We start from the raw sequence: 230,686 nt of genomic DNA on the forward strand, positions 1-230,686 counted from the left end.
AAGCGTAATTGACCATATATTATTTACAAACCGTAAGGTTATCTTAATGGGTAGTATTATTATAGTAAATGATGAAATTTTTAAATTTGATGTTTTTCTTAAAAGTAAGTTGATAAAAAAACAAATAAAAAATGGTAATATTGAAATTGAGTATGCAGTTCCAGCAAGATATTCAGATAGATATTCTAATAGACATTATTTAGATGTGAAGGATATAAAAAGGTTAATAATACCTATACCCGCTGGCAAATATGAAGAAGCCGAAAAATACATCAAATCACCACTTCCTACACAGAATAGGTTGCACAAAAATATGTAGATTTTGTTAAAACTTTGGAAAATAAGAAAGTCACTATCGTATACAATTGCGCTGGTGGCTTTTCTTTTTCGTAAAAAATTATGTTAGTTGATAAAGTATATTCATATTACTCTTGCTATCTTTGACCCCTCTTTTATGGGTTTTACGAGGCATTCTAAATGTCGTATTTTTCTTATGATTGCTCTTGAGCGATTCTCTGAAAAATGCTTCATTAACTTCTTAACACCTTTCTTACTATTATATTTTGGGTGAATGTATAAGCAAATGTCTTTCTGTAGGATTTACAAATATATTTCTGCTTATTGTTGAATTTATCATTCCTTAATACTTCTCCGTGTTCATAATGAAGACATACTTTTCTTTTTACAAATCTATTTTTCTCTAGCTTTATTTATAACTTTAGTAACAAATGAATCTAACATAAATACTTCTGTAAAATAATGCAATATTTCCTCCTGTTATGTTAATTCTAAAGATTGTATATCTTTCTTTAACAGAGCCTAATTAAAAAAACAATAAGACATAATTCTATCTTTTGTATAGGCAATATTTGATGAAAAAAGTGTTTTTGTATATAATATAGTCTTTAATCTCTGTAATAAATAACCAAAATGATTATTATAAGTAAAATAATAAGGATATTTAGGATAATATGGCGTAATAAAAAAAGAAGGATTACATTCAAAAGCTGTCTGTGCTTTAGGGGGTAAATCGTCTTTATATTATATAAGGAAAAATTAACAATACACAGTAAATTTTCAGGGGGAATGAATTTATGACATTAGAAGAGTTAAATGATGAAAGAATGGAAAGTGTAGTAGAGGGTGCTAAGAAAGGGGATAAGTCGAAAGTACAAATAATAGTTGATAACTTTCAGGGACTAATAAGGCACAGTTATGATGAATCTATTTATGAAAAGGTTAACATTGGCTGGGAGGATTATAGACAAGAATGTAATATAAAGATTATAGAATGCATCAATAGTTTTAAAAAGAAGAAGTATAGTCAGCGATGTAGAAAATGCTTCTCAAGACATTGAAGCTGAGGAAGATGAAGAAATTTTAAGTCCCTATGAAGGGGCTTGCAAGGACCTAGGGGAAAAAGAAACAAAAAAAGAAAAAGAAACAAAAAAATCTCCTTCTAAAAAAGGAAAAGCAAAAAATAAAGAAGAGGGGAGAAGGAGAATCTTACTAGAGTTTAATAAAAATATTCATCAGGCAACTAAATGTGATAGGGAAAAAATACGGCTTTGGAGCAGTGAACTTGAAGAAGGAGTTATAATTGCTGCCATCGATGAGGCTGTTAAGTATAATGCAAGGCATATTGGGTACATTGAAACTGTTATTAAAAACTGGACAGATCAGGGAATGACCACAGTGGAGAAGCTTAATAAAAGCAAGGATAAAGAGGATAGTTATGATAATATGTGCAATGCAGCGGCATATCAGTACGTAGACTAAAATTGGAGGAGATTTATTATGGAAATAGAGAAAATTTATAACCTAACTGCCGAGAGGAATGTACTTGGCTCTATACTTTTAAAAAATGATAGCATCTGTGAAGTTATAAACATGCTGGAGCCTGAGGATTTCTATAGCTCAAAGCATAATATAATATTTAAAAAACTAAAGGAACTGTATGAAAACAACATACCTGCAGATATTGTAACCCTTTGTGATAAGCTTGGAGAAAGCCTCAAGGAAGTAGGGGGAATAACTTATATAACTGAGCTTATAAACACCAGTATAACGGCATCTAATATAAAAAAACATGGAGAAATAATTAAAGAAAAATCCAATTACAGGGAGATTCTAAAAATATTTAATACGTCCTTGGACAAGCTCAGAAAAGGAAAAGAATCTCCAGAAGATGTAGTATACTATGCTCAGAATTCTTTTTTAAATTTAAATTCAGCTGAAATAAAAGAAAGTGAAGATATGGGAGAAATCATGCAGGATTTCATGGATACTCTTCAAAGCAGATGTGAAAAAGGTGGGGAGCTGCAGGGAATAAAGTGCGGCTATAAGTCAATAGACAGAATGCTTGGAGGTTTGCAAAAAGAGGATTTAATAATACTTGCTGCCAGACCATCTATGGGTAAGACAACCATGGCAGTTAATATGATTTTAAATTCTGTCTTCAAAGGAGGAGCAAAGGTTGCCTTTTTCAATCTTGAAATGGGAAAGACTCAGATCATAGACAGAACTATAGCTACTCACACTGGAATACCTATTGAAAATATAAAAAATGCTACACTAAGCGACGAACAATGGTTAAAGGTAACTAAAGCAGCCTCTACCCTTGCAGCTTCAAACATTAAAGTCTATGATAAAACCTTTAAACTAGGAGCCATAAAAAGTGAGTGCAGAAAAATCAAGATTAAAGAAGGTTTGGATATAGTGGTAATAGACCATCTTCAGCTAATAGACAGCGGTGAAAAGAATGAAAACAGAACCCAAGAAATTTCAAAAGTCACGAGAAAGCTAAAGCTTATGGCAAAGGAACTTGATATAACCCTGATTCTACTGTCGCAGCTTTCAAGAGCTCCAGAGGGCAGGAGTGATCACAGACCTATGCTTTCTGACTTGAGAGAGTCAGGAAGTATAGAGCAGGATGCTGACGTGATTATGTTTTTGTATAGAGATGAATACTATCATAGGGATAGTGAGAGTAAGGGGATTATTGAGTGTATTGTGGCGAAGAACAGGAATGGGGAGGTTGGGACTGCTAGGTTAAAGTGGAGACCGGAGATACAGAGGATTTGGTAGGCATTAAACTTAGGAAGAAAGCCCACATCACGGAGTGGAGTAGTGTGGGCTTTGTAAAATAGGTTGGCAGCAAAGAATTATTAACTGTCGAATGAAGTAGCTACAAAAGTAGTTCCATTGACTTATATAGACTATTTATGCAAGTTTTACCCATGAAAATAAAGGGAAATGGCATTATTTGTAGAATGTATAGTATGGATGGGAGAAATTGGTGTAGTAGATATAGAAGATATTAAGGGTGTTTTTGAAACGAGAAGATGATTAAGTAGCATTACACTCAGCTAAAGCTTAGTACAGTAGATAATGTCTATAATGGGAAGTCGGATATTTTCAAATGTTGTTAATTTATAAAGTCATGACATTTTCATTTTTTGTTGTTATACATTTTTGTTACAATTTAAGAAAGGTTATAAAGAATTAAAGTATGTTGTTATCAAGGACTTTTTTGATGGCATCAATCATAAGGGTAACTTTTATAAAGTGTAATCTAACAATGAAATGAATATTAAATAGTTATATAGTAACTGATAAAATATTGAATAGCAAAACAGATAATGGTAACAATTAAATTGTAAACATATGTTCTAATAATGATAGAGGAGTTTTTACCATGTCTGTTAAAGTGTCGAAACTTGAAAATGAGTTAATTATTACATTCACTTATTCAACAGAGAGAATAAATAAGATAAAAAGCATTAAGGGATATAGATGGAATCCAAATGAAAAGGAATGGTCAGTACCATTTTGTGATGAAAATATTAACATACTAAAAAACATATTTAGAAATGAACAATTATATATAGATTTTATTATTGATGAGAAGGCAGAAAGAATAATTAAATATATGGATGAACAGTTGAAATTGAAAGGATATAGTTTTAAGACAAGAACGACCTATATAAAGCATATAAAGCGTTTCTCCAGCTTTATCGATAAAGATTTAGATTCAATAACTGAACAGGACATAAGAAGATATATACTTTTCCTACTAGATGAACAAAATTCATCACATTCATATGCAAATCAAGCAATAAGTTCTATTAAGTTTCTCTGCAATGATACGCTAAAACAAGGGCAGACAATTGAATCCATTCCAAGGCCCAAGAAGGAAAATAAACTACCGAAAGTACTGAGTTTTGAGGAAGTAAAGAAAATTTTAGGTGCTCTTAATAATGAAAAGCATAAAACTATATTATTTTTAGTTTATTCTGCAGGATTAAGAGTAGGTGAAGTTGTAAGGCTCAGATCTGAAGATATAGACAGTAAAAGGATGCTAATTCATGTTGTTCAAGGGAAGGGTAAAAAGGATAGATATACACTTCTATCTGAAATTGCTTTAAATCAATTAAGAAAATATTATAGAATATTTAAGCCTGAAAAATGGTTTTTCCCTGGCCAGAATAAGGAAGAATTTCTTACTGAAAGAACAGTGGAAAGAATATTTGAAAAAGCATGTTTTCTTGCTAACATAAACAAAAAAGCATCAGTGCATACACTACGACATTCTTTTGCAACACATCTTCTTGAGGGAGGTACTGATTTAAGGTTTATACAAGAATTGTTAGGACATTCAAGTTCTAAAACTACAGAAATATATACCCATGTTACTAAGAAAAATCTTTCTAACATTCAGAGCCCATTAGACAAATTATCGAAAAATAAAATTTTTTGAACTGATTTAGTGATGTAAGATACAGTAATATTTCCCGACATGAATGTCGGGAATACCATTATATTTAGGGATAGAGCGACATAGAGTGTAGGAATACTTTAGTTAGGCGACATAAGAAAAAAGGTGCAAATTAATTAGGAGGAATATGTTCATGAACGTTTTTCAAAAACATTACAAAGTTACTTTATTTATAATATTAATTATTTTATTTTTTATTGGCTCCTATTTTAAACTTGACTATTTAGTGCAAGCAATTGGAGTATTAATTTCAGTTTTTACTTTTATTTATACTACAAAATCAGCATTAAATAATCTTAAGGATTGTTTATATTATTTAGCGTTTATTGCACCTATGATTGGATTGGCTTTAGGGTACTATGCAAACAACTCAAAATACCTTCCACATTTTCCATTCTCAGATTATGTGTATTATGTGATAGTATACTTTTTAATATGGTTATTAATAGTTAAATATGGAGAGTTAAAAACAGTTAAATTAGCAACATTTATTATTGCTCAGATATTAACTTCTTTATTTTTAATAACAAGTTTAGCATTGTATCTCATTCCGATTCAAGCGGTTAATGATTTTGTTATTTTAAATGGTGTAGACCTTATTGAAATAAGTAAGGTCTTCGGGTATGATTCAAGGAAAATTATTGAACTAGCTTTACAGATATTGCTATATCCAGCGTTACTAAATTCTTTAATAATATATATCATAGCAGAGTTAAGACAATATAGAGAGGAAAGGAAGATACATAGTGACTATAATAACGTCGCCTAACAAAATACTCAAGTCCGCTTTGGCTTAAGAAGACAGCCAAAGTACATTCCTTCACCAGCGCGAGCGCAGCCAAGGAGTATTCCTCTGGGGTCTGGTTCAGGAACGTCTTGATTACGAAACGTTAGACGAAATTGCTTATCAGATAAAAGGAGAGTTAAGAATGAAAGATGAAAAATTAAGAATCATATATGCACCTTCACTTATTATTAGTAATCCTAAAATATTGACAAGCCTGTGCATTTTATATGATGAAGTAATGCTGTTTAATAACAAATCTATTGATGAAGAAAATGAGGAATTAGACAAAATATTTAATTCAAATCAAGTAACTAGTAAGCATATTGAGAAAAGTAAATATATCAATGGAACGTTAAATCTATTGTCAAATGAAAATATAGTTAAAGTCTATACGTCTGAAAATGCTTATACTTATTTTAGTAAGGCTGGTGAACTTGAAACTGGATTTGAGTTTGAGGAAAAAGAAAATAAACAATATTTTAAAGCAGACGCTTCTGGAAAAAATAGCCTTACCAAAAATATTATCGACTTTTTAGCTCAACAACAGAAGTTACAAGGAAGTGTAAAAATTAGTGATTTGCTTAGAGCTGTAATATTATATGGAGTATCAGAAGCGTATAAAATTCCCGTTATTTCTTTAGATAGCGATTATGGAACGGGAATGAAAGTTAATAATCTAGATTATGTTCGCTTTTTATCTGATCACTTAGCATTAACGTCTGTTTGCGAGTTAGCATTACCCGAAATGGTTTCAACTGATCCGGAGGATATAGTGATTGCACGAGAGCAACTAAAGGATGAGCTTATGGAATTTAGGGCGGGCATTCTAGATTTAACATATACACTTTATCAAACAATAGGGAAAGCACATACTTATAATGATGTTGTACATGAATGTTCCATGCTTGTTAATACCAAAATTAAGTCCTCAATAATAAGCCTTGAAAATAAGATAAGACATCACAAAAACAGTAAGATAAAGAAACTACTTCTATTTGGAGGTAAGTTACTAGTATCAGGAGGAAACTTATTAGCGTGCTCTAAAGAGACAAAAGATTTACTAGGAGCAGGGACTTCAGTTCTCGATACTTTTTCTGATCTATCTAACCTAGAAAAACCAGAACATAAGATTGCATCTTTTATGGTAAAGCTTGATAAAAGGTTAAAAATTAGGTAAAAAATTGTACTTCGCCTAACAAAATGTTCAAGTCCGCTTTGCATGAAAAGACTGCAAAGCACATCTGCGAAGCCAAGTGCAGTCGCTCTAGGCTTCTTGACGTCTTGAACAAGGAACGTTATACGACATACTAATGAAAGAAAATGCGATTTAGAAAGAGTAAGGAGGGAACTGATTTGGAACTATTAATAAAAGATCTTTTTGCCTTGAATTTTTCACTAATTCTATTACATGAAATGGATGCAATTCGTCAACAGGAATGGAAATTATTTATTTTTCTTAAAGATATGAGAGACGATGTAGCTTACTGTGTTTTTACAGCAATGCATATGCCACTTTATTTTACAATAATACTTTTATTAGTGGATAGTTATGGGAAATATTATACAGCTATAAGTGTAGGATTGGACATTTTTCTTATATTTCATACTGTAATTCATTTTTTTTTCAGAAATAAAATCAATAATAAGTTTAATAATATGTTTTCAAATCTAATCATTAATACCGCAGGCATTGTTTCGTTAATACATATTTCTATTTATTTTAAACTATTTGTTCAGTAAGTGTAGAGTTTTTAATATTACAAGTGGTGAAGGAATTCTTTATCATTAGTAAGATAGAGAATTAATAAAAGGTTAATTTAGTTACTATAAGGAGGCATTTATGAAAATTATAAATAATTCTGATTCTGTAATTATAATATTACATGAAATATACGGAATTAACCAACATATGGAGATGGTTTGCAAGAAGTTTTCTATGGTAGGATATGATATTATTTGCCCAAACATAATTGTTCAAAATCATCCTTTTAGCTACGACTTGGGAGAAAAAGCCTACCAATATTTTATGAATAACATCGGATTTGATTTAGCGGTAGAACAAGTAAAACAGCTAATAATACAAGCAAAAAAAGAATATAGACAAGTTTTTTTATTAGGCTATAGTATAGGTGCAACAATTGCATGGATATGTAGCAGTGATAATAATATGTGTGATGGTATCATAGGGTATTATGGCTCACGAATTAGAGATTATGTAAACATTACACCTAAATGCCCAGTATTACTGATTTTTGCAAACCAAGAAAAATCATTTAATGTAAAAGAATTAGTTGATTCTTTGAGAAAAAAGAATATTGATATTCATATACTAAGCGGAAAACACGGGTTTTGTGATCCGTTTTCTAACAACTATTGTTCCCATTCTTCTGAAGAAGCAGGAATGTTAACAGGTAACTTTTTAAAGAAAATAAAGTATGATTGTTAAATATACGGCTTATTATACATTCTTCTTAAAATCTGAATCAAAAGTATCTTAAAGAGTGACTTAAACTTAATGTTTTGAGTACCAAAAAGGATTTTATATAGTGTAAATTTAGAGTATAGTGTCTATGGAATTCATCTAACAAAAAATTCTCGTGTAGCTTGGATTGAAAAGACAGCCAAGCTACACCTGCGAAGCTACAAAAAGAGCTTTTTAAGCTTCTCTGTGTCGGGAATTAGGAACGTTATACGAAATGTACAAGCAAAAAAAGTGAGCATTGAATAACAAATAAGATACATCAGAAGAAGGGAAGTGCAAGATGTCAGTAAACAGAAAACTATGCGATCAGGGAATTGCTTACCTCAAACCTATTATAAAGGATGATGAGTTAAGTGACGAGGAGCCTATTTTACTTGAGAATATAGACATGATGTTTGAAACAACATTTAATGATGAATTATTTATTTCTTATCTAGTTGATGATAAGAAAACTCACATGTTTAGTTATATCCAGAATAGGCATTTGTCTGGGGAAAACATCTCTCCGAAAGAAATGCACGAAATAGGGATTAATAATCTAATAGATAAGGCTAATGAATGCTTAAGAATACAAGAATATGGTAATGGTGTTTATACCTTATTCTTAGATGGGAACTTTGAAGCTAGTTTAATATTAATTGATATTCTATGGGATAGTATTTTAAAGAAATATATTAAAAATAATTATGTGGTAGCAATTCCATCAAGAGATGTTCTGGTGTTTTGTGATATAAAATCTGAAATTGCTATAGAAGAGCTGAAATCTGTTTGTACTAGAGTAGCTGAGAACGGAGATCATCTTCTGACCAATACATTATATTATCGTAAAAATAATGGATGGGAGAAATACCTTTAATATAGAGAAAGTACTGAGAATGCTTGTACACATCGTATAACAAAATACTCCAGTTCGCTTTGCATAAAAAGACTGCAAAGCACACCTGAGACCCTAAGCGACGTCGCGCTAAGGGTCTCGGCATCTGGAGTACGAGACGTTATCTGACATTTATTCAAAATAGGATGGGTGTAAAAACGAAGAGGAGTACGGTATTCTTATTTAGGATTACAATTAAAAAATATTTGTTGGAGCACCTCATTGTTCTGGTTCGAACTTTGGGGTGCTTTTAGTTTGTGTTTGAAAATATATCATAATAAGCTAAATTCATATTTTATGATAAGAATCAAAACAGTCATTATCGTCAGCTAAATATTTCTGTATAGTATCTAGTACTATAGGAATACTTTTTTTAATTTTTTCTTCATTTGTTTTACTTATGCTAATTCTAAAATAATTATCATTTTTATATTCTCTCAAAAAACAAGTCCTTGTATCTAACAATTGTATATTTTGATTGGATAATGTGCTTATTATTTTGTCATATCGCAAATTATTATCTACATAAATACAAGCAAAATATCCAGATTTAGGGATATTCCATTTTATTTTAGATTGTTTAAATGACGAAAGAGTGTTTTCTAAGCAGCTCATTCTATCTGAATACAATTTGCTTATTTTTTTCCTGTGTTTGCTCAGCATACCACTCTTTAAATAAATTTCTAAAGCACCTTGAGATAATATTGGACTATTCATATCTAACCATTTTTTATATTCTAGGAAAGTATTTATGAGTAATTTAGGCAGTATAGTTGCTGCAATTCTTAAACCAGGTATAAGAACTTTAGAATAGCTTTTTAAATAAATTACTTTTGAAGAAGTGTCATAAGCAAATATAGGATCAGATTTCTTATCTGTTTCTAAATCAGCCATAATATCATCTTCAAGAATATATACATTATATTTTTGAGCTATTTTTGCAATTGCTTCTTTTTCTTGCCTAGTATATGAGTTACCTGTTGGATTATGAAATCTAGGGATGGTATAAAAAAATTTAATGTTGCCGTATTTAAACAGTCTTTCTAACTCTTCAAGATTTATGCCATTAAATCCTCTCTCAATTCCCATTGCAGGAATATTATTTAATTCTAGTACTTTAATCATCCCATAATAAGTAGGTTGCTCCACAAGAACCTTAGAGTTTCCATTCGGAAATGGCATAGTTGCTAAGATACTCAGTGCTTGTTGAGACCCTGTAGTTATAACAATATTCTCAGGCTTTGTAAATACTTGATACTCCTCTAGATGATTAGATAAAATCTGTATTAATGAATTCAATCCCCTTGGATTACAATATGTAAACAGATTCTCTTTATAAAGTTCTATAGCATTATTTAAGCAATGTTGAAATTTTTTATAAGGCAAAGTCTCAATATCTGGAGATCCAGATGAGAAATCGATTAAAGGATTATCATACGAATTATTATTATAAAGATCACTTTCTAATACATAATACCCACTTTTCGATAAAGAATAAACTACATGCTCCTTTTCAAGTTCAGCATAAGCTTTTAAAACTGTACCAACACTACACTCAAATAATTGAGATATCCTTCTTAGTGAAGGTAATCTTTTCTTTGCTGCTAAATTTCCACTTGAAATTTCATTTTTTATATATTTAACATTTAATTGATACTTCAGCAATTTAAACAGCTCCCTTGATCTTGTACTATAACAGATTGATGTTTTATTAATTGATACTGCAATTATACTATAATATAATCAAAACACAAACCATATAAAAAATAATGAAGGGACGTAAAAGATATAGAAAAAAAATTAAAGATTTCTGTTATTCAAGATTCTCCAGTTATATTTAATCTTGAAAAAACTACGGACAAGACTATAGAACTTACAAGAAAAGCAGCTTCGAACGGATCAAAGCTTGTTGTTTTTCCTGAAAGTTTTATACCATGTTATCCAAGAGGACTAACCTTCGGCATGGTAATAGGAAGTAGAACTCAGGAAGGAAGAAAAGATTATCAAAGATATTATGACAATTCAGTGGCGGTACCTGGTCCAGAAGTGGATAGGCTGGCAGAACTTACTAAGGAATTAGGTATTTATTTGTCAATAGGAATTACTGAAAAAAATGGCTATGGCCTTGATGGTTCATTACATTGCTGCAATTTATTTTTTGGTCCTGAAGGATATTTAGGAAGACATAGAAAATTGAAACCAACAGCTGCTGAAAGAGTTATATGGGGTGAAGATGATGGCTCAACAATTACTGTAGTAGATACTCCTTATGGAAAAATGGGCTCATTAATATGCTGGGAAAATTATATGCCCCTTGCAAGAATGGCAATGTACATGAAGGGTGTAAATCTGTATATCGTACCTACAGCTGATCAAAGAGAAGTATATCAAGCTACGTTAAAACATATTGCCTTTGAAGGAAGATGTTTTGTAATCATGAGCAATCAATATGTTGAAAAATCAATGTATCCAACTGACTTAGAATATTATAAGGATCTTGAAAGTCAGCCTGAGGTTATGTGCAGAGGGGGTAGCTGCATAATAGATCCTTATGGAGAATATGTAGTTGGTCCATTATTTGATCAAGCAGGTATTTTAACAGCTGAAATTAACTTGGATCAAATTGTACAGTCAAAGTTTGATTGGGATCCCGTTGGTCACTATAATCGACCAGAAATTTTAAAATTTGAAATAAATGAAAATAAGTAAATTTATAGAATTTAGAGATGAGAAAAGAGCCAAATCCAATTTGAATTAATATATTAAGCCTTAATTACTGTTCAATTGGTAATTAAGGCGCTTAGTATTTTATAAAAAAATTTAATTTATAGAGGAAAATAGTGAGAGGAGCGAATAAGAGATATTTACCCCGTGTTCCGCCTAAAAGGAAGAATAACATGGAAAACATGAAAGAACTAACACTTGTAGAACTTGCTGATCGTGATGCTATACGCGGTCTCATTGATGAATATGGATTTTAATGGTAGCAGCTATATGATATGACGACTAATTCAAGAAATTATATAAGTTTTCTCTTAAACCAATCAATAATTTCCGGAAATACCTCGTCTAAATAGTCCTGAGTACAGTGTTCTGCCGGTTCATAATATTTCAGCGTCTTTTCCCCCTTGGCCCACCTCATTACCTTGTCAGCATGTAGCTTAGGTGTAGGCATAACCTCATCCCTGCCTGCATGATAGAATAATAAAGGTACCGTCAAGCTTGGATCACGTTCAATATCCCAGTCAAATTTATCAACTGCTTGCGCTAGTGTATCACATCCGGTCATATATGTGACTCCACGCTGCCAAATAGGGTTTAGCTTTTTTAGCCCATTTAAGCCTCCGATAAATACAAGGCCGCTATTTCCGACCACACATTTCACTCTCTTGTCATGGGCTGCACACATCGGTGCCAAATATCCACCAAGACTAAATCCTACTAGGCCGATACGATCAACATCTATTCTAAATATCTGATTTTGTTCAAAATAGTCAATAATTGCAGATACTGCTTTATGATATATCTTCACATCAAATTTCATGTTCTTCCACATTTCTCCTTGTCCTGGTCCGTCAAAGGTAAAGTAATTAAATCCATTCAGTTTAAATAAATTTCCTTGTGAATTGCCTTCTGCCTCTTTAATATTATCCATCCCATTTACAAATATAATAAGTGGACTGTTAGGTATACTAGAGAGTCTCAAGTATCCCGGAATCTTTATGCCATCAAAAGGGATTTCGATGCGTATGGGTCTTTCTTTTTCATCATATAGTTGTATTGCTCTTTGGTAACTTATTCTTGCTTTTTCCTGGGTTTTCTCTTTCTGATTGCTGTCGATAAAGAATATATGCTGCCCTGTATGGTAACACCCCACAGCTTCATGGAATAACCCCCGAGCTTTTAATCTATTACCTTCCTGTAATGCTTTTTCAGCCTTCTCAAAAAGTTCATCACCTTCCTTAGTCCATTGATTACACCATTGGAGCCAATTTGGTATTCTTGCTACTACTCTCTTTAATCTTCCGTAATCTATACCGAAGGATAAAAATCTTCCATACCACCTGTAGTAGACTCTTTTCTCATTAAAAATAAAGTTAAACATAAGCTTTTCTTTAAAAGTTAAATTCACCATAAAACTACCCCCTTACTTCAATTTGTCCATAAAGAAATCAGTAAACAGTGTTATCGTTTCGGTTGCATGATTTGTAACACAATGGTTGCCATCCTTCCATAGTTTTAGTGTTTTATCATTTGATCTGGCCTCATTATAAATCCTTTCAACACCTTCAACGCTAAAAATCGGATCTGGTATGCCATGATTAACTAATACTGAACAGTTTATATTTTTGGCAAATCCCTCCATGGTCATATTGTTTATGAATGTGTCTAGTTCAGTGCCTTTTTTATTTGATAGGGCAGAAAACACTTTTGTGAAATGAGGAAGAAAATTAATAATCTCTTTTGGAGAATAGGAACCTCCATTTATTATGCAAGCATCCAATTTGTTGCTTACAGCAGCAGTTCTTGCAACCAAATATCCTCCAAAACTATATCCGATCATGCCTATTTTGCCGAACCTGCTATCCATTGAAATGTATTCAACAATTTCTTTCAGAGCTTCCTCATTATACAGATCCATATACATCTTATTAAACAGTCTTGTCTCTCCTTGACCTGGCCCATCTATCATAAGATATGCAAGTCCTCTCTCTGTATAATAATTGCTGTAATTGTGGTGTTCTTCACGCCATCCATCAGCACCGCCGATAGAAATAACTATTGGTATTTTTCTATTAATATTCTGAGGCACTCTTAACCACCCCACCATCTTGCCAGCCTTGTATGGAACTTCAACTCTTTCAATCGGTGGATCAAAAAGCTTTGCAGCTTCAGTATAGCAGTCTATCAGCTTTCTATACATGTTTAGCTTTTTGTCAGTATCTGGAATGATCGTGTATTGTCCTACCCTGTATGCCGCAACAGCATTAAGGTAAAAAGTTCTTGCAGTGGCAAAGTGATCATGAACTATAGCAGTATCAGCTAATGAACGCCAGTTGTCACCTAAGTTTTCGCAAGTATTAGCATAATCAAGTCCATTTTCAAACTCTCTCATAAGTATCACAAAATCATTAATGTCAAGGCCATTGGAAATTGCTCTGTCAATGGGCAATGTGCGAATTGTTGCATTAATTTCTTGTTTATTTTGATTCATAAATAAGACCTCCTTATTAAAGTTTTAGCACAAGTGTACTAATTTATATTTTTATATTAGTACGCTTGTGCTAATATGTCAAGTATGATATTCTATATGTGAAAATTTTTTTGGAGGGTATGTCATGGCAACTAAAGATATTATTTTAGAAAAAGCAATTGAATTGTTTAATAAAAATGGATATTCTGAAATCTCTATGCGTGATATTGCAGATGCAACTAATAAGAGCGTGGGCAATATTACATATCATTATAAAAAAAAATCAGACTTGATTTATGCTATTGTTGAACTACAATATGAAGACTTTCAATCTCTAGACTTAAAAACGGATATTGATTTATTAGATTTTAATGAGCAGTTGAAAACAATGCTTAACTTTCAGAAGAAATATTGTTTTTATTTTAGCAATATGATTGAGCTCAGAAAAAAATATAGCGAGATGAAGGAGTTTCAATCAAAGGTAAGAAAAATACTTATTTCGCATTTTTGTCAGGTTATTGAGAGCTTTGAAAGAAAAGAAATATTCAGAGTATCTCCTAATGAAAAATTACGAATATATCAGGCAAAGGGAATTGTGCTATTGATGATGTCATGGATGCAGCAAATTTCATCAGATACAACTGAGCAAATTGATGAGCTTTTAGAAATTGTATGGAGCATACTGTATTCTAACCTGACGGAAAAGGGGATTGTATTGTACAACCAGGTTGGTATATCTAAGATATACTAACTTAGTTTATTCTCGTAAGTTTACATTTATAAGGAACTATGTAATGGCATTATAAATAAAGCTTCAAAAGAAAAATTAAAAACGAATAATGCCCAGAGTCATGAATTATAAATGACTCTGGGCTGTTTTGCTTTATAAGTAATTAATTTATAGAATTTAGGGATGAGAAAAGAGTTAAGTTCACAAAAAGTGCACTAGATAAATCTATAAAGAAACATGATGGGATATTAAGTAATGAAGCTTTTATAGAAAGTTTACAGGATAAAACTTTTAATATTATATTAAAAGTTTTATTATTGGTATATGCAAAAGTAGTTATAAAAAATATGTTTTTATCTGTAAATTAAAATACTAATATAGCGCAATATGGTATAATTAAACAAGGAATATTTTTACGTATTTAATATAACTTAGGAGGAGTACATTATGTCTATAATGTGAAGAATGAACAATGAAATCTAGATTTTATTGTCGATGCGAAGACAGAAAAAATAATTTCATAAACTCAGACATTTTTTTGATACATATCTTCTTAAGGGAGGTATTGATTTAAGGTTTATGCAAGAACTGTTAAGGACTTTCATGTTCCAAAACTACAGAAATATATACCAATGCTACTAAGAAAATTCTTTCTAAAATTCAGAATCCATTAGACAAATTAGCGAATACAAAAATTTCTTCAAATGTGTAAAGCGATGTAAGATACAGTGATATTTCACGACATGAACGTCGGGAATACCACTATATTTAGATATAGAACGACATAGATTTCAGGAATATTTAAGTTAGGTGACATTATTAAGTAAGTATAAGTAGATAATTATAAGAAAGTAATAAATTTTGTTGAGGTGTATTATGAAGTATTCAATAAATGATGATTATAAAAATATTAAAATGCCATATGCAGTGGCAATAGTACCTATTAAAGACTTAGTAATAACTGAAAAGTATAGCATAAGCAATATTAATTTGTATCCTCCCAACTCCATTAACAGAAGGGAATTAAATAATAACAAAGTTGATTTTACATTTAATGATTTTGAAGAGAGTTTTTTTAACTGTACATTATTAACATTCCCTATTGAGCATAAAAGAGATAATATCATTGGTACTTTAATGCCTAATAAAAAAAATAGTGTTATGAGTGAAGTTTTGGGTAAATCTGACGAAATCATGAGCATATTTATTTATATTTATTGCAATTTTGATATGGTTTCTAACTTACCTCAACACTCTGGATACATAAAAGATATATATACTGGTATATTAATATTTTATCCTGAATTAGGCAATTCTGACTTTATATTTGAAAAGCTTAAGACAACAAGTACTTTAATAGGAAATGGCATGAATATTGACATTTCCTATGATAAAGAAATAATAGATAAATACATGAGTATATTTAATGATGATTGTAAAGAAGTAGGAAATATAATTAAGCATTCATTACGGCTATTTTCAAATATAATCTATAATAATAATAAAACTAACAAGTTCATACTAGCTATGAGTTTAATTGAATATTTGGCAAATCCATATGAATATACAAAGATGCAAAAAGCGAAATCATTTATTTTGCCATTTAGTACAGATAGTAAAAAAGAATATCACAGGATGTGTGAAAGATTTTTGGACTTAACTGGAAAGAAAGTTGATGGGGTAGAAGTTGGATTAAGAACATGTATTGTACATAATGGTAAAACTATTGAGGAATTAATAGATAGTGATTATAAAGTGAATTTTATTTTGAGAGAAGTTCAAGATTATATTTGCAACGCAATAAACTCCATGGTTTTATTATATAGGGAAGAATGGGAAGAAGTTGAAAAAGAAGTTAACAGAAGGTATTCGATAATCGAAAACAATAGGAAAGAAACAGAAGATGTAAAAAAAACCATGGATGTGCTATTTTTTATTGATTATAGATTTCTTAATAATTCTATTAAAGAAGTTTATCAACTTTACCCTAATCATAAAAATAAAAAAATTAATATATCAGGGCTGTTATATTTAATTGCAAAACAAGTCGATATCGATAGAAAAGGATATACCATACCTGTCCAAGTTGCATATGACAAAGATGAATCTATATATAATTGTTTAGATGAAAGAAGAATTAGTGAGTTAGAGAATTTAGGTTTTGATTCTGATATTGGTCAATTTGATATCTATGCTGCAAAAGCTAACATTACATATGATAGCTACATGGAAAACCTACTTACACATTATTTGTATGAAATGAATTATGATATAAACGAGACAAGCAAGTTCGCTAAAATTGTATTAATATCTGATAGAAATAGTATCAGTAAAAGTTTATATGAGTTTGCTGAAAAATCATGTAAAAAAATTATTGTTGGAAGATTAGATAATAAGAGAACAACTACATACCCACAATGCACATGGTTTGATATACAGATACTTCTAATGACATTGCTAAATATTCAACCTTGGGAAGAGTGTAATGATAACTTTATATATGATATTACTCAGGCGGATTAGATTTAATAGATATTTAAAAAAGAACTTATCAACAATTTGCAATTTAAAGCTAAAACGTCACCTAACAAAGCACTCCTGTTCGCTGTGGCTTACTTTGGTGAAGGGCTTTGGAGAGCCACAGCAACCTCATAAAGCTAAGATAAGAGCTATCTAAGCTTTATAAGGTTCAGGAGTGCAAAACGTTAGATGAAATCCTGTTCAAGTGAATGCTAATTTAAAGTGATTTATGAGGAGAATCTATTCGCATTAGTAAGATAGGAGAATTAATAAAAGGTTAATTTAGTTACTATAAGGAGGCATTTATGAAAATTATAAATAATTCTGATTCTGTAATTATAATATTACATGAAATATACGGAATTAACCAACATATGGAGATGGTTTGCAAGAGGTTTTCTATGGTAGGATATGATATTATTTGCCCAAACTTAATTGTTCAAAATCATCCTTTTAGTTACGACTTGGGAGAAAAAGCCTATCAATATTTTATGAATAACATCGGATTTGATTTAGCGGTAGAACAAGTAAAACAGCTAATAATACAAACAAAAAAAGAATATAGACAAGTTTTTTTATTAGGCTATAGTATAGGTGCAACAATTGCATGGCTATGTAGCAGTGATAATAATATGTGTGATGGTATCATAGGGTATTATGGTTCACGAATTAGAGATTACGTGAACATTACACCTAAATGCCCAGTATTACTGATTTTTGCAAACCAAGAAAAATCATTTAATGTAAAAGAATTAGTTGATTCTTTGAGAAAAAAGAATATTGATATTCATATATTAAGCGGAAAACACGGGTTTTGTGATCCGTTTTCTAAAAACTATTGTTCCCATTCTTCTGAAGAAGCAGGAATGTTAACAGATAACTTTTTTAAGAAGATAAAGTATGATTGTTAAATATACGGCTTATTATACATTCTTCTTAAAATCTGAATCAAAAATATCTTAAAGAGTGATTTAAACTTAATGTTTTGTGTACTAAAAAGGATTTCAGATACTATAAATTTAGAATGTAGTGTATATGGAATTCATCTAACAAAAAATTCCCGTCAGCTCAGATTGAAAAGACAGCCAAGCTACACCTGAGAAGCTAAGAAAAGAGCTTTCTAAGCTTCTCGATGTCGGGAATTAGGAACGTTAAGTGAAATGCCACCTTTACGAAAGGCTTTCTCCGCTTTGAAATTTTTATGATCAAGTTATAAAGGTAGAATTATGAAAAGTAAACATATATTACTTTGAAATAAGAGGATGTGAAGAGGTTATGAAAAAATCATTTATCATTATCTTAACAATAGGAGTTATAGTAATAACATCAATTTTAAGTTATATATACTATAAAAACTCAAAGGCTACTCAAACAACTAGAAAGATTATAACTACGAGAGAGAACTCAAAAACAAAATTATATGGGGTATTGAATGTACCAATGGAAAAAAACAATATGATTTGGTGCGGAACTCTACAATTAGCTTGGAATGAACTTAAAGATAATATAATAAAAGAGGATATAAAACTTATTGGAGAAGATAAATTATCTAATGAATTAAATAAAAAGTCTTTTGATAAAGAGTGCCTAAATGAAAAAGACTATATAGCCATGGTGGGCTACAATAGAGATGATATAGTGGAAAAGATAAATAAATCCTTAAAGGAAAAATTTAAGGAAGAGGGTAATTGGAAGGTTGAGACAACTTTGCAAAGACCAGATGATATCTTAGCATATAGTTTCTTAAAGAAGAATTTAGAATTTGAGTATGCCTTTGAGGATATAAAGGAAGGATTAGAATTCAATGGTATTAAGGTTAAATCCTTTGGAATATGTGAAATTAAAGATGAAGAAATTAAGAAAAAATTAGCTGAACAAGTTAAAATCTTATACTATGATAATAACGATAATTTTATAATATCTTTAAATGGTAAAACAGCAAATGATGAAATAATATTAGCAAAGATATCTCCAAAAGACACTTTAAACAATACATTAAATTATGCTTATGATTTAGTTAATAGTTGCAAAGAAATAAGATTTTCTTCTAGTGATATATTAAAAGTTCCTATGCTTGGATTTAGTATAAATAAAAACTTTAAGGAACTTGAAAATAAACCTATAGCTAATAAAGGGTTTGAGGAGTATAGATTAGCTTCAGCTACTCAGAGAATTGACTTTTCTTTAACAGAAAAAGGAGCACAACTAAAATCAAAGGCTGAAATTGCTTTATCAAAATCAGCTGCTTTACATGAAGCACCAAAAAAATTGATTTTTGATGAGCCATTCTTATTATATATGAAGGAAAAAGATAATAAAAAGCCCTACTTTGTAATGTGGGTTGACAACTCAGAAATTATGCTGAATAAGTAAGTTTTTATCTAAATAACAACTATTTTACACTCTTTATATTTTATGCATTAGATTTTTTATTCTAAAAAACTATTGATATTTTATAGGAAGAGATAAATTTAGAGGGGATAATTATCGTGAAAAACAAGGAATGGATTAAATACATTATTAAAATTAATGATATTTGTAAAAAGTATGATGACAATATAAAAAGAAAAGAAGCATCAGAAGACAGTATTGATATATTAAGGAGATGGGTATCTGAGCACGTCTCTAAAAATTTGTGGCTTGAGGATTACGAGGCATTTTTAAGAATTCAAAATGGCTTTGAATTTGATGGATTGATATTTTATGGAACTACAGACTATGAAAATAATCTAATAGATATGAATCAAACTTGGGATTGGCAAGGGGAGTTTTTTGAGCATAGGTATTTATTCTTAGGAGATGCAGATATTTCTTGGTATGTATATGATAATAAAGAATATATTTTTGCAGAGCTCGATAAGCCAAGTGGTGAATTGATTAAAACATTTATGGATTTTGACAACATGCTATTATTAGCTCTCCGGGCAAGGATACAGGAATAACTATATTGAAAAAAATTTAGGGGTAAAATTTACGCATATAGACAGCGAAAGACTTAAAACATCAAATAACAAGATGTTCAAGTTCGCTTTGCATGGGAAGACTGCAAAGCACATCCGCCAGCTAACCGAGTCGGAATTTAGAAAAACTAACATAGGAGCTATGTAAGCTTTTCTAAATTCCTGTACCGCTGGCAGACGTCTTGAACAAGAAACGTTAAGCGACAGTATTAATAGCTTTTTTAGCAGCAGGTGTTAGAAAAATTTTACGTTCTTTATTACCTTTACCGACTACAGATAAAATATCATTATTTACTTGGCCTATGTTTAAACTAGCTAACTCAGATAATCTTAATGCACAATTAAGAAAAATGGTTATTATACAATGATCTCTAGGAGAATTTCTACATTCAAGCAATAAGCGAACGGATTCTTCTAAGGTGAGATATTTAGGTATTCGCTTTGGTAATTTTGGAGTTTCTAATTCTTCAGCAATGTTGTTATCAATAAGATGTGCTTTAGTTTTAAGAGATTTCCAAAATTGACGTATTGAAACTATTTTTCTTGTACGAGTCCCAGCAGAAGCCTTTAAAGTTTTTTGACAATATGTAATAAAAGAATACATTTCGTTTAGAGTAATAGATTTTATAAATTCTAAATCTACTTGGGCAAAGTTGCTATCTATGATATTAATATCACGTAAGGTCATAACATACTTGAGAAACATAAGTAAATCTGTACGATACTCTAAAATAGTGTTTTCAGAGCGATTTTTTATTATAGAGAGATAACCTAAGCATTGTTCAACTAATGGACAAGTTTTATTTGATTGCATTATTAACACCTCGGTAAAATTGTTGACAAAATTACAGTAGTATAAACATGTCCTGTATTAAGAGGTGCTTATTAGGCTAATAATAGAAATCGATAAATTTGATTAGTAAAGTTTCTAAATTACCTGTTTTGGAATACATGCATTAAATTATGGTCAAACTATATAGTGAAATAGGACAAAGTGAACTGTGACAGTTATTAATTAGGGAGGCTTTTATCATGGCTAAAAGAGGGAGTAAGTACAAACTCCAAGATATTATACCACTACAAACTATCATAGATGCTGTTAATTCTAGTACAAATAATGTTCTTTTGGAAATCGGTAGAGCAGTTGCTCCAGGGGAATATGCAGTTAGATTTTATAATGATAGGGAACAACCCAGATTTTATAAGAATGAAGAACGGCTTCGATATACAGTACAAAAGGCAATCTTTATAAGTTCATTCAACCATTGGGAAGAAGTAATTGATATTCTTTGCAAAAATAATGCACTAGAGTTAGATGAGGATCAGTGCAGCTATCTTAATGAAAAATTATACGGTAGTATTTCTAAGAGATAGTTATTGACTAAGGTAGGAGATAGATTTATACATAAAAGAAAGTTAAGAATATATACATAATGTATAAGTTAATTATAAATTATGTCATAATTCAGGACACTTAATTAAAATTTTAATATTGACTCATATCTACACCGAATGAGTTTGTTATCTTTTTAAGATAGCAAATTAGTTCGCTTTAAGGATTTGTGAAAGGAGAAATCATGGAAGAAAATAAAACCACTTGCAAAACAATTGATGAATATATTTTGCAATTCTCTCCTGAAGTTCAAGAGATACTTAAAACATTAAGAAAAATTATAAAAGAAGCTGCACCTAAAGCAGAAGAGAAGATAAGTTGGCAAATGCCTACTTTTGTACTACATGGGAATTTGGTACATTTTGCAGCTCATAAAAATCATATAGGATTTTATCCAGCTCCTAGTGGAATTGATGCATTTAAAGATGAATTATTAGAATATAAAGGAGCAAAAGGATCAGTACAATTTCCTATAAAAAAGCCATTACCTTATGAATTAGTAAGTAAAATAGTTGCATTTAGAGTTGCTGAAAATATAAAAAATGCAGAAGAAAAATTAAAGAAGAAAAAATAATTCAATCTCATATCAAACTATCTATTAGGCTAATAATGGGTAGTCTAATAACTTGAAGTTTTCATTTATTATGATTTAGAAAGTGTCGCAATAGTAAATTAATGTAAAATAATTAGATTTGAGTTAATTAAGTTGAAGAAAGTCTTCCGCCAACTAAGAATATATCATTATTTAAAATTTTTTGTGGTAACTAAAAATATATAGAAAAAAGAAGTATCTTTTGATATACTCCTTTAAGAATCAAATAGCATATAATAATAGAAGGACTTATATCAACATTTTTTATTAGTGATATGAGTCCTTTTGATTGTATTACTTTATTCTTATCTTTTAATCAGGGGAAATGCGATAACATCTCTTATGGTATAAGAACCAGTAAGGAACATTATCATTCTATCAATGCCTATACCTAATCCCCCAGTTGGTGGCATTGCAGTATCAATAGCAACAGCGAATTCTTCATCCATTGGACTAGCTGTTTCAAGTCCCGCTCTTAGTTTTGACGCTTGCTCATGTAAAAGAATTCTTTGCTTTAATGGATCATTAAGTTCTGAATAAGCGTTCCCAAGTTCAACACCATAAGCATAAGGTTCAAATCTTTCAATCAAATCTGGGTTATCCCTATGGCTTTTACAAAGTGGAGAAGATTCTTTTGGAAAGTCTATAACGAAGGTTGGTTGAATTAGTTTCTTTTCAGAATACTCTTCAAATAAATTAACTATTAGTTCGCCCTTAGAGCATTTATCGATAACTAATCCTTCGCTTTGGCTTTCTAATAAGAGCTGATTATCTTTAATGCACTTAATAATTTCTTCTCTGGTAAGTGTCTCAACATCAATTCCTGTATCATTTTTTACAAGGTCACACATCTTTTCTCTCTTCCATGGAGCTTTAAAATCAATTTCTATGTCTCCATACTGAATCCTTGTTCTTCCATTAACTTTATTAAATACATATTCATATATATTCTCCATAAGTTTCATCATGTCATTATAGTCAGCGTAAGACATATAGCATTCAAACAAGCTAAATTCTGGATAATGTGTTCTGTCAATCCCCTCATTTCTAAAAGTTCTTGCAAAGGTATAAACTCTTTCAATTCCTCCCACTATAAGTCTTTTTAAATATAATTCTGGAGAAACATTCATATATACATTACAATCCAATGCGTTAACAAAGGTTGTAAATGGCTTCGCGTCTCCTCCGCCGTATTTAGTATCCAGAATAGGAGTATCTGCTTCAATAAAGTTTAAATTGTTTAAATATTCTCTGATAGCTGTTATGGCTTTTGAACGCTTGATAAATCGCTCTTTAACACCCTCATTCATTATCATATCTAATGAACGATGTCTTTGCCTTAAGTCAGCATCTTGAATACCGTGATATTTTTCTGGAAGTGTTCTAATAGACTTTGATAATAATTCAAATTGATTTACTCTAATAGTGATTTCACCTGTCTTGGTCTTAAATACAGTTCCGTCAACTCCAATAATATCTCCTACATCAATTAATTTTAAGATTTTATAACTTTCAACACCTAGTAGCTTCTTACTGAAGAATAGTTGTATACTTCCTTTTTCATCTATAATATTGGCAAATGTAGCATTTCCCATTCTTCTTATTAGCATGAATCTTCCTGCTAATGTGAATTCTTGTTCTTCTTTTATATTTTCAAAGTTATCACAAATATCCTTAGTATGCGTTATGTCTTTATAGCTATAAGGATATGGATTAACTCCCAATTTATAAAGCTCATTCAATTTTTTAATTCTTTCCACTACAAATTCATTTGAATCTGGCATTATTTTTTCTAAGTTTACTATACTTTCAAATTCCCTATACATTTTAGCTATACCACCTTTAAGTATTTATGATTTAATAGATTTTTAGATAAATAAAAAAAACCTTCACCTCCAAGATTTTAATCTTGAGGACGAAAGTTATATCTTCGTGGTACCACCTCAGTTTATCCATATGTCGCCATATAGACCTTTTCAAGTACATAATTAATTGTATACTCTATAACTTATAACGGGTTATACCGTCACAGCCTACCCCTAAAATTAGGCTCGGTGTGCAACTCTGAGACCTTCTTCAATAAAAAAATCCTTACTCATTCTCACCTTCTAGAGCTCTCTGTAAATTCATATGCTTATCTACTCTTCTCTTCATAGTCTTTAAAAGATTATAACATAAAAAAATTACAAATGTCCACACTTCCAATACTACCATTTGTATAAACAACTAATAATCATCATATACGATGGTTAATTCGTAATTTTCCCATTTAACGACTTAACTGTAAAAACTGAATACTTTACTGGAACATCGCACTATTCAAGTGGGAATTCTGGACTAGGAAGGCCGATTACAACCTCCTATTATTCGTAAAATTGGACTAAATATGTTCGTGCCAATTAGGCTAAGTGTGTCCTGAAAGAACGACTGTGCAAAGGAAAGAATAGCGTCACAGCCGGATGTGCTTTATAAGAGATGGAGGTGAGCCCTCCAGAACCGGCATACAGGTGCAGGTTTTAAACTACCATTGGGTGCTGCAACCAAAAGTTGTGGTGCTGAGCGCGTATGGAAAAGGCTGCGGTAGCAGTCAGGTGTGCATCGTGAAGCTGAACGAAAGTGAACAGCCCGTGAAGCGTCGTTAATTGGTTTATTGCAGTCAAAACCAGATGATTTAGCCACAACTGGGACAAAATCCGGTGGGTGCCTGTTTATTGATCGGATGGCTGTCGGCGTAAAGGCTGCAGGAGCACGATATAGGCTCTTATAAGGAACAGGAGAAAGCTGAACCTTGATGGCAAGCGAAAAATCCAAGCGCTGACACGACAAGGATGAAAGTAGTGATGCAAGGTTTAGTTGCGGAAGAATTCGTAGTAGTAATGAAACTGCTGTAATGACAGTGGAGCGAAGGGATTCTGTTATCTACACTTCGGAAAACAAACAACCAGAAATGGGAGGATTTGATGAAAGAAGGAAAGCCGTTTGAGATTTCAAAACATCAAGTAATGGAAGCGTATAAATGCGTAAAAGCAAATCATGGCGCAGCCGGCACTGATGGAGTAAACTTCACTAAATTTGAGAAAGATTTGAAAAACAACCTATACAAAGTTTGGAACAGAATGTCATCAGGATGCTATTTTCCCGACGCAGTCAGAGGAGTGGAGATCCCGAAAAAGGATGGCAAGAAAAGATTACTCGGAATTCCAACCATTAGCGACAGAGTTGCTCAGATGGTGGTGAGAATGAACTTTGAACCACAAGTGGAGCCAATATTCTGCGATGATTCGTATGGATACAGGCCGAATCGCTCTGCATTGGATGCAGTGGGTGCAGCTCGTGAGCGGTGCTGGAAAATGCCGTGGGTCATTGATTTTGACATCAAAGGGCTATTTGACAACATCGACCATGAACTGATGATGAAAGCAGTACGCAAACATACTGACAGCAAATGGGTAACTCTGTATATTGAAAGGTTTCTGAAAGCGCCAATTGCTATGCCAGACGGAACCGTTCAAGAGCGGAATGCCGGTACGCCACAAGGAGGGGTAATTAGTCCAGTACTAGCAAATCTGTTTATGCATTATGCATTCGATTGGTGGATGAAACGAAAGCATCCTCGGAATCCTTGGGAAAGATATGCAGATGATGCTGTAATTCATTGCTGGACTGAGGAAGAAGCAAAAGCCTTGCTGGTTGAGCTTAATGAACGTATGACAGAATGCAAATTGGAAGTACATCCAGGCAAAACGAAAATTGTATATTGTAAAAGTGATGTATATCCAGAGCACCATGAACACGAATCCTTTGACTTTCTTGGGTACACTTTTCATAGGCGCATTGTGAAGAGCAGACATGGAAACTTTTTCAATAGCTTTACACCGGCGGTCAGCAAAGGCGCAAGCCAGCATCTGCGAGACAGCATCAGAGAGATACGAAGAAAGCACAAAATTGCTTCACTCGAGGAGTTGGCTGAGCGGATGAATCCTGTTCTTAGAGGTTGGATGAATTACTTTTGCAAGTACAGTGCAAGTGAGGCAAGAAATGTTCTCAACTATGTAAATCTCACGCTAATCCAGTGTATCAGGTACAAATACAAATCGACAGGAAGAAAGCACTTGAAGTCTCATAAATTGCTTGGTCGCATTTGTAAGGAGCAACCAAATTTATTTTATCACTGGCAGATGGGGCTACGCCCGTCGGTTGGATAACAAGAGCCGAATGAAAGGAGACTTTCACGTTCGGTTCTGTGAGAAGCTCAGGGTGAAATTCCCTGGGTTTACTCGACTAATCGGAAGCAATATTTTGAGAGCAGAGTGGTTAAATGATAGATTAGTTTAGAATGTGATATGCTGAACCGTACCATAAGTAACGGAGGTTTTTTATATGTTTCCTCATACGCTGCACGTGGAGACAGTTGTTAGGGTAGAGAGGAAATAGGCTGATAGCAAAGGCTTTCAAGGTTTTTAAGTAAATATTGAAGTGTGTTTTATGTCCCCTCAAACTATGGTTTGAGGGCTATTTTTATTTAGGGGGTCTAACTTTTACGCAGAACTAAGGATATTTGCGTTAAGGTTTGGGTTTTGAGTAATTATATATAAAAATTATATGTGTGTCCAGTGTTTAAAATATGGGAGAAAATTTTGGAAGATTCATAAAAATGAGAGTAAAAAGAGAAAATTAGTGATTTTAAAATGCTAGATAGATGAACTTAGAATTATGAGTTGAAAATTTTATATGTAATGAATTGAGGCGAAAAAACGGAACTTATTGTTGCAACCAAACGTGTGCTCAAAAAACGGAAGTTGAGATTTCATTCAACGCATTTGAGATTTTTTCTATGAAATTGGTTGACAATTCCTGCAGGGCGGATTACAATTTTCCTAAAATTAATAGACAAAACATAAAATTTAAAATTCATTGAATATTGACAAAACGATTACATGATGTTAAGATTTGATTAACTAGTCAGTAGAAATATCTGACTACTATTTAATAAATATATCTATTAATAAATTTATCTAAAAGGGGGATAATATCATGAGCGGCTATAACGCAGTATTAGCGAGAAATACAGAAAATGCTCCAAAAAGTATCGGTCCATATTCACAAACTGTAGCTTTCTCTCATTACAATAATCTTTCAGCTCAATTACCTATCGAACCAAAAACTGGTAAATTGGTAGCTGGTGGTATAAAGGAGCAGGCTGAACAGTGCTTTAAAAATATCAAGGCAATTTTAGACAGCATTGATCATGTTATGAGCGATGTTGTTAGAATCACTGTATTCGTTAAGAATATCAAAGATATTGACGCTGTAGAGGAAGTTTATAAAACATTCTTCCCAACCTATGTTCCTACACGTACGACAGTCGCAGTTGCAGCTTTACCTATGGATGCTTTGGTGCAAATTGAAGCACTTGTTTCAAACGGTGAAGGTACAATTCCAAACGCACCACAAGCAGGTGACCTCATAAAGCTTACAAATAACACAGCAAATGCACCAACAAGTCCTCTATCTACACAAACTGTGTCTTTCTCTCATTACAATAATATTTCAGCTCAATTACCTATTGATCCAAAAACTGGTAGATTTGTAGTTGGCGGTGTAAAAGAGCAGGTTGGACAGTGCTTAAAAAATATCAAGGCAATTTTAGAAAGTATCGACGTTCCTTTTGACGATATTGTTAAAATTAATATCTTCCTTAAAAACCTCTCGGATATTGAAGCCGTAAACGAAGTTTATACAACATTTTTCCCAGACTCGGCTATCGCCAGAGCCGTAGCCTATGTCCCTGCACGCACAACTATTGCAGCTTCAGCTTTACCTATGGATGCTTTGGTACAAATTGAAGCAGTGGTGTCACACGGAGATGGTACACCTCCACAAGCTGTTGAAGACAGACATGGAATCGTCATAAAGGCAAACAACACTGAAAATGCACCAAAGTGTTCTCTATCTACACAAACTGTAGCGTTTTCTCATTACAATCACATTTCAGCTCAATTACCCTTGGACCCAAAAACTGGTAAAATGGTAGCTGGTGGTGTAAAAGAGCAGGCTGGACAGTGCTTAAAAAATATCAAGGCAATTTTAGAAAGTATCGACCACGCTATGGACGATGTGGTTAAAGTAAATATCTTCCTTAAAAATATCGCAGATATTGATGCTGTAGACGAAGCTTACAAAACATTCTTCCCAGGCGGTGTTCCTGCACGAAGAACAGTTGGCGTATCAGCTTTACCTAAAGATGCTTTAATCCAAATTGATGCAGTTGTATCAAACGCTGAAGGAACAGCTCCAAAAGCATAACAGGCATTTGTTTGTAAATACAGGAACTATCAAAATTACTTGTTAATGCCGACGGTGAATGCGAAATCGCATATCCTAATCATAAAAAGGGGCTGTCTCAAATGAAAATTGAGACAGCTTCCGTTTTTTAACAGCGCAGATGAAAAAGCATCGAGATTTTAGCCGATTATGGCAGAAATCTTGATGCTTTTTTAGTTTCCGGGCATAACAAAAAAAACTGGGTTAGCCTGCGAATCTATGCGATTGAATTTTTATAGAGGGTGACACCTAAACTTTGAGTTTGGATACTTTTGTGAAGTTCGTTAATGATAGTAATTGTGAGGTAATAGTTTGCTGTTATAGTATTTAGATTTTAAAAAGTCTACGTTATAACCGTTACGGTGAACCGTATCATACGTAATGTGAGGCTTTTTAGTAGAATTGAACTTCACATTATCCATATAATTGAACAAAATGTAGTAATTCTCATTAGGCTAATAATCGGAAGTTGAAATAAAGAATATGTTCTTCATATAGGGTGGAAATGAGGCTCGCCTCCATCATGAAATCCACGAACCGCCTGTAGGTGGCTTAAACAGCTGCTTACAGGCGGTTGTGTTTTTTGGTTGGTGAGGGTAGCACCACCAGCTATATTAAATCAGTGAAATTATTTAAAAATTAGCTTTACACTGTCTATTTATTGTTGGTTTTACATAATGAGCAGTTGTCTCGCAATTTACATTTGTTTTTCAGCTTTTAATAACACAATATCCTTTAAAGCCTCAAGAGGTGCTGACATCCACTTGTTTGCATGATATATCATTTTAGCATGTATTAAAATATTATCGGTTTCTACTGGGAGCATCACAAGCTCACCATTTTTAATTTCCTTATCAACAGCTATTCTTGGTAAAAAGCTTATACCTAGCCCCTCTTTAACGCACTGTTTTATGGTTTCTATGCTATCAAGTTCCATAATAGAATCCACTTTCACGTTTTGCTTTTGAAATCTTTTTTTCAATTCCATGCTGTAACCACTTTCAGACTCAATAAGAATAAAGGATTGGTTTTCCAATTCACTCATAGTAATTTTCTTAGAATTAGAAAAAGGATGGTCTGGTGTTGCAACAAAAACAGTGGAATCATCAAAAATATCAATTTGAAAAAGATCTTTTCTTTTAGATTCATCATGAAGACTAAATGCAACATCAATAATATTTTTCTCCAGTAGTTCACGGAATTCAAGACAATCTGCCATCTTCAGTGTTATCCGAACTTTAGGGTGAATTTTGCTATATTCTTTAAGTAGTGGTGGAAGCCAAAAGGCACATAAAGTTTCTGCAGCTCCTATTCTTAAGTTGCCCTGAACTTTTTCACCTTTATTGAATAATTCATGTATTTCTTCAGCATTTTGAATCATTTTTTGTGCCGGAGAAATTAACCTTTTCCCTTCTTCATTTAAAAATACTTTTTTGCCAAGTCGTTCAAAAAGCTTTACACCAAGCTCTTGTTCCAAATTTCTTATATGATCTGAAACAGTGGACTGAGAATAATTAAGTTCTTCAGCGGCTGCTCTAAAATTCAGCAATCTTGTTAATACAATAAATGTTTGAAGCTGTTTAATATCCAAAAAAACACCACCAATCGTAAAAAACGATTAAATCAATTAAAATAATCGACTTATCAACATATGTTTTTTATGATACACTAGTATAAAATCAAATTCAAGTTAATTTTTCATAGGATAGTAAAAAGAAGAATAAAATCAATTCATGCAAAAAAACTAATAAAAAGAAAGGAAGTGAATTTTAGTGGGATTATAGTACCTATAATGTAACCTCACTAAAGATAATTTATGGATAGCAATTATATTAAAAATTTAACTTATTCATTAGGTGCTGATGTATGTGGGATCGGAAGTATAGATAGATTTAATGATGCTCCAAAAGGCTTTCATCCTCTAGATATTTATCCTGAAGCAAAGTCAGTTATATCAATTGGAAAGCATTTTTCAGCAAGCTTGTTTGATGCAAATACTAAAGCACCTTATACATTTGTAAGAAATAAAATATTTCAACTATTAGACGATATTTCTATTAAGCTTTCTTTTTATATTGAATCACAAGGTTACAAGGCAATTCCCATTCCAACAGATGAACCTTATGAATATTGGGATTCTGAAAATAAACATGGTAGAGGAATATTATCACTAAAACATGCAGCTCAAGCATGTGGTATGGGCTGCATTGGTAAAAATACCTTATTAATAAATCAAAAATATGGTAATAGACTTTATCTTGGAGCAGTAATTACAAATAAAGAATTAACTTCAGATGCTTTAGCACACAACTTATGTATTGAAAGGTGTAATATTTGTCTAAAATCATGCCCTCAATCTGCATTAGATGGTATTACAATAAATCAAAAAAGATGTAGACAAGTATGCGGTACCTCAACACCTGGTGGAGGAACTATATATTCGTGTTACACTTGTAGAAAAGTATGTCCATTCTCAAAAATATAATTAATTATTCTTAGTTCTTTGCTACTGAATAAAAGAATAGCAACACTATTTAAAATATGCAGGGATGGTACAAGAGACAACTAGTTGACGGAAAATGAAATAATGAGTTTAAGTAGTGGGTTTTAAAGGTCACGCTTTGCCTCCACCAGTTAAATCCACAACAAGCTAAAAGTCTTACTCTATGCGGCTTTTGTTATACATGTAGGATACTATCTTGTTGTGTAATGCATGGTGTTTTATTGGGCTGGCATGGATGCATAGAATTTACTGATTCCTAGTCTGATATAAAGAACAAATTTAAGAAAATAACAATCTTCACTCTAAAGTACAATCAAACTAAGAAGTTTTAGGAGGTTATCATGAATATTGACAAATTTTTAGAGATAGTAATACAGTCAGATGTTTCAAAACATAAGGAATTTTTCATACAAGTTATACGTCCAGCAATTGATATTTTAAAAAATGGAAATAGCCAGCCATATTTGGGCTGTAGTCGCTTTGGAGGCGCACCTGATTTGCCAGTAGGCACTGAATGGCCTACATATAATATGAAACCATACCGTTTTCTTGGTCAAATCAATTTTTCAGAAATTACAAGTACAGAAACGAGTCTTCCAAAAAGTGGACTTCTCAGCCTTTTCGTTGTAGATGATTCTGAAGGAGAGTGTTATTTGGAAACTTGGGATGAAGGATATATTCACGTAATATTTACTCCAGAGACTACAAACCTAGAGACTATTATGCCACCTAATTCTATTGTTGGTAAGGCAACTGTTATTGAGTTTTCCCCAACGATTGACATTCCGTATGATGAATACCAAGTGAAGAACTGGCCTTTCGATGAAGAAGAAAATGACATTTACAGCGAAATACGCGAATCTTTACATAAAAGTTCTGACTACCTTCTAGGGTACCCATCACATTGTACACTAGCTTATGATCCAACACCTGGAACAGAATGGATTTCACTGTTGACAATTAGTTCAGACGACAACCTTGAATGGTGTTGGCATGACGGCGATAAATTGATGGTATTTATCCAACGTGAACACCTTAAGAATTTGGACTTCAGCTCGCTTAAGGCTGATGCAGGTTAAAAAAGCCAATTTCTATAAATGAAGATTTCCAGGATATTGTTCTATAATTTACATTTGAGAGAGTTATATTCTTCAAAGATAAATGTAGCTTTATAAAAAAGTTTAACCGTTTTGAAAAAAGTTTAATTATTTATAAAAAAGTTGAATCGAAAATATTTATTAGGAATATACTACGTTTTGAGAATGTAGTGTGAAAAGTATCAAATAAATATAGGAATGTAAGAAACTGCACATTCTCATTTAAGGTGAGAGTGTGCAGTTTTTTTATTCTACAATCTCCCTGACTGTGTCCCTCAATCACCATAAAAGTCAGGAGTTCCAAGTCATCTGATGAGAGCTTTTTTAGTTTAGCGACCAATACCGGATCAACAATTGATTCAATCCACGCAAATCTCCCTGTCAGCTTATCATCATTAAACTCAGTCACCAGGGCTGGAAACCTGTTGATAATTGATGACTGTTCCGTATTATTTTCAATACCCTCTTGCGGATAGGGCTGTGTATGGTTTTCATAAATACTCACATCTGTAAATGATGCTACCTTTTCATGATTTCCGGCAGCCAGGCTATCATAGCACAAAAGTGCCTTAGACCCTATGGCTTTGCGTCTCCACCTTTAGGTGGATTTGCTCCTGGATTTTATTATGTGATGGATTATATCTATTCCTTCTATAATAGAGAAACAATTTCCAGAGTGTAGTTACGTAATGCTTAATCAGAAATCATTATGGTTTTAGGCTCAAGATATTCTTCGAGGCCATATATGCCACCCTCTCGGCCGATTCCAGATTGCTTAAAGCCACCATATGGAGCCCTCATTTCGAGAATAACATCATTAATGTAAACTGTTCCGGCAACAAGCTGAGAAGCAATTTGGTTCGCTTTTTCTATGTTAGAGGAACTTATATATGCCCCTAAGCCATACTCTGTATCGTTTGCAATTTCTATCGCTTCTTCCTCTGTTCTATACGTTAAAATAGATAGCACGGGTCCAAATATTTCTTCTCTAGCAATCGTCATATCTCTGGTTACATTTGCAAAAACTGTTGGTTTTACAAAATAACCTTTCTCTAAACCTTTTGGGTGTCCTTCCCCACCAATTACTAGATCCGCACCTTCCTCTATACCAATTTTGATATATCGCTGAACTCGTCTGTATTGATTTTCATTCATCATTGGACCAATGAAGGTGTCCTTTTCCCATGGATAGCCTACCTTAGTATTCTCGACAGCCACTTTAATGAGTTCTTTCACTTCATCAAGCCTATGTTCTGGTACCAGCAATCTGCTGCCGGCAATACACATTTGCCCATGATTTCCAAAACAACTCGTAACTGCACGAGGAATCGCTTTTGTCAAGTCAGCATCATCGAGAATGATATTTGCTGATTTGCCTCCCAATTCCAGAACTACTCTTTTCATTGTATCAACAGCACTATGCTGTATAGCTTTTGCGGTATTCACAGAGCCTGTAAATGAGATCATTGCAATATCCGGATTACGGGATAATTCAGCACCAACCGAAGTTCCCAACCCATATACAATATTAACTACACCGGCAGGCAGTCCAGCATCATTGAAGCATTCAGCCAATATTTGAGTCTGAATGGAGGAGAATTCACTGGCCTTCACAACTATCGTGCAGCCTGCCGATATGGCTGTAGCAACTTTTATAGCTATCTGAGAATTGTTTGCGTTCCAGGGCGTAATCGCAGCAATGACACCCAAAGGGTCAAGAACAACCTTTGCTTTCCCAATATACTTAGTAAATTCAAAAGCCTCCATTGCTTCTTTTGCTAAAAGGAAACTATCAGCTGAGATCTGAGTTCTAAAGTCTGCAGCCTTGGCTGTAGCACCATATTCCTCCATACATGCCTGGTTTAAATCAGCAGCCCTTGATAGGATTGCATCATGTATCCTTTTTAGCATTTGACCCCGTTGTCCAATTGAAGTCTTTGAGAAGGTCTTAAATGCTTCTTTCGCGGCCGCAATCGCTTTTCTGGTATCTACTTCATTTCCCAATACCACCTGTCCAATTAGTTCTTCTGTTGACGGATTGATAATATCCATTCTCTCTGTTCCATCAGGCTTTACAAATTCTCCATTGATGTATACCTTGTCAATAAGTTTCATTTTTTCGTTCCTGTTCATCGATTTACCTCCAATGCGATATTTATAATTCTTTGCTTCATAAATCACTTTACCCTATTCAAGTAACTTGAAGTCAAGCGTTATTGAAAACAAGTTTGTAAAATGAAAATAAGTTTTCTAAATAAAATTTTTTATAGAACCTACCTATTCAACTCTACTAACCATGATGTGTTATTCTTCCACTGATGTGCTATAATAGCTTTATACATTCAAGTAACTTGAATCAAGAGGTTATAGGAGAGAAATATGGAAGAATTTATTTATGGAACCGAACCGAAATACACAATTAAGGAAGTATCAAAAATAACTAACCTATCCAAACCAACAATCCGTTATTACGAAGATATCGGTTTGCTTCAAGATATAGCGCGGGATAGGAATAACATCCGTCTGTTTTCTGATGATCAAATCATGAGATTGCGAATGATCCAATGTATGAGAAGCACAGGAATGGGAATTGACATGATTCGCCATTATATCGGTCTCTCAAATGAAGATAAAATTGAACTGAAGGAGAAGTACTCCATTGTCTTAAACCAAGAAGAAATACTCTTAGAAAAAAAACATGAGATTGAAGCACAGTTGGCTCTTATTGAGCACAAAAAAGCAAACTATGAAAAAAAGTTGTAACTTTAAAATAAAGATTGAAATATTAAAACAAAGTTTGAAATTTTATAAAAAAGTTTGATTTTTTATAAAGTTTGATCAAAATAAGATGGTTTTTACTTTAATTTTTATCTAAAATGATCTGAACCCAGCATTATACCATTAAAAATGATCAAACTTTTTTATAAAAACATATATTTGCTTTCTCTAAGTTAAGCCATTTATAGCTAATATTTTGATCAATTTTTTTTATAAACCAACAATAAAATAATTAGCTGAAGACTTAATCTTCAGCTAATATAATCTTGGTTTTTATTTTTTTAAAACTATTTAACGGACTCTTATCTAAATAAGAGTCCGTAATAATATAGTCAATCTTGTTAAGAGGAACTATATTTATTGATACATTTCTCCCAAATTTGCTGCTATCAGCGGCTACAAATACTTCTTTTGATCTTTCAACAATAGCTTTTCGAGTAACAGCTTCTTCCATATTGAAATCAGAAACTCCATTTTCTATAGTGATACCTCCAGCACCAATGAAACTCTTTAAGATATTCAACTATGTAAAGTTGAATATATAATCATAGGTAACTATAGAACGTTCAGTATGTCTTATTTTCCCACCTATTATAATAATTTCGAAATCACTATTCATTAATTCATTTACAAAAGGTTTCAGACTGTAGACAAAGTCTTAGTCAGACTTGAGTCTACAGTCTTGTGCAAGTGTCTTGACACTTGCCCTGCTTGCTGTTTAGTGGATTGGTTATTTAATCAATTATTATCAAATGATAACTAGCGTTTGTTTACTGAATGCTTAGACGCTTTTGGCTCTCTTTTTTCACGTATAGCTCAATTCCTAAAATAATTATTTTACTATTGTTGAAATAGAAACAAAAATTTAATATACTATTGTTAATGCACTAACGGGTAGGAGGACAGGTCATGAACAAAGAAGAACAGGTCAAAATGCGTTTTAGGGACTTATACAACAAGATGGCTTGGCTTAATAAGCTTAAGATGGAAGACAGTCTTAAGGGTTATAAGTCTTCTGAAGTACATTGCATCGAATACATTGGAAAAAATGTAGATTCCAACGTGACAAAACTTGCGGAGTCCTTTTATATGACTACCGGTGCCATAACTAAATTAACTAAGAAGCTCATAAAAAAAGGCATTATCGAAAGCTACCAGAAGCCGGATAACAAGAAAGAAATCTATTTTCGCTTGACTTCGCAAGGGAAAGTAATTTATAAAATCCATGAGCAACTGCACAAAGAGTTTCAAGAGCGGGATAAAGCCGTATTTGAGCAGGTAACCGAGGAACAATTTGACAGTATGCTTAGCTTTGTGGAAAAGTATAGTAGGCATTTGGATGCAGAAATAAAGAAACAGAATATAGATATTAAGTCGGAATAAAGTGAAACTTGAATCAGATGGGGTTTTAACCCCACCTGATTCTTAGTTGAACGAATCCAGGGACGTAGCCGCTCTTTACTCCCTCTTTGAGAAAAGCAGAGAACCAAAATCTATGATTTTGTGTGAATCGCTTTCACAGAGTGAGAGGGAGTATTAGAGCGGGTAGTCATCGGATAAATTTGAATAATGAAAATGAAACCATAGGCAGCCCAACTCTATTGAGAACAGGCTGCATTTTTATTGCTATTATTTTGTTGACAAGGAAGCAAAATAATGATACGATAATTTTGCTTCCAAGGAAGCAAAAAAATAACTTTTGAGGGGAGAATTTAAATGTTCAAATTTAGATCACATAATGTACAGAACACAGAACAAACCGTAGATAAACACGCTTTAATATTCGGTCTTATCTCTGTGTTTCTTTGCGGAATAGGCTTCAGTATCATAACACCTGTTGTCCCATTCTTAGTGCAGCCTTATACAAGCAATTCGGGAGAACAAGCTATAGTTGTTACGCTGCTGACCTCTGTTTATGCAGTCTGCGTGTTTTTTGCGGCCCCCGTACTTGGAGCTTTGAGCGACAAATATGGCCGTCGTCCATTGCTCTTAGTATGCCTTTTGGGTTCCGCAATGGGGTACTTAGTTTTTGGCATAGGAGGATCTCTATGGGTACTATTTGCTGGGCGCATAATAGAAGGTATAACAGGCGGGACCATAAGCACTATCTTCGCATATTTTGCAGACATCATTCCTCCAGAGCAGAGAACCAAATACTTTGGATGGGTGAGTGCGGTTGTAGGTGTAGGCACCGTCATTGGCCCAACTCTAGGCGGATTACTTGCCAAGTTTGGTTATTCTGTACCCATGTATTTTGGAGCAATAATAACTTTATTAAATGTTGTTTATGGATTCTTTTTTATGCCTGAGAGCCTTGACAAGAATAATAGACTGAAAGAGATTACCTTTGTAAGACTGAATCCATTTACACAGCTTGCAAACGTACTTTCCATGAAAAACTTAAAAAGGCTACTTGTCTCAGCGTTCTTACTTTGGATACCCAACGGATCTTTACAGGCAGTTTTTTCACAATTTACAATGGATACTTTCAGTTGGAAGCCTGCACTAATTGGACTTATGTTTTCAATTATGGGCTTCCAAGACATCATTTCACAAGGTTTCATAATGCCAAAGCTTTTGATAAAACTTAGTGATGCACAGATAGCAATTCTTGGAATGGTTTCGGAGATTATAGGCTACAGTCTTATTGCAGCATCGGCTTTGTTCTCATTCTATCCTCTTCTTATCGCTGGAATGTTTATATTTGGTTTTGGTGATTCGATCTTTGGGCCTTCATTCAATGGGATGCTCTCCAAGTCTGTCGATTCTAGTGAACAAGGAAGAATTCAAGGAGATAGCCAATCTATTCAGGCTTTAGCAAGAATGATTGGGCCTATCATTGGAGGTCAAATCTATGTATCACTTGGTCATGCCGCACCCGCTTTTATGGGTATGATCCTCATAGCAGCGGCAATACCAGTTTTGTATAAGGGTACGCATGTAAATATGTAAACTACCTACTTTATTTAAGAGGTTTTTTAATACCTCGCTGGAAGCTTTCCGGAACCACCTGCATAGCAGGTAGTTTTAAGAACATATAATAATAGGGTTTCAGAACTTAGGAACAAGTTCTGAAACCCTATTTGTCTACAGTCTGAGATATCCAACGAATTGGATATCTTTATGCTTCTTAAGTTATTGATTTTACTTACTTTATACCATTTATTTAAACTATGATACTAATTGTACTATTTATTTATAACTTAATACCTTTATATTTTTCGTTTATATATATTTTATTCCTCGCACCTGCTCACGGCTCTTGCACTTGCAGACAATCCAAAATTCTACTGCTGCTTTAGTTTCTGCTAGTACATCTATTACGTCTTTTATCTTTGTTTTATTTGTACGGTTATATATATCAACTTCCAATATTATTATTTTACCCATTTTTAAGATAAATATACAATTAACTTTATTATTTTTTATTCTCGCTATTTTTATAGATATAAGTAATTCCTCTTAATAAAAATATATATCCAAGAAGGCATCTAGGCTATTTTACACTATGTTTATTTCTATATTCAGAAGGTGTACAATTCATATATTTTTTAAATACTTTTCCAAAGTAACTTATTCCATTAAAACCTACATCAAAAGCAATGATAGAAATAGATTTTTTACTTTTTAAAAGGAGTTCTGATGCCTTTAAAGCTCTATATTCCATTAAATATTCAAAAGGTGTTACTCTTAAAATCCTCTTAAAACTACGACAGCATTCACTTTTGCTTATATTTGCTGACATTGCAATATTATTTAATGAAATATTCTCCGCATAATGTTCGTGTATATATTGTAATGCTAGCTTTACACGTTCTTTATCGTGGGAAACTGCTGATACAGAATCTTTAACTTCTTCTTTCACCGCTCTGATTATATTTAACCAAAGAATACCTAGATAATTTTTTATTTCTAGTTCATATCCATAGGGTTTTTCATTCCACGAGGAAAAGACTTTTTTCATATATTTTAATATGATTTTCTGCCACTGAACATCGGGCTTTAAACAGATAAATTTTAAATTACTGCTTTCAAGGATTGGATTCAAATATTTTTTTTTTAATAAGCGAATGCGTATTACCTCCAATTAAGGCTGGGTCTAGGTCAATGGAAAACACCAGACAATTATTATTATATGGCTTAATTTGATGAAGTACATTTGAATTCACCATAATTCCTTCCCCAGCTTCTAAGGTGATTTTTTGATTTTCAATGAAAAAAGTTACCTTATCATAAAGACAATAGGAAAACTGTAGTTCTTTATGCCAATGCCATTTGATATACCCATCTTCAAACAGATCAAATTTATTCGTATAAATTGTTATTGGAAAATCATAAGAACCATGTTTTATTGTCTCCTGTAAATTGTCATCTACTACTATTTTTAATGTCTGCATTTTTATCATCTCGCTAATATAGTCTTAACTTTTGACAATATATTAATTGTTATATATTGAAAATAATAATAAAATTATTACAGATTTATTTAAATTAATCAATATGTTTGCAATGAGTTTGTAACTTGTTCAAAGTAATTGCAAAGAAAGGAAGTATACATGTTTAAGAAATATGCAGCATTTTTAAAAAATATAGCACTGATTTTGCTAGGAAACACTATTTATGCTTTGGCAGTTACTATGTTTATTATTCCAAATGGATTTATTACTGGAGGATCTACAGGATTATCCTTAGTATTTTATCATAAACTCGGTATTCCTATTACAGTCTTTGTTACAGTTTTTAATATACTTATGTTTATTTTAGGTGTAGTAATACTTGGTAGAACTTTTGCATTGACTACACTAATTAGTACTTTCTACTATCCATTAATTTTTAGTATTTTACAGAAAATCTCTTTTTTGAAGCATATGACTTCTGATAATCTACTTTCTGCAATTTATGCTGGAATAATGATTGGAGTTAGTATCGGAATGGTAATTAAAGCAGGTGCGTCCACTGGAGGTATGGATGTACCACCACTAGTATTAAATAAAAAGTTTGGTTTTCCTGTTGCTGTAGTAATGTATGGATTTGATTTTACTATTTTGCTGGCACAAATGCTTTTTGCTAATAAAGAGCAAGTACTGTATGGGGTTTTGTTAGTGATGATCTATACTGTTGTGCTAGATAAAGTATTACTACTTGGACAGTCTCGTACTCAAGTAAAAATCATAAGTGAAAAGTATAATGAAATTAACCAAATGATTATTCAGCATATAGATAGGAGCTCTACATTATTGCATGCTGAGACAGGCTATTGTCACAATGAAAATCTAGTTGTACTAACTGTAGTTTCAAATCGTGAATTGCCTAAGTTAAATAATCTTATTCTTTCTATTGATCCAAAAGCTTTTATGATTATTAACCGAGTTAATGAAGTTAAAGGTCATGGCTTTACTATGTGTAAAGTATACAAATAGATATTAATATTGATAATAGTGAATTTTATATACAGTGCTTAGTCTCCAACAATCATATCCCCGACAATACTCAATGTAATTGTTGTCGGGGATTTTTTATTTGTTTGTAGTGTGGAATTAGTTAGAAAGAATCATATCATATTTAACTACTTAACTACAAGAATGAAATAATTTACTTAAAAACGGCATTATTCATCCATGTTGAACCATAACATAGGATGTATTTAAATTTCCATTTATCTTCACATCTTGCAATTAGATCATTAGTTGAACCTTAACATGAGATGTATTTAAATAAAGCATTTAATAAAACCACATTTTTATCTTTTAAAGTTGAATTTTAACAATAGTTATGAATTAGAGGATGCAAAGAAGAATTTAATTCAAATTTTAGAAGTATACAGAGAAAATTTTCAGGAAGAAAAATATGAGGAATATTTATAGTATTTTTTAGACATGTTTCCTGCTACAGGACACGTTGAGAGTATAATAATGATGACGTATTGTGGTCAAAAGGAAAAATAACACGGTCTAACCACAAGATGTTGTGGTTTTTGGGCAAAAAATGAGTAAAAAACGGGGTCAAAAAACGCATTTTTGGCCCTATTTTTTAGGGGTTTTTATAGATGACATTTGGTATTTTTGAAGATGACACCCTAAAAATGCAAATTGCACAGATGAAAATCCAAAGGCATCAGGATGAATAAGTCCTGATGCCTTTACTTTCATAAAAAACAATTGTAGATAAGAAATTTGTGAAAATTTAATATGTTTTGCTATTTTTACTATTGACCTTCAGTTAGGTGTAGGATCTAAACTTAGTGTATAACAAAATAATTAGTAGCTGCGAACTCCATTAAGGCAATTGAATTTTCTTTACGAAGCAAAGCTATAAAGTTTGTACTTTTATGACTATATAGCAGCGTATTATCAATTATGAGGAGAGATGAAAATGAAATATACTAACCCTGTTTATCGTCCACCATTTGAAGCAAATTCATTATTATTACAAGTTACAGTAGGATGTAGCCATAATCAATGTAGCTTTTGTACAATGTATAAGGATGTTCCTTTTCAGACTGAATCAATGGAACAAATCGAAAAAGATCTGTTAGAAGCAAGAAAAGCTTATCGTAAAGTAAGTCGTATATTTTTAGTTAATGCCGATCCTTTCGTCCTGAGTGCAAATAAATTAAAATTAATAGCAATTAAAATCAATGAAATCTTACCTGAAGTTGAAACGATAGCTATGTATGCTTCAATAAAAAACATAATCAATAAAACCGATGAAGAACTAAAGGAATTAAGAGCTTTAAAGATTAATGAGCTTAATATCGGTCTAGAATCTGCTATGCCAGAAGTAGTTGAGCATTTCAATAAGGGCTTTACCATTGATGAAGCAAAAGTACAATTAAATCGCTTAACAAATGCGGGCATAGACTTTAGTGTTAATATTATAATCGGAGCAGCCGGAAGCGAAAAAAGTTATGACAATGCAATAGCAAATAGCAAATTTCTAAATGAAATTAAGCCTTCTCTTATATTTATCGCTACTTTATACATTGATGGTGGCAGTCCTCTTGAAGAAGAATTAAAAAATGGTATTTTTAAAGAAAATACCTTGCGCCAAAATATCGAAGAAGAAATTCTGATGCTAAGTGGACTTGAATTAAATGATACCTATTTCTATGGCCGTCATGTATCTAATATAATTCCGGTTTATGGAATGCTACCAGAAAAGAAAGAGGAAATGCTTACTGTTTTAAAAAATGGTTTAAACTCGATTAAGGCTGAATACCTAGATGCTCACCTAAAAAAAGGCACCGAAGGAAATATTATTTCAACACTTCGATAAGTATAATAGGCTATAGTGAATTTTAGAGGTGAAAGAGAGTTTTATGTATATTATTGTTACAAAGAAACGCACGAATGGGTAAAGTTCCAATTTTGAATAAGACAGAAAGGGTTGCCCTTTCTTTAATAAATAAAAAAATCTACGCCTTGATGCTCAGTCCGAATATCAAGGCGTTTTTTTATTTCCACTATAACCAAACAGGAGAGGATGATCACCATGTACGAAATTCTAATCCACGATATGGCCGATGGCATCAATGGCAGCCTCACATACCTCGGCAAAGGCATTAATAAATCGCCACCGGATTGATATTAACCTGTGTAGAACCAACGTATAACGGTTGCCCCAGCACAAACAGGAACTCCCAAATCTGATCACGTACCAGTGAGCGGCTATCAATCAGTTCTAGGTTATAAATACCCCGTTTGGTCAGTAGGAACTGGTTAACGGGAAATTCTTCGCCGCTTTTGGGATCTGGGTACACTTCCGAAGCCCATGTGTCGCCGCCGAAAGCTACGATGCCCTGATCGGCAAGCCACTGCGCTGCTTCCATGCCGATACCGGGTTCCACTTCCAGGAATTGCTTATTGTCCTTGCCAACGAGTTCCAGCCAACCGGTGTTAAACAATACTACGTCGCCCTTGCGTAAGATAATGCCTTGTTTCTTCAGCACAGCCTGGATGTCTGCAACAGTGAACTCGGTGCCACCGGGAATGATGTCCTGGCCATAATGTGCAGTCATATCCAGCACTACGCCACGGGTAACGATTGGCGGTACCTTTTCGATGCCAAGTTTTTTCACCCCATCTATGGTAACGAAATCAGCGGCCTTGTTGCCATTGTAATAAACGTTGTCAATACCGATATGGCCGATACCGTTAAGCTGAGTACCCACACCGGTCCATCCGTTCACTAATTCATCGTTAAAGGTAAACTTGTTGGGGCCAAGAGTCTGCCCGTCTTGCTGCCCTGGTTGGATATTGTACAAGCGAAAACTGCGGTGGCGGAATGCAGGGAAGTTCTTGTCGATCGGAACAGCCAAAGGCAGTGTTCTACCTTGTTTTACTAGTTGCATGGCTTGTAGTACTACCTCCTGAGTTAGCAGGTTGGCAGCACCGATTTCGTCGTCTACGCCATAGGCAGACGGATACCAGTTTGAATTTTCATTAGTTGTTTCCATATTTATCACCATACTTCATTATAGTATAACCATGTGCGCATGCTCACAATTCTATTATTTTACAAAGTTCCATAAAATATACGGGACGAGCTTAAGGTTATTTGTGGGCCTAGGAAGAACTGAAGCAGGAGATACAGCGAGAACGCTTGGCTGTAGAAGCGGAAGTCTCATTAGATCAATAGAAATTCTATCCGTCGTTGGATTTTTTGGAACTGGAGCCGCCGGTTATGGGAGTATAATGTTACTTCCGTCCAGTTACAGATATCGCAATAGGGACGGCTCGCAGAGATCCTAGGAGAGGTGAGATTCTTATTAAAATTAAACCTAAAATTCTGAATCATTATCCGTATATTCGCAACAGGTCGGAATTGGTGAGTCCGTATCATAGGCCTGGCAGGCATCATGGTAATAATCGAGCTTGCGGTCAATCAAACGAAGATGTTTTTTTAAATCTTCGATTTGCTTTAAAACATCTTCTTTATGTTTTACTAACATATCGTTACGGGCATGAAGGGTATGATTACCCTCATTCTGCCAGTCTGTGAATTGCTTTATTTCCTTAATAGGCATTCCAGTATTCTTAAGACAGCATATAAGTGAGAGCATTTCCATATCATCCTTTGTAAAAATACGGTTGCCTGATTTATCCCTTTTAACATTAGAGAGCAGTCCCTCACGGTCATAGTATCTTAATGTATATACTGTTAAATTCATTTTTTTAGCGGCTTGTGCTATGGTATAGTTCACGTTTATCACCTCAAATAGTTTTTTTATATATTATATAACTTACACTTAACTCTAAGTCAAGGATGATTATGAAAATTGTTAAGCGTAAGGTTATGCTTGCTGTATCGTAGGGAAAGGAGCATGAATTTATGAATATGAAAAAATTTTTTTACATATACTATTGACTTACAGTTAAGTGTAGGGTCTATACTTGCCGTATAGGAGAAAACAGTAGTACAAGTCAGGCACTCAAGGTTATGGCAGATGAGCTGGAACAGCAGGGTATAGAAGTTGAAATCATTCAAATTGGTCAGCTAAATAACTAGCTTAACTTAGCTCAGACAGTCATGCCGCCGTCTCAATACTGGACAATAGCATATGGTTTGGAAAAAGGAAAAGAAAAATACCTGCTCCTGTAGAAGAAGACCATGTTATGACAAATTTTATACGATAATAAATCAGAAAGGAAAATAATTATGAAAGAAAATTTTTACACATTAAGCAACAACTATAAGATTCCGAATATAGGATTCGGTACATTCCGTACGCCTAGTGGAGAGGAAACAGAGCAGTCTGTATTAAATGCAATCAAGGCAGGATATCGACATATCGACTGCGCTGCCGCTTATGGAAATGAAAAAAGTGTTGGTGAAGCCATACGTAAATCCGGTGTGGCACGTGAAGAATTATTTGTAACAAGTAAGCTGTGGAATGATGACAAAGGATATGAAAAGACATTAGCTGCTTTTAATCGAACTTTAGAGGATTTACAGCTTGATTATCTGGATTTATACCTTATCCACTGGCCTATTGCAAAAGCATCCAAGAATAACTGGCAGGAAGCAAACAGTGAGAGCTGGAGAGCATTTGAGGAACTTTATAACCAGGGTAAAATCAAAGCAATCGGAGTTAGTAATTTTCTTCCGCACCATTTAGAGCCATTGTTGGCAACTGCTAAGATTCAACCGATGGTGAATCAAATTGAATTCCATCCTGGCATGTTGCAGGAGGAAACTGTAGCGTTTTGTAAGCAACGCAATATTTTGGTGGAGGCATGGGCTCCATTTTCAAACGGACAGATTTTGAAGCATCCGGTATTAAAGGAAATTGCGGATCAATACAAAAAATCCGTAGCTCAGCTTAGTCTGCGCTGGATTATTCAAAAGGGAATTGTTCCATTGCCAAAGTCTGTTACACCGGAGAGAATTAAAAATAATCTTGAGGTATTTGACTTTGAAATCAATGTACAAGATGTTGAGAAGATTGACAGACTAACCGATTGTGGAAGTTCAGGGCTTCATCCGGATAAAGTAGATTTCTAAGGTTATCTGATATCTATCACTGTTAAGAAAATTATTCCTTATGCCGTTGAATAAGTGAATATGAAGAACATGAATAGAGTGCATTTCTTGAACAAGGGATTGCACTCTATTCATGTTAATATGAAATAAAAAAAGCTGAAACAGGAAAATAATGAGTTAAAGAAAGATATTTAAAGGAAATTAGTTTTAATTAGTTCTTGAATAAACAAGGTATGAAAACTTTTTATTAACATTTCATTTGACATAATTAATTTTAGCTACTAGAGTATATATTAAAGAAACATATAAAAAATTGAACTATACCGAAATGTCGGAGGAATAAAATTTGTTATCTCAGTCAGATGAAATTGCTGGCTGAAGATCACAGAGTAGTTGCATTGGAAGAAAAGTAGGAGAGGAGGGCGTCCCATGGCAAAAAATGATAATATGCTGGCAATTCTTTGGATGTTGAATTCAGGAGCAAAAATAACTGCTAAGCAAATTGCGGAAAAATTAGAGATAAATATAAGAACCGTTTACCGTTATATTGATTCGCTCTGTGCAAGCGGAGTACCGATTTTATCAGATGCAGGACAGAACGGTGGATATAGCTTGCTGAACAATTTTATTCAAGCACCTTTGTTTTTTGATGTTGAAGAACAAAAAGCGCTTCTTCATGCCGCTGTATTTGCCAAAGAAGCAGGATACCCTTTCAGTGATTCATTAAGTAATGCAACTCAAAAATTAAAAATGTATTCAAATCGGGAACAAGAAAGTATTCTCAATCGCCATTTAGCTGGTTTCGAAGTGATAAACCGTAATATTACCCCTTCTGTTAAGACGACATTGGAAGAACTGGAGCGGGCTGTAGCAAACGAATATTCTGTAGAAATTGAATACCGCACAGGCCATGAAGAACAATCCCGGCCAAGAGTGATTGATCCTTATGGAATACTTTATTGGAACAATAAATGGTATACGATAGGATTTTGCCATCTTAGGAATCAAATCAGAAGCTTTCGGGCTGAACGGATTTTACAGATAAAAGGGACACAAATGATATTTAAAAGACCTGAAGCTTTTTCTGTCAAGAAATTTTTTTTGCAGAATCTTTTGCCTGATCCAACAGATAAGGATGGAGTGAGTTCATTAATTATCAGTGGCAGATCAGAAGCTTTGGACGATTTGTGCATTCATTGGTTTTTAGGTCATCATCTGAAAGAGAGGACGTCAAATCAAGCAGTTTTTTTACTTGACGAAAGAGCAATTCATGCATATGTACCTTATTTTCTTCTATCTTATGGAAAGGCCATTCAAGTAATCGAACCGCAGAGTTTGAAGAAAAAACTTGTTGCTGTTGCATCGGAGCTAATGGAATATTATCAAATTTAACAGCTTTACTGACAGTAGTTGTCAGTGAAGCTGTTTTATAATGATGAAAAGCATTGATCAAAATAAATGATTGATTGCGCTTGATGAATTCGATCCAATGAACACATGCTTAATAATATTTTGGACTAATTTAAAGGAGGTACTAAAATGGCTGATTGCAAAAAATATATAGGAGTAACAGGTAAATATACAAAGAATGGAATACCCAACGGCTTTACAGCTATAACACCATTTATAGTAGTGAAGAATCCTTCTGAAGCAATAGAGTTCTATAAGACAGTTTTTAATGCAAGGGTTAAGGATATTACTGAATTTTTCGATGGAAATGGTAATAAAATAGTTGCTCATGCGGAATTAGATTTTGGCAATGGCTTTTTGCAGCTGGGAGCAGAGAATCCGTCATACAAATTGGTCTTGCCGCCAACTGAGGATAATGCATGTTATTCTTTGGCAATTTACGTTGCAGATGTTGATCAGGTGTTTGAAAATGCGGTGGCGAGAGGAGCAAAAGTCAGGGAAAAGATTGTTAACTTTGTTTCAGGTGATCGATTCGGGAGCATTTTGGATCCTTTTGGGGTAAGATGGTCCATTATGACCAGGATTGAGGATTTATCAGAAGAAGAAAGCATCCGTAGAGTAAGAGAATGGGCGGATAGTTTTAAAAGCACATAAAAACAAAAGGATAGATTTGATTGAAAGGAGCAAAAATTATGAGTGAATTTAAAATAGAGCATAAAAACCCGGAGGGGTTATTCGTATCAAAAGCATTTAGTCAAGCGATTACCGTAAGCGGAAAGGCAAAAACAATTTACATAGGAGGACAAAATGCTACTAATTCAAAAGGTGAGCTGATTGGAGCCGGTGATTTGGAATTGCAGACAAAGCAAGCGCTTAATAATAGGTAAACCAAATCATTAATCTCTGCGATATGGAGCTCTAGGGGCCCCGATATCTTTGTTCCACTATATTCTTATTCTCCCCATAAAAATGGCGAGTTCAATGAACTCGCTTTTTGAGTATAAATTAATCATGCTAAACCATAAATCAACATAAAAGAATTATAGAGCTAATTGAAACATTTATCAATTAGTTTTTCCTATAGAAACAAGAACTTCAATGAATTAAAATTTTTATGTTTACAATAATTATACTAACACCAATTTTTTATCATCTGTTAACTCAGTTATTATATGGGTATTGAGAATAGTTCTATTATCTTGAGTTGCAGGTACAATCTCCCTCCAATTGAAGCAATCTAAAATTGTTTGCTTATACTTTCCTCCATTTAGTTCTTCATCAGATTTAATTATATTATTAAGTACCTTCCCATAACTTAAATAATCACAAGAAGTGTTACTCCAGGCTTTTGCCATCAACTTACCAAAATAATCACGTGCATCAAGTAATGCTTCTTTAAACTCAGTCTCTTTTCCTTGATAAAACCGATTAAATTCTTCTTGGATACCTGATACGTCCACAGTGCGAGCATTGAAAGAACGTCTTCCTAACTCCTCAGATATAAGTTCTCTTTTAATTAAGTTATGTTGAAATACTTCTACCAATATATCAAAAGCACCACCTGTAAAAGGTTGAGAAAGATCATGTTCCTCTGTTCCAACGTCAGACATTTTCATATTATTAAAAGCGATACGGATCTCACGTGCATCACTTAACTCTCCCACACGGGATAGTTCGTTAACGGAGAATAAATTTCCTTTTGTGTTTTTAAGAAGGTGATCAACTACTGAATTAAAATGCATAACAGAAACAATTGCAACCAAGTCTCCAAATGCTTCATGGTGTCCGCGATATTCCTTTGTAACTTTGTCTCTGCTATCCGGCCAGCCAATTGTTGAATTTTTAATTGTATGGCCCATTTCATGAGCGAGTACATCAAAATTTTCACAATATGGATTGTTATAATCAATACTACCATCTAATTTTCTACCGAATCCAAATTCAAGAAACCCTTCACCTGAATGTGCATTGTCCCAATTTACTCTGGGAATAAGTTCAAGTTTTGGAAGCTTCTCACGAAAAAACCACTCAATAGAATGACCAAAATAATCTTCCCATATATCTAAAACACGTCTTACTGTAGCGTACATAACTGTGGAAGAAAATTCTCGGGCATCAGGGCGAATATAATCAAAGTGACCTTCTTGATTAGGTTGAACTGGTGGAAATCGTGGGCCTTGATATGGTGGGCCTTCATTACTATATCTGTATTCTCTCTTATCTTTAGCATCAACTACATACATTCTCTCATCTTCAGGACCTGCTTGAATTGAACCAGGAGGAAGATTAATGTAAACTACCTCAGGCTGTTCAAATCCCTTTAACTTTTTATTCTGTGGGTAAAGCAGAAATCTAGTTCCATTTTCTCTTGCTCTCACATCTAAAAACCTAGACATAGTGACTCTCCTTTCAAAGAAATTTAAAATTCATTTATAATTTTCTCATATGCCGTTAAATTTATTCGTTATTTAATTAACGAGGATAAAAACATTATTCACCGCTAATTTGTTAAACGCACTGCCGACATCCATTTATTCGGTAAGAAGCATAATTCATGCTTTAAACAGCATACTAAAGTTGGGGATTATATGAATTAAAGAGGAAGGTAAGTCCCAAACTTTCTAAAAGGAGCGTTATTAAATGAGTGGAATTAAAGATTTATACGGAGTTTTAAAAGGAAAGGTTTTAAAATATGATGAGGGTGATTCCAGAACTGATTTTTATAGCCCGCATATATATTTGTATGTAGAATGCAATAATAAAGAGTATAAAATTGCAGTTAATACAAAATCCACAGCTAAAATTATAATTAATAATAATAAAGTTCCAAATGATCTTTTATATATTGCTGATTCTAATTTTAATGCTGAACAAATCACTCATCTGCAAGAGTTGGAACAAGGCTTTTACCCTATAAAACATCATAATGAATTTGTTACAACTGCCTCTGGTTACAAACCTCAGGAAATAGCCGTAGATTTTATACGCAGTAACCTGTTTAATCCTTGTGATATGATTATAGTACCTTCAGATAAATCTGGACCTGACAATGATTTGGCTGATTTCTTTAAAAATCGTATAGACACCGAGGAGTGCAAAAAAAATGCAAATATTTATGTATATGGAGGTCATTTCGATACTGGATTAGGCCTGCATGAAGTTCATATGAATCAAGGCAGTATTGAAAGATTTGAAGATTCAAATGGAGTTTACCAAGATGGCTGCATTTTATTAGAATATCCTGGTGACCATTGGGAGGCAATTTTTTTAGCATTCCAATCTCAATCATGGTGTACTGATAATAAAACTGGTATGTCAACAAAAAAATGCTTTGTGTATGATCATAAGACAAATGAAAAGATATGCGATATAGAGAGGTGAAATTTAGTTCTAATATAGAAAAGCAATACCAAGTTTTCGTTATTATATTCAACACAGTTAATATATATTTTATAAAATCAGTATAAAAAGGGATTTAAAGAACTGTAAAATCGTAAGTGTGTTTTTGCTCATATTGAGTTAAAATAAAGACATGAATCTATTTAGTTCTAAATACAAAAAGAGGAGCTGTGCTAAAGTGTTTAAAATAGGGGAGTTTTCAAAGCTAACGCAGGTTTCTATACGAATGTTGAGATACTATGATGAAACAGGTCTTTTAAAACCTGCTCAAATTGACCAATTCACCGGCTATCGATTATACTCTGTTGAACAAATACATACTTTACATAAGATAATTTTTTTAAGAGACACAGGCTTTAACGTTTCAGAAATTGCAGTGGCCTTAAGTAATTGGGACAATACTTTTATAACAAAGCAGCTTAAAAACAAACGTCAGGAAATAGAATCAATAATAAATAGGGAACAAGAAAGGCTTGCTAAAATTGATATTGCAGTCAATGACATTATGGAAGAAAAAATATCAATGCATTACAACGTTTCTCTTAAAAGTATACCTAGTTATCAGGTGCTTTCACTACGAAAGATTATTCCTAACTATTTTAGTGAAGGTATGCTGTGGGAGGAATTATTTAATTTTGTCAATGAAGAAGGTATTGATATACCGAAAAACAGCAGCGATTTCGCCATTTATCATGATGTAGAATACAAGGATGCTGATGTAGATGTTGAAGTATGTATTGTTGTGAACCGTATGGGTGGAAGCAAAAAAGGCTTTACTTTTCGTGAAACGGAGAAAGTGGAGACAATGGCTTGTGCTATGGTGTATGGACCCTTTGAAAATATTGGACCTGCATATGAGACCTTTGCACATTGGCTTATTCAGCATAACCAATACAAAATGGCAGGTCAAAACAGACAGATATGTCATAGAGGTCCATGGAATGAGAAAGAACCGGACAAGTATCTAACTGAAATTCAAATTCCTGTAGAAAAACAAGTATATAGCATTATTTGATGTAACCAGCAGAAATTTTTCTGTTGGTTATATTTTTATATATTGACTCTCACATGGTGATAGGGTTTACAGTAAGGTTGAAGAATAAAAAATGGAGGTTTTAGTATGAAAGAATTATTAGTAAACCCAATAGGAAAAATCAAAATATGTGAGGAGGGAATGTTCATAGAACTGAATAAAAGTTATATTCCTGCATTAAAAGGATTAGATGGATTTAGCCATGTAGATGTTATTTGGTGGTTTGATGACTGCGACAATAAGGATTCTAGAAGCGTATTAGAAGCTTCTTCACCCTATAAAAAAGGGCCGTCAACCCTTGGGATATTTGCTACCCGCTCACCCTTTAGACCGAACCCAGTAGCCCTGACTATTGCACAAATCATCTACATTGATCATGAAAATGGTAGGATTCAACTTGCCTATATTGATGCTAATGATGGTACTCCAGTTATTGATTTAAAACCATATACACCAAGTCTTGACAGAGTGGAAACTCCTCAGGTTCCAGAATGGTGCAGTCATTGGCCTAAGAGTTTAGAAAAATCCGGAGAATTTAATTGGGAAGAGGAATTTAACTTTTAATAAATGGACATAGAAATAATATTGATAAATATAATGAACCCTATTAAAAGTAACTAAATTAATACAATTAACTAAAATTATTAAGTAATAGAAAAATGATTAATAAATTATAGTAGATTTACTTTATAAATAAATTTCTTAAAATCAATCACAAATATTAGTTTACTTCATAAAATATTGATGTAAGTAGAAATTCTTTATGAGGTGTAATTAATGGAAAATTATTCAAAGAGACCTATGCAAGGTATGCAACAAATGGGTGGTATGCAGGGTATGGACCCAATGATGGGAATGCAACAAATGGGTGGTATGCATCCGATGTATCCAATGATGGGAATGCAACAAATGGGTGGTATGCATCCGATGTATCCAATGATGGGAATGCAACAAATGGGTGGTATGCATCCGATGCATCCAATGATGGGAATGCAAAGTATGTACGGAATGTACCCAATGTGCCCAATGATGGCAATGTATGGAATGCATCCGATGCATCCAATGATGGGAATGCAAAGTATGTATGGAATGCAGCCTATGCAATCTATGTACATGACGGATAGTGGGCAATAAAGGAACACTTCAACCAGCAAGACATTGTTTTTAAGGGTATAGATCTCAAAAGTGTATGCATTTTTGCATATAGCTTTATAAGGGTTTTGTACCCAATTATTTTTTAGTTGTATTAATTTTACATTTTTCAAGTAAAAAAGAGTTCAGTCAGCAAACTAAACTTTTTTGGTATTTTACATTAATAATTATGGTATAAATCTAACTATACTTTTGTACTAAAATTAGTCTAATTATTATCCATAGTATGCTTTTGGTGAATAATAAGTACAAGCTGTTACTTTACCCATAAATTTAAGTAATAACCTCACATTGGATGCAAATGAAGGAATCATAAACTTTCAATTTTTATTTAATAAAGGAACATAGGTAAGGCGGGGCAAATAATAGATAAATATAGAGATGAAAAGGTAGTTATCAATAATAGTAGAACAAAGAATTCCTTGATTTATGTAATGTAAATAACTTAAATATTACTATTTTGATAACATTTAGAAGTTGGGATGAGCAGGATGTATTATATGCTCAAGGCAGAACTAAGCCAGGGGTTGATGATGAGACTGCCATTTTTCTCATGCTTTACAAGTTTCTTTCAAAGTGCTATTCTTGTCATAAAAAATTACTTAAGACACTTAGGGAGATAGTATAAATGCGGAATTTTAAATTAAGACCTAGTAAGAAGTCTTTGATAATGTTAGCCTTTATTATAATTATTTTTTCAGTAAGTTATCTTTTTTTATCAAAGAATGAGGGTTTTTATGACAAAACTATAGCAAAAATAATATCTGTTGATGAAAAGTATTCTACTGCACATGGTATAAATGGTGAAACTGAACAGATAAAAAATCAGAAAATCAAAGCAGTTATTATGAATGGTCCTCATAAAGGTCAAGAAATAGAGTTGCAAAATAAAGCTTCATTTTCACAAATAAATGATTTAGATCTTAAGGTAAATGATGAGGTTTTTGTAACACTTAAAGAAGATGCTAATAAGAATATTATATCCTCCCAAATAAATGATTTTAAAAGAGATAAGTATATTGGCTATACTATAATGCTATTTGCAGTATTAATACTATTAATTGGTGGATATAAGGGATTTAGGTCTCTATGTAGTGTAGCTATTAATATATGTATTTTTTTAGTATTGGTTCAGTTGTTTTTATATGGATTTAATTTTACAATAGGGTCAATAGTTGCAAGTATTTTATTCATTGTTTTATCTATTACAATAGTTTGTGGAAGAAATAAAAAAGCTTTTTCTGCCATTGTTAGTACAATGATATGTACTTTAATTGCTATGTTAATATCCTTATTAGTAATTAAGTTAAATAATTGGAATGGCATTCATTTTGAAGAGATGGAGTTTTTAACACACGCTCCAGAGAATATATTTCTTGTGGAAATACTTATAGGTACTCTAGGAGGCATAATGGATATCTCCATCTCTATAGCTTCATTTGTAAAAGAGAGATATGATATAAAGCCAAACATTGAAACAAAGGAACTTATTAAATCAGGATTTGAACTAGGAAAAGATATTATGGGTACCATGGCAAATACGTTATTATTTGCCTATATTAGTGGTAGTATACCTATTATTCTGCTGCTCTTTAGAAATAATTATCCTATTTCTTATATCATTAATATTAATATGTCACTGGAATTTATCAGGGCTATTACGGGAAGCATAGGAGTAGTTTTGAGCATTCCTATTTCTATTTATATTTCAGTGTTCTTTATAAGAAACAATAAGATTGGAGAAATTTAAGAAATGAATACATCTTTAATTTTGTTAATTATTCTCTTTGTTTTAATGATGATTATCGGTGGCAGACGAGGAGTAAAGTCCTTTTTTACATTAGTTTTTAACTTTTTAATTTTATTTATAATGCTAATCACAATAAGTTCAGGGTTTGAACCAATAAAAGTTACTATAATTTTTTCTGTATTAATTACTATAATTACTTTATTTTATGTAAATGGAGTAAATGCAAAAACTGTTTCATCTTTAGTATCCGTAACTATAGTAATATTACTGACTTTACTTATGACCTACAAAATAGGAACTAATGCAAAAATTCAGGGGTTTGGTAAGGAACAAGCGGAGACCATTGCATTTGTTTCAGTTTATGTACAGCTTAATTTTACTAAAGTATTATTGTGCGAAGTTTTAATTGGCCTATTAGGAGCTATAATTGATGTTTCTATATCCATATCCTCTTCCTTGTATGAAATACATAAAAGTAATTCTACTATAACGAAACAAAACTTATTCCTCTATGGTATGAATATAGGAAAGGATATCTTAGGAACTATGACAAACACTTTACTATTCGCATATATAGGTGGATTTATGACGTTAATAATTTATTTTAACGAGCTGCATTATTCTTTTTTAAACATAGTTAATGCAAAGGTGTTTTGTTCAGAGGTTTTCCAATCTTTATGCGGCGGAATAGGAATAATACTAATAATTCCAGTAACTTCATTTATAACATCTGAAATACTATCCTTAAGACATTTACTAAAGCTAAACTATATCAAAAAAAGTTATTAGATGATTCTCGCTATCCAGCACTAGGGAAAGTGCATAGGATTAGGCAGTGAGAAATTAAATTAAGCACTAGGCATATAAAATAATAATAGAGAATAGCATCTTTATAGAAGGGATAAATTACAATTTATATTATTATATATTTATTTAAAATTAAATTTTCTAGGGGGAGTCAAAATGTTGTTAATTAAAAATGGGACAGTGTTAACTATTTCAAGGGAACCAATTGAAAAAGGAGAAGTTTTAGTAAAGGATAATAAAATTATAAAAGTTGGTGTAAATTTAGAGGTTCCATCAGGCTGCAGTGTTTGTGATGCAAAGGGTGGATACATAATGCCGGGAATTATTGATGCTCATTGTCATATCGGTATGTGGGAAGATTGTATGGGATTTGAAGGTGATGATGTAAATGAAATGAGAGAAGTAGTTGGTCCTGAGTATAGAGCAATTGATGCGATAAATCCAATGGATTTTTCTTTTAAAGAAGCTTATGAAAATGGTGTTACAACAGTATGTACTGGTCCCGGAAGTGCTAATGTAATTGGTGGTCAATTTGCAGTAATAAAGACTAAAGGAAAAAGAATAGATAAGATGATTGTTAAAGCATCAGCAGCTATGAAAGTAGCTTTTGGAGAAAATCCTAAAAGATGCCACAATGAAAAAAATGAAGTGCCAACAACTAGAATGACTACAGCTGCCATATTAAGAGATTGGTTATTTAGAACTAAATATTATATGCAAAATAAAGAAAATGCGGTGAAAGAAGGAAAAACTCCAAATTTTGATATGAAGCTTGAAGCTTTGATTCCCCTTTTAAAGGGAGAGATAACAATGAAAGCCCATGCTCACAGAGCAGATGATATATTCACATCTATAAGAATAGCAAAAGAATTTAATTTGAAATTGACATTAGATCACTGTACTGAAGGACACCTAATAGCAGATGAATTAGCAGAAGAGGGGTATTCAGCTATAGTTGGGCCAACACTAGGCTGCAGACCTAAAATAGAACTAAAAGAACTAACTTTTGATACACCGGTAGTTCTTTATAATTCCGGTGTAAAAATAGCACTTATGACAGATCATCCTGTTATTCCAGTACATTATCTTCCACTATGTGCTGCACTAGCGGTTAGAGCAGGATTACCAGAAGAAGCTGCATTAAAAGCTATAACATTAAATCCAGCAGAAATACTTGGAATAGGGGACAGAGTTGGGTCATTAGAAGAGGGGAAAGATGCAGATATTGTTGTATTTGATAAGCATCCATTTGATATTCAAGCCAAATCTCAGTTAGTTTTAATTAATGGTGAAATAGTATATAAGAGATAAAAAATAGATTAATGGGGATGTTGCAAAACTACTTTAAAAAGTAGTTTGCTACACTCCTTTTTCTGTTGGTCTTTTAATTATTATATCATTTATAATAACCCAAGTACATACTCTAACAAGACAAACATACTTATGAAAAAATAAAAACCTGCCGCAGAAAGGGCAGGTTTAATACATATTCTACGCGGCGGCTAGGCTATCAAAACTCATACCGTACATACTCGTATTCACAGGGATTGCCAGCGGCTATATATATAGCCCTCTCCTCAGGCACCATGATAAATGATGCAAGTGTTGTCGATGATATTGGGACCTTGGGATCAATGTGGCGGCATATGGAATAGGGATTTTGGTCGTGATCGACCAGGATTTTCTTAATGATTTCAATATTTATGTGACCAAAATGCTGATCCACTAAACTACGAATTCTATCTAAGCGATGGTAACTGTCAGGCTGTAATTGTGGGGCAGTGTCCTCTCCCTTGAAACGTTCTGTAAGATAATGATTTGAGTGCAACATCATATCCCTTTCTGGGTATAGAAGTTCAAAATCGTTATGAATACTCTCAATACCTAACATATCGCCGTTTATATCGGCTAAATGATAGTAGCCAAGACCACGAGCAACTTGTTTAAGAATATCCATGGCATCGTGGATATTTTTCTCTCTCATCACTCTTGGAAGGTAACAGCCCACCGGAATATTAAATGAGTAATTTTTACCTATAGTAGCATTTGCGCACATACCGATTCCGGCAGATGAGAATATGAATTCACTGGAGTTTGAAAAACTTAATATAAATTGCTGAATGCCATTGGCATGATGAATTTTTAATAAATCTATCGGTGCTTCAGGAAGAAAATCTATGTTTTGCCCTAGGATGGTTTTACCGTCTTGTGTTGCTTTTCCTGTTACAGCAAATGAGGTACACAGTCCTGAAATATTATTATAGCTGAAAGTAAGCTCATTAAAGCACTTCTGAGTAAATATTTCTTCTAAACTAAGCCCAGTAGCGTCAGCCTGTCCCCGCATTATTTCAATCAAATAGGGATCAAACTTTTGAACTGCAGGGAAAAACTTCATAGCATTGGAGATGACCTCTTCCTTTGAGGCTTGGTAATAAGACATCATACTATTACAAATGTTTTCTGAAACTTTTAGGATGCTCTCTTTGCAGCCTTCTCCCCACTGCTGGCCGATTTCATAAGGAGTACCTTGGCACTCAATGAGTTTAAACTCTTTAGCATTCTTCATTATATTTTCTCCTTTCATTTTCGATTAAAAACCATTCTGATCTTATTTATGTTTTCTCCTTCATGTATATACGAATTTTATGGATTACTGATACTTCGTAAAAAAGCTTTACTTTCCTTTGCAATGTCATCTGGAGAATATAAGTATATAGAATGTCTACCAGGTAAAGTAATTACTTTGCCTTTTTCAAATTTTGATACATAGTTATTGTAATAATTATATCTTTCTTTTAAGAAAGTAGACTTTTGATTTCTTTCTTCTTCTGTTAAAGGTACAGGAAGAAAAATACAAATAGGAATTTTCGTTGGCAATTTTAATGCAAGAGATTTCTTTGAATTTTTTTCTATAGCATTAAGCTCATTAACTGTGTCACTTGATTGCAGCTTCTTGTATGTCAATGCTTTATACAGCTCCTTATCATCTTTAGATAGGAGATTAGAATCTAAAACAACCTCTTGTAGAGCCATAGATGGAAATAACCTATGTACCCCAAATTTTGTAAGGAATGACTGAGCATTTAATACAAATAAAGTAGATTTACTTAAATTATGTTCTAAATATACTTCAGGGTAACCTATATCAAGACCAATAATAGCTTTAACTTCCTCTGGGTATTTTTGAGCCCAATAGATAGCTTCTATTCCAGAAATGGAGTGAGGAAATAGTACGTAAGGAGGTTTTTCACCTGCTAAGGCCAAAGTCTTTCTTGTTTCTTCAAGAATAGTGTCAATATCTCTAGAGTCATTTGAATTTTCGCTAAAGCCATAGCCTGCTCTATCTACTACTGCAATTCTATATTCACTAGACATATTTTTATATAAGGGTTTAAAATCTACCTCAGGAGCAACGTTACCTGAGCCAGCCATAAATACACAGGTCAAATCACCTTTTCCTTCAGCATATACGTGAAATTTTTTACCTTTTACCTCTACAATTTTACCAGGAGGAACTAAAAGCTTGGCTTCTTTCTTTAGCTGTATTTGGTTGTTGATATAACATACAGAAAGAAAAACTATAAATACAGCAAGTATACTGAGTATACCAATTTTAGTGTATTTCAAAACCTTGCTAAATATTTTTTTCATTGAATTCACCTTCTCTACTAAATTTTTAAGTTGATCTTAGTTTATCAGCTGTACATTAAGTAAACTTGTAGGCTACCTTAAGACTACCTTAAATTTATAAAAAGGTAATTTATAGTTTTTAAATATGCTATAATGAAAAATATGTAAATTGAGTAGGTGAAAATTATGTTTTTAATGAAAGATAAAAAGATATTATTAGTAGATGACGAATTACAATTATTAAAAATGGTTGAAACTATCTTTAGAAAGGATGGCTTTTCTAACATATATACTGCATCCTCCTGCAGGGAGGCAATGGAGAAATTAATTAATCACAAGCCTGATATTGCAGTACTAGATGTAATGCTTCCTGATGGAGATGGTTTTTCCTTGATTAATGAATTTAAGAAGCATTATGAAATTCCGGTATTATTCCTTACAGCAAGGGGAGAAGCAGAAGATAGGTTATTAGGTTTAGGACTTGGTGCTGATGATTATGTAGTAAAGCCATTTTTACCAAGAGAGCTTACTTTAAGACTGAATGCGATTTTAAAAAGAACATACGCAAGCAATGCAAGACCAGCGCAGTCAATTATACATCTTGATTGCTGCACAATTAACTTAGGTAAAGCGGAAGTAATAAAAAATAATGAGAAGCTCTATTTAACGGCAAAGGAACATGCTATTTTAGCTGTGTTGTATGAAAATGCAAATAAAATTGTTACCATTGATACTCTTTGTCAGCGGGCTTGGCAGGAAGATTCTTACGGCTATGAAAATACCTTGATGGTTCATATAAGACACATACGAGAAAAGATAGAAGAAAATCCATCGAATCCTAAGTCTCTTGTAACAGTTAAGGGCCTTGGATATACTTTACTAATAAAGAGCAGGTAATCAGCATGAAGAATAATGGATTTAAATTTATTTTAGGGTATATAAGTACAATTGTATGCATTGCATTAATAGTAGTTATATTGAATTATCTAGGTTTTATTTACTTTGTACGCAATAGCCCATATATCAAAGAACCTACTAAAACTGTAAAGAATATAGCACAAGAATTAAGAGAAAATAATAATCAGTTATCATCAAAGACCATAGAAATGATCAGAAGTAATGGTATGTGGGTACAGCTTGTCAATGAGAGCGGTGAAGTTATTTATAATTGCAACAAACCAGAAGATATAAATAACTATTATAGCATTAAAGATATTGCAATATTGTCTAAAAGCTATTTGAAGGATTATCCTGTTTTTCTATGGGAAAGCAAAGAAAACTTAGTTATACTGGGGTATTCCAAAAATACTGTACAAAAATATAATTTAGTTATACCTTCAAACACTAAGAATGCTGAACCAGCTATTTATATATACATAATTTCTCTTAATATAATAATTTTAATTATATTATCAATAGGTCTAACTAGAGTATTAAATAAACCATTAAATAGCTTAATAAAAGGTATTTTTTCTCTAAAAGAAGAAAAGAAAACAGGATTAAAAGAAAAGGGGATATACAAAGATTTAGCTAAAAGTATAAATGAAACATCTAAGCTTATTATAGATAAAAATAATAAAATTAAGCTTCGTAATAATGCTATTGAAAATTGGATAACTGCAGTTTCTCATGATGTTAGAACACCTTTATCTATGATTTTAGGATACTCTGCGATGATTGAAGAGGATGATACTTTACCAGAAGAGGTTCGTTCAGAAGCAAAAATCATAACTGAAAATTCTCTAAGACTAAGGGAGTTAATTACAAACTTAAACCTTGCAACTTCCTTACAATACAATATGCAGCCATTGACTTTATCTATTGTTAGGCTTAGCAATATTGCAAGGGAAGCAATGGCAAGCTGTATCAATAGCGGAATTCTTCAAAATTACAGTACAGATATAATTATAGAAGATGAAAATATAACTGTAATGGTAGATAAAAGCCTTATTTTGAGAGCTGTAATCAATATAATAACGAATAGTGCAAAGCACAATAAAGAGGGGTGCAGTATAACAGTAACTGTTCCTGAGGCAGCTGATGATAGTATGTATGCTTCTATAGTGATTTCTGATACTGGTTCTGGTATTTCACAAGAGCAGATAGATAAAATTAATAAAGATGACTATTTTTATACTCAAGCAAATCAAAAACATGGACTAGGACTGATTATTGTTAGAAGTATTATAGATGCTCATCATGGGAAATTTATTATTGGAAATAGAAAAGATAAGGGAGTAACTGTAACTTTAAGAATTCCGGTAAAAGGCAGTGTTGTTGAAAAAATATAAATATTTATTTACAAGTAAATAAAAAAGAGAACCAACGAGATACTTCCGTTGTTCTCCTTTTTATCTTAAATGAGCTTATATCTTTCCAGAAGTTCTTCAATAATAGTTCCGGAAATCTTTTTAAGTGCTCTCTTTTCCACCAAATTCGCAATAAAAGGAAGTTTGATATCTGTCAGCTTTTTACCATCCAGCATCTTCGAAGTAGCGTCAAGCAATACCCTTACATCATAACAGGAGGCGAATACTTCTGGGACCCCACGGTCAACATCAAGTAGTGTGTAAACTGCTTCCATTGCTGTCCTAACCGAATATTCAGTTGTAAATACTGTATCACGAACAGTATCAGCAAACTGTCCGATAAATGCAAAGTTAACGCAGCCATCTGGAATAACCTTCGGCCGATCTCCTTTGCTTCTCGGCATAAAAAAGGCGGTGATGTAGGGCATCATGCACGGAATACAGTGAGCACCGGTTTTCGCCATTTCAGGAATTTCGGCTTCGGGTACACCCATATGGTAGAGCCATTCCTCTACGATTTCCGTCCCAGTGCATTCCTTCATTGGTTTCTTGACAAAATCTCCAGGGACATCTGTATAAAGCCCGTAAATCCAACCCACAAGCTGATTCTTGGGTTGCTCTTTAAAGTGAGGCTGACGGTTAAACGTATAACTCATGAGCCAACTGGAATCCTTCACGGTAATGATCCCACCCGTGACAACCTTGCTAGAAAATGGGTCACGCTTACACATTTTCTCAATATATTTCGGAATTCTGCTGTCTAATGTGGTGACGGTAGCGGATTCCCAGTTAGTTGCCTTTATATTGGTACAAAATTTTTCTGGACGCCCAAACGCTGAGTCCTGTTTTGCGATGTTCTTCCAAAGATGCCAGCAGCCGCCCTCGCCTGGATTAGTATCCATCACTGGCACGTGATCATCGTCGCCGAACGTGGAATTTTCCGTACAACTTCCATTTGTGACAAATACAAGATCATCTTCAGTCAAATCAATAGCTTTTTCCTTGCCGTCATGTGTACAGATAATCTCTTTTGCCACTTTTTTGCTACCCTTAATGTCAAAGATAACGTTGGTGACCTGTGTGTTATACTGGAAGTTTACATTGTGTGCTTCTAGATATTTCATCATCGGCAGGATCAGCGATTCATATTGATTATATTTGGTGAATTTAAGTGCCGAGAAATCAGGCAATCCACCGATGTGATGGATAAATCGCTGAATATACAGCTTCATCTCAAGGGCACTGTGCCATTTTTCAAAGGCGAACATCGTCTGCCAGTAAAGCCAGAAATTCGAAGAATAGAATTCATTATCAAAAACATCATCAATTGTCTTGTCGTATAAATTTTCATCCTTTGTCATAAACAGCTTTATGATTTCCATCGAAGCTTTTTCTGAAAGTGTGAATTTTCTGTCGGTATGCGCATCCTCTCCCCGGTTCACGGAAGCACGCATAAGTGAGTAGTTAGGATCATGCTTATTAAGCCAATAGAATTCATCAAGCACCGATATACCCTCAGTTTCAATGGAAGGAATTGAACGGAATAAATCCCATAAGCATTCAAAGTGATTCTCCATCTCTCGTCCGCCGCGGATAATAAACCCTTTTTGTGTATCTTTGATACCATCACAGGCTCCGCCAGAAATACCCGTTTCCTCAAGGATGTGAATATGCTCCCCCTTCATCTGTCCGTCCCTGATGAGAAAACAAGCTGCTGCCAACGAAGCAAGTCCGCTTCCGACAAGATAAGCCGATTTCTTATCAACATCCTTTGGCTTTTCTGGACGAGCAAATGCTTCATAGTTACCGTTTGAATAGTACATAGCTGAAACCTCCAAAAATCATTTTATGGTTATAGTATAAACAACTTTTAAACCAATAATTCTCTTAGATCCCCGATTAATCTATTCATTTTCCTCTTCATCAAAAATAGTTCCTAATCTTTTTTATCAATTAACCAGAATGTTGAAGTTATAACCTCTCCTTTCTGAATAAATATTTAATTTTTTAGTGGCAGTATAGACTTCCGAAAGTTGTATTTTAAAATTGCTATTTACACTTAATGAAGAATATAAAAGAAATCTTTTAATATCAATGATTATGATATAATTGAAGAAAAGCTAATGGAGAAATCTAAAATCAAAGTATATCAGATAAAATCGTGGATATTATAAAGAAAGCAAAGGATGTTATGGAGCAATTTTTAAATGTATGAAACAAGTTTTTTTACAATCGAATAATAAAAAGGATGGGATAAAGATGAATCATCATTTGCTGCGATTTATGGAAAAAAAGACTTCCCTCAGTAGAGATAAAATCCTGGAAATTATGGAGGATATGGTTGTTGAGACTTATATTAAAGGGACTATACTTCTCAGACAAGGAGAAGTTTCAGATAAGTGTTATTCTGTACTGGCTGGTTGTGTAAGACAATACTCAATTGGAGAGGATGGTAAAGAAGTAACTATTAATTTTTTCACAGAAGAACAGGCTGTTGTTGTATTTAAAAGTTACAAACAAAAAATACCTAGCGACTATTTTTTGGCCTGTGTAGAGGATTCAACACTGCTTGTTGGTGATCCGGAGTCTGAAAAAAGAATGTATAAGAAATTCCCGGAACTGGAGAAAATAACAAGGACAATTATTGAACATAATTTCGGTGAGGAGCAAGATGAAAGGGCAAGGTTCATGAGAGCTGTTCCAGAGGACCGTTATCGAATGTTGCTTGAAAAAAGACCTGAGCTTATAAATCGTGTTCCACAACATCAATTGGCAAGCTATCTTGGGATCACTCCAGAATCCTTAAGTAGAATCAGAAAAAGAGTATCCCAAGATCGCTGATTATGAAAATTAGTTTCCCATTTTTGGTGTCTTGCCGCCTTTTACCATAATCCATATGCCCAAGCCTAATTCTCCAAGTACCATTAGTAGACTTAATATATTTTCAAAAATTCGAGTAGTACTCTCATATTGTGGCAAGAACAGATGTATTATGTTAATAAACATGTAACCAAAAGAAGCAATGAGCAAAAGAATTCCCAGTATTTTTGGGATGAAGTCTGATTTCATTACCAAACAACCAATGATGAACAGATGAACTCCAAAAATAATTAATCCAAAAGACCACATTTTCTGAAACGCAATAACAAACAGCATCAGTAAGGATTTCAACTGGTCAGTTTGATTGGCTAGTAATTGGTGATCTCCACTCAGTAAAATGCTTATAAACACTAAATTTAGAATAGCTATTCCAAGGATAGCACAGTAAGCCAAGCGAAACCATGCACCAAGCAGCGACAGGCTTCTGTCAATTTGCTTAAGAAAGATATATAGTGCTCATGAAATCACAATATCGCAAATAAGAATAATGAGCCAACTGAAAATCCCTGCTTGAAATAGCGAAATTGATTTTTTTATATTGTTCATTGTGGCAGTTGCGTCGCCATTTATGATTAGTCTGGTGTTAACAACTTCAACTGCAAACATTGCGCATATTGTTATAATGAGCATGGTGATTCCGGTTATTAATGCTGCTTTGCGCAGTGATGTTTTTTCTGTTTCAAAGACTAACATTTTATTCCCCTCCCTTTTTATATGAAAGGATTATACCATTGTAGTACTACTAAATCCTTGACTTAAATCAAGAAGAGCGTATTGGTATGTATATCTCACCCAACAATAGCGTACCCTGGTGACCGACTTGTAGAATGATTTATTGACAGAAGAGTGTGAAATAGATAAAGAGTAGATTAACAAAGTAGGAAGTTAACTTCTTACTTTAGATAGGGGAAGTTTATGAGAAAGATTAAGGCAATAATGAAATATGAGTTTTTAAATTTGTACAAAAATTTTATCATAGATTTTATTGGGATTGGAGAGATATGGGGTTTAATATTAAGGTGAAGCTAATATATTTAGCTATATCCATAGCATTGCTTATATTCTCTTACTTTTGGCTAGGAAGAGGATCAAAAAGTAATCATAGGGGATTGATATTATGAAATTAATAATTTACAAAAACCCAGTATTCATAAAACTGGACTAAATATGTTTGTGCCAATTAGGCTAAGTGTGTCCTGAAAGAACGACTGTGCAAAGGAAAGAATATCCTCACAGCCGGATGTGCTTTATAAGAGATGGAGGTGGGCCCTCCAGAACCGGCATACAGGTGCAGGTTTTAAACTACCATTGGGTGCTGCAACCAAAAGTTGTGGTGCTGAGCGCGTATGGAAAAGGATGCGGTAGCAGTCAGGTGTGCATCGTGAAGCTGAACGAAAGTGAACAGCCCGTGAAGCGTCGTTAATTGGTTTATTGCAGTCAAAACCAGATGATTTAGCCACAACTGGGACAAAATCCGGTGGGTGCAGCTCGTGAGCGGTGCTGGAAAATGCCGTGGGTCATTGATTTTGACATCAAAGGGCTATTTGACAACATCGACCATGAACTGATGATGAAAGCAGTACGCAAACATACTGACAGCAAATGGGTAACTCTGTATATTGAAAGGTTTCTGAAAGCGCCAATTGCTATGCCAGACGGAACCGTTCAAGAGCGGAATGCCGGTACGCCACAAGGAGGGGTAATTAGTCCAGTACTAGCAAATCTGTTTATGCATTATGCATTCGATTGGTGGATGAAACGAAAGTATCCTCGGAATCCTTGGGAAAGATATGCAGATGATGCTGTAATTCATTGCTGGACTGAGGAAGAAGCAAAAGCTTTGCTGGTTGAGCTTAATGAACGTATGACAGAATGCAAATTGGAAGTACATCCAGGCAAAACGAAAATTGTATATTGTAAAAGTGATGTATATCCAGAGCACCATGAACACGAATCCTTTGACTTTCTTGGGTACACTTTTCGTAGGCGCATTGTGAAGAGCAGACATGGAAACTTTTTCAATAGCTTTACACCGGCGGTCAGCAAAGGCGCAAGCCAGCATCTGCGAGACAGTATTAGAGAGATACGAAGAAAGCACAAAATTGCTTCACTCGAGGAGTTGGCTGAGCGGATGAATCCTGTTCTTAGAGGTTGGATGAATTACTTTTGCAAGTACAGTGCAAGTGAGGCAAGAAATGTTCTCAACTATGTAAATCTCACGCTAATCCAGTGTATCAGGTACAAATACAAATCGACAGGAAGAAAGCACTTGAAGTCTCATAAATTGCTTGGTCGCATTTGTAAGGAGCAACCAAATTTATTTTATCACTGGCAGATGGGGCTACGCCCGTCGGTTGGATAACAAGAGCCGAATGAAAGGAGACTTTCACGTTCGGTTCTGTGAGAAGCTCAGGGTGAAATTCCCTGGGTTTACTCGACTAATGGGTAGTTGAATATTCCTGAACCATTCCTACACAAAAAAAGTTTGTCTTCATATCTTAATACCACAGAAGTAAATATTTAAAAAGAAGGTAGGTAGAAAGATATGATCCTAAAAAAGAAAAAGTGTAAAAAGACTGTTTTTGATTATATTGTCATTGGTGCCGGAACCGCAGGCGGGGTAGTCGCTAAGAAATTAACGGATGACAGAAATACTTCCGTACTTGTGCTTGAGCAAGGCATAAATAGTACGGCTCAGTTAAGCAATCCAAGTATTTTAAGTGCCATTGTTTTGGGGACCGATAATAAGTTTGCCTTCAATCTTATATCTAGAGGAGAATCCTCTTTGGGACGACAACTTCTTACGGTTAATGGAAGGGTCATTGGCGGGAGCTCGGAAGTTAACGAAATGTATGCTGTCCGTGGGAGTAAAGAGTTGTATGATGAATGGGCTGACCTTGCTGATGAACCTCAATGGAGCTACGACCAAGTCAGTTCTTTGTTTATTAATAATGAAACCTATACTGGACTGACACAAAGTGAGAATGAGAGAGGAAGAAAGGGTCCTGTTTTTGTTAGACAGCAGCATATTCCTCCAAGCGGACTCATCCAAAATCTGGCGGATGCAACAGCAAAAGTATTGAAAATTGACAATGTTGAGGACTATAACACAGGCGTCCGAGACTGTACTTTTTATAAATCGCAATTTATACAAAAGGAAAGGGGTCAAACCATTACTCGTTCATCTACCGCAACAGGGTATTTAAATAAATGTATTGTTACCCAGGGCAATGAATTTCAGTCTGATGAGTTTGGGGTTGGAAAGAGAAAGTTGGCCATTTTCGCTAAAACAACGGTGAACAAAATCTTATTTAAGAAAAAGAATGATCAAATGATTGCCATCGGGGTTGAATATGTCAAGAATGGTGTTTGTCAAAAAGCGTTTGCCCGAAAAGGTGTTATCCTTTCGGCAGGATTTTTCTCCTCTGTTATTTTGCAACGGTCAGGGATTGGAAAATCCGATGATTTGATTAATGCAGGGATTACACCATTGATTGATAATCCAAATGTAGGCTATAATCTGCAAACTCAGGCGTATGCAGGACTTGGAGTCGAGGTAGAAACATCTCAGGTGATTCCAATATTTGGAGACGATATTAATCAACCAGTTATCTTAGGCGCTTTTATTGCTGAGTATAAGGACAGTTTAAAGGAGGGCCGCCGTCTTCAAATTTTAGGAGCCCCTGCACCCTTGTTTATCCCGGCATCAGACGTGGCAAGTAATGGGTGGGAGCTAGATTTAGAAAATAAGGAAATCAATATCATGAGTTTTGGTCTAATAGACGTTAACCCAAGAAGCAGGGGTACCATTATGGCCTCCCATAGCGATCCTGAGGCTCCACCATCATTTTCCTTCAATCCATTGCAGCAAGATACGAATGATCTAGATTTCCTAGTGGATCAATATATTAATATGTACAATATTATTCAAGAGGCTAAATCCCATAATAGCGGGATAAAAAAAGTGGTATACCCTCCGGAAGACATTTTCAAAATAACGGATTTGGAAGATAAAAGAAAGCGGCTTGGAGATTATGTCAGAGCATCTTATTCGAATTTCTTCCATTACGGCGGGCAATGTAAGATGGCCGATAGCATTCAAAGTGGAGTTGTTAAAGGAAACTTGGATGTCTTCGGCACCAAAAATCTTAAAGTGGCTGATCTATCGATTGCACCTATTTTGCCAGATGGTAACACAGCCACTGCCGCCCAAATGATTGGTTTAAATGCCGTACGATTTATTCAAAATGATCCTAACCCTTACGTGATGGATGTTGATGACTTTGAGGACGAATCAGAGGATTAAGATATAGCAATGCCTAAATGGACCATATTTTTATATGGTCTTTTTACCTATTTGCCGTCCATAGCAATAACAAATGTTGAACTGAATCTATTAAGAAAAAAATTCACAACAGTTTGCATCATCCTGTATCAATGGTTTTAACCTCCTTTTTAACACCTTAAACAGATCTTCACATTCTTCATTAATATTATATATTAAGCGGATTGTGTTCTTCAGTTTTGATTTTTTCGGCGGAACAATAGGTGAAGAAGATAATATAGATACTGTACCAGACAGTTCATATGATGTAAATGATAGGAAAAATAATGTTATTAATATAGGATTAACACAATTTTCAACGTATTCTCTTTCACAAAGGTTTAAAGATAATCTACACAATTCTGTCTTAATTGAATTAATAGCAGTTAACATTGCCTCTGTATCATTAATAACTGCGGTTACATCATTAGTTAAGTCACTTTCTATGGATGCCTGACCTTTTATTAATGATTCATTTAATTGTTTTGCAAAATTAATATTTGATATTATACTATTTATATCATCCATACTCTTATTCACCTATCTTAAATATTTCTACTATAGCTAGCTATATGCAATTTATAGAAATATACAGCAGTTATCTTCCTGAGTTAGCCTTCTTAATCTAGGTTTTAACACCTCAAACAGATCCTCAACCTCTTCATTCATCCTATATATTGTATGAATTGTGTCCTTTAGCTTTCCTTTTTTACGTGGAACTATTGGTGAAGTAGTTAAAATACTTACTGAAGTTGCTAACTCAAAACCCGTTCTTGATACAAATTCCATCGCGGTTTCTAAAGGGGTAACACAGTTGGAAATATATTCTCTTTCACAAAAATCTAAGGGCAATCTACACAACTCAGTCTTAATTGTATCTATTGTTGTCAATGTTTGAGCTGCTTGAGCAAGAGCTGCATTTACAGCTGCTTGACTTTGAGTTGGAGGTTGCGTTGTAGGTGGCATCGGGCATTGAGTCGGAGGTTGCGTTGTAGGTGGCACCGGGCATTGAGTCGGAGGTTGCGTTGTAGGTGGCACCGGGCATTGAGTCGGAGGTTGCGTTGTAGGTGGCATCGGACATTGAGTTGGAGGTTGCGTTGTAGGTGTCACCGGGTATTGAACTGGAGGTTGTCCTGTAGGTGTTACCGGGTATTGAGCTGGGGTTTCACCAGTAGGTATAGCCTGGCTCGGTGGTGTCCCTTGAGTTAAATTTAGTGCTTGACTTTGAACTATCACGTCAGTAAATTGTCTTGAATTTCTAATATCACTAATTAAAATATTTAATTCATTAATAATTATATTTATTCGTTCCTCTCTAGACTTTTCTTTAGAGCTACCATCTTCACTAGTTCCTTGTACTGTATTATTATCCTTTGTATTTAGAATATCATCATTACTCATAAGTTCAGCTCCTATCTAAAATATTATATTTCATAACCCATAAATTCTGATTCTTCACGAGAGATGGTAGATAAAAAATATAAATAGCATCTCTTCCTAGAATAACTACATATATAAATTATTAATATGATTTATATATAATAATTGTATTAGCAATACCTTGGAATTATTCTCTTTCAACGCAGAAGTAAACATCCCGATTAGGTATCAAATTTATAGATGCTATTTATTTGCATTTGATGGCGTAGGCTTTGCAGACTGTTCTAAATTAAGAGAGATAAGGACTAAGATAGAGGATGTATTTAAAAATTGGTTTTATGCTTTTTTTCCAACCTTGTGTAGAATAATTGCTATGACTTGAGTTGTCATTCCAAAAGTACAAACTCCATACCATCCAAAATGAGAATAGCTATAGGAACCTAAAAAGGAACCTAATGCTCCTCCGAGAAAGAAGCTGACCATATAAATAGTATTAAGTCTATTACGTGTTTTTTCGTTTAAGGAATGCACTCTTGCCTGATTAGAAACATTACAGGATTGTACTCCTAAATCTAGAAGAATAATTCCTAAAATAAGTCCCCAAATTTTAAAGCCAAATAGAAAGAAGAGTAAATAGGAGATTATAACTACGATTATACATATACCAATAGCAAATCTTGAACCTCTTTTGTCAGCTACTTTTCCAACTATTGGGGCAGCAAGAGCACCACTAATACCAACTAATCCAAGCAAACCTGCTGCTTCAGCTCCCATATTGTAATGAGAACTTTCAAGTAAAAATATGAGGGATGTCCAAAAGGCACTAAAAGCTGAAAACATTAAGGCACCATTAATAGAGGCTTCTCTTAAAATTGGTTCAGTTTTTATTAAGTGTATCATTGACTTTAATAGTTGAGTATATTTAATGTTAGAGATAGGTTCGCATAAGGGTAGCAACTTCCTAAGAATAAGCATGAGAGCAAGCATCATAATCGCTGCAATAAGATAAACTGTTCTCCAGCCAAAGTGGCCGCCTAAGATGCCGCCGATTGTACGAGAAAGTAATATTCCAATTAACAAGCCGCTCATTATTGTACCAATAGTTTGCCCTCTTTGCTGTGGATTTGATAGTTGTGCTGCTAAAGGGATAATAAGTTGGGGAATAATAGAAGTAAATCCAACAGCAAAGGAAGAAATTATAAGAATATATATATTTGAAGAGAAGAACATACTCATAAGTGAGATTATTGAGCATAAAAGCATTATTACTATTAATTTTCTCTTTTCTTTTATATCTCCCAAAGGCAATATAAATATCATTCCAATTGCATAACCTATTTGTGTAAGCATAGCTGCAAAGCCTATGCTCAATTCGTTGACATGAAAGGTTTTTGCAATATCAGCTAAGAGGGGCTGGATATAATATAAATTTGCTACAGTAAGTCCACAAGCTATGGACATAACTAAAATTAATAAATTAGTCAATATGGGTTTAGCTTCAAGATTATTTATTGATGAATTTGTCTTTATAACAGCATTATTTGAATGATACATTTATAAATCACTCCCTTAGATTTTAATAATATATTTTATCGAATAAAATTAGTAAAAATCTTTTCTTCTCTTTCTGGCTTTTTAATAACTCCTTGTCCATTTTCAACAAGTTTCATAAGCCAAGCCATATTTTTACCTAATATCCTCATTATTTGTATTCCTTCTTCGTCCTGCATTGACTCGCCTGGTAATCTTCCATTAATAATATTCCAATAGTTTGAAGTAGGGATGAGCATTTCAGAATGATTAAGGTAATTATTTAACTGATCGAAGGTTGGAATTCCACCTGCACGTCTTACTGCTACTACTACAGTTCCAACTTTATGTCTTAGCATACTGTCATTGGCGTCTGCTACATGAAAAGCTCTATCTAAAAATGACTTCATTGTTCCAGCAATTGCTGAATAGTGTACTGGCGATCCTAAGATTATTCCGTCCGCATCTTTCATCTTTTCAATCCAATTATTAACTGGATCAGTAGTAATAGCACATTTTCCATTTTTATTTTTTGTACAATATCCGCAGGCAATACATCCTCTAATAGGTTTATTCCCAACGTGAATTATTTCTGTTTCTATTCCTTCTTTTTCTAGCTCTTCAACAACTATTTTTATTCCATGATAAGTATTACCCTCCTTATTAGGACTTCCGTTAAAAACTACAACTTTCATTAATTTTTCCTCCTCAAATATTTAATAATATTTACACACTTTACTAATATAGTAGATATTGATTTAATTGGGGGTAGTTCTTGTACCAATTAGGTATCTCAGTAATTCAAGCTTTTCACTAATTAATTAAGTGGATTGATAAACTGAACGTTTAGTTTATAAATATATAATATACTAAACGTTTAGTTTTGTAAATAGTTTTTTGTCTTTAAAATGAAAAAATATATAGTATAATATACGTATAGTTTATTAAGTATATTGCTATAGATTAAATACAATGGAGGTAATTATAATGGAGAAAAAATTGGGACGTCCACGTAGCGAAAAAACTAAGCAGGCCATTCTTTCCGCTGCATATGATTTATTACTTGAAAATGGTTTTGGAGCTGTTACAATTGAAAAGATTGCTGAAAGAGCTGGAGTTAGTAAAGCTACTATTTACAAATGGTGGTCCAACAAAGCTGCTGTTGTTATGGATGCTTTTTTTGATGCTGCTGTTGTGAGACTTCCAATACCTGATACAGGATCAACTATTAATGATATGATAATTCAAGTAAATAATTTAGCAAAATTTTTAATTAGTCGAGAGGGGAAGGTAATTAATGAGATAATAGCAGAAGGTCAATCTGATCAAAAGCTAGCTGAAACCTATCGCGAAGTATATTTTAAGCCTCGCAGACTTGATTCACGATATATTTTAGAACGTGGAATTTCAAGAGGAGAACTAAAGGAAGATTTGGATATAGAATTAGTTATGGATTTAATTTTTGGCCCATTATTCTATAGATTATTAATAACAGGGGATGTAGTAGACAAGGCTTTTATAAAAAATCTAATAAATTGTGTATTTAAAGGTATAAAATAGAAGTTAATATTATTCAAAAAACCATGCTAATGATCTTATTTAGCATGGTTTTTTACTCTAATACCCCCACGTATTCTGTGAAAGCAACTATATCCAAATCAGAGATTTGTGATATCTGTTTATCTGTAAGCCTATTCTTTATATTATTAGTGGATTTATACTTTTTTCATCATTTGATTCAGATAATATATTTTTTAATATGCATAATCCTTTTTCCAATTCACTAGAATCAGCAGAAGACGAGAGTGATACACGTAAAAATTGTTGTCCCTCATAATTCCCAACTAAAAAGCGATCGGAATGATAAATATGAATTCCCTGTGCTAAAGCGTTTTTCTCAAATTGATTTGCATTAAACTTTTGCTTCAATGGAAGCCAATGAAAAAAGCTTACAGGATTTTCATTTGGATTTTCTACTTTAAAATACTTTTTATAAATTTGATTCCGCTCTTTTGAAGTTGATATTTTATCTTCAACTATTTTGTCTGCCATTCCAGTATTGATCATCTCAGCGATAACCTCTGCGTTTAGTGCAGAAGTTTTTATATTTATGCTATATATTCCCCGAGTAATATTTGCGGAATATTTTTCAGGATATACTATAAAGGCTACTCGTATTCCTGAACATAAAGATTTTGAAATGCTGTTGATATAAATGGACTGTTCAGGTACAAAAGAAGTAATAGGAAGATAACTTTGTGGGGCAAGAAAATAATAAATGTCATCTTCTATTAAGATAAGATTATTCTTTTTTATAACTTCTGCAAGTTCCTGTCTACGCTCCATATTCATCAAAATCCCTGTAGGGTTATCACAAGAAGGCATAAGATATACACCTTGTATGTTATTTAGTCTGCATTGAGCATCCAATTCCTCCGGTTTCATTCCTAAAAAATCTCCCTTTATCGGAACCAATTGAATATTTAGCATATTTGCCAGTCCAATAAAATTAGGATAGGTGTACATATCAACTGCAATTTTATCTCCTGTGTGAAAAAGAGAAATTAAGGTGACTGCAAGGGAGTTTTGAGCACCGGACGTAATCGCAATATTTTCAATATTTGCATCTATATTATATTTTTGCAACCACTTTTTAGCAGAAAGCTTATGATATGGAGTACCTAACGGGTGACCATAGTCTAATAACTTTTCTACATATCCTTTTGATAAGATATTTTTTACTGTCTCTGCTACAATAGAGTTAGTTTGGTCAAAAGGTTTTATAATGCCCATTTCTATATAGCTATTCTCTGTTCTGCTATCTGCTATTGATATTGCTGCACCTGCATTTGGCGAAACAAAAGTTCCTTTTCCTGTTGTAGCATAAATTAACCCTTTTAATTCACATATTTTAAATGCCCTTGTTATAGTGCTAAGATTAATATCCAAATAATCCGCCAGCTCTCGTTGAGGTGGCAATTTTGTGTTTGGAGCAAGATAGCCATTTATAATATCATATTCTAATAAATTCGCAATTGAAAGATATAGTGGTGTTGTAAGTTGGGTTTTATCGGGTTTCCATGTCATTGGATAACCATCAAAAGAGTTTACTGGCATATAGACCTCCTAGTATTTCTCTGGAGTCCGTAAAGATTATTAATCTTTACGTTTCCTAAAATTGTATTACATACAATTGTAGCATTGAATTCATACAATTACAATGATATAATTTGCTTAATATATATATTATATGTAAGTGTGATAAATAATATGTAATCTTAAATATCTACTAAACTTGCCTTTAAATAAAAATTTTATGAAAATATTAATTATTAAGGTAGGAGGAAATATAGATGAAAACTATTCAAATATCAAAGTTTGGCGAACCAGAAGTCTTGAAATGCGTAGAAGTTGATGAACCTATCCCGGCTATAAATGAAGTTCGTGTAAGACTGTTTGCTGCAGGTGTCAATCCTAATGAAAACTATATTCGTACTGGTACGTATTCTTTTTATATTCGATTAAAGAATGTGATGTCTTAGGTATGGCTCTTTGGAATGCGCAGCCTGATGAGTATAATGAGAGTTTATATGCTATTAAGGCCTTCCCAGAATCTGGTATTTTGCACCCAGAAGTCGGGTATGAGTTACCCTTAGAGGATGCTGCAAAAGCACATGAACAGATATTAAGTAAAAAAGCACATGGAAAGATGATACTTTCCATCGATTAAACAGTAGGATATATAGAGCAGACTCTAAGTAGTCTGCTTATTTTTAAATACAGGAAATACTTTGATTATAAAATGATTAAGCCATCCTTTACTGATACTTTCGATAAAAAATGCAAAAATGTCAGCAAAGAATGGCCTAAATATAAAAACAAGAATTTTGTTTATAAACTGTTATTTAACCTCAACTAACCATCCTTCTGGAGCTTGTACGTCTCCAAATTGAATTCCATAAAGGGTATCATAGAGTTTCTTAGTTACAGGCCCTACTTCTGTTTCACTGTGGAATACATGCAAAGTTCCTTTATATTCTATTCCACCAATTGGAGTTATTACTGCAGCAGTTCCGCAGGCACCAGCTTCCTTAAATTCATCTAAGTTATCAACTAAGACGTCTCTTTCTTCAACTTCCATATTTAAATATTCTTTTGCAATATATAATAAAGAATATTTGGTTATGCTTGGAAGAATTGATGGGGATTTTGGAGTAACAAATTTGTTATCCTTTGTTATTCCAAAGAAGTTAGCTGCTCCAACTTCTTCTATCTTAGTATGAGTAGCAGGATCAAGGTATATACAGTCAGCAAATCCTTTTTTCACTGCTAATTCATGCGGATAAAGACTTCCAGCATAGTTACCTCCAACTTTTGCTGCACCTGTTCCATATGGAGCAGCTCTGTCATATTCAGCTATATTGAAGTTTACAGGATTCATACCACCTTTAAAATAAGGGCCTACAGGTATACAGAATACGCAGAATATATATTCTGGAGCAGGTTTAACACCAACGTTATCTCCAACACCTATTACAAAAGGTCTAAGATAAAGAGTTGCTCCAGTGCCATAAGGTGGAACATAATGTTCATTTGCTTTAACAACCTTAATACAAGCATCTACAAACTTTTCTACTGGAACTTCTGGCATTAAAATACGTCTGCAGCTGTCCTGCATACGTTTTCCATTGCTATCTGGTCTAAAAAGTTGAATTCTACCGTCTTTTGTACGATAAGCCTTTAGGCCTTCAAAACATTGTTGACCATAATGAAGAGCAGTTGAAGCTTCACTTATACTAATCATGTTATCTTCAACTAATTGTCCTTCATCCCATTTTCCGTCTTTCCATTTTGAAATATAACGCAAATCTGTCTTGATATAATTAAATCCCAAGCTGCTCCAATCAATATTTACTTCTTTAGCCATTAAAAGCACCTCCAAATAAAATTTGTTTTATTATAATGACAAGCTTATCTCTTATTGTATGGCACATGATATAGTAATTATATTATATCATCGTAAATGTATGGCTTCAATTGTATAATTGTATTACATACAATTATGATGTTGAAACCATATAATTGCGGTGATATAATTTGCTTAATATATGTATTGTGTGTAAAGTCTTACTTTGCGGCATTTAATGTGGTGTATGCAAAGTATTTTACAGAAAAACTAGCCAGGATTTGTGTTGCGTTAAAAAACTCCCGCTTGACATCCTGTATTAGGGTGAAGCAGTTGTTTATTTAAGAAAATAAAGGAGGAAATTAAAATGAGACAGTATGTAGTAGATGCTTTTTCAGACAAAGTATTTGGAGGAAACCCTGCAGCAGTATGTGTCATGGATGAGTGGCTTTCTGATGAGATCATGATGAAGATAACAATGGAAAACAATCTATCAGAGACAGCTTTTGCCGTAAAAGAAGGATCAGATTATAAATTAAGGTGGTTCACTCCTGGTGGTGAGATTAATTTATGTGGACATGCAACTCTTGCAGCGGCATACATTATCACTAAGTTTATTGAACCTGAAGTAACAGAAATTCGTTTCCAGACACTCAGCGGATTGTTAACAGTTATAAAAAAAGGTGATCTTTTTGAAATGGACTTTCCGTCTTACGAATTAAAAAAAGTAGATGTAACAGAAGCAATGGTAGAAGCCATAGGAGTTAGACCCCTAGAAGCATATATGGGAAGGGACTTACTCTGCATTCTTAGATCTGAAGAAGAAGTTAGAAATTTAAATCCAAATCAAGAAAAGATAAATGCACTAGATGGACTGCTTTTACAGGTCACAGCTCAGGGGAAAGAATTTGACTGTGTATCCAGATCATTTGCACCTAAATGTAATGTACCAGAAGATCCTGTATGTGGTTCAGGACATTGCCACATCATTCCGTTCTGGGCTAACAGGTTAGGAAAGAATGATTTGATTGCCTATCAAGCTTCGTCAAGAGGAGGCACATTATATTGTGAGTATAAGGGAGAGAGAGTAAAGCTCAGTGGTAAAGCAGTTTTATATTCCACTGCAGACATTAATTTTTAATAAAAAATTTGATAGTTAGTATTACTTTAGGCAATTACTATTGTATCTATTCACATCTAATTTTAGATATGAATAGATACAATCAGCTATAAATTCGCCTTATAATGTAAAAAAGAACTATAAAGATAATTGTATAAAAAATCAAAAATAGTTAATTATTAGCGGATAACAGCCTGAAACATAATAAAAGATATTTTAGGCTGAAAATCTTAATTATAATTCATTTCTTGATTTTTTACTTGTGGAGATGGGCTGGATATGCGTGTAACTATCACTTTATATTGTTAACATCCTTTAAAATTTTCTCAAGCTTTTCGATTGCTACAATTCGTTTATTACAATTCTCGCTATCTAAACATATATCAAAGCCTATTGACCTATAAGCACCTTCCGCAGAATTAGCTGTTTTACAGATAGGTGAAACAAAGGCTACTTCATTTTCCCCGCCTACATGATTGCAAAGCACACATCTACGAGCGTTATTGGAAACATGATTTGTAATTCTACATGCCATACCTATAAGTTTATCATTCATATTGTAAGCTACAAATAATTTTCCAGTGGATTTATCAATCCAACCCAAATATACATTCTTTGAATCCTGTGCATTTAGACTTGGTAATTTAAGTTTCTTTTCTTTTTTAAACAATCTACTAATTTGTGCATTTGTAATGTTTGGCATTCCATATACATATTCATTCAATTCAGCTAAATACTTATCAATGTGAGATGAATCAGTTATTTTACTAATATCAAGTAGTTCTTTTTCTTCCTCAGATAAATCTGTGAAAATATTTAATATTTTCTCCTGTATATATGCTTTAGCAGATTGAATAATATTAATATCTACGCAACCTCTGAAAGCATTATTTAAGTCATTTAAACACTTTCTTATATAATTATATTCATGCTTTTTTATAAAAGCCTTCATAAAATCAAGCACCTCTTTTCTAACATGTATTATTCATATAAATATGACATTACTTTCAGTTTCATTTTACCATCAGCCCAATAACAAAAAGATGATTATTATTACTCCAATTGAAAGCAACAATAATCATCCTAATTTAAAACGTAATACATATTCACAATCATTTTACTTTTGAACCTTGTTTTAAATTAGATATGATAACTTTCATTGGATTTCCACAATGAAATCATAACATGGTTTAAAATAAGCATTCAATCTAATAAATAATTCTGTAATGATTGTGAGAATATACGTTTCTGTTGACCTATTATTCTTCTTATACTCTTTTCTGACAGGTAATACTCCTGAGTTAGTTCATTAATAGTAGCTCCATCAATGTACTTTTTATAAATCTCATTATTTCTCACCTTAAGACTATTCTTTATACCACTCTTTTCTCCCCAGGCCTTATGATTTTCATTTTTTCTGGGTACATAAAGATATTTTCCATCTACATATTCTTGAATTATTTTAACAATTTCCTCTGGTAACACATCTTGTGCCTTTGCATATTTCATTTCCTTACTCCTCCACTCTTATGAAAGTATCAAAGCAAAGAATACAAAAAGACTATGTGTTGCAGAGCCTAAAACATGTACGCATTCCAGCTAACCTAACAGCTTAGGCTCCAAACAAAGCATAGCTGACTTTGTTGTAGTCTTTGCAAGGAGCAAGCTGATTTATAGCTGAATGTATCACAGACCTTCATAAAAACACCCCCAATACGTCACAACTATTATATCATAATTTTGGATTTTATAAAGTCGGTGTTATATTCCCATAGAATCTGAAAGAAGATAATGTTTTAGTTTTAATAAAAATGTGGAAAAAATCAAAAAATATTCCAACATGTCTAGTTCTTTATAATCTTACTGAAATACCTTAATACTAATAATAGAGTACAGAAATTGGTATCTATTATAATTAAAGGTTCGAATATTTAAGGCTTGACTGGCTAAGCATATAAATAATGCTTCAGTTATTAATTAACTTTTGTAGGCAAGCTTTGCCAGATGAAGGGAGGAATATAATAGTGAACCCAATAAAAATAACAGAAACAGTATTGAGAGATGCGCATCAATCACTTATTGCTACTAGATTAAAAACCGCAGAAATACTACCTATTCTTGAAAAAATGGACAGAGTTGGATATCACTCATTGGAAGTTTGGGGAGGAGCAACCTTTGATGCCTGTCTACGCTTTCTAAATGAAGATCCATGGGAAAGACTTAGAGAAATTCGAAAAATCGTAAAAAACACGAAGCTTCAGATGCTGCTAAGAGGGCAGAATCTTTTAGGATATAAGAACTACGCTGATGATGTGGTAGAAACATTTATTAAAAAATCCGTAGAAAATGGAATAGATATAATCAGAGTCTTTGATGCTTTAAACGATGTGAGAAACTTGGAAACTTCAATTAAAGCAATAAAAGAAGCTGGTGCACATTGTCAGTGTGCAATAAGCTATACAACAAGCAAAATTCATACTATAGACTATTTTGTAGAACTTTCAAAGAGAATGGAAAAGCTGGGAGCAAATTCAATTTGCATAAAGGATATGGCCGGTATATTGACCCCATTTTCAGCTTATGATCTTGTAAAAAGATTAAAGGAATCAGTAGCTATCCCTTTAGAGCTTCACACTCACAGCACAAGTGGTATTGCCTCAATGACATATCTAAAGGCTGTAGAAGCAGGTGTAGATATAATTGACACCGCAATTTCACCCTTCGCAGAGGGCACATCACAGCCAGCTACAGAATCAATGGTATTGACACTTAAAGAAGGGAATCGTGGGCCTGAGCTTAATACTGATTTGTTAGGGGAAATTGCTGATTATTTTAAACCTATAAAAGAAAAGTATAGAGCAGAGGGAATACTAAATCCTAAAGTAATGGATGTAGAGCCAAAGACTATAAAATATCAGGTGCCAGGAGGAATGCTTTCCAATCTTCTATCCCAATTAAAAGCACAGGGTGCAGAGGATAAGTATGAAGCTGTACTTAGGGAAATACCTCGAGTAAGGGAGGACCTGGGATTCCCGCCACTAGTTACTCCTTTAAGTCAAATGGTAGGAACTCAAGCAGTATTCAACATCTTAGCCAGCGAGAGATATAAGATGATACCAAAAGAAATAAAAGAATATGTTAGGGGACTTTATGGCAGCTCACCTGCACCAATCAGTGATGAAATTAAGAAAAAAATTATTGGTGACGAGAAAGTTATAACTGTGAGACCAGCAGATTTGCTAGAGCCAGAAATAGAAAAATATAAGGCTGAAATTGGTGAATTAGCTACTTCGCTAGAAGATGTTTTATCTTATATCTTATTCCCTCAGGTTGCAAAAAAGTTCTTTGAGGATAGATTAAAACCTAAATCACAGAAGAGCAGCGAAGCAAAAGATGGCAATGAAGGAAAGGACAGTAGTGAGAAGGTAAATTACATTACAGTAACTATGTAATAATTTGCAAAGGCATAATGATAAGCAATTGTTATAGATATATGAGGAATATCAAAGGGGTGAAACAGAATGGGAAATAGCTTAAATCTTTCGGAGACACTTATTATTGCATTAGGAGCTTTAACAGTAATTTTCGCTGTACTGGTATTATACGCAATATCAATAGTCTCTAAGCTATCTCAGGTAATATTAGAAGTTAAATCAGGAAATAATACAGAGAAAAATAATGTACAAAAATTTACTAATAGCAACAATGTTGCAGCTCACAACCCTGGGCAGATTTTTAATGATAGTGATGATGAAGAAGATAGATTGGTAGTGGCTTTAGCTGCATCAATTATGGCTTCTAATGAAAAGCCAGATTCTTATTTTCATATATCAAGATTAACTAGGATTAAGTAGTTAAAATAATTAGTATTGGAAGGTGGTTAGTTAAGATGAAAAAATACATGATAAAGTTAAATGGCAAAGTTTATGAAGTAGAGATAGAAGAAGTAAGTAAAGAAACTTCGGATGCAATTTCAGAGAAGCAAAGTGCAGCGTCAGCCACTAAGGAAGCTGCTCCTACAGCGGTAGAAAAAGAAACTCCAGCACAACCATCTGCACCAGTTGCAGGAGGAGAAACTGTAGAAGCTCCGATGCCAGGCAATATAGTTAATGTAGCTGTAAAGGTTGGAGATCAAGTTAAAAAAGGTCAGCTTTTAGTTGTATTAGAAGCAATGAAAATGGAGAATGAAATAGTTGCTGCAAGAGATGGTCAGATTGTTTCAGTAAAAGTATCAAAAGGTGATGCTGTGAATCCAGGAGATGTTCTAGTTCAAATATCTTAAGTAAAAAGGAGGAGAACACAATAATGAAATTTTTAATTCAAGGTATTACTGCTATTACTATTAAGCAGATTATAATATGGATTATTGGAGGAGTGCTTATATATTTAGCTATTGCTAAAGACTTTGAACCATCATTATTACTGCCAATAGGCTTTGGAGCAATACTTGTTAATATACCTATGTCCGGAGCTATAACTCAGGTACTAAATGGAACCAAAGTTGAGGGGATACTTGATTTTCTATTCCATAGTGGAATTTCCACAGAAGCATTTCCTTTACTATTATTTATTGGTATAGGAGCCATGATAGATTTCGGACCTCTTTTATCAAATCCCTTCATGCTTTTATTCGGAGCAGCAGCTCAGTTTGGAATTTTCTTTACTATCTGTGCAGCAGCACTTTTAGGCTTCAGCTTAAAGGATGCGGCTTCCATAGGTATTATAGGAGCAGCTGATGGCCCTACTTCAATATTTGTAGCTAATTACTTTAAGAGCAGTCTTATAGCACCAATCACCGTTGCTGCATATTCCTACATGTCGCTTGTACCAGTAATTCAGCCTTTTGCAATTAAATTAGTAACTACTAAAAAGGAAAGAATGATAAGAATGCCTTACAAGGCAGAAGCTATATCTAAAAAAACAAGAATATTATTTCCTATATTAGTTACTGTAATTGCGGGATTAATTGCACCAACTTCCGTAGCACTAGTAGGATTCTTAATGTTTGGAAACCTCATTAGAGAATGTGGTGTATTGGACAGGCTATCAAAGACAGCACAAAACGAGCTTGTAAATATCATAACTTTATTACTAGGAATTACTATAGCTGCTTCTATGAAAGCAGAAGAATTTGTAACTCTAAGAACTGCAGTTGTAATTGGACTTGGATTAGTGGCCTTTGTATTCGATACAATTGGAGGCGTATTATTTGCTAAGTTCTTAAATCTTTTCCTAAGAAAAAAGGTAAACCCAATGATTGGTGCAGCAGGTATATCTGCATTCCCTATGTCATCTAGAGTAATACAAAAGATGGCAACTAAGGAAGACAGTCAGAACTTTATACTTATGCATGCAGTAGGAGCCAATGTTGCAGGACAGGTAGCTTCAGTTATAGCCGGCGGACTGATAATGAACTTAATCAAGTTCTAATAAAAATAAGGTAGGTGTTATAAATGAATAGTACTGCTTTAATGACTTTTAAACAATCACTAGGTGTACTAGTTTCTGGGATGAGCGGAATATTTATAGTATTGCTAATGATATTTATTTTGATAAAAGCTTTAATAAAAGTATTTCCTGAGAAATAGTAGGCTAATATATAAGCTGCAGATGGGTTTTAGATACAAACCTTATCTGCAGCTTTTTTATTAGTATCACTTAACTGGTAAATAGGTAGCTTTCTATTAATTTAAAAGTACGTTTTATGAAAGGAATAGATATATGTATGATATAACTAATAATCTTCAAGGCTTTGGAGGCATGGGGAGGAGCCAAACTCTATTCTAAAAGATTTTTTTTGGCACTGAGATTCAAATTAATTTGAAATTTTTTCTATATACTGTATAATATTAACGTAATATATCTCGGGGAGGTTTATCCTTATATGAATAATATACTAACAGAAGAAAATATGAATAAATTAAAAGAAGAATTAGAATATAGAATGACCGTAAAAAGAGCTGAAATAGCAAAGGAAAAATTAGTAGCTGCTGCACATGGTGATAGATCGGAAAATGCAGAATATAAAGAAGCTTGTGCAAACTATAGAGAAAATGATAATAGAATTCAATATTTATTTAGTATGATTTCAACTGCAACTGTAATAGACGATAAAAGCCAAGATAAATCAGTACTTGGGGTTAATAGAAAGTTTAAAATTAAATTTATAGAGGATGAATATAAAGAAACTATGTCATTAGTAACTACTATAGATGCAGACCCAGAAAACATGCTTATAAGTGTAGAATCAGATTTAGGAAAAGCATTAATGGGCAAAAAAGTCGGAGATATAGTTGAAGTTAATGCTCCAAGTGAAAAATATACAGTAGAAATATTAGAGATATTATAAGAGTTTATAAGTTTTATTGAAGAGTTTGCTAGTGAGGGGGCAACAAGGTTTGCCTTCACTATGAAAGGGAGTGTTTCAAAACTAAGTAATTAGTTTTGAAACACTCCCTTTTTGTACAATTTAATTACGAAAATATAATTTATTTAAAGCCTCCCTAATATGCATTTCAGCAAAATAATTATATAACATTGTAAAAATAACCCTCCATTTAAAAAAGTCTAAATGTACTTAAAAAAAGCAAATATATTTAAGTTACAGATTAAGTTTAATGATAATGTAACATGAGATAGATAATCAATATCAATTAAACAAGGTTATTAAACTAAGCAGGAGGGATTTAGTGGTAAATAACAAAATTCTAAAAAAAGGAGATATAAAGATAAGATATTTATTAATAAGTTTACTTATTTTGTCGTTTATATCGATATTTATTGGAACTAAAGATATAAAGTTTATTGACTTATTAAATTTTGAAAAGGATAAATTAGAAACACTCATTCTAAGTAGAATACTAAGATTGATAAGTATTTTAGCGGCTGGGACAAGTATTGCTGTAAGCGGTCTTATAATACAGCAAATAAGTCGTAATAGTTTTGTGTCACCGACTACAGGTGCTACTGAAGATAGTGCAAAGCTTGGAATATTAGTATCAATTTTATTATTTCCTTCAGCTAGCTATTTTAACAAATGATAATATGCTTTATATTTTCACTAGCTGGTACTTTTCTATTTATGCATATTTTAAGGAGAATTAAATTTAAGAATAACATATTTGTTCCTATTGTTGGAATGATGCTGGGAGCAATAATAGAATCTATAACAACTTTCTTTGCGTATAAATATGATGTAATTCAAAATATAGAATCTTGGACACAAGGAAATCGTAGTGGAGCTTCTTTCATGCAAATGATAATAGACCCTAATGAATTTTCAATTGTTCAAGGTAAGATGTTTGCAAGCTTCAATAATGTAAATAGTGATGTGCTGTTAATTTCTGTAGTAATAGTATTATTGGTAATGATTTACATGAACGATTACATTGATATTTTAGATGTTTTATCACTCGGTAGAGATCATGCTATAAATCTTGGATTGTCATATGAAAAGATAGTTAAAGTCTTACTTATAATAACATCAATTCTAGTATCAGTATCAGCTGTTACAGGAAAAGGAGATAGTGCCCAAAAGACTTTAGATAATGATATTGTTAAAGGGACTTCTGCTTATAAAAATAATAGGATTATATACCTTGATCTACAAATATGGTATGTATCTTCTGGAGGATTTGTAGGAACAAATGCTATGATCAATGAAATTATAAAAGCAATAGAAAAATAATTAATTAATCTCAACAGCAGAATTTGCACAGAATTTTAATGAAACTGTTTAAAAATTAGAAATCTAATATAAATATTTATATATAGTAAAGTGATTTTCAATCAAATTTACTAATAATTATGCTATTTAGATTTCTAATTACAATATATATTGGTGGATTTTAAAGGTCGTGCTTCGCCTCCACCATTAAAATCCACGACGGTATTAGAGAAATTTAGTACCGTATTTTATGTGCCTTAAAAATAGTAAATTAAAATCAAGTAGTCATTCTTTCTATTAAATTTATAGGTAAAATATTTTCTATATTTATTTGCTTTTTTTCCATTTGCTTTATTAAAATTTCAATAGCCAATTTTCCCATATATTCAATAGGTTGCTTTATAGTAGTAAGAGTAGGAACTATTAACGAAGCGGTACTAATGTCATCATAGCCTACTATTTTTAAGTCTTCTGTTATTTTTTTACCAAGATAATGAGCAACGTTAATAATTGAAGCAGCTATTATATCACTACTGGCAAATATTCCGTCTATATCAGGATGATCCTGAAATAATTTGAAGACCATTTTCTTATATCCCTCAAAGGTATCTAATTTTCCTTCAATAACAATACCTTCAATATTTTTTTCTCTAGTAACATCCATGAAGGCTTGATATCTTTTATTTGCTGGGGTATTTAGTTCCAAAGGACCACTTATATGTGCTAATTTTTTACAGCCTTTATTTATTAGCAGGTTTGTGGCTAAAACTCCACCATGATAATTATCAGATGTAATAAAGGGAATTTTATCTGATAAGTTTCTATCAATTGCTACAATAGGCAGATCTGTATGAATATATTCTGAAGTTTCTAAAGTATGGCTTCCCATTATGATTCCATCAACCTGATTTCTTTTTAACATTTCTATATAATCTTTTTCTTTGGCACTATCTTGGTAAGAGTTACATAGTAAAATTTTGTATCCTTTCTTATAAGCATAATATTCAATGTGATTACTTAATTCAGCAAAAAAAGGATGAGATACATCTGGGATTATAAGGCCTATGATATTAGATTTTTTTCTAAATAAAGATCTAGCTAACTCATTTGGCTTATAATCAAGCTCTTTCATAGCATCATGAACTTTTTTTCTTGTAGTATCACTTATATATCCTCTATTATTTAAAACTCTAGACACAGTAGTAACTGTAACTCCAGCTATTTTAGCGACATCTTTAATTGTTGCCATAAAAACACCCTTTACAAATATAAATTTCATGTTTTGATATGAAAAAAAATTATTTTTAAATTTTCACACCAATTACATAATACACCAATTAGATTTTTAGTACAATAATAATTAAGTAGCTATTCCTGATGAATAGCTACTTGTATCATTAAATATTGTATATTGATATATCTCCACTATCATCTACATATTCAATAACTGATTTGTTTGTTTGAAGATTTATTTTTAGTGTACAGAATCTTTTATCTTTTTTCCATGAGAGAATTACTTCGTCATCTTTAGAATCAATAATGCTGAACTCACCATTAAATGCTGGATATTCATTTCTAAATCTTATAAGCTTAAGAAGTCTTTGAACCACTTCTTTTTGTACTTCCTGTTCAATTTCTTCAACTGTGAAGTTATGTCTATTTATTTCACGGCCTTCACCAGTCAGCTTTACATTTTCTTTATCATTTTTTCCTGCTAATAAACCCACATAGTATACTTGAGGGATACCAGGTGCGAAAAATTGAATTGCTCTTGCAGCAAGATAAGCATCATCGTCGGAGTTTAAAACTGAATAATAAGAGCATCTTATTTGATGAACATCAAAGCCATCTTCATCCTTATGTGCATCGGAGTAAATAAGACTTAAGTTTGAACCTCTTTCTACACAGATATCAACTAAATTTTTAGCATCTTTAGTATTTATTAAGTTATCTAAATCAGGCTTAACAGGAATACCATCATGGCAATCTAGCATTGTGAATTGTTTATGAGGACGAAACTTTAAATATTTGCAAAGTTTTGAGCTAGATTTGTTTATTAGTGTATCAAGAATTCTATATGGAAGTATAAAATCATATATCCAGCTTCCATGATCTGCTAACTTAAATTGGGTTGTGTAATGGGCATGAACTTCAGGAAGCAGTTCAAGTCCTAAAGAGGCAGCTAGTTCTGTAATCCAGTCTATAAATTTATAAATTTCTGGTTCAACGAAGAAGCAGCTAGTTCCTAATTTTTTGATTACATATCCAACAGCATCTAATCTAACTATTTTAACATTTTGTTTGCTGAAGTTTGTAAGAAAATCTTTCAATAATTCCTTAACTTTTGGGGAATTAATATCAAAATCTATTTGTTCAGATGGATTTTCTTTTCCAAAAGTAGTCCATACAGTTTCTTCTTCACCAGTTTCACTTATAGTAAAAGTTGAGTAGGGCTGTGCTCTACGTAAGAACATCTTAGAAATATCTTCTTGAACAGGCTTTCCATCACTCCAAATCTTATCTAATGTAAGGAAAAGATCAGCATATTCTGATTTTCTTCCATATTTTAAGAAGTCTTGAAAAAATACAGATTTTCTAGAAATATGGTTTACCATTAAGTCTAAGAGAACATCAAAATTTTCGCCAATTCGTCTAATATCTTCCCAAGTACCGAATTTAGGCTCAATTTCAAAGTAAGTTAAAGGCGCAAATCCTCTGTCTCCTGAAGAAGGGAATGGAGGAAGTATATGAACACCACCTTTAAATATACTAGAAAAATGTTTTAAAAGTATGTCATTAAGAGTTTTTAAATCTCCACCAAGAGAGTCAGGATAAGTAATAAGTTGTACTTGATTTTTAATTGCCATTTTAAAATCCTCCTCTTATATTTATATATTATAAATAGTTTTAATTTCTTCAATAGCTGGTAACTTCACAACAGCACCTACATATTTTAGCTTGAAGGCACTTACTCCAAAACCAAGATTTAAAGCATCCTTTAGAGTATAACCTTTAACTATTCCAGTATAAAATCCTGACCAGAATGCATCTCCAGCACCAGTAGTATCAACTATTTCTGTTGCTAGAGTTTTAAAGTTAATAGTTTCTATACCATTGGTGACTATAGCGCCATCTTTGCCAAGAGTCATTATTATAAGCTTTGCACCTAAATCTATAAATTTTTTGACTTGATTTTCAGGTCTATCTGGTCCAAAGATTCTTTCAGCATCAACTTCAGAAGGTTTAATTACATCAACCTTGCTTATAAGATTTCTGATGTATTCTATTCCATCATGTTCACGTTCCCAAATCATATCATGATAATTTGGATCAAATCCTATAAGGACATTATTTTTTCTAGCTTCTTCAATTACTTTTTCAATAGTATTTCTAGAATTCTTTTGAGATATTGGCCAGCATGAAAAATGAACTATTTTAGAATTTTTCAATGCTGAACCAAGGCTTGTATTATATTTTAAGTTGTAATCTGCACCACGATAAAATATCGGGATAGGTGTTGTTTTACTTTTTGTAACAAGTACCATGCTGGTAGAAGAGTCAACTCTACTGATATAACTAGTATCGATATTATTATCTTCTAGATGTTGAATTAGGAAATCACCAAGACCATCCTTACCCACGCATGCTGCAATAGCGGAATTTCCTCCTAATCTTTTTATATTCATAGAAATATTAGCAGGTGAACCGCCAAAATATTTAGTATAATTATTGCAATTAAAATTATCACCATAATTAGTAGATATCATATCTATTAACAATTCTCCTATTGTAAATACATCAATATCTTTATTTTTAAAATTTAAAGTATCGCTAAAGTGAAACATTTCTTTCCTCCTAGTTATATATTTAAAGTTAAAAATTTTAAAATGTTTTTTTATATGGATTAATCAAATTAAAAGTCAGAATGATTATGAACATGCACTTTTTTAACTAAACTCATTTTACGATTTCATATTTTTAGTATAATTAGTTTCAATAGTTGTGTCAACCGATTAACATAAGAAAAGTGAAATAGTTTACAGAATCTATGATATAAGTGCGTTATGAATGGCTTGTTTAAGTATATAGATGAGATATGCTAGAGTAATAATAAGTATAGATTTTTCTAATAATATATACGATGTAGAAAATATAAAAAATTTAATTAATAAATATATCATCCGGTTGACATGAAAATGTAATCGATATATAATGTGTATAAACTTTAAATATGCAACTATATAAAACATAAATAAAGAATATTCAAGTGAAAAGTGAGTATTATCCGTTAAGCTTGTTCAAAGAATTAAAATAAGCATTATTTATAATTTGTAGATAATGAGAAAGAAGTGATGTGTAGTGAAAGTAAAAGAAATTATTGATGGAATTATAAACAAGTTTGGTGGTGCTAAATTTGAAGAAACTTGTGATCGACTTATAAGTGGTAGTTTTGATACGGAAGTAACAGGCGTTATAACTACTTTTATGGCTACTGTAGACGTAATCAAACAGACTATTGCTTGTGGAGCAAATTTTATTATTACCCATGAACCAACCTATTACACAGGATTGGATAAAACAGAATGGATAGAAGATGATCCAATATATTTAGAAAAGAAAAAAATTCTTGATGAACATGGTATTACCATCTGGCGTTTTCACGATCATATGCATGCTGCACCTTTTGATCTAATTTATGATGGATTACTAAAGGAAATTGGATGGAAAGATTATTTAATTAAAGGTTTACAATTTCCACATTGTTATGAAATACCAGAGATGTCTTTAAGAGAGTTAGCAAAGTTTTTTAAAGAAAAACTAGAAATGGATGTTATCCAGGTTGTTGGATCTCCAGCTACTAGATGTAAAAGAGTAGGGATGTTAGTTGGTGGGGGAAGCTTAGGACTTGGTGTAGAAGAAATGCCTATGATTCTAATGAAAGAACAAAATTTAGATGTTATGATATGCGGAGATATTATAGAATGGACTTTGTGCCCATATATTCGCGATGCAGCAGCCCTTGGAATGAATAAAGCAATGCTTGTTTTAGGACATGAACGTAGTGAAGAGGCAGGCATGAAATATATGGCTGAATGGCTGGAGCCAATGCTAAAAGGAACACCTGTACATTTTATAGATGCAAAGGAACCATTTATATATCTTTAAACTTAAATAATATTTAGCTAAATAATAAATGTTTTATGAGTGGAGGGAGATTTATGTCATACAAAGAAAAAGTTTTGCCAGAATTGTTACCGATATTGGAAAGTGACATAAGGTTTGATTTAACTAAGGATTTGGAAATGATGAGGAATCGCAAGCTACCGTCTATAGAAAAGTCTGTTAATGTATTGACAACGGCTCGTATGATTAAGGGTTCAGAATCAGAATTACTGGTGAAAATTTATGAACCTAAGGATAGACAGAATGTGAAGCTTCCTGCAGTATTTTGGATGCATGGTGGAGGTTATGTACTTGGTCATCCTGACGTAGATGACGGTATATGTGAGTGTTTTGTTAAGGAAGTCAATTGTGTTGTAGTTTCAATTGATTACAGATTGGCACCGGAGCATCCATATCCGGCAGCAATAGAAGATTGTTATGCCGGACTTAAGTGGACAGCTGATAATGCAGAAGAACTAAAAATAGATACTTCAAGACTTGCAATTGCAGGAGCTAGCGCTGGAGGTGGGTTAACAGCAGCACTTGCCTTGATGGCCCGTGATAAAGGTGAAATAGAAATTGTATTTCAGATGCCTTTGTATCCAATGATAGATGACCGAAATGTAACCCCTTCAAGTTATGAAATTAATGAAGAAAATTTACCGAAAGCATGGAATAGGGAAGCTAATGAGATTGCATGGAAAATGTATTTAAGCAATAATGCTTCAGATCAAATTTCTTATTACGCTGCTCCGAGCCGAGCTAAAGATTTGACTGGGTTGCCACCTGCATATACATGTGTAGGACAGCTAGATCCTTTCAGGGATGAAACCTTAGAGTATGTTGCACGATTGGCTCAGGCTGGTGTTCCGGTTGAATTTCATTTATATCCAGGATGTTTTCATGGTTTTGATTCAATTTTTAACAATGTGGAGATTAGTAGACGAGCTAGAAGTGAATATATAAATGCACTGTCACAGGCATTAAATATGGGGAAATAATAAGGAGGAGAAAAAAATGGCTTTTTTACAAATAAATTTTTATTCGAAGGCACTAAAAAGACTTGTTAATTTTAATGCTCTTTTACCAATAGATGCTATTGAGATACCTGGGCAGATTGAAGCTCCGAAAGGACCGATGAAAGCTCTTTACCTTTTACATGGTTACTCAGGTGGCCATCAAGATTGGGTTTGTGGTAGTAAAATTCAGGAATTGTCTCTAAAGCATAATATTGCAGTATTTATGCCTTCAGGTGAAAATAGCTTTTATCTAGATGATACTGATAAGGGAGAGTTATTTGGAGAATTTATTGGAAATGAATTAGTTGAGTTCACACGAAAGATGTTTCAGTTATCAGATAAAAGAGAAGATACATTTATAGGTGGATTATCCATGGGAGGGTATGGAGCAATAAGAAATGGATTAAAATATTCTCATAATTTTAGCCATATTATTGCATTGTCCTCTGCTCTTATAACTCATAATATTGCACGAATTCCTGCTGATTTTAAGGATCCAATAGCTGATTATAAATATTATACTAGGGTTTTCGGAGATTTAAATCAATTATTAGGAAGTGATAAAGACCCGGAGGCTCTTATTATTAAATTGAAAAAAGAAAATAAATCTATCCCTAAAATATACATGGCCTGTGGAAGTGAAGATTTTCTCATAAGAGAAAATCGAAGCTATCATGATTTCTTAGCTTCAGAGGAAGTAGAGCATACTTATGTAGAAGGACCGGGCATTCATGATTGGAACTTCTGGAATGAATATATAGAAAAAGCAATACTCTGGGCATTAGAATAAATATGGAGGCGTAATTATGGTTAGAATAACCAAGCTTTTCCCAAGAGGAAACAAAAAAGCATTTACTTTAAGCTATGATGATGGAATTATTCAGGATAAAAGATTAGTTGAAATCTTTAACAGATATAATCTAAAAGCTACCTTTAACTTAAATTCAGGACTTCAGGGAGAAGAAGGTTCTTTTGTACTAAAGAATTTAACTATAAAAAGAATAAATAAGAACGAGATAGTTGAGTTATATAAAGGGCATGAAATTGCTATTCATGGATTAACCCACCCTGTACTAACAGATATACCTAAGGAACTTATAATTGAGGAAATTCTGCAGGATAGGAAAAATCATGAAAAGATGTTTGGGTATCCTGTGAGAGGAATGGCATATCCTTACGGCGTTTACAATAAGACAGTTTTTGAGGTATTAGAAACTCTTGGAGTAGCTTATTCAAGAACAGTAAACAATCATGGAAATTTCACTTTGCCTTCAAACTACTTAGAATGGAATCCTACAGCCCATCATAATGACCCGCACTTGATGGAGATAGCTAAAAGATTTATTGAAGGAGAGTTTCAAGGATTAGGGCTTTTCTATTTATGGGGACACAGCTATGAATTTGATTTGGATAATAATTGGCATGTCATAGAGAAGTTTTGTGAATATATAAGCAATAGGAATGATGTTTGGTATGCAACAAATATTCAAATAGTAGACTATCTTGATGCTTTAGATAGGTTACAGTTTTCTACAGATTTTACTTGTGTCCATAATCCATCTGCAATTTCAACTTGGATAGAGTTTAATGGAATATCAGTGGAGATAAAAGCAGGAGAAACTAAAAAAATATGTTAGTCATTTAAACACCAAAGGGATCTTTAAGACTCATTCCTATACACAGGAGGAACCTTCTCTGGAAATAATAAAATTAATAATTTGATTCTAGAAAAAAGCACTAGTCTAGGTTGAATTGGTGCTTTTTTTCTTTGCTGTTAACTTCTAAGTGAATTTCAAGAAAATTTATCTTAATTATCTAAGACGTTTATTAAAGTATATAAAAAATTATTACGACATATGAAACCGGTTGACATATTTAAAAAAAGAATATATAATGTGAATATGAAACCGGTTGACATAAATTATGCACAAAAAGAAAACGTTTTATTAAATTGTTTATTACCAATTTATAAGGAGGAATTTACAAATGTCAGATTCAAATGTAAAACTATCTTTAAAAGAAAAAATCAGTTATGGTTTATCAGATTCTGGTTATAATCTTATTTTTACAGTTGTTACTTCTTTCTTAATGTTTTATTACACAGATGTAGTTGGAATGGATGTAGCGGCAGTTGGAACACTTTTCTTAATAGTTCGTGTTTTGGATGGTATAGCTGGACCGGTTATTGGTGCGTTAATTGATAAAACTAATACAAAATGGGGAAAGTGTAGACCTTGGTTTTTATGGTTTGCTGGACCATATGCTGTGATTGCCATAATGACGTTTACTGTACCAGAACTAAATAATGTAGGTAAGATAGCATACATGTATGTTACTTATATTTTATTTAACGTTTTAGCATTAGCTGTTGGTTCTCCTATAACAGCATTATTGCCAAGTTTAACAACTAATACAGAAGAAAGATTTAAAGCTAATGCTTTTAGAACTATTTTAGGGACAGTATCAGTTATAGTAGCAGGAGCACTTACATTACCATTAGTAGGTATTTTAGGCCAGGGAAATTCTAAAAAGGGATTTTTATTAACAATGATAGCATTTGGGGTAATTTCCTTTGCTCTATTCATGACTACATTTAAGAATACAAAAGAAAGAGTAGTGCTTGAAAAAGTACAAGAACCTCCTTTTAAAAAGAGTATTAAAGCTCTATTATGCAATGGTCCATGGATAGTAATAGTTACATTTAATTTCTTTGCATTTATTGGAGTTGTTGTTAAGGCACAAGCAACTATTTATTTCTTTAAATACAATATGGGAAATGTAGATCTTGCGTCTATAGCTAACGCGGTAAATTCTTTGGCTATGATTGTTGCTATGGCATGCCTTCCTATGATTGCAAGAAAAATGAAAAATAAAAATATTGTTATATTAGGAATGATTATAAGTATAATTGGACAAGGAATTTTATATTTAGCTACTATAACTCAATCAATTGCTTTAGTAATGATAGGAATTGCAGTTGCAGCATTTGGGCTTGGTGGGGGTCAAAGTGTTTTATTTGTATCTCTTGCGGATGTAGTCGATTATGGTGAATGGAAAACGGGGATTCGTTCACAAGGTTTAGTTACATCATGTGCAGTTATAGGGACCACTTGTGGTGCTGGAATTGCGGGAGTATTAATGTCATATATTTTATCTTCAGCAGGCTTTGTTCCTAATGTAAAACAAACTGTACAATCTTTGAGTGCCATTTCATTCTGTTATGTAGGATTACCAGCAATAACTTTAGTTATATGTATTATTTTAATGCTATTTTATAAAGTTGACTATATTAAAGATAAGATAATTTCAGATTTAGCTGAAAGACATAAATAATCACTAGTAACAGGATATTGTATAAGAATCTATTAAAAAATAATTAATTAAGGGATATTACGCAAAATAACAAACATATTAACTTGTTATTTTGTGAATATCCCTAATAATATAGTAATTTTCAATAGTTAAAGGAGATTTCAAAAATTATTGAAACCCACGGAGATCCAAAGTTTGGATTTTTGTAGGTTCTTTTAATTTATAAGAATTTAAAAGAAAGGATTATATTTATAACTATATATATTAAATATAAACTCATAAACTTGATTTTAAAATACGAAAGTATGTATTATGTATATAAAGTATCAGAAAATCAGAAGTATAAGTTAATGAAGCACTTTGTTTTTACATATATTAACGTTTTTATCGAGATTTGCTGGAATTATTTTATCAATTCTCACTTATATTAAATATAAAACTAGAATTATGAAAAGTTATATTATTTTTATGATAACACTTACAACAATATTATTGGGGCAGACTATAAACTCTTATAACATAATAAATATAGTACAGTCTTTATATTTAAATGTAATTATAAATATAGCATCCTATGTCGCCGCCAGATTTATTATATATTTTTTATCTTTATTGGCTCATGAAGTTGTTGAGAAAGAATGGACAATTAATATGGTAGGGATTAAATATTAGTAAATAATTAGTACTTTAAGATCTTAAGAAGAGATTTTTCAAGGTTAGAATATGTAATTATTAGTGGATTTAAAAGGTCATGCCTCGCCCCACCGATGAAACTCACTAATACATATGACCGTATTGGATTTAGTACGGTTTTTTTATTTCATTATGCTTTAGGATTATGAAAGGTGAAGTAACCATCAGATGTTGGCTGCATTGTAATTCCAGGCACTAGAAGGTTATAATTCTTATATTGTTAAATGTAAGAATGGTAGTACAAAAATTCGTACTACCATGAATACTTGTAGGATATGAACCAATTACCCATTTATATGAAATATTTTATAAATCAGTTGGTATATCTATAATGATATCCACTTTAATTAAACTCACATCCTCTTCAGATATTATTAATTCATTATTGTCAACTTTTTCAAATTCTGTTCCCTTTAGTTTATATACTTTTTTTATGACAACTTCTATAGGATCATTATAATTAAAAGTATTAGTAGATTCATTTGTTGAACTTTTCAATACTTCACCCCCAAACGTATATTAGAAGGATATATTAAATTTATTGAAAAACCAATCATCATCATATAGACGACGCTTAAAATAATCTATACGTTGATCATAGGTATCGCTTGCAGTTATTTTATTTAAAATAGTTTCAAAGTTAGAATAATCATACAGTGGCTTTATTAATTTATGGATTCTATTTTCATTAAAATGGCTAAAGGCCATACGTAATTTATTATAATGAAATTCAGTTAAGTCAACATTATATGGTTGTATTTTTCTAAATTTATGGCCAACTTTAACAGCTGGATGTACAAAAATTTTATATCCAAAAAGCCAAAGCTTTAGTGATAGTTCTACATCTTCAAAGCCCCAACTATGGAAGCCATGATCAAATCCTCCTACTGCGTGAAAGACCTCTTTTCTTATAGCCATACATCCACCTGGAGCTAGTGGAACTTCTTTAATATTCATCGGCTTTTTCAACCAATATGTTTCAAACTTTTCATTCCAGGTTTGACCATAGCCTACAGGGCTATCTGGAGAAAAATGGCCAATGCCTGGGCATACTACACTTACATCCTTATTATTAAAAGCCTCTAATAGTGTGTTAAGCCAGTTTGGCTGCATAGTAATATGGGCATCGCAAAAGACTAATATTTTTGCTAATGGTGCAAAGCTTGCACCTAGATTTCTTGCTGCTGACGCTCCTATGCCCTTTGTTTTAACTAACGTTACATTTGGGTATCTGTTAAAAGGATTTTTCAAAAACTCACAGCAATTATCATTAGAGCCATCGTCAATAATAAATATATTTGATATGTTTTTCGCTTCAGTTTTAAATAAAAACTCCAAGGTTTGTTTAATATAAATACCTTCATTTTTACATGGAATAATAATAGCTACCTCATATTTTTTTATATTATCCATAGTAACCTACTTTTCAAAATCACAATCTTCATGTTTATAGCCTACAATATCGTAATTTTCCTTATCATAAAATTCAGGTTCACGGGTACTTTTGACAGTTTCTGTTGAAGATTTTTTTATGAAACAATCGAGATATAATATCTTCAATATAAGTCTATCTCCAGGATATACAGGTCCTAAAAGAAATTGACCGTTTTCATCTGTTATAGCGTGACCAATGGGTTCTAAATCAGAGGTTGTTTCAGGGTCAGCAGTAGCACGCTTTAATTTGAAAAACTTAACTACAGAGCAAGGGGCAGGTTTTCCATCAGGAAAACGGACTGTTCCAAGTATTACTTTTCTATAGTCACATTGTAAGAAAAAATCCATGTCTAATTGATCAACACTTGATTTTTCATCACCGTCTGGAACATCAATAACAAAACGGTTTATTTGATAATCCATACCTTACACTTCCTTTATACTTTTTATAACATAATTAACATCTTCATTTGACATGCCAGGATAAAGTGGAATTGTGATAATACCCTCATATAGCTCTTCTGCAATCGGACAAAGTCCTTTTGAATATCCTAGAGACTGATAATAGGGATGCTTTATTACCTTCGCCTTCTTTAATAAAACTTATAATATTCTGTTATATATCGGTAAGCTTCACCGGTTTTTATAATAGGTGGAGTAATAGATTTCTTAAGAACAATATTTTCAAAAGCATATATAACATCATTAAATCCAAATTGTGCTCTCATAAAGGCAGTACTAGAGTATCTGGGATTAATTTCAAAAATAAAGGGCTTAGAGCCGTTCTGTTTCCGTAGTTGAATATTAATTGAGCCAGTTATATTTAGTTTTTCTGCAACATTTTTGCATAGTTCTTCTATTTCTTTATCAAAGATTACTTTTACTTCATTGCTCATTCCATCTTTTATAGTCCTTTCAAAGGTAATCACATATATTTCATTGCTAAAAGAATCTTTATACACTCCGTTAGTATACTCAGTTCCAGGAATATACTCTTGAAGCATGAAGCTGCTGTCTAGATTAGTAATATCCTCAAATTCTTTACGGTTTTGAATTATGTGAAGATGCTTTGAGCCACAATCAGAAGTTTTTTTTAATACAAAGGGATATTTAAAACCTTTTAATAGATCCTCTTTTGGTGTTGATTCATTATATAAAACTGAGTATGGGTAGGGGAAGTTGTTGTTTTTTAAAATTTCCATTGTTTTATATTTATCGCGACAAATGTTGATTACCTGCAGTGGAGGAATGGCAATACGACAACGTATTTCATCATCTAGTTCATTAAAATGATCACAGATACATAAAAGCTCTTGTTCACTACAAACATAAATTAGGTCAATTGAATTATGAAGAGAAAACTTATTTATTAATTCTGTAAATAATAAGCTTTCAGCTTTAGGGATAATATGAAAACTATCGCAAAATAGAGGATGCGGCGCATAGTTTTTACAGTCTGTTCCCCAAATTTTTATATTATAGTTTGTGTTACGTAAGGCTTTGCAGACTGCTTGACCTAAATCACCTCCAATAGAAGTAACTAAAACATTATACTGTGTCATAATAAATCCTTTCTTTATGATGTGTAAAAGACCTAAAGGTAAGTTACACCCAAAATTAGTTACAAATAATACAACTAAAGTTATATTACTTCTAACAATATAGTATATGTAACTTAATAAATTTAGTGAGCATACACTGATGTTATAACTTACTAAAAATTATGGAAATTACTTTGTGCTATATAGAATACAGGGGGAATTGTAATGGAAAAAATTTTAGTAATAGCAGCACATCCAGATGATGAAATTTTAGGGTGCGGTGGGACAATTAGAAGACTTGTTAAAGAAGGTAATGAAGTGTATTCATTAATTTTATCTGATGGCACTACCTCAAGGCATGACAATATGAATACTGAAGTAATGGAAGAAATTAAGACAAGACTTCAAGATAGTTTATCAGCAGATAAACTTATAGGGTATAAAGAAACTTTCTTTTGTCAGTTTATTGATAACAGCTTTGACAAAGAAGGTTTCTTGAATATTGTAAAATTAGTTGAAAAGTATATTTCTCAAATTAAGCCTTCTATTATATTCACACATCATTATGGAGATTTGAATATTGACCATCGAATAACTTTTAAAGCGGTTCAAACAGCTACAAGACCTATGGCAGAGTGCCCAGTAAAAGAAATATACTGTTTTGAAACCTTATCTGCTACGGAATGGAATTTTTTAAACAAAGATAAATTTACACCTAATTATTTCGTAAATATTGAAAATACACTAAAGGACAAACTCGAAGCAATGAAATGTTATAAATCAGAGTTGCGAGAATACCCGCATCCTCGTTCCTTAGAAGGATTAGAGGTGGCTGCTAAAAGATGGGGTAACAAACAGCTTAAATAAATCTGCTTAAATCTTATTTTAAAGAGATTTTTAAGTAGCTTTGTTAAGATAACCCCCTGTATAGCGTAAGCTGTACAGCAAATCACTTTAATTGCTGGAAACCCCTAAAGCTAACATCACTACAACGTAAAGATGAAATATGCTTAAGCGTGAATGTGACGAAAGTAGAAAAAAGTATGTTAGATGACATAAGGTTAAATCCTAGGTGTCAAAGCAATGGGCAATCAGCAGCAAAGCACCGAATAGGTGAATGTTCAACGACTAGAGAGTAATTCTCGTACCTTGCAAGCTTTTGGCAGGGGAAATGGGTGACTGCTTGCGTCAGCAAGTAGGTGATATAGTCTACGCTCATACTAAAGTATGAGAAGTTCATGGACTAAGGTCCTGAGAACTGCATGAGGAGTAGCGTCCTTGTGTGAATGAAAGATAAAATCTATTCAAAATTTCATAATTAATCAAAGGGTAGCGAATAATTGTTCCCTTAATTACACATACTAGACCTGTAAACTTATTAGTATGTGCAAAGGAGGTGAACAATATGATAAGAGGTTTTAAAGTTAAATTACACCCAACAGATGAGCAAAAGATTCTGATGCTAAAATCCTTTGGAACAGCCAGATGGACTTATAACTGGGCACTTAACAGACAAATAGAGAATCATAAAGCCAGAGGTAAATTCATAAGTGCTGTGGAACTGAAAAAGGAAATAACCAAACTTAAAAAACAGGAAAACTTTAAGTGGCTCAGCGAGGTTTCAGCAAAGGTTGCTGCTCAGGAAGTTATTGATTTATGCGAAGCATATGAGAGATTTTTTAAGAAAAAATCTGGTTTTCCTAAGTTCAAGTCGAAGAAGCATAATAAGGACAGTTTTTTTCAAAGGGAAGATGACTTCAGAATTAAAGGTAAAAAGGTTCATTTAGAGAAAATAGGTTATGTAGCCATGGCTGAAAATATCATACCCGTAGGAGAAGGGATTAAATATTATAACCCTAGAGTAAAGTATGACGGCATAAATATATGGCTTACAGTTGGAGTAGAAGTTGGTGAAAATCAAGCTGACAAAGAAAAGACTGAACCTATTGGAATTGACCTTGGATTAAAGAAATTGGCTGTATATTCTAATGGACAGGATAAAAAGAGACCTTCCATCAAGAAGTACTTAAAACGTCTTGAAAGATTTCAGCGTAGTGCTAACAGAATCTATCTAAATATGGAGAAGAATAATGTAAGTTTTAAGGTAAAGTCAAAAAGGCTTATTAAATTGGAAAAACAAATACTTAAAACCCATCAAAGGATAACAAATATACTCAATGATAATATCCACAAAATGACTGCAGAGTTAGTGAAGGTGAATCCTTCAGCTATTGTTATAGAGGACTTAAATGTAAAGGGTATGTTTAAGAATAAACATCTATCTGAAACATTAAAATACGCTAAGTTTGCAGAGATTATAAGGCAATTAAAGTATAAGTGTGCCTGGAATGATATAAAGCTTATAACTGCTGATAAGTGGTACCCAAGCAGCAAACTTTGCAGTAAATGTGGAGAAAAGAAAGAGAAGTTATCTTTATCTGAAAGAGTATTTGTTTGTGATAAATGTGGTCTTCATATAGATAGAGATTTTAATGCAGCGCTGAATCTTAAAAAGTTAGCAATGTAACTTGACTACATTGTTAATAGTACCGGTACGCTCATCGGGAATTAAGCTCACAGAGAGTCATACCAAACAACTGTAGCTGCGGCGAAATTGGACTCGTTGAAGTGAGAAGAGAAATTCTACCTTTTGATTAGTTATGATTAGTTTTGAGTAGATTTTATCGAGCGGCACAGTTATTGGATGCAGTTACGCAGAAGCTTTTGAATTAATAAGGAAAGTAGTTATATAGGGTTACAAGACCGAAAATTGACTTACACCCTGGGCTATGTTTCCAAGCTTCAGTTCGTTAAAAACTTTTAGTCAGTCTAAAGCTTGTGTTCTAAGATAACCTAAGAACTTTCGAAAACTCGCTGCGCTCAAACAACTCTAAAGTTCTAAGGTTCTCTTAAAACCCTTCACTAAGACTGACACAAAGTTTTTAAATCTACCTTCAGCTTTGGAAACATATCCCTTTGTGTAAGTCAATTTTCTAGTTTGTATTCCTATATTAATTGACCTCTTCCGTGTTTTCTACATATTCAGTATTCTACTTTAGGGATGATATGTTAACCTTTATCCCCAAGAAGTTGAAAATCAAAACTTATATCAGAACTAGAAGGGCTTACTTGATGAATTTCTACAGCTATTACGTTATCGCCATTTTTAAGAAAACTTGTATCAATTATAGTTTTTTCAAAAGAAACCTCATCTATTCCATTTAAAGCTTTGACGGCTAAAGTATTGTATTTAATTATACCGGAAGGCATATTAGTTCTATATACCTCCTTACCATTTAGATATACAACAGCTCCATCATCCCTTTGAATTCGAAGTGCTAAACTTTTATATATTGACCTATCATCAACAGTAAAATGTTTTCTAAAATAGGTTGTTATATACTTTTGATAAACATTAGGTCCATAACTTATAACTGTAGCCTCGCCTCCATCTCCATAACCTAGTTCAGCAAGTCCAGAAGGCCATGAAGAATCGTCAAAATCAAGCTCTCTCCAGGAAGTTCCCAGGTCAGAACCCTCATCAAAATACCTCCATGATGCACCCATAGGAATTAATACATCTGCTATAGTATTAGAAGCAGGACCTTCAGTAGGCGGATATATAGAACAACTATCAATAAGGGTATTTTCTTTATCGTATACTTGCAGGGAAACCCCACTATCATTTATGTCTAAAACACAATAATGATATACCGCAAGAGGACCAACAATAGCATTTTTTATATTAGTAATGTGTGCATTTAATGAAGAACCTGCACCGCCGGTAGTTATTTGATAAATAGAATTTTGTATTAGCAGGTTATTAGTAGTAAAAGACTTATCTATAAGACGGCGACAGTAATTGTGTTCATGACCTACAAATACTGCTGTTACATTATAATGATCAAGAATGGACCATAAAGCATTACGGTCATCTGGACTCGCATCTAGACTTTCTCTGTAGTGATGTCCAGTAGGAAAAGCAGGAACATGGAAAAACACAAAATTATATTTTTTATTACTGCCATCTAGTGTGTTTTTTAACCAGGCACGTTGTTTTGCGTCAATGGCATAGCCACAGCTTGAACCTCTTCGATTTGAGTTTAAAACGATAAAGCGAGCACTTTCATAATCAAAGTAGTATACAGTTCGTTGATATCCTTGTAACTGCTCATTAGGAAGGTAAGAAAATGCATTACTGAAAGCAGTTTCATTCTTTTCGTGACTCCCGAGTACTGTATAGAACATGGTAACAGAATAATAGTCCTCAATTAATTTCTTCCAGTCTTCTAATTGCTCATTTACTTTAGCTCCACCATATACCATATCTCCTACAAACATTATAAATTTCGGCTGCGGTGACAATCCCTTAATACGAGAGAGTAGGGTACGGAGCAATTGTGTATTTACTGCTACAGCATGTCTACTGCTGTCTGCTAGTATTACAATACGAAAGGACTCCATATATGTCACCTCCAATTGTAATTGTATTTTAAAAACTCTTCTGTTCGTACTATACCGTGGGTCAGAGATATTTTAGGTTTCCACCCAAGAAGCTTCTGACTATATCTTGCATCGCACAATAACTTCTGTATTTCACTTTGAGGGTGAATGTGAGTTACATATTTAATATTCACTGTTTCATCAGCGATTAGTTTTGCTAATTCTGTAATTGAGATGTCAGTACCACTACCGGCGTTTATCACTTTACCATTTGTCTTTTCAGAGTAACCTGCCTCTACTACAAAATCAGCACAATCTGTAACATATAAAAAGTCTCTTGTTTGGCTGCCATCACCATATATAGATAGTGTTTCATTCATAAGTTTTTTATTAATAAAGATTGAAATTACCCCACCTTCACTATTTTGTTTCTGATATGGTCCATAGGTGTTAAAGGGTCGAAGAATAGTTACAGGAAGACCATAAGCATAGTAATAGGATAAGGCTAACTGTTCCCCAGCCAATTTAGCAGCTGCATAAGGAGAAGCTGGACATGTAGGGTGACTTTCAGAAATGCCTTCTTTATTTAAAGCTTTACTGTATACCATGCAAGTACTCATATACACAAACTTTGTCTTATTTAGTTTGCATTGTTGTAGGACGTTGAAGGTTCCTATTACATCATTTTCAAAGGTATTTTTTGGGTCATCAATACTATCCTGGACATTAATTGAAGCCGCTAGATGATAACATATATTAAACTTATCAATAAAAAGGCTTTCAAGAAGATGGTTGTCCGTAATGTCTCCTGCTATGAAGGTAATATTAGGATAAATAAGTTGTAAATCTTTTAAATTATTCATTGAACTATTCGAAAGGTTATCTAGTATCCATATCTTATGATTATCTTCCGCAAGTCGTTTTACTACCCATCTTCCAATAAACCCTGCGCCACCTGTTACAAGTATATTCATAATATCACCCCCTTATATTAATTTACTCTTAATAAGAAAATCTAAAAGTTTTTCTTTTGAAAGATTAGGGCTAGTTTTTGAAGATATTTCCCCAAATACTGGTTTGCCTTTTGTCAAATCAAAGGTATTTTGTTTATCTGAGAAAATTGTAGGAAGTATAGAGTAATAGTCATCAAACCCAAAAGATCTCTCTGCTTCATGAGTTGTAATAAGTTCCTCAAAGAGTTTTTCAGAAGCTAGTTTCTTTGTTATCTTTATTTCAATGTCCTTTGGATTTTTTGAATATATAGGAGCTAAATATTCGATTAACACTTCAGCAAGATCAACTATGCGAATACTTGGCATTTTTTTAATTAAGATTTCTCCTCCAGTGGCTATTTCACTACTTTTTATTAAAAGGTCAACTGCATCATCAATTGTGCATATAAATCGGGTCATGTCTGGATGGGTAACTGTTACGTAGTTTTGTTTTTTTATTTGATTTTTAAATAAATCAAGAACACAGCCTCTGGAACCAAAAACATTTCCAAAACGTACGGTTGTAAAGATTGTTGAATTTTCCGTAAAGAAATTTGCATGAGATATAAGCCTTTCACTGTAGAGTTTTCCAACACCCATTACAGTAGTAGGATTGGCAGCTTTATCACTGCTGGTAAATATGACTTTTTCCACATTATTTAAGGTGGCACTTTTGATAATATTTTGAGTACCGATAACATTCGTAATAAAGGCCTCATGTGGATTATTTTCACAAATACCAACAATTTTCATAGCAGCAGTATGAAAAACTATATCTATCCCTCTTAAAGCTGAGTTTATGCTGTCATAATTTCTTATATCACCAATTATAAAATTAACCTTTGGATTTTGTTTAAAATAATAAAGTTCTGCCTCTTGTTTTTGTTCATCTCGGCTAAATATATATATATAATTTATATCATATTTTAATAGTCTATTTAATAATGCTTTTCCAATGGTACCAGTACCACCAGTAATTAAAATTTTTTTATTACTAAGCCACATTTCACATCCCTCTCCCATTAGTTAGTAATATAGTATATGAAGTTAGAACTATTAGTGATAATGTTTTAAATTATTTTGTAATTGTACACAACTATATAAATGCGTCCATATATTATCATTAGGAAGAGTTGTAGCAAGGAGGAAGTTGAGATGACGCAATTGTGTGATAGAAAACCTGGACTTGTAAGTATTGTAATTGCAACTTATAATTATGGTCATTTCATAATAGATGCTCTTAATGGAATTGAAAAACAAACCTATCCCGACATAGAGCTTATTATTATGGATGATGCATCAGAGGACAATACAGAGGAACTTGTAAAATCATGGTATCAAAGATGTGAATATAGATTTTCAAATTTCATTTATTTAAAACTTCCGAGAAATTGTGGAGCCGGTTGGGCCTACAATATTGGATTTCAGATTTCATCTGGAGAATATCTTGTAATACATGATGCAGATGATGTTAGCTATCCAGAAAAAATTAAGAAGCAGGTGGAATTATTAGATGAACATTCGGATACTGCTATGGTAGGCACAGGGTTTAGAACTTTTAAAAATAATATTTTCGAAAGTAAGGCTGGAAGTGGCTGGCTAAGTTTTAATTCAGCCCATATAGAGAAAAATTATAAAAAGTATTTGAGACATTGCGTTGCATATGGTACATTAATGTTCCGTGCTGCTATGTTAGAAGAGATTATTGGATGCTTTAAAGCCATCCCTGTTGGTAATGATATGTTTTTTGTAAATAATATAGTAAATCATGATTTTATCATTGAAAATATAAAAGAGGAATTGCATTATGTAAGAAAGCATACAGGATCTATGAGCAGTCAAATACGCCATAAACAAGATATAGATGTGCTCAAGAAGAGAAAAGTTGTTGATGATCTTGTTAGTATAATACTTCCAGTTAAAAACAGTGGATCAACTATTTCCGATACATTAAAGAGTATAGGTGCACAGACCTATCCCAATATTGAAATTATCATAATGGATGATTGTTCCAATGACAACTCACGAGAAGTAATTAATAATTGGTATAAAAGTTATAGAAATCACTCAAAGAATAAATGTATTAAAGATTTATTATATTTTAAACCGCCTAGAGAGGTCGGTTTCCCTTGGATAAATAATTTTGGAGCCTATCTATCCAGGGGGGAATATATAGCATTTCATCATGATAAAGGCTTAAGTCATCGAGAAAGAATAGAAAAACAAGTAGGTTTTTTAAAGAACAACTTCATGTATAGTGCAGTAGGTACAAATTGTAAACCAGGAGGAACGAGGATACGATATGACGATAAGATCGAAGACTCCTACATCACTGAATGTTTTAACTGCGTAAATATAAATACTTTAATGGTGAGATATGAACAAATTCATAAAACAGCTGGTTTCAATAACTTAATGCAGGGTGCATGGGATTTTGAGTTTATATACAGACTCTTAAATAATGGATATAAAGTACAAAATCTTAAAGATGTTTTGTACTTTGAGTAAGGGGTTGAGTTTATGAAACCGTTAATTAGCATAGTAATGCCCGTGTATAATTGTGAAGAATTCATAGAAGAAAGTATTATAAGCATTTGTGAACAGACATATATAAATTGGGAATTAATAATTGTAAATGATGCTTCAGAGGATAGAACTTTAGAAAAAATATCTCAAATACAAGATGAAAGGATTCATTTAATTAATTTAAAAGAGCACCAAGGAATTGCGTCAGCCTTTGCAGAAGGCTACAAATTTGCAAAAGGAGATTTTATCATAAGACATGATGGAGATGATATAAGTCTACCTACTCGTCTGGAAATTCAACTGAATTATTTGAAGGCTAATAAGAATGTTGGAATGGTTTCATGTCTTATATCTTGCTTTACGAGAGATCAGTCCTTACGCAAAGATTGCATTTTTATTGAGAGAATTCAAAACTATTATAAAAGTAATGAAGAAATTGAAAAAACAATTATAGCAGGTTTTTTACCAGTCATATTTCCAACTTTAATGATTCGTAAAGAACTTATGGATAAGGTGAATTATGATAGTAAAACTCCTCTTTTTGATGATCAAACAGAATTATTATTAGAGCTTATAAAGTTAAGTCCTATAGAAAAGGTGAATAGTATTCTTTATTCTTATAGAAGGCACAAAGACGCTTATCATGTTGTAAATCAAAAGGAATATGGCAAATATACATCTAAACTACTTAAAGATCCATCTATTAGGAATTCTTTTCAGTTTAAGGAATTTTATAAGGATTTAAATCTTGATGTACAAAGAGAAATTAAACTGAATGAAAACAGTGAACTAAGGGTATTAATGCTTGTAGATGCATTGAATATTGGAGGAACAGAAACCCACGTTCTTAATATTACTAAAAAGTTAATGGATATGGGAATTTATGTAGTGGTAGCAACTTCTGGTGGTCCTATGGAGTTAGTAATGAAATCCTATGGAATAAAAGTCATTAAAATTCCTATTGATGGTGATTATATATCGAACAAGAAAAAATTTGGGATGATAAAAATACTAAAAACAATTATTGATGAGGAAAAAATAAATATTATTCACTGCCATTTATTTGCAAGCATGCAGCTTGCCAGCGAACTTTATAGAATGTATAAGATACCATATGTAGTTACTGTCCATGGGTTATTTTATCCTAATAATATTTTTTATTCTACCTGTATTCAAGCCTCCAAGGTAATTGCAGTAAGTAAGCCTGTTAAAGAAATGCTGTATAATAAACTTGGAGACAAAATTGGAGATAAAATTGTTATAATTCCTAATGGAATTAGTAGTGATTTAGTTAATAATTCTCATAGGGATATAGATATACGAAAGGAGCTTAATATATCCAGAAGTGCAGGTATATTATGCTATTGCAGCAGATTAGATTGGAACAAAACCAATGTAGCCCGTGTATTATTGTTTAGTTTCACACAGCTTTTAGAAGACTATTCTAACCTACACCTCATTGTTGTAGGTGACGGCCCTGGAAGAGAAAGCTTAGAAAAAGAGGCACAAGTAATCAACGAAATGACGGACAAGGATGTTGTTCATATGGTAGGAGCAAAAGTGGACGTAATACCATATTATCTCGAAAGTGATATTATAATTGGAACTGCCAGAGTTGCATTAGAAGGGATGATGTGTGGGAAACCTGTAATTGCTATAGGTAATCAAGGATATACTGGAATTGTAGCTGAAAATAGAAAAGACATTCAATTGGATATGTATTTTGGTGATCATGATGCTCTTGCAAAGCCAAATGTCACAAATTTAGTGAAAGATATCAAGTATCTTTTGAGGAAAAAGAAAGAAATTTCAAAGATTGGAAGATGGGGAAGAAATTGGTGCGAAAAAATGTTTGATATCGATACTTGTGTAAAGGAACTTGTGAAAATTTATATAAATGCTTTAGATAAATAAATTAAGTTTATTAGAAAATATATTAAAGCTCGGTCAAGGCCGAGCTTTTGATAAATTATATGACATTTGAGATTAAGAATAGAAATTTAATCACTCGTTACATATAATATACTGCAGAATTGACTTAGCATAGTATATTTAAATTTTAATATAGTAAAGTTCTAATCAAATAGTAGGAGTGATTAAGGTGGAAGACAGGCAAGATAAAAAGAGAGAAACGAATGAAGGCGAAGATAAAGTTTGTATTACTAAGTCAGGATGTCCTAAATATAATACAATAGATCAATGTGAGATTGGACCTTTGACGCCTGAACAGAGGCGCATTGAGGCCTTTGAAAAGCGAATTCAGTCCGCTTTATTTCAGAAGAATTTGATTCTTCAGGGTCAAATATGCAATGACGATGAAATTTTGTATGCAAATAAGATTGGGAATTATACAAAGGCTTTACCTCATAATTTGTTAGGAGAAGTAAATTTAGAGGCCTACAACATTTTGATAAGCACATTAACCACTGGAAATCCGGAAAAATTTGAGTTGATACCACTAGGAGGAACTAGAAAATTCGTTGACCCTCAGGCCTCGTATGCGTATGAGATGGTTGGACCTGATTCTCATCATCTTACTATAGCACCGGCTCCGAGCTTTTCTAGTGCCTTAGAAGCAAGTGAAGTGGCTGAGGATTATTGGATGGCTTTAACTCGTGATGTCCCTTTTGTAAATTATAACACTAACACTGAAACTAGGACTGCAGCTGAGGATTTATCAAAGTTTTCGGATTTTAATGGTCCTAAATGCAAATGTAAAGTCACCACGGAAACACTATTCCGTAGTAATGTACCTGGCGCTTTGGAAGGACCATATGTTTCACAGTTCCTCTTGAAGGATATTCCCTTTGGGGCAAAAACTGTAACACAGAATTACATTGCACCTGTGGGAAGAATCGATTATATGACTTCATATAATGAATGGCTTAATATACAGAATGGACAGGCGCCCTCTTCAATATTAAAACTTGATCCAATACCTCGATATATTAGTAATGGCAGAGCCCTCGGCGAATATGTTCATAAAGACAGCAGCATTCAGGCTGCACTAACGGCTTGCTTGATACTACTAGGCTTTGGGCAGGAAGCTCTGTCTTTGAGTAATCCCTATTTATTCTCAAAAACCCAGGAGGGATTTGCTACCTTTGGTAGTGCACATGTTTTGGATTTTGCGACTCGTGCAGCAAGGATGGCCCTTGAAGCAGCCTGGTTCCAAAAGTTTTTGGTGCATCGAAGATTAAGGCCCGAAGAGTTTGGGGGATTCGTACAAAATCTTAAGACAGGTGCCACAAGGTATCCTATTAATCCAGAATTATTAGATTCAAAGGTATTAGAGATAGTATTTAAAAAATATGGAACCTACCTTCTGCCTATGGCATATCCTGAGGGATGCCCAACTCATCCGGCATATCCTGCAGGCCATGCAGCTCAAATTGGAGCAGGGGTAACTATTCTAAAAGCATTTTTCAATGAGGATTATATTATTCCCAATCCAGTAGTAGCTAGCGCCGATGGGCTTAAGTTACAACCATATCTTGAGGGTGATCTAAAAGTAGAGGGAGAATTAAATAAGCTTGCTTCCAATATTTCCCTTGGGCGAGATTTTGCAGGTGTTCACTGGCGTTCAGACGGTTCAGAGGGCATGAAACTTGGAGAAGCTGTGGCAATAGGATTACTTCAGGACTATAGAAATACCTATAATGAAGAATTTCATGGTTTTTCCTTCACAAAATTTGATGGTACAAGGGTAATAATTTAAAAAATATAGCTATAAAACATGGAATGGCGAATACTAAGCATCTCTAAAAATTATCATTCTGCAACCTTCTGGACAGATTTGCAATGAATTTATAATTGAATACGAGGTCTGCTTGAAAGTGAATTTTAAATCAGTTTCAAGCAGATCTTCTATTTATTAATTTCATGCATGTTAAGCTGTATCTTTAGATTTACCACGGATAAATAAGTAAGCTATAGAGATAACAACAGAAATACCTAAAGCAAAATAAAAACCCATCCGTTGGTCTATAACGCTTAAGGAAAATATAAATAAAAGAGCTAGTATTACTAATGTGATCACTGTTGACCATGGAGCACCAAAGGCTAAAGGAGATTTGTAAGTTTCCTGATTTACAACAGTTTTTCGCCATAGTAAAAAGCAAATTAAAATAATACCCAAACTAATGAATGAAAAATAAGCGGATGCGGAAATTAAATAATTGTAAATTTTACCCGGCAAAATGTAAGAAGTAATAATGATAGCAACTAGCCCAATAGCTGTTAGAATTAAGCTTCCATAAAATACTCCGTTCTTGCTTTCTTTACTCACAAAGGCTGGAGCTTGATGAGAGTTTCCTAAAGCAACTAGCATCATTATGGCGGAAAAATATGATCCGGTCATTACGGAAAATGATGCCACCAGAACCACTGCATTCATGATTGAAGCCGCAAAGGGTATATTAATTAAACCTAAGGCCGATATAAAGGGCGATTGTTTGATTGAAATGGTATTCCATGGGATTAAGCAGACAACTGTTAAAATTGAAACCACATATAATAAAACCAATACCAAAAGAAGTAGAAGCATGGCTTTTGGTATATCCCGTCTTGGATTTCCAACCTCTGATGATGCCATAGCCACCACGCCAATGCCAGCATAGGAAAAAATGACAATTAACATTGACTGGAACAATCCTCTTAAACCTTTTGGGAATAAACCTCCGTTATCTAATAGAGTCTTAATTCCAACTGGATGAGTAGTGTAGAATACTCCAAGCATTGCTGCGACACCGATTATAATGAATAATACTAAGGCTGCTACTTTAATGAAAGACATAATCGTTTCAACTTTACCAAAATTTTTCAAGCCAAAGGCATTTAAAGCGATTACTATTGCTGAATAAACTATTGTTAATAACCATACAGGAGCATTTGGAAACCACAGTCTTGAAAATATAGCCATGGCAATGGTCTCAGACCCTATACTTAGAACAACTCCTATCCAAAATGTCCAACCTACATAGAATCCCATAAAAGGCCCCAAGATTTCTTCAGCGTAGACCTTAAAGGAACCACTAACTGGATGATTGACAGACAAAGAGGTCAGTGCGCCTGCAATCTGGCATGCTAATAAACCGCCCAGTAGATAAGCAAAAACCACTCCAGGTCCAGCATAGCTTATAGGTAACCCTGATGCAAGAAAAAAACTGGATCCAATAGTACCACCTATCCCAATCCACATTAAATTCATGGCTGAGAGATGATTTTCCATCCCTTTACTATCTTCTTGTACTAAAAATTCATCTTTATCTGTTATCTTTGAAGAATTTATTCGTTTTTCTTTCAATTTTATATACATACCCTCTTACTTTTTATCATGAAATTATTTTTCCAAAAAAAATACCTTTCATACCTATCGTTGAAATGTAAGGAGGAAGGTTGCCATTGAAGTACTATTTGGTTAGTTGTTCAATGATATACTCAAAGCCATATTTTCTATAATCATCCCAGAATTTCTTACGGCTTTCTGGAAACTTTATAGGTTCACTTAAACGTTGTTGCTCTGCAAGAGATTCTTCCTTTGGACGCTTTTCATATTTTAAATCTACGCTGCATTTCTCAAAAAGATCAGCACCTTTTTTACTGTTAATTAAAATTACAGAGACACCTCTTTTATCCATCCATTCAGGGGAATATTTTTCAATTCCCCAGTAATCTGCAATGGTAATGTCCGATGCACGATGTATATCTGTAAATCGACATTGTTCACAAGAAGGACGCATAATAGTCTTTTCTCCAAAGAAAAGTTTATAGAACCTTTCATCCTTATGAATTTCTTTGCTGTGTGAAGTTGTAAATAGGAAGGTTTTATTACTATTTTTTCGACTCCAATCAATTATCTTAGATCGAAACTGAATACTTGTTATTTTTCCACCATACTCTTTTTCCAATAACCTTTTGTAATCCTCCCAAACTAAAGGGCTTGGAATGCTGTGGCAAATCAAATCACATAGATATAGGTTCTCAGCTAATGGTGACTCTCCAATATATCCACGCAATCCTGCGTTTTGGCATGGGGTTCCAGTAAATAGCACTTTCTTTTTATCTATTAGGTCTCTTTTTATTTGTTGAAAAATATCATTTATATTACTTTGTACATACTTGGATATTCTCATTCGGTTTCGCTGCTCGTGATTATCAGCTCTCTTATGTAACACATGGAATTCATCGTCAAAGTCAACACCATAAACTACTCCGCCTTCACGGAGTATTGCATCGGAAATCGCTGTAAAGGCTCCTCCGGATGTGGAATTCATTAAAACCTCTTCTGACTTATGTTTAGCTGCTAAAAATTCTGGTGTAGTTTTTTCTTTGTAATTTCCATCGTAAATTAGAGGGCAAACATTTACGCAGCTATAACAATCTACACATAGTGTTTGGTCTATAACGGGATATAAAAATCCCTCTTCATCTGGTTTCATATAAATTGCCTGCGTAGAACAGATATTATAACATGCACCACAACCGCAACAATCTTCTTTATTTAAATAAACTCTCTCCATGATAAACTTCCCCTTTATTTTAGTAAAAATACTTATTATTAAGCACAGTTCTATAATAAAACTAACTAGAAAGTTAACTTATACAGAGGGATATGTTTCCAAAGCTGAAGGTAGATTTAAAAACTTTGTGCTAGTCTTAGTGAAGGGTTTTAAGACAACCTTAGCACCTTCGAGTTGTTTGAGCATAGCGAGTTTTTCGAAGGTTCTTAGGTCGTCTAAAACACAAGCTTTAGACTGGCTAGAAGTTTTTAACGTACTGAAGCTTGGAAACATAGCCCGTCGTATAAGTTGACTTTCCGCCTTTTTTATCTATATGTTAATACAAATTATAATACTAATTTAGGTTTTGCTGCAATCTTCGTACTTTAAAGCACAATGTGGTAAATTCAATTGTGTGATTTCCTTAAAATATTTTTTACAGGCCAAACCTTCGTAGATAATCATTAAAATCCAACCAATAGCTATGGCATAACACACGCTGGAAATCCCTAAATAAGGTGCAAGAATATAGGATAATGCAACTCTTACAAAAATTTGCATGAGGGTTGCAATAAATGTTATACGCAGCTTACCAACACCCCTGAATAACCCTTGAAAGATATTACAAAATCCTGAAAGTACATAGAAAATGGACATTAATTTTAAATATCTCACGCCTATTAATATAACTTCTCTTTCAGGACCGGAAATAAATAAATTCATAATTTTCTCTGCTCCACAAAATACAATGAGGGCAGTAGTAACGCTATATGCAGTGATTATAATATTACTCTTCTTATAGCCGTCAATTATTCTATCCAGCTTTCCACGACCCTTGTTTTGGGCAGAATAGGTAGCAACAGATGAAGAGAAACTATCACCAGGTGCCAATACGAATGAATCAACTCTTGTTACAGAGTTGTAGGCAGCTATGGCATTTATTCCAAAAGAATTAACAACACCTTGAACCAATAGCCTTCCAATATACAAACAAGTCTGCTGTAGTGCTGTCACCCAACTGTACTGCATAGTTAGTCTTACTAGTGACTTGTCTATAACCAATTCTTTTCGATTAAGTCTTATTAGTGGAATTTTAATATAAACGTATACTATGCATAATATAGATGATATGCCTTGTGCAATTACTGTTGCGATAGCCGAACCGGCTACACCTAACTTAAAAACTATGATAAGGATGATACATAAAATCCCATTAAGTAAACAGGAAACAATTAAGAAAATTAGGGGAGTTTTTGAATCTCCTATGGCCCTAAGTGCAGATGAGTAATAATTATATAGAAATGAAAAGATTAGTCCTCCAAATATTATTTTTAAGAATATATCAGCATCATTTAAGATCTCTTTGGGGGTTCCGGTTATTATAAGAACCCATCTAGATAGAAGTATACAGGTAATAGATAATATTATAGTAAAAATTATTCCTACAATTAAAGCTGTGGAAACTTCCTTCTTTAAGATTTTATATTCTCCTGACCCAAAAAGTTGGGACATAAGTATGGAGGTACCCATGCAAATGCCAAATATGAAGAAAAGAGCTATTGACATAATCGGATTTGAAACACCTACTGCTGCCAATGCATTCTTCCCAATAAATCTTCCCACGATTATGGCATCTGTCGTATTATAAAGTTGCTGAAATATATTGCCTAGTACCATAGGAATAGCAAAAGTTATTAATATTTTTGATGAACTTCCTTCAGTCATGTCACCTTTCATGGGTTAACCCTCCAACATATTATATAGCTTTGTTATACAACTACTATTTTAATTAAGTTTACGTTTCTGCTAGGTTTAATATTTTTTAATATTGTACATGCATTTTTCTAGTTTTATCAGTTCTACTGACTTTTTTATAATTTCCACAACTTCAAATTGGTTGATTGGTTTAGTAATAAAATATTCAGCTCCTGATAGGTAAGCTTGAACAATAGTTTTTTTATCGCTTACATCAGAAACTGCTATAATTTTTCCATTAAATTCAGAAATTAATCTACTATCAAAAGGTATCGGTGGGGTGATAATAAGAATGTCAATATCCCTTAAATCTAGCCAATACTTATCTGAAATAAATTTAGAATAACTACATTGAAGTATTCCCTCACAATCATAGTCTTGAGCAATGTTAGATAAAGCTAAACTAGTAGTTTGATCATCATCAACAATAAGGATTTTTATTATAATCACCCCTTAACGCACCATTTTACGGGCTTGTATTAGTATATATTTTAAGTAAAGTTACCTTATAATTATTTTTCTTTAATATTGCCAATACCCGACATAGCATATTTGCCTGTACAGAACCATGAAATGAACTCTGTATCAGTTATTTTATTTTCTATTTTAGCTATGTCAATTGCCTTTGAAATACTACAGTCCTTCACTAGGTAGATTTTTTCTACTTTTTTTATGAAATCCCTCTTTGTCATTGTATCTCCCCCTGCAAAATTATAATAAATTCCTTACATATTAAAATTAATCTTAAACATCTTTTGACTTTGTCCATCACCTCATGTATGATTATAACAAAGAATAATATATACAAAAAATACGTATATATTATTATACTTATACAAAAATATGTATAAATTAGGTCTATGGAGTGATTAATTTTATGGATATAAAGCAACTCAATTATTTTCTTGCAATTGTTGAAGAAGAAAATATAACTAAAGCAGCTGAAAGATTGCATATAGCTCAACCGCATCTCACACAACAACTAAAATTAATTGAAGATGAGTTAAAGGTTAAATTGATAGAAAGAACTACTCGTAAATTTCAAATAACTGATGCAGGCAAAAGATTATGGCATAGATCTAAACAGATGATAGAATTAATGGAATCAACAGTTAAAGAATTAAAGGATTTTAATGAAGGGTTAGAAGGAACGCTATCAATCGGAACTATATCCTCTTCTGGAGATATACTTTTGCCGCAGCGAATATGCAGTTTTAATAAAAAATATCCAAATATAAATTTTGAAATACGAGAAGGAAGCACAAGTGAAATATTAGAGTTATTAAAAAGTGGACTAATAGAAATTGGAATTATACGAACTCCTTTGAACTCAGAAATTTATGAATCAATAAGTTTGCCTAGTGAACCAATGGTAGCTGCCACTAGTGATAGTACGCATTGGGAGAATAATGAAAAAACCATATATTTGAAAGATCTTGCAGATAAACCTCTTTTAGTGCACCGTAGATATGAAAAAGCGATAGTAGAATTATGTAATCAGGCGGGATTTGAGCCAAGAATACTTTGTAAAATTGAAGATACTCGCTCAATACTGTTGCTGGCAAAAACAGGAATGGCAGTTGCCATCGTACCAAAGGATTGGATTGAACTTATCCCAAATGCGAAGTTAAGTTATAAGGAAATTAATGAACCCTCTTTAAACACAAGTACAACTATAATATGGATGAAAGATCAGTATTTATCTTCTATTGCTAAGCATTTTCTACAAACTTTTGAAGTGTAGGAAGGGCATTTAAAACTGTGCTGAATTATATTCAATATAAATCAATCACTTCCAATGCTCTTTTCTTAATTTCAGAGATAGCTTCAATAGGTTCAATAATTTCAATATCTTTACCATATCCAAAAGCAAATTCTATACCTTGTAACACAGAATCAAATTTTATATTGAGATAAATTTCATTTTCTCTAAATATAGTTTCACTTATAGTTATAAATGGCCTTTCTTTTATATGATTTAAGATACTAGGACTAACTTTAAAGGTAAAAGTATGTTTAGGAATTAAATTTTTAAAATTACTAGTGGAATTTTTCCAATAGGTTTTTAAATTAAAATCGTATGGTCTAATAAACCTGTCATTCATTAATGAAGCAGATTCAATAGAAGTTACTTTATATGTTTTAATAACTTCATTATCTACTGCGACTAAATACCAAACCCCACGTTTGCAAACTAATCCAAGTGGATTTAGCACTATTTCTTTTGTTTCATCTATTTTTCTATATAATAATCTTAACGATTTTGAGCTCCATACAGCATTTTGTAATATAGAAAGAATATCTACATCTAGACTAATGTTAGGCTCATTCCAGGTATACATATCTATATAAATATAATTTTGAATATTTTCTAATTCTTCTATTTGATTATGTGAAGAATTTCCTAAAATTTTAAGCATTGTAGAATACTTAAGATTTTCAATGCCTAAATCCTCAAAAATTTTATCACCAGTTGGAATTAGCAAAGAGAAAAGTTCCTTTTTATTTATCCCTGTAAGGGAGGTTTTATAGTCTCCGAGAAGCTTTATCCCGCCATTTATACCTTTATCAGCAACTATAGGCACTCCAATACCGCTAAGAATATCAATATCCCTATAAATAGTTCTTACGGAAACCTCAAGTTTTTTTGATAATTCGGAAGCAGTTAATTTTTTATGCATTTGTAATAACATTAATACAGAAATTAATCTATCTGCTCTCATAACTTTCCTCCTATTATATGACATTAGATGTCAACTATTATAGTCTATAATTAATTATGTATCAAACAATAATAATTATAAGTTATGCAAAACCTAAAAATATTTTAGATAATAAAGGGAGGAATTTAATATGAAAAGAAAAATAATTTTAAATTTAGCAATAAGTCTTGATGGATATATAGCGTCAGAAGATGGCGGATTCGATTGGATAGTTGGAGATGGAGATGATACATTAAATACTAAAAATAAATTTGATTTTAGTAAATTTCTAGAAGATATAGATATAGTAGTTATGGGTAAAAATTGCTATGATCAAAATATGCATGATGATTTTAAAAATAAAAAGGTATATGTAGCAACATCACAAAAAATTCAAGATCAAGACAATCTGCGATTTATTAGTGGTGACATATGTAAGGTAATCCAGGAAGAAAAAGAAAAGGATGGCAAGAATATATACTTATTTGGTGGCGGAGTTCTTGTAGATAGCTTTATTAAGGCTGATATTATTGATGAATATATAATAGGAGTAGTTCCTATAATATTAGGAAAAGGTAGACCTTTATTTTTAGAAAATAATCCAACAATAAAACTACATCTAAAAGAGTATGCCGTAGATAATGGTATTACAATTTTAAAATATATAAAAAGATAAACTTGATATGAATACCTTACACCAATAAAACCCTCGACAGCGATGTCGAGGGTTTTTTTCGTGCTCAGAATTGCTATAAGCAATAAACCCACCATGAGAATGAGGTAAAGTTATAATTTACGGAGAAATAGGCGTTAAAAAGATAACAAAGTATTTTTTATGACCATAATTTATTTTTAAAGTTCAAAATATTTTAATAATCAAAGGTTGATGATATCATTTACACATAGAAACAAACGATTACAAAATTTGATATAAAAAACGAAGGGGCGGTATTAAAATTGAATTATTTTGAGGAAAGTTTAAAATTACATGAACAGAATATAGGAAAAATAGAGATAAAATCAAAGGTAGAAGTTACAACAAGAGAGGATTTAAGTTTGGCTTATACTCCTGGAGTTGCAGAACCATGCAGAAAGATTCATGAGAATGAAGAAAACGTGTACAAGTATACTTCAAAAGGAAATATAGTTGCAGTAGTTACAGATGGAACAGCAGTATTAGGACTTGGAGATATAGGACCTAAGGCTGGATTGCCAGTTATGGAAGGTAAAGCAATCTTATTTAAAGAGTTTGCAAATGTTGATGCTTTTCCAATATGCCTAGATACAAAAAATGTGGACGAGATAGTGAAAACTGTAAAGCTTATAGCACCAGGGTTTGGTGGAATTAATCTAGAAGATATTGGAGCTCCAAGATGCTTTGAAATTGAAGAAAGATTAAAGAAAGAGCTTGATATACCTGTATTCCACGATGACCAACATGGAACTGCAATAGTTGTTCTTGCAGGGGTAATAAATGCTTTAAAAGTAGTTAATAAAAAAATAGAAGATATAAAGGTTGTTATAAATGGTGCAGGAGCTGCAGGAACTGCTATAGCAAAACTATTACTTTCTTCAGGAGTAAAGAATCTAATTGCATGTGATAAGGTTGGTATTCTTTACAGAGGAATAGAAAATGTAGATGATGCTAAAAAGGAACTTGCAAAGGTAACTAATCCGGATAACATTAAAGGAACTTTAGCTGACGCATTAGTAGGTGCAGATGTATTTATAGGGGTTTCAGCACCAGGAATAGTAAGTCAAGATATGGTAAAAGCAATGAATAAGGATTCTATACTATTCGCTATGGCAAACCCAACTCCAGAAATAATGCCAGATGAGGCGAAAGCAGCAGGGGCAAGAGTAATAGGTACAGGACGTTCAGATTTTCCAAACCAAGTTAATAACGTGCTAGCTTTCCCAGGAATATTCAGAGGGGCATTAGATGTTAGAGTAAAAGAAATTAATGAAGAAATGAAGATAGCAGCAGCCTATGCTATAGCAAATAGCATTAGCGATGAAGATCTAAATGAAAATAACGTAATTCCAAGTGCATTAGACAAAAAAGTAGCTGCAAATGTAGCAGAAGAAATTAAGAAAGCAGCTAGAGCAACTGGTGCAGCAAGATTATAAAAACTATTTGAAAATAATGGAGGGATAAAAATGCAAATTCCAATTAAGAAAACGCTCGATAAAATTCCAGGTGGTATGATGGTTGTTCCACTTTTCTTAGGTGTATTAGTTAATACATTTTGTCCACAGTTTCTAAAAATTGGTGGTTTTACAACGGCATTATTTGATGCAAAAGCATCATCAACAATTTTAGCTTGTTTCATGTTTTTAATTGGTTCACAAATCAATTTTAAATTAGCGCCAAAGGCAATAAAAAAAGGTGCAATATTAATATCAGGAAAATTTATAGTAGGTGCTGGTATCGGTATATTTGTAGGAAAAGTTTTTGGTCCTGCCGGAGTGCTAGGTTTATCACCACTTGCTATCCTTGCAGCTTTAACAAACTGTAATGGCGGATTATATGCATCACTTGCTTCACAATATGGTGATGAAACTGATGTAGGTGCTTATGCTTTATTGTCTTTAAAAGATGGTCCATTCTTTACATTAGTTGCGTTAGGTGCATCAGGACTTGCACAAGTTCCTTTTAAGGCACTTGTAGCAGTAATGATTCCAATAGTAATAGGAATGATTTTAGGAAATATTGACCCTGATATGAGAAAATTCCTTGGAAGCAGTAAAATGTTATTAATACCATTCTTCTCCTTCCCATTAGGTGCAGGAATGAACCTTGAAACTATTGTAAAAGCTGGAGGTCCTGGTATATTATTAGGAGTAATAGCTGCCTTCACTGGAATAGGTGCCTTTATACTTCTGAAATTATTTAAAGAAGAGCCTATAATTGGCCTAGCAACAGGGTCAACTGCAGGAAATGCTGTAGCGACACCAGCTGCTGTTGCAGCAGCAGACCCAACATTAGCTGTTGTAGCAACAGTAGCTACTGCACAAGTTGCAGCAGCATGTGTAGTATCTGCTATCCTTTGTCCGTTTATTGTTACTTATGCATTTAAATTGCTTAGTAAGAATAAAGCAAAAAAATTAAATAATGAAGCTGTCGCATCATAAAAAATTTAAAATTTTAATATGGGGTAGTTATCACATAAATAAAGTAAAGCAAACTTATGAATACTAAGTTTAGACTATGGGTAAGGTTAAATAAGATATAGTTAGATAGATATTAAATTAAACACGGAAAAAATAGGAGACAATAATGAAAGAAGTGCTATATAATAGGATTGAAGTATCTATTCCTATATTAATCCTTCTATCTGAATCCATGGTCTTCTATGATTCCGTGTTTTTTTAAGCTTTTAAGCAGAGAGCCAAAATCTTAAGTAGGCATCCAAAATCTATGATTTTGAGATGATCACTTACACAGAGTGCTGATTTTGTGCGAATCGGTTAAGCAGACATACAAAATCTTCGATTTTGATATGGTCGCTTACTCAGTGAGTATTCTTCTGACGTAAGGAAGAGGAGTTTCATTTAATAAAGTTGAGGTGATGAATATGAAAAAAGCAATGAAGCTGCAAACAAAGCTTACCTTATTGATTATTACAGTAGTGTTTGTTTCTATATCTATAATCATTTTTTTTGTTGCCTCATGGATGACTGAAAATATTGAAAGCAAGGCTAGAACTAATATTATGAATGTGGCTGAGATGGTAGCACATTCTAGAGAGATAGTAGATGCGCTGGAGGTTAAGGATCCGGACAAAAAAATTGGACCTTATGTTAATATGCAGCTTAAGAGTTTAGAACAGGTTGAGTATATAATTGTAGTGGACATGGAGGAAGTTAGATATTCTCATCCAAATCCTGAAATGATAGGGAAAAGGTTTGTGGGAGGAGATGAATATAGAGTACTTAAAAAGGGAGAAACATATATTTCTGAGGCTACAGGGACCCTCGGAAAATCCTTGAGAGCTTTTACTCCAATATATGATGCAGAAAATAAGAGAGAGATAGGTTTTGTTTCTGTAGGCACACTTACCCACAGCATTGAAACAGCTAAGCATACAGCTATTTTATATATAATTTTAATTGGTCTTGGTGGACTCATGGTAGGTATAATAGGGGCATTTTTATTAGCCAATAACATAAAGAACACTTTACTGGGACTTGAGCCTGAGGAGATAACAAAACTTTATAATGAAAAGATGGGAATTCTTTATGCTATTCATGAAGGGTTGATAGCTGTTGATCATAGAGGTAGAATTACTCTTATAAATGATTCAGCCTTAAATATATTGCACCTTAAAAATAGGATTAATAAAAAGGATATTATAGGAAAGAACGTAGAAGATGTTATTCCAAATACCCGTATGGTTAATGTATTAGAAACAGGGGAATCTGAATTTGAAAAAGAGCAGAGGATAAATAATACCATAATAATGACTAATAGAATTCCTATAATGAATAGAGGGAAGGTTGTAGGAGCTATTGCTAGTTTTAGAGATAAAACAGAGGTTACCAAAATGGCAGAAGAGCTCACTGGTGTTAAAAAAATGGCCTGGTCCTTAAGAGCTCAAAATCATGAATTCATGAATAAGCTTCATACTATTTCAGGGCTTATACAGCTTGAAGAGTACGATAAAGCTCTACAGTTTATATCAGATACAGCTAAAAGTAGAAATAATATAAGCAATATTTTAACGGAAAATATAAAGGACTCTTCCGTATCAGCTTTGCTGCTATCAAAATATAACAAAGCTGAGGAGTGTAGAGTTAAGTTAAAAATAGATGAAAATTCAAAACTTACAAAGTTACCAGAGTATATGACCTCTGAAGAAATTGTATCAGTTTTAGGTAATTTAATAGAAAATTCTTTAGACGAAGTTAAAAATGATGGCACTGGATTAATATATGTAAAAATAGTTGAAGATGAGAATTTTTTAAATATAATAGTTAAAGATAATGGTGGTGGAATTCCAGTAGAATACAGGGAAAAAATATATGAACAAGGTTTCTCAACGAAGGATGGGCAACGTGGACATGGGATGTATATTGTTAAGAAAATAATTGATGATTTTAACGGCACAATAAACTTTGGTGTAGATGAAGGTGTTCATTGGAATATAATTATACCAATGACAAGGAAGTAAAAGCCCTAAATGGGCTTTTACGGGTAACTTGCCGGCGGGAGCCGGCGAGATTAAGTTACCCAGTGTTCCGAGTGAAAGGAGGTAAAAGCCCTAAATGGGCTTTTACGGATAACTTGTGAGCGGTAGCGAATAATCTTAAGTTATCCCGTGTTCCGAGTGAAAGGAGGAAAAAGCTTGATTAAAGTAATGATTGTTGAAGATGATCCTATGGTTAGGGAAATAAATTCTAAGTTTTTAGAAAGAGTAGAAGGATTTACTTTATATAAAGCAGTTTCAAATCTTGAGGATGCAAAAAAATTTATATCTATTAAAAAGCCAGATTTAATATTACTGGATGTGTATCTTCCTAAAGAAAACGGGATTGATTTCTTAAAATGGATAAGAGGACAAGAAATAGATATAGATATTATTTTAATTACAGCAGATAAAACTATTGAAAGAGTACAGGAAGCTTTTAGATATGGAGTTGTAGATTATCTTATAAAACCTTTTAGTTTTGAAAGATTTAAAGAATCACTTACTCAATTTAAGGATAGGTATTATCAATTTAGAAAAAATGATGTAATTGAACAAAAGGATTTAGATAAACTAATATCTAGTTCCAATGCTTCCCAAAATGAAGATGATTTTGCTAAGGGACTTAATAAATATACCTATAGAGCTATATGGGATGAAATAGAGAAAGGTAATTATGAGGAGTTCACAGCAGAGGATCTAGCAGAAAAATTAGGGATAGCAAGAGTGACAGTTAGAAGATATCTTGAATATATGGAAAAAGAAAATAAAATAGGCAAATTGGTGGAATACGGTAAAGTGGGTAGACCACAGCATAAATATCACAAAATTTAATGTAGAGGTAATAGACCGAAAGTTAACTTATACGCCGGGATATGTTTCCAAGCTTCAGTACGTTAAAAACTTTTAGCCAGTCTAAAGTTTGTGCTTCAAGACAACCTAAGAACTTTCGACAACTCGCTATGCTCAAACAACTCTAAAGTTCTAAGGTTCTCTTAAAACCCTTCACTAAGACTGGCACAAAGTTTTTAAATCTATCTTCAGCTTTGGAAACATATCCCTCTGTATAAGTTAACTTTCTAGTTAGTTTCTCTAAATAGATATCCAACTTTGATAATTGACTTAACCAAGGTATTCATAGGGGTACATCTGGCAGTACATTTAATGATTTTATGTTAGCTCTTGTTGATGTTCTTAGCAGCAAGCCCTGGAGATAACTAAAATTATTAACAGTACAGAAGAGGTACCCCTATGAATATCGCTAATAAGTCAAACACTTAGATTGGATATCTACATAGATTCTATTATTTAACTACAGTAGCTCAAATCTAAAAACCTAAAGATTCTCCAACAAGTATTACTTTAATTCGGTCTTTAGTCATGGACATGCTAGTAATTACAAGTTGACTGCATGCACCCTCAGCTGCTTTAGAAAGTTCATCAAAAGAAGAGTAGTCCTGATTAAATATCAACATGGTAATTGGTGCAGCATAGCTTTTGGCACGAAGTATAGCCGCATCTAAATTGGGCGCTACTTTATTGAGTCCTGCTATTACTATTACATTCTTCGGTCCGAAGATAAGTGAAGCTACCCTGTTGCCATATCCATCTATATTCACTAGCTCGCCGGTAGCAGATATAGCATTAGAGCTCATTAAATAGTAATCTGCGCTTAATGCCTGATGTGCAACTTTATCCTTTGCTTTAGAGCCTTGTGGGGCATTCGGATCTAAGAAATTGTACCCTCCATTTTTTAATGCAACCTGTAAACCAATTTCACGAAGGGTTGCAGAACCTCCGCAAGAAACCACACTGTCTTTAGGTATCATCTCAAGAACTTTTTTAAGTGCATCCTCTTTTGTTTCACAATAAAATCCTTCCATATTACGTTTTTTCAATTCCACCATTAGTTTCTGCGCTAATAAGGCATTATAGCATTTTTTAGGTTCCATAGTATCCCTCCCATAAACTTTAATATAATAAAATATAATCTAGTTTTTAAAGAATAACAAAATATTATGATTATTATATTTTAGCAATAGGGTACAAAAATAAAAAGTCTATAATCTCTATTATGCATATGTTATAATTAAAGTAGGGAGAGAATTTTAGTTGAATTAGCAATTCTATTACCTTTTGATTTTGTTAAATCTATAGTATATTTAACACTACCTGAAATATCTATATCTTTTTTAATTTAAATTTTGAGACCATAAGATAAGCAAGAAGCGCAAATAAAACAATTGATAGAAGTATAGAAATACTATTGCTAGGTGTAGTTAATGAAAATAATGCAATAATAGAACCTGCAACTGTTATCGGCACTCCAGTAAAAATACCATCAAACTGGCTTATGTTATATTTTGCCAATCTATAAGAACCACTCATAATATATGATAATAGAAAACAACCACCAACCATTCCTATATAACCCAAATTAAGAAAGTTATACTTAATAAATACTAATAAAGCTGGTGCGACTCCGAAGGAAATTAAATCAGCTAAGGAATCTAGCTCCTTTCCTAAATCACTAGATATATTTAAAAATCTGGCAATTCTACCATCGTATCTATCTATTAAAGCTGCAGTAATTATGAATATAGCAGCTAAAAAGTAGTTCTGCTCAAAGGCCTCAAGTATTGAAAGAATTCCCAATGATAGATTAGTAAATGTAAGTAAATTTGGTATAGATGTTTTTAACATATAATTACCCCCGTTAACTAAATTAAATTAATCAATTTTACAAGATTCTTGAAAATTTTTATTATATGAAAACTTACTTATAAGTTTATCTTTGTAAAGTATTCCTAAAATAAATGATACTAGGGCTATGAGCGATATTATTATTGTTGACATATAATTGTCATAATGAAGATTGGAGCCAATACTTACAGAGGCTAAAAGCCAAGGAAATCTACTAACGAGTAAAATTCCAAAAAACCTTAATGGATTTATAGGTGTTAAGCCTGCAACATATATTAAAAAATCTTTAGGTAGTCCAGGAACTAGGAAAATGATGAATAAAACAGTAGAAAATTTTTTGCTGTCCATAATATTAATCATCCATTGAGAATTTTTCCTCTTTATTAGCTTTTCTATAAAAGGGGTGCCTATAAGTCTGGTAAAGTAGAAAGCTATAATAGCTCCTAACAGCATCCCTACTATTGAATAAATTACACCAAAGGTTACACCGTAAATATATCCACCGGCAACTTGAATTACCTCTCCGGGAATTGGAGCAATAATCGTTTGTAGTATTTGAAAAAATATGAAAAAAAGAGATCCAAAACTACCTAGAGAAACTATATAATTCCTAAACTTATCAGGTGATACAGTCAATTCAAGGATATGTGGTAAATATTTTAACACTAATATAATTGTCAGAAGACCTAATAAAGCTAGCGATATTCTACAAATTAAAAATTTTTTAGATTTATTCATAATTAGTTGGTCCTTCCTCCTATGTTATTTATTGATTAATAGTTTACTAGAAACATCTTAAGATTTGCCTATAATAAATCTTAAGAAATCTTAAATCATTCAAATAATATGGATTTAAATTATATTGCATTATATACTAGTAATAAAATGGAGGGAGATTTAATGAGTACAATGAAGAATATTTTGATAGCGGATGATAACGAGGAGATAAGAGAAATAGTCCGCGTTTTATTAGAGAGTGAGAGCTATAATGTAATAGAAGCTGTAGATGGTGAAGATGCTGTAATTAAAGTTGATGAAAGCATAGATTTAATCATACTTGATATAATGATGCCTAGAAAATCTGGATTTAAAGCATGCGTAGAAATTCGTGAAAAAACAAGTGCTCCTATTTTGTTTTTAACTGCTAAAACTCAAGATTCGGATAAGTGCATGGGATTTTCTGTGGGAAGTGATGATTATCTATCAAAGCCTTTTTCATATACCGAATTAGTTTCAAGAGTTAAAGCGCTGCTTAGAAGGTATTATGTATACAAAGGAAAGGATAGAATTGAGTCAACGGATCTTATTAATATAAATGGATTAACAATAAATACAACTTCAAAAGAAGTATCAATAGATGAGAAAGAAGTTACACTGACAGATATTGAGTATAACATCTTGCTGTTAATGGCACAGCATCGAAAAAAAGTATTTTCAGCACAAAATTTATATGAAAGTGTTTGGAAGGAACCTTATTTTTATTCCTGTAATAATACGATTATGGTACATATAAGAAACCTGAGAAGAAAATTGGAAAAGGACCCAGAGAACCCTAAATATATAAAAACAGTATGGGGAAAGGGGTATAGGATTGAATAAGAACTTTTTATGCACCAAACTAGAGATTAAATTAATTCTATGCCTAATATTTTCATTTGCTATATCTGTTGCTATGTTCTTTCTATTACAAACAATAGGGGAAAGTATATTAGATAATCATTTTAATAAAATATCTTTTATGGACAACCAAAAAAATCAAGCCATATCCGATTTTAGAAGATATGTATTAGATAACAATTTGACAATAAATGATCATGATGAAATAACAAAATGGGTTCGTAAAGAGAAATACGTAAATCTTTATATCTATAAGGACAATAAGTTAGTTTACGATTCTAATAGGAACAATTCAACTATCGGTTATGAAGAATATCAGGAAAGTCCAATAATTTTGCCAAGCAAAAACCTTTATGATATTGCATTTACTGATACGAATGCAAAAATGTATATGGAATGCTTTTTTGAGTACAAGTATTATTATATTGTAAGCTTTTTTGGCATTACAATTTCCTTTTTTTGCTTTATAACAATTATGTTATTTTTCATAAAAAGAAAAACAACCTACATTGGAATGCTTGAGAGTGAAATAAAAATACTTGAAGGTGGCAATTTAACTCATGAAATTACCATTAAAGGGAATGATGAACTTTCTTCTTTGGCTCAAGGCATTAATGAGATGAGAAAATCCTTTATAGTAAGATTGGAAAGTGAAGATAAAGCAAGGTTAGCAAATAGCGAGCTGATTACAGCAATGTCACATGATTTAAGAACACCTCTCACAGTATTAGTAGGATATTTAGATATTATAGAATACAAAAAATATAAGACCGATGAGAATTTGAGACAGTATATTCATAATAGTAGAGAAAAGGCATATCAAATCAAATGTCTTTCTGATAAGTTATTTCAATACTTTACGGTGTTTAATACTAGTGATGAAGATTTAGAATTAGAGACCTTTGATGGAAATGAACTTTTAGATCAACTACTTGGAGAACAAATTTTTATATTGGAAGATAAGGGGTTTGATTTTCAAATTAATTCTTGTAACATGCCTTTTCTTATAGAAGTAAATTTAATTTCGATACGCAGAGTTTTTGATAATATTTTCTCTAACATCACTAAATATGCGGATAAATCCAAGCCAGTTAAAATTAAATACTATATTAAAAATCAATTGCTATTTGTTCATATTGAAAATCAAATAAATAATAATTTAAAAACAGTAAGCAGCACAGGAATTGGTATGAAAACCTGTGAAAAAATTATACAAAGGCATAAGGGGGAAATTGTTATTACAAAAACGGAAAATACCTTTGCTGTCCAGATTAGCTTAGCTATCTTTGGTGAAAATCTAGGAGTTTTTTAGCGGGAGGTTCAATAAGATTCGCCTCCACCATACATATCTACGACCGCCTGTAAGTGGCTTAAATAGCTGCCTACAGGTGGTTTTGTTTTTTCACAAGTGAGAGTAGTTCCACCAAATGAGTATTATGATTTATAGAGAGAACTAAGTTTTTATATTTATTACATCAATGCCTAGATTATATGTTGATAAAAAATGTGAAAAATGTAGAATTTTTAAATTTATCATTAGTTTTACATGATATAGATAGAATGATGTAGTATCATAACCAGTTAAGTGGTAATAAAATAGAAAAAAATATAAAATATTGTAATATAATTAAAAATATGATATAATTAGGCGGAAAAAGTCACAAATTAGATTTTGAATGGATATAATTATATGAAAAATATAAGGACTAATGAATATATTAAATTTGGACTTGCTATGGTCTTACTATATTTTTTTTTGATATAATTGGCATTGGATGTCCTGTTAAATTTTTAACTGGCATTTCATGTGCTGGTTGTGGAATGACTAGGGCATGGATTTGTTTAGTTCATTTAGATATTAAAGGGGCATTTTACTATCATCCATTATTTTTTTTGCCCTTAATTTATTTCTTTCTATTTTTAATTAGAGATAAAATATCACATAAAATGTTTAATTGTATAATAGTTATTGGAATAGCGTTATTTATAACAATATACATATATAGACTTTTAAATCCGGATGGTATTGTTATTAATATAAATATTGAAAAAGGTTTTATATACAGACTTTTTAAATTTTTACAAGGTGGGGGACTTTAATGATTAATACAAATAGAGGACTTGGAAAATACATATTATTTAGTATTTTAACTTTAGGAATATATAGTTACTGGTTTATTTATAAGTTAGCTGAAGATGTTAATATAATGTGTAATGGAGATGGAAAGAAAACAGGTGGACTTTTAAGATTTATTTTATTATCTATAATTACATGCGGGATTTATGCATGGTTCTGGTATTATAATATTGGTAATAGGTTAGCTGAGAATGCGCCGCGTTATAATTTGCATTTTTCTGAAAATGGAACATCAGTACTTATGTGGATGATATTTGGTGTTTTTTTATGCGGAATAGGTCCTTTTGTTGCAATGCATATTCTAATTAAGAATACAAATGCAATAGCATTCGCATATAATGCACATAAAGTTCAATAATAACCATTTTTTAAAAATAGGTTTTAACTTTAAAATAATAAGAATTAAATTATTGTAAATGGCTAATGTACCGGATTCATTAGTCATTTTTTATCTATTTAATAAGGAAATTAATTATGTAACCATTTTGTCTATAGTATCATGTTTATTACCTATGTGAAATTTTATTAATATAACTCCACCAATGAAACCCTCCACTAATTTAATTAATCGAGGGTTTTTCCCTATGTATAAGTTTAGAATTGTTCAGAGTGAACCGTAACTGATATAAGGTATACTTTCCGTCTAATTAGCTCATTAATTTGTGGTTGATCTAGAACTGTATCCATATTAAACATGTTTAGAGCAAGTTTTTCTGTGGTAAGAAAATTATAATTCAAGGCTTGGTGTTATCCATTATTTATTTTTTGGAAACTACAATATGGGAACTACTTAAGTTTTGTTTGTACGAAACTTAGATAACTAGAATTTATATAATTTAGCAGTGTAAAAGTAAACTTGTAAGAAGATTATATGAAGGCAATACTTTAAATTAATTTTAAATTTCAGTATAATATTTTAAGAAGTAATAAGGTAAAAATTAAAATAAGAATATTAACTAATTGGTTTTAAATGGAGAGAAGAGATGACAGATTATTATAAAGTATTAGGTGTAGAAAAAAATGCATCAAAAGAAGAAATAAAAGAAGCTTATGAAAAGCAAGTAGAAAAAATTAAAAAAGAAGTAGTTAATGAAAAACGACTTAATGAATTTTTGAAGTTGTTTCATCAGGCATATGAAGCTTTAAACAGTTTAGAGGAAAGTCCACTAATGGATAAAAATCAAACATTAATTATGCAACCACAAGAAGTAGAAAGAGAACTAGGGGGTAATAATAAAAGTAAAAATTCTATAAGCAAAGGAAGAAGTGCTAGTACAAAAAAGAATGATTTTACTCCAAAAGAAGTTTCAAAAAACAAAGATAAGAAAAATAAATTGAATGATAATAAAGAAGAAAATGCTAGAAAACAAAAATCGGTTAAAAGTCAAAAAAGTAATACTAAACAAGTATTTGATTTGCTTATGTTGCCATTTAAGATATTAGCTTTACCATTAATAGCGATATTATCAGTAATAATATTATTATGCCAGATTATAAATGTAGTTTCATGGATAGCATCTAAATTATTAATTGTTGGGGCTATATCTGTAGGAGCGATACACTTATATCAGGTTAAATTAGGACAAGCTATAAATTATAATATATTAATTTTGGCTGCTTTAGTGTTATTATCATCATTCTTTTTACCATATGTCTTAAGGTTTGTGTTAAAAGTTTTTAAAAAATTAAATAATGTATTAAAAGATTTTGTTTTTTAGAATATTTATAAAGAAGTCACAAAAGTTAAGTGATTATAATGAAGCTATCTTAAGTTTATTTGCAGCCATATTGTTCAAGGAAGATATATGCATTTAAAGGGGAGGATGGAGAGTTTTTTTGTTTTTATAAGCAATTATTAAAAAGAGAATACATTTTGAATAATATATAAGTACAAATTATGTAATAATTATTATGTTAATTTAAGATGATTAAAAATATAAAAGATGAATTTGAAAAAGATATGTATATAATGTATAATTAATTTAAATTTCAATATAGTTAAATTTGACTTATATAAGTTCATAATTGGTTGAACGTTTCTACCAACTACCATAATAGTTGATTATAAGTTAATTCTTTTGATGGAGTTAACTTATAATCAACTATTATGGTAGTTTTTTGTGTGAATTAAAAGTGTTATTATTTAAGAAAAATAGTAAAATAGGAGGATTTTATGTTAATTAAAAATATTACACTAATAGATGAAAATTATGATGTTATAAAAGATACTAATATAGTTATAGAAGAAAATATAATAAGTTATATAGGTAAAGAAATGCCTGAAAATTATACTGGTTATATTTATGATGGAAAGAATAAGGTTGCAGCTCCAGGATTCATTAATACACATTGTCATGTATCAATGACTTTAATCAGAGGATATGGGGAAGGCCTACCACTCGATAGGTGGTTAAGTGAAAAAATATGGCCATTTGAATCATTTCTTACAGATGAAGACTGCTATTATGGATCGTTATTAGGAATTTCAGAAATGCTTAAAAGTGGAGTAGTGTCTTTTAATGATATGTATTTCAATTTAGAAGGAATATCAAAAGCTATTTATGAAACAGGAATTAAAGCTAATCTGTCATATGGTTATGCTGATATTGAAGGCAGAAAAGATTATTTTAATGGAAATGCTTATAAAGAAACAACAATGTTAAATGAGTATATAAAAAATATTAATACTGACAGAATCAAAGCTGATGTTTCAATCCATGCTGTATATACTTCTTGTGAAGATTCAGTTAGAAAAATTTCTAAATATTGTAATGGCACGGATATGAATATGCATATTCATTTATCTGAAACAGAACTGGAAATAAAAGAATGTAAAAAAAGGTTTGGTGTGACTCCAGTAGAATATTTTTTAAATTGCGGAACTTTCAAAAGTAATACAATAGCAGCACATTGTGTTCATCTTGAAGAGGATGATTTTGATATACTTAAAGAAAATAATGTTACAGTAGCTCATTGTCCAAGCAGTAATTTAAAACTTGGAAGTGGGATAGCTCCTTTAAAATCTATGTTGGAACATGAAATAAATGTAACTATTGGAACAGATGGTGCAGCAAGTAATAATAATTTAAATATGATAGAAGAGGTTAATCTTGCGGCTTTATTACATAAAGGAATTAATCAAGATCCATTATTGTTAAGTACAAAAGAAATTATGAAAATTTCTTCTTTAAATGGTGCTAGAGCTCAAGGTAGAAAAGATTGTGGATCAATAAAGGTGGGAAATAGAGCAGACATTGTAATTTACGATTTTGACAAACCTCATATGCAACCTGTACATGATGTTTTAGCAAATTTAATTTATTCTGCACAATCAGATGATATATGTCTTACTATAATAGATGGAAATATAGTATATAAAGATGGAATTTTTACAAATATAGATATGGAAAAAGTTTATTATAATGTAAATAGGATAAAAAATGAAAAATTAAAAATGATAAATCAACTATAAAAAGAAAGAGTTTTACGATTTGTACTTTATAGCCCTGATATCTTGTTACTTTCAATTTATTGGTTCTAATAAGTTAGGATTTTATCAACGTAATTATTAATAATATGGCGGCATATAAATTAGTGTACAAGATATTTAAGGGGGGACTGCTTATGTTCAAGCTTCATCAAGTTAAGATGAAGAAATCAGTTATTGCACTTCTATGTGCCATGCTAATGATTTTGGGGCAAATGTCTTTTAGCTCCAATAATAGTGTACAAGCGAAAAATAATGGTACGGCTAAAAATGTTATTATGCTTATACCGGATGGTACTAGTATAGAGGCTATAACTATAGCTAGGTGGTACAATGGGGGTAAACCACTTGCAATGGATGAGATAGCAGTAGGTCTTACAAGAACATATTGGGATAATGGACCTATAACTGACTCTGCACCAGGTGGAACTGCTTATTCAATAGGTTATAAAACTGATGATAAGCACGTTGGAGTATTACCTGATGATAGGCCAGCAGCAACCTTGCTTGAGGCTGCTAAATTAGAAGGAAAAGCTACAGGTGCAGTTGTTACTTGCGAAATGATGCATGCAACTCCTGCAGATTTTACTGCTCATGATCCAGACAGAAACAATTATAATTCACTTATGAAACAGCAGATTTATAATGGTATGGATGTAATGCTGGGTGGAGGAGATGTATTTTTTACACCAGCTGCTGATGGAAAAAGAAAAGATGGAAAGGATTTAAGAGAGACAATAAAGAGTCTTGGTTATAACTATGTAACTACTAAAGAAGGAATGATGAAATCGAGTTCTCCAAAACTATGGGGAGCATTTGCACCAAAGGATTTAAAATATGATATTGATCGTAAAACTACTAATTCAGACCAACCGAGTCTTGCAGAAATGACTAAGAAAGCTATAGAAGTATTATCAAAGGATAATGATGGCTTTGTTCTTTTGGTAGAAGGAAGTAAAGTAGATTGGGCAGCTCATGCTAATGATCCTACTGGACTTGCTGGAGATATTGTAGCTTTTGATGAAGCTGTAAAGGTGGCATTGGATTTTGCCAAGAAAGATGGTAATACTGTTGTAGTGTCTTCTGCTGACCATGGCACTGGCGGACCTACTGTAGGCGGTATAAATAGTAATTACTCAAGTGTAACTTTTAAGGAAAGTATCGATAATCTTAAATCGGCAAAAGCCTCTTTAGACTTGGCAAAGGAGTTATTAAATGGAGCAGATGATGTAAAAATTAAAAAGGTTTTGAAGGATTATTATGGTATAGAGAACCTTACGAATGATGAAATGGAACTTATCAAGAAAGGTTCTGTTAATAAGGTAGTGAGCAATAGAGCCAATATATGCTGGGCTTATGGAGGACACGTAGGTGGAGATGTAGCTTTATTTAACTATGCTCCAGTTGGTGTTGAAAAACTTCAAGGTGTAGTTGAGAACACTGACGTAGGAAAATATATGGCGAGAGTTTTGGGACTTAATCTTGACCAGACAACTAAGAAGCTATTTGTAAATGCAAAGGAGGCCTTCCAGGAGGCTGGAGCAAAGGCAACAATAGATGCTTCAGATACAGATAATCCAGTGATTAAGGTAACAAAGGGAAACAAAACACTTGAACTCCTTGGTTACACTAATATAGCAAAGTTAAATGGAAAAGAAATCAAGCTTGAAGGCGTAACGGTATGCAATAAGACTAAGGATGGTTATAGTATTGATAGCTCTTATGTATCAAAGCAGGCTGTAGAGCTCATAAAGTAGTTAGTTTCTAAAAAATATATCAAACTTTAGCTCAATGCATTCATATGTGTGGTATGTATGGAAAAGAATTGGCAAATTGTATTTCTATGATGTTAGGTATGAAATAGGATTTTAATTTTTAACGAAAAGACTTGTGGCTAAAGTTATCACAAGTCTTTTTTATTTGCCTATATTAGAATTAAATACGTAACATTTTTCTTAAATTAATATAGTTTATTTAAACTTTAGTTTTACTAATTGATTCTGTAAGTATATATAAATTGTATCCTCTGTAATTGAAATCTTATCAATATTCTTTAAACTAATATAAATTCCATGAAAGTCATAGTAATTTCTTTCACCATTTTTACTTATTAGCCTAAGTGTTCTTCCATGAGGCTCATCTAACAACTCATAATCAAACTGGTCAATACAGTAAACTGTGTCAAGCTCATATGCGTTTACTATAGCTACCAAATTGGAATTTTTTATATTATCTAGTATTTTAAAAACATCATCTAATGTAATTTGCTTCATAACTTCTATCCCCTCTTTATAGTAGTGCTGGTTTCTATATTTTCATGCTTAATATTTCTCCTGGTAAGCCATCTATTTCACATATTTTATCTGAGGCAAATCCATTATTAATCAAAATTTTTCGAGAAGGAATATTGTTAGGGTCTATAATCGCAGTAATTCTGTTTAGTTGCTTTTCTTCCTTTGCTTTCTTAACCAGAAGTCGAGCAACTTCATTACCAATTCCCTTACCCCAATACTCAGGCAATAACATATATCCAAGTTCTGCTTCTTTAGAATTCATTTCTTCAACCTTCAATTTAGCTAAACCAATAAAATTATTAGTTTTTAATTCGGTTACTTTAAAGCTGCCAAAGGATTTGTGCAATTCATTGTTATCCAAAAGCGAATTATAATTTCCTCTCGCTTCATCTAAAGGAATTGCTCGTTCAGTAATCATTGCCATTACCTCTTCGCTGCCAACTAATTTATAATATTTATCAAAATCCTCAGCAGTAAATTTTTCTAAGTATACTTTTTCCCTCATTATTCTCTTTACCCCCCATTTAATAGTGATTATAGTATATCATAATTTTAAGAATTATGTAAAAATGACTAAGGGTTGGGATTTATACATCTAATTTCAGCTTTAAAAGAAGGACTGTTACTATAGATTCGGTAAATAAATTTGCCTACCAGAACTTGACATAATTGGTCTATAGTAATAGACTGTTAATAAGTTAGTTTGTAATTATAGACCAAAGGGAGAATATTATGGATAAATTTAATCTTTGCGAAAGTGAATACCGTTTTGCAAATATTGTTTGGGAAAATGAGCCAGTAGGCTCAGGAGAGCTTGTAAAGCTTTGCAACGAAAAGCTTGGATGGAAGAAATCTACAACTTATACAGTCTTAAAAAAGCTATGCCAGAGAGAAATATTAAGGAATCAAGACTCCATTGTTACTGCTATTATAAAAAGAGAACAAGTGCAGAAATTTGAGAGTGAGCAGTTTTTAGAAAAAACCTTTGGTGGATCACTGCCTCAATTTATTGCAAGCTTTATGAGTGGTAAAAAGCTGTTAAAGACTGATGCTGAGGAATTGAAGAAGCTTATTGATAGCTATAAGGAGGAGTAGTGATGGAGCAAGAGAATAATACAAAAAGTCGTATAAAAAACGTATTGAAATATAAAAAGCCGGCTTTCTGGATCTTAATTTTAGGTGTGGTTACAATTATTGTTATAGGCATAGGACTTGTTTCTAATCCAATTAATAAAAAAGCTGAGACCTCAGGGATAATTTCAGAAAGTGAAAAACTACAGAAAGGGTCAGGAGGAGAAGTTCCAAATTCTAAAAATGCTTCTGTTCCACCTAAAAAGGAACCGTCACTTTTAGTAGAGGAAAATTTAAAGGTTATTTTATCCTCGCCACAAACATCCTCCAATCCAGATGACTATATTGAGGCTCATATAAAAGAGTATCGAGATATATTAAAATATGGTGGAGACGATGCACTAAATTATATGTTGTTACAATTTAAAAATGGAAATGTTAAAAATGATTTGCGTGGTCAGATTATTATGAGACTTTGTATAGCTCAATTAGGGCAAAGAACTAATGTAGAAGATGAAAAATTATTGCCTACGGAATGGTATTCAAAGTTGAAAATAAAAAAAGAAACTAGACTGCCTGATTTTTCTTATAGTGGCACTGACCCTATTGAAAAGTTGGTATATGAAACTGAAATGGAGAAGAATCAAAATATAAAAAATGACAGAACTTTTCTTGTTGTAGCACCTCATATTCATGGAAAATATGAAGAAGGAAATAAGCTGAAAATATTTGTTACCACTTATGCGTCCACCTATCAGCTTTTTGATAAAACAATAAATGATCAAACAGGCGCCATAACTCCTGTTGCAATAACTTACATTAAAAATGCAGATGGTACTTATAAATTAGATAAATATGAACAGGCTAAGGATGGTGATGAGTGTGCTCCATCAATTAAAGCCTTTTGCACTATGCCTGTATCAGGGAAAAAAATACGAGGACTTTCAGATAAAATTCTGGGTTACCACGATTATGAAGATATAATTAAACTAAATGAAGATAATTTAGCTAAACACCTAAAAGCAAATGGGCAAACAGGCATATCAATAAGAAAAAAAGGCAAAATAATTCAACTGACATAGTAATAATTTAGAGAAGGGCTGTGAGAATGTGTCACATATTTCAAATAGAGAAGCCTATAAGAGGTTAGAGGAAAGAATTAATAGATTTCCACAGGGAGCACCACCGTCAAAAACCTTATATAAGATATTAAGTATGCTCTTTACTGAAAAGGAAGCTGAACTTGTAGCAATGCTCCCTATTAAGCCCTTTACAGTTAAAACCGCAAGTCATATTTGGAAAATGGATGAAGTTCAAACTGAAAACATTCTCCAAAAACTTGCTTCAAGAGCTATACTTCTAGATGTTGATTATGATGAGAAAAAAGGATATTGCCTTCCGCCTCCAATGATTGGTTTTTTTGAATTTTCTCTTATGAGAACTAGAGATGATATTGATCAAAAAACTTTATCTGAACTTTATTTTCAATATTTAAATGTAGAAGAGGACTTTATTAAAGATTTATTTTTGGGCACTGAAACAAGGTTTGGAAAAGTTTTTGTACAGGAGGGTGTTCTTTCAAATCAAAATCAACTAGAGATAATGGATTATGATAGGGCTAGTAATGTAATTAAAAATGCCAAATTTATAACTGCGAGTATGTGCTTTTGCAGACATAAGATGGAGCATCTAGGGAAAGCTTGCAGTGCTCCGATGGATGTTTGTTTAACCTTTGGAGACAGTGCATATACCCTAAGTAAACATGGCTATGGTAGAGCAATAGAGGCAGCTGAAGGTTTGGAAATATTAAATATAGCATATGATTATAATTTAGTACAATGTGGCGAGAATGTTAGGGATGGATCAGTATTTCTTTGCAACTGTTGTGGTTGCTGCTGTGAAGGTATGCAGGCAATTAAACAATTTGGATACTTAAATCCTATTCAGACTACTGCATTTCTGCCACAAGTTGTAGAGGATAGCTGTATAGGCTGCGGTAAATGTTCAAGGGCATGTCCAATAGATGCTATAAAGGTTGATCCTCTATCTAAAAAAGCCAAAGTTGATGAAAATATATGCCTTGGCTGTGGCATATGTGTTAGAAATTGTCATAAAAAAAGCATATATCTTAAGCATAGAGAAAAGGAAATAATAACTCCAGCTAATACAACTCACAGGATAGTGCTGCAAGCTATTGAAAAAGGTCAGCTTCAAGAGCTTATTTTCGATAATAAGGCATTGTTTAGTCATAGAGCTATGGCAGCGGTTTTATCAGCCATTTTAAAGCTTCCGCCTATTAAGCGAGCTATGGCAAGCAAACAAATGAAATCAATATACTTAGATAAATTATTAAGTAAAAATTATTAGGAATAAAATTTAAAATATGCACTATATTTTCTATTCCTGAAATTAGTGCGCTAATACCTTTTAAAATAGTGATACCTAAAAGCAGCTAAATATTAAATACAATTTAAAATAATGAATAATGAACCGTACCACAAGTAACGGAGGTTTTTTGTGATAAGTATTGGTGGACTTACAGATGTGAAGTAAGTCCTTGATACAGATAAAAGGAATATTCCGAAGTAAATAAAAAAATATCTCCACAAAATATAAATAAAGAGTGTAAAATAGTCTGTGTAAACTTCAGAAGATTATATAATAAATTATCAGGAATGAAGGGAGCATAGACTATGTCTTTTCCAACATATTTCTATATTTTTGCAAATAAAACTATAATTAATCCTTATGTTGATATAATATGATAAGTAACTTACTTTTGTTAAGCGAGTATGATATAATAGTAATAGGTGGTGACTGTATATGGAAAAATATCATATGTGTCCAAAGTTTGAAAATGCTTTTGAATTATTAGGAAAGAGATGGACTGGATTAATTATAAGAACATTATTAAGTGGACAAAAGCGATTTTCTGATATAGCAGAGGCAATTCCGAATATGAGTGCTCGTATCCTTACAGAGAGATTCAAGGAGCTGGAGAAGGAAGGAATTGTTAATAGAAAGGTTTATCCAGAAACCCCTGTTCGTATAGAGTATGAACTTACAGAAAAAGGACATGAACTACAAGTTGTTATGGATGAAATTCAAAAATGGGCAGAAAAATGGAGCTAAATAAATAATATGAAGAACTTTCTATCAATCTTAGAAGGTTCTTTATTTTTTATCTATATAAAAGATGTAAGGTTAAGAGTAACTCTAAATAATTATTAAGAAATCTCTTGACTAATTGTAATTCATATGTAATAATTAATTTAAATTTTGTTACTAAAAGTAAGTTGGTAAAATAAGTTTCGTAAATAAATATATACAAGTAAATGAAATTATTTTTGTAGTGAATTTTATTTAAACTTTAAGTTAAAATTGTAAAAAATAATTAAGAGGAGAGATGTAGAATGTTAAGAAAGATAGAAAGCAAAAATATGGGTAGTAGCAATCTTGGTTGGTTAAGAAGTAAATTTCACTTTTCCTTTGCTGAATATTACAATCCAGATAATATAAACTTTGGAGTTTTAAGAGTAATAAATGATGATTTAGTTGAGGCTGGTACTGGATTCGATACTCACCCTCATAGAGATATGGAGATAATATCCTACGTAGTTAATGGTGAGCTTACACATGGAGACAGTATGGGAAATAAAAATACTATAACACGTGGTCATGTTCAGTACATGAGTGCAGGAACAGGAGTGTTTCATAGTGAGCATAATCTAGGAAAAGATATATTAAGATTCTTACAAATATGGATTTTCCCTGATAAACAAGGGTATAAACGAAACTATGGAGACTATAGATTTAACTGGGATGATAGACGTAATAAATGGCTTCATATGGTTTCAAGCAAAGATGGGAATGCACCGATAAAAATAAATCAGGATATGAATATTTATTCCTTAGAACTTGAAAAAGATAAAGAGATTGACTTTCAAGTAAAGGAAGGAAGACAGGCATATTTAGTTCAAATAGAAGGAAATTCAATAATAAATAATATTGAATTAGCTAATAGAGATGGAATGGAAATAGTTGAAGAAGATATTTTAATTAAAGCAAAGGAAACTTCTCATATTTTAATTTTAGAAATGAATAAACAAGACTAATAGTTTTTAAATCATATTAAATGATATTGAACACGGATATATTAATTTTTTTTAATGATAAAATGATTGCAGAAGATAAGATTACTTAAATATTAAATATCATTAATACTGCACCTTTAGCTAGGATCACTCTGATGATTGTCAGGGTGATCCTTTAATTTATCATTCTTTTAATAATTACAGAAAGTTTTTTTAATCCTTCTTCCATATCTTGATTTGATGCATAAGAATAAGAAAGACGGATACAATTATTTTTCCTAAAACTATATATATAACCAGGATTAATTAATACATTCTCTTTAAGTGCTTGATTAAAAACCTTTTCTATAGATAAAGACTTATTTAACTTCAGCCATATATAAAAACCGCCTTTAGGAATATTCCAAGTTGCAATATCAGAAAAATATAAATCAAGTAAATGAAGCATAAAAGAACATCTTTCCTTTAGTTGCTTTCTAAATGTCTGAATATGCATATCATATAGTCCGCTATGAAACCACTCTGTCATTACCCATTGAGATAAAGAACTTGCACCATAGTCAGTTTGCATTTTTATGTCTCCAAGACGTTCAACAATAGATTCAGGTCCTATTACCCATCCAATTCTAAAGCCTGGTGCTAGTGATTTAGATACACTTCCAAGGTAAAGTACGTTTCCTGTGGTATCTATTGTTTTAATCGGAAAGGGAGGAGCATCATCAAAATACAATTCCCTATAAACATCATCCTCAATGATTGGCAGTTGATTTAATTTACACCACCTAAGTAATTCACTTCGCCTATTTTCACTCATAGTAATTCCTGTTGGATTATGAAATGTAGGAATTGTATATAATATAGATTTTCCCTTTTCCAATATAGTATCATCAATCGTCCAAGGCATTAGACCATCTTTATCCATTGGAACATTTCTCATTGTAATACCTGAAAAGTCAAAAACTCTCAATGATTTAATATATGATGGGTCTTCTACAAAAACAACAGATTTTGGTCCTAGTATACTGAGTGAAATAAGCTGTAGAGCTTGAAGTGATCCTGATACTATTAAAACTTGAGATGGTTCTACCTGTAAATTAAACTTTTTAAGATACTTACATAATTCAACTCTAAGTTCATAAAGACCAAGTGACTCTAAATAATTATAAGAAATATTCTTATCAGATACTCTTTTAATAACATCAGCCATCATATCATGAGGAAATTGGTTTGGTGACATTTCTCCTGTTCCAAGACGAATCATTGGTTGAATAAATTCAAATTTATTGATAGCCTGTATTGTTGGATTATTGGGCCTATGTATTCCATGTTCTATATAATTTTTCCAATCCGGCGTACTGCTCGCAATAAGAAGTGACCATGTATTATTTATTATAGTTGTGCCTTTACCAAAGGATGAGTCAATAATACCAAGTGATGCGAGTTCAGATAGAGACTCAACTATTGTGCTTCTGTTTACTTCAAATAATTCGGCCATTTTACGTTGAGATGGAAGCTTTTGACCAACTAACCAATCGCCTTTTGCAATACGTTCTTTAAGGTATCCAATTATTTGCTTTGTTAAAGTAATATCTGAATTTTTATCTGGTTTCCAGTCTATTATAACTTTTTTATTTAATTTAGTATTCATAAACTACTCCTTTAAATAATTTGGATGGATGATAAATTTTTTTTGGTTGGATAATTTAAAGCCATTATATTGTATTATTATTATAAATTCAAGAAAGGAATGGTGGAAAAATGAAATTAAGAGATTTTAAATTAGAAGTATTTTTTGGAAAACATGAGTTTTCTGCACCATATTTACTTACACAATCAGACTGTGCTTCAATGAGTATAAAAGAATTGCTTGCTTATGAACCAGGTGCTGAAGAAGAATTTTTAAATGAATCGCTTGGATATACTGAAGTAGCTGGAAGTCCATATTTTAGAGAAACTATATCAAATTTATATACAACAATTAGTGCTGAAGAAATTATTGTTCATGTAGGAGCTCAAGAGCCAATATTCAATTTTATGAACGTCCTATTAGAAAAAGATGATCATGTAGTATGCCAATTTCCGATTTATCAATCATTATTTGAAGTTGCAAATTCAATAGGATGTGAAGTTTCAAGATGGACAATGGAACAAGCTAATGATGGTTGGGCAATTGATATAGATAAACTGGAAAGCATGATAAAACCAAATACTAAACTTATATGCTTAAATAGTCCTAATAATCCGACTGGTTACACTTTAAAAAAAGAAGAGATTGAAAAAATAGTTGAAATAGCAAGAAGATATGATTTATATGTTTTCTGTGATGAAGTTTATAAAGGTGTTGAATTAGACGGAATAAAGCGTCCATGTTTTGCAGATTGCTATGAAAAAGGTATATCTCTTGGCGTTATGTCTAAGGCATATGGTTTAGCAGGGTTAAGACTTGGATGGATTGCTACAAAAGATCATGAGATTATTGAAAAAATGATAAAAATGAAGCATTACACAAGTATTTGTACAAGTGGTCCATCTGAATATCTTTCCATGATTGCTCTTAAACATAGCGATGAAATTCTTAACAAGAATAGAAGTATAATTGAATCAAACCTTAAAATATCTGATAAATTCTTTAGTAAACATTCAAGCCTTTTTAAATATAACAGACCAATGGCAGGGCCAGTAGCCTTTCATAAAATGAATATACAAATGCCAATCCATGATTTCTGCGAAACTCTTGTTGCAGAAAAAGGTGTACTTTTACTACCATCAAGTATATATGCTTTTAAAGGGCAATACTTCAGAATGGGATATGGAAGAGCAAATTTTGAAGAAAGTCTTTTAAAATTTGAAGAATATTTACAAGAAAAGAAATATGTTTAGGTGATCAAAATGGAAACTCTTATTTTATTAAAGCAAGATGTAAGCAAACTATTAAACATGAAAGATGCAATTACTTCTGTTGAACAAGCATATATAGAATATAGCAGCAATAAGGTTATTCAACCACCTATTGTGTCAATTGATGATACTGAACATAACGGAGAACTTGATATAAAGACTTGTTATTCAAAATCTCAAAAGATTATTAGTATTAAATGTGCATCTGGCTATTGGGATAATCCAAAGCAACATAATTTACCAACGCTATTAGCTACAATTCAGCTACTTGATGGAATTACAGGTTATCCACTATGTATAATGGATGGCAGCTTAATTACCGGATATAGAACTGGAGCTGCTGGTGGATTATCTGCTCGTCTTTTAGCAAGAAAGGATTCTAAAAAAGTAGCTATTATTGGAGCGGGAAATCAAGCACGTATGGAACTTAAAGCCATACGTGAAGTAATTGATATTGAATCTGTAAAAGTGTGGGATACTAATACTAAATTACTGAAAGCATATAAGGAGGAAGTCTCTAAATCACTTAATTTAATTGTTGAGACATGTGAAACTGCAAAAGATGCTGTAGTCGGCGCAGATATTATTGTAACTGTTACACCTAGCAAAAATATGATTGTTAAAGATGAATGGATAAAGGACGGTACTCATATAATTGCCATTGGAGCCGATATGAAAGGCAAACAAGAAATTGATCCTAAAATATTTAGCCGTGCTAAAATTTATGTTGATTCAAAAGCTCAATGTATTGAACGTGGCGAAACACAGAACCCAATTGAATCAGAGGATATTAAAATTTCAGACATATATGCAGAATTAGGTGAAGTACTTTTAGGTAATAAAGAAGGAAGAATAAACCCTTCTGAAATTACTATCTTTGATTCAACTGGTATGGGCATTCAAGATAATACTTTGGCTACTTTAATCTATAAAAAAGCATTGTCTTTAAATATTGGAACAAGAATAAATTTGTTTACAGAGGCTTGATTATTAGCAAAATATAAATAGCATTTATAATTTTATACAAGACATATGGAGGAATTGATATGAAAAAATTTATAGTTGAAGATGAATTTTGGGAAGTTTTCCCGGAAGCGAAAATAGGTGTAGTAATTTGTGAAGATATAGATAACTCCATAGGAGATGTAGAAAAGTTTAAAGAACTGCTGCTGCAAGCAGAGAAAAAAGCTCAAACTCATTTAAATAAAGAGGAGTTTAGCAGCAATAATGTAATTCAAATATGGAGAGATGCCTATAAAAAATTTAAAACCAAGAAAGGTGCTAGGTCATCAATTGAAGCATTATTAAAAAGAGTGCATAATGGTAATCATATAGGAAATATAAATCCATTAGTTGATATCTATAACTCTATATCTCTTAGTTATGGATTTCCATGTGGAGGAGAAGATATTGATAAATTTGCAGGGGATATTAGATTAACAAAAGCAAAAGGGAATGAAGAATTTATTGCGCTGGGAAGCGATGAAAATAATCCACCTTATGAAGGAGAAATAGTATACAAGGATGATGATGGAGCGATATGCAGATGTTTTAATTGGAGGGAGTCAGTTAGAACCATGCTTACTGAGAATACAAAGAATGCATTCCTATGTATTGAACTTATTGATGAGAGTAGACAGGAAGATTTTGAAAAAGCCTTAAAAAAATTATCAGATTTGGTAAACAAAGATCTTGGTGGAGCAAGCAAGATACAAATATTAAATAAGGCACACAAAGAGATTTTATTAACTAAATAAATAGAGTCCTATCATAAGTAGAATAGACTTTTTGTAAACATAGAAATTATATATTAATTAACATCACAGAATTTAAAAGATTATATGATTGATTAATGAGCCTTAATTGCCAATAAAGTGGTGATTAAGGCTTTTGTTATTATATAGGAATTTTTTATTTTTTGACCTTTAAAAAATGCTCGGAACGGCTTGAAAAAACTTATGTATAGCTCAAATTAAAAATATTAACAGTAATATATTAATAGTGATTTGAAAGTAGCAATAAGGTAAAATAGAAAGAGTAGGTTTTAATGTAAAATTTGGTTTTTGTTTTATATAACAGAGTAAGGTGAAGTATGCTACATTTATTATTGGAAGTATTACCAATCTAGATTTTTATTTTGCAGAGCTAAAGTTATTAAGTAAAAAATATTAATAGTTAAATATATATGGAGGTATATTTTGAAAAATCATTTAGAGAAATTTTTGAGAATAATTTCTATAGGACTTGTAATTACAATTATACAACCCTCTAATGCAATTAAAGTTTTTGCAGAAGAAAATGAAAAAAACTTGACCATACTTTTTACTCATGATATGCACGATCATTTTCTTCCTTCTAAGGTTAAACAAAATGACAAGATTTTGCAGTTAGGTGGATATGCACAGTTGAAAAGTGCTATAGATGCCGAAAAGAAAAAAGATCCTAACTCTATATTAATAGATGCAGGAGATTTTTCTATGGGAACACTTTTTCAATCCATATATGCTAGCGATGCTCCTCAACTTAGAATGCTAGGGGAGCTGGGTTATGATGTTACAACTCTTGGAAATCATGAATTCGATTTTAGAGCGGAAGGACTTACTAAAAGCTTAAAGGCTGCAATTAAAAGTGGTGATAAGTTACCACAAATTGTGCAGGCTAACATGACATTTCCAAAAGACAAGGATGGAAATTTAACTGAATCACTTTCAAATTTGAAAGAAGCTGCTAAGGAGTATGGTGTAAAAGATTATACTGTAATAGAACGTAATGGCATCAAGATTGGTGTTTTTGGTTTGATGGGAAAAGATTCAGCTTCCAATGCACCTATGTCTGAAGTTAAGTTTACTGATGCCGCTAAAAATGCCAAAAGAGTAGTTAATATCTTAAAAGAAAAAGAAAAGGTAGACCTTATTATTTGTCTATCACATTCTGGTATAGACAAAGATAAATCAAAATCTGAAGATGAAATATTAGCAAAAAAGGTTCCAGAAATTGATGTTATAATAAGTGGACATACTCACTCAAAATTAACAGAGCCTATTGTGGTTGGAAACACTATAATTGCTTCATGTGGAGAATATGCTGAAAATTTAGGTGTTATGAAAATTTCACAAAATGAAAAAAAACACTGGAAACTTGATAGTTATAATCTTAAGCAAATAGATTCAAGTCTAGTAGAGGATACTAATATTTCCAATAAAATAAGAGGTTTTAAAAGTTTAGTACAGGAAGAGTATTTAAATAATTTTGGATTGAAATTTGATGAAGTGCTGGCAAAAACGGATTTTAATTTTACAGCTTTATCAGAAATAGGCAGTAAACATGGAGAAGAACCTTTGGGAAACCTTATTAGTGATGCTTATAGGTATGCTGTACGGAAAGCAGAAGGTTTAAATTATGATCCAGTTGATGTTGCTATTGTGCCATCAGGTACAATACGAGAGTCATTTGTAAAAGGTGACATTACTGTAGCGGATGTTTTTGCTGTAAGTTCTTTAGGAATAGGTAAGGATGGCATTGCAGGTTATCCTTTAACTTCCGCTTATCTAACTGGCAAAGAATTAAAGACAGTCTGTGAGGTAGATGCATCTATTTCACCAATAATGAGCGGTGCACAACTCTATATGTCAGGTATTAGCTATACATTTAATCCTAATAAAATGATTTTTAATAGAGTTACAAATGCCGTACTACAAAAATCAGATGGTACATATGAGAAAATAGATGACAAAAAATTATATCGTGTTGTAGCAGGTTTATATTCTGCTCAGATGCTTTCAGTTGTAGGACAAAAGTCTTTTGGATTATTAAAAATTGTTCCTAAAACTAAAGATGGTAAGCCTATCACTGATTTTGAAGCTCATATTATTAATGATAATGTTAGTGGTCATAATAATGAAGTAAAGGAATGGACAGCAATTGCAGAATATCTTAAGTCCTTTGAGAAGGTAGAGGGTGTTTCAAGGATTCCTGATTATTACAATAATCTTCAAGGCAGAAAGATTGTTGATAATAATAAAAGTAGTTATGCATTACTTAGTCATCCCAATAATATTGCCTTAGGAGTTTATGCTGTTGTTACGGTTATAGGATGCTTAATTATTTTTATTATTATAAGATTATTAAATGGAGGTATTTATAAACAGTTAAAATGATGCTCATTCATTTTAACTGTTTTTTGCATATATTTTTGATACTATTGAATTTGCCAATAGCAATCTCAGGGGCAAGTTTTTTGAAATTTATTAACTAAATTGTAAAAATAATACAAAAATTATATTGACTATTTCCGATTACAGTTGTAAACTTAAATTATAAATTACAATTGTAATCGGAGGAGGGTAATAATGTGTAAAATTCCTAAGATATCAAATGCTGAATGGGAAGTAATGAAAATAATATGGAACAATCCCCAAATTACAGCAGTGAGCATTATACAGGCACTAAAGAATAAATGTGAATGGAAACCAGCTACAGTTAAAAGTTTAATAAACAGATTATTAAATAAAAAAGTAATTGGATTTAATAAATCAGGTAATGAATATTTTTATTTTCCTTTGATATCAGAAGATGAATGTATAAAATTAGAAAGCCAATCCTTTCTAGATAGGGTATTCAATGGCTCTATGAAATCTATGTTATTGACCTTTGTTGAATCAAAAGAAATATCTGAAAGGGATATAGAAGAACTAAAAAGCATATTAAACCAATCAAATAAAAAGAAAGGTTGATGTATATGGATTTTATAAATATTTTCGAGACCATTGTACTTTCATCTTTAATTGGCAGCCTAATTGTACTGATGATATTAATTATCAAAGGGATATTCAAAAATAAGTTAAATTGTACCTTTCATTATTATATATGGATCATATTATTGATAAAACTAATAGTTCCCTTTGGTCCAAAAACCTCATTAAATCTTTCTAATATGTATGAAAAATTTAATCTACAGAATACTGTAAATGATACACAAATCAAATCGCCACAACAACTTGAAAATACTGATTTGGATACTTTAGTATCAATAAGTACTTTTCAGCCCTCAAACCAAAATGTAATTAGCAAAGCTATCAACATACCTTCAAAAAACAAAGTTAATATTGAGAACGCATTATGTTTTGTATGGATATTTGGAGTTGTATTGTTGATAGGAATAATAGCTGCAGGACATAAAAGACTTAGAGAAATTATTAGAGCTTCTATAAAAGATATAGACAGCACCCATAAAGAAATTCTATATAATTGCATGAATTCTATGAACATAACAACTAAGTTAGAAATATTATATTCTCCTAAAATAAGCACTCCCTCTTTATGTGGATTCATTAAACCGAAGATATTAATCCCAGTCAGTATAGCAGATAATGTTTCTGATGAAGAATTTAAGTATATCATAATGCACGAGCTATCTCACTTGAAAAACAAAGATATAATTTTAAATTGGGTTATAACTTCATTGTCTGTGATCTACTGGTTCAATCCAATCTTATTGTATGGCTTTCATAAGATGAAACAGGACTGTGAATTTTCCTGTGATGGTCAAGTAATTTCACGTTTAAGTGAAGGTGAAAACCTTCAATATGGAAATGCAATAATAAGAGTACTAGAGCTAGGTGGAAATAGCAGGAGACTTATCGGTACTACTTCAATGGTTATGAATAGTTCGGAAATAAAGAGGAGGATTATTATGATTTCAAAGTATAAGAAAATAAATATTAAGAGTGTATTATTAGGAGTTATAATTATCATTATTATAGGGGGATTAGGCATTGCAGTAAACATAAACTCATATAAAAATAGTTCTAAAGCTGCAGCATCACAAGTAGAAGCATCAGCAGAAGCTAATAAAAGTACAGTTAATAACACATCTGATGGGAACTTATTAGCTAGTATAAAAGCATTACCAAAGGATAACACAAAGCCTTTAGAACCCTTTTCAGCAGATATAGTAATTTACAATAGCCATCCTGATGAAGCTTACCTATCTGGTATAAAGGTAACAGATGTAGCTGCTTTAATCAATGATAAACTGGTTAAGGAAGGTATCAAAAGCCGGTTTATCCCCTGTCCAGTACCCAAAGAATATATAAAATCATATCAGAGTACACGAGACTTAATAACAAAGAATGTAAAAAATTATTCAAATACAATTCTTTTAGATATACATCGAGATGCAGGTGATAAGTATAATGATAAGATACTATTTGTACTTGCTAAAAGCAGTCCACATTATGAAACTAACCAAAAATTTGCTGACCTTCTTTCAGCAAATATTAAAAGCTCAAAGCAAATTGAAACATATACGGTATTTTATGACAAAGGGTCGTCCTATTTCAATCAAGATTTATCTAGCAAATCAGCATTTATTGAGCTTGGAAACGATAAATCCACCGATGCTGATGTTGAAAAATATGTAGATGCTCTCGTTTTAACATTAAAGAATATTCAAAAGGGTTCGTCTAACTAACAGATCCTTTAGTAACACAATATATAAATATGCAACTTCGATAATTGACTTATCCTATGAATACCGATACTAAGTCAAGCACCGAAGTTGAATATCTATAAAACAGCAGCTTATTGTTTAACCCTTAAGCTGCTGTTTTCTATCTAAGTCATCGGATAAAAGAACTCTTAGAATTGTTAAGTGTTAGGATAACTTTAATAACCTATCATTACTTAAAACTTTCAAAAATATATATGGTCATTATTTACATATAAACCAATTAATATTAAGAAAATACATTTTATTACGATAAATTAAACATATTAATAAATTTTAAAGCGGTGAAGAGTAATGAGAATTGGTAATTATATATAAAAAGCTAAAGTTTGATATAATTTTAACGATATAAATAATAGATAGAATATTCTCAAAATAACTGCATCACGTGATAACATATAGGAGGTGTTTTATTATGGAAGTAAATTTTCAATATGAAGAAAGTAATTGCCTACCAATTAAGACCATATCTGTAATAGGAAAGTTTAATGGTTATGATCCTAGCAAAGCGACTATGATTAAAGAGAATAATAAATGGACATTTAAATGTGATTTGCAAACAGGTGAGCATCCATATAAATTTCTTATTAATGGGGAATTAAAGCTTAATGATCCAACTGCAAATATATATTTTCCAGATGATAATGAAGAGCTTTGGTCTATAGTTAAGATTAATGAAAATGACCAGAGGATGTACAATAATACCCAATATACAACACATATAGAAAAATACAATATAGGCTCTGCAGTAAGTGAGCAAGAAAACATCGTGAATAAAAAAGTTTTTAATATGACTTTAGATAAAAAAATAGTAACAAGATTTCAATTTACCAATGTAACAGGATTACATACTGTAACAACAGCATGGTATACACCTGTAGGAGAGTTGTTCCAAGTAACTGAGAATAATTTATTTACGCCACCAAATCATGAAGAGCCAATAATGTTATGGTTTTGGATGGATTTAACAGATAATACCCGTAGATATATTTTTGGAAATTGGACAATGAAATTTTTTATAGATGGTGAATTCATATTAGAAGATCAATTTAAATTAGCCCAAAACTCAGTATATTCGCCGCAAGGAGGAATAAGATACTAGTTTATGAATTTAACTTTGCAGGATATAAGCACTTATCAGTGATTATATATTATTTAAAAAATAAAAAAGAAAAGGATGTGAAAGGTTATGAAAATAACTAGCAATGTCAACTTGAATTCAAATATTATCAACAATAGCAATGATAATAAGAACAAAGGTAAAATAGTGGAAAATGCCAATACAAGTTCAGATATACAAATTGCTAACATGAAAGAAGCTAAAGACAGATATGAATCTTCAATTGTTAATGCTGTGGGAGATTCTTCAGAGGTTGCATCTAAAGAAAGAGAGACAACTAAGAGTTCTATAGGAGGATTTTTTAAATCAGTAGCTGATAAATTTTCTTTTGTAGCTAATGAGGCTTCAAGATTTGTTAAGACAGCAGTTTCTGTAGGTGAAAGTGTTATTAAAACAGTAAAGGCGGTTTCAAGTGTTGTTGTTGATACTGCCAAGGTTGTAGCAACAACTATAAAAGACGTGTCAGAGTCAGTATCTAAAAAAGTAAAAGACACTGCATCACAAATAGCTAGTACCTTTAAGCAAGTAAAAACTACTGCCGCCGATTTGAAAAAAGCAGCTGAAGATGTTAAGAATTCAGCAACATCTCTAATAGATACAACAGTAAAGACAGCTGTTTCAGTAAAGAACGATGTTCAGGAATCAGTAGGAAAAATTGGAACATCAGTGAATGAAATTAAGGCTGAGTGGAACAATCCAAATGAAGGCATTATAAATAAAGTAGTTCAAACTGGTGGAATAGCTAAAGATGGAATAGAATCCATAAAAGAACCAATAAAAGAAATAGGAAATACAGTTTCAAAAGGATATGATGAAATTAAGAAGAATTACAATGACATAAAGAATAATATTGAAACTTCACTGTCTTTAATTCAAGAAGTTAAGAAGGCAGTTGTATCAGTTAGCAAGAATGTAATTGATACAGCAAAAACAGTTATAACTGAAGTTAAAGATGCAAGCAAAATTGTATTTGATAACATAAAAAATGCTTCAGCTAATATAAAGAACATAGTTAAAGATGGATATGATGAAATTAATGAAACTATACAAAACGCACGTAATGAGTATGGAAAAGATAAGAATAGTCTAGAAAATAACAATGGCATGACACCTGTATTAGCTTAAAGAGTTTTATATAATAAAGTAGTATATTGTCATCAAGCTGTTTTCAGTATTTAGATTTAAAATTAACAAGTCCTACGTTCTTAGTTAAAAGAATGTAGGACTGTTCAGCATTTCATTCTCTTCTGCTTCACTTAAGTCATCAAAAGTTCTAAAAACAAATCCCTCAATTTTTAAATAATTTATATCAGTAGCTTTTAAGTAACTATAATTTTTTACATATAACTTGTCTAGTTACAATATATTAATAATGTATCTATAAAGTTGTCACTAAGCTGTCACAAACCATGGATATGATATATATATATAAATTTATTAAATTCCATCAAACATTAAAGTTCAATTTAAATTTTGGAGGTTATTAAAATGGTAAAAAGAAATTTCAAAGTAATGGCAGCTTTAGCTCTTGTAGTATCATTAGGTTCAGGATTTGTTACAGTTCACGCAGCTGCGCCATCTAATAATACAACAGCTAATAATTCAACTAAGATAGAACATAAGATCAAGAATAAAAAAGATGGTGCTAACCCAATCTACTCAATATTAGAAAGTAAATTAGGATTTACAAAAGCACAAATACAAGAGGCTGCAAAATCTGGAAAGACAGCCTTTGATTTAGCAAGCCAAAAAGGTGTTACTGCAGACCAGCTTAGATCTATGATTGTTGATGCTCAATCACAAAATATAGATCAGATGGTTAGCAAGGGTAAGCTTACACAAGATAAAGCTAATACTATGAAAGCTAACTTAAAAACTAAAATGCAAAACTGGAATGGAAGTTTAAAGCAGGAAGAACATAAAGAAGGACGTTCTAACCCAATCTACTCAATATTAGAAAATAAATTAGGATTTACAAAGGCACAAATACAAGATGCTGCAAAGTCTGGAAAGACAGCCTTTGATTTAGCAAGTCAAAAAGGTGTTACAGCAGATCAGCTTAGATCTATGATTGTTGATGCTCAATCACAAAATATAGATCAGATGGTTAGCAAGGGTAAGCTTACACAAGATAAAGCTAATACTATGAAAGCTAATTTAAAAACTAAAATGCAAAACTGGAACGGAAGTTTAAAGCAGGAAGAACATAAAGAAGGACGTTCTAACCCAATCTACTCAGTGTTAGAAAGTAAATTAGGATTTACAAAAGAACAAATACAAGGTGCTGCGAAATCTGGAAAGACAGCTTTTGATCTAGCTAGTCAAAAAGGTGTTACAGCAGATCAGCTTAGATCTATGATTATTGATGCTCAATCACAAAATATAGATCAGATGGTTAGCAAGGGCAAATTTACACAAGATAAAGCCAATACTATGAAAGCTAACTTAAAAACTAAGATGCAAAACTGGAATGGAAGTTTAGGGCATAAAAAGGATGTAAAATAAGTTCATATAAGCTACTAAACTTAAAAGGGGACCTATTAATAGGCCCTCTTTTGAGTTTAGCTTGATTATCCATTCACTTCATTAATCCTCAAATCTTAACCTTTCAGTAAAATCTTTTATTCTCTTAATGGCTCTCTTATATGGAGTCGAAAAAACTCTTGAATTGATTTATAATAAAGAATAAAATTAGACAAGATTCATTGATTTTTCGAAGAAAGAGAAGTAATAAAATATGAGATTAGATAAATTTTTAGCAGAATCATCCATTGGAAGAAGGAAAATGGTTAGGACTTATATCAAAGAAGGTATGGTGAAGGTAAATGGAGACGTGATAACAGAACCTGCAATAGAAATTAAAGAGAGTTCTGATGTTATTGAGTATCTTGGTAAAGTAGTTGCTTATACTGGAAAAGTATATTATATGTTTAATAAACCTGCTGGCTGTATTACTGCAAGAAAGGATACAGTTAATAGAACAGTATTTGATTTTTTTGATGATGTTAACATGGATGGAGTATTTCATGTTGGAAGATTAGACAAAGATACAGAAGGATTATTGTTACTTACCAACGATGGTGAATTTGAACATCAATTAATGTACCCAGAAAAGCATGTTGAAAAAACTTATTTTTTCTGGGCTTTGGGTTCTTTAGAAGAGGAAGATAGGAAGCAATTAGAACAAGGAATTTACATCGGAAAAGGTGAAATACTAACGAAACCTGCAAAAATAGAAGTGCAAAAATGTGGAATGTATAAAGAGTTTAAACATGAAATGCCTATTGAGAATTTATACAATATAGATTCAAACCATTATGACCAGCCCGTTGTTTCTGGATATCTTACTATTTCAGAGGGGCGCAAGCACCAAGTGAAGCGTATGTTAAAGGCAGTAGGCTGTTATGTGGTGTATTTAAAGAGGGTTTCCATTGGCGGATTGATGTTAGATGAATCATTGGAAAAAGGTCAGTATCGACTCTTGACAGAGGTGGAAATTCAAAATCTATTGGGAGAATATCACCAAGTAATAGACAAAAAATAAGTTTGTAAAAGAATAGAAACCAGAGTACTAAATTAGTGTTATAGGTACTCTGGTTTCTATTTTGTTAGGTATTTTATTTCATTACTAAGTCTTTAAATATTTTAACGTCTTCTTTATAAACATTTTCGCTAAAAGCTTTACTTATTTTTGAACTGACCTGCCTAAATAAAATTGAAGGTGAATTATTTACTACATAGTAGTAAACGTCATTCTTTTTATATATTGGGTCATCTATTGAAGTGTTTACACTTCCTTCGATTGCTTTACCTGCATTTGCAGAAGCATCAATTATTAAACAATTTTTCTTTAATTTTTTTTGTTGGTCTAGAGTTAATATGTGTAAACCAGCTTTATCTAACTCGATGCCGTTTATTATAATATCAAACTTATGAGAAGAACTTATAAATTGATCCATAGTTTTTCTGTAAAATAGCGTAATATTATTGCTAAATTTAGAAATAGCACAAAATGCTCCTTGAGATACATTCCCTGATCCTAGTATAGCAATGTTTGTATTGTTATCAGGAATATCACCAAAATTAAGTAAAGCGTGTAGAGTAGAAGAATAACCAGCGATAAAACTGTTATCCTTTACAAAGTTTGGTGGAATCCAGTCTATTCTTTTAGCTGTATTTTTGTAATAAACAGTAGGATGTATGTTGTCTAAATCAACTATAATTAAATCTTTAATATTAGCTTGTTCTTCCATGAATTTTTTTCCGGATCCAAATGGATGGGTCCAGCCAATGATCATATGGTTTTTCCTTAAGTATTTATAATCTTGTTCACCAATGAGTTTTAGAGAAAATATCGCATCACAATTTAAAAAGATTTCTTCTCGAGATCCGATCTTACAGCCTACTGCTTCATAATCTTCATCGCTTATGCCTAAGCTCATTCCAAAATTATGTTCTACTATAAGTTCGTTATTAAAGTTATCTACATGTTCAGGCAATAAAGCTACCCGTCTTTCACCGGGAAAGCTTGGAATGATAAGACCTAATTTCATATTTTTATACCTCCATCTTAATTTAGTGAAAATTTCAATCGAATTTTTGTCATGAAATTTATATTTTACTCGAATTCTTACAACTTTTTAAGGATTAATAGATTCATATAGTCATTCTTTTACTTATGACTAAAAGATTGTTTATTGCTTATAGATTAGATTTTATCGCTTCACTGACAGAAGAAGTGTTCTTTTGATATCTATAAATGAATTTTTGTATAGGTTATATACCATAAATTTGAATCTAACAACTTAATTATAATATAAAGTTGTTACTTTGTAAAGAAAACTCTATTTTTGTAAGTACAAAGGAACATAACTATGGTATTTGCAGGTTATGTTGAATTTAACAAAAACATATGATATAATTTTCCTGAAAAGGGGAGCTTGCACTGCAGGCTGAGAGGAAGTTTATACTTCGACCCATAACTTGATTCGGATAATGCCGACGTAAGGAAATATTTTAGTTATACTATTTGCTTATATTTTTATGAGTATAAATGGGATATGCCTTACTCGGTGTATTCCATTTTTTTATTATGCTTCAAGGAGTATATCTTTGATAAGCGGAGGGGGAGCACCCTGCGCTTTATGGCAAAGTACAACTAAATAGCGAGGGAACTTGTGTTTCAAGGTGAGAGGAAGCTTTTGAGCTTCGACCGACCGGTATGACCTATGTCATATAGGAAATTGCTATTTAGTTACGCTAAAACTATGCCTTGTTAGTGGTATTTATTTCCTGTATGACATTTTGGAAAATAAATATTATTAGGGAGGTTTTTATTATGGAAAGAAACTCAAAACTATTAAAAAAACTTATGCTGGCAATGATGGTAGCAATGGGAGTTGTAATTTCACCGATTCTTCGTGTTGAAGGAATGTGTCCTATGGCGCATTTTATTAACATAGTATGTTCTGTTATTCTTGGACCTTGGTATTCACTGCTTTGTGCTACATTGATTGGTGTAATAAGAATGGCTCTCATGGGAATTCCACCACTGGCTTTAACTGGTGCAGTTTTTGGAGCCGCTTTGTCTGGAATTTTATATAGAGCATCTAAAGGTAATTTGATTTTTGCGGCTATAGGTGAGGTTATAGGAACTGGCATTATAGGAGCTATAGTTTCATATCCTGTCATGACACTTATTTGGGGCAGAACAGGGCTTACATGGATGTTTTATGTTCCTTCATTTATTATGGCCACACTTATTGGAGGAACAATTGCATTTGTTTTCTTGGGAGCATTAAGCAGAACAGGGATGCTTGCAAAAATTCAGAGACGTTTGGGGGCGAAAGTTTATGATAAACCAAGAAGTAACAATAGACAACCTATTGCAAATAAGACAGAGTGTTAAATCAAATAAACCTCTTATTCACTGCATCACAAATCCAATTTCAATAAATGATTGCGCAAATATGATGCTTGCTGTAGGTGCAAAACCTATCATGGCTGAACATCCTTTAGAGGTTGCTGAAATTACCTTCGTTTCTAAGTCTCTTGGGGTTAACCTTGGAAATATAACGGATATCAGAATGGAATCTATGTTGATTTCAGGTAAAACAGCTTTTGAAAATAAAATTCCACAAGTAATTGACCTTGTAGGTGTGGGCTGCAGTAAGCTTCGCCTAGATTATGCAAAGAAATTTATTTCAGAGTGTCGTCCAAGTGTTATTAAGGGTAATATGTCTGAAATAAAAGCAATCTGTGGTATAAAAAGCAATGCAAAAGGAATTGATGTTGGAGCATGTGATGTTGTAACAGAGCAAAATTTTGATGAAAATATAGAAATGCTAAAGACATTGTCGCTGCAAACGGGCTCTGTTATTGCAGTAACAGGAGTGGTAGATATAATAACAAACGGTACTAATACGTATTTAATAACAAATGGTTGTGAAATGCTTTCAATGGTAACAGGAACAGGATGTATGCTTACCGCCCTTATAGCAAGCTATATTTCTTCTGGAAGTATACTGGAGAGCACTGTTCTTGCAATAGCTCTTATGGGAATATGTGGTGAACTTTCTCAGCATGTTAAGGGGACTGGAAGTTTCAGAACTGAGCTTATAGATAATATATTTAGTATTTCTGATGATATAATAATAAAAAAAATAAGATGTAAATTAAAATAAAAAGAAATAATATTTTTATAAAGGGCATGTAACATTTTATTTTATTTGAAATATTATGATAAAGGGACTAAAAATTAAGGAGGTTACTTAATGAGTAACTATAGAAATAATGATAAAAGTGATTCATGCCCTAATATAATACATTACTGCCCATATAGTGTTAGACATCAATTTCAATGTCCATTTAATACTTTTTACAGACAAGAGTTAGAAGGATTTTATAGACAGCAGCAAGGTCCACCAACAACACCGCCACCTAGTTTTACTCCTCAACTATCAGATGTACCAGAGGTAAGTTTGATGGCAGTGGATTCCGGAGCAATAGCACCTTGCGTATATAGATTTTCATATATATGGCTAAACAATGGTCAATCCTTCTGGGCATATCTTGTATATGTAGGAAGAACATCAGCTTCTGGTTGGAGATATATAGGAGGAAGATGGGTATACTTTGGGGTGGACTTAAAAGAAATTAAAAACTTTATTTGTTATTAGTATTATCAGAAATTACTAAAATTTAGATAGTGCAATACAGCAATATTAATACTTTTAGGCCCTCAATGTAGTTAACTACACTGGAGGGCCTTTAATTGAGATACATAATCATAACCTTTATAGCTTATGTCTAATATAATAGTGTGAAAAAGTTCCCCAATTTTCTATTCTATTAAATTGCGGATTTGTTGACATGAAGTGGACTATTATTGGAGCATCATTTAATTCGGGATGTGCACTAAAAAATTTTTTATCGCCATATCTGATAGCTTCCAAGGCAAGTGGCAGTTCACGTCTAAAAATGTAATTTCGTATAGTTGTTACTCCTGGGGCAAATTGTCCATCTACATATAAATACAGGTAAAAAAAGTATTGATCTCCAATCTTAATCCATTCACCAACCACTTCATCTCTCATAGCATTAGTTTTATTATAGGCATATGTTAATCCAATAGTTAAGAAAAATTCTGCAGCTATATCCGAATGATTAAGTGTATAGCGTCTGGGGATAATAGGTTCTGTAGTAGTAACTCTTTTTCTAAATTCCACTGAAAGTTTTTCAGGGTTTAATCTGCTCATTTAATTTCTTCCTTTAAATATCTTTCATAAGAGTATTATATGATGGTTACAGTTATTATGTTAGCAATTTACTTACTAGAGGATATTAGTCTGTTAAAGATTAAACATCAATATATGCATATCTGAATTGTGAAATAAGTATGAAAAATTATATAATTTAGAATAAAATTTAACACAATGAAAATACAAATTAACATATGACTAATTAACTGGAAAATATTAGTTAGTTTTATTGCCAAGACGTAAATGGGAAGATTTTACAATAAATTGCAAAAGTGTTAAAATAACAAAAATATCATAAAATTACATATGATGAATTAATTGAATATACCCACAAAATATTAAAAAAAGATAGATATTAAAAACAGTTGTCAATCTGTTTTTAATATCTGCAATAAATTATTTAGAGGGGGATAGCAATGAAAAGAAAAAAAATTCTTGCTGTAATGTCTTTGCTAATGACGTTATCAATTGGGATAACTGGTTGTGGAGGCACTAACACAGCAACAAAACCTGTTGAAAAACAAGACTTAAAAAAGACTACAACTGAAATTGTACAAGCAAAAGACCCATCAAAGGTACCAGAAGCTGCTAAGAATAGGAAAGATACCTTAATTGTAGGCTCTAATGATGCACCAAAGGGAAACATTAATGCCTTAACAGCTCAATCTGTCTATGATCAATGGGCCTATGAACTTGTATTTGATACTTTAGTATCAAACGATGAAGATGGGAATCCAGTGCCATCTGTAGCTGAAAAATGGGAGATATCACCGGATGGAACAAAATACACCTTTCATTTAAGAAAAGATGTAAAATTTAGTGATGGTACACCTTTAACAGCAGAGGATGTGGCATTTACTTATACCGCTTTATGTGATCCTAAATATGATGGACAAATATCTAATTATGCATATCATATAAAAGGTTACAAAGAGTACAATAAAGGTGATGCTAAAACAGTAGAAGGAATTAAAGTAATTGATCCTTATACTATAGAAGTTACATTGATTGGTCCAAAAGCTGATGCTATTTGGAATTTAGGTCAAATGAACATACTTTCAAAAAAATATTATGGTTTTGAAAAAGGAAATTTCCAAAAACTTAAAGATTTAGATCAAAAACCAATGGGTTCTGGTCCTTATGTTATGAAACAGTTTAAACCAGGACAAGAAATAGATTTTGAAAGTAATTCTTCCTACTGGAAAGGTGCTCCAAAAATAAAAAATTTGATAATGAAGAAAACAGATGCCTCTACCATGATTCAGGAAATAACTACAGGAGGCGTTGATGTAAATCTAATTCCAGCAAAACCTGAAAACATTGCTATGTTAGACAAAGCAGAATTTATAACTAAACAGTTCTTCCCAGACAATGGTTATGGATATATGGCATTTAATTTAAAAGACCCAAGATTCCAGGACAAGAAAGTTCGTCAAGCTTTGACCTATGGTTTGAATAGACAAGGCTTTGTTGACTCCTATTATAAAGGCTATGCAGAAGTATGTAATCAACCATATTCACCAGCACAATGGGCATATAATGATGATGTAAATCAATATAAATATGATCCAGATAAGGCAGGAAAAATGCTGGATGAAGCAGGATGGAAACTAAATAGTTCCGATGGCTATAGATATAAAGACGGAAAGAAATTTACAATAAACTGGTTAACTTACACAGGTAGTAAATATGAAGATGCACTAATATCAATAACAAAGGACAGCTGGAAAAAGATTGGCGTAGAAGTAATTCCTCAATCTATGGATTTTAATACTTTACTTGATAAGGCAGATAAGAGAGAGTATGAAATTTATAATATGGCATGGAATCTTACAGTAGATCCAGATTCTACACAAATATTCCACAGTTCACAGGACGTACCTGGTGGTTCAAATAATATGGCCTTCCATAATGCTGACAGTGATAAACTTTTAGAGGATGGATTAAAAGAAACTGATAAGGCAAAGAGAAAAGAAATCTATCATAAATGGGCTAAACTTATAAATGAAGAGTGTCCATATATATTCTTAGATCAAAACAAAAACCTTTGGGCAGTAAGCGCAAGAGTCCAAGGCATGAAGATATCACCATTTAGAGACTGGACATATGATATGTACAAGGTAGAATTAAAATAATTACAAAATAAATTTAGTTATGCTCAGAAAATTTCTGGGCATAACTAAAAATTTGAAATTTAGGATAACCTGTTTTTTAGTTGAGGTTATCTATTATTATATACAACTGTTAAGTGAAAATATAAAATGAGGAGGAAAAAGATGAGACAATATATAATTAGAAGATTACTTCAAATGATACCAGTGCTTATAGGCATATCCTTGCTTGTATTTTTCGTACTTGCAATGGCTCCTGGAGATGCAGTAACTTCAATTAATCCACGTGCAACCGCTGAGCAAAGAGCAGAGCTTAGGCATAAAATGCATTTAGATGAACCTAAAATTGTGCAATACGGTTATTGGGTAAAAGGAGTAATTCATGGGGACTTAGGTGAATCTTATTTTTATAAACAGCCTGTATCAAAAGTTATGAGTAATTTTATATGGAATTCTTTTTATTTAGCATTAGCTTCTTCAATAGCCAGTATATTAATTGCAATTCCAATAGGAGTCATATCTGCAACAAAACAATATTCCTTCTTTGATTCATTTTTTACTATATTTGCTCTTATAGGTACATCTATACCAACTTTTTTCTTTGGATTACTATTAATTAAATGGTTTGCAGTAGATTCAAGCATCTTTCCAGTATCAGGCATGTATTCGCCTGGAAGTACAGCTACTGGGATACCAAAACTTTTAGATTGTATGTATCACATGTTTTTGCCTTTTATTGTACTAACCTTTGCCAGCGTAGCAGGTATAATGAGGTATATGCGTTCTAGTATGCTAGAGGTTATAAGACAAGATTATATTAGAACTGCTAGAGCAAAGGGACTAAAAGAAAAGGTTGTAATATATAGACATGCCCTGAAGAATGCTCTGATTCCTGTAATAACTCTTTTAGGATTTTGGATACCTGGACTTTTTTCAGGAGCTATAGTTACAGAGCAAATATTTAGCTGGCCAGGAATAGGTCCTGTGCAGGTTATAGCTACAAATGCCAGAGATTATCCATTACTTATGGCGATTACTATGTTGCTTGCAATTTTAACCCTACTCGGAAACTTGATTGCGGATGTAGCGTATGCAGTAGTTGATCCAAGAATTAGGCTAAAGTAGGAGGGTGTGTAATGGAAGTTAAAGTTAAAATTGATACAGGCAAACCTAAAGAAGAAAAAATATTAAGTCCGGGGAGAGTTATTTGGAATAGATTAAAGAAAAATAAGTTGGCAATCATAGGGTTAGGTATATTGATATTTATGATATTATTTGCTGGAGTAGGACCTTATATATCACCTTATAAAATGGATTCTGTAGATTTAACTAATATATCTACACCTCCTTCAATACATCATTGGCTTGGCACAGATGATGTAGGAAGAGATACCTTTACAAGGCTTATGTATGCAGGCAGAATCTCTCTTGCCGTTGGAATTTTTGCTGTAATAGTTGAAATAGTTTTAGGAAGTATTCTGGGAGCAATAGCAGGTTTTTATGGAGGATTAGTGGATTCTATAATAATGAGAATAGTTGATATATGTTTATGTGTTCCATTTTTACCTATGTTAATGGCTCTTGGAGCACTTATGTTAGATTTAAAGGTAAGACCTGAAAATAAAATGTTTGTAGTTATGTTTATTATAGGTGTTTTAAGCTGGCCGGGACTCTGCCGTTTAGTTAGAGGACAAATTCTATCCTTAAGGGAACAAGAATTTATGCAGGCAGCAGAAGCACTAGGATTAAAAAATAGAAGAAGAATATTTAGACATTTACTGCCAAACACCTTTGCTTCTATTATAGTTACAGCTACTTTAGGCATAGGAGGAGCTATTCTTACAGAATCTACCTTAAGCTTTTTAGGGCTTGGAGTAACACCGCCTACACCATCTTGGGGAACTCTAATTCAATCAGTTCAAAACATGTATACACTTCAATTTGAGCCATGGAACTGGATTCCTCCTGGAGTGTGTATACTTTTAACGGTTATTGCAATAAACCTTTTGGGAGACGGCTTAAGGGATGCTATAGATCCAAAGCTAAAGAAGTAGGAGGTATTCAAAGTGGCAAAAGATTTATTGGAAGTTAAAAATTTGAAAACTTATTTTAACACTGAGGATGGACTAATAAAATCTGTAGATGATATTAGTTTTAAAATAAAAGAAGGGGAAACTTTAGCTGTAGTTGGTGAATCTGGATGTGGTAAAAGTATTACATCAATGTCAATTATGAGGTTGATTCCTAATCCACCAGGAGAAATTGTAGGTGGAGAAATTATTTTTGAAGGAAAAGATATTTTAAAATATACAGATGCAGAAATGATGAAAATGAGAGGCAATCAAATATCCGTAATATTCCAAGAACCAATGACCTCCTTAAATCCTGTTTTCACTGCAGGTGAGCAAATAGGCGAAGCTATAATGCTTCATAGAAATGTAGAGGAAAAAGAAGCTAGAAAGCAAACTATTGAAGCTCTTAAGTTAGTAGGGATACCGAGAGCAGATGAAATAGTAGATGCCTATCCCCATGAGTTAAGTGGTGGAATGAGACAAAGAGTTATGATAGCTATGGCGATTTCTTGCAATCCAAAATTACTTATAGCTGATGAGCCTACTACTGCATTAGATGTTACTATTCAAGCACAAATACTTGATCTTATGAGAGATCTTAAGGAAAAGTTAAATACATCTATAATGCTTATTACTCATGACCTTGGAGTAGTAGCTGAAATGGCAGATTATGTAGTGGTTATGTATGCAGGGAAAATTGTAGAAGAAGCATCTGTATTGGAGCTATATAAAAGTCCAATGCATCCATATACTATTGGACTTCTTCAATCAAAGCCTATTATAAATAAAGAAACAAATAGATTATATTCTATACCTGGTCAAGTACCGAACCCTTTAGATATGCCAACTGGATGTTATTTTAACCCAAGATGTAGTAAAGCTACTGATAAATGTAGACAAGTTTCACCTACACTTATAGAAGTAAAACCTGGACATAAGATTGCATGTTGGAATTGTAAGGAGGGTGAATAGATGGAAAAAACAATGGTAAAAGTTGAACATCTTAAAAAATACTTTCCTATAACAGGAGGTGTATTCCAAAGGGTAGTTGGTCATGTTAAAGCGGTAGATGATGTGTCCTTTGAGGTTAAGGAGGGGGAAACCTTAGGTCTCGTTGGAGAATCAGGTTGTGGAAAATCTACTACAGGAAGAGCCTTATTAAGATTAATAGAAAAAACTAATGGCAATGTATTCTTTAATGATAAAGATATATATAAATTAAATAAAAATGAAATGAGAAAACTAAGAACTAAAATGCAAATAATATTTCAAGATCCCTATAGTTCATTAAATCCTAGAATGACTGTAGGGGAAATTGTAGGAGAAGCTCTATTAGACCATGAACTTTGTTCTAAAGCTGATGTAAAGGATAAGGTATTAGAAACTCTAGAGATATGTGGATTGGCATCTTACCATATGAAAAGATATCCTCATGAATTTTCCGGAGGGCAAAGACAGAGAATAGGAATTGCCAGGTCTCTTATTTTTAATCCTGAGTTTATTGTGGCAGACGAACCAGTATCAGCCCTTGACGTGTCAATACAAGCACAAATAATAAATCTTCTTACAGATTTGCAGCAAAAAAGAGGTTTTTCTTATTTATTTATATCTCACGATTTAAGTGTCGTCCAACATATAAGCCATAGAATAGGGGTTATGTATCTTGGTTCCTTGGTAGAACTCGCAGAAAAAGAAGAACTTTTTAAGAATCCACTTCATCCATATACAAAAGCTTTATTATCTGCAGTACCAGTGCCAGACCCTACATTAAAAAGAAATAGAATTATCCTTAAAGGGGATATACCTAGCCCAGCTAAACCGCCTGCAGGATGTAAGTTTCATACAAGATGCCCTTATGCTAAGGATCAGTGTAAGAATGAAGTACCGCAGTATAAAGATGCAGGCAGCGGTCATTTTGTAGCCTGTCACCTAATATAAGAGGAGAATTGTCTTTATGGAGAATAATGAAAATAATAATGAAAACCAATTGTACAGAACATCTAAATTTGGATTTAAAGATATAGTTGCAATGATTATTGCTATATTCCAAGTTTTTGTCCCTATTTTTATAGCAGCACTTGTTATACTAACAGTTGTTATTTTGTTTATTACTAAGGTTTGGCTAAATTAAAAAGCAGCAGTCTTAGGTGCAAGCACCTTCGGAAAATCCCCAGGGAAAAGAAAATAATATATAAAAAGAGATTATTGTTTAAAGAGGCAGTTAGAGTAATGTTGATTCACTTTGATTGCTTCTTTTTTGTTTTTAAAATTACTCTAAAATAAATATAGCTTTATTACCATAAAATATAATGTGAAAAATACAAAATCAAGTTGATTAAGCACAATAAATAGCAACAAAGTACAATGAAATGCAATAAAATATTGACAAAGGCAAAATGTATTGCTATGATTAGCATATATTAAAATAAAAAAACAGGAGATTAGTAATGGAAAACAAATTTTATACAATAGATCAAGTTGCAGAAATGTTAGGAATGCACCATAAAACAATTAGAAAATTTATAACAGAGGGAAAACTAGTAGCAAATAAGGTTGGAAAGCAATGGAGAATATCGGGACATGATTTAAGCCTTTTCCTTGAAAAAAACGATGAAAAATTTGATACTAAAAAAATAAATGAAGAGCAAAGTGTTAGTTTTTCAACTACAAGTGAAAATGTTGAAATTGTGGAATCGAAAATAAATGTATCTACCGTTGTAGATATAAATGAAGTAGACATGGATGAGTATATGAGAATATCTAATATGCTTTTAGCAGTTATGAATTGTAAAGATTCAGAAATGAAAAAATCAACTCTTAATATGAAATATAACAAAGAAGAAAAAAGATTGAGAATAATGCTATGGGGAAGTGTAAAATTTATTGAAAATATGTTAAGCACAATTTCAATTCTCGTAGAAACAAATAATTTATAAAGAAACGATAATTATTGAAATAAAAATTCATATATGTTAAGAAAGGATAAAATAAAATGAAAACAAACATTGTAAAAGCAAATGGTATAGAAATTGCACATGTAGAAAGTGAAAAAGTCATTATTACCGATGTTCAAAGCGCAGTTGATTTTATAGCAACTGTCAGATATGAAACCGGTTGTGATAGAGTTATTTTAAATAAAGATGCTATTACTGAAGATTTTTTTGAATTAAGTACTCGTATTGCGGGAGAAGTTTTGCAAAAATTCATTAACTATTATATGAAAATTGCCATTTTGGGAGACTTTTCGATTTATAAAAGTAAAAGTTTAAAAGATTTTATTTATGAGAGCAATAAGGGGAAGAATATATTCTTTCTTTCAACAATGGAGCAAGCAATAGAAAAATTGAGTATTGATTAGGATATTAAGTCCCTGGGTGAAACAATGACAATTTTGTTTTATCCAGGGACAATCATGTTTAAATGCTTTTAACTATTATTTTTTAAACTGAAGAGATTGTAACATAAGGTATTCTATGGAATATTATATAATGATGAAAAACTAAATATATATAACAAATCCAGATATAACTTAAAACTGGAGGGGAAGATATGAAAATCCTGGTGAAAAAGTTAGAAGCAAAAGCAGAAGTGTGTTTAATGAGCAAAAAAATATTTGATGATTTAAGCCTCTCAACAGAAGTTAAGTATAACATTCATGTGGGTCAGCTTAACAAATCTTCATATATAAGACCAAAGGATATTAAGGGCAGTTGCATGTATTTTACAATGCCTATATTTGATGAATTGTTACTTTATAATAATGCAAATTTAAATATCTGGAGAAAGGGTAATGATATATACCTTGGCCCGGTAGTTGGAGTGTTTATTAATACTAGGCATTTAAAATTAATAGAAGAACTGCATCCGCTAATAAGTTGTCAAAAAAACATGCAGGCAAATGAAGAGGGCAATTGTCTTCTTTACTATTTTTCTATAGAGGATATAAATTGGGTTGAAAATAAAATTAAAGGTTTTACTTTTATTAAAGGGTTAAATATGTGGAAGCATTGTTGGTTTCCTATGCCAGATGTAGTATACGATAGAGGTACAAGGTTTGACACTAATCAAAAACTTTTAGTAAGTCATATAAGAGATCAATTTAGATATAATCCACGAATTCATCTAATAAACTCAGAAGATGCCTTAGGCAAATGGAAGTGCTACAAGTATCTATCAAAGTATTCAGAAATCATTGGTTATCTACCAAAAACAATCTTATATACAAGCTTTCAAGATATCCTTAATATGTTAAAGGAATATAAATTCATTTTCCTAAAAGCCTCTTATGGTAGTATGGGCCGTCAAGTATTATCTATAGAACAAATAGGAGAGAAATACAAGATTAATTTCTACTCACATGGGCTAAAAGATAAGTTATTAGACATGGAACAATTACAGGAGTTTGTTAGCAAATTTACAACTAGGAAACATTATATAGTGCAGCAGGGATGTAGACTAATAAAACAGGAAGGACGTAACATGGATATGCGCGTGCTGATTGTTAAGGATGGAAGTGGAAAGTGGAAAGCAATATATAATTTATGTAGAATTACTAGCAAGAATGCAACAATTACAAACTATTTTGATGGAGGATATCTAGCTAATTATGAAGATATTTATTCTAATTTAAAAAGGGAAAATCCAAATGTAAATATTCCGAGCTATGATGAGATTGTCAATATAACAATAAAAATTGCAACTTATATTGAAAAGGAATTTGGATCATTTGGAGAAATAGGAATGGATATGGCTTTAGATAAGGATGGAAAGCTGTGGTTTATAGAGGCCAATGCGAAACCTGATAAAGATCCAGAACCAGGACTTGAAGACACAGAAGGTATAAGACCACAGTTTTTATATGTACTGCAGTATGCTAAATTTTTAGTTGGAGGAGAGTAGGAGTATGAGACAAAAGTCTATATCAGTTATTATAAAAATCATTCAGGTTAGTTCAAAAGACGATAGGGTAATAACTCTACCGGAGGAAATATTTAATAGTTTGAAGGAGCCATTTTCAAAGTTAAAGGTTGGTATGGCTGAAGAAAGTATTAAGTATGAATCCAATGCTACAGATAATACGGTGGAGATTTCAAGTAATATAGCTAAGACACTTGGGTTATCACAAGGCATGATAACTAATTTAGTCATAAAAAACAATAAAGTCTGCTTAGGTCCAGTAATGGGTATATTTGTAAATAACTTTGCTATAAAAAAAATGATTAAACAAGAGTCGAGTTTTAGGCATACTGAATTATGGAAAGCCAATAAAGATTCAAACCTCATTCCATATTTCTTTTCAATAAATGATGTAGATTTCATCAATCAAAGGATAAAGGGCACTTATTATAACGAGGAAAAACAAATATGGGCTCAAAAGTCATTCCCTTTGCTAGAAATTTTATATGATAGAGGGGGAGGTTTTTCAAAAAAACAAAAAGCTATGTCAAAATATATCAGAAATCAACTGAATTTAAATAAAAATTTGAAAAAATTAAATTCTAGACACTATTTTGACAAATGGGAAGTTTATAAGCATCTTGTACAACATGAGGATATGAAACCTTATATACCTTTTACAGCCTTATACAGAGAGCCATATGATTTAATAGAGATTTTCGATAAATCATCAACTATTTATATAAAAGGCTGTTGTGGAAGTAATGGTAGAGAAGTAGTTCGTGTAATAAAATCAGGAGACAAAAGCTATCATTTAAGCTACTTTCATGAAATATTAGTAGAATATAAATTAAAGTCTCTAGAAGAGCTAGTGGATAAAATTGAAACCATATTTAAGAAAAAGAAAATAATTCTCCAAAGTGCAATAGACGTTATAGAACTAGATGGTCGTAATATTGATATGAGGGCAACGGTTCAGCGAAATGGTAATGGAGAATTAGGAGTATATTCTCATCCAGTAAGATTAGGGCAGAAAGGATCTCCAATAACAAGTACTAAATCTGGTTCTACAGTATATATGTTCGATGATTTCTTTTCAAAGCATTATAACTACACTGAAGAGTATATTACAGAGTTAAAGATAAAAGTTGATGAGATGCTGATAAAAAGCTATATATATACTGAAGAGGCATATGGAAGCTTCGGAGAATTAGGAATAGATTTCGCTATAGATAAGAATGGAGATATATGGTTTATTGAGTGCAATGCAAAGCCTGGAAAGGATTCTATGTATTTGTCTTATGATAAAGATACAATTAAAAGGGCATTTCAAAATCCTCTAGAGTATGCAAAATATATTTGTGGTTTTTAGGCTGTTAGTTTCTCTATAGAAGTAGGTTTAAGTAAAATCCCTGATACCATATAAGGTAACAGGGGTTTTGTAATTAACCTAGAATTTAATTTTAGTCAGCATTTCTCTCTAATAGATTTTGTAAGTCTTCAGTGAAATGATTTGGATAATCAAATACTTTACCTTCCCAAGTCCTTATTTTTATATAATCCTTACCTCTTGAAATAATATATTGAGGCAATATAGGTGTCTTTCCATTCCCATTTGGAGCATTTACAATATATGCGGGTATCGCCATACCCGAAGTATATCCTCTTAGATATTCCATTATTTCAATACCGTCGTCAACAGAAGTGTTAAAATGTGTAGTACCTAAGACATGTTTAGCATGGAATATATAATAAGGTCTAACTCTGCATTTTAGAAGTTCTTGATTTAAAAGCCGCATTACATATTTGTCATTGTTTATTCCATTTAAAAGCACCGCTTGATTACCTAGAGGTATTCCTATATTAACAAGCTTTTCACAAGCAGCTTTTGATTCTTTTGTTATTTCTAGTGGATGATTAAAGTGAGTATTAATATAAATAGGAGGGTACTTTTTTAATATATTTAGAAGATTTTCTGTAATTCTTTGAGGCATAGTTACTAGTACTCTAGTTCCTATTCTAATATATTCTACAGTTGGAATTGAGTGTATTTCACCTAAAAGCCAGTCTAGAGTATTATCAGATAATGTTAATGAATCGCCTCCTGTGATTAATACGTCTCTGATTTCCGGGTTTTCTTTAATATATTTAATAGATTGTTCTAATACTGTTTTTGATTGATGTCTATCCTTGGTTCCAATGTTTCTTCTCCTTTGGCAGTGCCTACAGTATGATGGGCATTCATTGGTTACGTTAATAATTAGCCTGTCAGGGTAACGCCTAGTAATAGCACCAGAAGGATTAGTATATTCTTCCGCCATAGGATCAGCAACTCCATCGGCCCTTAACTCTAGTAGTGTAGGAACAGATTGTAGTTTTACAGGATTAAATTCATCATCGTCATCTATTAAAGAAGCATAGTATGGAGAAATAGCCCATCTGAATTTTTGCCCCACTTTTGAGATGTTCTCTATTTCTTTATCCGTTAGCTTAATAATTTTTGCTAATAGATTTACATTAGAAATTCTATTCTTAAGTTGCCATTTATAATCATTCCAGTTTTCTTCGGTACCATTAAGAAGAAAAAGTATTTTTAACTTCTTTTGCATTATTTTTTCTTCCTGTGATGGCGAAGTTCCCCTTGGAATAGTATCTTTTACATTAATATAATCTTCTATTTTACTTCTTAACTCCTTTGCCCTGTCAAGAGCGATCTTCCTTTTATTATTTAAGTTATGCATCATAAATTCTATATCCCCTCTTATCATAGAATTATTCCTGCAATGCAGAGAAATATTTGGCTATATGTTATATTATGATTTCTAATAAAATATGATACTTTAAAAGGAGATTATACGTATTACTTCTATAAATTACTAATATATTTATAAAAATGCTATTCAATTAGTTTCTTTACAATTAACTTTTTCATAAGGAATTTAATTTAGCGTTAAGAGCATTATGTTTTTGAATTACAGGAGGATTAAAGCATGTGGATTAAGATTGATATGATAGATTTAGAGTCCAACATCATTTATTTGCCGACAGCGATAGCAAAAACCATTACTGAAGCAGCTTTTGTTTGCTTCGGTAAAAAGAAAGTTTTAGCACAGGTGCAAGTAATGGGAGATGCAGCAGTAACTGATGTTCACAGTTTTTATAATCCTATGACTATAAAAATATCTAAAGAACTGGTAAATGAGCTTTTAATTGTAGAGTCATTAACTTACCAATTAGTGTTTGATAAAGGTAATATTGTAATAGGTCCAGTGATTGCGCTACTGCTTGGAAATCGAAGTCATTTGTATAATCCGTATTATATGAAAAAATATTCAGATAGGCTTGGAGTATACAGTAAATTCGGAGGATTAATTTATGGATTTTCATGTAAAAGCGTGGATTGGGATAACAATGTAGTTTACGGGCTTTATTATGACAATGAAAAATCACAGTGGAGGTATGGTAAATTTCCATTTCCTACAGCTATTTATAGAAGAAACTTTCACGTAAGTGAAAGATTAATAGAAAAACTTATTAATGTTACAGATGGGAGACTGTTTAATTCAACAAGATTTACAAAATATGAATTATATAAATTTGTTAAAAAAAATAAATATTTAAGTAATTACCTTATACCAACGGAACTGTCAGTAAATGAAAGTGTGATAAAGAATTTTTTAAAAGAATATAAAAAAGTAATCCTTAAACCAATAGATTTATCTCGTGGGAGAGGTATTTGCATAATAGAAGAAAAACAAAGGGGCTATAAAGTTTTAGATTATAGAAATATAGAATATGTAGAAAAGTATTTAGATGACGATGAGTCCTTAGAAATTTTTCTGAAGTCAAATAGGTCTTTTTTTGAGAAATATTTAGTTCAAAAACATCTTGAGCTGGCTATGATAGATGACTCATGCTTTGATGTTAGAGTTGTTATGCAAAAAGATAGTAATAAAGTGTGGATATGTACAGGAATTGAATGTAGGGTTGCTAAAAAGGGTTCTATTATAACTAATATCTCAAGAGGGGGATATGCATTACCACTATCAGTTGCCCTAACTAAAGCATTTCCTGATGAGCCCAATCAAAAGCTATTAATGCAGCAGCTAGATAACCTTTGTAAAAAGTTCTGCAACCACATGGACCAAATGGGAGAACATTTTGCTGAATTTGGATTAGACGTAGCAGTTGATAGAAATAAAAACCTATGGCTAATTGAGGCAAATGTACTTCCGAGTTTTAAGGGGTTTAAAGTTATGGATTATAATAACTATTTAAATATTAGATATACACCATTGATATATGCAGTATCCCTTACAGAGTTTTATGAAAGTGTAAGTTTAGAAGGTGACAAGGATGAACGTGGCTTTTATAATTACAAACCAATACATTGATTCATTTTATCTTTAAAGGCGGAATAATAAGGTAATACGCCTTTTTTCTTTATGTTTAATATTTTAGCTATAAAAATTAGAAATATAAAATCAGGAATAATTTTTATTTATTTCCTGTTATAATTAAAGAGTAAATAAAAGGTGCCTTAACAAAGTTTAACCTTACAGGAGGGAATATGTTATGAAAAAAATATATTTTAATCCAGGCTGCGGTTTAAGTATATACAAGCCTGAAATAGAAAATAAAATTTTAAGGTTTTTGAATGAAAATTACGGGGAGGTTACATTACATAAAATATGCTGTCACCATGATCCTCAAGTTGAAGCAGGCTCATTGATTATCAATGTATGTGCTGGTTGTGACAGACGTTTTAGGAGCTTATATGAAGGTGTATCAACAATTTCTTTATGGGAAGTACTTGATGGATTGGATGCATTTCAGTATCCTGACTATAAAGGCTTGAAGTTGTCAGTACACGATGCTTGTCCTGTGCGTGAAAAGCCACAGGTACATAAAGCTGTACGTAATTTACTTAAAAAGATGAATATTGATATTGTGGAAACAAAGTTTTCCGGCACGAATTCAATATGCTGCGGAGATGATTTTTACCCTAAGCTGACCGTTGAAAAGGTTCATCAGAAAATGAAGGAACGAGCAGACTCGATGCCTTGCGATGAGGTTTGTGTATATTGTATTTCCTGTATCAAATCAATGCATATTGGCGGCAAAACACCTAGACATTTGATTGATCTTTTAATGGGCGAAACAACTGAACCACAAATATACGATACCGTGAAATGGCATGAACAATTACAAGAATATATTGATAAACATTAAGATATAATTACTATGACCAATGAAGAAAAATTGAAAGTAAAGCTAATAAGGATAATCATTACTAACTTAAGCTACATCTTTCTTATTTAACGTAACAACTAAAAAACGAACAATTTGTAAAAGCATCGTATTATTCAAAAGTGAACTGAATTTTACGGTGTTTTTACGTCGTATTTCAATTGTAATTTCTATATACTTAATTCCTTTATTTGTATTAATAAATTTTGTATAATTAGATTACTTGTTAACTAAGCTATACATTCGGAGGTGAAAATAATGAATTTTAATGAAATGAATATTTCAACAGAAAGATTAGTATTAAGGGGTATTAGAATTTCCGATGCAGAGTCGATGTTTAAATATCGTTCAAATCCACAAATATATAAATTTCAAGGCTGGAGACCAGAAACCATCGAAGAAGTAAAAGAATTTATTTGTGAAAAAGTTGCTAAAACCCCTAATATACCAGATACTTGGTATCAGCTTGGAATTTTGCTTAAGGAAACTGATGAGTTAATAGGGGATATAGGGATTCATTTTATAGACTCAGATAACTTGCAGGTAGAAATAGGATTTACACTATCTTTAGATCATCAATGTAAAGGATATGCTACTGAAGCTATTACCGGTGTAATAAATTACTTATTTAATAACTTAAAAAAGCATAGAATAATTGCTTCAGTTGACCCAAGAAATACAAAATCTATAGCATTGCTTGAAAGAATTCAAATGAGAAAAGAGGCACATTTTAAAAAGAGCTTTTGGTTTGATAATGAATGGGCAGATGATATAGTCTATGCAATTTTAAGGGAAGAGTGGATTAATCAAAAATCGAAGAGTAATAATAAATAAGATGTAGAATTCTATTTAAATGAAAAATTAGTTTTTCATAATAAATATGGACAAACTGTATGATGGAGGGGAGTTATATGAAGTCTATTGAGTTGTATAATTGCTTAGAAAGAGATTTTATTCTAAAAGGGTTGAAAGATGATTGGGCAAGACACATGGGTGAATTAGATGATTATATTTCAATCAATTTTAAAGAAAGAAGTATGGGTTTGGTATGTGATTTTGCAAATGAAATTAATAAAGTCTATTCAGCTGTGTTTCCAACTGAAAAAATTATGCAGAAGATTATCGATGATGGTGTAACGGATGCTATGCTATTTTTGCACCATCCTTCTATTTGGGATATTAGGAGGGCACCAAAAGCATTTTATCAAATGGATAGAGCATTATTAGAAAAATTTAGAGAGAATAGAATATCTATATATAATTTGCATACACCACTAGATAACTTCAGTGAATATTCAACAAGCAAAACTTTGGCTGATGCGCTAGATATAGAAATTGAAAAAAACTTTGCTGAATATTATGGAGGTTTATGCGGTGTTATTGGAAAAACCAAATGCAAAAATATGGAGGAATTGCATGATAAGTTTTCAGAAGTAGTAGGCCATGATACAAGACTATATCTATATGGAGATAACAATATAAAGAATGGAAGAGTAGCTATTGTAGCCGGTGGCGGTAATGATGTAGATATTGTTTCTGAAATGATTGAGAACAAAGTTAATGTTTTTATAACAGGAATTTCAGTAAATAATGAATATTCTGCAGAGGTTCATGAATTCGAACAAAAAAATTGTATTAATGTTTTAGGAGGCACCCATTACTCTACTGAGAAATTTGCCTGTCAAAAAATGTGTGATTATTTTGAAAAGCTTGGTCTTGTTTCTACCTTTATTGAGGGGCAACCAGTATATGAAGATATGTAAGTTTATTATATTATGATGTGTAAGTATGCCATAATAATATATGATTGGCAATGTTGTTAATTTTATTATGTTACATTTTTCTTTTAGTATGATGTAAAATCAAAATTGGTAAGAGTTAGGAGTTGAGAAAATGGTTCAATCAATTGTCCACATAGCTCTAGTTGTGAAAGATTATGATGAGGCAATAGAGTTTTATACAAAGAAGCTTAATTTTATATTAATCGAAGATACTTATCAGCCTGAACAAGACAAACGATGGGTAGTAGTGTCTCCACCTGGATCAGTCGGAACTACAATATTACTTGCAAGAGCATCTAAACCTGAACAAGAGCCATTTATAGGTAATCAGACAGGCGGAAGAGTTTTTCTATTTTTAAACACTGATGATTTTTGGAGAGACTATAATGAAATGATTTCAAAGGGAATAGAATTTGTGAGAGAACCAAAAGAACAACCTTATGGAATGGTTGCGGTATTTAAGGATTTATATGGCAACCAATGGGACTTACTAGAGCTGAAAGAGGATCATCCAATATCAAAACGAATTAAGTAACTGAATCTATAAGTGTCATGCAAGTGTTAATTCTATATTATTTAGAATTAACACTATTTTTCATTTTCTCTCCCCAATCAGCTAGTGCCTTAAGAGCTGGAATGAGTTCTTCTCCATTGTCAGTCAATGAATACTCAACTCTCGGTGGTATCTCCATAAATTGCTTTCGACTTATGATACCATCTAATTCAAGTTCCTTTAGTGATTGAGTTAGCATCATGTTGGTAATTCCATTAATATTCCTTTTTAATTCATTGTATCGCATAGTTCCATTTTTACTTAACGCCCAGATTATAGGTAATCTCCATTTTCCACCGATAATGTTTAAAGCAAATGTTAATGGACAGTTGTCAAAGTTACTTTTATATAATATTTGATCACTCATAAAATCACTCCAATACTCAGTTTTTACTTCCTTAAACAGAAAATATTGCATACTTGTCACTATAATTGTAGCTGATATAATTATATCTAATCTGATTCATCAATCAAACATGTTTTTTCGAAAGGAAGATCAATATGAATTTCCATTATGAGGTTATTTCTGAAGATAATATTATTTGCATTAAGGATTTATGTAATGAATTAATGGCTTATCAAAAGTCTAAGGCATATATCCGTCCTGAGTTCTTTGATGACATGTGTTTTGAAACTAGAATGATTTCATCTGTCAAGAGTGCTAAAGCTAACTATATAATAGTAGCTAAAGATTATGATGAAATTGTTGGATATGCCTATAGCACTATTGCACCAAAGGAGACATACTCTGATGATTTCGCTACTTTAAAATGTCACGCCTTCTTTGACTTTAATTCTGTAAAAGGTGATGATGTAGGTTGTCTTTCTCAGTTTTACATAAAAGAGGAATATCGTAATGCTGGCATTGGTACAGTTTTGTTTAAAAAGTCTATGGATTGGTTAAATGCATTTAAGTCAATAAATGATTTGTTTATCTTTGTATCAAATGGGAATGATAATGCACTAAAATTTTATCAAGGCAAGGGCTTCAAAATAAGTCACCAGATACTAGATGGATTTATTACAGTGTTAAGGAATACTTAAAAGTTGAATAAATATATATCGTTATGGACTACCCATTTCAAATAGTATAGTAAAAAATGGCAGCTATACTACTTGAAGGGGGTAATTTTTATGTCAGCCTCAGCCTTTTGGTACACTGCATGTATTGAAAATCTATTTATATCTTGACAAACGATTATATCGTATAATAAGATATAAATAGAGGTGATTATTATGGAACTAGAAAATAGTATTAAAATAATTAATGAACAATGGACGGATATTTACTATCTACTACATAATGTAGATAAAGACAACTTAACTCACCAAGCAATTAGATTGTTACAATATATTGATAAAAACAAAGAGGCGACTATTGGAGATTTAGCAAAACATATAGATACATCCTCAAATACAGCTTCTGAGCATATTAAAAGACTAATAAAGAAGAGTTTCGTTACTAAGCAAAGAAGTGAAGTAGACGAAAGAAAAACTATAGTGAAAATAACTGAAGAAGGTAAATATAAGCTGTATCGCCATACAAAATTGGATGAGACTAAATTAAAGAAAATTTTTGACTCTCTTAGTAACTCCGAATTAGAAATAATACAGAAGGCATTTTTGATATTTAGCGAGGAGGCAAAAAAGTGTTTACGATAGTAAAAGTTTTGATTTCAGCGGTAATAATTGGAGTAGTAACAGAAATAGCAAAGAGATCACCTACATATGGAGGAATTATTGCGGCATTGCCACTAGTTAGTTTGTTGAGCTTAATTTGGATTTCCATACAAGGTGAACAAACACAAAATCTCAGCAAATTCGTATTTGGTGTTTTGAAAGGATTTCCAGCAACGATAATATTGCTATTGATTGTAGCAATGTCATTAAGAGCTTATATATCATTAACTTTATCAATTGTCTTAGGAATTTGTGGTTGGGGAATTTTCTTGATTATCCAAAATTCTGTATTTAATTAAAAGTAGTTTTACTATTTTTCAGTATATGTTACAACATATTTTGCATAATCTATGTTTATTATAGAATTTTATTACATTCTACCTTTTATTTATATCTCATATTTACTCTTGTTTGTTTTTGGCAAGTGATATGCAAAATAAAGACACCCTTTTGGTGATATGTTAAATACTGAAACCAAAAGGGTGTCTCTCATGTCTAATGGCTAATATTAGCGCTTGGATATAATGTAGTTCCTCCAATTGAAACTTTTATTTCATTTGATAATGGAACATTATATTCGTCAATAATTGTTCTCCACCATTCCCATGCAAGGCCTGTACATTCTCTTGCCATAATTCTTATATTTTTTGAATTAGGTGGAAGTGGTATTACTGTAGAGTAATGTGCTGTTTTGTCTTGGTAGTTTCCTGACCATGTTTTATGTGTTAATATTTCTTTTCCATTTTCATCATATGAAAATTCATCCCAAGATACTTCAAATTGGGCAACATATGCACCATAATGATCAAGAAGTATTTTACCTTTAGAATATTCTGTTGATGTAGTCTCAATATAATCTGTTTTATTATGAACAGCAGCAACTGAGTTATCTTTTAAGAAAACACTTGTATATGAAATTGGGTATCCTGGATTTTTAGGACTAAATTCTGCATTATCTTTAATTACATTTCGTATTTCATCAAAATCTTTTGAGATAATTTTGTTATGTTCTTTTGAATCTCCACCTAACACTACTGCAGTAAATGAACTTTCATCAAGAATATCTTTGTATTGCGCACTAGATTTTACATTGTTATTCTTAATTAATGCTTCGAAGGCAGCTTGTACATCTTTGCTCTTAGAGGTTGTCTCTAATTTTACATAAATTGTTCTTCCATAAGCTACATTTGACACCATAACAGGTGGCGCTGCATTACTTACTCCCTTACGAGTTAATTCTTCAAAATTAACGCTATCATCAAAAAGATCTGATGGATTGTTAGGTAATTCTGCACTTACGGTATAAAATATTTGCTTATATGCAGCAACCATAACTTTTTTCTCTCCATTTGCTATAGCATTAAAGTCAATTCCAAGTGAATTGTCAAGAACTTTAGCGTTAACATTAAGAGCGCTTGCTATTTGAGATTTACTATGAACCATAGATTCTGAATACTGTGTTCTTGCAGGTAAAGTGTGTGTTGATGAATACTTATCATTCCAAGTAGATACTAACTCATCTACGGCTCCAGATACATTACCGTATGTTGGATTTTGAACGGTTATTGTATTTTCTTTTTTCATACCTGGCAAATCTATACTGATATTTAAAGGTTTTCTCTTGCACATTAATACATTAGGTTGATTGTCGGCAAAAGCATCATTTGCAAGTTGTAATGCTCCTGGATATGTTCTATCAGTCATAGAATCAATAATGGAAATATCCACTGGTGAAGTCGTAAGTGATTTTTTATTACGTTCAACTACTATAAATTTTCCATTTGAATTTAAGCCTTCTTTTGGAACAAAACTTTCTATGTTATCACCATTTACTGCTAAAACTTGGTTTTTATTATAGTTTAAGTTTGCTATGCCAGTATCAATATCATTAGCTTTGCTTGTCCCACTAGCTAAACTAGTTGTAGGTGCTGCAGCAAAACAAATAAGTGGATTCTGAATAACGAATAAACTAACCAATAGACCTACTAGTAATTTTGTCCCTTTAAAATGTTTTATAATCTTCAAAAAATCCCCTCCTTTTTTAAACAAATTATACCATAACTTTCCATAGAAGTCAATTCGAGTTGATAAATATTTAACTAGATTAAAATTTGTATTATATTTTAGTGATAAGCGTATTTGCTTATAGATGGCGAGGTATAGTTAAATAAATAATGAACTAGGAGAAGCTAGAGTTGCTGTAATGGTATATCTATAGTGAATTTTATATACTAATTAGTAGTTTAAGACATAGAAGTAAAGGGGAATGGCATTATTTGTAGAATATATAATACATATGGGAAAAGTTGATATAGTTTGGAGAATGGATAGAAAAGATAAAGAGGTCGCGCATTATGGAAATATAATATATGAATTATATGCATGCATTAAATGTTAACTAAGTTATAGTCATAGATGACCATGAATTAGAATAAAGAGAAAATGTGAAAATATAGTAGTTAATATGATAGGGATTACTAATATATAGAGGGAGGGGTTATTATCGATAAGAAAGTTAAAGGAATCATGTCAATTGTGTTATTATCAATTTCCTTTTATATGATGATAACAACGAAGTATACACATGCATTAGGAGATTATGTTCTTGAATTTATTGGTTTAAAATCATGGACTGGGGAGTATGAAGGAGTTCATTTAACTATTTTTTACTTTAGCATACTAGTTATTTTAGGGCTATATCTGGTCCGAAAATATGTTATTGACGGGTTAGGCATAAGAACAAGAAATGTAGTATTTTTATTCATAGCATTTATTACTATATTTTCATTAATAACAAATGCTGCGGTCATAAGTATAAAAAAACATTCAAATGGCTTGTTGTCAGTAGGCTATAATTCTAGGAATAGTAAAATGGACTACAAATCAGAAACAATGAAATACACAGAATTTAATGCAGAAATTCAGATGACAAATTACGGAAATAGAAGTAAAGAATTTTATCTAACAATTGACAGTTCCTTTTACAGAAAAGAAGGTATTGAGCACATTGATATTTTTACTAAGGATGGAAATAGGGCTATCTTTAGACTAAATGCTGATGAAACTAAAACACTCAAAATTAACTTAGATGAATATATGATAAAGGGAGGACGACTTTCATTAAATGGTAGTGGGAGCGGCATTATTGATGAAATAATATTAACAGATATGCAGGGAAAAGCCGTAAGGTTAGATGGTAATAATTTTTTTGGAATTGAAATAAGTAGATAACAAAATGAAAATAATTCAGATGGGGAAGCTTAAAGAAGCAGTCTTAAGGCTTTATTTAATGCGAAAATAAAAAGGAGTAGGAAATGACAGACGAAAGAGGATTTGAAGATTTAAGTATTAGAAGTCTAGTTTGCTGGACTATCTTGTTATGTTTTATTTTAGGTATAGCTTTTGGATTTACTAAAGACATACTTAAAATTAAGATAGGAGAAAATTTAGAATCTGCCATATTTGAACTAGTATCTTATGGAGCAGCTTTATTATGGATAATTACTAAATTTAAAAAGCTAAATTTAGATTTGAATTGTATGATCGGAAAATATCCAAGTGAATATAAATGGTGGTATTATGTTGTAATAGTAATAACTTTAATGTTTTTTTCTATAGGAGCTTTCTATATTCAATATTATATAATATCTCTATTTAATCCTGGTTATGTAGAAGGAATATTAAATGAAAAAGATATTTTAACAAGTAGGGATAGTAATTTTTTTGTGCTGTATAATTTATTAAATTTTATAATAATAGTAATAGTTGCTCCTATTGTTGAAGAGTTGGTTTTTAGAGGAGTTTTCTTACATAGATTAACTGTAAAATGGAATATAAGAAAGGCTATATTAATATCTTCATTAATTTTTGGTTTTTTGCACCACGATGTTTTAGGAGCATTTACCTTTGCAGTAGTAATGTCAATACTCTATATAAAATGGAAATCAATTAAGGTTTGTATCATATGTCATATGATAAATAATTTTTTAGCTGCAGGGACAGGACTAATTGCTGCATTTATTAATAACAATACTAGTGTACAAACCATAGCTCAATTTCATTCAGAAGTTTTGGGTGGAGTTATTTGTTTTATTTTGACTGTTCCTTTTATTTCTTATTATATATGTATAAATATATATAGAGAAAATTTATCTTTACCTTATTTTTATGAGGAAAATAGAAACTCAATAAGCGTATAAAGTTAAGAATACTATTGACAAAGGATATTAATAGTATTAAACTTAAAAGTGAATTGGTTATTCAGTTTTATAAGGAGATTTATATGGTGCAGGCAAAAAAAGAGGAAGTAAAAAAAGAAGTAGAAAATGCGGCCCTTAAAATTTTTTCTCAAAAAAGCTATTTAGATACCAAAATGAGTGATATAGCAAAAGAAGCTAATGTTTCTGTAGGGAATATATATACTTACTTTAAAAATAAAGAAGATTTATTTTACTCTGTAGTTCCAGAAAGACTTATGATTTTTTTGAAGGAATATCTTGTTGAAAGTGTTCATACTTATAATAAGAACTATTTAAATAATAATCAAAATGAAGACTATGATTTTTTAACTGAAGAGCATATAAATATGCTTATAAAATATCGTATGCAGCTTTTAATTATTTTTGAAAAAAGCAAAGGAACAAGATATGAAAATGCTAAAGAGGATTTAATAAATTCTATTGTTGTAGCAAAAAGAACATACTTAAGAAAAGATCATAAAAGATACAATTTATGTGTTGAGGAAAGTGTTAGACTAATGAAAATAATAATAAATAGTCTTATAAATATGGTGCTGGATGTATTAAAGGAAGATATGAGTGAAGAGAGTAGAATAACTATTTTTAAAGCACTTAATATATATAGACTATATGGTATCAATGGCTTAAATGAGTAGCATACAAGAAATTCAGAGGCGCGGAAAAAATCGGCAATTCCAAGGTTGACTTGGCGATTTTTTTTAATTCAAAAATGAATAACGTATTCAATATTCAGAAATAAAGGAGGAAAATATGAATAAGAATTATGCTTTTATAAACTGCAACATAATTAACGGGAGTGTAGATGAACCTAAAAATAATATGATAATTTTAGTTAACGATAAAGGAATTATTCACAAAATAGAAGATAAGAGCGAAATAGAAATTACCTCAAATTATGAGATAGTAGATATAGCAAATAAATATGTAATGCCTGGTTTAATAAATGCTCATGTGCATTTATTTTCTAAAGGAAAGCCTTTGAAAATTGCTAAAAATGATAGACAACAAAAAATAGTTTTTAAATTACTAAATACCAAACTAGGAGAAAACTTTTTAAAGCGCAGAATGAAGAGCAATGTAATTGATACCCTAAATTCCGGAGTTACCACTATACGATGTGTAGGAGATTTTTTATATAAGGATGTAGAGATAAGGGAAGATATAAATAGCAACAAATATTTAGGTCCTAATCTTATAGTTTCCGGATATATGATAAGTGTAACAGGAGGACACGGCGCTCCGCATTTATCTATAGTTAGCGATTCACCTTGGGAAGGGAGAAAGTCTGTTAGAAAAAACATCAAAAATGGAGTGGATTTTATTAAGATTTGTGTTACTGGAGGAGTTACTGATGGTAAAGCGGTAGGACAGGCAGGTAGATTGGAAATGACTGAAGAGGAAGTAAGTGCTATTTGTAATGAAGCTCATAAAAATGGATTCTTAGTAGCTGCACATGTAGAAAGCAAAGAAGGTCTAAGAATTGCCTTAAAGGGGGGAGTTGACACAATAGAACATGGAGCTGAAATGGATGATGAAATTATAAGTCTTTTTAAAGATAATCCTAAAGCATTAAGAGGCTATTCAGCTCTTATAACAACTCTACATGCTTCAATTCCTATGAGTATTTTAGATGAAAAGATTACTAAAATAGATGAGATAACTAAGCAAAATTCACTTATTGTTTGTGATGAAATGCTTAAGTGTGCAAAACAAGCCTTTGAAAATGATATAAAAGTTGGACTAGGTACCGATGCTTCCATGCCTTATGTAACACATTATAATACATGGAGAGAGTTAGACTATCTTATTAGATATGTAGGGATTACTCCCAAGCAGGCAATTTATCATGCAACTAAGTCAAATGCTAAAATTCTTGGCATTGATAACTATACCGGCTCCATTGATATAGGAAAGAATGCGGATTTAATAGTGTTAGATGAAAATCCTTTAAAGGATATTAAGGCTTTATCAAAGCCATCTATGGTTGTTATTAGAGGCAATGTGATTAATAATCCTAGAGTAAAGAAATCAAAGGAAATTGATGATCTTTTAGAGTCAATACAATAGTTTTAAGGTTAATATTAGATAGGTCAGATAATAAAGTTGTTTATAAATATAGATATCCAACTTCATTTCTCGGGAAATATATTCCGTTGTGTAAATTAATTCTCGGAACTTGATATCTATGCATAGGAGGATTTAATTATGAATAAAGAACTTTCTAAAAGAATTAAGTGTTTACAAAATGAAATAACAAAAAATAATATAGATGCATATATTCTTACAGATCAGGATAGTTTATTATATTTTACTGGAATGGCATATAAACCGGAAGAAAGAGTATTTTTTATGATTGTTCCATCAAAGGGGAAGCCAATATTCTTATTACCTAAGCTGGAGGAAAAGCACCTAAGTAAAATAACTATAGAATGTGAAATAATGTCCTATTGGGAGGCTACTTCGGCGCAGGGAGAGAATTGGTATGATATTCTTGAAACTATAATTAGACCTTTCAAAAAAGTTGGAGTTGAAAATAACATTGCACATAATATTTTAGATAAAATAGTGGCAAATGAAATTGTTATTCTAAATATAGTAGAGGAAATGAGAAAAGTAAAAACTCCATACGAGATAGAAATGATTCGCAACACATGTAAACTAGCAGATTTAGGAATGCAAAACATATTTAAAAATGCATATATAGGAGCTTCTGTTTTAGAAATGCATACACTATCAGGAGCTATTCAGAGACAATTAGTACGGGGAAAAAATTTCGATCCAATCCTTACTTCTTTAACCTCTGTAGTATGGCCATCACCTATAAGTTCAATGCTGCATAGTATTCCACATTTAGATGATAAATTAACTAAAGGATCAAATGTAGCAATGACATATTTTAAGGTTAATGGATACGCTGCTGAATGTGAAAGAACCTTTTTTCTAGAGAATCCTACAAATGAAGGTAGAGAACATTTCAAGCATATGATTAATGCACGTAATATATCATTAAATCTTGTAAAGCCAGGGGTTAAGTGTTCAGATATAGATATAGCTGCGAGAGAATATCTTATAAAACAAGGATATGAAAATAATTTATTACACAGAACAGGACATGGCATAGGCCTTAGTAATCACGAAAAGCCATTTATATCTATTGGGGATGATGAGGTTCTTAAAGAAAATATGATCATAAGCATAGAGCCAGGAATATATAATGAAGCGATCAAATGTGGCAACCTATTCTGAAGTTTACTCTGAAATAAGAAAAATTTTTGGTGGGTTAGAGGATGCTAAAGGCAAAGGATTAACCACTAAGCATTTTTCCTTTAATACTAAAGGAGGACGCTGCGAGAATTGTGAAGGACTTGGATATGTCACAAGCAATATGCTGTTTTTTGAGAATTTAGAAGTTCCTTGCCCGGTTTGCGGTGGAAATCAATTTAACGATAAGGTACTATCTGTAAAATACAAGAGGTATTCCATTAAAGACATTTTGAGAATGTCTGTTGAAGATGCGGTTCATACCTTCAATGATTATCCCAAAATCCTTAAGATTTTAAAGTTACTTAAAGATGTAGGATTAGGTTATCTGGAACTTGGCCAAACATTGACTACTTTATCTGGCGGCGAAGGCCAACGATTAAAGCTAGCAAAAGAGTTAATCAATAATGAAGGTAAAAATAATCTATACTTAATCGATGAACCCACAACAGGATTACATCCAATTGATGTAGAAAACTTTCTTGTGCTTCTAAATCGAATGGTGGACTCAGGAAGTACAGTCATTTTAGTAGAACATAATCAACAGGTTATAAGAGCTTCTGACTGGATAATAGACCTTGGACCAGAAGGTAGAATCAATGGAGGTAAGGTAATTGCAGTAGGAACTCCAGATGAGATAGTATCCAATAAAAGTTCTATAACGGGACAATTTTTATTCGTATAAAGAATGTTCATAATGAGATCTCATATAAATGCAGAGGATTATTATTTTACAAAACATTAATAAAGTAAATAATTATTTAACACACATGACATAAGCACGTAACAATTGGCGTTTATAATAATAATTGTACTAGGTTAATAAAGACTTTGAGAAGATGACATTAATTAATCCCTTAATTAATATATATTTGATGCAAGTATTAGTGAAACCACTAGTGCTTGTGTCACTTGAAAGTATTTTTAAATTCATAATTCAAAATAATACTCGAAATAATATAGTAAAATTGAGGTGATAATTTTGGAAGTTCGACTAAGTTTAGAACAATTCAAATTTCTTGCACTTCGATATCAAAAAGCTAAGAAAAAAGGAAAAAAAGATTTAGACAACTATATTTCAGACAGATCTTTTCGTATAAAGAAGCGCTGTGGATATTTCAAATAAACTTTAGAGCTCATAACTGGGCTCTTTTTTCATCGCAAAATATTTTTATTACATAAAATACGTATTTAAAAGAATACAAAGTTTTAACAACATATTAATAGATTTATAAAAATAATGATTTAAAATAATACTGAAACTATTAATGATATGAGGTGTTTAATATGAGTGAAAAGCTAGTTAAACTGGTTAAAAAACTATCTGATGCTGCTAAAGTTTCAGAGCAAGATTTAATAGGTAATATCGAGAAATCACTTAGCTTAGGAATAGCAACAGAAGAAGAAATTGAGAATATTATTAATAAAATAATTGATTAATAACATGGAGTTATTTGAGTTAAAGCCATAAATCACAGGGATTACAGTGGTAATAGCTAAATAGGCGCTTAGACATTTCTAGGTGCTTATTATTTTTTAGATATTAAAAAAGAAACAGATATTTAACAAATAAGACACAATTTGGTAATAATTAACATTTATAATAATATTTGTCCTAAGCCATAAAAGACTTAGAGGAAAGACCTCCTTAAAGGAATAAATGTTTGACATAAGCACCGGTAAAATACTGGTGCTTATTATCTTACAAAGTATTAATATGAACTAAATATTAATTATACAATCAAGTATTAATATTAAGAATGTAAAATCTATAAATCTGCTTGAGGACAACACGTAATTTAATTTAGCATCGATAGAAATATCGGTGCATATTTTTTTACAAGTTGTTAAAAAAGTATATGATTATTTAACAGTAATGACATATTGGTGTAACAATTAGTATTTATAATAATAGTTATCCCTTTTACAAATACATTTTTTCTAAAGCACTGGTAGGCATACTGGTGCTATTTTTTACAAAGCCTTAACATGAAGATAACACATATTATATAATTTGATGTTACTATAAATGTGAGGGTAAAGCTGAGTATTAAAACACAAAAGTTTTAATATGTTATCCTTTTATAATTAAATATATATTCGACAAAGCACTGGTGAAATACTAGTGCTTATTTTTTTATAAACAGGATTCTTGGCTTCAGGTGGAGGTTAAATGCCTAAATGGCGACTTGCCCAGTGATCGTAGACAAACTCCATCTGAAGCTTAGAAGCCGTTATCCAGGGTCGTAGCGCCACTTATCCCCAACTTTAAGAAAAGCAGAGAACCCAAATCTTTGATTTGGTGTGAATCGCTTTCGCAGAGTGCAAGCAGAGAGCTCAAATCTCTGATTTGGTGTGAATCGCTTTCACAGAGTGCGTTGGGGTGTTAGTGGCGGTAGACATCGGATAAAAGAAAATAGTTAAACAAATATAACTGTAGCCTAAACTACAGTTATATTTATTAAATTTATACAATTAGAGTCTGAGCTTTTATCTTTAATACATCCACCATCGTCTGTGATGAAAAAAAGGTCTGTGGTGGAAAAACGGTCTATGTATGAAGGAATATCTAATAAATTTAAAATCATGCAACTAATGGTATAATTTTCTTATCTAATATAATGAAACAACGATATACGTATATTGAAATGTTAAAAATAAAGGTGGAAGATATATGGAAATTAAGATTCTAGTGAGGAAGGCTAAAAGAGGAGATGGAGAAGCTTTTATTAGTCTTATTAAACAATATGAACAAGTGTTATATAAGGTGGCTAGCAGAATATTAACTAATGATGAAGATGTTTCCGATGCTTTACAGGAAGCAATAATGATAGGTTATGAAAAGATACACACACTCAAAAATGAAGAGTATTTTAATACATGGATATGTAGAATTTTAATCAATGAATGTAACAGCATACTGAATAAGAATAAGAAAGTAATATTAGTAAATGAAGTATTGCCGCAAAAACATAATAACAATGATTTTCTAAAAATTGAATTAGAAGATGCGCTTAATAGCTTGAATAAGGATTACAAATTAGCCATGATTCTATATTATGTTGCGGGATTTAGTACAAAAGAAATAAGCGAATTTACAAAAGAACCAGAAGGAACTATTAAATCGAGACTCTCTAGAGCAAAGTCTATATTAAGAGAAAACTATTTTAAGAATGAGGGAGTTGTTGAATATGGAAAATAATTTTGAAAAGCAGTTAATTAAAGTCTTAAATGAAGAAAAAGAAATACCTAGCACAGTGAGAACATCTTTAGATAATACTTATGATAGGATACGAACCATATCAAAAAAGAAAAATAAAGCAGGCTGGAAAATAGCAGTAGCAGTTTGCTGTGTTATTATTTCAGGGGCTATGGTTACTAATGAATCTGTAAGAGCAGATATAAAATCATTTTTTAATTTTAGTGATAAAGGTGTGGAACGAGCAGTAAACAAGGGATTTGTTAATGAAAATAGTAGTTCCGCTCTTAATAAAGGTGTGAAGGTTACATTAGATAGTTACTTTGTGGATTCAAATAAAATGGGTTTATCTTTTAAGTTAAAATTTGATGACTTAAAAATATTAAAAGAAAAAGTAGATAGAATTTCATTAGATTATAGAATAAAAAATGGAAACGGTGATTATATAGCAGAAATTATTCCAGATACAAAGCCGTTAAAAGGAAAAAGCCAATATATATCTTCATTATCTGATAAAAATTCTGAATTAGATTTAACAAATAATGAAGTTCAGTATGATATGGTTCTTGAATCTATTAACGGTTCGATACCCAAGCTAGAAAATGCAGTAGTAGAAGTAGAAGCTGTTAAAATATTTTATAAGGGCTCTGAAAATTTAAAAATCATTGATGGAAGATGGGATTTAAAGCTTAGTGGAGGAAAATCAGATACAGTCAATTCGATTGAATACAAAGTAAAAAGCAATACATCTGGAATAGAAATAATATCAGCTAAATCAAGACCAACATCATTTAATGTAACTTTTGCGGTAGATGAAAAATATAAAGATGATACATTTGTTGGAAAGAATATGAAGTTAGTAGATGAAGAAGGAAAAGAATATCTATCAAATGGTTATAGTATTGATTCAAAGAATAATAAGATAATAATATCTACAAACTTTCCTTTAAGTTCTTATGATAATATTAATAAATTTAAATTAGTTATAACATCCATAGGAGAAGTAGAATTTGTAAAATAATACGTTAAAAGTCTACGGTATACCTGTTACTGGGAATTACATTATAAGTGATGATAAAAAAGTAAGAAATGTAATTCTCAGTATATGGTATGATTATTTTGAAATGTTTTGTTCACTTAAATAGATATTTAGAAGGAGTGTTTATTATTAAGAAAGTTGGATTAGCAATTTTATACTTATTAATGATTTTAACAGGATGTACAACCCAAAATCCAAAAGATAAAAGTGTTAAAATGGCTTTCTTAGAGCCAAAGGATGTAATAGAAGAATATTTTAAATACTATAATCAAAAGAATTTGGAAGGTATGAATTCATTAACAACGGAAAAAAATCAATCTTCAAAATCGGCATTGGGATTTGATAATTTAGAGTATATTAAGGTTACCGATATAATAGAAGACACCGATCAAACTAATAAGGAAATCTACCTACGCAGTAGAAAAAAGGGTCAGATAATGGATACGGAAAAGGAAAAATCAGAATTAGAAAATATAATTATTTTTAAAGTAGGTTTTGAAATTAAATATAAAAAAGAGGGAGTAGGTCCAAATGATAGTGGAAATTATGAATATAATTACATTTTGATCAGGAAAGACAAAAATTCACCTTGGTTAATAGATTCTTATGGACATTAGTGTAATCAAAGATAAGGAGGAAAAGAAAAATAAAATTTATGTGTACGCTAATAGTTGTCAATGACATTTCTGTTTGAAGAAACAGTCCAACGTACACAGCATCCCATTGAATTTGTTAAGCAATGTTTATAGTTTATAATTTTATGTTATGAGCATAATCTAGAAATACGCTAACATCTAAAAAGATATTAGCGCAAAGAAATAGCTACATTTAAAATTTTAAGATCCTAAGAAGCTGCCGCCATCTACGTGAATAATTTGGCCAGTAACATAGGTAGAATCATCAGATGCTAAGTAAACATAAGTAGGTGCTAGCTCTACAGGTTGAGCAGCTCTTTTCATAGGAGTATTTGAACCAAAGAATGCTACACGCTCTGCTGGATAGCTTGCAGGTTGAAGAGGTGTCCAAGTAGGCCCAGGAGCAACTCCATTAACTCTTATACCCTTTGATACAAGAGAAAGAGCTAATGAACGAGTAAAGCTTACAACAGCTCCCTTTGTAGAAGAATAATCAATAAGTAGTTCAGCACCTCTGTAGGCTGTAACGGAAGCAGTATTTATAATAGCACTTCCTTTTTTAAGGTGAGGTAGAGCAGCCTTAGTAACATAAAACATTGGAAAAATATTTGTTCTGAAGGTATCTTCCAATTGCTCTGATGTAATATTCTCAAGACTGACCTGTGGGAATTGTACTCCAGCATTATTAACTAATATGTCTAGGTGACCAAAAGCACAAAGGGTATCTTCAACTATTTTCTTACAGAAGGACTCTTCCCTCAGGTCACCAGCAATTAAAATACACTTTCTTCCTTGGGCTTCCACCAATGATTTTGTTTCTCTCGCATCAACATGCTCGTTAAGATATACAATAACAATGTCTGCGCCTTCTTTGGCAAAGGCTAAGGATACGGCTCTTCCAATGCCACTATCTCCACCAGTAATTAAGGCAACTTTATTTTTTAATTTGCCACTTCCAGTATAGTCTGGATCATTGAATATGGGCCTTGGAAACATGAGGTACTCTAATCCAGGCTGTACAGGCTGGTGTTGAGGTGGAAAGGTTATAGGAACCCTTTTACATTCAGTTATATGACCAAAATATGGATAGTAGTGGATCAAATCTATTCCTCCTAAAATATGCTATATATTAATATATGTAGAAATGTTAGAAGTGTTAAAATAGAGTGCTAATAAAGGAACTAGCTATTAGAATGGAAAACAAGAGAAATGAACTTTGATAATTGAATAATATGCTGTGAAAAATGATATATTGTACAGATATCCCACTGTAATGATATAGAAAATATGGTATAATTCTCATGAGAGCTAAGTCGGATTGGCAAAAAACTATTGTGCATCATTACTGTAGAAAGGTGAACAAAATGAGAAGAATACAAACTTGGGAATGTAAATTAAGTATATTAATTGCTATAATTCTTTCCTTTATTGTACCAGCAAATATAAGACAAAATGGAACTTTAATAATATATAACTTTGGATTTCCTTGTGAGTATTGGTCAATATATCAAGAGAATAGAGGAACTTCTCAACTCTTTAGTAATCTATTTGATGGAAATAAAGGAATGAACATTAATATATTAGGTTTCTTTGTTAATGTGTTTATTATTTATGCCTTATTAGTGTTAATAAAGAAAATATATATGAAAGTTAATGTGAAATAATTAATAAAGCTATAAACTAAATATAATTAGTAATACAAAAACTTCTTATAAAGCGTTGTAATCTTAGTGTGTATTTCAGTGTTAAATTCAGACCTTTGAACTGAATTTTTGTATAGTCCAACCAATATATATTAAAGTTTAAGCATTACTTTGATAGAATATTATACAAATAAACTGTAAGTGGGGTAAAAGCCCATAAAGAATAGAGTAGGGGGATTTTTATGAGTTTTCTAGAAAGAAAGAATTTATACAGAATTGAACTTACAGAGGTATGCTACTATCCATCGATAAGTAGATTTAGTGTTCCAATGCCATCATTTGAGTCAGTTAAAAAAAATGGTAATTGGGGTTCGATCCCATCTGGGACTAAAGGTTGGGTAATAGAAAAGTATGGGAAAAAATATTTTAGACCAGATGAAAATCAAGAGGGTATAGATCTATTTACACCAGCAGATCAACCTATTGTTTTAATCCCTTATAGTAAAATAAGTGGACATTATAAAAAGATATCTGAAAAGGAATAATCTTTTAGTTCTCTGATAGTAACATTATAAATTAAATAATCTATAAAAATATCGTATTATTTAGAAATGAATTTTACGATATTTTTTTGTCATAATTGTAAGATTTAGTGACACAGACATATTTAATTACTGCTTTAATCAATAAAACCATTAGTTACTGTTTGAATTGCTTTTGTATCATTAACATTATTAAATACATATTATAATTTCAAAAACAAGAATATTTTCATATAGTATATTAGAAATGATAAAAAATATACTGGAGATGAGAAAGTGAAGAATATAAATTTAAAAGGATTACCTTTGATAGGGAAGGGGTGTCATGGTAAAGTTTATAGGCTAGATGAAAATCGATGCATAAAGATCTGTAAACACGCTAAAGATATGCAGATGGAATATCGTGTACTAAAACACGCTTCAGGATATCCTCAATTTCCTAAAGTATATGAATGTAAAGACAGATATATGATACGTGAATATATTGAGGGGGAAAATATTAAGGATTATATTAAAGAAAATGGATTTGATACTGATTTAGCAAGAGAGTTAACAGAACTCATCAATGTATTTATTAAATTAAAATTCACAAGAATAGATATCAGAATACAAGAAGTATTTGTAACTAGAGATCATAAAATTAGAATTGTTGATACTACACGTTATTTAGATAAAAAGGCATTATATCCACGTAAAATGTTAAAAGAGCTTAAAAGACTTAGATGCTATAAACAATATATGAGATTTTTAAATGAAAACTACCCTAAACTCTATAAATCCTGGAATAAAAAACCAACCAGCGGGAGCTTTTTTTAAGTCAGTAAAGGAATTAAAGTTGATATGTTTCGAGATTTACTTCAGATGGAGTGTGTAGTAAAGCTGGAAAGGCAACACATATAAGTAATATCAATGATTTGAAGCCCTAGATGTACTTATTTACACCTAAGGGCTTTAGTTTATTTTTTGTTTTTTATAAAGGGTATGTAGCTTTATTTAATAATGTCTTATAAAAGATATTAGCTCATGTATAGATATCTTACTGTAATAATATAGGAAATATGATATAATTTCCATGAGAGTTAAGTCGGATTGGCAAAAAATTATTGTGCGACAATAATATAGAAAGGTGAATAAAATGAGAAGGATACAAACTTGGGAATGTAAATTAAGTATATTAATTACTATAATTATTTCCTTTATTGTACCAGCAAATATAGGACAAAATGGAGCTTTAATAAAATATAACTTTGGATTTCCTTGTGAGTATTTGTCAATATATCAAGGAAATAAAGGAAGTTCTCAACTCTTTAGTAATCTATTTGATGGAAATAAAGGAATGAGCATTAATATATTAGGTTTCTTTGCTAATGTTTTTATTATTTATGCATTATTGGTGTTAATAAAGAAAATATATATGAAAGTTAAAACATTACTTTTATAGAATATTATACCAATAAACCGTAAGTGGGGTAAAAGCCCATAAAGAATAGAGTAGAGGGATTTTTATGAGTTTTCTAGAAAGAAAGAATTTATACAGAATTGAACTTACAGAGGTATGCTACTATCCATCGATAAGTAGATTTAGTGTTCCAATGCCATCATTTGAGTCAGTTAAAAAAAATGGTAATTGGGGTTCGATCCCATCTGGGACTAAAGGTTGGGTAATAGAAAAGTATGGGAAAAAATATTTTAGACCAGATGAAAATCAAGAGGGTATAGATTTATTTACACCAGCAGATCAACCTATTGTTTTAATTCCCTATAGTAAAATAAGTGTACATTATAAAAAGATATCTGAAAAAGAATAATCTATAAAAATATCGTATTATTCAGAAATGAATTTTACGATGTTTTTGTGTTGTAATGCAAAAATAAAGCGACGTAACTATTAAAAATAAAAATACAAACGATACTCTTTGAGAATTAAATAATGCGATGTTAAAATTATGGATATATTTTAACTTTATATAAAAATTAGTATTAAATAATCATTTGAAATACAAATAGATGATAATGAAAGGTGTATGCTTAATGAATATTGAAAGCAAAATTAATCTTAAAAGGAATAGTAAGTTTCTAAAGTATACTAAGCGATTTATATTATTTTTAATATGCGCTCTTATGATTGGATATTCTTATCAACGGGTTGGGATATATTTAGATAATAAGAAATACTCACCTCCAGGACAGTTAGTTAAAGTAAATGGACAAGATATGCATGTTTTTAGTAAAGGTAATGGAAAACAAACAATAGTTTTTGCATCTGGAAATGGTGTTTCATGTCCTTATGTAAATTTTTATCCTCTATATAATGAACTTTCAAAATATGCTAGCGTAGTGATTTATGATAGACCTGATACTGGATGGAGTGAAAGTACAAAATCATCAAGAGATATTGATACAATAGTTGATGAAATACATATGTCATTAGAAAAATCAGGACAGAAGCCTCCATATATCTTTGTTGCACATTCTTTAGGTTCTTTAGAAACAATAAGATTTACACAAAAATATAAAGGCGAAGTTAGTGGTATAGTCTTTATAGACGCTGGAAACCCTGAATTTTACAAGGATAACCCTTTATCAAGTTCTAATTATGAGACTACAAAATTACTCAAAAACTTTGGAATTCTTCGTGTATTATTTGAAACAACTAATATGTATAAAACATTAAGTGCAGATAAGAATGGAATGAATTTGATACCGGAAGACCTGCAAAAATTAGACATGGCTATGACATTAAAAAACATTGTAAATAATGATGGATTAAACGAATTAAAGAATTCTACGATTAATGCAAAAACAGTATTAAAAAATGGGAAATTAGGTAATATACCTATTAGAATTTTTACATCTCAAAGTAATAGTAATATGTTCCCTGCTTGGAGTAAAAGTCAAATTGAATTCAAAAACTGGTCAAGTGATAGTGAACAAACAATTGTTAGTGGTTCAAAACATTATATACATTTATATTCTCCAGACATAATAAATAAATCAATAATAGACCTCATAAACCATAAATAAGTTCTGTCACATTATAAAAAAAGTCTGCATTATAAATCAGCTGTATTTCATTAAGAAACTAATAGTAAAGGAGTTGGAATTTGTGCTAAATCACAAAGGAACGATAGAAATTGAACCCCAAAGATTAATACTAAGATGTTTTAATATTAATGATGCAGAGAGTGTGTTTAATAATTGGACAAGTGATAATGATATATGTAAATACATGAGATGGGCAAAACATAAAAACATAAAAGAAACTAAAATGATACTAAGCAATTGGATTGATTCTTATAATAAGCTATTTTTTATCAATGGGCTATAACATTAAAAGGAAATAATGAACCTATAGGTGCAATCGGTCTATTTGTAGTTAATGAAAACGACCTTTGTGGAGATGTTGCATATTGCATAGGCAAGAAATATTGGGGACAAGGCATTGTAACAGAGGCGCTAAAAGCTGTATTAGATTTTGCATTTGAGACTATTGGATTTAATAGAATTGAAGCATACCATTCGATAAACAATCCTGCATCTGGTAAGGTTATGCAAAAATCAGGGATGACATTTGAAGGTTTGGCAAAGCAGAAGTACAAAAGTATTTTTGGCTTTGAAGACAGCAATATGTATTCCATACTAAAAGAAGACTTTAAACGATAACTATTCAATAATACTTCATAAAAGATATTAGCTTATATAAATTATAATATTTGAGAATAGTAAAGGAATATTGTAAAATAGATTGAGGGACTATAGATGAAAATTTATATTATGTGGGGGAGATAAAATGATTATTATTTAAGTTGGTATTAAGTAGTAAAATATATATAATGACTTGGAAGGGAAACTATTAATATATGATTATTCTAATAAATATTATTATTGTGTTTTTACTTGTATTTATGAATGGTTTTTTCGTTGCCACAGAATTTGCAATGGTAAAAGTACGAAAGTCTAGGATAGAAACATTAGTACTTGAAGGAGATAGAACTGCGAAACATACTTTAAAGGTTGTTAATGATTTGAATTCATATTTATCTGCATGTCAGCTAGGAATAACTTTAGCATCCTTAGGTTTAGGATGGATAGGAGAACCTGCTGTTTCAGATATGCTAACGCCGATATTTAACTTGTTTCATTTGCCAGAAAGTGTTATACACTCAATTTCTTTTATTTTAGGATTTGCAATTATAACAGCCTTTCATATTGTACTTGGAGAATTAGCACCTAAATCTCTAGCAATTATAAATGCAGAAAAGATAGCTATGCACACAGCACTACCGCTTATAATGTTTTATAAATTGACTTATCCAGTAATGTGGGCTTTTAATCATAGTACTAATTTAGTTCTAAAGATATTTGGAATTTCACAGGTTGATGAACATGAAGCAGCTCATACTGATGAGGAAATAAAGCTGTTAGTTGAAGATAGCTATAAGCATGGTTTAATTGATAAAACTGAATTAACTTTTGTAGATAACATATTTGATTTTTCTGAGAAAACCGTAAAAGAAATAATGATACCTCGTACTGATATGGCGTGCATTTTTTTAGAGGATTCTTTTGATGAGATTATAGCATTTGCCTTAGATGAACAGATAACTAGATATCCAGTATGTAAAAACAGTAAGGATAATGTTATTGGGTTTATACATATTAAGGATTTATATAAGCAGAAAATTGAGGGGAACAATCAAAATATAGAAGACATTATCCGTGAGATTAAGTTTGTTCCAGAGTCCCTTTCAATAAGTAAATTGCTAAAGATATTTAAGCAAGAAAGAGTACAAATGGCTATAATTATTGATGAATATGGAGGAACTTCAGGCTTAGTAACTATTGAGGATATTTTAGAAGAAATTGTTGGTGAAATTCAGGATGAGTTTGATGAAGAAGGTGATGAAATTACCAAAAATGAAGATGGTAATTACATTGTAGATGGGAAACTAGTTCTTGAGGATATAAATGAACTACTAAAAACTAACATTGAATCTGAAAACATTGATACCATAGGAGGATGGATATATTCACAGTTAAAGTCATATCCACAAGTTAATGATAAAATCAATTATGAGGATTATGAATTTATCATATTAAAATGTGATAGGAAAAGAATAAGCAAGGTACTAATTAAAAAATTACCTGAGAAAAGTTAAAACAGACCTTATGAATCAAGGCTATCTCACAAACTTTTTCAAAAAGCTAATTGGGTTGACATCAAAGTCAGTACGTAATTGCAGCGGTGATTTGTATGAAATATCAAAAGGCAAATAAGGTGCCGCCAGAGCATTTGTTTATTCATAGGGATAATGCCTGCCTTTCTTAATTTTTCTGTATTAAGAAAGGCAGGTATTATCCTTTAATTATTGTTTTGGAATTAGCTAATCAAGCTGGCATATAATAGGAATATGTAAAATATAATAGAAAGAATATTGTAGGGGACTGTTATAATATGAAGAGACTATTATTAGATTTAATTTATAGATTCAATAATGATGATGTTCCAGCTTTGGGGTATCAGCTTGCATATAATTTAGTTTTATCTTTCTTCCCTTTTATAATTTTTCTTATGACTCTTATAGGACATACTTCCTTGAGCAATAATGAAATACTAGTGGCTTTAAGCGGGCTTATGCCAGTAAGTGCCTTCAACCTTATAAGTAATGCAATTTCTGAGGTAATTACTACCAAGCACAATCAACTTATGTCTTTTAGTTTAATACTTACTATATGGGCTGCTTCTGCTGGTTTTAATGCAGTTATAAAAGGCCTCAATAAAGCTTATGGAGTTCGCGAATCAAGAAATTTTATTAAAGTTAGGATTATTTCAATTCTTTGCACCCTTGGAATGGCTTTTATAATACTTATCATGATGTTTTTATTAATATTGGGACGTATTATATGGAACTATGCAGCTTATAAATTAGGTTTTTCTCATGAATTACTTATCTTATGGGCAGTTATTAGATATCTTATATTTATATCCACTGCTATATTTATTTTTACTGCTCTCTATCGTTATGCCCCATGTAAAAGGCTTACATGGCTGGAGGTTTTGCCAGGATCTTTACTGGCAACTCTTAACCTTATACTTGTATCTGCTGCCTTTGCATATTATGTAAATAACTTTGCTAATTATTCGGTTATCTATGGCAGTATAGGTGCTATAATTATCCTACTCACCTGGCTCTTTCTTGTAGCCCTTATTGTTATAATAGGCGGAGAAGTAAATGCTTCACTCTACCATGAAAATAGTAGTACAAAAATAGCATATTCAAAGGCTTTTAAAAGTTCAGAGTGATATTATGGAGCTCTGAACTTTTTATGTATTAACCCAAGAAAAGCTTGATTTGATCGTCTGCTATAGTGCTAATTAGGGAATATTAAGCATTGGACTGATCACATTTAATTTTGAAAGAGTTAAAAACTTTTTATGCTGTATGAACGTCTATAAAGTGTAAAGCCCTTAAGATACGTATCTAAAAGAAAAAAGGAGGCGTTGGTGCCAATGCACAAAAGTTGTTTGAAAGAACAAATAGCAGAATATGTTATTAAATATAAAGAAAAGCACTATAGGTTAGCATACAGCTATGTAAAAAACGTTGATGATGCTTTGGATATTGTCCAAGAATCTATATGTAAAGCAATTTCTTCTATGGACTCACTAAAAAAACCGGACTACATAAAAACTTGGTTTTATAGGATTTTAGTGAATACTTCCCTAGATTTTCTGCGAAGAAAAGGAAAGGTAGATATTGTGGAAGAAGAGATTCTGATAAGCTTAGACACTGGAGCAGTTGATGAGTATGAAAACTTTGACTTGCAAAGAGCATTGAATAATCTACCGGATAACTTTCGTACTTTAATAATATTAAGGTATTTTGAAGACCTAAAGATAGAGGAAATTGCAGAAATTCTTAATGAAAATACTAATACAGTAAAAACTCGTTTATATAAATCTCTTGAAATGCTGCGTATAAAAATGAATAATTATAAGGAGGTCTAATATGAAAAGTAAAAGCTTGCATCAACTTAAAAAGAATTATGAAGAAATACCTATTCCAGAAGAGCTAGACTTTTTAGTAAGAAAGACGTTAAAAGACAACGGTGTGTATAGTACGAAAAGAAAAGGCATATTTAAAAGATTAGGTACTGCAGCCGCTTCGGTAGCTGTATTCGTAATCATACTTACAGTAGGGGTTAATAGTAGCCCAGCATTTGCAGCAACACTGTCAAAAACACCTATAGTAGGCAGTATTGTTAAAGTGTTGACCTTTAAAGAATATGCTGTAAATGAAGATAAACACAAAGCCGATATAAAAACACCTTCCATACAAGGATTGAAAAATAAGGACCTAGAAAACAGCTTAAATGAAAAATATCTTACTGAAAATAAAAAGCTATATGAGGATTTTATGGTTGACATGGAAGAGCTGAAGAAAAAAGGTGATGGTCATTTAGGAGTAGATAGCGGATATGTTGTAAAAACGGATACAGATAAGCTGTTATCTGTAGGACGTTATGTTGTAAATACTGTAGGTTCTTCTTCAACAACATTTAAGTATGATACCATAGATAAGAAAAAAGAAGTTTTAATAACCCTGCCAAGCTTATTTAAAGATAACCGCTATGTAGAAGTCATAAGCGAGAACATAAAAAAGCAAATGCAAGAACAGGTGCAGTCAGATTCCAATAAAGTTTATTGGGTTGCTAATGGCGGTGGTGGAAAAAATATGGAAACTTTTGATAAAATATCAGAAAATCAAAATTTCTATATCAATGCAGAAGGTAAATTGGTAATTTCCTTTAATAAATATGAGGTGGCTCCTGGATATATGGGTGTTGTAGAATTTGTAATTCCAACGGAGGTAATATCTGATATTTTAGTTGGTAATGAATATATTAAATAAACAATAAATTAGCGGTTGTATTCCAAAAAAAGGATACAGCCGCTTTTTTATATAAGGATTTAATTCAAATTTCATTAATTAAAAATGCAAAAGTAATAGTAATTTTAGATTAGCTGTTAAAATTATAAATGTATGGAATTACAGGCAATTTAATGATAAAATATTACTGTTTAGAAAAGGAGAGTACTGAAGCGAGTACAAAATAAAAGTAACAATATTACAAAGAGATATTCATATAAATAAATGGAGGTATTAAGATGATAAAAAATAAATTAATACTTATGCTATGTGCTGTAGGTATAACTTTTTCTGCTACAACTAAGGTAATGGCTTCAGCTGACATTCATCGTGTTTGGGGGAGTGACAGATATGATACTGCCATTGAAATTTCTAAAAGTGGTTGGTCTGATGGCTCAGAATACGCTATTATAGCTAATGGAGAAAATTTTCCGGATGCCTTAAGTGCTGATCCACTTGCAAAAAAATATAATGCACCTATATTATTAAATTCAGGAGAAAATCTTGATAGTAGAGTAGAGAACGAACTAAAAAGATTAAATGTAAAAAAGGTATTTATCATAGGTGGAACTGCAGTTGTACCTAGTGCTGTAGAAAAAAGACTTTCACAAGTAAATATTGAAACTATACGTCTTTATGGACAAGATAGATATGAAACCGCAGTTAAAGTTGCTGAACAACTTGGGTTCAATGGAGAGCTAGCGGTGGCTTCTGGTGAGAACTTTCCAGATGCAATGTCAATGGCACCAATTGCAGCACAAAAAGGTATGCCTATAATACTTACATCAGGAGAAAATTTACCTAGTAGTGTTGCTAAGTATATAAAAGATAAAAAGATAAATAAAACATATGTAATTGGTGGAAATGATGTAGTAAGTGATAACATCTTTAATACGCTTCCTAATGCTGAAAGATTATATGGGGATAGTAGATATGATACAAATATTGCAGTATTAAAGAAATTTGAAAATGAGCTCCATTTTAACAATATTTATTTATCTAACGGTGAAAATTTCCCAGATGCTTTAGCGGGCTCAGCTTTAGCTGCAAAAAATTCATCAGCAGTTATATTGGTAAGTGAATATGCTGGACAATCTACTAAAAACTTCTTATCATCAAAACTAACATCAGTTAGCACTGCTAACATATTGGGAGGAACTGGAGTAGTTACTGATGCATTAGCTAAAAGCTTCTTATCAATGAATACAATAATTTTTTCAGATACTGTGGGAGATTATATTTATCAATTAGAGCAATCAGCTGAAGGTCAGTGTAGAATATATAAAACTAAAATTGACGGTTCTGATAGAACCCAAATATCTGACCAATCAACTCAAGTAGTAAACTTTAAGATATATAAAGATACCATGTATTTTACAACCGCTTCTAATAAGTTGTATAAAATGAGTCTAGATGGAGGAGAAAAAACTTATATTGCAGATGTATATCCAGATGGATTTGATATATCAGAAGATTGGATTTATTATTTTACTCCTGATAAACATTCTCTATCAAAAATTAAAATAGATGGCAGTGGAATTAGTAAAATAGCAGATGTGTACGGATATTATCCAAAAGTGACTGATGGATGGATATACTATAATCGCATTTTTGATGAAGCACCATCAGTTCCTTATAAAATTAAGCTAGACGGTACTAACGACACACCGGTAAATAACAATTAATTTTAGAGTTTGAATTGATAACAAAAATAATTTAGATTGGTTGTTAAAAAGATTACAGAAGTTTAACTTAAAAAAGCATCACCACTTCCATTAAGTGGTGATGCTTTTCTTAAGTGCTTTCCATTATCTAAAACCTATCCAATGTCCTTCTTATTAAATACCTTGATACTCATAAATATAAAAAACACTAAATATACCAATACATAAACCATCATCCATACACTTGGTGTGGTTGAATTTCCTGGCATACCAAAGCCCATAAGAAAATTAAAGGAGCCTAAGGATGTAAAGATAGTCGAGATCATTTTTCTATATATTACTTCAAATGGAGAAATTAAACTTGAAATTATTCCAATAGTGGAAAGGGAAGCGTTATTAGTAAGCGCTCCTGCCTGCTCGATTACCCCACCAATTGTTCCAAGTATATATATAGCTATTATTAATATTCCATTATTTAAGGTCTTGAATTTAGTACTTCCATAAAGAGCTAGTGCCAATATGGTTAAAGGCTGAAGAATAAAAAACAAAAATCCTTTAGCCAGTGCTGCTACTCCAAAAGTTTCTACAATAGATATTTTACTTACGGTAGAAATAATGATTACTGCTATGTAAAGAATAGCACTGTATAAAATAATAAGAATAGCTGTGCCTAGGTATTTTCCTAGTATATATTCTATTCTTTTAATTGGCTTTGTTAAAATGGTCAAAATTGTCCCGCTTTCTAATTCAGAGGAAACTATTCCTATGGACAGCATTACCGTTAGAAAGGCTAAAAGCATGCTGGAAAAATAAAAACCAACTATCGAAATAGTAGAAGAAAGATCTACAATCATATTTATCATACCATTATTTTGAGCGAGATTCTTACCCATAAATTTAAAAATAATGGTTAAAAGAATAAGATATAATATAGTTAATATGCCTATAAAATGAAAAATTCTCTTCCTGTAGATTTCTTTAAAAGTGGAGAGTGCAATGGCAAACATTACTCTTGCCCCCTTTCAACAAGCTTTATAAATAGCTCTTCAAGACTATTTCTGTGAGGGGTAAGACCATAGAGCTTTCCGCCGCCAGCTATAATTAATGAAGCGATGTCATGTATTTCATGATTTTCCTTTACATGCATTTTAATGTTTTTTCCATCAAAAATTACATCTTTATCAATCTTTTCAAGCTTATTTAAAATTTCATTGTTTATATTCTCTACATGAATATCTAAAGCAGTGTCTCCTTCTAAGAGATCAGCCATTTTCCCTTGTTTTATAATAGTTCCTTTACTAATAATAGCAGCACTATCGCAAACCATCTCTACTTCACTTAAAAGATGACTATTTAAAAATACAGTTTTTCCCATGTTTTTTAGTTCCAACATAATATCTCTAACTTCTTTTCTTCCTATAGGGTCTAGGGCAGAAGTAGGCTCATCTAAAAAGAGAAGCTCTGGGTCACAAAGAAGAGCACTGGCAATGCCTATTCGCTGCTGCATTCCTTTACTATAGGTACCTATTTTATTTTTTTCAGCACCTTTTAGATTAACAATTTCAAGGACTTCTTCTATTTTTATAGAAGCAGCTCTCTTATCAAGCTTATATAATGAGGAGTGGAAGGACAGGAGGTCTAACCCTGTCATCCATTCCTGATATTTAAAAAGCTCAGGTAAATATCCTATTTTTTTCTTTGCTTCAATATCTCCAATAGGTCTGCCTAGTATGCGTGCAGTCCCTGAAGTAGGAAACAATAATCCTACAATAGTTTTTATAAAGGTACTTTTCCCTGCGCCATTTGGACCTAAAAATCCATAAATTTCGCCTTGGGGCACAGAGATGTTTATATCTCTGCAGCCCTTATTGTTTTCATATATTTTAGAAAGATTTTCTGTTTCAATTACCAATAATATCACCTCATAGATTTTGCAATTTCAAGTATTTCATTTTTATCTACATTACCATTAACATTAACTAAAACACCATCCTTAAGAATTAAAATGGAAGAAAATTTGTTCCCGTTATTATTTTCAAAGCATCCAACTGCTTTCATTCCATCAATATTTAATTCTTCAAGCTGATTTCCTACGTTAGGAACATATAAGGTGCTCTTCCAGTCCTTCATGGATTTCAACTGTTTTTGCATCTCTGGAGGCAATACAGAAAGCTCTGAAAGAGCATTGAATATTTCATCAACATTTGCCTCCGCAGGTGCAATAATTTCTGGTACTTTGCTTTCTGTTACGTTTATATATTTGTCATTTGCAGCATCTTTATATCTAATACTTAATGTTCCAGCCATGTTTAGAGAAAAAGTTTTTCCATCTAAATCTTTAGGAAATACCTTTTTTCCTCCTAAAGATTTAAGGAGTTGATTCACATTTTCTACGTTTAGAGTAAAATCAATTTTTGAAGATTCATTTATAACAATACTCTCTGTATTTTTCTCTGGTATATTTTTAGGAACTGATATTGTGAATGGTAATGTCTTTTTTGCTTCCTCCATAGTTACAGTTTTTTCTTCGCCGCCTTGGAAATTAACTTTACCTATTTTATCAATATTAATATCTGTCTTATGATCTTCAAGTGCTTTTTCAAGCTTTTTAATATCATCTAATGAAATATTTACACTTTTAATATCCTTTGCTCTAAAAATTGAAACCGCATTAATAACTGATGCTCTTATAGGTTCCACCGTAACACAAGTAGTTAGTACAAGGGCTGTGCAGGCAGCTGCTGCTATTTTTTTATATTTTTTCATATCTTTAAACGCTCCTTTTTTATTTTTTACTTCAATATTCATATTTCCTGTTTTTATATTATTTATATCAAACTCTTTCTTATAATCCTGAAGCTTTCCCATAGCGAAACTGTTTACAGAGTTTAATTCTTTATAAATTTCCTTGCATTTTTCACATTCAAAAAGATGCATTTCTATCTCTTTCATTTCAATATCATTAAGTTCTCCGTCAATATATGATTGAATGCTTCCTCGACTTGGACACTTCATTTTTATTCACCCCTTTTTTCTAATTTTAAGTAGTTATCCTTAAATTTTGTTTGTGCTCTCGATATAAGCGTGCCCACAGAGTTTTTATCCACTCCGATTACTTCTGCAATTTCACTATATTTGTATCCTGAAAATTTGAGAAGCAGACACATACGGTCTCTAGGTGAAAGCATATTTAGCACTTTTTTAGTTAAGTCTACTTCACAATTATTAATTGCAGCTTCTTCAATTGAAACTACGTTATCCATTTCTTTTTCATAAATCACTTCGTTTTTTCCTTCATGAATTTTTCTATCTCTTATATAGTTATATGAAATATTAGTAGAAACCTTATTTAGCCATGCAGCAGTGTTGTTATGATCAGGTGGTGAATTATATAATTTCATAAATACCTCCTGTGTTAAATCTTCAGCTGCATGCATATCCCCAGTGAGGTAGGAGATTCTTCTGAAAATGGTGTCATAATATTTTTCATATGTAGTTCTAAAATTTTGCTCATCTTTTTTCTTCTTAAAATAGCTGATAACACCCATACTTTTGACTGCCTTCCTCCTCTCTAGGTAACCTTGTTCAAAAGCTTTTGAATTATATATTCTAGAATATTTTTGATACCTTTTTCTTTCTTCAATTTTGGTATCTATAATATTAACACATGAGTATTAAAAATTGTGACAAAGATTTTTAAAAAAGATTTTTGTTAGGTGTCAGTTGAGTTTTAGTTCAAATCGAAATTGTTAAAGAATACTTTTAAGATTTTCTTAAGATATTTATAATCTGTTCTTAACCTTTCTATTGCATAATGAATATATTAAGTAAAGAAATATGATAAGGATGGATTTGATTGCGGTGCATTTAAAGACAACCTATTGTATATAAAAACATAGAAGGGAAGTGATTATTATATGATAAATTATTTACAGAATGTTGATATAAAGATGTTGAATTTATTAAATAAAAAATTTCGATGTTCAATACTTGATAAAATAATGCCACTGATTACTGTCATGGGTAATGGTGGTATAGTGTGGGTGATTATTTCGATATATTTGATAATTAATGAGAATTATAGAGTTCAAGGTTATATGTTAATTACTTCTCTTATTGTAACCACAATTATTGGCGAAGGGATAATAAAAAATCTAATAAAGAGGACAAGACCCTTTGTTAATATGAAAGAAAATAAGCTGCTAATATCAAAGCCTATAACATATTCCTTCCCATCAGGACATACTGCATCTTCATTTGCAGCGGCAGGGATATTTATTATGATGAACAATCGATTAAGCATTTTTGTGGTAATTTTAGCCTCATTAATTGCTTTTTCTAGAATTTATTTAAATGTACATTATCCAACAGATGTTGTCACAGGAATTATTTTAGGGCTTTTGTGCTCTATGATAGTGATAAATATATTTCACAGTGAAATCATAGACTATTTAAATCTTATTTATAAGTGCTTAACTTATTATTAGCATTTTTGCTAATTTGGATATAACTATAACTATCATAGGCAAATTTTTAAGAATGATATTTATTCATTAAGAAAAAGGTTAAATAGAAAATAAGAATTAGAATGCCGAACAGGATAGTAAAAATTAGCCCTTGAAGATTAAAACTATTAAAAATAACATTTAATAAATACAAAGGATTAGTTACTAACTCCCAACTATTTACCCTTGCAAATCTTCCTAAATAAATTCCGAAACTGCTTAGCATACAAATTATAAGAATAAAAAGCCACCCTAAAATATAGTTATATTTTTCCTTTATATATTTGTGCATAATAGATAATGAGATAAAACTCAATACTAAACCGATAATTACAAAAATGCTAATTAAAAAGAAATCATACCATATAGCAAAATCTAAGCTAAAGATTATTTCATATGATTTATTTTCATAAAATTTATATTTTGATAGGTGAATAAAGTCTGTTAATATATAAGGTGCATTAGGATAAAAAACAAGCCATAATAAGCCAATTATATATTGGCAAAAATTTATTCTAAACTTATAGTTCGTATAAATTAAACTAAAATAAAATGGAAGCCATGCTAAAAATATATTCCATATTAAAAAAAGGTAGCCTTCAGAGTCGAAGAAAATGACTCTACAAAATACAAATATGCTGGCTATTATGGTTATTACAATAAGTTTGGTAGTTAAATGATATAAGTTTTTGTTAGACTGTTTTAAAAATGATAGCATACTTTTTCCTCCGTCCAATATTAGGGAAATATATAAAAATTATACTTTGTTTATATACTAATTATAATACTATTTCCGTTGTAGTGTATATAAGTAAACAAATATCGGTTCTCTTTCTTTAAAATTTACTACTTTTGTATAAGTATTCCTCCTAAAAAAGAAAGTATCCGCTGTTGTTGAAATAATGGCAATCTTTGAATATATACAATTGATGACCGTATTGGAGAAATCTGATAGGGTTTTTGGTTATAACTGAGAATATATCATAATTGAGGCAAAAGTACATTGAAAAAACCCTAAATTTATGTATAATATAAATAGACTTAAATATAAACATGAAAAAAATATAAATGTAAAGGTGTTGTAAATATGCAAAAAGAGGTAGTTTTTAACTAAACTAACTGAATAAGGATTATTTTTAGGAAGTACGTTGAAAAATCTTGAATTGTTCAAGGTTTGTTCGTGGTGAGATTAATTTTAAAAAATTAATTTTTACCATGTTTATTTGTGTACTTCTAAAATAGTCAGTATTATAATGAGCATGTTACACCTTATTTGCATAATAGGAAAGCCGTGTTCTAAACACGGTATTTTTATGCCTATTTTTGCTGCATTTATAGATATGATATAAGATTTTAAACTATATAGCTTGGTAATAAGTTATATAAATTAAAGTCCTATATTTCATGTTTATATTTAGGTCATATGATTATGAGGCTGTAAGTGAACTTGTGTTCATTTGCGGCCTTTTTTATTTAAGGAGATAAGATGATTTATATATTTAAAATATCTAGATTACAAAGTAAAAGCAAATTTATTTATAATATAAGGACGGTGAATAGTTAATGATTAAAAAACTTTCAGCATATAAAATTTATTTATTATTTTCAGCTATTACAGCAATGTGTTTTTCATTGGCAGCTACAGTTATGATAGTATACCACATTGAAAAGGTTCATTTAAATCCACTTCAACTTATACTTGTTGGAACTACGCTAGAAACAGCATGTTTTCTATTTGAAATTCCTACAGGTATAGTTGCAGATGTATACAGCCGTAAGCTATCTATTATTATTGGTGCAGTTTTAATAGGATTAGGATTTATCTTAGAAGGTTCAGTTGCTAGTTTTATCTTTGTACTTGCAGCACAGGTAATATGGGGATTAGGTTCCACCTTTGTCAGTGGGTCTGTTGAGGCTTGGATTGCAGAGGAAGAGAAAACTAAGGAACTAGATCAAATATATATAAGAGGAGCACAGGCAGGACAAATAGGTACAGTTATTGGAATAATACTAAGCACCATAATAGGTAATTTATCCATTAGACTGCCTATTATAGTCAGTGGATGTTTGTTTATAGCTTTGGCATTATTTTTAGTATTGTATATGCCGGAAAACAATTTTAAACCATCTGCTCCTGAAGATTTAAATACTTTTAAAAAGATGGGGTACACTTTTAAAACGGGATTTAAATTTGTGAAAAGTAAAGCCATAGTAATGATTTTGCTTTCTATAACTCTGTTTCATGGTTTATCCAGCGAAGGTTATGATAGACTTTCCAATGCACATTTTCTGCAGGATACAACACTTCCACAGCTTGGAAATCTTCAGCCAGTAACTTGGTTCGGTATATTTGGAATTACAGGAATGATATTAAGTGCTATAGTAATGCAATTTATATCAAAGAAGCTAGAGAAAGAAAATAAGAATCAAAGTGGAAAGATATTATTAGCTATAAACATATTTTATATTTTATGCATGCTAGTATTTGCACTTACAAGACACTTTAACTTAATGCTAATAGCTTATTTATCAACAAACATATTTAGAACTATAAATGAGCCTATATTTAGTGCATGGTTAAATAACCATATCGATGACAATGCAAGGGCTACTATACTTTCTATGAATGGACAAGTTAATGCTTTAGGACAAATTTTAGGCGGACCAATTATTGGAATCATAGCCACAAAAATTTCTATAAGCATTGGTATAGCATGCACTTCATTATTAGTAATACCGGTATTAGTCTTATATGTCATTTCTTTGATGATGGATAAAAGTGGTGTTAATAAGGTTAGAGGGGGAGATGATATATATTAAAGTATCCATAAAGGCTCTAAGACACTATGATGAGATTGGCTTGCTAAAACCTGTAAAGGTAGATGATTCTACTGGTTATAGATATTATTCTGCAGCACAGTTACCTAGACTCAATAAAATTTTAGCACTTAAGGATTTAGGGGGTTATTTAAATAAGATAACAGAAATAATAGATTATGATCAAACTTCTGAGTTTTTATCTTCTATGTTAACCATTCGAAAAGAAGAGATTAAGGAGGGTGGTCAGTTAAGAATCCTAAAGAGTACATTACTGAAATTCAAATACCTGTGACAAAAGAATAAATAGTTGCTTTATAGATAATTAAGGCCGAAAGTTAACTTATACGCCGGTATATGTTTCCAAGCTTTAGTACGTTAAAAACTTTTAGCCAGTCTAAAGTTTGTGTTTCAAGACAACCTAAGAACTTTCGAGAACTCGCTGTGCTCAAACAACTCTAAAGTTCTAAGGTTCTCTTAAAACCCTTCACTAAGACTGACACAAAGTTTTTAAATCTACTTCAGCTTTGGAAACATATCCCTTTGCATAAGTTAACTTTCTAATTAGTTTCGCTGTATATAGGTAACACTATTAATGTTAATAGTTAAATTAAGAATAATTTACTTTCAAATAGTAACATAGAATTTTTTATTACTCTATAATTGTAAGTCCCCACTTCTTCAATTCTATAAATACAGCTTCTAATTTTTTACCTTTTTCAGTTAATTCATATTCAACTTTTGGAGGAACTTCTGGATAAACGATTCTATTAACTAAACCGAATTTTTCTAATTCGCGAAGTCTAAGAGATAGGGTTTTTGGGCTTATTCCTTCTAGAGAACGTAACAAATCACCAAATCTTATTGTTCCGTCTATTAATAAATCTCTTATTATTAGAAATGTCCATTTGCTACCTATGATATCTATTGCCGCTTCTATAGGACATTTATCAGAAGGATTTCCACGTTCAAGTTTAATTTCTGACATAAATAAAATTCCTTTCATCTATTGATTTATCACATTACTTACTTTTTTGAAATTATATGAAAAAAATATCACTACTTTTCAAAGTATAGTATATAAAATATAATGGCAATAAGCAAGAAATTTAAATAAAAGGAGATTAAAATTATGAATACCTTCAAAAGTTATATTTTAAAAAATACAAATTTAAAGAACAGGATTGTTATGCCACCGATGTGCATGTATTCTTCTGATGAGACTGGCAAAGCAAATGAATTTCATTACAATCATTATGTTACAAGAGCTATTGGCGGAGTTGGTCTTATCATAGTTGAAGCTACAGGAGTAGCTAAAAATGGAAGAATAACAGATAATGATTTAGGAATTTGGGATGATGCTCACGTAGATGGATTAAAAAACATTGTTAATGGTGTTAAGAAGTATGGTTCTAAAATTGCTATTCAATTAAATCATGGTGGAAGAAAATACGTAGGAGCAGCTGGTGAAGTTGTGGCTCCAAGTGCAGTTAAATTTGATGAAAAAAGTTCATTACCTAAAGAACTAACTAAAGATAAAATAAAAGAAATTATACTAAGCTTTAAAGAGGCAGCTAAAAGAGCTGATGAGGCTGGATTTGATGCTATAGAAATACATGCAGCTCATGGCTATTTGATACATCAATTCCTATCACCATTATCAAACTTAAGAGTAGACGAATATGGCGGAAATATAAAAAATAGAACAAGATTTCTTAAAGAAGTACTACAAGTGGTAGTTGAAGTATGGCCAAAGGAAAAGTCAATTTTGCTTAGAGTGTCAGCTTATGATTATAAAAATGGTGGAATAAATTTACATGACATGGTTGAAATTATAAATGATGTCAAAGAATATATTGACATTGTACATGTAAGTACAGGAGGATTGGTTCCAGCAGAAATAAATACGTACCCAGGATATCAAGTTAATTTTTCAAATACAATTAAGACTAAATGTAATATTCCTACAATAGCTGTTGGATTGATAACAGATGTTAATATGGTGGAGGAAATAATATCAAATGATAGATCAGACTTAGTTGCAATTGGTAGGGAACTTTTAAGAAATCCATACTTTGTATTAAATGAAGCAAAAATTAGAAATCTAGATATTGATTATCCAGAGCAATATAAAGGTGCTTTTAAATAATATACTGATATCAAAAAGTCTATCTTAAAATTAACTATGGTAAATCTTATTATAAATTTTCTTGACCTAAAAATTGAATATTTAGCCCATAAGTAAAGATAGATTATTCTTATTACCTGCTTATGATACCTTACCCCTTAGACTGTTATAAATTGGTGAGAAATATTAAATTAAGTCTTTACTTGCAAATACGTATAAAATTATGTATAATTAGGTTATAATATATATTAGGGAAACAGTGTTGATAAAAGCTATGATTTATAAATTTCTTTAGAGAGCCGATGGTTGGTGAGAATCGGTGAAAGGTTAAATCGTTCCACTTTTGGAGCTGTCGGTGATGAATCGAAAGGTTGGTAGCCTTTATACTACTGTCGAGTGGCTGGTTCTTATTATAGATCAGCAATTTGGGTGGCAACGCGGATTCCTTCCGTCCCATATATAAATGTTTATATATGGGACGGAAGTTTTTTTATCTTATGGTTTAAGACAAAATAATATTTACATTTAACTTAGGAGGGAAAATTATGTTAGATTTAAGATTTGTAAGAGAAAACCCTGAAATTGTTAAGGAAAACATGAAGAAAAAGTTTCAGGATAATAAGTTAGGTTTAGTAGATGAGGTAATCGCTATGGACCTTGAACTTAGAAATGTAAAGACAGAAGCAGATGCTTTAAGAGCTGATAGAAACAAGATTTCAAAGGAAATCGGCGGATTAATGGCTCAAGGCAAAAAAGAAGAAGCAGAAGAAATGAAGAAAAAGGTTACAGCAGAGTCTGAACGTTTAGCTCAATTAGAAGCAAAAGAAGGCGAATTGGAAGAAAAAATTAAAAAGAATATGATGACTATTCCAAATATAATTGACCCAAGTGTTCCAATTGGTAAAGACGATAGTGAAAATGTTGAAGTTCAGCGTTATGGAGAGCCAGTTGTACCTGATTTTGAAGTTCCATATCATACTGACATCATGGAAAAATTCAATGGAGTTGACTTAGACAGTGCTAGAAAGGTTGCTGGTAATGGTTTCTATTACCTAATGGGAGATATTGCTAGACTTCATTCTGCAGTAATTTCCTATGCTAGAGACTTTATGATAAACCGTGGTTTTACATATTGCATTCCACCTTTCATGATTCGTAGCGAAGTTGTAACTGGTGTTATGAGTTTTGCAGAAATGGATGCTATGATGTACAAAATAGAAGGTGAAGATTTATATTTAATAGGAACTAGCGAACATTCTATGATTGGTAAATTTATTGATACTATATTACCAGAAGAATCTTTACCACACACATTAACTAGTTACTCACCTTGCTTCAGAAAAGAAAAAGGAGCTCATGGTATTGAAGAAAGAGGAGTATATAGAATTCACCAATTTGAAAAGCAAGAAATGATTGTTGTATGTAAGCCAGAAGACAGCATGATGTGGTACGATAAATTATGGCAAAATACAGTAGATCTATTCCGTTCTTTAGATATACCAGTAAGAACTTTAGAATGCTGCTCAGGTGACTTAGCAGACTTAAAAGTAAAATCAGTAGACGTAGAAGCTTGGTCTCCTAGACAGAAAAAATACTTTGAAATAGGAAGCTGTTCTAACCTAGGTGATGCACAAGCACGTAGATTAAAAATTCGTGTAAATGGTGAAAATGGCAAATACTTTGCACATACATTAAATAATACAGTTGTTGCACCTCCAAGAATGTTGATTGCTTTCTTAGAGAACAACTTAAATGCAGATGGTTCTATAAACATTCCATTTGCATTACAACCATATATGGGCGGAATGACAGTAATTAAATAATAATAAAGGCTGCGTATTGATACGCAGCCTTTATTGTTAATTTGTTTCAATAAGTTTAAAATCTATTTTCTTATTAGGTTATTTTGAGTTTATTATACTCTCAGCCATTTTTGACATTTGTTCAAAAGTCAATTTATTATTTTGATCAATAAGTTGATAATTTACCCCGTTATCTGTCCATCTCAATGAATGTGCAGTTTTAAATTGCTCATTAAGCTTTTTGCCCTTATTACTTCCAACAGTAACTAAAAGTTCTTTTCCATCTTTAGAAGCTTTATCAAGTTCATCCTTTTGCTGTTGTGACATTTTATCAAACATGTCCATAGGTAATATATGCACTGTGTATTCTGTCCAGTAAGCAGTAGTAGTTCCAATAGTTACTGTTTTAGAATTTTTAAATATTGGCAAATCTTCTGCTTCTTTACCTTTGAAAGCATCTAATGATATGGCTTCTTTTCTTAACATATCCTTTGAATATATTGCACTTGCTGCCTTCTTATCATATTGTTTCTCTGGTGGTGCTGAGCCATCAATATGACCAGTTATGTCACTATCAACTAATTTATATCCTTCCGGAAGGGAAGCCGGCATTTTTATTTCGTATCCTAAATCTTTCTTTAGAGTATCTTTTGATGGTGCTTTATCGTAATTCCTTATACTTGTATAACCATTAACATTTTTATCTATGATTTGAAGAGCTGAAGCCCTAATACTAGGTGAAAATGTAAGAACTGATCCTGCAATTATAAATACACCGCATGATGCAGTAATAATAGATTTTTTTAAATTTAAATTTAGTGGCAAAAACTTTTCTTTTAACATAAATCTTTTTTCACTCCTATTTGATTGAATTTCATATTTAATACTTTCAAACATGTTATCCGATGGAGACACTTCTTCAGCCTTATCCAACAAAGCTGCTTTTACTATATCTTTAAATTGTTGTTGGTTTGACATTTTTATCTTGCTCCTTCCTAATAGAGTTATCAGCAAAAGAGTAGCCTTCAAATTTTTTACTACGTAATTCTTTTTCAAGCAATTTTCTAGCATTACAAAGTCTTGATTTAACTGTGCCTTGAAAACAGCCTAAGATTTTTGATATTTCTTTGATAGATAGTTCATTATAATAATAGAGAACTACAGTTGTTTTTAAAGGCAAACTCAGTCTGTTAATGGCTTCATTCACAAATTCTTTAAGTTCATCTCGTTCTGCTATATCAGATAACACTAAACTATCCGCAATTGTATCCTTATTATCATTAATACTTTCTATGTATAAATGATTTTTTTCTTTTGAACAATAACGCCATACTATTCTTGTAAGTAGACGATAAAACCAAGCTTGAAATGTTTTAGGATTTTTTAAGCTTTTTATTTCACTATAGCATTTTATAAAAGCTTCCTGTACCACATCTTCTGCTATATCATTTCGTCCACTTATAAGATACACTGTCCTAAGGGCCTGCTTGCTATATTTTTTAAATAAATCGTTAAAGGCGTCCATGTCGCCTTCCTTACAGCGCTGTATCAAACTGATCTCATCCACGTCATTACCTCCTTTTTTAGGTGCACCTATAATATAAGAGACATTAAATGCAAAAAAGGTTCAAAAGATTTTAATAGAGCTGCATAAATTTATTGATAGATTTTATTTAGATAAGTAATTATGGAATACTCCATTTCAGCATTCGACATTCCAATTAATACCCAAAATAATGGTATATACATCACAAGAACTCATTTTAACATAATATATACTTATTTGAAATTAATGTTATAATTGGTATGTAAATAAGATTTAAAGTAGGTGTCAACTTTGGAAAAATCGAAAATTTTAATTGTAGAAGACGATGAAGAAATAAATAATTTAATCTTTCATGCTTTAAAAAAGGAAGGCTATGATATAGTTCAGTTTTTTGATGGAAGAGAAGCCATAGAAAAATACGATAACACTTTCAACTTAGTAATACTTGACTTAATGCTCCCTTATGTTGATGGAATGGAAGTACTCAGGCAAATTAGAACTGTTAATAATGCTCCTGTTATTATTCTTTCGGCTAAAGCTGAAGAAACAGATAGAATAATTGGACTAGGTATGGGTGCTGATGATTACGTAGTAAAACCATTCTCAACAAGAGAGTTAACTGCAAGAGTTAAAGCTCAACTAAGAAGATATGTTTATTATAATGAAGATAAACAAAAATTGATTTTACAACATGGTGAATTAAAGTTAGATGCTTCAAATTATAAAGTATTTAAACAAAATAAAGAATTAAATTTAACTCCAAAAGAGTTTGAGCTTTTAAAATTCTTTCTTTCAAATCCAGATAGGGTGTTTACAAAGGCTCAGATATTTAATAATGTATGGGAAGATGATTATGTAAATGATGATAATACTGTAATGGTTCATGTGAAAAGATTAAGAAACAAAATTGAGGACAATCCTAATGATCCTAAATATATATTAACAGTATGGGGAATAGGCTATAAGCTTGGTGATTAAAATGAGAATATTAGTATATATTTTAATGACTATAATAGCTATTCTTGTGATTTTAATAGTTTTATTAAGCAAAAAATTAAATTATATAAGCAAAACACTAGATGAGGTTGTAAAAGGAAACTTAAATCAGAGGATAAGACTTCAAAATCATATAAAACCTATAGAGGTCTTAACTATAAACATAAATAAATTAATAGAAAGACTTCAAAAAGTATTTGAAAAAAATAGAATAAACGAAGATTCTATAAAGAAAATGATATCCAACATATCTCATGATCTCAGAACACCTTTAACTTCAATGCTTGGATATATGGAGCTTATTCTTAATGACAACGCATTAAATGAAGAGGAAAAAAGACAATACATAAAAATAGTCTACGATAAAGGAAATCATTTATATAAACTAATGGAAGAATTTTTTCAGGTTTCTAAGCTTGAATCAAAGGATGTTATACTGGAAATAAAGCAGATAAACATATCTGAACTTGTAAGGCAAAATGTAGTAGCATTTTTTAATGAATTTAAGAAGTTTAATATGGAAGCACAAATAAATATTCCAGAAAAGGACATATACGGCTTTGGAGATGAAAAAGCAATAAATAGAATTTTAAACAATCTTATAAATAATGCTTTGAAATATGGCTCTGAAGGTACTCTTATTGGAATTAGCTTAAGAGAAGATGAGAATTATGTTTTTATAGATGTATGGGATAACGGTGCTGGAATTCCAAAAGAAGAAATAGATTATATTTTTGACAGACTATATACCATTGAAAAGTCTAGAAAATTAAATCTAAAAAGCAGCGGTCTGGGCCTTACTATAGTTAAAAAGTTAGTAGAAGCTCAGAAGGGAACTATTTATGTAAAAAGCAACCCTTTTGAAAAAACTGAATTTACATTTACACTGAATAAGGACTTAGCAAAAAATGAGGTAAAACATTAGTTTTATCTCATTTTTGCTGTAAGATTTAAGAAAATTGTAAGAACTATGTAAAATTAGTGTAAGTTTTATATTGTATATTATAAATAGAGTTAACTATCAAGGAGGCATAAAAATGGAGTATATTCTTAAAACTTATAACTTAACTAAGGAGTTTAAAAACTTTTCCGCAGTTAAGAGTTTAAATATGAGCATTGAAAAAGGAGAGATATATGGTTTTCTTGGACAAAATGGTGCTGGTAAAACCACTACTATAAGAATGATTATGGGACTTGTAAAAGCAACTTCTGGAGAGATAGAATTATTCTCTCAAAAAGCTTCAAATAAAAATAGAAATCTCCTTCAAAGAATAGGTTCTATGATAGAATATCCAGGATTTTATCCTAATTTAACAGCGAAAGAAAATCTAGAAATACATAGAAGAATGATGGGAATGCAGGATAAAGGCTGTATAGTAGATTCTTTAAAAATAGTAGGTATAGAAGATGTAAAGGACAAAAAAGTAAAAGAATTTTCTCTTGGTATGAAACAAAGGCTAGGGATAGCGAGAGCTATTTTACATCATCCTGAATTTTTAATATTAGACGAGCCTACTAATGGTCTTGATCCAATGGGAATAAAAGAAGTTAGAGAGTTAATTACTGATTTATGCTGCAAGCAAGGAATTACCTTTTTAATATCCAGTCATATATTAAGTGAAATTCAACAAATGGCAAGCAAAATAGGAATAATCCATAAGGGTGAGCTTTTAGAAGAAATAGCTTATGATGAATTACAAAAAAGAAATAGACATTATATTAACGTTAAAGTAAATGATGATAGAAAAGCTTCTTTTATTTTAGAGCAAAAACTAAATATAAAAGATTATGTTATATGGGAGAAAAACACTTTAAGAGTTTATGAAAAACTTCAAGAAGCTTCAAATATAAATAAAATGTTAGTTTCAGATGACATATTTGTAGATGAAATATGCCTAAAAGTAGACAGCTTAGAAGACTACTTTATAAAGCTTACAGGAGGTAATTAGGTGTTTAACATAGTATACTCAGAATTTTTAAAGCTTAGAAAATCATATTTGTTTAATATAGCATTAATTGCTTCAGTTTTTTTACCTATTATTGCATTAATTGTAGCACTATCAAATGATTATAGTGGTGTTTCAAGTGCCTTAAGATGTACACTAATTAAAGATTATAGAGCAAATATAGAAATTAATTGTTTTGAATTTTTATATACAGTTTTATTCTCTTTAATTGCTGGATATATCTTTTCTAGAGAGTTTACTGATAAAACAGATAACATAATATATGTTTATCCAATTAGCAGAACAAAAATATTTATTGGCAAACTATTAACATTGTATATAATAATTTCATTTATATATATTGTTCAATTTTTAGCTACATATTTAACTCTATATATAGCGTGGCAGGAATTGCCTTCTAAAAATTTTATCCTTACAGATATTAAAGTTAATGTATATTCTCTACTAGCCCAATTCTTATTAATGCCAATACCCATATTAATTGGAAATATAACAAAAAATATTATTTTCCCAGTAGTATATGGGATACTGGGGGCTGTTTCTTGTATTGGTACTATGGCGGCAGGTCTTATGTATTCAGCTGTTTATATCCAGTTTTCTCCTTTAATGCTTCCTGTATTACCTATGTATTACTTTCATATAGGAGATCCTATTGACTTTGTGTTAACTACTACTAGTGCTGTACTTACATTTAGTATATTTATGTTTTTAGCTATTTATCAGTACAATAAGATGGATATAAATTAAGTTTAGCGGAGGAATTTAGATGTTAAATATAATATATTCAGAGATTTTAAAGTTAAAAAAATCCTATATTATATCTGTGTCATTAATTGGTGGAGTAATTATGAGCATACTTATGGCATCGGGAAATTTGTTAGCAGGTATAGCTATGAGTTTCGAAAAATTTGCATGTAATATAGAACAAATGAATGCTGGAATATTAAATATAGTCTTATTTTCTTTAATAGCAGGTTATGTATTCTCTAGAGAATTTACAGATAAAACTGCTAGCATATTACATACTTATCCAATTAGTAGAATGAAAATTTTTATATCAAAATTAATTACAATATACATATTAATTTTTTTAGTTTACTTCATTCAATGTATATCTACATATTTAAGTTATTATATAGCAGATGGGATAGTACCTTCATCTATTCTTATACTGAATAATATAAAGGCGAATATAGTTTCTATGCTATTTCAATTTTTATTAATTCCAATTCCAATATTAATTGCTAATATTAGTGAAAATATTATGATGCCAGCAGTATACGGAATATTAGCTTTTATTGCAATAGGTTTTATAGGAGTAGATTCCCCTTATGCCACTTATATTCCTTTGATGGCGCCTCATATTTCAGCTACATATTTTTACTTTCCTAAGGATATTAACTTTAATCATATTATAGTTTCTAGTACCTTATGTTTTATTTTATTTATGCCTATTTGCATCTATGAATTCAATAAGGAAGATATAGATTAATTTTTTATACTAACTTAAAAAGGAGTTTAAAATGAATAAATTCATAAAAAATAGCATTTGCCTTATTTCAATTTTTTTAATCATATTTTTCACAGGTTGTGAATCACAATATTTGGGTGGAGATAGAAATGCTAAATGGAAAAAAGATTTAAGTTACTTGCAAGAAGCGCTCCCTAAGAAACATGTAAACTTATTTTTTAAGACTAATGAAGAAAAATTCAATAATGATATAAATGCTTTAAAAAATTCTGTGGATACTTTAAATGACGATGAAATAGTTGATGGTATTTATAAGATAATGGCTTCTATAGGTGATACACATACACGTGCCTATAAGAAATCTTCTAAGCTATACCCTGTACAATTTTATTGCTTTAAGGAAGGAATATATCTAATTAATACTACTAGTCAATATAAAGAAGCTCTCTATTCAAAACTTGTAAAAATAAATGGAGTAGATATAGAAAAGGTTAAACAAGGCATTATTCCTCTAATTGTTGCTGAAAACGAAGCAATGATAAAGAAATCCATCCCAAATTACTTATCGAATCCTGAAATTCTTCATGGAATTAAAGTTGTTTCTGACACAGAAAAAGCGGTATTTACCTTTGAAAATGATAAAAGAGAAACTTTTGATATTAACATAAAATCTATAGATAGAGGCAAGGGTGATAAGCTAATTGTAAATGAATTACATGACACCTCATACCCTTTGTACATGCAAAAGCCAAATTCAAACTACTGGTACAAGTATTTAGATAAAGAAAAAACCTTATATTTTAAATATAATAAATGTGAACAGGATGAAGATGAAAATGCTGAAAAAATAGAAGATTTTATAGATAAACTATTAAAATTTCTTGACAATCATCCTGTAGATAAATTTGTAATTGATATGAGAGATAACGGAGGGGGTAATGATAAGTACATACTTCCTATTATAGATAAATTAAAAAACAACAAAATAAATAATAAAAATAACTTATTTGTTATAGTTGGAAGAAATACTTTTTCTGCAGCTATGATGGATGCTGTTTTTTTAAGGGAACAAACTAATGCAACCTTTGTAGGTGAACCTACTAGTGCTAAGCCTAATCATTATGGTGCTACAAGAAATTTTGTGCTTCCTAACTCAAAAATAAAAATACAATATTCCACACAGTTTAATAAAAACTCAGAAGATGACTCTAATACTTTTATGCCAGATAAGGTAATTGAAATATCTATAAAAGATTATTTAAATAAAAAAGATCCTGTTTTAGATTACATATTAAATTATAATAGAGAAGAAAAAATTAAATAAAAACTAACATTAAGTTAAGCGTATTTGAAAGATGGCTATATAGTGGTAGCCATCTTTTTTAGTAGGTAGAAAAAAGCATAGATTTTACTTGACTTAAAGTTAACTTTAAGTTGTATAGTGTATTTATACTAAGGGTGGGTAGGCTTTTTTAGTGTCTATTCTCTAGGATAAATCTTAAGATTTACCACATCTTTGTCCATGTGTAAGTAATATTTACTATTATCAAAATATATTGCATAATATAAGAAATAAAGTTAATTGTTGAGAGGAATTAATATGAATTTGAACAAAAAGTTTGTAATCTTTGGATTAGTACTTTTGATGCTTTCTTGGGTGGGAAACATTTATGTTTATAAGAAGCATATTCTTAAGGAGCCAATATTTATCAAGCATTATTATGATATTCAAAGTGCTATGAATATCATTCAGTTTTATTATATTCAAAATATTAATTCACAGGAACAGGTTCAAAATATTGAATTTCCTGAAATAGGACAAGATTATATAAGCTTCACTGATAGTGATAGAAATAGCGATAATCGTTATTATAAGCTTAAATGTATATCTGTAAACTTTTATAATACAGATCAAAATAAAGTTCCTGATAATCTTAAAAATAAGTTTATTACAAAGGCTAAAGTTACTTTTACAAATGGTAAAATTATTAACGAAGATATAGGTAAAATATATCTGAATGGTGATAACACAAATAGTTCAACTTTAACTATGGTAAATGCTACTTCAAGCAGTGATAACACCGGGTCTTCTACACATAGAGCAAATAAAGATACAAAAGTTACAGGTTTATATACAAAATTTCCTGACATTATTGGGGATGTAGTATCAATCAAAATTAATGGAAAACAATTAAAGGATATTAAATTTCCTTTAGAATTGAAAGTAGGGAATAACTTAGAAGTTAGTTATGAATTTAAATTTAATAAGAATGACATTAGAAGAAATAATGCATATAACTTTCCTATAGATATTCTTACCGAAGATACCGATGGAACTAAGGGACATAGTCTGAGCTTTATGAATTATTGGCTTCAGTCTCCAGGTAAATATGATATTCAATCACTTAGAATAGGCAGGAGGTAGAGTATATGTATGCTAAAAGCTATAATATATTATTTTGGGCTATGATTTTCATAATTTTTGATATAAATCTTGGTCTAATAAACATTTTACCTAATTTTATAGGATATATATTAATTTACTCAGCTTTAAATGAACTTCAGTTGCAGCACAAAATCTATGAGAAAGGTAAGATTCCTTCAGCTATATTAACTATCCTTACTTTGAAAGATGTAATTCATGCAAGCAATGATAATTTGTTATCAGGACAGTTTGTTCCGCCAAATTTTTGGTTGATGGCACTAAGCTCAGTAATTTCAATTATAAATATTTATTTAATATATATAATATGTAAAGGAATATATTTGTTGTGTTTAGAGAGAGGACTGCAGGGATTAAAAGATAGTGTTATAAATCGATTGATAGCTTTTCTAGTGGTATCTATTATTCTTATATTTTATATACCTTTTTCCATAAATCTTAGTCTACAATTTAAAAGTGCAATGATAACTTTTGCATTTATTAATATAATAGTAGAACTATCAATTGCCTTTTTATTTAGAAAGTCAACAATTCTACTGAAATCATGATGATAAGATGTGCAGAGCTAGTTTTTGAGGTGCATGAAGTACAATTGGAAGAGATTATTGTACGTAATGGCATTTAACGGGCAGAATTGACTAGTGGTCGTAGACAAACTCCACCTGAAGCCAAGAATTCTGTTTATGATCAGGTCAATAAGAAAATAAAGGAGATGAGTAACAATGAAAAATCGAAAATTATTTTTATTTCTTGCAGTTATTATATCCGCACTTATGATTTACAAAATAGTAGATATAATAAAACTTAATAGGACTAGCATTATTACAATGTCAGATAAAAAAGAAGGAAAAAATATATCTATTTCAATTACGAAAGGAGAAGAGTATCTTCATAAGTTTAAGGTTAACTCTGTTATTAGTATAAAAACACCTCCACAATTTGCTGTTTGGATGGAGGATTTAAATGGCAATTATATTGAAACATTATATGCAACTTCAAAAATTGTTAATCAAAGTTGGAGTAAGGCTCCAAATGACTCCGCTCAAAAAGGTGAAATAAAGCGGGAAGAAGCTCTACCATATTGGACACACAAGCGTAGTAGTAATGGGATAAACTCAGATGCTGTGTCATCAGCTACACCGAAGGGGAGTTCTGTTATAAAAACAAAAGCTAATGAAAAACAGGGTAAGTATGTGATTTTTGCTGAATTTAATAATTCAACGGATTTTAATGAACACTATCCAAAGGATGCATTACCTGGCAAAGATAATTATTCAGGTGGAGCATGGGGAAGTGGGCAACCTGCTATTGTTTATTCTGCGACTATTGATTTAGATTCAAGCAACAAAGTTTATGAGTTAAAGCCTGTTGGGCATAGTAGCTCTGATGGAAGGGACGGAAAATTATATAATGATTTATCTAATTTGACTACGGCAAAAAACATAATTAAAAGTGTAACTGTTGAAGTAAAGTAATTAGAAGGCTTTAGATAAATAAATAATAATTAGTTAATCCATGGATTGCAAATAAAAAAACAGCGTAAAGCTAAAATGTTTTACGCTATTTTTATACTAAAGGCATTAATTACTTTTAAAATTTAATAATAATGCGGAGTTTATAATAATCGCAATAGATCCCACATATGCTTTTTTAAGAGCAGGGGCATCGTTAATACCATCACCAACCATGCAAACCATCTCATTTTTATTTTGATAATTCTCAATTGCAGACATCTTATCTTCTGGCAAACATTCAGAGTGAACATTAACGTATAAATAAACAAATGGGCGAAATGATTGAGGATTTCGTCCATTTGTTTAGAAATTGATAAAAGCTTATTAGATTTAAGAAATAGCAAAAGAAACTTTCCTTTTAACACATAACAATGATTTCATATGGTGTGGTTTGAGCTGGTATACTCCTTGTGGTAGGGCCATAGATAACAATTAGATTCCGGTTTGCAGGGTTTTGGGTAAAAGTTTGATCATTCTCCAGTACTATCTGAGTAGATGGGCCAATATTTAATTTTAATTGATTATCGCTGCTCACTAACTGACTGTTAAAATAGTCTACTTTTACATTTTGATATTGTGTATCTTTTGCCATAACAATTGCTCTATATTGTGGCGGGAAAATGAGAGGAACAGGTGCATTTGCATCATAAAATCCCGTTACCATATCTCCTACTTCCATCGTTACATGGTCTACAAAGTAAGTATTTGGTGCCACTACAAAATTTACTGTATTTCCAAATCCGTCTTCTACAGACATTAATTTATAACATCCTGGGTTTTTTTCATTTGTAGCTATTGAAAAATCACTAATCATAGTAATGATGCCATGAAAAGGTTCAAAATTTTCCACTTTTATTCCTCCACTCCTAATTAAATGCATATTCTATATAGCTTATGCATTCTTAAGACTTGGTGTTACATTTACTATTAAATAAATTATCTTTGAAAAATGAGTATAATGCTTACTAGTTAAAGAAATTTTTATCTTTCTTCAGGTTCAATATTATGGTAATATAATTTCAAGTTAACTATAGTTGATTGAATTAAGAATTGATTATAAGTAAACTTATTAAAAAACAATAGGAGTATATATGACAAATATGAATAGAAATTGGAAAAGAGACATAATATTATTTTTGACTAGCCAGACCATATCTCTCTTTGGATCTTCGCTGGTTCAGTATGCAATTACCTGGTATATTACGTTAAAAACTCAATCTGGTGTAATGATGACCATATCAATTATTTGCGGCTTTCTACCTACATTTTTTCTTTCTCCTTTTGCAGGAGTGTGGGCTGACCGTTATAATCGAAAGATACTGATTATGCTGTCAGATTCTATGATTGCAGCAGCAACTCTTGTTTTGGCTATACTATTTCTTACAGGACATAAATACACATGGCTTTTGTTTGTGGTTTCTGCTATACGTGCGTTAGGTGCAGCAATCCAAATACCAGCTGTGGGAGCTTTTATTCCACAAATCGTACCTGAGGATAAACTTACAAGGGTGAATGCAACAAACGGCAGTATACAATCACTGGTTATGCTTGTATCTCCTATGCTTAGTGGTGCACTTTTAACTATGGCTTCTATAGAAGCAATATTCTTTATAGATGTTGTTACAGCAGCTATAGGAGTTTTGACATTACTTTTATTTTTACATGTTCCTGTTCATGCAAAAGCTATGGAGAAGCAAGCAACTGGCTACTTTAGTGACATGGCTGAGGGGTTTAATTATATCAAAAACCATGAATATGTTAAAAAGTTCTTTATATTTTGTGCATTTTTCTTTGTACTTGTGTCACCTGCTGCATTTTTAACACCGCTGCAAGTTTCACGTACTTTTGGAAATGATGTTTGGCGTCTTACGGCAGTTGAAATTACTTTTTCTGCAGGTATGATGGTAGGTGGTATAATCATGGCTTACTGGGGCGGTTTTAAAAATAAAATTCATACAATGACAATGTCATGCCTTATTACTGGAATAAGTACCTTTGCACTTGGAGTTATTCCTATATTTTGGGTATACCTAACCTTCATGATTTTAATTGGAATTGCTATGCCAATCTTTAATACGCCATCTACAGTTTTATTACAGGAAAAAGTAGAGGGAGATTTTCTGGGTAGAGTATTTGGCGTTCTGGCAATGATATCAAGTGTTATGATGCCGATGGGAATGCTTATATTTGGACCACTGTCTGATATCATAAAAATAGAATGGTTACTTATTATAACTGGTATTCTGATGTTTATTCAGAGCTTTTTCTTAATTGGTGACAAAGCATTAATTGAGGCTGGCAAGTCAGTTACAAAAACTGAAGCGTAGTTTGATATCTATTAAAGAAAGAAGCAGCATAAATTGACTGCTTCTTTTTCAGTAAACAATTTATAAAGCTTATGATACAATATAGGAACTAAGAAATTTTAAAACAGTAAGGAGAATATATGGATAAGGAAATATTATTAAATAACATCGAATTTAAAAAATTAACTGCACGTGAAACTTGGGAAAGGCTATATAATAAGGAACTCAATTGTAAGAAGAACATTCTAGAGTATATTGATATAACAAAAGTGCTTAAAAAGGAAAACGTAAATGAGGAACAGATTAAAGATACATATAACTATATTTATGAACACATAGAGGGGTTAAAGGATTCAGTAAAGCCAAATACACTGATGTACCTGAAGAATAACCTAAAATCACAGCTTGGAAAGTATGTTAAAGAAAAAGATCCAAAGCCAGTAAATCACTTTATAGAGTTTTTTAAGGAGGCATATCCTGAAGATACTAGAAGAAAAGATTTTACGTGGGTTTTAATGAATATAAATAGTATTTCAGAGGAGCAGATATGGACTACTTTAACCTATATTAATAGAGAATGTCTAAATAACAATCTTATTCTGAATACTAGTCAAAAAAAAGATATAATAGAAATGATTGAAAAGTTAGTTAGTAAGAATAATATTAAGTATATAAATAATCTTAGAAGTCTCAAACAATTAACTAATATATTAAATATAAGCATTGTAAGTGTTGGTGAAGTATTTAAAGTAAGACATAAGTAAAAGCTTATTAGATTCTTCAATTTCTGCAAGGGGATTCCCCTTGCAAAAATTGGAATACAATTAATGGAGTATATTGCTATTTCATATCTATTGGTTAAGTTCAATTTTAAATTTTAAGTCTTCTCTAAATTCAACATTACTAAAATCATTAGTGCATATAGTATATTTTTTACTTGAATCTAATAACGGAAGCTCTAGTGTAAATTCATTAGGCTTTTCTTCATCTCTGTGCAGATTATAACTTTTAGGCGTAACGAATTCTCCTTTATTATCTTTTATATGAAGCTCTGTTGCTTGAAAATAAGGTGCTTTACCAACAGCTGTGAATTTAACTATAGTTTTATCTTTTTCATTTTTTACATTATTTATTATAATTTTCCCCATACTGCCTTGAGAAAGCTCCTTTGGATAAACTCCATCCATAACTTGACTTACCTCTACAGCTTTCTTTCCTTTTATAGCAGTATAAGTTTCTTTTCCATCCTTATCTACACTTACACTACCACCTCCTGAAGGAGTAATTTTACAAGGAACAATAGTTAAATATTTTGGAACATTTTTAGACTTAGCATACTGCATTTCACTTTGGAAAATTCCCGTATTAGTATCATGACTTCCACCACCAATACCTTTAGGTATGAGCTCCACCCCTCTATCATCAAAAGCAATCCAATAATCATAGTCAAACAGCGAACCTCCATTTACCTCCTTTTTATATTTATCCTTTCCACTTAAGAAAATAGAAGTATCTATAGGAGATAAAACTACCTTATCTATAGTTACAGTACTATCTGGAAAATCAACTTTATTACCTGGTTTAAATACCTTACTATTTTTAGTTAATTCTTCTTTTGACACGCTGAAGGCAAATTTCCAGTTACCTTTTGTGTCCATTACTTCATCAATATTTAAGTCGATATTAAATTTATCGGATGTTTTTGGCAAATTAGTATGGAATTCTTCATTACCTACATAAGTATAAGCATCAATATTTTCTCCATAGCTAGAGCCATGTCCACCGTCTTGTTTTCCATTTACTTTTAAAAATCTAGATAAGCTTATACCGTGAAATTCTTTAAGTTCTTTATCACTCTTAACTGTATAACCTATAACTAATTTTGAATCATCAGCTAAAACTTCATTTATAGTAAGGGTTATACCCTTATCAGTAATACTTTTATTTATTATTTGAGAGTATTCAACATAATTTCCACCTAGTCCAAGTCTATCATTAAGGGTTTGTGTTATAGAACTTAAAACTGGAATATTCTGAGCTAAGGCTGGAGAAACTGTTCCTATAGCTATAATGCCGACTAAAGCTGCAGCTGCTGCTACGGAACCCCTTTTGAACATTTTAAAATTATTTTTGCTTTTTATTTTTTTATTTAAATTTTTCTTTATTCTTTCCTTTTGCATGTCGTCTACCTCTTCATTCATATCATTAAACTCACTTTCCTCAAGTTTTATGTGATTAAATAACTTGTATATATCTTTTTCTTCTAAATTAAAATTTTTATTATTCATTAAACTACATCTCCCTTCAAAAGAGTAAGCTTTTCTTTTAAAAATTTACGTCCTCTCGAAAGTCTTTTATCTATAAGATTTCTATTTACACCAAAAGCTTCTGCTATATTATCTACACCTTCGTATAAGAAATATCTTCTTATAAATATTTCCTTGTCTTCATCCTTCATGTGGTTTATTGCCTCTAAAAGTTCTTCTTTATTCTCCTTTGATATTATTATTTTTTCTGTATTGAATTCGTCTGGCAATGTGTAATCATCAATACATTCAACATTATTACTTTGATTAAAGAGCTTTCTTTGGTAATCTATAGCCTTGTATTTAGCTACAGCAGCAATCCAATATTTAAAATCTCCTTTTTCTTCATCAAAGCTCTTAATGTTATTCCATACAGACCAAAATACATCATTTACACATTCTTCTACATATTGAGCGTGAAAACTTGAATTTAAAACACTCCGCACAACTTTAAAAACTAAATTACTATAGTTGTCCACTACAAAATCTAATGCTTTTGCATTTTTATTTTGTAGTTGATTTATAAAGTTCGTTTCATTTATACTCATATATATCTCTCCTTTGAGAAGCTTCTCATAGATTAATACGAAGTAACTATTACTTTTCTGACATTGGGAATCTTTAAAAAATAATTAGTAAGTATGCTAGTTTGTTTTGTATAACTATTATGATAAAGCAAATTTTTATGTAAGTATAGTTTCAAAAATACCTTAATAATTTATTGATTCAGTATACCTAAAAAATACATTTAAATATTTAGAATGTGGCATGCTGAACTGTGCCATAAATGAAGTAGACTTTTTGAAATATTACTTTTATTAACAAACATAGGTTTGATAGCCTTAATGATCTTTCTAAGAAATGGCATTCGTCGAATTACATTAATCATTTTTTTAGCCACTCATTGGATGGTGGAAGCTTTATTGAAGGGCCGAATAAAAAATAGGTATCAAATTGAACTTATGGTTGACAATGGAAAAGGTACATGCTATTATAAACTTATAAAATCTATTTAGTGGATTGTTACTGGTAATGCAGGCAAAACCTATAACATTTTTTGTTATGGTTTTGCCTTTTTTATTTGAATAAAGGGGAGGGCTTTATGAATATTGAGAAGATTTTAAATAATAATGTGGTGGTCACTTTAAATGATAAACATCAAGAAATCGTTGTCATGGGGCGTGGACTAGCTTTTCAAAAACGGCTTGGTGATTTAATTGAAGAGGATAAAATAGAAAAAATTTTTACTTTATCAAACAAAAATATGACTGCTAAATTTCAAGAGTTAGTGTCTGAAATTCCAATGGAATACATGGTTATTTCAGAAAAAATCATTAATTATGCCAAAATGAAATTAGGAAGGAAATTAAATGATAGTATTTATATCTCACTAACTGACCATATTCATAATGCTGTAGAATGTTATAGAACTGGAATTACATTAAACAATGCACTCCTTTGGGAAATAAAAAGATTTTATAAAGACGAATTTGATGTGGGAAAAGAAGCTCTAAAAATGATATGTGATGAGTTTAATACTAAGTTGCCAGAAGATGAGGCAGCATTTATTGCACTTCATGTTGTTAATGCTCAATTAAATGAGGACATGCATAGGATTATGGGTATTACAAAAGTCATGCAAGAAATATTAAACATTGTAAAATATCATTTTAAAATGGAGTTTGACGAGGAATCATTAAATTACTATCGCTTTATTACACATTTAAAATTTTTTGCTCAACGATTGCTTAATGGCAATTATTATAATGATAATGAAAATGAACTATTTGATATGGTGAAAATTAAATATTCAGATTCATATGAATGTATAAAAAAGATACAAAAATTTATTAAAGAAAAATATGTATATAAATTAACAAAAGAAGAAATGTTGTATTTAATGATTCACATTACACGTGTGGTGGAAAAGAATAAATAGTAAAAGGATTGTTACTGGTAGAGCAGGCAAAACCTAAATTAGTTATCAGATATACAGAAATATATTTTGATAATAAATTTAGGCTTTTTTTATGCTTTGAAAGGAGTGATGTAATCGGTAAGTTAAATCCAAATAAGAAGTTAGCATAGGATTGTTACTGATTTTTCAGGCAAAACCTTTATTCTTCGAAAGTATTTTAAATTTCTAATGTTAAATTAAAAAAAGTTTAAAATGGAGGAAGTAGGTTATGAATTATCCAAAATTAGCAAGTGATATTCTAAAAAATGTTGGTGGGGAAACAAATGTAGTAAATGTAACTCATTGTGCAACAAGACTAAGATTTAATCTTAAAGAGATATCAAAAGCAAATGAAGAGGCATTAAAGAGAACTAAAGGCGTTATGGGGGTTGTTAACAAAGGTGGACAATTTCAACTAATTATAGGAAGTGATGTGGCAAGTGTTTATAATGAAATATTAAAGCTTGGCAATTTTCAAAAAGGAGCATCAACAGATACTGGAGAAAAGAAGGGTATGGTAGCTGAAGTACTTGATGTAATCGCAGGCATATTTACACCAATATTACCGGCCATTACTGGTGCAGGTATGTTAAAAGCTGTGTTAGTGCTCTTAACATCTACAGGTTTAATGTCACCTAAAGGTCAAACCTATTATATGTTTAATTTTATATCTGATGCAGCATTCTTTTTCTTACCAATACTTTTAGCATACACATCAGCAATAAAATTTAAATGTAATCCATATATGGCTATGACACTGGGAGGTGTATTGTTACATCCTAGTTTTTCAGCACTTGTTGCTGCGAAAAAGCCAGTTAGTTTCTTAGGATTACCAGTTACTTTAGCAAGTTATGCGTCATCTGTTATTCCAATTATTTTAATAGTTTGGTTAATGTCATATATTGAAAAATTTGCAGATAAGATTTCACCAAAGCCAATTAAATTCTTCTCAAAACCTCTTATTACACTAATAGTTACAGCACCAATTGCTTTAATAGCAATTGGACCTTTAGGTACAATTATCGGTAACTATTTAGCTGTAGGAATTAATTTCTTAAATAGTAAAGCAGGATGGTTAGTAGCATTATTAATGGGAGCATTCTCACCATTATTAGTTATGACGGGAATGCACTATAGTTTATTCCCGGTTGTAATTCCTGAATTTGCAAGCTTGGGATATGACGTTATAATGCTCCCTGGTATGCTTGCAGCAAATGTTGCACAAGGTGGAGCGGCTCTCTGTGTAGCACTAAAAACTAAAAATAAAGAATTAAAGCAATTGGCAGGTTCATCTGGACTTACAGCAGTGCTTGGTATTACTGAGCCAGCAATGTATGGTGTTAATTTAAAATTAAAGAGACCATTTATAGGTGTAATGCTAGGTGGTGGGGTTGCTGGTTTATATGCTGGTATTGTAGGACTTAAAGCTTACGGAATGGCTTCACCTGGACTTGCAGCATTACCAATATTTATTGGACCAGGAGCAAACTTTATTAATGCAGTTATAACTTGTGTCATAGCATTTGTTGTATCCTTTATAGCAACTTGGTTCTTAGGGTTTGAAGATCCTGCAGAAGAAACAGATGAAGAAATTAAGAAAGAAGTCAATGAAGAGTTAGCAAAGCAGCAACCATTAAAAAATAAAATCAATATTGCAAGTCCAGTAACTGGTGACGTAGTCCCTTTATCACAAGTAAGTGATGAAACTTTTGCACAAGAGATTATGGGAAAAGGAATTGCAATTATGCCAGCTCAAGGAAGAGTAGTATCACCGGTAAATGGTAAGATTGAAACCTTATTCAAGACAAAGCATGCTATTGGTATTGTTTCAGAAGATGGTGCTGAAATTTTAATTCATATCGGAATTGATACAGTTAAATTAGAGGGTAAACATTTTACAGCTCATGCTAAAGCTGGCGATACTGTTAAAGTTGGCGATATACTAGTTGAGTTTGATATAGATGCAATTAAATCTGAAGGCTATGAGGTTGTTACACCAATTATTATCACAAATACAGTTAACTATTTAGATATTTTACCTAAAGATATAGAACAAGTTAAAGAAGGTCAAGATTTATTAACTATTATATAATTGCAGGTACATTAAGAAGGATAGAGGGATATAAAAAATTAAATTGAATGGGGAGATTATGTGATTAGAAAAAGTAAATTATTTAAAGCAGCTGTTTTACTGGGCTCTATTATAGGGATTATGGGAGCTGCAGGCTGTGCAACAAACAATACTAAGGAACTATCAAGCACAGATGTAACATTTATAACTAAGGTTCTTCCTTATGGAGAAGTTGGATATGCAATGGTATGTGATTTTGGAACAAAGGTTGATGCCTCTAAATTGTCTCAATCAAATTTCCAAGTAGAAACAACCACAGGCGATAAAACTGAAGCTAGAAAAATAACAAAAGTATATACTAATGATTCTATAGCTACAACAGAGAAGTCAAAGGATGGCAGATATGTTGTTATTGAATTAGACCCAGAAGATAAAAACGCAAGTACATTTACTTTTAATGAGGCAAAGTTTTTAAATACAAGAAATGATTTAAAATATACTGTGGTCCAAAAGGCTGATATTAAAACAAAAGATGGCATAACCTTTAAAGCATCTGATAATAAGGTAAAAGCTTCAAAAGAAGTTACACCAGTT

225 protein-coding genes, 2 pseudogenes, 3 riboswitches and 2 other annotated features (2 of these 232 running past the window's edge) are annotated in these 230,686 nt (G+C 31.7%); of the genes and pseudogenes, 158 read left to right on the top strand and 69 right to left on the bottom strand.

Translation table 11 applies throughout. The features are described from left to right. The 10 genes from ACZ5N4_RS06415 to ACZ5N4_RS06460 form a co-directional block, all read left to right on the top strand. Positions 1 to 319: the end of a hypothetical protein gene (locus ACZ5N4_RS06415; protein WP_464208209.1), read on the top strand. 500 nt of this gene lie to the left of the window's left edge; the window shows 319 of its 819 coding nt (coding positions 501-819); its start codon lies beyond the left edge, outside the window; its stop codon occupies positions 317 to 319. Between the two features lie 775 nt (positions 320 to 1,094). Further along, positions 1,095 to 1,358 carry a helix-turn-helix domain-containing protein gene (locus tag ACZ5N4_RS06420; RefSeq protein ID WP_464208210.1) on the top strand — a complete coding sequence of 88 codons (264 nt, stop codon included), beginning with the start codon at positions 1,095 to 1,097 and terminating at the stop codon, positions 1,356 to 1,358. 145 nt (positions 1,359 to 1,503) lie between these two features. Next, a complete protein-coding gene (locus ACZ5N4_RS06425; RefSeq protein WP_464210848.1) occupies positions 1,504 to 1,779 on the top strand; it encodes a DnaD domain protein in 276 nt (91 codons plus the stop codon). A gap of 18 nt (positions 1,780 to 1,797) precedes the next feature. Next, entirely contained in the window at positions 1,798 to 3,087 is a 1,290-nt protein-coding gene (dnaB, locus tag ACZ5N4_RS06430) for a replicative DNA helicase (RefSeq protein WP_464208211.1), read from the top strand. A gap of 610 nt (positions 3,088 to 3,697) precedes the next feature. After that, the gene (gene xerA / locus ACZ5N4_RS06435; RefSeq protein ID WP_464208213.1) at positions 3,698 to 4,759 is read left to right on the top strand and encodes a site-specific tyrosine recombinase/integron integrase; all 1,062 of its coding nucleotides are present in this window, start codon (positions 3,698 to 3,700) and stop codon (positions 4,757 to 4,759) included. Positions 4,760 to 4,910: 151 nt separating this feature from the next. Beyond that, positions 4,911 to 5,546: a hypothetical protein gene (locus ACZ5N4_RS06440; protein ID WP_464208215.1), complete on the top strand. Its 636-nt coding sequence runs from the start codon at positions 4,911 to 4,913 to the stop codon at positions 5,544 to 5,546. Between the two features lie 160 nt (positions 5,547 to 5,706). Beyond that, positions 5,707 to 6,741, top strand: a complete 1,035-nt coding sequence (locus ACZ5N4_RS06445) for a hypothetical protein (protein WP_464208217.1) — start codon at positions 5,707 to 5,709, stop codon at positions 6,739 to 6,741. A 176-nt stretch (positions 6,742 to 6,917) separates the two neighbouring features. Continuing rightward, on the top strand, positions 6,918 to 7,304 hold the full coding sequence (locus ACZ5N4_RS06450; RefSeq protein WP_464208218.1) for a DUF6713 family protein: 387 nt from the start codon (positions 6,918 to 6,920) through the stop codon (positions 7,302 to 7,304). A gap of 100 nt (positions 7,305 to 7,404) precedes the next feature. After that, positions 7,405 to 8,010: a dienelactone hydrolase family protein gene (locus tag ACZ5N4_RS06455; RefSeq protein WP_464208220.1), complete on the top strand. Its 606-nt coding sequence runs from the start codon at positions 7,405 to 7,407 to the stop codon at positions 8,008 to 8,010. Between the two features lie 316 nt (positions 8,011 to 8,326). After that, on the top strand, positions 8,327 to 8,902 hold the full coding sequence (locus tag ACZ5N4_RS06460) for a DUF1444 family protein (RefSeq protein WP_464208222.1): 576 nt from the start codon (positions 8,327 to 8,329) through the stop codon (positions 8,900 to 8,902). 306 nt (positions 8,903 to 9,208) lie between these two features. Here ACZ5N4_RS06460 and ACZ5N4_RS06465 read toward each other — a convergent pair whose 3' ends face one another. Continuing rightward, positions 9,209 to 10,585 (bottom strand): aminotransferase-like domain-containing protein, encoded by a 1,377-nt coding sequence (locus ACZ5N4_RS06465; RefSeq protein ID WP_464208224.1) that lies wholly within the window; start codon positions 10,583 to 10,585, stop codon positions 9,209 to 9,211. 150 nt (positions 10,586 to 10,735) lie between these two features. On the opposite strand from ACZ5N4_RS06465, the gene ACZ5N4_RS06470 reads away from it, so the two are divergent. After that, positions 10,736 to 11,629, top strand: coding sequence for a carbon-nitrogen hydrolase family protein (locus tag ACZ5N4_RS06470; RefSeq protein WP_464210850.1), 894 nt, complete (start codon positions 10,736 to 10,738; stop codon positions 11,627 to 11,629). Between the two features lie 310 nt (positions 11,630 to 11,939). On the opposite strand, the gene ACZ5N4_RS06475 is transcribed toward ACZ5N4_RS06470, so the two are convergent. Together ACZ5N4_RS06475 and ACZ5N4_RS06480 are read right to left on the bottom strand one after the other, a co-directional pair. Continuing rightward, positions 11,940 to 13,055: an alpha/beta hydrolase family protein gene (locus ACZ5N4_RS06475; RefSeq protein WP_464208225.1), complete on the bottom strand. Its 1,116-nt coding sequence runs from the start codon at positions 13,053 to 13,055 to the stop codon at positions 11,940 to 11,942. A gap of 12 nt (positions 13,056 to 13,067) precedes the next feature. Beyond that, on the bottom strand, positions 13,068 to 14,135 hold the full coding sequence (locus tag ACZ5N4_RS06480) for an alpha/beta hydrolase family protein (protein ID WP_464208227.1): 1,068 nt from the start codon (positions 14,133 to 14,135) through the stop codon (positions 13,068 to 13,070). A 124-nt stretch (positions 14,136 to 14,259) separates the two neighbouring features. Between ACZ5N4_RS06480 and ACZ5N4_RS06485 the strand changes: the two genes are divergently transcribed. The 5 genes from ACZ5N4_RS06485 (at position 14,260) to ACZ5N4_RS06505 (ending at position 20,306) form a co-directional block, all read left to right on the top strand. Next, positions 14,260 to 14,865 (top strand): TetR/AcrR family transcriptional regulator, encoded by a 606-nt coding sequence (locus ACZ5N4_RS06485; RefSeq protein ID WP_464208229.1) that lies wholly within the window; start codon positions 14,260 to 14,262, stop codon positions 14,863 to 14,865. Between the two features lie 855 nt (positions 14,866 to 15,720). Then, positions 15,721 to 17,367 (top strand): hypothetical protein, encoded by a 1,647-nt coding sequence (locus tag ACZ5N4_RS06490; RefSeq protein WP_464208231.1) that lies wholly within the window; start codon positions 15,721 to 15,723, stop codon positions 17,365 to 17,367. Positions 17,368 to 17,669: 302 nt separating this feature from the next. Further along, positions 17,670 to 18,275 (top strand): dienelactone hydrolase family protein, encoded by a 606-nt coding sequence (locus ACZ5N4_RS06495; RefSeq protein WP_464208233.1) that lies wholly within the window; start codon positions 17,670 to 17,672, stop codon positions 18,273 to 18,275. Between the two features lie 364 nt (positions 18,276 to 18,639). Next, positions 18,640 to 19,737 carry a hypothetical protein gene (locus ACZ5N4_RS06500; protein ID WP_464208235.1) on the top strand — a complete coding sequence of 366 codons (1,098 nt, stop codon included), beginning with the start codon at positions 18,640 to 18,642 and terminating at the stop codon, positions 19,735 to 19,737. 116 nt (positions 19,738 to 19,853) lie between these two features. Continuing rightward, entirely contained in the window at positions 19,854 to 20,306 is a 453-nt protein-coding gene (locus ACZ5N4_RS06505; RefSeq protein WP_464208237.1) for a YrhA family protein, read from the top strand. A 214-nt stretch (positions 20,307 to 20,520) separates the two neighbouring features. On the opposite strand, the gene ACZ5N4_RS06510 is transcribed toward ACZ5N4_RS06505, so the two are convergent. After that, positions 20,521 to 21,138, bottom strand: coding sequence for a site-specific integrase (locus tag ACZ5N4_RS06510; RefSeq protein WP_464208239.1), 618 nt, complete (start codon positions 21,136 to 21,138; stop codon positions 20,521 to 20,523). Positions 21,139 to 21,356: 218 nt separating this feature from the next. On the opposite strand from ACZ5N4_RS06510, the gene ACZ5N4_RS06515 reads away from it, so the two are divergent. Together ACZ5N4_RS06515 and ACZ5N4_RS06520 are read left to right on the top strand one after the other, a co-directional pair. Then, the gene (locus ACZ5N4_RS06515; RefSeq protein ID WP_464208241.1) at positions 21,357 to 21,698 is read left to right on the top strand and encodes a hypothetical protein; all 342 of its coding nucleotides are present in this window, start codon (positions 21,357 to 21,359) and stop codon (positions 21,696 to 21,698) included. A gap of 203 nt (positions 21,699 to 21,901) precedes the next feature. Further along, positions 21,902 to 22,291: an iron chaperone gene (locus ACZ5N4_RS06520; protein WP_464208243.1), complete on the top strand. Its 390-nt coding sequence runs from the start codon at positions 21,902 to 21,904 to the stop codon at positions 22,289 to 22,291. Positions 22,292 to 22,614: 323 nt separating this feature from the next. Here ACZ5N4_RS06520 and lysS read toward each other — a convergent pair whose 3' ends face one another. Further along, a complete protein-coding gene (gene lysS / locus ACZ5N4_RS06525) occupies positions 22,615 to 24,135 on the bottom strand; it encodes a lysine--tRNA ligase (protein ID WP_464208245.1) in 1,521 nt (506 codons plus the stop codon). A gap of 82 nt (positions 24,136 to 24,217) precedes the next feature. Next, positions 24,218 to 24,472: a binding site (T-box leader), on the bottom strand. Positions 24,473 to 25,269: 797 nt separating this feature from the next. Between lysS and ltrA the strand changes: the two genes are divergently transcribed. Further along, entirely contained in the window at positions 25,270 to 26,514 is a 1,245-nt protein-coding gene (gene ltrA / locus ACZ5N4_RS06530; RefSeq protein WP_464208247.1) for a group II intron reverse transcriptase/maturase, read from the top strand. A gap of 829 nt (positions 26,515 to 27,343) precedes the next feature. Further along, entirely contained in the window at positions 27,344 to 28,615 is a 1,272-nt protein-coding gene (locus ACZ5N4_RS06535; RefSeq protein ID WP_464208248.1) for a RidA family protein, read from the top strand. Between the two features lie 715 nt (positions 28,616 to 29,330). Here ACZ5N4_RS06535 and ACZ5N4_RS06540 read toward each other — a convergent pair. Continuing rightward, positions 29,331 to 30,224 (bottom strand): LysR family transcriptional regulator, encoded by an 894-nt coding sequence (locus ACZ5N4_RS06540; protein WP_464208249.1) that lies wholly within the window; start codon positions 30,222 to 30,224, stop codon positions 29,331 to 29,333. A 225-nt stretch (positions 30,225 to 30,449) separates the two neighbouring features. Here ACZ5N4_RS06540 and ACZ5N4_RS06545 point away from each other — a divergent pair, with 225 nt between their 5' ends. Continuing rightward, positions 30,450 to 31,118 (top strand): 4Fe-4S binding protein, encoded by a 669-nt coding sequence (locus ACZ5N4_RS06545; RefSeq protein WP_464208251.1) that lies wholly within the window; start codon positions 30,450 to 30,452, stop codon positions 31,116 to 31,118. A gap of 359 nt (positions 31,119 to 31,477) precedes the next feature. Next, positions 31,478 to 32,215, top strand: coding sequence for a YwqG family protein (locus tag ACZ5N4_RS06550; RefSeq protein WP_464208253.1), 738 nt, complete (start codon positions 31,478 to 31,480; stop codon positions 32,213 to 32,215). Between the two features lie 130 nt (positions 32,216 to 32,345). Here the strand turns inward: ACZ5N4_RS06550 and ACZ5N4_RS06555 are convergent, their stop codons facing one another. Together ACZ5N4_RS06555 and ACZ5N4_RS06560 are read right to left on the bottom strand one after the other, a co-directional pair. Further along, the gene (locus ACZ5N4_RS06555; protein WP_464208254.1) at positions 32,346 to 32,795 is read right to left on the bottom strand and encodes a hypothetical protein; all 450 of its coding nucleotides are present in this window, start codon (positions 32,793 to 32,795) and stop codon (positions 32,346 to 32,348) included. Beyond that, positions 32,769 to 32,856, bottom strand: a riboswitch (cyclic di-GMP riboswitch). Its footprint overlaps the gene before it by 27 nt. A 70-nt stretch (positions 32,857 to 32,926) precedes the next feature. Then, entirely contained in the window at positions 32,927 to 34,366 is a 1,440-nt protein-coding gene (locus tag ACZ5N4_RS06560; protein ID WP_464208255.1) for an aldehyde dehydrogenase family protein, read from the bottom strand. Between the two features lie 246 nt (positions 34,367 to 34,612). Between ACZ5N4_RS06560 and ACZ5N4_RS06565 the strand changes: the two genes are divergently transcribed. Further along, positions 34,613 to 34,996, top strand: coding sequence for a MerR family transcriptional regulator (locus tag ACZ5N4_RS06565; protein WP_464208257.1), 384 nt, complete (start codon positions 34,613 to 34,615; stop codon positions 34,994 to 34,996). A gap of 259 nt (positions 34,997 to 35,255) precedes the next feature. Here the strand turns inward: ACZ5N4_RS06565 and ACZ5N4_RS06570 are convergent, their stop codons facing one another. Continuing rightward, on the bottom strand, positions 35,256 to 35,534 hold the full coding sequence (locus ACZ5N4_RS06570) for a DeoR/GlpR family DNA-binding transcription regulator (RefSeq protein WP_464208259.1): 279 nt from the start codon (positions 35,532 to 35,534) through the stop codon (positions 35,256 to 35,258). A 386-nt stretch (positions 35,535 to 35,920) separates the two neighbouring features. On the opposite strand from ACZ5N4_RS06570, the gene ACZ5N4_RS06575 reads away from it, so the two are divergent. Both ACZ5N4_RS06575 and ACZ5N4_RS06580 read left to right on the top strand, forming a co-directional pair. Continuing rightward, positions 35,921 to 36,394 carry a MarR family transcriptional regulator gene (locus tag ACZ5N4_RS06575; protein WP_464208261.1) on the top strand — a complete coding sequence of 158 codons (474 nt, stop codon included), beginning with the start codon at positions 35,921 to 35,923 and terminating at the stop codon, positions 36,392 to 36,394. A gap of 333 nt (positions 36,395 to 36,727) precedes the next feature. Further along, positions 36,728 to 37,963, top strand: coding sequence for an MFS transporter (locus tag ACZ5N4_RS06580; protein ID WP_464208263.1), 1,236 nt, complete (start codon positions 36,728 to 36,730; stop codon positions 37,961 to 37,963). 273 nt (positions 37,964 to 38,236) lie between these two features. On the opposite strand, the gene ACZ5N4_RS06585 is transcribed toward ACZ5N4_RS06580, so the two are convergent. From ACZ5N4_RS06585 to ACZ5N4_RS06595, 3 genes are all read right to left on the bottom strand, one after another. After that, positions 38,237 to 38,401 (bottom strand): hypothetical protein, encoded by a 165-nt coding sequence (locus ACZ5N4_RS06585; RefSeq protein WP_464208265.1) that lies wholly within the window; start codon positions 38,399 to 38,401, stop codon positions 38,237 to 38,239. A 106-nt stretch (positions 38,402 to 38,507) separates the two neighbouring features. Then, a complete protein-coding gene (locus tag ACZ5N4_RS06590) occupies positions 38,508 to 38,975 on the bottom strand; it encodes a helix-turn-helix domain-containing protein (RefSeq protein WP_464208267.1) in 468 nt (155 codons plus the stop codon). Between the two features lie 67 nt (positions 38,976 to 39,042). Further along, positions 39,043 to 39,408 carry a cupin domain-containing protein gene (locus ACZ5N4_RS06595; RefSeq protein ID WP_464208270.1) on the bottom strand — a complete coding sequence of 122 codons (366 nt, stop codon included), beginning with the start codon at positions 39,406 to 39,408 and terminating at the stop codon, positions 39,043 to 39,045. A gap of 159 nt (positions 39,409 to 39,567) precedes the next feature. Here ACZ5N4_RS06595 and ACZ5N4_RS06600 point away from each other — a divergent pair, with 159 nt between their 5' ends. Continuing rightward, the gene (locus ACZ5N4_RS06600) at positions 39,568 to 40,431 is read left to right on the top strand and encodes a YitT family protein (protein ID WP_464208272.1); all 864 of its coding nucleotides are present in this window, start codon (positions 39,568 to 39,570) and stop codon (positions 40,429 to 40,431) included. Positions 40,432 to 41,034: 603 nt separating this feature from the next. Here ACZ5N4_RS06600 and ACZ5N4_RS06605 read toward each other — a convergent pair. Beyond that, positions 41,035 to 41,169 carry a hypothetical protein gene (locus ACZ5N4_RS06605; RefSeq protein ID WP_464208274.1) on the bottom strand — a complete coding sequence of 45 codons (135 nt, stop codon included), beginning with the start codon at positions 41,167 to 41,169 and terminating at the stop codon, positions 41,035 to 41,037. Between the two features lie 214 nt (positions 41,170 to 41,383). On the opposite strand from ACZ5N4_RS06605, the gene ACZ5N4_RS06610 reads away from it, so the two are divergent. Beyond that, positions 41,384 to 42,286, top strand: coding sequence for a radical SAM protein (locus ACZ5N4_RS06610; RefSeq protein ID WP_464208276.1), 903 nt, complete (start codon positions 41,384 to 41,386; stop codon positions 42,284 to 42,286). Between the two features lie 286 nt (positions 42,287 to 42,572). Here ACZ5N4_RS06610 and ACZ5N4_RS06615 read toward each other — a convergent pair whose 3' ends face one another. Beyond that, positions 42,573 to 43,466 carry a cyclase family protein gene (locus ACZ5N4_RS06615; RefSeq protein WP_464208278.1) on the bottom strand — a complete coding sequence of 298 codons (894 nt, stop codon included), beginning with the start codon at positions 43,464 to 43,466 and terminating at the stop codon, positions 42,573 to 42,575. Positions 43,467 to 43,790: 324 nt separating this feature from the next. Continuing rightward, positions 43,791 to 44,213 carry a MerR family transcriptional regulator gene (locus tag ACZ5N4_RS06620; protein ID WP_464208280.1) on the bottom strand — a complete coding sequence of 141 codons (423 nt, stop codon included), beginning with the start codon at positions 44,211 to 44,213 and terminating at the stop codon, positions 43,791 to 43,793. Between the two features lie 455 nt (positions 44,214 to 44,668). Here ACZ5N4_RS06620 and ACZ5N4_RS06625 point away from each other — a divergent pair, with 455 nt between their 5' ends. From ACZ5N4_RS06625 to ACZ5N4_RS06640, 4 genes are all read left to right on the top strand, one after another. Next, positions 44,669 to 45,514 (top strand): aldo/keto reductase, encoded by an 846-nt coding sequence (locus ACZ5N4_RS06625; protein ID WP_464208281.1) that lies wholly within the window; start codon positions 44,669 to 44,671, stop codon positions 45,512 to 45,514. Positions 45,515 to 45,922: 408 nt separating this feature from the next. Next, complete coding sequence (locus ACZ5N4_RS06630; protein WP_464208283.1) at positions 45,923 to 46,885, top strand: helix-turn-helix transcriptional regulator; 963 nt, start codon at positions 45,923 to 45,925, stop codon at positions 46,883 to 46,885. A gap of 147 nt (positions 46,886 to 47,032) precedes the next feature. Continuing rightward, positions 47,033 to 47,557, top strand: coding sequence for a VOC family protein (locus ACZ5N4_RS06635; RefSeq protein ID WP_464208285.1), 525 nt, complete (start codon positions 47,033 to 47,035; stop codon positions 47,555 to 47,557). Positions 47,558 to 47,595: 38 nt separating this feature from the next. After that, a complete protein-coding gene (locus ACZ5N4_RS06640) occupies positions 47,596 to 47,790 on the top strand; it encodes a hypothetical protein (RefSeq protein ID WP_464208287.1) in 195 nt (64 codons plus the stop codon). Positions 47,791 to 48,030: 240 nt separating this feature from the next. On the opposite strand, the gene ACZ5N4_RS06645 is transcribed toward ACZ5N4_RS06640, so the two are convergent. Further along, entirely contained in the window at positions 48,031 to 49,299 is a 1,269-nt protein-coding gene (locus ACZ5N4_RS06645; RefSeq protein WP_464208289.1) for a gluzincin family metallopeptidase, read from the bottom strand. Between the two features lie 244 nt (positions 49,300 to 49,543). Between ACZ5N4_RS06645 and ACZ5N4_RS06650 the strand changes: the two genes are divergently transcribed. The 8 genes from ACZ5N4_RS06650 to ACZ5N4_RS06685 all read left to right on the top strand — a co-directional run bounded on the left by ACZ5N4_RS06650 (position 49,544) and on the right by ACZ5N4_RS06685 (position 56,355). Continuing rightward, on the top strand, positions 49,544 to 50,284 hold the full coding sequence (locus ACZ5N4_RS06650; protein WP_464208291.1) for a YukJ family protein: 741 nt from the start codon (positions 49,544 to 49,546) through the stop codon (positions 50,282 to 50,284). 196 nt (positions 50,285 to 50,480) lie between these two features. Further along, complete coding sequence (locus ACZ5N4_RS06655) at positions 50,481 to 51,317, top strand: MerR family transcriptional regulator (RefSeq protein WP_464208293.1); 837 nt, start codon at positions 50,481 to 50,483, stop codon at positions 51,315 to 51,317. A 105-nt stretch (positions 51,318 to 51,422) separates the two neighbouring features. Further along, entirely contained in the window at positions 51,423 to 51,899 is a 477-nt protein-coding gene (locus tag ACZ5N4_RS06660; protein WP_464208295.1) for an SAM-dependent methyltransferase, read from the top strand. Positions 51,900 to 52,112: 213 nt separating this feature from the next. Then, the gene (locus ACZ5N4_RS06665) at positions 52,113 to 52,469 is read left to right on the top strand and encodes a hypothetical protein (RefSeq protein WP_464208296.1); all 357 of its coding nucleotides are present in this window, start codon (positions 52,113 to 52,115) and stop codon (positions 52,467 to 52,469) included. A 478-nt stretch (positions 52,470 to 52,947) separates the two neighbouring features. Beyond that, positions 52,948 to 53,115, top strand: a complete 168-nt coding sequence (locus ACZ5N4_RS06670; protein ID WP_464208298.1) for a hypothetical protein — start codon at positions 52,948 to 52,950, stop codon at positions 53,113 to 53,115. Beyond that, positions 53,116 to 54,237: a YibE/F family protein gene (locus tag ACZ5N4_RS06675; RefSeq protein WP_464208300.1), complete on the top strand. Its 1,122-nt coding sequence runs from the start codon at positions 53,116 to 53,118 to the stop codon at positions 54,235 to 54,237. A 3-nt stretch (positions 54,238 to 54,240) separates the two neighbouring features. Beyond that, complete coding sequence (locus ACZ5N4_RS06680) at positions 54,241 to 55,026, top strand: YibE/F family protein (protein ID WP_464208301.1); 786 nt, start codon at positions 54,241 to 54,243, stop codon at positions 55,024 to 55,026. Between the two features lie 174 nt (positions 55,027 to 55,200). After that, positions 55,201 to 56,355, top strand: coding sequence for an amidohydrolase (locus tag ACZ5N4_RS06685; RefSeq protein WP_464208303.1), 1,155 nt, complete (start codon positions 55,201 to 55,203; stop codon positions 56,353 to 56,355). A 199-nt stretch (positions 56,356 to 56,554) separates the two neighbouring features. Here ACZ5N4_RS06685 and ACZ5N4_RS06690 read toward each other — a convergent pair whose 3' ends face one another. Together ACZ5N4_RS06690 and ACZ5N4_RS06695 are read right to left on the bottom strand one after the other, a co-directional pair. After that, the gene (locus ACZ5N4_RS06690) at positions 56,555 to 57,610 is read right to left on the bottom strand and encodes a C45 family autoproteolytic acyltransferase/hydolase (protein ID WP_464208305.1); all 1,056 of its coding nucleotides are present in this window, start codon (positions 57,608 to 57,610) and stop codon (positions 56,555 to 56,557) included. A 77-nt stretch (positions 57,611 to 57,687) separates the two neighbouring features. Beyond that, positions 57,688 to 58,695: an alpha/beta fold hydrolase gene (locus ACZ5N4_RS06695; RefSeq protein ID WP_464208307.1), complete on the bottom strand. Its 1,008-nt coding sequence runs from the start codon at positions 58,693 to 58,695 to the stop codon at positions 57,688 to 57,690. A gap of 165 nt (positions 58,696 to 58,860) precedes the next feature. Between ACZ5N4_RS06695 and ACZ5N4_RS06700 the strand changes: the two genes are divergently transcribed. Further along, positions 58,861 to 59,571 (top strand): response regulator transcription factor, encoded by a 711-nt coding sequence (locus ACZ5N4_RS06700; RefSeq protein ID WP_464208309.1) that lies wholly within the window; start codon positions 58,861 to 58,863, stop codon positions 59,569 to 59,571. A 5-nt stretch (positions 59,572 to 59,576) separates the two neighbouring features. After that, on the top strand, positions 59,577 to 60,965 hold the full coding sequence (locus tag ACZ5N4_RS06705) for a sensor histidine kinase (protein ID WP_464208311.1): 1,389 nt from the start codon (positions 59,577 to 59,579) through the stop codon (positions 60,963 to 60,965). Positions 60,966 to 61,030: 65 nt separating this feature from the next. On the opposite strand, the gene ACZ5N4_RS06710 is transcribed toward ACZ5N4_RS06705, so the two are convergent. Continuing rightward, positions 61,031 to 62,806 carry an oleate hydratase gene (locus tag ACZ5N4_RS06710; protein WP_464208312.1) on the bottom strand — a complete coding sequence of 592 codons (1,776 nt, stop codon included), beginning with the start codon at positions 62,804 to 62,806 and terminating at the stop codon, positions 61,031 to 61,033. Between the two features lie 460 nt (positions 62,807 to 63,266). On the opposite strand from ACZ5N4_RS06710, the gene ACZ5N4_RS06715 reads away from it, so the two are divergent. Then, positions 63,267 to 63,824 (top strand): Crp/Fnr family transcriptional regulator, encoded by a 558-nt coding sequence (locus tag ACZ5N4_RS06715; protein WP_464208314.1) that lies wholly within the window; start codon positions 63,267 to 63,269, stop codon positions 63,822 to 63,824. A gap of 9 nt (positions 63,825 to 63,833) precedes the next feature. Here the strand turns inward: ACZ5N4_RS06715 and ACZ5N4_RS06720 are convergent. Next, positions 63,834 to 64,556, bottom strand: a pseudogene (locus ACZ5N4_RS06720) (DUF4386 domain-containing protein). 814 nt (positions 64,557 to 65,370) lie between these two features. Between ACZ5N4_RS06720 and ACZ5N4_RS06725 the strand changes: the two are divergent. Both ACZ5N4_RS06725 and ACZ5N4_RS06730 read left to right on the top strand, forming a co-directional pair. Then, entirely contained in the window at positions 65,371 to 66,225 is an 855-nt protein-coding gene (locus tag ACZ5N4_RS06725) for a reverse transcriptase domain-containing protein (protein ID WP_464208316.1), read from the top strand. A 183-nt stretch (positions 66,226 to 66,408) separates the two neighbouring features. Next, positions 66,409 to 68,169 carry a GMC family oxidoreductase gene (locus ACZ5N4_RS06730; RefSeq protein WP_464208318.1) on the top strand — a complete coding sequence of 587 codons (1,761 nt, stop codon included), beginning with the start codon at positions 66,409 to 66,411 and terminating at the stop codon, positions 68,167 to 68,169. 90 nt (positions 68,170 to 68,259) lie between these two features. Here ACZ5N4_RS06730 and ACZ5N4_RS06735 read toward each other — a convergent pair whose 3' ends face one another. The 4 genes from ACZ5N4_RS06735 to ACZ5N4_RS06750 form a co-directional block, all read right to left on the bottom strand. Beyond that, on the bottom strand, positions 68,260 to 68,727 hold the full coding sequence (locus ACZ5N4_RS06735) for a hypothetical protein (protein WP_464208320.1): 468 nt from the start codon (positions 68,725 to 68,727) through the stop codon (positions 68,260 to 68,262). A 39-nt stretch (positions 68,728 to 68,766) separates the two neighbouring features. Beyond that, positions 68,767 to 69,588 carry a hypothetical protein gene (locus ACZ5N4_RS06740; protein ID WP_464208321.1) on the bottom strand — a complete coding sequence of 274 codons (822 nt, stop codon included), beginning with the start codon at positions 69,586 to 69,588 and terminating at the stop codon, positions 68,767 to 68,769. A 315-nt stretch (positions 69,589 to 69,903) separates the two neighbouring features. Beyond that, positions 69,904 to 71,121: an MFS transporter gene (locus ACZ5N4_RS06745; RefSeq protein ID WP_464208323.1), complete on the bottom strand. Its 1,218-nt coding sequence runs from the start codon at positions 71,119 to 71,121 to the stop codon at positions 69,904 to 69,906. A gap of 35 nt (positions 71,122 to 71,156) precedes the next feature. Continuing rightward, positions 71,157 to 71,792: a flavodoxin family protein gene (locus ACZ5N4_RS06750; protein ID WP_464208325.1), complete on the bottom strand. Its 636-nt coding sequence runs from the start codon at positions 71,790 to 71,792 to the stop codon at positions 71,157 to 71,159. A gap of 292 nt (positions 71,793 to 72,084) precedes the next feature. Between ACZ5N4_RS06750 and ACZ5N4_RS06755 the strand changes: the two genes are divergently transcribed. Then, entirely contained in the window at positions 72,085 to 72,657 is a 573-nt protein-coding gene (locus ACZ5N4_RS06755) for a TetR/AcrR family transcriptional regulator (RefSeq protein ID WP_464208327.1), read from the top strand. A 138-nt stretch (positions 72,658 to 72,795) separates the two neighbouring features. Here ACZ5N4_RS06755 and ACZ5N4_RS06760 read toward each other — a convergent pair whose 3' ends face one another. Beyond that, positions 72,796 to 74,214 (bottom strand): aminotransferase-like domain-containing protein, encoded by a 1,419-nt coding sequence (locus ACZ5N4_RS06760; protein ID WP_464208329.1) that lies wholly within the window; start codon positions 74,212 to 74,214, stop codon positions 72,796 to 72,798. A gap of 236 nt (positions 74,215 to 74,450) precedes the next feature. On the opposite strand from ACZ5N4_RS06760, the gene ACZ5N4_RS06765 reads away from it, so the two are divergent. Both ACZ5N4_RS06765 and ACZ5N4_RS06770 read left to right on the top strand, forming a co-directional pair. Next, a complete protein-coding gene (locus tag ACZ5N4_RS06765) occupies positions 74,451 to 74,639 on the top strand; it encodes a hypothetical protein (RefSeq protein WP_464208331.1) in 189 nt (62 codons plus the stop codon). A 2-nt stretch (positions 74,640 to 74,641) separates the two neighbouring features. After that, positions 74,642 to 74,827: a zinc-binding dehydrogenase gene (locus tag ACZ5N4_RS06770; RefSeq protein ID WP_464208333.1), complete on the top strand. Its 186-nt coding sequence runs from the start codon at positions 74,642 to 74,644 to the stop codon at positions 74,825 to 74,827. Between the two features lie 171 nt (positions 74,828 to 74,998). Here the strand turns inward: ACZ5N4_RS06770 and ACZ5N4_RS06775 are convergent, their stop codons facing one another. Next, positions 74,999 to 76,024, bottom strand: coding sequence for a branched-chain amino acid aminotransferase (locus tag ACZ5N4_RS06775; protein ID WP_464208335.1), 1,026 nt, complete (start codon positions 76,022 to 76,024; stop codon positions 74,999 to 75,001). A gap of 346 nt (positions 76,025 to 76,370) precedes the next feature. On the opposite strand from ACZ5N4_RS06775, the gene ACZ5N4_RS06780 reads away from it, so the two are divergent. Then, the gene (locus tag ACZ5N4_RS06780) at positions 76,371 to 77,144 is read left to right on the top strand and encodes a PhzF family phenazine biosynthesis protein (protein ID WP_464208337.1); all 774 of its coding nucleotides are present in this window, start codon (positions 76,371 to 76,373) and stop codon (positions 77,142 to 77,144) included. Positions 77,145 to 77,415: 271 nt separating this feature from the next. Here ACZ5N4_RS06780 and ACZ5N4_RS06785 read toward each other — a convergent pair whose 3' ends face one another. After that, positions 77,416 to 78,075, bottom strand: a complete 660-nt coding sequence (locus ACZ5N4_RS06785) for a FusB/FusC family EF-G-binding protein (protein WP_464208339.1) — start codon at positions 78,073 to 78,075, stop codon at positions 77,416 to 77,418. A 251-nt stretch (positions 78,076 to 78,326) separates the two neighbouring features. Further along, positions 78,327 to 78,632, bottom strand: coding sequence for a CD3324 family protein (locus ACZ5N4_RS06790; RefSeq protein ID WP_308036921.1), 306 nt, complete (start codon positions 78,630 to 78,632; stop codon positions 78,327 to 78,329). Positions 78,633 to 79,147: 515 nt separating this feature from the next. Between ACZ5N4_RS06790 and ACZ5N4_RS06795 the strand changes: the two genes are divergently transcribed. The 8 genes from ACZ5N4_RS06795 to ACZ5N4_RS06830 all read left to right on the top strand — a co-directional run bounded on the left by ACZ5N4_RS06795 (position 79,148) and on the right by ACZ5N4_RS06830 (position 84,810). Further along, positions 79,148 to 80,575 (top strand): oxaloacetate decarboxylase subunit alpha, encoded by a 1,428-nt coding sequence (locus ACZ5N4_RS06795; protein WP_464208342.1) that lies wholly within the window; start codon positions 79,148 to 79,150, stop codon positions 80,573 to 80,575. Positions 80,576 to 80,644: 69 nt separating this feature from the next. Continuing rightward, a complete protein-coding gene (locus ACZ5N4_RS06800) occupies positions 80,645 to 80,977 on the top strand; it encodes a hypothetical protein (protein ID WP_464208344.1) in 333 nt (110 codons plus the stop codon). 35 nt (positions 80,978 to 81,012) lie between these two features. After that, entirely contained in the window at positions 81,013 to 81,405 is a 393-nt protein-coding gene (locus tag ACZ5N4_RS06805; protein ID WP_464208346.1) for a biotin/lipoyl-containing protein, read from the top strand. A gap of 23 nt (positions 81,406 to 81,428) precedes the next feature. After that, positions 81,429 to 82,553, top strand: a complete 1,125-nt coding sequence (locus ACZ5N4_RS06810; protein ID WP_178909173.1) for a sodium ion-translocating decarboxylase subunit beta — start codon at positions 81,429 to 81,431, stop codon at positions 82,551 to 82,553. Positions 82,554 to 82,576: 23 nt separating this feature from the next. Next, positions 82,577 to 82,711: an OadG-related small transporter subunit gene (locus tag ACZ5N4_RS06815; protein WP_464208348.1), complete on the top strand. Its 135-nt coding sequence runs from the start codon at positions 82,577 to 82,579 to the stop codon at positions 82,709 to 82,711. 296 nt (positions 82,712 to 83,007) lie between these two features. Continuing rightward, the gene (locus ACZ5N4_RS06820; RefSeq protein WP_464208350.1) at positions 83,008 to 83,472 is read left to right on the top strand and encodes a GreA/GreB family elongation factor; all 465 of its coding nucleotides are present in this window, start codon (positions 83,008 to 83,010) and stop codon (positions 83,470 to 83,472) included. A 340-nt stretch (positions 83,473 to 83,812) separates the two neighbouring features. Further along, complete coding sequence (locus ACZ5N4_RS06825; RefSeq protein ID WP_464208352.1) at positions 83,813 to 84,163, top strand: iron chelate uptake ABC transporter family permease subunit; 351 nt, start codon at positions 83,813 to 83,815, stop codon at positions 84,161 to 84,163. Between the two features lie 41 nt (positions 84,164 to 84,204). Continuing rightward, positions 84,205 to 84,810 carry an iron chelate uptake ABC transporter family permease subunit gene (locus tag ACZ5N4_RS06830; RefSeq protein WP_464208354.1) on the top strand — a complete coding sequence of 202 codons (606 nt, stop codon included), beginning with the start codon at positions 84,205 to 84,207 and terminating at the stop codon, positions 84,808 to 84,810. A 256-nt stretch (positions 84,811 to 85,066) separates the two neighbouring features. On the opposite strand, the gene ACZ5N4_RS06835 is transcribed toward ACZ5N4_RS06830, so the two are convergent. The 3 genes from ACZ5N4_RS06835 to ACZ5N4_RS06845 all read right to left on the bottom strand — a co-directional run bounded on the left by ACZ5N4_RS06835 (position 85,067) and on the right by ACZ5N4_RS06845 (position 88,634). Next, a complete protein-coding gene (locus ACZ5N4_RS06835; RefSeq protein WP_464208356.1) occupies positions 85,067 to 86,038 on the bottom strand; it encodes a LacI family DNA-binding transcriptional regulator in 972 nt (323 codons plus the stop codon). Between the two features lie 148 nt (positions 86,039 to 86,186). After that, complete coding sequence (gtfA, locus tag ACZ5N4_RS06840; protein WP_464208358.1) at positions 86,187 to 87,656, bottom strand: sucrose phosphorylase; 1,470 nt, start codon at positions 87,654 to 87,656, stop codon at positions 86,187 to 86,189. 21 nt (positions 87,657 to 87,677) lie between these two features. Then, positions 87,678 to 88,634 (bottom strand): carbohydrate kinase family protein, encoded by a 957-nt coding sequence (locus tag ACZ5N4_RS06845; RefSeq protein ID WP_464208360.1) that lies wholly within the window; start codon positions 88,632 to 88,634, stop codon positions 87,678 to 87,680. 514 nt (positions 88,635 to 89,148) lie between these two features. Between ACZ5N4_RS06845 and ACZ5N4_RS06850 the strand changes: the two genes are divergently transcribed. The 5 genes from ACZ5N4_RS06850 (at position 89,149) to ACZ5N4_RS06870 (ending at position 94,304) form a co-directional block, all read left to right on the top strand. Beyond that, a complete protein-coding gene (locus ACZ5N4_RS06850) occupies positions 89,149 to 89,955 on the top strand; it encodes a Nif3-like dinuclear metal center hexameric protein (protein WP_464208362.1) in 807 nt (268 codons plus the stop codon). A gap of 53 nt (positions 89,956 to 90,008) precedes the next feature. Continuing rightward, entirely contained in the window at positions 90,009 to 90,953 is a 945-nt protein-coding gene (locus ACZ5N4_RS06855; RefSeq protein ID WP_464208364.1) for an alpha/beta hydrolase, read from the top strand. 16 nt (positions 90,954 to 90,969) lie between these two features. After that, positions 90,970 to 91,761 carry an alpha/beta hydrolase gene (locus tag ACZ5N4_RS06860; protein ID WP_464208366.1) on the top strand — a complete coding sequence of 264 codons (792 nt, stop codon included), beginning with the start codon at positions 90,970 to 90,972 and terminating at the stop codon, positions 91,759 to 91,761. Positions 91,762 to 91,777: 16 nt separating this feature from the next. After that, a complete protein-coding gene (locus ACZ5N4_RS06865) occupies positions 91,778 to 92,608 on the top strand; it encodes a polysaccharide deacetylase family protein (RefSeq protein ID WP_464208368.1) in 831 nt (276 codons plus the stop codon). Between the two features lie 349 nt (positions 92,609 to 92,957). After that, positions 92,958 to 94,304: an MFS transporter gene (locus tag ACZ5N4_RS06870; protein ID WP_464208370.1), complete on the top strand. Its 1,347-nt coding sequence runs from the start codon at positions 92,958 to 92,960 to the stop codon at positions 94,302 to 94,304. A gap of 978 nt (positions 94,305 to 95,282) precedes the next feature. Here the strand turns inward: ACZ5N4_RS06870 and ACZ5N4_RS06875 are convergent. Genes ACZ5N4_RS06875 through ACZ5N4_RS06895 form a run of 5 tightly spaced genes read right to left on the bottom strand, consistent with a single transcriptional unit; the run spans position 95,283 to position 97,972 of the window. Beyond that, a complete protein-coding gene (locus tag ACZ5N4_RS06875; RefSeq protein ID WP_464208372.1) occupies positions 95,283 to 95,474 on the bottom strand; it encodes a hypothetical protein in 192 nt (63 codons plus the stop codon). 21 nt (positions 95,475 to 95,495) lie between these two features. After that, positions 95,496 to 96,389 (bottom strand): glycosyltransferase family 2 protein, encoded by an 894-nt coding sequence (locus ACZ5N4_RS06880; RefSeq protein WP_464208374.1) that lies wholly within the window; start codon positions 96,387 to 96,389, stop codon positions 95,496 to 95,498. Between the two features lie 6 nt (positions 96,390 to 96,395). Continuing rightward, complete coding sequence (locus tag ACZ5N4_RS06885) at positions 96,396 to 96,833, bottom strand: hypothetical protein (RefSeq protein ID WP_464208376.1); 438 nt, start codon at positions 96,831 to 96,833, stop codon at positions 96,396 to 96,398. Between the two features lie 3 nt (positions 96,834 to 96,836). Beyond that, positions 96,837 to 96,989: a DegT/DnrJ/EryC1/StrS family aminotransferase gene (locus ACZ5N4_RS06890; protein ID WP_464210852.1), complete on the bottom strand. Its 153-nt coding sequence runs from the start codon at positions 96,987 to 96,989 to the stop codon at positions 96,837 to 96,839. A gap of 14 nt (positions 96,990 to 97,003) precedes the next feature. Beyond that, complete coding sequence (locus ACZ5N4_RS06895; RefSeq protein ID WP_464208378.1) at positions 97,004 to 97,972, bottom strand: ATP-grasp domain-containing protein; 969 nt, start codon at positions 97,970 to 97,972, stop codon at positions 97,004 to 97,006. A 204-nt stretch (positions 97,973 to 98,176) separates the two neighbouring features. Here ACZ5N4_RS06895 and ACZ5N4_RS06900 point away from each other — a divergent pair, with 204 nt between their 5' ends. Together ACZ5N4_RS06900 and ACZ5N4_RS06905 are read left to right on the top strand one after the other, a co-directional pair. After that, positions 98,177 to 98,818 (top strand): PIG-L deacetylase family protein, encoded by a 642-nt coding sequence (locus tag ACZ5N4_RS06900; protein WP_464208380.1) that lies wholly within the window; start codon positions 98,177 to 98,179, stop codon positions 98,816 to 98,818. A 538-nt stretch (positions 98,819 to 99,356) separates the two neighbouring features. Then, positions 99,357 to 100,478 carry an RNA-guided endonuclease InsQ/TnpB family protein gene (locus tag ACZ5N4_RS06905; protein ID WP_464208382.1) on the top strand — a complete coding sequence of 374 codons (1,122 nt, stop codon included), beginning with the start codon at positions 99,357 to 99,359 and terminating at the stop codon, positions 100,476 to 100,478. Between the two features lie 542 nt (positions 100,479 to 101,020). Here the strand turns inward: ACZ5N4_RS06905 and ACZ5N4_RS06910 are convergent. The 3 genes from ACZ5N4_RS06910 to ACZ5N4_RS06920 are packed head-to-tail and all read right to left on the bottom strand — an operon-like array spanning position 101,021 to position 104,391. Next, a complete protein-coding gene (locus ACZ5N4_RS06910; RefSeq protein ID WP_464208384.1) occupies positions 101,021 to 102,415 on the bottom strand; it encodes a metallophosphoesterase family protein in 1,395 nt (464 codons plus the stop codon). A gap of 5 nt (positions 102,416 to 102,420) precedes the next feature. Beyond that, complete coding sequence (locus tag ACZ5N4_RS06915) at positions 102,421 to 103,368, bottom strand: dTDP-glucose 4,6-dehydratase (protein ID WP_464208386.1); 948 nt, start codon at positions 103,366 to 103,368, stop codon at positions 102,421 to 102,423. A 12-nt stretch (positions 103,369 to 103,380) separates the two neighbouring features. Next, complete coding sequence (locus ACZ5N4_RS06920) at positions 103,381 to 104,391, bottom strand: SDR family NAD(P)-dependent oxidoreductase (RefSeq protein ID WP_464208388.1); 1,011 nt, start codon at positions 104,389 to 104,391, stop codon at positions 103,381 to 103,383. Between the two features lie 150 nt (positions 104,392 to 104,541). Between ACZ5N4_RS06920 and ACZ5N4_RS06925 the strand changes: the two genes are divergently transcribed. The 3 genes from ACZ5N4_RS06925 to ACZ5N4_RS06935 all read left to right on the top strand — a co-directional run bounded on the left by ACZ5N4_RS06925 (position 104,542) and on the right by ACZ5N4_RS06935 (position 109,630). Continuing rightward, complete coding sequence (locus ACZ5N4_RS06925; protein ID WP_464208390.1) at positions 104,542 to 105,894, top strand: glycosyltransferase family 2 protein; 1,353 nt, start codon at positions 104,542 to 104,544, stop codon at positions 105,892 to 105,894. Positions 105,895 to 105,906: 12 nt separating this feature from the next. After that, entirely contained in the window at positions 105,907 to 107,826 is a 1,920-nt protein-coding gene (locus ACZ5N4_RS06930; protein WP_464208392.1) for a glycosyltransferase, read from the top strand. A 187-nt stretch (positions 107,827 to 108,013) separates the two neighbouring features. Next, a complete protein-coding gene (locus tag ACZ5N4_RS06935; protein ID WP_464208394.1) occupies positions 108,014 to 109,630 on the top strand; it encodes a vanadium-dependent haloperoxidase in 1,617 nt (538 codons plus the stop codon). Positions 109,631 to 109,801: 171 nt separating this feature from the next. Here ACZ5N4_RS06935 and ACZ5N4_RS06940 read toward each other — a convergent pair whose 3' ends face one another. The 5 genes from ACZ5N4_RS06940 to ACZ5N4_RS06960 all read right to left on the bottom strand — a co-directional run bounded on the left by ACZ5N4_RS06940 (position 109,802) and on the right by ACZ5N4_RS06960 (position 114,859). Then, on the bottom strand, positions 109,802 to 111,217 hold the full coding sequence (locus tag ACZ5N4_RS06940; protein ID WP_464208396.1) for an amino acid permease: 1,416 nt from the start codon (positions 111,215 to 111,217) through the stop codon (positions 109,802 to 109,804). 106 nt (positions 111,218 to 111,323) lie between these two features. Beyond that, the gene (locus ACZ5N4_RS06945) at positions 111,324 to 112,433 is read right to left on the bottom strand and encodes a Coenzyme F420 hydrogenase/dehydrogenase, beta subunit C-terminal domain (protein WP_464208398.1); all 1,110 of its coding nucleotides are present in this window, start codon (positions 112,431 to 112,433) and stop codon (positions 111,324 to 111,326) included. Between the two features lie 339 nt (positions 112,434 to 112,772). Then, entirely contained in the window at positions 112,773 to 114,149 is a 1,377-nt protein-coding gene (locus ACZ5N4_RS06950) for an MATE family efflux transporter (protein WP_464208399.1), read from the bottom strand. A gap of 75 nt (positions 114,150 to 114,224) precedes the next feature. Then, positions 114,225 to 114,617, bottom strand: coding sequence for a response regulator (locus tag ACZ5N4_RS06955; protein WP_464208401.1), 393 nt, complete (start codon positions 114,615 to 114,617; stop codon positions 114,225 to 114,227). Positions 114,618 to 114,679: 62 nt separating this feature from the next. After that, positions 114,680 to 114,859 carry a hypothetical protein gene (locus ACZ5N4_RS06960; protein ID WP_464208403.1) on the bottom strand — a complete coding sequence of 60 codons (180 nt, stop codon included), beginning with the start codon at positions 114,857 to 114,859 and terminating at the stop codon, positions 114,680 to 114,682. A 185-nt stretch (positions 114,860 to 115,044) separates the two neighbouring features. Between ACZ5N4_RS06960 and ACZ5N4_RS06965 the strand changes: the two genes are divergently transcribed. Next, positions 115,045 to 115,911, top strand: coding sequence for a LysR family transcriptional regulator (locus tag ACZ5N4_RS06965; RefSeq protein WP_464208404.1), 867 nt, complete (start codon positions 115,045 to 115,047; stop codon positions 115,909 to 115,911). A gap of 31 nt (positions 115,912 to 115,942) precedes the next feature. Here ACZ5N4_RS06965 and ACZ5N4_RS06970 read toward each other — a convergent pair whose 3' ends face one another. Next, positions 115,943 to 116,890 carry a helix-turn-helix transcriptional regulator gene (locus ACZ5N4_RS06970; RefSeq protein WP_464208405.1) on the bottom strand — a complete coding sequence of 316 codons (948 nt, stop codon included), beginning with the start codon at positions 116,888 to 116,890 and terminating at the stop codon, positions 115,943 to 115,945. A gap of 130 nt (positions 116,891 to 117,020) precedes the next feature. Between ACZ5N4_RS06970 and ACZ5N4_RS06975 the strand changes: the two genes are divergently transcribed. From ACZ5N4_RS06975 to ACZ5N4_RS06995, 5 genes are all read left to right on the top strand, one after another. Next, positions 117,021 to 117,545 carry a dihydrofolate reductase family protein gene (locus tag ACZ5N4_RS06975; protein ID WP_464208407.1) on the top strand — a complete coding sequence of 175 codons (525 nt, stop codon included), beginning with the start codon at positions 117,021 to 117,023 and terminating at the stop codon, positions 117,543 to 117,545. Positions 117,546 to 117,826: 281 nt separating this feature from the next. After that, positions 117,827 to 118,999: an NAD(P)-dependent malic enzyme gene (locus tag ACZ5N4_RS06980; RefSeq protein ID WP_464208409.1), complete on the top strand. Its 1,173-nt coding sequence runs from the start codon at positions 117,827 to 117,829 to the stop codon at positions 118,997 to 118,999. A 30-nt stretch (positions 119,000 to 119,029) separates the two neighbouring features. Then, positions 119,030 to 120,004: a 2-keto-3-deoxygluconate permease gene (locus tag ACZ5N4_RS06985; RefSeq protein WP_464208410.1), complete on the top strand. Its 975-nt coding sequence runs from the start codon at positions 119,030 to 119,032 to the stop codon at positions 120,002 to 120,004. Positions 120,005 to 120,447: 443 nt separating this feature from the next. Beyond that, positions 120,448 to 122,043 (top strand): ATP-binding protein, encoded by a 1,596-nt coding sequence (locus tag ACZ5N4_RS06990; protein ID WP_464208412.1) that lies wholly within the window; start codon positions 120,448 to 120,450, stop codon positions 122,041 to 122,043. Between the two features lie 174 nt (positions 122,044 to 122,217). Next, positions 122,218 to 122,892, top strand: coding sequence for a response regulator (locus ACZ5N4_RS06995; protein WP_464208414.1), 675 nt, complete (start codon positions 122,218 to 122,220; stop codon positions 122,890 to 122,892). A 494-nt stretch (positions 122,893 to 123,386) separates the two neighbouring features. Here the strand turns inward: ACZ5N4_RS06995 and ACZ5N4_RS07000 are convergent, their stop codons facing one another. From ACZ5N4_RS07000 to ACZ5N4_RS07010, 3 genes are all read right to left on the bottom strand, one after another. Next, entirely contained in the window at positions 123,387 to 124,010 is a 624-nt protein-coding gene (locus tag ACZ5N4_RS07000; protein WP_464208416.1) for a lactate utilization protein, read from the bottom strand. A 229-nt stretch (positions 124,011 to 124,239) separates the two neighbouring features. Next, complete coding sequence (gene pssA, locus ACZ5N4_RS07005; protein WP_464208418.1) at positions 124,240 to 124,761, bottom strand: CDP-diacylglycerol--serine O-phosphatidyltransferase; 522 nt, start codon at positions 124,759 to 124,761, stop codon at positions 124,240 to 124,242. A gap of 27 nt (positions 124,762 to 124,788) precedes the next feature. Next, positions 124,789 to 125,499, bottom strand: coding sequence for a TVP38/TMEM64 family protein (locus ACZ5N4_RS07010; RefSeq protein ID WP_464208419.1), 711 nt, complete (start codon positions 125,497 to 125,499; stop codon positions 124,789 to 124,791). A gap of 171 nt (positions 125,500 to 125,670) precedes the next feature. Here ACZ5N4_RS07010 and ACZ5N4_RS07015 point away from each other — a divergent pair, with 171 nt between their 5' ends. The 7 genes from ACZ5N4_RS07015 (at position 125,671) to ACZ5N4_RS07045 (ending at position 133,759) form a co-directional block, all read left to right on the top strand. Next, a complete protein-coding gene (locus ACZ5N4_RS07015) occupies positions 125,671 to 126,360 on the top strand; it encodes a response regulator transcription factor (RefSeq protein ID WP_464210854.1) in 690 nt (229 codons plus the stop codon). Then, positions 126,353 to 127,690: a histidine kinase dimerization/phospho-acceptor domain-containing protein gene (locus ACZ5N4_RS07020; RefSeq protein ID WP_464208421.1), complete on the top strand. Its 1,338-nt coding sequence runs from the start codon at positions 126,353 to 126,355 to the stop codon at positions 127,688 to 127,690. The genes ACZ5N4_RS07015 and ACZ5N4_RS07020 overlap by 8 nt, the downstream gene beginning before the upstream one ends. A gap of 458 nt (positions 127,691 to 128,148) precedes the next feature. Continuing rightward, the gene (locus tag ACZ5N4_RS07025; protein WP_464210856.1) at positions 128,149 to 128,478 is read left to right on the top strand and encodes a DUF2752 domain-containing protein; all 330 of its coding nucleotides are present in this window, start codon (positions 128,149 to 128,151) and stop codon (positions 128,476 to 128,478) included. After that, entirely contained in the window at positions 128,478 to 128,873 is a 396-nt protein-coding gene (locus ACZ5N4_RS07030; RefSeq protein WP_464208423.1) for a DUF4234 domain-containing protein, read from the top strand. Before ACZ5N4_RS07025 ends, ACZ5N4_RS07030 begins: the two co-directional genes overlap by 1 nt. 625 nt (positions 128,874 to 129,498) lie before the next feature. After that, complete coding sequence (locus ACZ5N4_RS07035) at positions 129,499 to 130,233, top strand: DnaJ domain-containing protein (protein WP_464208425.1); 735 nt, start codon at positions 129,499 to 129,501, stop codon at positions 130,231 to 130,233. 271 nt (positions 130,234 to 130,504) lie between these two features. Further along, positions 130,505 to 130,600, top strand: a riboswitch (purine riboswitch). 88 nt (positions 130,601 to 130,688) lie between these two features. After that, positions 130,689 to 131,987 (top strand): amidohydrolase, encoded by a 1,299-nt coding sequence (locus ACZ5N4_RS07040; protein WP_464208427.1) that lies wholly within the window; start codon positions 130,689 to 130,691, stop codon positions 131,985 to 131,987. A 152-nt stretch (positions 131,988 to 132,139) separates the two neighbouring features. Beyond that, positions 132,140 to 133,759 carry an alkaline phosphatase gene (locus ACZ5N4_RS07045; RefSeq protein WP_464208429.1) on the top strand — a complete coding sequence of 540 codons (1,620 nt, stop codon included), beginning with the start codon at positions 132,140 to 132,142 and terminating at the stop codon, positions 133,757 to 133,759. Positions 133,760 to 133,972: 213 nt separating this feature from the next. On the opposite strand, the gene ACZ5N4_RS07050 is transcribed toward ACZ5N4_RS07045, so the two are convergent. Both ACZ5N4_RS07050 and ACZ5N4_RS07055 read right to left on the bottom strand, forming a co-directional pair. After that, positions 133,973 to 134,275: a hypothetical protein gene (locus tag ACZ5N4_RS07050; protein WP_178909884.1), complete on the bottom strand. Its 303-nt coding sequence runs from the start codon at positions 134,273 to 134,275 to the stop codon at positions 133,973 to 133,975. 34 nt (positions 134,276 to 134,309) lie between these two features. Next, entirely contained in the window at positions 134,310 to 134,801 is a 492-nt protein-coding gene (locus ACZ5N4_RS07055) for a GNAT family N-acetyltransferase (RefSeq protein ID WP_464208431.1), read from the bottom strand. A 227-nt stretch (positions 134,802 to 135,028) separates the two neighbouring features. Here ACZ5N4_RS07055 and ACZ5N4_RS07060 point away from each other — a divergent pair, with 227 nt between their 5' ends. The 5 genes from ACZ5N4_RS07060 to ACZ5N4_RS07080 all read left to right on the top strand — a co-directional run bounded on the left by ACZ5N4_RS07060 (position 135,029) and on the right by ACZ5N4_RS07080 (position 139,482). Next, entirely contained in the window at positions 135,029 to 135,391 is a 363-nt protein-coding gene (locus tag ACZ5N4_RS07060) for a BlaI/MecI/CopY family transcriptional regulator (protein ID WP_464208433.1), read from the top strand. Between the two features lie 2 nt (positions 135,392 to 135,393). Beyond that, entirely contained in the window at positions 135,394 to 136,449 is a 1,056-nt protein-coding gene (locus ACZ5N4_RS07065; protein ID WP_464208435.1) for a hypothetical protein, read from the top strand. A 28-nt stretch (positions 136,450 to 136,477) separates the two neighbouring features. After that, on the top strand, positions 136,478 to 137,734 hold the full coding sequence (locus ACZ5N4_RS07070; protein WP_464208437.1) for a 4Fe-4S dicluster domain-containing protein: 1,257 nt from the start codon (positions 136,478 to 136,480) through the stop codon (positions 137,732 to 137,734). 456 nt (positions 137,735 to 138,190) lie between these two features. Further along, positions 138,191 to 138,499 (top strand): winged helix-turn-helix transcriptional regulator, encoded by a 309-nt coding sequence (locus ACZ5N4_RS07075; protein WP_464208438.1) that lies wholly within the window; start codon positions 138,191 to 138,193, stop codon positions 138,497 to 138,499. A gap of 281 nt (positions 138,500 to 138,780) precedes the next feature. Further along, positions 138,781 to 139,482, top strand: coding sequence for a pirin family protein (locus tag ACZ5N4_RS07080; RefSeq protein ID WP_464208440.1), 702 nt, complete (start codon positions 138,781 to 138,783; stop codon positions 139,480 to 139,482). 154 nt (positions 139,483 to 139,636) lie between these two features. On the opposite strand, the gene ACZ5N4_RS07085 is transcribed toward ACZ5N4_RS07080, so the two are convergent. After that, on the bottom strand, positions 139,637 to 141,109 hold the full coding sequence (locus ACZ5N4_RS07085) for an aminotransferase-like domain-containing protein (protein WP_464208442.1): 1,473 nt from the start codon (positions 141,107 to 141,109) through the stop codon (positions 139,637 to 139,639). A 110-nt stretch (positions 141,110 to 141,219) separates the two neighbouring features. On the opposite strand from ACZ5N4_RS07085, the gene ACZ5N4_RS07090 reads away from it, so the two are divergent. From ACZ5N4_RS07090 to ACZ5N4_RS07135, 10 genes are all read left to right on the top strand, one after another. Beyond that, the gene (locus ACZ5N4_RS07090; protein ID WP_464208444.1) at positions 141,220 to 142,341 is read left to right on the top strand and encodes an aminotransferase class I/II-fold pyridoxal phosphate-dependent enzyme; all 1,122 of its coding nucleotides are present in this window, start codon (positions 141,220 to 141,222) and stop codon (positions 142,339 to 142,341) included. A gap of 9 nt (positions 142,342 to 142,350) precedes the next feature. Beyond that, positions 142,351 to 143,346: an ornithine cyclodeaminase family protein gene (locus tag ACZ5N4_RS07095; protein ID WP_464208446.1), complete on the top strand. Its 996-nt coding sequence runs from the start codon at positions 142,351 to 142,353 to the stop codon at positions 143,344 to 143,346. A 59-nt stretch (positions 143,347 to 143,405) separates the two neighbouring features. Beyond that, entirely contained in the window at positions 143,406 to 144,116 is a 711-nt protein-coding gene (locus tag ACZ5N4_RS07100; RefSeq protein ID WP_464208448.1) for a B3/B4 domain-containing protein, read from the top strand. Positions 144,117 to 144,557: 441 nt separating this feature from the next. Continuing rightward, positions 144,558 to 146,516, top strand: a complete 1,959-nt coding sequence (locus tag ACZ5N4_RS07105; protein WP_464208450.1) for a bifunctional metallophosphatase/5'-nucleotidase — start codon at positions 144,558 to 144,560, stop codon at positions 146,514 to 146,516. A 192-nt stretch (positions 146,517 to 146,708) separates the two neighbouring features. Continuing rightward, the gene (locus ACZ5N4_RS07110) at positions 146,709 to 147,092 is read left to right on the top strand and encodes a BlaI/MecI/CopY family transcriptional regulator (protein ID WP_464208452.1); all 384 of its coding nucleotides are present in this window, start codon (positions 146,709 to 146,711) and stop codon (positions 147,090 to 147,092) included. Positions 147,093 to 147,097: 5 nt separating this feature from the next. Then, complete coding sequence (locus ACZ5N4_RS07115; RefSeq protein WP_464208454.1) at positions 147,098 to 148,831, top strand: M56 family metallopeptidase; 1,734 nt, start codon at positions 147,098 to 147,100, stop codon at positions 148,829 to 148,831. 451 nt (positions 148,832 to 149,282) lie between these two features. After that, positions 149,283 to 149,969 carry an early set domain-containing protein gene (locus ACZ5N4_RS07120; protein WP_464208456.1) on the top strand — a complete coding sequence of 229 codons (687 nt, stop codon included), beginning with the start codon at positions 149,283 to 149,285 and terminating at the stop codon, positions 149,967 to 149,969. 87 nt (positions 149,970 to 150,056) lie between these two features. Continuing rightward, positions 150,057 to 151,112, top strand: coding sequence for a hypothetical protein (locus ACZ5N4_RS07125; RefSeq protein WP_464208458.1), 1,056 nt, complete (start codon positions 150,057 to 150,059; stop codon positions 151,110 to 151,112). A gap of 363 nt (positions 151,113 to 151,475) precedes the next feature. Beyond that, entirely contained in the window at positions 151,476 to 152,492 is a 1,017-nt protein-coding gene (locus tag ACZ5N4_RS07130; protein WP_464208460.1) for a hypothetical protein, read from the top strand. A gap of 232 nt (positions 152,493 to 152,724) precedes the next feature. Further along, positions 152,725 to 153,531, top strand: a complete 807-nt coding sequence (locus ACZ5N4_RS07135) for a pseudouridine synthase (RefSeq protein WP_464208462.1) — start codon at positions 152,725 to 152,727, stop codon at positions 153,529 to 153,531. Positions 153,532 to 153,604: 73 nt separating this feature from the next. Here the strand turns inward: ACZ5N4_RS07135 and ACZ5N4_RS07140 are convergent, their stop codons facing one another. Then, positions 153,605 to 154,540, bottom strand: a complete 936-nt coding sequence (locus tag ACZ5N4_RS07140) for a Rossmann-fold NAD(P)-binding domain-containing protein (protein WP_464208463.1) — start codon at positions 154,538 to 154,540, stop codon at positions 153,605 to 153,607. Between the two features lie 369 nt (positions 154,541 to 154,909). Then, positions 154,910 to 155,014: riboswitch (TPP riboswitch) on the top strand. Positions 155,015 to 155,325: 311 nt separating this feature from the next. Between ACZ5N4_RS07140 and thiW the strand changes: the two genes are divergently transcribed. From thiW to ACZ5N4_RS07155, 3 genes are all read left to right on the top strand, one after another. Next, positions 155,326 to 155,895: an energy coupling factor transporter S component ThiW gene (gene thiW / locus ACZ5N4_RS07145; protein WP_464208465.1), complete on the top strand. Its 570-nt coding sequence runs from the start codon at positions 155,326 to 155,328 to the stop codon at positions 155,893 to 155,895. Next, positions 155,873 to 156,670 (top strand): hydroxyethylthiazole kinase, encoded by a 798-nt coding sequence (gene thiM / locus ACZ5N4_RS07150; protein WP_464210858.1) that lies wholly within the window; start codon positions 155,873 to 155,875, stop codon positions 156,668 to 156,670. Before thiW ends, thiM begins: the two co-directional genes overlap by 23 nt. Before the next feature lie 90 nt (positions 156,671 to 156,760). Beyond that, positions 156,761 to 157,165 (top strand): hypothetical protein, encoded by a 405-nt coding sequence (locus tag ACZ5N4_RS07155; protein WP_464208466.1) that lies wholly within the window; start codon positions 156,761 to 156,763, stop codon positions 157,163 to 157,165. Positions 157,166 to 157,282: 117 nt separating this feature from the next. On the opposite strand, the gene ACZ5N4_RS07160 is transcribed toward ACZ5N4_RS07155, so the two are convergent. After that, positions 157,283 to 157,744, bottom strand: coding sequence for a staygreen family protein (locus ACZ5N4_RS07160; protein ID WP_464208468.1), 462 nt, complete (start codon positions 157,742 to 157,744; stop codon positions 157,283 to 157,285). Positions 157,745 to 158,163: 419 nt separating this feature from the next. Between ACZ5N4_RS07160 and ACZ5N4_RS07165 the strand changes: the two genes are divergently transcribed. The 10 genes from ACZ5N4_RS07165 to ACZ5N4_RS07210 all read left to right on the top strand — a co-directional run bounded on the left by ACZ5N4_RS07165 (position 158,164) and on the right by ACZ5N4_RS07210 (position 168,198). Next, on the top strand, positions 158,164 to 159,882 hold the full coding sequence (locus ACZ5N4_RS07165; RefSeq protein ID WP_464208470.1) for a peptide-binding protein: 1,719 nt from the start codon (positions 158,164 to 158,166) through the stop codon (positions 159,880 to 159,882). A 141-nt stretch (positions 159,883 to 160,023) separates the two neighbouring features. Further along, positions 160,024 to 160,983, top strand: coding sequence for an ABC transporter permease (locus ACZ5N4_RS07170; RefSeq protein ID WP_464208471.1), 960 nt, complete (start codon positions 160,024 to 160,026; stop codon positions 160,981 to 160,983). A gap of 11 nt (positions 160,984 to 160,994) precedes the next feature. Further along, on the top strand, positions 160,995 to 161,912 hold the full coding sequence (gene opp4C, locus ACZ5N4_RS07175) for an oligopeptide ABC transporter permease (protein ID WP_464208473.1): 918 nt from the start codon (positions 160,995 to 160,997) through the stop codon (positions 161,910 to 161,912). 12 nt (positions 161,913 to 161,924) lie between these two features. Continuing rightward, on the top strand, positions 161,925 to 162,902 hold the full coding sequence (locus tag ACZ5N4_RS07180; RefSeq protein WP_464208475.1) for an ABC transporter ATP-binding protein: 978 nt from the start codon (positions 161,925 to 161,927) through the stop codon (positions 162,900 to 162,902). Continuing rightward, a complete protein-coding gene (locus ACZ5N4_RS07185) occupies positions 162,903 to 163,868 on the top strand; it encodes an ABC transporter ATP-binding protein (RefSeq protein ID WP_464208477.1) in 966 nt (321 codons plus the stop codon). A 16-nt stretch (positions 163,869 to 163,884) separates the two neighbouring features. Continuing rightward, complete coding sequence (locus ACZ5N4_RS07190; RefSeq protein WP_464208478.1) at positions 163,885 to 164,061, top strand: hypothetical protein; 177 nt, start codon at positions 163,885 to 163,887, stop codon at positions 164,059 to 164,061. Between the two features lie 316 nt (positions 164,062 to 164,377). Further along, positions 164,378 to 164,866 carry a helix-turn-helix domain-containing protein gene (locus tag ACZ5N4_RS07195; protein ID WP_464208480.1) on the top strand — a complete coding sequence of 163 codons (489 nt, stop codon included), beginning with the start codon at positions 164,378 to 164,380 and terminating at the stop codon, positions 164,864 to 164,866. A 56-nt stretch (positions 164,867 to 164,922) separates the two neighbouring features. After that, entirely contained in the window at positions 164,923 to 165,288 is a 366-nt protein-coding gene (locus tag ACZ5N4_RS07200) for a DUF4180 domain-containing protein (protein WP_464208482.1), read from the top strand. Between the two features lie 191 nt (positions 165,289 to 165,479). Continuing rightward, entirely contained in the window at positions 165,480 to 166,829 is a 1,350-nt protein-coding gene (locus tag ACZ5N4_RS07205) for a YheC/YheD family endospore coat-associated protein (protein ID WP_464208484.1), read from the top strand. Between the two features lie 4 nt (positions 166,830 to 166,833). Then, the gene (locus ACZ5N4_RS07210) at positions 166,834 to 168,198 is read left to right on the top strand and encodes a YheC/YheD family endospore coat-associated protein (RefSeq protein WP_464208486.1); all 1,365 of its coding nucleotides are present in this window, start codon (positions 166,834 to 166,836) and stop codon (positions 168,196 to 168,198) included. A gap of 91 nt (positions 168,199 to 168,289) precedes the next feature. Here the strand turns inward: ACZ5N4_RS07210 and eam are convergent, their stop codons facing one another. After that, complete coding sequence (gene eam / locus ACZ5N4_RS07215) at positions 168,290 to 169,594, bottom strand: glutamate 2,3-aminomutase (protein ID WP_464208488.1); 1,305 nt, start codon at positions 169,592 to 169,594, stop codon at positions 168,290 to 168,292. 222 nt (positions 169,595 to 169,816) lie between these two features. Between eam and ACZ5N4_RS07220 the strand changes: the two genes are divergently transcribed. The 5 genes from ACZ5N4_RS07220 (at position 169,817) to ACZ5N4_RS07240 (ending at position 174,392) form a co-directional block, all read left to right on the top strand. Further along, a complete protein-coding gene (locus tag ACZ5N4_RS07220) occupies positions 169,817 to 171,220 on the top strand; it encodes a YheC/YheD family endospore coat-associated protein (protein ID WP_464208490.1) in 1,404 nt (467 codons plus the stop codon). 181 nt (positions 171,221 to 171,401) lie between these two features. Next, entirely contained in the window at positions 171,402 to 172,058 is a 657-nt protein-coding gene (locus tag ACZ5N4_RS07225) for a (Fe-S)-binding protein (protein WP_464208492.1), read from the top strand. 276 nt (positions 172,059 to 172,334) lie between these two features. Then, a complete protein-coding gene (locus ACZ5N4_RS07230; RefSeq protein WP_464208494.1) occupies positions 172,335 to 172,910 on the top strand; it encodes a GNAT family N-acetyltransferase in 576 nt (191 codons plus the stop codon). 77 nt (positions 172,911 to 172,987) lie between these two features. Continuing rightward, positions 172,988 to 173,839 carry a Nif3-like dinuclear metal center hexameric protein gene (locus tag ACZ5N4_RS07235; RefSeq protein WP_464208496.1) on the top strand — a complete coding sequence of 284 codons (852 nt, stop codon included), beginning with the start codon at positions 172,988 to 172,990 and terminating at the stop codon, positions 173,837 to 173,839. A 130-nt stretch (positions 173,840 to 173,969) separates the two neighbouring features. Next, complete coding sequence (locus tag ACZ5N4_RS07240; protein ID WP_464208498.1) at positions 173,970 to 174,392, top strand: VOC family protein; 423 nt, start codon at positions 173,970 to 173,972, stop codon at positions 174,390 to 174,392. Positions 174,393 to 174,429: 37 nt separating this feature from the next. On the opposite strand, the gene ACZ5N4_RS07245 is transcribed toward ACZ5N4_RS07240, so the two are convergent. Beyond that, entirely contained in the window at positions 174,430 to 174,777 is a 348-nt protein-coding gene (locus ACZ5N4_RS07245) for a winged helix-turn-helix transcriptional regulator (RefSeq protein WP_464208500.1), read from the bottom strand. Positions 174,778 to 174,911: 134 nt separating this feature from the next. On the opposite strand from ACZ5N4_RS07245, the gene ACZ5N4_RS07250 reads away from it, so the two are divergent. The 3 genes from ACZ5N4_RS07250 to ACZ5N4_RS07260 all read left to right on the top strand — a co-directional run bounded on the left by ACZ5N4_RS07250 (position 174,912) and on the right by ACZ5N4_RS07260 (position 176,389). Next, positions 174,912 to 175,454, top strand: coding sequence for a GNAT family N-acetyltransferase (locus ACZ5N4_RS07250; RefSeq protein WP_464208502.1), 543 nt, complete (start codon positions 174,912 to 174,914; stop codon positions 175,452 to 175,454). 192 nt (positions 175,455 to 175,646) lie between these two features. Further along, positions 175,647 to 176,072: a MarR family winged helix-turn-helix transcriptional regulator gene (locus ACZ5N4_RS07255; RefSeq protein WP_464208504.1), complete on the top strand. Its 426-nt coding sequence runs from the start codon at positions 175,647 to 175,649 to the stop codon at positions 176,070 to 176,072. Then, positions 176,060 to 176,389, top strand: coding sequence for a DUF3147 family protein (locus ACZ5N4_RS07260; RefSeq protein ID WP_464208506.1), 330 nt, complete (start codon positions 176,060 to 176,062; stop codon positions 176,387 to 176,389). The genes ACZ5N4_RS07255 and ACZ5N4_RS07260 overlap by 13 nt, the downstream gene beginning before the upstream one ends. A 196-nt stretch (positions 176,390 to 176,585) precedes the next feature. Here ACZ5N4_RS07260 and ACZ5N4_RS07265 read toward each other — a convergent pair whose 3' ends face one another. Next, the gene (locus tag ACZ5N4_RS07265) at positions 176,586 to 178,034 is read right to left on the bottom strand and encodes a thiol-activated cytolysin family protein (RefSeq protein ID WP_464210860.1); all 1,449 of its coding nucleotides are present in this window, start codon (positions 178,032 to 178,034) and stop codon (positions 176,586 to 176,588) included. A 322-nt stretch (positions 178,035 to 178,356) separates the two neighbouring features. On the opposite strand from ACZ5N4_RS07265, the gene ACZ5N4_RS07270 reads away from it, so the two are divergent. The 11 genes from ACZ5N4_RS07270 to ACZ5N4_RS07320 all read left to right on the top strand — a co-directional run bounded on the left by ACZ5N4_RS07270 (position 178,357) and on the right by ACZ5N4_RS07320 (position 188,465). Beyond that, entirely contained in the window at positions 178,357 to 178,488 is a 132-nt protein-coding gene (locus ACZ5N4_RS07270; RefSeq protein WP_464208507.1) for a hypothetical protein, read from the top strand. Between the two features lie 128 nt (positions 178,489 to 178,616). Further along, positions 178,617 to 179,321: a hypothetical protein gene (locus ACZ5N4_RS07275; RefSeq protein ID WP_464208509.1), complete on the top strand. Its 705-nt coding sequence runs from the start codon at positions 178,617 to 178,619 to the stop codon at positions 179,319 to 179,321. An 83-nt stretch (positions 179,322 to 179,404) separates the two neighbouring features. After that, positions 179,405 to 180,289 (top strand): lysostaphin resistance A-like protein, encoded by an 885-nt coding sequence (locus tag ACZ5N4_RS07280; protein WP_464208511.1) that lies wholly within the window; start codon positions 179,405 to 179,407, stop codon positions 180,287 to 180,289. Between the two features lie 83 nt (positions 180,290 to 180,372). After that, positions 180,373 to 180,984, top strand: coding sequence for a helix-turn-helix domain-containing protein (locus tag ACZ5N4_RS07285; RefSeq protein ID WP_464208513.1), 612 nt, complete (start codon positions 180,373 to 180,375; stop codon positions 180,982 to 180,984). A 115-nt stretch (positions 180,985 to 181,099) separates the two neighbouring features. Beyond that, positions 181,100 to 182,416, top strand: a complete 1,317-nt coding sequence (locus ACZ5N4_RS07290; protein WP_464208515.1) for a metal-dependent hydrolase family protein — start codon at positions 181,100 to 181,102, stop codon at positions 182,414 to 182,416. A 138-nt stretch (positions 182,417 to 182,554) separates the two neighbouring features. After that, on the top strand, positions 182,555 to 183,595 hold the full coding sequence (locus tag ACZ5N4_RS07295) for a M24 family metallopeptidase (RefSeq protein ID WP_464208517.1): 1,041 nt from the start codon (positions 182,555 to 182,557) through the stop codon (positions 183,593 to 183,595). Further along, positions 183,564 to 184,295: an ATP-binding cassette domain-containing protein gene (locus ACZ5N4_RS07300; protein WP_464208519.1), complete on the top strand. Its 732-nt coding sequence runs from the start codon at positions 183,564 to 183,566 to the stop codon at positions 184,293 to 184,295. Before ACZ5N4_RS07295 ends, ACZ5N4_RS07300 begins: the two co-directional genes overlap by 32 nt. A 602-nt stretch (positions 184,296 to 184,897) precedes the next feature. After that, the gene (locus tag ACZ5N4_RS07305) at positions 184,898 to 185,050 is read left to right on the top strand and encodes a hypothetical protein (protein ID WP_464208521.1); all 153 of its coding nucleotides are present in this window, start codon (positions 184,898 to 184,900) and stop codon (positions 185,048 to 185,050) included. Between the two features lie 1,234 nt (positions 185,051 to 186,284). After that, positions 186,285 to 186,812 carry a sigma-70 family RNA polymerase sigma factor gene (locus tag ACZ5N4_RS07310; protein WP_464208522.1) on the top strand — a complete coding sequence of 176 codons (528 nt, stop codon included), beginning with the start codon at positions 186,285 to 186,287 and terminating at the stop codon, positions 186,810 to 186,812. Next, positions 186,802 to 187,830 carry a DUF4179 domain-containing protein gene (locus tag ACZ5N4_RS07315; RefSeq protein WP_464208524.1) on the top strand — a complete coding sequence of 343 codons (1,029 nt, stop codon included), beginning with the start codon at positions 186,802 to 186,804 and terminating at the stop codon, positions 187,828 to 187,830. The genes ACZ5N4_RS07310 and ACZ5N4_RS07315 overlap by 11 nt, the downstream gene beginning before the upstream one ends. Before the next feature lie 89 nt (positions 187,831 to 187,919). After that, positions 187,920 to 188,465 (top strand): DUF4829 domain-containing protein, encoded by a 546-nt coding sequence (locus tag ACZ5N4_RS07320; RefSeq protein WP_464208526.1) that lies wholly within the window; start codon positions 187,920 to 187,922, stop codon positions 188,463 to 188,465. 219 nt (positions 188,466 to 188,684) lie between these two features. On the opposite strand, the gene ACZ5N4_RS07325 is transcribed toward ACZ5N4_RS07320, so the two are convergent. Beyond that, positions 188,685 to 189,584 carry an SDR family oxidoreductase gene (locus ACZ5N4_RS07325; protein ID WP_464208528.1) on the bottom strand — a complete coding sequence of 300 codons (900 nt, stop codon included), beginning with the start codon at positions 189,582 to 189,584 and terminating at the stop codon, positions 188,685 to 188,687. A gap of 263 nt (positions 189,585 to 189,847) precedes the next feature. Here ACZ5N4_RS07325 and ACZ5N4_RS07330 point away from each other — a divergent pair, with 263 nt between their 5' ends. From ACZ5N4_RS07330 to ACZ5N4_RS07390, 13 genes are all read left to right on the top strand, one after another. Further along, positions 189,848 to 190,147 carry a hypothetical protein gene (locus tag ACZ5N4_RS07330; protein WP_464208530.1) on the top strand — a complete coding sequence of 100 codons (300 nt, stop codon included), beginning with the start codon at positions 189,848 to 189,850 and terminating at the stop codon, positions 190,145 to 190,147. A 221-nt stretch (positions 190,148 to 190,368) separates the two neighbouring features. Then, positions 190,369 to 190,671, top strand: coding sequence for a hypothetical protein (locus ACZ5N4_RS07335; protein ID WP_464208532.1), 303 nt, complete (start codon positions 190,369 to 190,371; stop codon positions 190,669 to 190,671). A 273-nt stretch (positions 190,672 to 190,944) separates the two neighbouring features. Further along, positions 190,945 to 191,484, top strand: a complete 540-nt coding sequence (locus ACZ5N4_RS07340) for a serine/threonine protein kinase (RefSeq protein WP_464208534.1) — start codon at positions 190,945 to 190,947, stop codon at positions 191,482 to 191,484. Positions 191,485 to 191,803: 319 nt separating this feature from the next. Then, complete coding sequence (locus ACZ5N4_RS07345; protein ID WP_464208536.1) at positions 191,804 to 192,109, top strand: hypothetical protein; 306 nt, start codon at positions 191,804 to 191,806, stop codon at positions 192,107 to 192,109. 64 nt (positions 192,110 to 192,173) lie between these two features. Continuing rightward, complete coding sequence (locus tag ACZ5N4_RS07350; RefSeq protein WP_464208537.1) at positions 192,174 to 192,476, top strand: hypothetical protein; 303 nt, start codon at positions 192,174 to 192,176, stop codon at positions 192,474 to 192,476. Between the two features lie 223 nt (positions 192,477 to 192,699). Further along, a complete protein-coding gene (locus tag ACZ5N4_RS07355) occupies positions 192,700 to 193,692 on the top strand; it encodes an alpha/beta fold hydrolase (RefSeq protein WP_464208539.1) in 993 nt (330 codons plus the stop codon). Between the two features lie 82 nt (positions 193,693 to 193,774). Beyond that, a complete protein-coding gene (locus tag ACZ5N4_RS07360; protein ID WP_464208541.1) occupies positions 193,775 to 193,996 on the top strand; it encodes a hypothetical protein in 222 nt (73 codons plus the stop codon). Beyond that, entirely contained in the window at positions 193,993 to 194,331 is a 339-nt protein-coding gene (locus tag ACZ5N4_RS07365; protein WP_464210862.1) for a GNAT family N-acetyltransferase, read from the top strand. Before ACZ5N4_RS07360 ends, ACZ5N4_RS07365 begins: the two co-directional genes overlap by 4 nt. Before the next feature lie 197 nt (positions 194,332 to 194,528). Beyond that, on the top strand, positions 194,529 to 195,827 hold the full coding sequence (locus ACZ5N4_RS07370; protein ID WP_464208543.1) for a hemolysin family protein: 1,299 nt from the start codon (positions 194,529 to 194,531) through the stop codon (positions 195,825 to 195,827). 296 nt (positions 195,828 to 196,123) lie between these two features. Next, entirely contained in the window at positions 196,124 to 196,972 is an 849-nt protein-coding gene (locus tag ACZ5N4_RS07375; protein ID WP_464208545.1) for a YihY/virulence factor BrkB family protein, read from the top strand. 207 nt (positions 196,973 to 197,179) lie between these two features. Next, positions 197,180 to 197,677: a sigma-70 family RNA polymerase sigma factor gene (locus ACZ5N4_RS07380; protein ID WP_464208548.1), complete on the top strand. Its 498-nt coding sequence runs from the start codon at positions 197,180 to 197,182 to the stop codon at positions 197,675 to 197,677. Position 197,678: 1 nt separating this feature from the next. Then, positions 197,679 to 198,581: an anti-sigma-V factor RsiV gene (rsiV, locus tag ACZ5N4_RS07385; protein WP_464208550.1), complete on the top strand. Its 903-nt coding sequence runs from the start codon at positions 197,679 to 197,681 to the stop codon at positions 198,579 to 198,581. A 257-nt stretch (positions 198,582 to 198,838) separates the two neighbouring features. Then, entirely contained in the window at positions 198,839 to 200,284 is a 1,446-nt protein-coding gene (locus ACZ5N4_RS07390; RefSeq protein WP_464208552.1) for a cell wall-binding repeat-containing protein, read from the top strand. A 134-nt stretch (positions 200,285 to 200,418) separates the two neighbouring features. Here the strand turns inward: ACZ5N4_RS07390 and ACZ5N4_RS07395 are convergent, their stop codons facing one another. Genes ACZ5N4_RS07395 through ACZ5N4_RS07410 form a run of 4 tightly spaced genes read right to left on the bottom strand, consistent with a single transcriptional unit; the run spans position 200,419 to position 203,811 of the window. Beyond that, positions 200,419 to 201,270: an ABC transporter permease gene (locus ACZ5N4_RS07395; protein ID WP_464208553.1), complete on the bottom strand. Its 852-nt coding sequence runs from the start codon at positions 201,268 to 201,270 to the stop codon at positions 200,419 to 200,421. Further along, on the bottom strand, positions 201,270 to 202,175 hold the full coding sequence (locus ACZ5N4_RS07400) for an ABC transporter ATP-binding protein (protein ID WP_464208555.1): 906 nt from the start codon (positions 202,173 to 202,175) through the stop codon (positions 201,270 to 201,272). The genes ACZ5N4_RS07395 and ACZ5N4_RS07400 overlap by 1 nt, the downstream gene beginning before the upstream one ends. Before the next feature lie 5 nt (positions 202,176 to 202,180). Next, a complete protein-coding gene (locus ACZ5N4_RS07405) occupies positions 202,181 to 203,278 on the bottom strand; it encodes an anti-sigma factor family protein (protein WP_464208557.1) in 1,098 nt (365 codons plus the stop codon). A 2-nt stretch (positions 203,279 to 203,280) separates the two neighbouring features. Next, a complete protein-coding gene (locus ACZ5N4_RS07410; RefSeq protein ID WP_464208559.1) occupies positions 203,281 to 203,811 on the bottom strand; it encodes a sigma-70 family RNA polymerase sigma factor in 531 nt (176 codons plus the stop codon). 369 nt (positions 203,812 to 204,180) lie between these two features. Here ACZ5N4_RS07410 and ACZ5N4_RS07415 point away from each other — a divergent pair, with 369 nt between their 5' ends. Then, positions 204,181 to 204,750, top strand: a complete 570-nt coding sequence (locus ACZ5N4_RS07415) for a phosphatase PAP2 family protein (protein ID WP_464208561.1) — start codon at positions 204,181 to 204,183, stop codon at positions 204,748 to 204,750. A gap of 46 nt (positions 204,751 to 204,796) precedes the next feature. Here the strand turns inward: ACZ5N4_RS07415 and ACZ5N4_RS07420 are convergent, their stop codons facing one another. Continuing rightward, complete coding sequence (locus ACZ5N4_RS07420; RefSeq protein ID WP_464208563.1) at positions 204,797 to 205,486, bottom strand: DUF1361 domain-containing protein; 690 nt, start codon at positions 205,484 to 205,486, stop codon at positions 204,797 to 204,799. An 845-nt stretch (positions 205,487 to 206,331) separates the two neighbouring features. Here ACZ5N4_RS07420 and ACZ5N4_RS07425 point away from each other — a divergent pair. Further along, on the top strand, positions 206,332 to 207,588 hold the full coding sequence (locus ACZ5N4_RS07425; protein ID WP_464208565.1) for an MFS transporter: 1,257 nt from the start codon (positions 206,332 to 206,334) through the stop codon (positions 207,586 to 207,588). After that, a complete protein-coding gene (locus tag ACZ5N4_RS07430; RefSeq protein ID WP_464208567.1) occupies positions 207,575 to 207,880 on the top strand; it encodes a MerR family transcriptional regulator in 306 nt (101 codons plus the stop codon). The genes ACZ5N4_RS07425 and ACZ5N4_RS07430 overlap by 14 nt, the downstream gene beginning before the upstream one ends. Positions 207,881 to 208,237: 357 nt before the next feature. Here the strand turns inward: ACZ5N4_RS07430 and ACZ5N4_RS07435 are convergent, their stop codons facing one another. Further along, positions 208,238 to 208,573, bottom strand: a complete 336-nt coding sequence (locus ACZ5N4_RS07435; protein ID WP_464208569.1) for a winged helix-turn-helix transcriptional regulator — start codon at positions 208,571 to 208,573, stop codon at positions 208,238 to 208,240. Between the two features lie 144 nt (positions 208,574 to 208,717). Between ACZ5N4_RS07435 and namA the strand changes: the two genes are divergently transcribed. Further along, complete coding sequence (gene namA, locus ACZ5N4_RS07440) at positions 208,718 to 209,734, top strand: NADPH dehydrogenase NamA (protein ID WP_464208571.1); 1,017 nt, start codon at positions 208,718 to 208,720, stop codon at positions 209,732 to 209,734. Positions 209,735 to 209,966: 232 nt separating this feature from the next. Next, positions 209,967 to 210,172, top strand: a binding site (T-box leader). A gap of 86 nt (positions 210,173 to 210,258) precedes the next feature. Continuing rightward, complete coding sequence (gene serS / locus ACZ5N4_RS07445) at positions 210,259 to 211,536, top strand: serine--tRNA ligase (protein ID WP_464208574.1); 1,278 nt, start codon at positions 210,259 to 210,261, stop codon at positions 211,534 to 211,536. A 78-nt stretch (positions 211,537 to 211,614) separates the two neighbouring features. On the opposite strand, the gene ACZ5N4_RS07450 is transcribed toward serS, so the two are convergent. Both ACZ5N4_RS07450 and ACZ5N4_RS07455 read right to left on the bottom strand, forming a co-directional pair. Next, positions 211,615 to 212,493, bottom strand: a complete 879-nt coding sequence (locus tag ACZ5N4_RS07450; RefSeq protein WP_464208576.1) for a hypothetical protein — start codon at positions 212,491 to 212,493, stop codon at positions 211,615 to 211,617. Continuing rightward, positions 212,471 to 213,082, bottom strand: coding sequence for an RNA polymerase sigma factor (locus ACZ5N4_RS07455; protein ID WP_464208577.1), 612 nt, complete (start codon positions 213,080 to 213,082; stop codon positions 212,471 to 212,473). The genes ACZ5N4_RS07450 and ACZ5N4_RS07455 overlap by 23 nt, the downstream gene beginning before the upstream one ends. Positions 213,083 to 213,352: 270 nt before the next feature. On the opposite strand from ACZ5N4_RS07455, the gene ACZ5N4_RS07460 reads away from it, so the two are divergent. The 9 genes from ACZ5N4_RS07460 to ACZ5N4_RS07500 all read left to right on the top strand — a co-directional run bounded on the left by ACZ5N4_RS07460 (position 213,353) and on the right by ACZ5N4_RS07500 (position 221,413). After that, positions 213,353 to 214,039 (top strand): response regulator transcription factor, encoded by a 687-nt coding sequence (locus ACZ5N4_RS07460; RefSeq protein WP_464208579.1) that lies wholly within the window; start codon positions 213,353 to 213,355, stop codon positions 214,037 to 214,039. Between the two features lies 1 nt (position 214,040). After that, positions 214,041 to 214,982 (top strand): sensor histidine kinase, encoded by a 942-nt coding sequence (locus ACZ5N4_RS07465; protein WP_464208581.1) that lies wholly within the window; start codon positions 214,041 to 214,043, stop codon positions 214,980 to 214,982. Positions 214,983 to 215,094: 112 nt separating this feature from the next. Then, a complete protein-coding gene (locus ACZ5N4_RS07470; RefSeq protein WP_464208583.1) occupies positions 215,095 to 216,006 on the top strand; it encodes an ABC transporter ATP-binding protein in 912 nt (303 codons plus the stop codon). Then, positions 216,007 to 216,771, top strand: a complete 765-nt coding sequence (locus ACZ5N4_RS07475) for an ABC transporter permease (RefSeq protein ID WP_464208585.1) — start codon at positions 216,007 to 216,009, stop codon at positions 216,769 to 216,771. Positions 216,772 to 216,790: 19 nt separating this feature from the next. Continuing rightward, positions 216,791 to 217,516, top strand: a complete 726-nt coding sequence (locus tag ACZ5N4_RS07480) for an ABC transporter permease (protein WP_464208587.1) — start codon at positions 216,791 to 216,793, stop codon at positions 217,514 to 217,516. A 31-nt stretch (positions 217,517 to 217,547) separates the two neighbouring features. After that, positions 217,548 to 218,819, top strand: a complete 1,272-nt coding sequence (locus ACZ5N4_RS07485) for a S41 family peptidase (protein ID WP_464208589.1) — start codon at positions 217,548 to 217,550, stop codon at positions 218,817 to 218,819. 276 nt (positions 218,820 to 219,095) lie between these two features. Continuing rightward, positions 219,096 to 219,920 (top strand): hypothetical protein, encoded by an 825-nt coding sequence (locus ACZ5N4_RS07490; RefSeq protein ID WP_464208591.1) that lies wholly within the window; start codon positions 219,096 to 219,098, stop codon positions 219,918 to 219,920. A gap of 5 nt (positions 219,921 to 219,925) precedes the next feature. After that, positions 219,926 to 220,486, top strand: coding sequence for a hypothetical protein (locus ACZ5N4_RS07495; protein WP_464208592.1), 561 nt, complete (start codon positions 219,926 to 219,928; stop codon positions 220,484 to 220,486). A 174-nt stretch (positions 220,487 to 220,660) separates the two neighbouring features. Further along, complete coding sequence (locus tag ACZ5N4_RS07500) at positions 220,661 to 221,413, top strand: DUF2271 domain-containing protein (protein WP_464208594.1); 753 nt, start codon at positions 220,661 to 220,663, stop codon at positions 221,411 to 221,413. A gap of 159 nt (positions 221,414 to 221,572) precedes the next feature. Here the strand turns inward: ACZ5N4_RS07500 and ACZ5N4_RS07505 are convergent. Both ACZ5N4_RS07505 and ACZ5N4_RS07510 read right to left on the bottom strand, forming a co-directional pair. Next, positions 221,573 to 221,704 (bottom strand): annotated as a pseudogene (locus tag ACZ5N4_RS07505) (HAD family hydrolase); the annotation flags it as partial. Positions 221,705 to 221,810: 106 nt separating this feature from the next. Continuing rightward, positions 221,811 to 222,302, bottom strand: coding sequence for a hypothetical protein (locus tag ACZ5N4_RS07510; RefSeq protein WP_464208596.1), 492 nt, complete (start codon positions 222,300 to 222,302; stop codon positions 221,811 to 221,813). Between the two features lie 250 nt (positions 222,303 to 222,552). On the opposite strand from ACZ5N4_RS07510, the gene ACZ5N4_RS07515 reads away from it, so the two are divergent. After that, a complete protein-coding gene (locus tag ACZ5N4_RS07515) occupies positions 222,553 to 223,779 on the top strand; it encodes an MFS transporter (protein ID WP_464208598.1) in 1,227 nt (408 codons plus the stop codon). Positions 223,780 to 223,898: 119 nt separating this feature from the next. Beyond that, positions 223,899 to 224,522 (top strand): hypothetical protein, encoded by a 624-nt coding sequence (locus tag ACZ5N4_RS07520; RefSeq protein ID WP_464208600.1) that lies wholly within the window; start codon positions 223,899 to 223,901, stop codon positions 224,520 to 224,522. Between the two features lie 87 nt (positions 224,523 to 224,609). Here the strand turns inward: ACZ5N4_RS07520 and ACZ5N4_RS07525 are convergent, their stop codons facing one another. After that, positions 224,610 to 226,046 (bottom strand): DUF4179 domain-containing protein, encoded by a 1,437-nt coding sequence (locus tag ACZ5N4_RS07525; protein WP_464208602.1) that lies wholly within the window; start codon positions 226,044 to 226,046, stop codon positions 224,610 to 224,612. Next, entirely contained in the window at positions 226,046 to 226,612 is a 567-nt protein-coding gene (locus tag ACZ5N4_RS07530) for a sigma-70 family RNA polymerase sigma factor (RefSeq protein WP_464208604.1), read from the bottom strand. The genes ACZ5N4_RS07525 and ACZ5N4_RS07530 overlap by 1 nt, the downstream gene beginning before the upstream one ends. Positions 226,613 to 227,166: 554 nt before the next feature. Here ACZ5N4_RS07530 and licT point away from each other — a divergent pair. The 3 genes from licT to ACZ5N4_RS07545 all read left to right on the top strand — a co-directional run. Further along, complete coding sequence (licT, locus tag ACZ5N4_RS07535; RefSeq protein ID WP_464208606.1) at positions 227,167 to 228,003, top strand: BglG family transcription antiterminator LicT; 837 nt, start codon at positions 227,167 to 227,169, stop codon at positions 228,001 to 228,003. 247 nt (positions 228,004 to 228,250) lie between these two features. Beyond that, complete coding sequence (locus ACZ5N4_RS07540; protein WP_464208608.1) at positions 228,251 to 230,113, top strand: PTS beta-glucoside transporter subunit IIBCA; 1,863 nt, start codon at positions 228,251 to 228,253, stop codon at positions 230,111 to 230,113. A gap of 60 nt (positions 230,114 to 230,173) precedes the next feature. After that, positions 230,174 to 230,686, top strand: the 5' portion of a protein-coding gene (locus ACZ5N4_RS07545; protein WP_464208610.1) for a prolyl oligopeptidase family serine peptidase. Its footprint extends 738 nt past the window's final position; 513 of the gene's 1,251 nt are visible here — the first part of the coding sequence; it begins with the start codon at positions 230,174 to 230,176; the stop codon falls past the right edge of the window.

The sequence above is a fragment of the Clostridium nitrophenolicum genome (genome assembly GCF_055391695.1).

Bases quoted from the DNA above. Each gene is read 5' to 3' on its own strand.
- ACZ5N4_RS06580 (WP_464208263.1), top strand. From the start codon at position 36,728: ATGTTCAAATTTAGATCACATAATGTACAGAACACAGAACAAACCGTA.
- ACZ5N4_RS06775 (WP_464208335.1), bottom strand. From the start codon at position 76,024: ATGGCTAAAGAAGTAAATATTGATTGGAGCAGCTTGGGATTTAATTAT.
- ACZ5N4_RS06895 (WP_464208378.1), bottom strand. From the start codon at position 97,972: ATGACACAGTATAATGTTTTAGTTACTTCTATTGGAGGTGATTTAGGT.
- ACZ5N4_RS07085 (WP_464208442.1), bottom strand. From the start codon at position 141,109: ATGAATACTAAATTAAATAAAAAAGTTATAATAGACTGGAAACCAGAT.
- ACZ5N4_RS06920 (WP_464208388.1), bottom strand. From the start codon at position 104,391: ATGTGGCTTAGTAATAAAAAAATTTTAATTACTGGTGGTACTGGTACC.
- licT (WP_464208606.1), top strand. From the start codon at position 227,167: ATGAATATTGAGAAGATTTTAAATAATAATGTGGTGGTCACTTTAAAT.
- ACZ5N4_RS06590 (WP_464208267.1), bottom strand. From the start codon at position 38,975: ATGAAAAAAGTCTTTTCCTCGTGGAATGAAAAACCCTATGGATATGAA.
- ACZ5N4_RS07395 (WP_464208553.1), bottom strand. From the start codon at position 201,270: ATGTTTGCCATTGCACTCTCCACTTTTAAAGAAATCTACAGGAAGAGA.
- ACZ5N4_RS07230 (WP_464208494.1), top strand. From the start codon at position 172,335: ATGAATTTTAATGAAATGAATATTTCAACAGAAAGATTAGTATTAAGG.
- ACZ5N4_RS07480 (WP_464208587.1), top strand. From the start codon at position 216,791: ATGTTAAATATAATATATTCAGAGATTTTAAAGTTAAAAAAATCCTAT.
- ACZ5N4_RS07270 (WP_464208507.1), top strand. From the start codon at position 178,357: ATGGCATTATTTGTAGAATATATAATACATATGGGAAAAGTTGATATA.
- ACZ5N4_RS07380 (WP_464208548.1), top strand. From the start codon at position 197,180: ATGCACAAAAGTTGTTTGAAAGAACAAATAGCAGAATATGTTATTAAA.
- ACZ5N4_RS07425 (WP_464208565.1), top strand. From the start codon at position 206,332: ATGATTAAAAAACTTTCAGCATATAAAATTTATTTATTATTTTCAGCT.
- ACZ5N4_RS06810 (WP_178909173.1), top strand. From the start codon at position 81,429: ATGAAATTTTTAATTCAAGGTATTACTGCTATTACTATTAAGCAGATT.
- ACZ5N4_RS06485 (WP_464208229.1), top strand. From the start codon at position 14,260: ATGGCAACTAAAGATATTATTTTAGAAAAAGCAATTGAATTGTTTAAT.
- ACZ5N4_RS06495 (WP_464208233.1), top strand. From the start codon at position 17,670: ATGAAAATTATAAATAATTCTGATTCTGTAATTATAATATTACATGAA.
- ACZ5N4_RS06445 (WP_464208217.1), top strand. From the start codon at position 5,707: ATGAAAGATGAAAAATTAAGAATCATATATGCACCTTCACTTATTATT.
- ACZ5N4_RS06650 (WP_464208291.1), top strand. From the start codon at position 49,544: ATGAGTGGAATTAAAGATTTATACGGAGTTTTAAAAGGAAAGGTTTTA.
- ACZ5N4_RS06805 (WP_464208346.1), top strand. From the start codon at position 81,013: ATGAAAAAATACATGATAAAGTTAAATGGCAAAGTTTATGAAGTAGAG.
- ACZ5N4_RS07140 (WP_464208463.1), bottom strand. From the start codon at position 154,540: ATGAAATTAGGTCTTATCATTCCAAGCTTTCCCGGTGAAAGACGGGTA.
- ACZ5N4_RS06930 (WP_464208392.1), top strand. From the start codon at position 105,907: ATGAAACCGTTAATTAGCATAGTAATGCCCGTGTATAATTGTGAAGAA.
- ACZ5N4_RS07470 (WP_464208583.1), top strand. From the start codon at position 215,095: ATGGAGTATATTCTTAAAACTTATAACTTAACTAAGGAGTTTAAAAAC.
- ACZ5N4_RS07355 (WP_464208539.1), top strand. From the start codon at position 192,700: ATGAATATTGAAAGCAAAATTAATCTTAAAAGGAATAGTAAGTTTCTA.
- gtfA (WP_464208358.1), bottom strand. From the start codon at position 87,656: ATGGCAATTAAAAATCAAGTACAACTTATTACTTATCCTGACTCTCTT.
- ACZ5N4_RS06585 (WP_464208265.1), bottom strand. From the start codon at position 38,401: ATGGGTAAAATAATAATATTGGAAGTTGATATATATAACCGTACAAAT.
- ACZ5N4_RS06730 (WP_464208318.1), top strand. From the start codon at position 66,409: ATGATCCTAAAAAAGAAAAAGTGTAAAAAGACTGTTTTTGATTATATT.
- ACZ5N4_RS06900 (WP_464208380.1), top strand. From the start codon at position 98,177: ATGGAAAAAATTTTAGTAATAGCAGCACATCCAGATGATGAAATTTTA.
- ACZ5N4_RS06785 (WP_464208339.1), bottom strand. From the start codon at position 78,075: ATGAAGGCTTTTATAAAAAAGCATGAATATAATTATATAAGAAAGTGT.
- ACZ5N4_RS06690 (WP_464208305.1), bottom strand. From the start codon at position 57,610: ATGAAGAATGCTAAAGAGTTTAAACTCATTGAGTGCCAAGGTACTCCT.
- ACZ5N4_RS07155 (WP_464208466.1), top strand. From the start codon at position 156,761: ATGAGTAACTATAGAAATAATGATAAAAGTGATTCATGCCCTAATATA.
- ACZ5N4_RS06545 (WP_464208251.1), top strand. From the start codon at position 30,450: ATGGATAGCAATTATATTAAAAATTTAACTTATTCATTAGGTGCTGAT.
- ACZ5N4_RS06520 (WP_464208243.1), top strand. From the start codon at position 21,902: ATGGAAGAAAATAAAACCACTTGCAAAACAATTGATGAATATATTTTG.
- ACZ5N4_RS06770 (WP_464208333.1), top strand. From the start codon at position 74,642: ATGGCTCTTTGGAATGCGCAGCCTGATGAGTATAATGAGAGTTTATAT.
- ACZ5N4_RS06660 (WP_464208295.1), top strand. From the start codon at position 51,423: ATGAAAGAATTATTAGTAAACCCAATAGGAAAAATCAAAATATGTGAG.
- ACZ5N4_RS07095 (WP_464208446.1), top strand. From the start codon at position 142,351: ATGGAAACTCTTATTTTATTAAAGCAAGATGTAAGCAAACTATTAAAC.
- ACZ5N4_RS07245 (WP_464208500.1), bottom strand. From the start codon at position 174,777: ATGAGTGATCAAATATTATATAAAAGTAACTTTGACAACTGTCCATTA.
- ACZ5N4_RS06860 (WP_464208366.1), top strand. From the start codon at position 90,970: ATGGCTTTTTTACAAATAAATTTTTATTCGAAGGCACTAAAAAGACTT.
- ACZ5N4_RS07250 (WP_464208502.1), top strand. From the start codon at position 174,912: ATGAATTTCCATTATGAGGTTATTTCTGAAGATAATATTATTTGCATT.
- ACZ5N4_RS07335 (WP_464208532.1), top strand. From the start codon at position 190,369: ATGAGTTTTCTAGAAAGAAAGAATTTATACAGAATTGAACTTACAGAG.
- ACZ5N4_RS07050 (WP_178909884.1), bottom strand. From the start codon at position 134,275: ATGAAGCAAATTACATTAGATGATGTTTTTAAAATACTAGATAATATA.
- ACZ5N4_RS06945 (WP_464208398.1), bottom strand. From the start codon at position 112,433: ATGGAGAGAGTTTATTTAAATAAAGAAGATTGTTGCGGTTGTGGTGCA.
- ACZ5N4_RS06630 (WP_464208283.1), top strand. From the start codon at position 45,923: ATGGCAAAAAATGATAATATGCTGGCAATTCTTTGGATGTTGAATTCA.
- ACZ5N4_RS07375 (WP_464208545.1), top strand. From the start codon at position 196,124: ATGAAGAGACTATTATTAGATTTAATTTATAGATTCAATAATGATGAT.
- ACZ5N4_RS06745 (WP_464208323.1), bottom strand. From the start codon at position 71,121: ATGTATCATTCAAATAATGCTGTTATAAAGACAAATTCATCAATAAAT.
- ACZ5N4_RS07000 (WP_464208416.1), bottom strand. From the start codon at position 124,010: ATGGAACCTAAAAAATGCTATAATGCCTTATTAGCGCAGAAACTAATG.
- namA (WP_464208571.1), top strand. From the start codon at position 208,718: ATGAATACCTTCAAAAGTTATATTTTAAAAAATACAAATTTAAAGAAC.
- ACZ5N4_RS07065 (WP_464208435.1), top strand. From the start codon at position 135,394: ATGGAGCAAGAGAATAATACAAAAAGTCGTATAAAAAACGTATTGAAA.
- ACZ5N4_RS06870 (WP_464208370.1), top strand. From the start codon at position 92,958: ATGTCAGATTCAAATGTAAAACTATCTTTAAAAGAAAAAATCAGTTAT.
- ACZ5N4_RS06480 (WP_464208227.1), bottom strand. From the start codon at position 14,135: ATGAATCAAAATAAACAAGAAATTAATGCAACAATTCGCACATTGCCC.
- ACZ5N4_RS07345 (WP_464208536.1), top strand. From the start codon at position 191,804: ATGAGAAGGATACAAACTTGGGAATGTAAATTAAGTATATTAATTACT.
- ACZ5N4_RS07125 (WP_464208458.1), top strand. From the start codon at position 150,057: ATGAAAATAACTAGCAATGTCAACTTGAATTCAAATATTATCAACAAT.
- ACZ5N4_RS07120 (WP_464208456.1), top strand. From the start codon at position 149,283: ATGGAAGTAAATTTTCAATATGAAGAAAGTAATTGCCTACCAATTAAG.
- ACZ5N4_RS07315 (WP_464208524.1), top strand. From the start codon at position 186,802: ATGGAAAATAATTTTGAAAAGCAGTTAATTAAAGTCTTAAATGAAGAA.
- ACZ5N4_RS06675 (WP_464208300.1), top strand. From the start codon at position 53,116: ATGCGGAATTTTAAATTAAGACCTAGTAAGAAGTCTTTGATAATGTTA.
- ACZ5N4_RS06800 (WP_464208344.1), top strand. From the start codon at position 80,645: ATGGGAAATAGCTTAAATCTTTCGGAGACACTTATTATTGCATTAGGA.
- ACZ5N4_RS07465 (WP_464208581.1), top strand. From the start codon at position 214,041: ATGAGAATATTAGTATATATTTTAATGACTATAATAGCTATTCTTGTG.
- ACZ5N4_RS06575 (WP_464208261.1), top strand. From the start codon at position 35,921: ATGAACAAAGAAGAACAGGTCAAAATGCGTTTTAGGGACTTATACAAC.
- ACZ5N4_RS06610 (WP_464208276.1), top strand. From the start codon at position 41,384: ATGAAATATACTAACCCTGTTTATCGTCCACCATTTGAAGCAAATTCA.
- ACZ5N4_RS06865 (WP_464208368.1), top strand. From the start codon at position 91,778: ATGGTTAGAATAACCAAGCTTTTCCCAAGAGGAAACAAAAAAGCATTT.
- ACZ5N4_RS06515 (WP_464208241.1), top strand. From the start codon at position 21,357: ATGGCTAAAAGAGGGAGTAAGTACAAACTCCAAGATATTATACCACTA.
- ACZ5N4_RS06550 (WP_464208253.1), top strand. From the start codon at position 31,478: ATGAATATTGACAAATTTTTAGAGATAGTAATACAGTCAGATGTTTCA.
- ACZ5N4_RS06950 (WP_464208399.1), bottom strand. From the start codon at position 114,149: ATGAAAGGTGACATGACTGAAGGAAGTTCATCAAAAATATTAATAACT.
- ACZ5N4_RS06975 (WP_464208407.1), top strand. From the start codon at position 117,021: ATGAAAAGAAAAATAATTTTAAATTTAGCAATAAGTCTTGATGGATAT.
- ltrA (WP_464208247.1), top strand. From the start codon at position 25,270: ATGAAAGAAGGAAAGCCGTTTGAGATTTCAAAACATCAAGTAATGGAA.
- ACZ5N4_RS06790 (WP_308036921.1), bottom strand. From the start codon at position 78,632: ATGAAATATGCAAAGGCACAAGATGTGTTACCAGAGGAAATTGTTAAA.
- ACZ5N4_RS07115 (WP_464208454.1), top strand. From the start codon at position 147,098: ATGGATTTTATAAATATTTTCGAGACCATTGTACTTTCATCTTTAATT.
- ACZ5N4_RS06765 (WP_464208331.1), top strand. From the start codon at position 74,451: ATGAAAACTATTCAAATATCAAAGTTTGGCGAACCAGAAGTCTTGAAA.
- ACZ5N4_RS06635 (WP_464208285.1), top strand. From the start codon at position 47,033: ATGGCTGATTGCAAAAAATATATAGGAGTAACAGGTAAATATACAAAG.
- ACZ5N4_RS06760 (WP_464208329.1), bottom strand. From the start codon at position 74,214: ATGCCAGTAAACTCTTTTGATGGTTATCCAATGACATGGAAACCCGAT.
- ACZ5N4_RS07110 (WP_464208452.1), top strand. From the start codon at position 146,709: ATGTGTAAAATTCCTAAGATATCAAATGCTGAATGGGAAGTAATGAAA.
- ACZ5N4_RS07130 (WP_464208460.1), top strand. From the start codon at position 151,476: ATGGTAAAAAGAAATTTCAAAGTAATGGCAGCTTTAGCTCTTGTAGTA.
- ACZ5N4_RS07235 (WP_464208496.1), top strand. From the start codon at position 172,988: ATGAAGTCTATTGAGTTGTATAATTGCTTAGAAAGAGATTTTATTCTA.
- ACZ5N4_RS07485 (WP_464208589.1), top strand. From the start codon at position 217,548: ATGAATAAATTCATAAAAAATAGCATTTGCCTTATTTCAATTTTTTTA.
- ACZ5N4_RS07415 (WP_464208561.1), top strand. From the start codon at position 204,181: ATGATAAATTATTTACAGAATGTTGATATAAAGATGTTGAATTTATTA.
- ACZ5N4_RS06700 (WP_464208309.1), top strand. From the start codon at position 58,861: ATGTTTTTAATGAAAGATAAAAAGATATTATTAGTAGATGACGAATTA.
- thiW (WP_464208465.1), top strand. From the start codon at position 155,326: ATGGAAAGAAACTCAAAACTATTAAAAAAACTTATGCTGGCAATGATG.
- ACZ5N4_RS07420 (WP_464208563.1), bottom strand. From the start codon at position 205,486: ATGCTATCATTTTTAAAACAGTCTAACAAAAACTTATATCATTTAACT.
- ACZ5N4_RS06710 (WP_464208312.1), bottom strand. From the start codon at position 62,806: ATGTACTATTCAAACGGTAACTATGAAGCATTTGCTCGTCCAGAAAAG.
- ACZ5N4_RS07430 (WP_464208567.1), top strand. From the start codon at position 207,575: ATGATATATATTAAAGTATCCATAAAGGCTCTAAGACACTATGATGAG.
- ACZ5N4_RS06830 (WP_464208354.1), top strand. From the start codon at position 84,205: ATGCATATTTTAAGGAGAATTAAATTTAAGAATAACATATTTGTTCCT.
- ACZ5N4_RS06880 (WP_464208374.1), bottom strand. From the start codon at position 96,389: ATGGATAATATAAAAAAATATGAGGTAGCTATTATTATTCCATGTAAA.
- ACZ5N4_RS06965 (WP_464208404.1), top strand. From the start codon at position 115,045: ATGGATATAAAGCAACTCAATTATTTTCTTGCAATTGTTGAAGAAGAA.
- rsiV (WP_464208550.1), top strand. From the start codon at position 197,679: ATGAAAAGTAAAAGCTTGCATCAACTTAAAAAGAATTATGAAGAAATA.
- ACZ5N4_RS07255 (WP_464208504.1), top strand. From the start codon at position 175,647: ATGGAACTAGAAAATAGTATTAAAATAATTAATGAACAATGGACGGAT.
- ACZ5N4_RS07370 (WP_464208543.1), top strand. From the start codon at position 194,529: ATGATTATTCTAATAAATATTATTATTGTGTTTTTACTTGTATTTATG.
- ACZ5N4_RS06560 (WP_464208255.1), bottom strand. From the start codon at position 34,366: ATGAACAGGAACGAAAAAATGAAACTTATTGACAAGGTATACATCAAT.
- ACZ5N4_RS07165 (WP_464208470.1), top strand. From the start codon at position 158,164: ATGAAAAGAAAAAAAATTCTTGCTGTAATGTCTTTGCTAATGACGTTA.
- ACZ5N4_RS06640 (WP_464208287.1), top strand. From the start codon at position 47,596: ATGAGTGAATTTAAAATAGAGCATAAAAACCCGGAGGGGTTATTCGTA.
- ACZ5N4_RS07300 (WP_464208519.1), top strand. From the start codon at position 183,564: ATGAAGCGATCAAATGTGGCAACCTATTCTGAAGTTTACTCTGAAATA.
- ACZ5N4_RS07285 (WP_464208513.1), top strand. From the start codon at position 180,373: ATGGTGCAGGCAAAAAAAGAGGAAGTAAAAAAAGAAGTAGAAAATGCG.
- ACZ5N4_RS06490 (WP_464208231.1), top strand. From the start codon at position 15,721: ATGAAGTATTCAATAAATGATGATTATAAAAATATTAAAATGCCATAT.
- lysS (WP_464208245.1), bottom strand. From the start codon at position 24,135: ATGTATAGGGAATTTGAAAGTATAGTAAACTTAGAAAAAATAATGCCA.
- ACZ5N4_RS07030 (WP_464208423.1), top strand. From the start codon at position 128,478: ATGATTAATACAAATAGAGGACTTGGAAAATACATATTATTTAGTATT.
- ACZ5N4_RS07190 (WP_464208478.1), top strand. From the start codon at position 163,885: ATGGAGAATAATGAAAATAATAATGAAAACCAATTGTACAGAACATCT.
- ACZ5N4_RS06510 (WP_464208239.1), bottom strand. From the start codon at position 21,138: ATGCAATCAAATAAAACTTGTCCATTAGTTGAACAATGCTTAGGTTAT.
- ACZ5N4_RS07205 (WP_464208484.1), top strand. From the start codon at position 165,480: ATGAAAATCCTGGTGAAAAAGTTAGAAGCAAAAGCAGAAGTGTGTTTA.
- ACZ5N4_RS07035 (WP_464208425.1), top strand. From the start codon at position 129,499: ATGACAGATTATTATAAAGTATTAGGTGTAGAAAAAAATGCATCAAAA.
- ACZ5N4_RS06845 (WP_464208360.1), bottom strand. From the start codon at position 88,634: ATGTTTCACTTTAGCGATACTTTAAATTTTAAAAATAAAGATATTGAT.
- ACZ5N4_RS07225 (WP_464208492.1), top strand. From the start codon at position 171,402: ATGAAAAAAATATATTTTAATCCAGGCTGCGGTTTAAGTATATACAAG.
- ACZ5N4_RS06960 (WP_464208403.1), bottom strand. From the start codon at position 114,859: ATGACAAAGAGGGATTTCATAAAAAAAGTAGAAAAAATCTACCTAGTG.
- ACZ5N4_RS06595 (WP_464208270.1), bottom strand. From the start codon at position 39,408: ATGCAGACATTAAAAATAGTAGTAGATGACAATTTACAGGAGACAATA.
- ACZ5N4_RS07410 (WP_464208559.1), bottom strand. From the start codon at position 203,811: ATGGGTGTTATCAGCTATTTTAAGAAGAAAAAAGATGAGCAAAATTTT.
- ACZ5N4_RS07290 (WP_464208515.1), top strand. From the start codon at position 181,100: ATGAATAAGAATTATGCTTTTATAAACTGCAACATAATTAACGGGAGT.
- ACZ5N4_RS07540 (WP_464208608.1), top strand. From the start codon at position 228,251: ATGAATTATCCAAAATTAGCAAGTGATATTCTAAAAAATGTTGGTGGG.
- ACZ5N4_RS06985 (WP_464208410.1), top strand. From the start codon at position 119,030: ATGCAAATTCCAATTAAGAAAACGCTCGATAAAATTCCAGGTGGTATG.
- ACZ5N4_RS07080 (WP_464208440.1), top strand. From the start codon at position 138,781: ATGTTAAGAAAGATAGAAAGCAAAAATATGGGTAGTAGCAATCTTGGT.
- ACZ5N4_RS06440 (WP_464208215.1), top strand. From the start codon at position 4,911: ATGAACGTTTTTCAAAAACATTACAAAGTTACTTTATTTATAATATTA.
- ACZ5N4_RS07530 (WP_464208604.1), bottom strand. From the start codon at position 226,612: ATGAGTATAAATGAAACGAACTTTATAAATCAACTACAAAATAAAAAT.
- ACZ5N4_RS07200 (WP_464208482.1), top strand. From the start codon at position 164,923: ATGAAAACAAACATTGTAAAAGCAAATGGTATAGAAATTGCACATGTA.
- ACZ5N4_RS07310 (WP_464208522.1), top strand. From the start codon at position 186,285: ATGGAAATTAAGATTCTAGTGAGGAAGGCTAAAAGAGGAGATGGAGAA.
- ACZ5N4_RS06615 (WP_464208278.1), bottom strand. From the start codon at position 43,466: ATGGAAACAACTAATGAAAATTCAAACTGGTATCCGTCTGCCTATGGC.
- ACZ5N4_RS06780 (WP_464208337.1), top strand. From the start codon at position 76,371: ATGAGACAGTATGTAGTAGATGCTTTTTCAGACAAAGTATTTGGAGGA.
- ACZ5N4_RS07015 (WP_464210854.1), top strand. From the start codon at position 125,671: ATGAAGAATATTTTGATAGCGGATGATAACGAGGAGATAAGAGAAATA.
- ACZ5N4_RS07305 (WP_464208521.1), top strand. From the start codon at position 184,898: ATGAGTGAAAAGCTAGTTAAACTGGTTAAAAAACTATCTGATGCTGCT.
- ACZ5N4_RS06685 (WP_464208303.1), top strand. From the start codon at position 55,201: ATGTTGTTAATTAAAAATGGGACAGTGTTAACTATTTCAAGGGAACCA.
- ACZ5N4_RS07160 (WP_464208468.1), bottom strand. From the start codon at position 157,744: ATGAGCAGATTAAACCCTGAAAAACTTTCAGTGGAATTTAGAAAAAGA.
- ACZ5N4_RS06695 (WP_464208307.1), bottom strand. From the start codon at position 58,695: ATGAAAAAAATATTTAGCAAGGTTTTGAAATACACTAAAATTGGTATA.
- ACZ5N4_RS06625 (WP_464208281.1), top strand. From the start codon at position 44,669: ATGAAAGAAAATTTTTACACATTAAGCAACAACTATAAGATTCCGAAT.
- ACZ5N4_RS07520 (WP_464208600.1), top strand. From the start codon at position 223,899: ATGGATAAGGAAATATTATTAAATAACATCGAATTTAAAAAATTAACT.
- ACZ5N4_RS06925 (WP_464208390.1), top strand. From the start codon at position 104,542: ATGACGCAATTGTGTGATAGAAAACCTGGACTTGTAAGTATTGTAATT.
- ACZ5N4_RS07490 (WP_464208591.1), top strand. From the start codon at position 219,096: ATGAATTTGAACAAAAAGTTTGTAATCTTTGGATTAGTACTTTTGATG.
- ACZ5N4_RS07060 (WP_464208433.1), top strand. From the start codon at position 135,029: ATGGATAAATTTAATCTTTGCGAAAGTGAATACCGTTTTGCAAATATT.
- ACZ5N4_RS07045 (WP_464208429.1), top strand. From the start codon at position 132,140: ATGTTCAAGCTTCATCAAGTTAAGATGAAGAAATCAGTTATTGCACTT.
- dnaB (WP_464208211.1), top strand. From the start codon at position 1,798: ATGGAAATAGAGAAAATTTATAACCTAACTGCCGAGAGGAATGTACTT.
- ACZ5N4_RS06535 (WP_464208248.1), top strand. From the start codon at position 27,344: ATGAGCGGCTATAACGCAGTATTAGCGAGAAATACAGAAAATGCTCCA.
- ACZ5N4_RS07010 (WP_464208419.1), bottom strand. From the start codon at position 125,499: ATGAATAAATCTAAAAAATTTTTAATTTGTAGAATATCGCTAGCTTTA.
- ACZ5N4_RS07210 (WP_464208486.1), top strand. From the start codon at position 166,834: ATGAGACAAAAGTCTATATCAGTTATTATAAAAATCATTCAGGTTAGT.
- ACZ5N4_RS06755 (WP_464208327.1), top strand. From the start codon at position 72,085: ATGGAGAAAAAATTGGGACGTCCACGTAGCGAAAAAACTAAGCAGGCC.
- serS (WP_464208574.1), top strand. From the start codon at position 210,259: ATGTTAGATTTAAGATTTGTAAGAGAAAACCCTGAAATTGTTAAGGAA.
- ACZ5N4_RS07220 (WP_464208490.1), top strand. From the start codon at position 169,817: ATGTGGATTAAGATTGATATGATAGATTTAGAGTCCAACATCATTTAT.
- ACZ5N4_RS06970 (WP_464208405.1), bottom strand. From the start codon at position 116,890: ATGAGAGCAGATAGATTAATTTCTGTATTAATGTTATTACAAATGCAT.
- ACZ5N4_RS07390 (WP_464208552.1), top strand. From the start codon at position 198,839: ATGATAAAAAATAAATTAATACTTATGCTATGTGCTGTAGGTATAACT.
- ACZ5N4_RS06820 (WP_464208350.1), top strand. From the start codon at position 83,008: ATGAATAATATACTAACAGAAGAAAATATGAATAAATTAAAAGAAGAA.
- xerA (WP_464208213.1), top strand. From the start codon at position 3,698: ATGTCTGTTAAAGTGTCGAAACTTGAAAATGAGTTAATTATTACATTC.
- ACZ5N4_RS07350 (WP_464208537.1), top strand. From the start codon at position 192,174: ATGAGTTTTCTAGAAAGAAAGAATTTATACAGAATTGAACTTACAGAG.
- ACZ5N4_RS07330 (WP_464208530.1), top strand. From the start codon at position 189,848: ATGAGAAGAATACAAACTTGGGAATGTAAATTAAGTATATTAATTGCT.
- ACZ5N4_RS07055 (WP_464208431.1), bottom strand. From the start codon at position 134,801: ATGAGGGAAAAAGTATACTTAGAAAAATTTACTGCTGAGGATTTTGAT.
- ACZ5N4_RS06835 (WP_464208356.1), bottom strand. From the start codon at position 86,038: ATGGCAACAATTAAAGATGTCGCTAAAATAGCTGGAGTTACAGTTACT.
- ACZ5N4_RS07240 (WP_464208498.1), top strand. From the start codon at position 173,970: ATGGTTCAATCAATTGTCCACATAGCTCTAGTTGTGAAAGATTATGAT.
- ACZ5N4_RS06715 (WP_464208314.1), top strand. From the start codon at position 63,267: ATGGAAAAAAAGACTTCCCTCAGTAGAGATAAAATCCTGGAAATTATG.
- ACZ5N4_RS06910 (WP_464208384.1), bottom strand. From the start codon at position 102,415: ATGGAGTCCTTTCGTATTGTAATACTAGCAGACAGCAGTAGACATGCT.
- ACZ5N4_RS06885 (WP_464208376.1), bottom strand. From the start codon at position 96,833: ATGGATTATCAAATAAACCGTTTTGTTATTGATGTTCCAGACGGTGAT.
- ACZ5N4_RS06665 (WP_464208296.1), top strand. From the start codon at position 52,113: ATGGAAAATTATTCAAAGAGACCTATGCAAGGTATGCAACAAATGGGT.
- ACZ5N4_RS07135 (WP_464208462.1), top strand. From the start codon at position 152,725: ATGAGATTAGATAAATTTTTAGCAGAATCATCCATTGGAAGAAGGAAA.
- eam (WP_464208488.1), bottom strand. From the start codon at position 169,594: ATGATAAGAGGGGATATAGAATTTATGATGCATAACTTAAATAATAAA.
- ACZ5N4_RS06725 (WP_464208316.1), top strand. From the start codon at position 65,371: ATGCCGTGGGTCATTGATTTTGACATCAAAGGGCTATTTGACAACATC.
- ACZ5N4_RS06600 (WP_464208272.1), top strand. From the start codon at position 39,568: ATGTTTAAGAAATATGCAGCATTTTTAAAAAATATAGCACTGATTTTG.
- ACZ5N4_RS07275 (WP_464208509.1), top strand. From the start codon at position 178,617: ATGTCAATTGTGTTATTATCAATTTCCTTTTATATGATGATAACAACG.
- ACZ5N4_RS07405 (WP_464208557.1), bottom strand. From the start codon at position 203,278: ATGAAGTGTCCAAGTCGAGGAAGCATTCAATCATATATTGACGGAGAA.
- ACZ5N4_RS06455 (WP_464208220.1), top strand. From the start codon at position 7,405: ATGAAAATTATAAATAATTCTGATTCTGTAATTATAATATTACATGAA.
- ACZ5N4_RS07435 (WP_464208569.1), bottom strand. From the start codon at position 208,573: ATGTCAGAAATTAAACTTGAACGTGGAAATCCTTCTGATAAATGTCCT.
- ACZ5N4_RS07100 (WP_464208448.1), top strand. From the start codon at position 143,406: ATGAAAAAATTTATAGTTGAAGATGAATTTTGGGAAGTTTTCCCGGAA.
- ACZ5N4_RS07170 (WP_464208471.1), top strand. From the start codon at position 160,024: ATGAGACAATATATAATTAGAAGATTACTTCAAATGATACCAGTGCTT.
- ACZ5N4_RS06565 (WP_464208257.1), top strand. From the start codon at position 34,613: ATGGAAGAATTTATTTATGGAACCGAACCGAAATACACAATTAAGGAA.
- ACZ5N4_RS07320 (WP_464208526.1), top strand. From the start codon at position 187,920: ATGATTATTTTGAAATGTTTTGTTCACTTAAATAGATATTTAGAAGGA.
- ACZ5N4_RS07090 (WP_464208444.1), top strand. From the start codon at position 141,220: ATGAAATTAAGAGATTTTAAATTAGAAGTATTTTTTGGAAAACATGAG.
- ACZ5N4_RS06645 (WP_464208289.1), bottom strand. From the start codon at position 49,299: ATGTCTAGGTTTTTAGATGTGAGAGCAAGAGAAAATGGAACTAGATTT.
- ACZ5N4_RS06815 (WP_464208348.1), top strand. From the start codon at position 82,577: ATGAATAGTACTGCTTTAATGACTTTTAAACAATCACTAGGTGTACTA.
- ACZ5N4_RS07500 (WP_464208594.1), top strand. From the start codon at position 220,661: ATGAAAAATCGAAAATTATTTTTATTTCTTGCAGTTATTATATCCGCA.
- ACZ5N4_RS06420 (WP_464208210.1), top strand. From the start codon at position 1,095: ATGACATTAGAAGAGTTAAATGATGAAAGAATGGAAAGTGTAGTAGAG.
- ACZ5N4_RS06750 (WP_464208325.1), bottom strand. From the start codon at position 71,792: ATGAAAGTTGTAGTTTTTAACGGAAGTCCTAATAAGGAGGGTAATACT.
- ACZ5N4_RS06460 (WP_464208222.1), top strand. From the start codon at position 8,327: ATGTCAGTAAACAGAAAACTATGCGATCAGGGAATTGCTTACCTCAAA.
- ACZ5N4_RS07295 (WP_464208517.1), top strand. From the start codon at position 182,555: ATGAATAAAGAACTTTCTAAAAGAATTAAGTGTTTACAAAATGAAATA.
- ACZ5N4_RS06500 (WP_464208235.1), top strand. From the start codon at position 18,640: ATGAAAAAATCATTTATCATTATCTTAACAATAGGAGTTATAGTAATA.
- ACZ5N4_RS07040 (WP_464208427.1), top strand. From the start codon at position 130,689: ATGTTAATTAAAAATATTACACTAATAGATGAAAATTATGATGTTATA.
- ACZ5N4_RS06740 (WP_464208321.1), bottom strand. From the start codon at position 69,588: ATGAGTAATGATGATATTCTAAATACAAAGGATAATAATACAGTACAA.
- ACZ5N4_RS06705 (WP_464208311.1), top strand. From the start codon at position 59,577: ATGAAGAATAATGGATTTAAATTTATTTTAGGGTATATAAGTACAATT.
- ACZ5N4_RS07515 (WP_464208598.1), top strand. From the start codon at position 222,553: ATGAATAGAAATTGGAAAAGAGACATAATATTATTTTTGACTAGCCAG.
- ACZ5N4_RS07525 (WP_464208602.1), bottom strand. From the start codon at position 226,046: ATGAATAATAAAAATTTTAATTTAGAAGAAAAAGATATATACAAGTTA.
- pssA (WP_464208418.1), bottom strand. From the start codon at position 124,761: ATGTTAAAAACATCTATACCAAATTTACTTACATTTACTAATCTATCA.
- ACZ5N4_RS07495 (WP_464208592.1), top strand. From the start codon at position 219,926: ATGTATGCTAAAAGCTATAATATATTATTTTGGGCTATGATTTTCATA.
- ACZ5N4_RS06475 (WP_464208225.1), bottom strand. From the start codon at position 13,055: ATGGTGAATTTAACTTTTAAAGAAAAGCTTATGTTTAACTTTATTTTT.
- ACZ5N4_RS06905 (WP_464208382.1), top strand. From the start codon at position 99,357: ATGATAAGAGGTTTTAAAGTTAAATTACACCCAACAGATGAGCAAAAG.
- ACZ5N4_RS07075 (WP_464208438.1), top strand. From the start codon at position 138,191: ATGGAAAAATATCATATGTGTCCAAAGTTTGAAAATGCTTTTGAATTA.
- ACZ5N4_RS06915 (WP_464208386.1), bottom strand. From the start codon at position 103,368: ATGAATATACTTGTAACAGGTGGCGCAGGGTTTATTGGAAGATGGGTA.
- ACZ5N4_RS06990 (WP_464208412.1), top strand. From the start codon at position 120,448: ATGAAAAAAGCAATGAAGCTGCAAACAAAGCTTACCTTATTGATTATT.
- ACZ5N4_RS06855 (WP_464208364.1), top strand. From the start codon at position 90,009: ATGTCATACAAAGAAAAAGTTTTGCCAGAATTGTTACCGATATTGGAA.
- ACZ5N4_RS07280 (WP_464208511.1), top strand. From the start codon at position 179,405: ATGACAGACGAAAGAGGATTTGAAGATTTAAGTATTAGAAGTCTAGTT.
- ACZ5N4_RS07195 (WP_464208480.1), top strand. From the start codon at position 164,378: ATGGAAAACAAATTTTATACAATAGATCAAGTTGCAGAAATGTTAGGA.
- ACZ5N4_RS07450 (WP_464208576.1), bottom strand. From the start codon at position 212,493: ATGTCAAACCAACAACAATTTAAAGATATAGTAAAAGCAGCTTTGTTG.
- ACZ5N4_RS07185 (WP_464208477.1), top strand. From the start codon at position 162,903: ATGGAAAAAACAATGGTAAAAGTTGAACATCTTAAAAAATACTTTCCT.
- opp4C (WP_464208473.1), top strand. From the start codon at position 160,995: ATGGAAGTTAAAGTTAAAATTGATACAGGCAAACCTAAAGAAGAAAAA.
- ACZ5N4_RS06680 (WP_464208301.1), top strand. From the start codon at position 54,241: ATGAATACATCTTTAATTTTGTTAATTATTCTCTTTGTTTTAATGATG.